The following is a 230,686-nucleotide window of genomic DNA, read 5'->3' as shown; positions in this document are numbered from 1 at the left end:
GATGTCCGCGCCGGAGCGCAGGGTGTCGCGAGCCTGAGCGGAGAAGTAGGGCGTCACCGTGGTGTCTGAGGCGAATCCGGCGTCGGTCTCGTTGTCGAACGTGAACCGGATGCCGGTCAGGTCCGTGGTGTCGACACCGGTGGGCAGAGCCGCCGCGATCTCCGCCGCGGTCAGCGAGGCCAGGAACGGCGCGGCCTGGGCGCCGAAGACGGCCAGCTCGAGCCAGGTGCCGTCGGCGGCGCGGGCCTCGATGGTCAGCGCGGTCTCGCTCGGGACCTGTGTCGGCGCCACGGAGGACAGGTCGAAGCCGTCCCAGAAGTCGCCGACGGTGCCGGTGGCAGCGTCCTCGACGACGATCCGGTTCGCGGTGATGTAGTCGGACGTCGTGGTCAGGTTCGTCTCGAGACGGGTGACCACGCTCTCGCCCGGCTGCACCGTGGTGGACGGGCGCACCGACTTCGCCAGCGCGATGTCGATCGCGGGGTAGACGAGGGTCAGGGCCGCATCATCGGAGTCGGTGACCGTGAGGCCGTTCGGGGCCGTGAGCTCGGCGTCGACGGTGTTCGTGGTCGGGAGCGTCTCACCCTCGGCGACGGCGTCCTCGGTGGAGGAGATGAGGATGTCGAACACGCTCGAGGACCCGGGCGCGATGCCACCGTCCGGGGCGGTGAAGACGACCTCGAAGCCGGAGATCGGCCCGGCCGGCGCGGCCGGGAGCTGCCCCTGGGTGAAGACGACCTCCTGTGGGGCACCGCCGTCCAGGGGGTGGTAGATCACCTGGGCCGACTCGGCGCCGTCCGGCCAGGTCGGGGCGGACACGAAGCCGCCGAACGTGATCGTGTCGGTGAAGTAGCCGAGGTCGGCGACTCGCAGTTCGTCGACGCCGCCGGCGGACTCGTTCGTGAGGCCGATCGTGGCGGTGGCCTCGTCACCGGCGGCGATCCGGTCGGGGCTGATGTTCTTCGTCGTCGAGACGCCCAGTCGCATGGGCACGACGGAGAAGGTGGCGCTCGCCGTGTCGGTGGCCGGGTCGCGGCCCTCGACGGTGGCGCTCCCCGCGACGACATTGTCGACCGTGTGCGTCGCGGCCCCCAGGCTGTCGCCGGTGTTGCGGTGGGTGGTCCGCTGGGCCAGGCCGAGCGCGACGGTGGCGACCGCGTCGGCCTCGATCGCGACGCCGCTGTACGTCAGCCGCACGCCGCCCACGTCCCCGGGGGCGACGCCGTCCGGCAGCGTCACGGCCGTGCCGGGGACACCGGCCTGCCAGGCCCACGTGCCGTCGCCCTGCTCGACGTAGACGTCGACCTGCACGGCGTCCGCGCCCGCGGGCAGCGTTGTCGTGCTGAACCCGGTGAAGTCGGTGATGGTGAACGGGTTGCTCGCATCGAGGGCGGTCGCGCCGTCGGCGGCGGCGGCGGGCTCGGTCAGCACGAGAGTCTCGACGGGGCCGTTGGAGGTGTTCGTGACGCTCAGGTCGATCGTCGAGGCCGCGCCCGGGGAGTACGACTGCTCGGCCGGCGCCCACGCCTTCGTGACGGAGACGTCGATGATCTGGGGCACGCGCACCGTGACCGTCGCGTCGTCGGAGTCCGGATTGGAGTTGTCGGCCGTGGTGCTGGCGGTGTTCGTGATGAGGTGGTCGCCGGGGGCGACGGTGGCGGGCACCTGGAGGGTGATCGTCACGGAGAGGGTCTGGCCGTTCTCGAGGCCGGTGCCGACCGGGCTGATGACGGCGCCGGTGAAGTCGACCCGCAGGTGGGTGTCGGCGGTGACCGCCGCGGGTGCGGCATCGCCTGCGGCGCCGTCCACGGTCCAGGTCACCTCGCGCGGGATCGTGTTCTCGTTCGGCGCGATCGCGACGTCCTGCACGGCATAGCCGGCGAGGTCGGGCGGCAGCGAGTCCTCCAGCACGGCATTCAGGCAGGACGCCTCGGAGCAGTTCACGCTGATCGTGTAGGTGAACGTCTGGCCGGGCGAGACGACCTCCGGCGCGACGGTCTTCGTGACCGTCAGGTACTGAGGATCTCCGGGGGCCGCGAGCGCGGCTCCGGCCCCGAGACCGGCCAACGGCCCGGCCAGCACGACCGCCAACATCGCCGCCCAGATGACCCGCCACCGTCCGGTGGCGCGCGCACGTCTACCCAGCATGATCTTCTCATTTCTGGTCATGCCCGCGACGGCGGGCCCCCTGCCGATAGGCCCGCTGCGCAGAACGCGCGACGCGGGCCGGACCCGGCAAGTCTGGGCCGATCGGACCGGCGACCTGCCGGTTCCGCACGAAACGTCGCCCGCCCGCGCGCGAAGAGTCGTGGCGTCAGGCGGGCGGTCCGGCTACGCGCCCGGGGAGGGAGGCCGCGGGTCGGTGCCGCGAGTCCTCGCGGTCGGCCTCCGTTCGGCCGGTTTCGACGCGCCGGCACGGTACTCCCCGGGCAGCATGCCGACCTCGGCCCGGAACACCCGTCGGAACTGGTCCGGACCCCCGAACCCACTGCGCCGGGCGATCCCGGCCAGGTTCCGGTTCGGCCGGGCGATCAGGTACACCTTGGCCGCCTCGACCCGACGCCTGCGGATGACCCCCGAGACGGTCTCGCGGGAGCCTGCGAACGCCTCGTGCAGCGTCCGCACGCTCATGCCGAGCCCGCGCGCCACGCCGGACACGTCCAACGCCGGGTCCTCGAAGTGGACGTCGATGTAGGCGCGGGCCCGGGCCCGCGCGGCGGCCCGATGGTCGATCGGCGCCGCATCGAGCGCCATCACGCCGAGCACGAGCTCGCGAAGCGCGCCCTCGGCCCACCCCGCGGCGACCGCATCGAGGGGCAACGTCGGCGGGGTCATCAGCGCGTCGGCCAGCGCGTGCCCGGCACCGGCGAGCGGCACCATCCGGTGCAGCCCGGGCCGGACCAGATGCGGTTCAGGGTGCGGCATCCCGATCAGCGTGACGCTCGTCGCCTCGCCGACGTGGATCGCACACACGCCGTCCGGCGGGACGACGACGAGGTCCCCCGTCCGGAGGTCCGCGGTGGAGTCCGCGGTGGAGTCCTCTGTGACGACCCGCGCGCTGCCTTCGGCGACGTACAGCGTCACCGCCAGGTACCGGCGCGGGGCCTCGCCCGGGAACAACCGCAGGGTCACCGGGTCACCGGTGTACTGCGCCACCAGCGCCCGGGCGGACCGGTAGCCCCGCAGCCGGCGGCCGGCCCGGATCGCGGTGCCGGGATCACCGAGCTCGAGCGACCAGCCGTTGACCGGACGGAGCGCCCGCGACGCGACCTCCGGCCACGGGGCGCAGACCGCGCCGCCGCAGTGGCACTCCTCGTGCCACCGGACGGCGTCGCCGGACTCGACCGTCTCCGCCATGCACGCGGACATGGCACCGCCCGCCCCTGCGCCCATGCTGGCCGAGGCTACGGCGCGGGACCCGCGGGCGGGGCCGAACCGACTGTGACCCGGCTTACATCCCGGGGTGCCTCCCCGGCGTGCGGCGCCGTCGGGTCACCAGGTACGCCCCGGCCCCGACCAGCAGGAGTGCTACCGCGCCGAGCCAGCCGACGTCGGACCCGGTTCGCGGGATCTGCGGGTCCGGGGGCTGTGGTGCCGGCGGCGGCACCGGGTCGAAGGAGTTCGTGACCGTCACCAGCGCCTGGCCCGGTGCCGTGGTGTCACCCAGCGGCACCACCACGGTCTCGCCCTCGGTGGTGACCGCTTCGGCGCCCTCGACCTCGACCGTGACCGAGGTGCCGTCGGCGTCACCGGTCACCGTCTCGGTGAGTTCACACTGCGCACCCACGGGCAGGTCGTCGTAGGTCGCGACCAGGTCGTCGGGCGCCTGCAGCACCCGCACCGGACCGCCGGGGATCTCGAGATCGGTGGCGACGCCGTCGACCATCCACGTGCAGGCCAGGGTGACCTCGAACACGCCGTCGGAGCCGCTGGCGGCCCAGTCGCCGTCGACCACCTTGACCACCTCGAGGGAGGTGAGATCGAAGACGTTCGTGAGCGTGACGACCGCGATCTCCGGCTCCTCGCCGTCCCCGGCCGGGGGCACGATGATGATGCCGCCCTCGGGCTCGAGGACAGTGCTGGTCGCTCCCGCGGTCGCGGTCTCGGTGACGGCGCACTCGGCGCCGACCGGGAGGTCCTCGTAGAGCACCTGGGTGCCTGGCACGAGCTCACGCTCGGACCCGCCCGGGATCTCGACGGCCTCGTCGTCGAACGTGCACGCCAGCGCGACCTCGAAGGGTCCCGTTCCGTACAGGTCCGCGCCGTCGCCGTCGAGCAGCTTGTCGACTCCGATCGCGCCGAGGTCGAACGTGTTCGTCGCGACGATCCCGACGGCGGTCGGTTCGCCCTGGGCGTCGACGGGGGTCACCACGATCTCGGCGGTGGTGCCCTCGGCCTCCACCGGGTCCTCGCCGGGCTCGGTCACGGTCATCGAGGTGGCCGCGGCGTCGCCGTCGTCGGTCTCGGTGACCAGGCACGCCGCGCCGACGGGCAGGCCGTCGATGGTGGTCGTGGTGCCGGGCGTGATCGCCTGTTCGGCTCCACCCGGGATCGCGACGGGTTCGCCCTCGTAGGTGCACTCGACGGTCACCGTGAACGGCCCGTCGCCGTAGAGGTCGGCGCCGTCGCCGTCGACCACCTTGTCCAGCACGATCGAGCCGACGTCGAACGTGTTCGTCGCCGTGACCGTGACGATGTCACCGGAGCCGATCGTCACCTCGCTCGGCTCGACGACGCTGGACGTCGCACCGCCGTCGTCGGTCTCGGTCACCGTGCACACCGCACCGGTGACGAGGTTCGGGATCTGCGCGTCCAGCGGCCCGCCGGCGCCGAGGACCACCGTGTCCTCGAAGACCACCCGTGGCTCCCCCGGACCATCCCCGTCGTCGTCGAAGGTGCACTGCAGGGCGAGGGTGAACGGGCCGGCGCCGTAGATCTCGGCGCCGTCGCCGTCGACGACCTTGAGGAGGTCGAGCTGGCCGACGTCGTAGACGTTGGTCAACTCGATCGTGTTCCCGGTGGTGCCGTCGTCGGCGTCGGTCACCAACGTGACCGCAGTCGAAGGGCCGTCGGTCGTGACTGGCTCGGCGTCACCCTGTGTCACCGTGATCGTGACCGCGCCGGCGTTGCCGGTCCCGGTCTCGGTCACGGTGCAGACCGATCCGACCGGGAACCCGTCCAGGTGCACGGTCTCGCCGTCCTCGATCGTCACCACCATCGGGTTGAGCGGGCCGTAGCCCTCCGCGTAGACGGGTTCACCGAGGAACGTGCACTCGACGGTGACCTCGAACGGCCCGAACGGAACGGGCTGGCCCTCGTCGTCCACCGCGTCGGTGACGACGTCCTTCGAGATGTCGATGCCGGCGACCTCGTACCGGTTCACGGCCGTGATCGTGGTCGGTTGGGCCGGGTCCTCGCTCTCGATCGTCACGGTGCCGACGATCAGTTCGGTCTCGCCGTTGCTGCCGTCCTCGGTGATCGTGCACTCCGCGCCGTAGGGCAGGTCGGGAACGACGGTCGGGGCCGGAGGCGTCACGCTGATGGGGATCGGGTCCAGAACCGTCTCCACCGGGGTCCCGACGGCGGAGGTGCACTGGACGAACAGCAGGAAGGTCTCGGGTGCCTGATCCGCGGCGGGACCGACGACGAGCTTGGCCACGGCGAGGGATCCGGACGCCGTCGCGACGCCAACCTTGGTGCCTTCGGTCGGCAGCAGCGGGAACTCGGTGCCGTTGTTGACGACGACCCCGGACACCGCCGCGGAGTTCCAGGCGATCGAACGGTCGCCCGCGTCGGGGACCTGTGGCGGGGTGGTCGTCGTGGCGTCCAGCTCGATGAACTCCCCCGGCTCGAACAACGCCTCCTCGGCGAACGTGACCACCGTCTTCAGCGCCGTCACGGCCGCCAGATCCGCCGGATCCGTGTCCGCCGTCAGCTGCACCCACCCGGTCGTCGGGTCGTCGGTCGGGCACGGCTGGTTGATCGGATCGGTGAGGTCGTCCATGCAGTAGTCGTCGACCGTCGAGTAGTAGTGCGTCGCCTCCGCGCCCTCCGGGGCGTCGACGAGCTGCGGCACCGAGGCGACGGAGGTCAGCGGCTCCCACTCCGACCCGCGCGGGGAGTCCGCGAACGAACCCGTATCGCCCGGTGTCGGCAGCCGGTCGTAGAGGACCAATTGGTTCATCGGCAGGTTACCGACATTGTCGACGTGGATCCGCCATGTCTCGTCGTGCCCCGGGATGATGACCGGCGTGCACGGGTAGGCGTAGAAGCCGTTGGCGTCCGGTACGCACTCGACGTCCTGGTTCGGAGCAGCCGGGTCGATCATGACGTCGAGCTCGTCGCCGTCGGTGGCCCGCACGTACTTCGACTGGGCCAACACCGCGGACGGCACCGTGGTCACGTCCGAGTCGGCCTCACAGGCGCCGGTGTCCGGGTTCAGGCGGGTCACACACTCGTCCCAGGGACGGTCGGCGGTGACCCCCGCGGTGTTCTGCACCAGGGCACCCGCTTCGAGGCCTAGACGGAACTGGACCTGGACTGTGATGACGTAGGACTGGCCCACCTCGAGCACCGTGCCCGTGGGGAAGGAGAACGTGAGCGACTCGATGTCGCCGACCTGCACGACCGTCACCTCGTCGGCGTCGGTCGGCAACGGGTCGCCGTTCGCCGGATCCGGCGGGTCACCGGCGAGCTCGTAGGAGAACGGCTCGGGGACGTCCGCGAGCACCAACTGACCGCCCGCGGCGTCGGTCGGCATCGGGTCGGTGACCACCAGGTCGAAGATCGGCCGGTTGCCGGTGTTCGTGACCGTGATGTTCATCGGGAACACCGCGGCCGGCGGTTGGGTGCCACCGGTGACCACGCCGTCGAAGTCCTTGACGATCTCGACGCCGTTCGTCGCATGCACGTACACGATCTGGGCCGGTGCCTCGTCGGCGGCCGAGACCGGGACCAGGTCACCGGTGTCGGGGTCGACCACAAGGTCCGCGCCGGTGACCGTGCCCTGCACCGTGTTGCTGGTCACGCCGGGCGCGGTCTCACCGGGCGCGGGCGGATTCCCCTCGAGGTCGGTCAGGACCGGGCCGCCGGTCCGCATCTCCTCGCGGCGCTCGACCGAGATCGGGATCGCCTGCACCGGGGTGGCAGGGTTCTCCCAGATCGACCCGTCCGTGCGGGTGAACGTGAACCGCAGGCCCTGGACGTCCTCCGGCGCTACGCCGTCCGGCAGCGCGAACGTCGCGGACGGCTCGCCGTCCGCGCCCTCCCACGCACCTCCGACGACCGACACCCCGCCGGGTCCCGCGACGAACGTGCCGCCGGTGTAGGCCTCCACCAGCACCTGCTGGATGGGCGCCGTCAGCGTGGCGCCGTCGAAGCCGACGAAGTCGTAGGAGTTCCAGAACTGCGGGTCGCTGTCCTCGATCACCATCTCGACGGCGCGCGAGGGTCCGACCGGTTGGCCGGTGAGCGTCATCGTCACCGGGCCGGTGCTCGGCTCGACGATTTGGGCCGGTTCGAACGACTTACCGACCACGATGTCGATGCCGGCGACCTGCAGCGGCATCTCGGCGTCGTCCCAGGCCAGCCGGACGTCTTCGCCCGGGATGCCGCCTGGGTCGTCGATTGTCGCGACGGCGCCGTTGGGAACCGGGTTGGTGTCGACATCGATCGTGCCGCCGTCGCCGTAGATCGGATCGGTCGTGTAGCGGTCCGCCACCCGCAGTTGCAGGATCAGGTCCATGCTTCCCGTCGCCCCGGGCATCACGAGCCCCTCGTAGGCGACCTCGACGCCGACCACGTCCACCAGATCCGCCGCGGTGAGCGCCTCCGCTGCCGCCTCGTCGAACTGTTCCGTCGTGCCACCGATGGAGGTGAGCGTCACGGTCGTGGACGTCGCACCCTCGGGCGGAGTCAGGGTGATGCCGGTGAGATTGAACACGTCGAAGGGCGAGGTGCCCTCACCCGTCTGGACGTCACCTGAGTCCGGTACACCCGGCTCCACGAGACGCAACTGGTCGACCTTGGCCGCGGAGGCGTTCGTCCCGGTGATCGTGACGGTCGTGGACGGGTACGCGTCGGCCGGGGTGTCCGGCGGCGGCACCGAGATCGGCCCGCCGGTCCAGTCCTTGGCCACGGTGACGTTCAGGGGCTGGTCGATGATCAGCACGTTGTCGTCGTCGACGTCGGTGTAGTCGACGCCCTCGAACGTCCCGGTGGCACGGGCGGTGTTGTTGACCAGACCGGGGTCGTCCGTGTTGTAGATGGTGCCGTTCGTGGACCCGAGGACGGGTTCGGTCGGCGCTCCGCGGCGGTAGTCGCGGACCTCGAAGGTGAGGTTCAGGTGCCGCCCGTCGGCCTGGGTGGACCGGGCCACGCCGTCACCCGGTTGCGGAGCGAGCGGGTCGTCGGTGCCCCGGTTCTCGGACTCCGAGTAGGTCAGGCGCACGGCCGTGGCGTTCGGCTGCTCCAGGTCGGGGTCGAGGGTGTAGCCGGGGAAGGAGCCGTCACACGGGCACGGGTCGCCGAGGGCGGGCACCCAGGCGCCGTCGATGAACAGCTCGACGCCGGTGATCCGGTCGTATCCGATGAGCGGGTCGACGGAGGTGTCGATGGGCTCCACGCGGACCAGGTCGAACGCGTCGTAGAAGGACTCCTCGATCGGGGTGTCCTCCGGGTCGGCGATGTCGGAGATGACCATCGGGTCGACGCCGGAGAAGCCGCTCGTGGACCAGGTGAGCTGTGCGGTCACCTGGTCGTCCGACCGCGCCAGCACCGACACGGGCGGGTCGCCGAGGAACGTCTTGTCCATGAAGTCGAGGCCGGTGCCGTCACCGTCGACGGGGAACGGGTCGACCTCGGCGCAGCCCACGGCCGGTTCCGTCTCCTCGACCGTGTCCGAGGAGGCGCTCGACGCGCCACAGTTGGTCAGCGGGTCGTCCTGGGTGGCCGGGCCGGTGAACTCGGCGACGAAGTTCGGCTGGAACTGGGTGCCCGGCGGGAACCCGTCACCGGTCGAGTCGTACACGAACTGCACGCCCTGGGCGTCCGCGGGCAGGTCGCAGCTGACGGTCATCGGGCCGGTGTACGGGCCGCAGTCGGTGGCCGGGACCCATGCGGTCCCGTCCCAGTAGTTGATCGTCAGGGTGGAGCCGGCCGGGACGTCGGTGCTGCGCACCTCGGTGGCGACGAAGTGGTCCCAGAAGTCGGTCGGGTTGCTCGGGTCGGCGGGGTCGGAGATCACGATCTGGTCGGCATTCGTGGTCGACCCGTCAGGCCCGAACGGCAGGAGCTGGGTGGGCAGTTGCACGATGACGCTCTGGCCGGGAACCGCCGGGATGGTCGACGGCGAGATCACCTTGGTGGTGTCGGTCGCCAGCCGGTCGATCAGGGTGACCAGGTCGGCCGAGGCCGCCGCGTCGGCATTCGGAACCTCGGCCGCGATCGTGTTGGGGTGGGTGACGTCGTCGGGGTCCTGGTCCGGGTCGGTGTCGGCGGTGAACGGGATCGTGGCCGCCGCGCCGCTCACGATGTCGCCGGTGAACTCGACGGTGAACCCGACGACGACACAGTCGGGCGGCGGGTTCGGCAGCGTATTGACGGTGGTGGTCTCCTGGCTCGGCATCGCCCCGTCCGCACAGGTGAAGGTGACGGTCGCCGCCGTCGCACCGGTCGGCCAGGTGACGCCGGTCCCGTCGCCGTCGGGGCCGAACCCGGTGAACGTCAGCGGGTCGGCTCCCTCGAACGGGCTGTCGGTCCCGGGCGCGGGTTCGCTGATCGTCATCGAGGTGACGGCCGTCCCGGTGTTCGTCGCGCCCAGGGTCACGGTCGTCGGGTCACCGGCGCTGACGGTGGCCGGGTCGAAACTCTTGGAGGCCTCGACGGAGTTGTTCGGTGGGGTGATCACGTAGGTGTCGGACGCCGTCGTCGGCGTCGACTCGTCCGTACCGTGGGTGACGTAGGACGAGGTGTCGTTGGTGACGGTGGTGACCTCGGTGAGGTCCTCGACGGCGTCGCTCTGCTGCACCTGCACCGGGATCGTCGCGGTCGCGCCGGGCTGGATGTCGCCGCTGAACGTGTACCGCACGCCCTGGACGTCCGCGGGGTCGACGGTGTCGTCGAGCGGCAGCCACTGCGTGCCGTCCCAGTACTCCTCGGTCACGGTGTCGGCGTTCGGTGGCATCGTGATGTCGCCGGTGCCGGTGTACTCCAAGAGGGTGAACGGGTTCGGGTCCGCGGTCGGGTCCACCGGGTCCTGGACGACGAGCGTGTCAACCGGGTCGTTGGAGGTGTTCGTCGCGCCCAGCGTCATGGTCGCGGCCGTGCCGGGAGCGGCGAGCGCACCCTCGGGCTCGATGGACTTGGTGGTCTCGGAGTCGAGGACCAGGGGCACCACCGGCACGATGTCGTCCGACGCCGATTGCTCGGTCGCGTTGTCGGAGACCACGGTGGCGGTGTTCGTGATCGGGACGCCGTCCGCGCTGTAGGGCAGGTCCGGGTCCACCTGCGCGGTGATGAGGATCTGGACCTGACCCCCGTTCGCGACGCTGTCCGCCGTGTAGGTCACCGTGTCGGCGTCGGTGTCGGCGACGAGTTCGCCGCCGGTCGCACCGGCCTGGCTCTGGATCGAGGCGCTGACGAGTTCCAGGCCGTCGGGCAGCGGATCGGTCAGGGTCGTCGGCACGCAGGGGTCGGCGTTCGGGTCCGAACAGGACACCGTGACGAACCACAGCACCTGATCACCCGGCTCATACGGTCCCGTGCTCGCTTCGACCTTCTGGATGCCCCAGGTGGCCGCGAAGGCCGGCAGCGCGGGCACGAGGGTGAACGGCACCACGAGGAGGGCCGCGACCAGGCCGGCCCAGGTCAACCGCAGGCGGCGTCGGCGCCGGTCGGCGCCCGGTCTGCTCGCACTGGTCCGACTGGTCGTTCTGCCCGATCGATCGATCATGATTCGACCCTCTCCCCCACGGTATGGACGACGATGACCCGGGGCTCCCAAGGCACGAGACTATCGACCTGCTCCTGTAACGGCGCGGCGTCCGGCAGGTCACCAGGGCTGCGCACCTCGACCACCAGGTCCTGACCGAGCCAGGAGACGTCCTCGATGACGGCCTCGTCGACACCCCGGACCCACTCCTGCGCCGCGGCACTGGCCTGGCGCAGCCAGAGGTCGGCGAGCACGGCCTGGACCGAGTTCGCGATCATCGGGATCGCGACGGCCAACACCGCGACGAGAGCCACAAGCGTCGTCGCGTGCCGCCGTCGGGCCTCGGCCGCGCGCCGCGCCGCGCGCGCCTGCGCGCCGTACCCGACGGCCGAGAAGACCACGGTGGCCGCGACCACGAGCGCGACCGCGTTGGACGCGAAGAGCAGGAGCGCGCCCGCGGCGAGGGCGGGCTGGCCCACGCCGAGGCAGACGCCGACGACCCCGAGCGGCGGGACCAGCGAGATCGCGATCGCGATGCCCGGGAGGATGTCCCCGAGGTCCCGCCGGGTCAGCGCGATGGCGCCCGCGAACCCGGTGGCGAACGCGGCGACGAGGTCGCCGACGCCGGGCGCCGTCCGCCCGGTGACCTGCGAGTTGTCGGCGACCCCGGTCGTGGCAGGCAGGACGAGCGTGACGAGCAGACCGAGCACGACCACGAGGGCCACGCCACCGAGGACGTACGCCACCGATCGCAGGATCGCCGAGCGCTCACCGGTGACGATGCCGAGACCGATCCCGAGGATCGGGGTGGACAGCGGCGCGATGATCATCGCGCCGATCACGGTGGCCGTGGAATCGGTCACCACGCCGGACACGGCGATGACGCCGGCGAGCACGAGCATCACCCAGAACGCGGACCGCTTCGCCCTCGTGTCACCGCTGTCCAGGTCGAGCTTGTCGGCGACCACGGTCCAGTCGCGGCGCTGGGTCGGCGGCACCAGGGCGTCGACGAGCCGGCGCGGGTGCGGCGCGGTCGTGTCGACGGCCGGTGTGCTCATCGGTGGCTCCTCGCGCTCGCGGCGGACGGGCCGCCCGCTCGCTGCAACGACCTCGACAGAGAGCCGTCGCGCGTTTCACGGTAAGGAATCCGACCGAGGTCGGGCATCACCCCCCGTGGGTGAGCGAGCGATCTGCTCACCTGCGCACCGCGCCGTAGAGCTCGGCGACAACGCGGTACTCAGTGTTGCCACCTAGCAGTACTCAGCGCTACTATCTACCAGTAGTCACCAACACTTAGTAGCAAAGGAATCCAGATGGGTCGACAGATGACCGAGATGCTCAAGGGCACGCTCGAGGGGATCGTCCTCGGGATCCTGGCCGTGCGGCCGGCCTACGGCTACGAGATCACGGCACGGTTGCGCGAGCAGGGCTTCGCCGACATCGCCGAGGGCACCATCTACGCGCTCCTGGTCCGGATCGAGCAGCGCGGGATCGTCGACGTCGTGAAGGTCCCGTCGGAGAAGGGACCACCGCGCAAGGTCTACTCCCTGAACGCTACGGGCCGAGAGGACCTGGAGGAGTTCTGGGGCACGTGGAGCTTCCTCGCCGAACGGATCGAACAGCTCCACCACCACATCCAGCACCCACCCGCAGAAGGAGACTGATCATGGTCGCGAAATGGATCGAGACCCTCACGGGATCGCTCGAGCAGAAGAAGCAGTACCGACAGTACAAGGCGCGCATCGAGGGCCTCCCGGAGCCCTACCGCAGCGCCGCGAAGGCGTTCGAGCGGTACTTCATGGTCTACGGAGGCATCACCGACGGCGAAACGATCGTCACGATGTTCGGCGATTTCGCCGACCTCTGGGAACGGGCCGCCGTCGACGGCACGTCGGTGCGGACCATCGTCGGCGATGACCCGGTCGGTTTCGCCGAGGACTTCGCCCGCGCCTATACGGCCACGCAGTGGATCGACAAGGAGCGCACCCGCCTGACCAAGGCGATCGACGCCGTCGCTGGCGGTGGACCGGAGGCCGACACATGACCGCTCAGGCGACCCGCGAGCCCGCCATCCGGGTGCGGGGCATCGAGAAGTCCTTCCAGGACCTGCCCGTGCTGCGGGGCGTCGACCTCGACGTGGAGGCGGGCAGCATCGTGGCGCTGCTCGGCTCGAACGGCGCGGGCAAGACCACCCTGGTCCGTATCCTCTCGACGCTGTCGAGACCCGACGCGGGCACCGCGACGGTGAACGGCATCGATATGGGGGCGAATCCCGGGCGGGTCCGCGAATCGATCAGCCTGACCGGCCAGTTCGCGGCGGTCGACGAGGTGCTCACCGGACGGGAGAACCTGGTCCTGATCGCGAGGTTGCGGCACCTGCGCAACCCGGGGGCGATCGCCGACGACCTGCTCGCCCGCTTCTCACTCACCGACGCCGGCGGTCGCCGGGCCGCGACCTACTCGGGCGGCATGCGCCGTCGGCTCGACATCGCGATGAGCCTGATCGGCGACCCTCCGGTGATCTTCCTCGACGAGCCGACCACCGGGCTGGACCCCCAGGCGCGCATCGAGGTATGGCAGACCGTCAAGAAGTTGGCCGACGGTGGCACCACGGTCCTGCTCACGACCCAGTACCTCGACGAGGCCGAGCAGCTCGCCGACCGGATCGCCATCCTGCACCGGGGCACCATCATCAGCAGCGGCACGCTCGACGAGCTCAAGCGGCTGCTCCCGGCCGTCGAGGTCACCTACGTCGAGAAGCAGCCCTCCCTCGAGGACGTGTTCCTCGCCCTCGTCGGTGAGCCGAGCGAGACCGACACCGCCGATAGCTCCGACCGGAGCGCGACCACTCAGAAGGGGTCCCGATGACCGCCCACGCCGTTGGCGATACCGGCGTCCTGACCGGCCGCTCGCTGCGGCACATCCTCCGTAGCCCCGACACGATCGTCACCACGGCGGTCACACCCATCGCGCTGATGCTGCTGTTCGTGTACGTGCTCGGCGGTGCGATCACCACCGGATCCGACGGGTCCTATATCGACTACCTGCTCCCCGGCATCCTGCTCATCACGATCGCGTCCGGCGTCGCCTACACCGCCTACCGGCTGTTCCTCGACCTCAAGGGCGGAATCTTCGAGCGCTTCCAATCCATGCCGATCGCCAGGTCGAGCGTGCTCTGGGCGCACGTGCTCACGTCCCTGGTCGCGAACCTGGTCTCGGTCACGATCGTCGTCGGCGTGGCCCTGGTGATGGGGTTCCGCACGGAGGCATCCGTGGGCGCCTGGCTGGCCGTCGCCGGGATCCTGGTCCTGTTCACCCTCGCGCTGACCTGGCTCGCGGTGATCGCCGGCCTCTCCGCGAAGACCGTCGACGGCGCCAGCGCGTTCAGTTACCCGCTGATCTTCCTGCCGTTCATCAGTTCGGCGTTCGTCCCGACCGACTCGATGCCTGGCCCGGTCGCGTGGTTCGCGGAGAACCAGCCGGTGACCTCCATCGTCGACACGATCCGAGCGCTGTTCGCGGCGGAACCGGTCGGCGGAGATATCTGGGTCGCCCTCGCCTGGCTGGTCGGCGTTCTGGCGGTCGCCTACGCCGTCGCGATGTCCATCTACCGACGTCGGATCGGCTGAGACACCGCGACCCATCGAAGTGTATGATTGGTGTATGGCACGCACAAACATCGAGCTCGATGACGCCCTGGTCGCCGAGGTCATGCGCCGCTACCGGGTGCGGACCAAGCGCGAGGCGGTCGACCTCGCCCTGCGGCGCTTGGTAGGGCCGGTCATGACCCGTCCGGAGATGCTGGCGCTCGAAGGGAGCGGGTGGGAGGGCGACCTGACGGCGATGCGCGCCGACCGCGTGGAGCGCGAGTGATCCTCGTCGACACGTCGGTGTGGATCGAGTTCCTCCGCGGAACGGCCTCCACTGCGACGGCGTTCGTGCGTGATCGCCTCGGTAGCGACCTGGCGACCACCGAACCCGTGCTGATGGAAGTTCTCGCCGGAACCCGTCGGGGGGCACAGACTGAGCAGGTCGAGCGACTTCTGCTCAGCCAGCATTGGCTACGGGTCGATCCGACCGTCGACTACCGGGGCGCCGTAGAGGTGTTCCAGCATGCGCGCGCCGCCGGTCACCAGCCGCGCGCACTCCAGGACTGCCTGATCGCCGCGGTCGCGCTCCGCCACGGCGCAACCCTCGCGCATCGGAACGACGACTACGAGCGCCTCAGCAGCGCGGTGGGCCTCACCGTCCTGGACCTCCGGTAGCGCCAGGAATGATGCCCGGACCACGATCAGCTCCGGACGCGCTGGCACAGCCGACCGCCGCTCGGAGCCTCTACGATCGGAGCCGTGTATGTGAACCGAGGCTCGGACGCCTCCCGTGCCCGGTAGCAGCGGCCGGGTGCGCCTCTCCGACGTGGCCGCACACGCCGGCGTCTCGGCGAAGACGGTTTCCAACGTCCTGCACAACCACCCCCACGTGAGCGCGGAAACCCGCGCGAAGGTCGAGGCCTCCCTGGCGACCCTCGGCTACCGAGTGAACCTCTCCGCGCGCGCGCTCGCGAGCCGGCAGACCGGCTTCATCGCTCTGGCCATCCCCGGACTCGACAATCCGTACTACGCGCAACTGGCCAGTCACGTCATGGACGCGGCGGCCGAGCACGACTGGATGGTGCTGATCGAGCAGACCCGCTCCTCCGTGGATCTCGAGCGCGCCGTCGTCAGCGGCGGGGGCGCGCGCCTGGTCGACGGCGTGATCCTGCAGCCCGATGCCATCAGCCAGGCCGAGCTGAGCGACCGGTTCGCCCACCAGAACCTCGTCCTGATCGGCGAGGGTGGCGCCACGGCGTCCTCGGACCACGTCACCACCGACGCGGTGGCGGCAGCGCGTGCCGTGGCCGCGCACCTGATCGAGCAGGGCCGGACGCGGATCGCGACGATCGGCATCCAGCCGCAGATGCGTGCGAACGCCTCGGAACTGCGGTACCGCGGGCTCTGCCAGGCGCTCGATGCGGCGGGACTGCCGGTGCGCTCCGAGTACCTGGCCCCCGTGGACCGGACCCGTCGGCCCGAGGCCGCGGCCGCCGTCGACCATCTCCTCGCGCTACCGGAACCGCCGGACGCCATCCTCTGCTTCAACGACCTGGTGGGCAGCGGCGCACTCGCGCGCCTTCGCGAACGCGGGATCGCCGTGCCGACCGAGATCGCCGTGGCCGGGTTCGACGACAACGAGGAGTCCCGGTTCACCGCACCGCCGCTGACCAGCGTGTCGTGGGACCTGGAGGGGCTCGCTCGTCGATGCGTGGACCGGCTTCTCGCCCGCTCGCGACCGGGCGGCGCGGACCTGCCCCCGGTTCGGTCGGTGGTCAGTCACCGCCTCGCGGTGCGCGAGAGCACCGTGGGCCAGCTCGCGGTGGACGAGGACGCCGCACTGCAGGCCTGAGCAGCCTCACGTGGACTGGCTCAGCCGCGGCCGGTCCCCGTCCCAGTGGATCTCGGTGGCAGCCAGGAAGTTGGTGCGCCCCCGGGTGTCGTTGCCCTGGAAGAACAGGTACGTCCGGCCGTCGTCGTCGGTGAACGCTCCCGGGTGACCACTCTCGGAGGAGTTCCAGGAGCCCGGCTCACCGTTCGGGAGGAACGGCTCCGTGGTTCCACGGGTCCACCGGACACCGTCCTCGCTCACCGCGTAGCCGATCTGCTGGGGCTCGTTGTTGTAGCCGCCGGCGTAGAACATGACCAGCTGCTCGCCGCGCCGGACGAAGGCCGGCGCCTCGATGCACTCCAGCTCCCACGGCAGCTCGGGGGCTAGCGCCGGTGCGTCCAGGCTCAGGTCCCGCCAGGCCGCGGCCCCGAAGTCGCTGTCGAGAGGAGCCGCCGCCACGCCCAGCATCTGCACCCTCATCTGCGGGTCGCGCGTGGCGTAGGCGAGCAGGAGGCGGTCGCCGTCGACGACCACGTCGGCATCGATCGCTCGGCCGCAGTTCCAGGACCCGGTGGGCCGGAAAACAGGGTTCGTCGCGTCCCGAATGAAGGTCACCCCGTCCTGCGACCACGCATGACAGATCGCATCCAGCGGGCCGTTCCCGTAGCTCTGGTAGAAGAGGTGGACGACCCCGTCGAGCACGACGGCGCCCGGGGCGGCCAAACCACGGGCCTCGGCATCGCCCGACGGGCGGAGCCGCCCCGCGAGGGTCCAGGTCCGCAGGTCGTGGCTCTCGGCGATGCCGACGTGCCACCCGCGCTGGGCACTCGGCTCCTCGGGCGGAAGCGTGAAGTACATGAGGTAGCGATCGCCCAAGCGGATCACCGACGGGTCCTTCGAGAACGGCGTGCCGTCGGCCCGGTCGACGGCCCAGGGCGTGCCGAGCAACTCGGCCGACGGGGTCGGTCCGGCCGGCGCGGTGGTAGGCGCGATCGGGGTCGCGGCCGGTGGGTGGGTCATGGTGGCGTTCTCCTCGTCGGGAATGGGGGCAAGGTCAGACACCGTCAACCTTACAGCGCTGAATGGCAGTCCGGTCAAGGCGGCCCGATCGGCCGTGATCGAGTCGGCTCGCCGACGTGGGCGCACCGATGCCCCGATCGACCACAATCTCTGTGAGTGATGTATTTCCAACGGTCTTGCACGGTCCTACGCCACTGATCGCCTCTGGGTGAGGCGGCGGGCCCAACGCTTGACACGACAACGCACCTGTGCGGATACTCCTCATGTTACAGCGCTGAGATAGTCGATGGAGTCAAGCGTGAGCCACACCGATGTCGCAACCGGCGACACCTCGTCGAGACCCGTCGGACTCGACCGCACCACAACAGGGATGTCCTCTGGTGCCCCGCGGCCGTTTCTGCGCAGGCGCAGAAACCCGTGGTACTCCCGGCTGATTCGCGACCGGGCCCTGCTGGTGATGGCACTGCCCGGAATGGCCCTGCTCCTGCTGTTCCAGTACCTCCCCCTGCTGGGCAACGTCATCGCGTTCCAGGCCTACGTCCCGTTCCTGCCGTTCGGTCAGAGCCCCTGGGTCGGCCTGGACAACTTCGCGGTGATCTTCAACGGCGACCCGGCGTTCGTGAACGCGCTCCGGAACACGCTGGTGCTGACGCTCGTCCAGGTGATCCTGGTGTTCCCGGCCCCGATCGCGCTCGCACTGCTGCTGAACAGCCTGCTCTCGGAGCGCATCAAGCGGGCCGTGCAGTCCGTGCTGTATCTGCCGCACTTCCTCTCCTGGGTGATCGTCGTCGCGGTGTTCCAGCAGGTGCTCGGCGGCTCGGGGATGATCAACAACTTCCTCCGCACACACGGCGCGGACACGTTCTCGATCATCGGCAACTCCGACCTGTTCGTCGGTCTGCTGACGAGCCAGGTGATGTGGAAGGACACCGGGTGGGCGACCATCCTGTTCCTCGCCGCGCTGTCCCAGATCGACGCATCGCTCTACGAGGCCGCGTCGATGGATGGCGCCTCGCGGTGGCGGCAGATGTGGCACGTCACCCTCCCGGGCATCCGGGGAATCATCGTGCTGCTGCTGATCCTGCGCCTCGGGGACTCCCTGACGGTCGGGTTCGAGCAGATCATCCTGCAGCAGGGGGGCGTCGGGCTCGCCGCCAGCGAGGTCCTCGACACCTACGTCTACAACAACGGCATCGTCGGTGGCCAGTGGGGCGTCGCGGCCGCGGTCGGGCTGGTGAAGGGCGCCGTCGGGGTCCTGCTCGTGCTCGGCGCCAACAAGATCGCCCATCTGCTCGGCGAGAACGGGGTGTACAAGTCATGACCGCTACGTCTGCTCGTCCGGCGCAGCGCCGCCGCCCGATCGATGCTCCGGGCGCACCCTCGCGCGCCGTCAAGGGCGTCGTCCTGATCCTGCTGTGCGCAGCGGTGATCCTGCCCTTCGTCGGGATCGTCTCCACCAGCCTCGCCGATCGAGCGCAGGTGAACGCCTCGGGCGGGTTCGTGCTGTTCCCGACCAGCGTCTCGCTCGACTCCTATCGGACCATCTTCGCCGGTGGCGTGGTCAGCCGAGCCATGGCCGTGAGCGTCGGGGTCACCGTCGTCGGCACGGCGATCAGTCTCGCGGTCTCGACCCTGCTCGCCTACGCCCTCAGCCGACAGGGCAGCTTCGGGCAGCGGCCCATGCTCATGCTGGTCCTGTTCTCCCTGCTGTTCTCCCCCGGGCTGATCCCGAACTACCTGGTGGTCAAGGAGCTCGGGCTCCTCAACAGCTACTGGGCGCTGATCCTGCCGACCGCGCTCAGCGCGTTCAACGTGATCGTGCTGCGCGCATTCTTCATGGGTATCCCGGCCGAACTGACCGACTCGGCCCGCATCGACGGCGCCGGCCACCTGACGATCTTCGCCCGGATCGTGCTGCCGCTCTCCAAGGCGGTGCTGGCCGTGATCGGCCTGTTCTACGCCGTCGGCTACTGGAATGCCTTCTTCAACGCCCTCATCTATCTCAACGACAGTGGGATGTGGCCGCTCCAGCTCGTCCTGCGCACCTACGTCATCAACAACACGGAGATGAGCGCCACCGACCTCGGCTCCGGCGTGGAGAATCTGCCCCCTCAGCCCTCGATCCAGATGGCGATCCTCGTGGTGACCATCGTGCCGATCCTCATCGTCTACCCGTTCCTGCAGCGCCACTTCGCCAAGGGCGTGCTCACCGGAGCGGTCAAAGGTTGATTCGTCGGCCGGCGCCGGCGCCGGTCCCATCAGAAGGGAACCACCATGTCCTTGTCACGTCGTACCTTCCTCTCCGCGGGGATCGGCGCCGCCGCCCTCATGGCGAGCGCCTCCTGCTCCTCGAGCACGACCCCGCCCGCAACCGGGGGTGGAGTCGCGGACGCGGGCGTCGAACTGCCCACCTACATCCGCTTCGAGGGAGTCACCGCCGACCTGCCGGGGACCGATGACGGCATCCCGGACACCTTCTTCTCCTACCCGGCGAACCCGCAGGCCGCCACGGATGGGCCGCCCGCCGACGGGTCCGCCATCCAGGGCTCGGTCCCGGTCAACAAGGCCGTGCCGCCGAGCATGGACCGCAACTCCTACTGGCAGGCGTTGAACGAGCGCATCGGGTCCGAACTGCGGCTCACGATCACGCCGGGAGCCGACTATCCCCAGCGGTTCGCCACCGCCGTGGCCGGCGACGGGCTCGGCGACGTGTTCACGATCGACATGAGCTTCGCCCAGCTGCCCCAGTTCCTCGCGGCGCAGTGCCAGGACCTCACCGAGTTCCTGTCCGGCGACGCCATCTCGGACTATCCGTTCCTGGCGAACCTGCCGACGGACTCCTGGCGGGGCACGGTGTACAACGGGGCGATCTACGGACTGCCGATCAGCCGGGGGGTGCAGTCCTCGGGCCTGCTCTACACGCGCGACGACCTGTTCGAGGCCCGCGGTGTCGACCCTCAGCCCGCCACCATCGACGACTTCGTGCAGACGTGCCGGGACCTGACCGACACGCGCGCGAACACCTGGGCCCTGACCAACGTGCCGATGGCGACGCTCCAGCAGATGTACGGGCTCCCCAACACCTGGGGGGTCGATGACGCGGGCGCCTTCAGCCACGCGATCGAGGCCGACGGATACAAGGCGGCACTCGAGCTGGGTCGCTCACTGGTGGCCGATGAACTGGTGCACCCGGACTTCGCCGATGCGACCGGCGCCGACGCCAAGGGCTGGTTCGGCGCCGGGTCGAGCGCGATCCACCAGGACACCTACTCGGCGATGGGCTCCATGTACGACGTCGGGAGCACCGCAGGCGAGGGCTACCTGGTCGGCTTGATGCTGACGCCGGGCGAGGACGGTCAGCCGGCGCCGTTCTGGCTGGGCAACCCGAACAACACGATCTCGGCGATCGCCAAGGGCGACGAGGCCCGGGTGCGGATGCTGCTCGAGGTCCTGAACTTCCTGGCCGCTCCGATCGGCACCGCGGAGCACCTGTTCCGCAAGTATGGTCTCGAGGGCGTGCACTACGACTTCGACGGCAACAACGACCCCGTCCTCACCGAACTCGGTGAGACCGAGGCGTCCGGCGGCACGTTCCCGATCGAGTACCTCATCGACGGGCCGCGGCCCAACTACTACCCGGGGCGGCCACAGGTCGCCCAGGACATCTACGACCACATGCAGCAGGTGATCCCCACCGGCGTGCGCAACCCGACCGTCGGCCTGTATTCGGCGACCCAGGGCACCGTCGGCGGCCGGCTCAACACGACGCTCAACGACGCCACGAACGCGATCCTGCTCGGTCGCGAGCCTGTCTCCTCCTGGGATGACGTCGTCGCGGACTGGCGCTCGGCGGGCGGCGACTCGATCCGCTCGGAGTACGAGGAGGGCTACGCCGCGGCCAACGGGTGAGCGGGAGGGCGGGACCTCGAACGTGCTTGAGCGGGCCGGCCCGGAAACGCTCACCCCCGGGCCTCCGCGTCCACGGCGCGCTCCTCGATGATCCGATCGATCACCCGAGCGCTCGCTCGGGCACCGTCCTCGTGATCGAACTCCGCCTCGACGCGCTCGGCGGCACGCCGGAACGTGGGCTCCTCGAGCAGGCGGAACACCGCGGCAGCGAGTTCCGGGCCACCGGCCTGCTTCGGGGTCAGGGCGAGCGCGTTGCCCTGCCGCACGCACACGTCCACGTTCCAGACCTGCTCCGGCTGCAGCCCCATGCCGACGAACGGGATCCCGGCCGCGCACGCGGTCTGGACCGTACCCTGGCCACCGTGCAGCACGGCCGCGTCGACGAGCCCGCCGAGCCGGTGCGCTGGGATCAGCCCGGTGACGTGCACGTTCGGCGGTAGCTCGTCGTCGTCGGCCAGGTAGTGCCGGATCGGGGCGATCACGTGGACCGGCAGGGTGCCGAGCCGGCGCGCGGCCGCGAGCGCGAGGCCCCGGTCCGCCGAGGACCCCAGGCCGAGGTACACCAGCGGTTCGGGTGCGGCGGCGAGCCGTTCGACCACCTCGGGCATCGGGGCGTCCAGGTGCGCGAAGATCGGACCGACCCGCTCGTACCCCGGCGGCAGCGTGTAGCCCTCGAGCTCGGCCGGCATCACCGTGAGCAGGTTGTGGTCGGCCTCGATCAGCGACACGATGTTGCGCAGCGGGGCAACCCCGTTCTCACGCGCCACCCGGACGAACGAGCGCGGCGCGAGCGGGGCGTGGGCATAGACCCAGCGCATGACAGCGGTCGCGATCGTGTCGATCGCCCGGTCCGCCGTGCCGGTACCCCGGACCAGCCCGAGCCGCTTCGACTGCTCCACCTGCGGCCGGGTCAGCGCGAACGGCACCGGGTAGATCAGCGGCACGTGTTCGGCCCGCGCCGAGATCATCGAGGTCGGGTTCGTCCCGATCACGACGGCGGCCGCTCGGGTCCGGCGGATGAGCGCGCGTTCGGCGCTGACTCGCTCGGAGACGAGTTCGTAGGTGAACGGATTGCGAAGCGTCTTGCCCTGGTCGAACCGCAGGGCCTGGTCGCGTTCGGCGGAGGTGAGCGCGGGTTCGCTCGGCCGGTAGTCGAAGCCGGCGTCGGTGATGAGGTCGGCGAAGTCGGTCTCGTAGCCCATGAAGACCGGGTTGTGCCGCGCATCGAGCGCGCGGGCGACCTCGATCGCGCGCGTCACCTCGGCCAGGTTGAACGTGATCGGACAGAAGATGACGATCGCCATGCGGTGTGCCTCCCTCAACGAGCCTACGACCCGGCCCGATCCGGACCGCACGCTCGGGACCGACCCCCGCTCCGCCGTCGGGCGTTCGATGCAGTGCGACTACCGTTGGCACGGTGACGATGCCACGGGTCCACCTGCTCTACGGGCTGGCCGGCTCGGGCAAGTCGACCCTGGCCAGGGCGCTGGCCGCCGAGGGGGCGCGGTGCGATTCACGCTGGACGAGTGGATGCTCCGCCTGTACCCCGGTCTCGGCTTCGACACACTCGCGTACGGCAGCCGGGCGGAGCAGGTGAAGGTGCTGATCTGGTCGGGGGCCGAGCAGGTCCTGGCCGCTGGTACGGACGTGGTGCTCGACTGGAACACCCGGTCGGTCGAGCGTCGCCGATGGGCGGTCGCGCGGGCTCGCGCCGCGGGCGCGGACGTCGTCCTGCACAAGCTCACGACGCCGGTCGAGATCGCCTCGGCGCGGGCTCGTGTCCGAAGCGCCACCGGCCGGGCGTTCGCCCATCCGGTCACCGCGGCCGGCAACGAGCACCTCGCCACGCTGATGGAGGAGCCGTCACCGGACGAGGGGATGCGCATCGTCGAGCTCTGACCCGGTCGCCGACGAGCGCCGGTCGCACCGCGGGACGACCGCCTCGGGACGCCGATCCCCTCTTGACCTTCGAGTCGACTTCAAGGTTTACCGTCGGGAAATGAAGATCTCGGAGTTGTCCGCGCGCACACCGGCGTGCCCGCGTCGACCCTGCGCTACTACGAGCACGAGGGTCTGCTCCCGGCGGACCGCGCCGGAAACGGATACCGCGTCTACGGCGAGGCCGCGGTGGACCGGCTCGCGTTCATCGCCCAGGCCAAGCACCTCGATCTCCCGCTGACAGACGTGCGCGAACTCGTCGCCGCCTGGGAGTCCGAGCCCTGCCACAGCGTCCGCGCCGCCTATCGCCCGATGCTCCTCCAGCATGCTGCGCGCGTCGACGAACGACTGACGGCACTCAAGACGCTGCAGTCGACGCTCGCGACCGCCGTCGACCGACTTGACGCGCTGCCCGACCGCGACGGTCCGTGCGACTCCGGCTGTGCCTTCCTCGACCGCCCGCCCGCCACGGTGCCGATGGCGGCCCTCTCGTCCCCGGGGCCGGTCGCGTGCTCGCTCGACGGCGGCGACTACGCCGCGCGGATCGAGGACTGGCACGCCCTGCTCGCGGGCGCCGCCCGCGAGGAGATCCCCGACGGCGTCCGGGCGACCCTGCCCGTGAGCGAACTCGGGCGGGCGGCCGCCCTCTCGGCCGCCGAGCACGGCTGTTGCGGCTTCTACTCGTTCCGCCTCGACCTTCACGGCTCGACGTTCGACCTCACCATCACCGCCCCACCGCAGGCCCGCGCGATGCTCGCCGACCTGCTGCCGACCGCCGAGGTCGTGGCGCGATGACACTGGCCCGTTCCATCGTCCTGTTCGCGGGCGCCGCCCTGCGGCTCTCCCGATAGCGGCTGACAGCCCGGGGCTCGACGTCAGGAAGCCCGCTTGTCGAACGTCAGGTGGGTGACGCCGCTCGGAGAGGACACGGCCTCGACGGCGTAGGTCTCCTCGAGGCCCTCCAGTCCGTCCCAGACCCGAACGCCGCGGCCGAGCACGATCGGCACCTGGACCAGGTGCAGGTGATCCACGAGCCCGGCGGTGACGAAGTCACGGACCACCGTGGCGCCGCCGCCGATCCGGACGTCCCGTCCACCCGCCGCCTCCGCGGCCGTCGCCAGGGCCTCGTCCGGGGTGGCGTCGAGGAAGTGGAACGTGGTGCCACCGTCCATCTCGATCGGCGGCCGCGGGTGGTGGGTGAGCACGAAGGTGGGCGTGTGGAACGGCGGGTTCGGGCCCCACCATCCCTTCCAGTCCGGGTCGTCCGGCCATCCGGGCGGGCCGAACTTGTTGGCACCCATGATCTCGGCCCCGATCCCGTCGCTGTGGCGGACGGCGAAGGCGTCATCGATCCCGGCGGTGCCGCCCTCGGCCCAGAAGCGGGTCGCGAACATCCACTGGTGCAGCCGCTCACCGGCATGGCCGAACGGCGCCTCCGCGGACTGCGGCTCGCCCGTGGCGAAGCCGTCGAGCGAGATGGACAGGTTGTGGACCCGTGTTCTGGACATCAGCGTGCTCCTCGGTCGGTGACGGTCCGCTGCCGTGCGTCCCGAGTCGTCAGACCCGGAGCGGCGGCGAATCTCATCGTTCGAGGACCGCACTCCGGGTCAGGCGACGAACAGGAAGCCCAGCGCGGCGGCGGCGACGCCCAGGACGAGCAGCACGACGGCAGGTGTCGCGCTCTCCTTCCGGCGTGCGTGCACGACGATCGCGCCCACCATGGTCAGCGCCAGACCAACGGCGGCGATGGGACTCAGGATCGGAGCGACGCCGGTCAGCACCGGCACCAGGACACCGACCGCCCCGACGACCTCCACGGCACCGATGGCCTTGACGGCGCGGGCGGAGAAGTCCTCGGTCCACGCCATCCCGGCGCCGGCCAGGCTCTGCTTCGATCGGATCAGCTTCATCGTTCCAGCCCCGAGGAACGCCAGGGCGAGCAGGGCGGCAACGACCCAGAAGGCAATGGTCACAAGGTTCTCCAGTCTGCCTCGGGCATGACGACCGACCCACCCAAGGCGAGGGCCACGGACGAAGGACGGGGCGCCGTCGTCCATTAGTTACGATTGGTTAGCAACCACATCATGGGTCACCATCACGAGGTCCACAAAAGGCACACGGATGTGCCGAAGGCGCCACCGGAAGGAACGGCATGGACATGAGGAGCACCGGCGCAGCATTGCCGCGGGACGTCACGGCGCCGCCGAGGAGTCCCTACGAGGGGTCGTGCCGCCGCGGCGAGGGCGAGGGACGGGCGATCCGGGCGGTGCTCGACCGGGTCGGCGACAAATGGTCACTCCTGGTGATCGGCACGCTCTCGGACTCCTCGCTCCGGTTCACCGAGTTGCAGCGGCACATTCCGGGCGTCTCGCAACGGATGCTCACCCTGACCGTGCGAGCACTCGAGCGCGACGGCCTCGTCACCAGGACCGCGTTCGCCGAGGTGCCACCGCGGGTCCAGTACGAGCTGACCCCGATGGGTCGTACGCTCATCGCACCGTCGCTCGCGCTGGCGACCTGGGCGATCGAGAACTACCCGGACATCGAGTCCGCGAAGGCGGCCTTCGACGCCAGGTAGGGCCACGAACGCGTGCGACGCGCACGGGTGCCGAGACGGTGCCGGATCCCGCTGGCAATCGCCCCCACGAGCGCCCCGTTTCACGTGGCTCGTCGGTCCTCCGGCAGCGGCTCGGTGGACCGGTCGCCTCGGAGGCGCTTGAGCAGGATCTCGGCGCTGATCAGACACATCGGCAATCCGATCCCGGGGATCGTGCTCGAGCCCGCGTAGTACAGGCCGTGCACCCGACGGGAGGCGTTGCGTCCGCGCAGGAAGGCGCTCTGGCGCCAGGTGTGCGCCGGACCGAGGGCTCCACCGGACCAGGCGTGCAGATCCGCCACGAAGTCCCCGGGCCCGACGGTGCGGCGGAGGACGATCCGATCCCGTAGGCCGGTGGCGCCGGACCAGGTGGCGACCTGATCGATCGCGGCATCTGCGATCCGCTCCACCGCGGCGTCGCCGCCGCCGCTCAAGCCGCCGCGGCCGATACTCGGGTCGGCCGGCACCGGGACCAGCACGAAGAGGTTCTCCATGCCCGGTGGGGCAACCGACGAATCCGTGGCGGAGGGTCGGCACACGTAGCAGGAGGCCGGGTCCGGCACACGTGGGTGATCGCCGAAGATGTCGTCGAAGTTCGCGGTCCAGTCTCGTGTGAAGAACAGGGAGTGGTGCGCTAGCTCAGGTAGCCCGCCCCGCACGCCGAGGTACACCAGGACGGCGCCGGGGCCTGACTCTCGCCGATCCCACCACCGCTGCGGATACGTCTGCAACGACGGGGGTAGCAATTCGGTCTCCGTGTGGTGCAGGTCCGCCGCGCTGACGACGACGTCCGCCGCGATGGTCCGTTCGGTCCCGTCCGCGGCCCGGTACCGTACGCCGGTTGCTCGGGCCCGTCCGCGGCGCGCCGGAGTGGCGTCGATCGCGGTGACCACCGCATGGGTGTGCAGGCGGGCGCCCTCCTTCTCCGCGAGTCTCGCGATCACCTCGATGAGGCGCGTGAAGCCCCCATGGGGATAGTTGACGCCATCGGCCAGGTCGAGGTGGCTCATCAGGTGGTACATGCTCGGGGCCCGATCGGGCGAGGAGCCGAGGAACACGGCGGCGTAGCCGAGGATCTGCCGGAGCCGATGGTCCGCGAAGGACGTCGCCACGAAGGTCTCGAGGGGCCGGGTGAGCAGGCCCAGCAACCGGCCGGCGCGGGCCAGCACATCCCTGCGTAGGAGGGGGACCACGGACTGGAACGAGGAGTAGAGGAATCGGCGGGTCGCGATGTCGTGGGTGTCGCGCGCCGAGGTCAGGTAGGCCCGGAGGCGGGCACCGGCGCCCGGTTCGATGGCGTCGAAGGTCGCGACGTTGACCGCCACGTCGGCCCGGATGTCCACGGGTTCGTCGATGCCCTCGAAGAAGACGCGGTAGGCGGGGTCAAGCCTCTCGAGGTCGAGTTCGTCGCGTGCCGTGGTGCCGAGCAAGCGGAAGAAGTGGTCGAAGACTTCGGGCATGAGGTACCAGGACGGGCCGGTGTCGAACCGGAAGCCGTCCCGTGCCCAGGAGCCGGCCCGCCCACCGAGACAGTCCTGTTGTTCGAGCAGATCGACGTCGTAGCCGTTGCGGGCGAGCAGGGCCGCGGATGCCAGGCCGGCGATGCCGCCGCCGATGATCACGGCGCGCTGGCCTGCTGCGGTCACGATCGGCCACGTACGGCGAAGGCGTGGACCAGGATCCATCCCTTGCCCACCGCCGGGACCCGCACCCTGGAGCGTCGCAGCTGAATGGCCGGGGTCGCACGCAGTCGCTTGGAGAGGGCCGCGAACAGGTCGTGCGCGGCGCGGACCGCCCGTCTGCTGCTCCGGGGCAGGCGTGCGATCGCGGCTGCCGCGACGTCCAGGTCGGCATCGATCTCGTCCAGGAGGGCGTCACGGTGCGCGTCCGTGAGGCGCTCGACGTCCAGGTCCGGGAAGTAGGTCCGGCCGCGCAGATCGACGTCAGCACCGAGGTCCCGGAGGAAGTTCACCTTCTGGAAGGCCGCGCCGAGTCGCTTCGCGCCCGGTGCGAGACGGCTGTAGCTGGGTGCGCCATCCGCGTCCGGAGCGGCGAGGAAGGCCCGCAGGCACATCAGTCCGACCACCTCCGCGGAGCCGTACACGTACTCGCTGAAGCTCTGCTCGTCATGGCTCGTGACGGACAGATCGGTCCGCATCGAGGCGAAGAACGGGGCGATCAGATCCGCGCCGATGCCGCAGGACCGGGCAGTCATCGCGAAAGCGTGGACGAGCAGGTTGGTGCTGTGACCTGTTCGCACGGCGTCAAGCGTCTGGGCCTCGAGGGCGTCCAGCAGCACCGCGGCTCGTGCAGGGTCTGCCGACGTGGGTCCGTCGACCAGTTCGTCCGCGACCCTTACCAGGGCGTAGATGTTGCGCACCTGGGTGCGCACCGGCTCCGCGAGCAATCGGCACGCCCAGGAGAAGGACGTGGAGTACCCCGAGATCACGACACCCGCGCTGCGTTGGGCGACCCGGTCGTAGAGCGGGTCGGTCGACCCGACGATGGTGCCCTCGGCGGCGCTCATGCCGCGCTCCGGAGCAATCCCGTGGTCAGCGTGGAGACCCAACCCAGGAACTCGCGGGGCAGCCCGACCTCGTCGGCGATGGCAAGGGCAGCCCCCAGATAACTGTGGGCGAGGTCTTCGATGAACTGCCGCGACCCGCACTCCTCGAGCAGGGCACAGGCCCGATCGGCCTGTTCCTGGGTCAGGTCGGCGTTTCCGTGGAACGGCGCGATCAACGGCCACTGTCTGGTCGTGCGAGCGTGCGCGATCAGTGGTGTCTGCTTCGCCTCACGCAGATCGGTCAGACAACTCTTGCCGGTCTGCTCCTCGTCGCCGAAGACACCGAGAACGTCGTCCTGGAGCTGGAAGGCGATGCCCACCAGGCGGCCCAGGTCACCCAATCGGTCCACCACGGGCTCGGGCGACCCGGCGAGAACGGCACCGGCCTGGAGCGGAAGGACGAACGAGTACACCGCCGTCTTGAGCTCGGCCATGGTGAGAACCTCTCCGATCGTGGCGCTGCCGATGCCGACGGAGAGTCCGACGTCGGCCAACTCCCCCGCGGCGCTGGCGTGCACCGCCTGGTCGACGAGGTCGAGGACCCGGGAGACAGTTGCAGACTCGGCGCCGCACTGTGAGATGGTGCGCACCGCACCCACCAGTGCCAGATCACCTGCGAGGATCCCTGCGGTCTGGGCATAGGCGTTGGCGTGGGCCTCGTCGACCCCGGCCGCTCGCGCCCTCCCGGCGGCGGCACCTGACACATTGGGCAGACCACGCCGGGTCTGATCACCGTCGATCACGTCATCGTGGATCACGAACGCGGTATGCAGCAGTTCCACCCCCGCGGCGACCGTGGCGGCCAGGTGTTCGTCCGTTCCACCGTGCGCCCGGTAGACGCCGACGAGCAGGGCCGGGCGGAACCGTTTGCCACCGGACAAAGCACCGGCGAGGTCGGACCATAACTGCTGATAGGGCTCACCGAGGAGGCCGGAGCGGACGGCGCCCTTGTCGAGGAAGTCCCGGAGGACGGCGTCACGTTCGGGGCCACGGTCGGCGGCCCTCATCGGACACACTCCGGCCGCGCCACCGGCATCACGCAGCGTCGGACCTGGGGCAGGGCGGCGTCGTTGCCTCGACGCTCGCGTCGCCGCGAGCATCTCCCGGCCGCCGTCGGCGCCGCGCCACCGGGGTGGCCTGCGTCGAGCCGGGTCTCGTCATCGAGGTCGTCTCGTCGCATCTGCTTGCTCCCTTGGGATGCTGTTAGCCCGTCTAGTAGTAACCTAAGGTAGCATCACGAACATGGAACCGACCATCCCGTCGACCGGGGCCTACCGGCACCAGGACGACGACCTCGTGGTGGCGATGTTGGAGGCGTTGCGGGTGTTTCGATCGTCGGACCAGGAACTGCGTCAGCGGGTCAGCGCCAGCATGCGGATGAACGTCAGGGACCTGCAGGCCCTGCAGTTCGTCATCTCGGCACAGAACCGGGACGAGTTGGCCACCCCTCGCGGCGTGGCCGCACATCTGCACATCTCGACGGCGTCGACCACCAAACTGCTGGACCGCCTCACGAGGTCGGGGCACCTCGAACGGGCACCACACCCCACCGACCGGCGCTCGCTCCTGATCAGCGCCACTCAGCACGCCCACGAGGAGGTGCGCGAGCGCCTGGCGCCGATGCACGCCCGGATGGCAGAGATCGCCCGCGACGTGCCTTCGCACGCTCGACCCGCCGTCGTCCAGTTCCTGCGGCGCATGGCGGCCCAACTGGATCACGCGGGCGAGATTGCGCCGCTACGCCCCGATCCGGATCTGGATCAGGACGTCGCGACAGCACCTCACACCGACCCCGAAGCGGATGCCGACCCGCGGAGGACGACCTGATGAGCAGCACCCGCCTCGTCCTCGTCACGGGCGCCAGCGGCTACATCGGTGGCCGGCTGGTACCAGAACTGCTCACCGCCGGATTTGCCGTGCGCGTCCTGGCTCGGCACCCCGAAAGAGTCGACGCCCGCGATTGGGTCGATGACGTGGAGGTGGTCACCGGCGATGCCACCTCACGCGCCGATCTACGCCGGGCACTGGAAGGCGTGGAGGTTGCCTACTACCTGATCCACGCACTGGGCACCGGGAAAGGGTTCGCCGATCGCGACAGTCACACTGCTCGCGGGTTCGCCGCCACCGCCCGGGAGGCCGGGGTCCACCGGGTGATCTACCTCGGTGGCATCCATCCCCGCGGCGAACGGCTCTCCGCCCATCTGGAGTCCCGTCGGGAGGTCGGTGAGATCCTGCTCGACGGCGGCGTTCCGACCACCGTGCTCCAAGCGGCCGTGATCCTCGGTTCCGGGAGTGCGTCGTTCGAGATGATGCGCTACCTCACGGAGCGGTTACCTGCGATGGTCGCTCCGCGTTGGATCAACAACCGCATTCAACCCATCGCGGTCCGTGATGTGCTGCGCTACCTCGTGGGCGCCGCAGACATGCCGGAGACCGTGAACCGAGCGTTCGACATCGGCGGGCCGGAGGTGCTGTCCTACCGCGCCATGATGCAGCGCTACGCCGCCGTGGCAGGACTGCCTCCCCGCATCATCCGGGCCGTCCCGGTCCTCACTCCACGTCTGGCAAGCCTGTGGGTCGGACTGGTCACTCCCGTGCCCCCGGCGATCGCACGGCCCCTGGTCGGATCCCTGGTGCATGAGGTGGTGGCCAAGGAGGACGACATCAAGACGTACGTTCCCGATCCACCTGAGGGCCTCACCGGTTTCGACCGGGCCATCGAGTTGGCGCTGGCGAAGATCCGCGACATGGACGTCCGCACCAACTGGGCGTCCGCCTCGACGCACGGAGCCCCCTCGGAACCGCTCCCCGAAGATCCCGACTGGTCCGGCGGAAGCCTGCAGGTGGACGACCGGTCGCGCCAGGTGAACAGCCACCCGGAGGCACTCTGGTCGGTGATCGAGGGCATCGGTGGCGCGCACGGCTGGTACTCCTGGCGCCTCGGATGGGTGGCACGAGGCGTCATGGATCGCCTGTTCGGCGGGCCGGGGCTGCGGCGCGGGCGCCGCGACCCGCACCGCCTCACTCCTGGCGACGCACTCGATTGGTGGCGGGTGGAGGCTGTCGTCCCGGGACGCCTGCTGCGGTTGCGGGCCGAGATGCGGCTACCGGGACTCGCCTGGCTGGAACTCTCCGTGGAGGACGCGGCTCAGGGCGCCACGTTTCGACAGCGCGCGATCTTCTATCCCCGCGGGTTGGTCGGCCAAGCGTATTGGTGGGCCATCCTGCCGTTCCACGGCATCGTCTTCGGTGGCATGCAGCGCAACATCGCCCGGGCAGCCGAACGGGCCAGCACCGATGACGTCCCGACCGGGCGGCGACCGAGGTGACCGGTGCCCTGGAAATGCTCGACGGCTCTCTCATCGGCGATGCCTCAGCGCCCTGCCGGAGAACACCTGACCGGAGGATGGTGGTCCAGTGACCGCAGAACAGATCGGCTGGGACCATTGGTCCTACGTCGCCATGCTCGCCTTCTGCCTGGTGGGCACTCTGCCGTTGATCCTCATCTTCCGGCTCCGGGTACTGCGGCAGCCGTCCCGGCTGCTGTTGACGATTCTCGCCGCGGGGACCCCCTTCCTCCTCTGGGACCTCTACGCGACCACCGTCGGGCACTGGTGGTTCGACGACGAGCAGACGCTGCCGTGGCGGCTGGCCGGGCTACCGCTCGAGGAGATCAGCTTCTTCGTCGTCATCCCGCTGGTCTCCGTGCTGACGTTCGAGTCGGTCCGGGTCGTCCGCTCACGCGGTGGCCTTCGGCGCCGGGAGGCCGAGTGACCTACACGGCGATCTGCGCACTCGCGGTTCTGGCCGCAATCGTGCTCGACCGGTGGGTGCTGCGCACCCGCCTCACGACGTCGACGGTGTGGTGGTCGGCCTACGGCATCATCGTGTTCTTCCAGCTCCTGACCAACGGCTGGCTCACCGGTCGCGGGATCGTCCGTTACGACCCGGACACCATCCTCGGCAGCGGGGACATCCGCCTCTTCGGCGACGGTCGCCTCGTCTACGCACCGGTCGAGGACCTGGCCTTCGGGTTCGGGCTGGTGCTCACCTCGTGCGCCGTCTGGGTGTGGCTGGGCGCGCGGAGGAACGAGGCGACAGAGGAGGATGTGACGTGAGCCGCGCGTGGCCACAGGCGATGAAACCCACGGACATCGGCGTCCCCGGCCCGAGCACGTGGGACATGGCCCGTGCCTTCCGTTCGGTCCGCGCGGACCCGCTCACGTTCCTGACCGACGTCACGCAGCGGTACGGAGACCTCGTCGCCTTCCCGGTCCCCGGACCACCGGTGCTGCTGGCCAACGACCCCGCCGACGTGCGGCATGTGCTCCAGACCGCCGCACGCAACTGGAGCAAGGAGACCGTGCAGTATGCGGCTCTCGCCCGGGTGACCGGGCCCGGGCTCCTGGCGTCGTCCGAGCCGAACTGGATCGAGCACCGGCGTCTGGCCGCCCCCGCCTTCCACCATCGGCGACTCGATGCTGTCGCCGAGCAGGTGCGTGCCGCTTCCGACGCCGCCATCACCGAGCGGCTCGGCCGGTCCTTCTCCGCCGGCCTGGTCGACGTCGCGAGCCTCGTGCACCGGGTCGGGCTCGACGCGGTCGGCCGGGCCCTGTTCTCCGCAGACCTCTCGGAGCACGCGCAGCGCCTGCTGGACGCCACCAGCGACGCGGCGACGCTGGTGGTACGCCTGGGCCGCTCGGTGCTCCCGTCCGCGTCGTGGGTACCGAGCTCCACGAACCTGCGGCTGCGCGCGACGCGACGACGGCTGGACGCGATCTCCGCCGAACTCATCGCCGAGCGGCGGCGACAGCGCCGGTCGTCGGTGGACGAACCGCACGGAGGCGACCTGCTCGGGCTGCTGATCGACAGCGAGCTCACCGACGCCGAGATCCGCCACGAGCTGGTGACGATGGTGATCGCGGGCCACGAGACCGTGGCGGCAGCGCTCGCCTGGACACTGATGCTGCTGGCGGAGGACCAGGCGGTCCAGGACAGGCTGCGCGGCGAGCTTTCCGAACACTCCGGACCGGTCTCGCTCCTGGGCCATCGCGAGACGCTGCCGTGGACGCGTGCCGTCGTCGATGAGTCGTTGCGGCTGTTCCCGCCGGCGTGGGCGTTGTCCCGGCGGGCGCACGGGCCCGATGTCATCGGCGGACGGGACGTGCCCGGCGGCACGCTGGTGATCCTGAGCCCGTGGCTCGTGCACCGACGCCGCGAGTCCTGGCCCGAGCCCCTGGCGTTCCGTCCGGAGCGGTTCCTCGCCGCCCGAGGTGCGCCGTCGGGCTACCTCCCGTTCGGTCAGGGACCGCGGCTGTGCATCGGCCGTGAGTTTGCGCTCGGCGAGATGGTGGTCGTGTTGAGCAGGCTACTTTCCCGCTACCGGGTCGAGGTGCCGCCGGGCTGGACCCGTCCCGCCGCGCAGGCGCAGGTCGCGGTGCACCCGGCCGGTGGGATGCCGCTCCTGGTCCGTCCGCTCGCGCGAGTGGCCCGTGGCTGACCTGCTCATCGGGGCGCTCCTTCTCGCCGCTCTCGTGGCGGCGAGCCGGCTGGCGCGTGACCTCAGGACGCTCCCCGACACCGCCGAGCGACGCCTGACCGGCGCCACAGTCTCGGTCGTCGTACCGGCGCGGGACGAGGAGGCCGTGCTGCCCGCCCTTCTGCGGTCCGTGCACCGGGTCGACGGAGGCGTCCGCGAGGTCGTGGTGGTCGACGACGCCTCACGCGATGCGACCGCGTCCGTCGCGCGGGCCGGCGGCGCCACCGTGCTGCCGGCAGGGGACCCGCCGGCCGGGTGGACCGGGAAGGCGTGGGCCTGTCACGTCGGGGCCTTGGCCACGAGTGCCGACCTGCTGCTCTTCCTCGACGCGGACACGGTCCTCGCGCCGCACGCACTGGCTGGGCTACTGGCCCTGCACGACAGGTATCCCGGCCTCGTCTCGATCCAGCCGTTCCACACCGTGGGCGAGCCGTACGAACACCTGTCGGCGTACTTCAACGCGGTCTCGGTCCTCGCGAGCGGCGCCTTCCGCCGGCGCCCGCGTGGCCGGCCGCTGGCGTTCGGGCCCTGCCTGCTGACCTCGCGAGCCCACTACGAACGGGTCGGCGGCCACGCTGCCGTCCGACACGAGATCCTGGATGACGTCGAACTGGCCGCCGCCTATGACCGAGCCGGGCTGCCGGTCCGATGCGCGATCGGGGGGCGGTCGGTGCGGATGCGGAGCTACCCCGGGGGTATTCGACAGCTGGCGGACGGGTGGACCAAGAACTTCGCCTCAGGTGCCACGGCCGCGGCCCCCGGGCCAGTGGTCGCGGCAGTTGCCTGGGTGATCGCCCACCACGCCGTCGCCGTCGGCGCCCTCCTCGCGGCGTGGGCACTCCTGGCCGGGCATGCTGTCCCGCTCGGTGTCGGTCACCCGGCGCTCTGGGCGGTCGCCTGGGTGGCCGTCTCCGGGCAGCTGCGGTGGGTGCTGCGCCGACTGGGCTCGTTCGGATGGTGGACCTGGGCGCTCTTCCCCGTCCCGCTGCTGGCGTTCGACCTCGTGTTCGCCCGGTCCGTCGTGCGCACGACCGTGCGGCGCTCGGTACGGTGGCGTGGGCGCGAGGTGCCGGTGGACCGACCGAACTCGACCGAGCGTCGCGCCTGATGTTGCGGCTCGTCATGCCGCAGGTCGTCACCATCCTGGTGGACGTCCTCGCGTGGGGCGCGTTCCACGCCCTCACCGGCTACGCGGCCCACCGCCTGGGCAATGAGCGGCTGGCGCGCGACGGCTGGCTCCTGCGACAACGACCCTTCGAGGACAACGGGCGCTGGTACCGGCGCCGGCTTCATATCCACCGCTGGAAGGACCGACTGCCCGAGGCGGGGGCCCTCTTCGCCGGCGGGATCAGTAAGCGGGAACTGCCGGCGGGCGACGTCGCCGGCCTCGAACTCTTCGCACGCGAGACCCGGCGGGCCGAGCTGGCGCACTGGTGGGCGATGGCCTGTGGGCCCGTGTTCGTGCTGTGGAACCCGCCGCTCGCCGCTGCCCTGCTGATCACCTACGGCGTCGTGGTCAACCTGCCGTTCATCGTGACCCAGCGTTACAACCGGTTCCGGATCGACGCGCTGCTCGGACGGCTCGCGCGATGACCGAGCCGCCTGGCGACGGCGTGCTGGCGTCCACTCACGCGAGACCGCACCGGTCACGCCCTCGGAAAGGAGATCCGGTCACGGCGGCACGCGAATATGGCGACGGCCCGCCGTCTTGAGGAACCTCCCGTCACAACTACTGGGCCATGTCCACGAACCGCGCGTAGTGGCCCTGGAACGCCACGACGATCGTGTCCGTGGGACCGTTTCGGTGCTTGGCCACGATCATGTCCGCCTCACCCGCGCGCGGGGACTCCTTCTCGTACATGTCCTCGCGGTGGAGCAGGATGATGACGTCCGCGTCCTGCTCGATGCTGCCGCTCTCACGCAGGTCGCTCATCTGCGGCTTCTTGTCGGTCCGCTGCTCGGAGCCCCGGTTGAGCTGCGAAATCGCAATGACCGGGACCTCGAGCTCCTTGGCAAGCAGCTTCAGCGCACGCGAGAACTCGGAGACCTCCTGCTGCCGGGACTCCACGCGCTTGCCCGAACTCATCAGCTGGAGATAGTCGATGACGACGAGCTTGAGGTCGTGGCGCTGCTTGAGCCGTCGACACTTCGCGCGGATCTCCATCAGCGACATGTTCGGGCTGTCGTCGATGAACAGCGGAGCCTCGGACACCCGGCCCATCGCGCGCGCCATCCGGGTCCAGTCCTCGTCGCGCATGTTGCCCTTGCGCATGTTCTGCAGCGGCACCTGCGACTCCGCGGAGAGCATCCGCATCGCGATCTCGTTGCGGCTCATCTCCAGGGAGAAGATGACCGACGTCTGCCCGTTCTTGATGGACGCAGCGCGGGCGACATCGAGTCCCATAGTGCTTTTGCCCACAGCTGGTCGCGCCGCCAGCACGATCATCTGCCCGGGGTGCAGCCCGTTGGTGAGCGCGTCGAGGTCGGCGAACCCGGTCGGCACCCCGACCATCCCCTCGCCGCGGTGGGAGGCGGCGTCGATCTCCTCCATGGTGGAGTTGATGACGTCCTTGAGCGGGACGTAGTCCTCGGCGGTGCGTCGCTCGGTGACGGCGTACACCTCGGCCTGGGCGGTGTTGACCAGCTCGTCGACGTCCCCGCCGTCGGTGGCGTAGCCCAGCTGCACGATCCGGGTGCCGGCGTCCACCAGGCGGCGCAGCACGGCCCGCTCGCGCACGATCCGGGCGTAGTAGCCGGCGTTGGCCGCCGTGGGCACGGAGGACAGCAGGGTGTGCAGGTACGGGGCGCCGCCGATGCGGGTGAGCTCGCCGCGCTTGGTGAGTTCGGCGGAGACGGTGACGGCGTCGGCCGGCTCGCCGCGGCCGTACAGGTCCAGGATCGCGTCGTAGATCAGTTCGTGCGCCGGGCGGTAGAAGTCGGTGCCGCGGAGCACCTCGACCACGTCCGCGATCGCGTCCTTGGACAGGAGCATGCCGCCGATCACGCTCTGCTCGGCGGCCACGTCCTGCGGCGGGGTGCGCTCGAAGCTCTCCCGCGCCGGAGACATCTCGGTGACGCTCACTGCCCTACCCTCCGTGCCTGGTCACGTCCGTCGAACCGAGCCCTGGCCATCGCGTGGACCGCCTCCCCTGACATCGTGAGCGTTCAAAATCCCATTCGTACATGTGTATCGGAGACCACCGACAACGCCCGCTCCGTCGCCCGCGTCGAGGGTCGGCCCGGCACACCCGCGTGACCGTATGCCCCCCACGGTGCACCCCACAAGCCGGCCTCGCGACGGCCTGGGGACGAACACCCCCTAGGCTGTGGACAGCATGTGGACCGCAGCGGAAATCGTTGTGCACAGGGTCCGTCCACGGGTGTGGATAACACGTGAGCACCGGCGGAATCCGAACGAATCCGCCGTACCCAGGGTGTGCACAACAATTACTCGGAGGATCGGTGGACGACACGCCGGGCGTACACGCCGATGACCGGCGGGCCCTCGACCGGCGGATCCTGTCCCTCGCAGTCCCGGCGCTCGGCGCCCTCGTCGCCGAGCCGCTGTTCGTGCTCATCGACTCGGCTGTGGTCGGTCACCTCGGCACCGCCGAACTCGCCGGGCTGACCCTCGCCTCGACGGTGCTGGTCACGATCGTCGCGGTGTTCGTCTTCCTCGCCTACGCCACCACCGGCGCCGTCGCCCGGCGCCTGGGCGCCGGCGACACCAAGGGTGCCCTCGCCGTCGGGCTCGACGGCATCTGGCTGGCGCTCGGCCTCGGCGTGGCGACCCTCGCCGTCGCCGTGGGTGCCGCGGAACCGATCGTGACGGCGCTCGGCGCCTCCGCGGAGGTGGTCCCGCAGGCGACCGCGTACCTGCGGGCCTCGGCGCCCGGGATCCCCGGGATGCTCGTGGTCCTCGCGGCGACCGGCGCGTTGCGCGGGCTCCAGGACACCCGCACGCCGCTCGTGGTCGCGGTCGTCGGCGCGGTCGTCAACACGATCGGATCGATCACGCTCGTGTACGGGTTCGGCATGGGCATCGCGGGGTCGGGCCTCGCCACCGCGCTCACCCAGCTCGGCATGGGCGCCGTGCTCGCCGCGATCGTGCTCCGCGGCGCCCGGGCCCGCGGCGTGGGGCTGCGGCCGCACCCGGCCGGGATCCTGGCCAACGCCCGCGCGGGGACTCCGCTGCTGATCCGGACGCTCACCCTCCGGGCGGCGATCCTGATCACCGTGGCCACGGCCACCAGGCTGGGGGACGCCACCCTCGCCGCGCACCAGATCGTGAACGCGATCTGGGTGCTGACCGCGTTCGCCCTCGACGCCCTCGCGATCGCGGCCCAGGCACTGGTCGGGCACGCTCTCGGCGCCCGGAACGCCGCCGAGGTCCGCTCGGTCATCCGCCGTTGCCTGCAGTGGGGTACGGCCGCGGGCGCGGCCATGGGAGTGCTCATCGCCGGGCTCGGCTGGCTCGTCACCCCGCTGTTCACCTCCGACCCCCAGGTGCAGCGGGCCGCGGCCATCTCCCTGGTGGTGATCGGTCTGCTGCTGCCGCTGGCGGCGTGGCCGTTCGTGCTCGATGGCGTCCTGATGGGCGCCGGGGACGGCCGGTTCCTCGCGTGGGCCGGGGTGCTCACGCTCGTCGTCTACCTCCCGTTGGTGGGCGCGGTCTGGCTGTGGGCTCCCGACGGCGCGGCGGGGCTGGCGTGGTTGTGGGCCGCCTTCGCGGGGGGCTTCGTGGGCGCCCGCGCCCTCACCACGGGCCTGCGGGCGCGCGGCACCGCCTGGATGGTCCTGGGTGCCTGACGAGCACCGTTCCGGCGCCCGGCTCTGAGGTATCAGAACACCCGAACGGGCCTCCTGTACGGGTGAGACCGGTCGCCCATTCGGGCAACTTCGAGAGTCCGTCCGGCCTATGCTCAGAAACGTTAGGACCGGGAGGCGGCCCGTGGCCGAAGGCGTCAGGATCGATGGCCGGGAAACGGTCTCGACGACGCGCGTCCCACAGACCTGGGGCGTGCCGCGTTCGACGCTGCTCCGGTCCCTGGACGGGATCAAGGCGACCCGTCTCGGACTCGTCGTTGCCTGGGCGGGAACGGGAAAGACGACCCTGATGGCGCGCTGGGCCCGGACCCACGGTGGGCCGGTGGCCTGGTGCCGGCTCACCCGATCGGAGGCGGACCCGCTCACCCTGATCCGAGCGATCGCGACCGCGGTGCGGGCTGCCAGACCGATCGGGGGGCCCGAGGGTGCGGTGGCGACCGCACCCGCGAAGCGGACCGGCCGCGCCACCCGCCCGCCCATGACCGAGGCGACCGGCGTCGCGGACGTGCTGGACGCCGTCGACCATCAGGCGGCGCCCCTGCTGCTCGTCCTCGACGACGTCCACCACGTCGTCGGCACCCCCGCTGAGGCCGAGCTGGAGACGCTCATCCTCAGCACCAGCGACCGCCTGCGGATCCTGATCGGCTCCCGCACGATGCCCACCCTGAACCTGACCCGTTCGGAGATCCCGGCACCCGTCCTGCTCACCGGAGCCGATCTGCGGTTCCGGGTCTGGGACACCGAGGCCCTGCTGCGCACGGCCGGCGACGAGCCGTTGCCGCACGACGACGTGGTGACGATCACCCGGGAGACCGAGGGCTGGGCCGCAGCGGTGCGCCTGTTCCAACGCGCCATCGAGGGCCGGCTGCCCGCCGAGCGCCGGCGCGCGGTGCACGCGCTGCCCGTGCACGCCGACTACGCGCGGGCCTACCTGGACGCGACCATGCTGCAGGCCCTGCCCCCGCCGCAGCGGCAGTTCCTGGCCGACGTGGCCGTGTTCGAGGACCTCAGCGCCGCCCGCGTCGACGCGCTCCGCGGCACCGACACCGGGCACGAGGACCTGCAGGCGGCGGCCCGGTCCCTGCCGTTGCTGATCGACGCCGGCAACGGTCGTCTGCGCATGCACCGGGTGCTGCGCCGTCATCTCCTCGCCGCGGCCCGCGCCGAGCTCGGCCCGGAGCGAGCCGCCGCCGACCTCTCGCGCGCCGCCGCCGTGCTGCGCACCGAGGGGGCCACCCACGAGGCGATGCGGGCACTCTGCCTGGCGGAGGACTGGCGGTCCCTGACCGAAGTCCTGGAGGACGTCGGGACCGGCTCGGTCGACGGCCGCGGACGGCTCTGGACCGACCCGCTGCCCGTCGACCGGATCGGCCCACCTCCCTGGCGCACCATCGCCCGCGCCCGTGCCGCGCACCTCGACGGGCGGTTCGACCACGTCCGTAACCTCCTGGACGACCTCGGCGACTCCAGCAGCGCGGCCGAGCGGGCCGCGACCCGGGCGATCGCCGTCAGCGCGGGCGCATGGGTGACCACACCCGCGTCGGACCGCGCCGAGAGCTGGGAGTTGTGCATCCGCGAGGCGACCCGGAGGGACCCGCTGCTGGCGGCTCGGCGCGCAGCCCGTCAGCGAGGCCCGGGCGGCGCCCTCGCGGAGGGCATCGGTCTGTTGATCGCCGGTGATCAGCGCACCGCGACCGACGTGCTGCACCAGTGCGCCTCCGACCCCGAGGCCCCGGACGAGATGGCGCTCGCGGCCCGGCTCGCGGAGGTCGCGATGGCCTCCACGCGTCCGACGCTGCCGACGCTCGCCGCCATCGACCGTGTGTATGTGGCCGCCGAGCAGGCGGGGGCCACCTGGCTGGCCCGGCTCGCCCACGGAGCGATCATCTGCTTCGACGGGGACGAGCGGTCCCATCGGCGCGCGCACACCCTGATCCGACACTGCGACCGGATCGGGGACGCCTGGGGCGCGGCCATCATCTCCTGGTCGCTGTCACTCTTCTGCCTGCGCGCGGGTGGGGTGCATCCGCAGGAGTGGGAGGACCTCGGACTGCGGTTCCGGACGCTCGGCGCCACGGCGCTCGAGGCATGGTCGCGATCGCTGTACGCGCTCACGGCCACCTCCGCCCGGCTGCCGGATGCGGCGGCCGACGCCGTGGCCGCCGAGTCCTTCGCCCGGACCCTCGCTGTGCCCGGCGCGCTGGCGACCGCCTACGCGACGCTGGCCCGTGACGGCGCCGCCGACGGTGCCCACGCGGGCGAGATGATGCACCTGGCGACCTCGACAGCGGACGCCGAGGGACTGCTGGCCCGACCCTGGGAGTGGCTGGCGCCCGAGCCGGTCGACCCGTTCCCCGGCCGCCCGGCCGACCGGGCCGCCACGCCCGCATCGGAACCAGCCACGGTCGCCCCCGACCGGTCCGCGGCGCAGACGGCGGAACTCGACGTGCGCTGCTTCGGCGCGTTCTCGATCACCGTGCGCGGACGTAGCGTCGACCTGGGTCAGATGCGGCCGCGGGCCCGGGCGGTGCTGCGCATCCTCTCCCTCAGCGCCGGCCGCCCGGTGCACCGCGAGCGCCTGGCCGAGGCACTCTGGCGGGACCTCGACCCCGCCGCCGCCATGCACAACCTGCAGGTGAGTGTGTCCACCATCCGCCGGTGCCTGGAGCCCGGCCGGCCCGCGCGCAGCAGCACCCTGCTGGTGCGGGACGGTGAGGCCTACGCGCTGCACCTGCGCAGCAATTCACGATGCGACGTCGTGGAGTTCGAGGAGGCGATCCGGACCGCGAACCGGACCCGCGCCACGGACCCGGTCGCCCACGCCGCGGCCCTGCGGCGCGCCCTCGACCTGTACGGGGGGGACCTGCTGCCCGAGGACGGCCCGGCCGAGTGGGTGATCGGACCCCGGGATCGCTACCGCGGGCAGGCCGCCGAGGCCGCCGCGGCTCTCGGTACCGTGGAGCTGGCGGCAGGCAACCCCGAGGCGGCCGCCCACGCAGCCAACCGGAGCATCGAGTTCGACAGCTTCCGCGACGCGTCCTGGCAGTTGCTGATCGACGCGCTCACCCGAGCCGGCGCGACGGCGGAGGCGCGTCGGGCGCAGCGCCACTACGCGGAGATGCTCGCCACCCTCGGCGTCCCCACCGAACCTACTCGCGCCCCCTGAACTCCAGCTCGGCGATGGCCACGTAGGTCTCGGGTCTCGGGTCCCAGGTGTCCACGACCGTCATCCGGACCGCCACCACCCCCTCGGCCACGAGCTCGACGCTCTGAGCGCCCGCGACGTCCTCGAGGACCACGTCCTCGCTCACCTGGGCGCCGGTGTCCGTGGTGATGGTCACGGTCACGGTCTGCGGCCGGTCCTGCGCGAGGAAGTCCTCCTGCACCGAGGACGCGCCCGACGTCACCAGGATCCGGACCATCCGGAACGGCTGCGCGAACGTCACCTCGACCCACTGGCCGGCGCTCGGGCCGGGTGCCGCGGGCATCCAGGCGCGGTCGTTGGTGCCGTCCCCCAGGTTCGTCGCCGGCGTCTCCGTGCCCTCGCTCGACGCCGTGAAGGCGGTCGGGTTCACCGTCGCATTGCCCTGGGCCCGGTCCAGCACGCTCTGATAGGCCCGCTCGAGCTCGGGTCGGAAGTACAGTCCGGCCGCGGTGAGCAGTCCGAGGATGACGACGACACTGACCAGCCTCGTGGGGAACCTGCGCCGACGGGTCTTGGGCCGGGTGCCGGCCGCGGGACCGGGCTTGGCGTCGGGACGCAGAAGGCGCCGCCACCAGGACCGGGTCGGTTGCACCTTCGCCTCGGCGAGGCTGGTCCCGCAGCGGCGGCAGAACTTGCGGGTGGGCACGTTCCCGGTGCCGCAGTTGCCGCAGATGAGGTCGCCGGGGGCGGGCGGCGGTTCGTCCTCGGGGACCGGCCGGGGCTTCGGTCGTGGCTTGGCCGCCCCCGGCCGCACCGCCTGCGGGGTGCCCGGCGACTGGGCGCCCGGCTGGTCGGCGACGGGCACGGGAGCACCCGGGCGCTGCCCTCCGGTGGCGCCGGACGCGGGTCGCTCGGAGTCCCTGGTGCTCCGGCGCTTGCGCGGCACGGGCGGCGCCACCAGCGCCGGTGCGATCATCGCGGCCGGTTTGGACTGCTCGACGGTCTCCCGGTCGGGTGTGCCGTTCTGGTGCGGTTGGCCGGGGGGTCGGGCGGGTTCGGTGCCCGACGGCGCAGCCTCGGTCGCGGAGTCCGCCGGCGGCTGCGGGGCCGGTTCCGGCACCGGGTCCGGCTGCGCGCCCGGTTCCGACGCCGAGACGGGTTCACGGGCCGGTCCCGTGGTCCGCGGCGCTTCCGGGCCGGGCGTTGGTTCGGGGGCCGGGCCGGGCGTTGGTTCGGGCGCCGGGCCGGGCGCCGGTTCCGGGGCCGGGCCGGGCGCCGGTGGGGCCGGTCGCGTGGTCGCTCGGGTCACCTCCGCGGACCGTCCCGGCGCCGGCTCGGGGACCCGTTCGGGCTCGGGGAGCCGGTCCGGCACCGCGTCCGGAGGCAGGGCACGTGCAGGCTCCGCGGGCCGGGGCCCGTCCGGTTCCGGCGCCCCGGGGTGCGCGAGATCCGGCTCCGGGCTCAGGGCCCGGTCCGGCACAAGTTCGGGTTCCAGCTCGGGCTCCGGTTGGGGTGCCGGTTCCGCTGCCTCCTCGGACTCGGCCTCCTCCCACTCCAGATAGGTGCCGCAGCCCCCACAGAACTGCTCCCCGACCTCGTTGCGGGTGCCACATTCGGGACAGATCACCATCAGGCCACCTCCACGATCTCGACGACGTGCGGCACGTGCGCGGGCTTGACGTCCCTGACCACCCGGTCCACCCGGGCCAGGTCGACCGTGTCCGGGTCGGGCACGTGCACGGTCACGGTCAGCTCCGCCGGCGCCTTGCCGGGCAGGTCCGCACCCGGGGTCCGCGACCAGATGGTGCCGCCGGAGTCGGCCACCGTGACCTCCGCTCCCGTGACCAGCCGAACGGCCAGTTCCAGGCCGGCCGCCGTGCCGCGCAGGCGGTGGATCTGGGCGGCCTGCGCCACGATCTCCCGCTTGCGCTCGAGGGACCAGGCGTCGTCGACCTCGACGCCGACCCAGTCCGCGAGCCACTCCAGGAAGTCCTCCGGCGCCAGGTGCGGGTCGAGGTAGGTCCAGAGGGAGTCCAGCGTGGTGTAGGTCGGCGCCAGCACCTCGTCCAGGGCCCGCGTGATGGCCTGCATCGCCTCGTCGTCGGCGTACACCCCTGGCATTCGGGAGGCGATCGGGACGACCGGGACGATCCCGGGGAGCATGCCGCGCATCTCAGCCTCCCGCCGTGATCCGGACCTGATGCCGGTAGGAGAACGCCAGGGCATGCTGGTCCAGTTCGATGCGTTGAACCGGCTCGCCCCGCCGCGAGGTGATCGGGTCGGCCGCGAACAGCTTCACGTCCTCGACCAGTTCCGTGCCGGGCAGACGCTGCAGCACGGCGTACACCTCGCCGGCCTGCACCGGTCTCCCGAACGGCCACCCCCCGCCGTCGAGCCCTCCGGTGAGCGGGTCGAAGTACCGGTTCAGCGCCCGGATCGCGTTGCGCTCGAGCACGTGTGCGGTCGTGCGGGGCCGCGGGCTCAACCGGGCCACGACGGTCACGCCCTGGTAGAACGGCGGCTCCACGAGCACGCGCACCCCCACCGGGCGCCGGTCGTCGAGGTAGGCCGCCACCGCGGCGAGATCATCGGAGGAGGGCACCAGATCCTCGAACCGGAGCTGGCCCTCGTCGTCCGGGACGGCGGACGGCACCACGAGCACCCGCACCGCCCCCGCGTCGGCATCGCCGACGGCCGGGACCGCCCGCACTCTCGCGATCCCGGGCGCCGCGGCCCGGGCGAGTTGCTCGTAGTCCTCCGCGGTCACGGCGCGGTCCCTGGTCCGCAGGGCCAGCGGCCCGCGCAGGCGGGCCTCGGCGATCGACTCGGGCGCCACCCCGCCGAGCGCCGGACGCCGGTTCTCGACCCGGTCCACGAACGGCACCGTGGCCCGCATGACGCGGATCGTCCGGGCCCCGACGTTGCCGGAGGGCCCGCCCCCGGTGCGGTAGCTCAGGACCCGCAGCGGTGCCCCCTTCGGCGGCACCGCGCCGTAGGAGCGAAGCGACCCGTCCACCTGACGCACCGCGGGACCCAGGTGCAGCGCCCCCTGGGCGCGGTCGACCCAGAAGACGTGGTCGTCCGGTCCGGCACCGGCGAACGAGTCGACCTCCGTCCAGCGCTGCCAGCCACCGCCGTCGGCCACCTCGAGCTCGATCGGCGGACCGCCCGCCACGACCGGACGGCGCTCGAGCGGGAACACCTGTGCCGGCGTGCCCTCGGAGAGTCCGAGGACCTCGTTATTGATCGTCTCGGCATGGACCGCGGGCACCGTGCCACCGACCGTGGTCGCGCTCGCGGCCCGCATCGTGGGGGAGGCGCTGTAGAACGGGAAGCCCTCGTCCGCGGGGATCACCCGGCACCGCAGCCAGCCGGCCCGGACCCGCCCGATGACCGAGGCCGTGTGGGTCTCCGGGACGTGCAGGACCACGTCCCCGGCCCGGTTCAGTCCGCCGGTGCCGTCGCTGTCCAGGTCGCAGGCGACCCACCGTCGGCCGTCCCAGGCCTCCCAGACCAGCGGGGGGTTCCGCGGGTCGACGCCGACGCCCTGCACCTCGGACTCGAATCGGAGCGCCACCGCACACGAGGGGGCCGGCTCGTCGAGACCGACCAGGAGCACGTCGTCCTCGACCGGTTTCGCGGAGAAGACCTCGAACCCGTCGCCGCCGAGCAGGTCCTCGTCGCGCAGCAGCGCCTCCCCCTCGGCCCCCTGGGTCATGACGTGCGCGAGCCGCCGCGGCGGTATCTCCAGCGCGCGGACGGTCGCGAACAGCGTGGCCGGGTCGTCCTCGGTGCGCAACGTGGAGATCTCGAAGCCCTCCGGCACCGCGACCGTCTCGGGCTGCGCCGCGGAGAGCCAGAAGGTGGCGTCCACGCTGGCGGCGGTCGGCGGGAGCAGGCTCATGCCGAGCAGGTCGAGGAAGGTCAGGTAGAGCCGGTCCGGCACCCGGTTGAGCCGGTAGAAGAGTTCGTCGGTCATGAACGCGACGGTCTCGATGAGGGTCACCCCAGGGTCGGAGACGTTGTGATCCGTCCATTCCGGGCTGTGCCGCTGCACCATCCGTTTGGCGTCGTCGACGAGGTCCTGGAAGCGGCGGTCGTCGAGGTTCGGGGTGGGCAGCATGTCAGGCTCCGGCCTCGTCGTGGGTGGGGATCACATAGAACGGGAAGACCAGGTTCCGCGGCTCGTTGGTGCCGCGGATGGAGTAGACGACGTCGACGAACAGGACGCCGTCGTCGGCCGCGTCGAAGCGCACCACCACGTCCTCGAGGTCGATGCGGGGCTCCCAGCGGTCCAGCGCCACCCTCACGACGTAGGCGATGTCACCGGCGGTCGCGGCGTTGGCCGGTGCGAACACGTAGTCGTGGATGGCACAGCCGAACTCCGGCCGCATCGGCCGCTCCCCCGGGGAGGTGGCCAGGATCAGGCGGATGCTCTCCTCGATCTCACGGGTCTCGCGGACCAGGGCGACCCGCCCGGTACGGTCGAACCGCAGCGGGAAGGACCAGCCGGCCCCGATGAACTCCTGACCCATGCCTGCCTCCCGCCTAGTTGATCTTCACGAGGGCGCCGCGGATGGTGGTCATGGCGCCGGACGAGAGTTCCGCGGCGGCGTTCGCGGCCACCTTCACGTTGGCACCGGTGACCTCGGTCGACGCCTGCCCGGCGACCTTCACGGTTGCCCCACCGGCCTCGAACCCTGCCTGGGCCTTGAGCTTGATGTTCATGGCCTCCATCGCGATGTCGCCGCCGACGCTCTTCACGGAGATGTTGCGCTGTGCCTCCACCGTGACGTCCTGCTGCGACTTGACGGTGACGGGCCCGGTGGTGACGATCTCGATGGCGGCCTCCGGCTTCTGGGTCAGGGTGATGCGCTGCTGGCCGCCGTTCGTGCTCACCACGAGGGACTCCCCGCCGGGCTTCTCGAGGAACTCCACGAGCATCCCGGTGCGTGAGGTGAACGAGCGCCTCGTCACCTTGCCGTCGCTGCCGACGTGCTCGGACAACGCCTTGTCGGGCTTGTCCTTGCCGTTGTAGAGGCCTCCGAGAACGTAGGGGGTGCCGAACTCCCCCTCCGCGAAGGCGACCAGGACCTCGTCGCCGACCTCGGGCAGCACCATCGTTCCGCGCTGCCCGCCGGCGCCCACCTGCACCGGGCGCGCCCAGCCGCTCTCGTAGTCACCGGAGTACGTCGGGTACTTGACCTTCACCCGGCCCGCCTGAGCGGTGTCCTTGAGGTTGGTGACGATCGCGGGGACCACGCCCGCGCGCACCGGCGCGCTCTCACCACCGCGGGTGCTGCCGTAGAGGGTTCGTTCGGACGCACCGGAGGCCGTGAACGAGGTGCGGAAGCCCTCATCGGAGAACTCGTGCCGCACGTGGGTCAGCGTGTAGGCACCCTCGAAGGTGGTGCCGACCCCGGCCAGCAGCACGGCCACTCCGGCCCGCAGGGCTGCGTTCCCGTACCCGCCGCCCTCGACCTCGGCGAATCCCCCAGCGAGACGCTCCGCGAGCGCCTTTGCCTCGCCGTCGCACTCGGCCTGGGTGCTCAGCGACGACCGGGACACCACGTAGGTGGGCGCGCCGACCCCCGCCGCGAGCTTCGCCGGGGTGCTCGGGCCGGCGGGTGCCGCCACCACGGTCTTCGCCGGCGCCGTCGCGACGAGTTCGCGCTTGCCGTCCGGGTCCCAGCCACGCACCTCGACATCGGGCACCTGATCGGCGGCGGTCACCGTGGCGCGGACCCATTCCAGGTCGACGCCACGTTCGATGACCAGCGGGTCGGCCCGGCTTCCTGCGGCCGGTGCGGTGCTCGAGTCGGTCGCGGCGCGGAAGTGGAGCTTCCCGTCGCGCACGTTCGGGCGGGCCCCGACCCGGTTCCCGAGCCTGCCGAGGAAGTCCCAGTCGCTGATCCCGTCCTGGGTCAGGTGGGTGTAGATGGGTTGCTGCACGTCCACGGTCCCCTTACCGAGGCCGTGCGCGGCGGCGATCTCACCGACGATGTCCCCGGGCCCCTTGTTCAGGTAGGCCTTGATCCGGGTGCCGTGCTGGAGCTTGTGGGAGGGGTCCATGCCCCGGACGATCGCGAACATGCCGGTCGGCCCGAGCTCGGCCTCGAGCGCGGTCACCTCGCCGATGAACAGCTCCTCCGGGCCGCCGGTGCTACTCGTCTGCACCCGCAGGTCCACCTTGGCGCCGATCTTCAGTTGCGCCGTCTCGATCAGTTCGGCATGGGGATCGGCGAACCGCAGCGTGAACATCGACGGCAGCTGGATCGTGTCCTCGATCGTCCCGGAGACCAGGTTCGCGGCAAGCGTCGGCGCCAGGGCCGCCCCGTCCACGGTCACGATCAGGCTGGAGGTGAAGGTCTCAGTAGCCGGCATGTGCCACCTCCGCGTCCACCGGGCCACGGCGGGCCGCCACGCTCGGCAGTTCGTCCGCCGCGGGCAGCAGGAGCCGGTGCCCGGGCCGGAGTCGGACCGGATCGTCCACTCCGTTGAGGTCGGCCACCGCCCGCCACAAGGCCGGGTCCCCGTACTCGGCGTACGCGATGCCGGCGAGCGAGTCCCCGGCGCGGAGCACATGCTCGCGACGCGGCACGAGCCCGCCCGAGGTGGGGTTCTGGCCCGGCTGCTCACCGGCGATCTCGTTCAGGGTCACCGTACAGGTGGCCCTGATCGGCAGACCGGCGGACGTGAACAGTGTGTACGTCGCCGAGACCGACTCGATATAGGCGAGGAACCCGGTCAGCCCGCCCCACCGGAACAGCACCCACGGTGGTGACGCCTTCTTCTGCCCGAACGACGCCGCCGTGGGCACGCAGCAGGTGAACAGGCGCTCCACCTTCTTCACCACCGAGGAGTCCTGGGTGTCGGAGGCATCGAGGAACATCTCCAGGGTGAGCGTGGTGGGCTGCGGCCCGGTGTATTGCGGCGGCCCGGCCTTCTTGTTGCCGGTGGCCGGGCTGTCCTTCCACACCGCCCGTTTGGTCAGGCTCAGCTCCTTGGGGTTGAACTGGAAGTCGACGCGCTCCAGTTTCGGTCCGGGCTTGGACAGGGACCCGTCCTTGGACGGCTCGTGGAGCTGCAGGTAGGCGTGCTCGAGCCGGGCCGGGGAGCCGGCTCCACCGGCTCCGGCGGCCTCGAACGCTACGGGTGCGGGCATGACGATCTCACCTCGATCAGGGGGCCAGGAAGCCGTGGTGGGCGATCTCGACGGACTCGGTCAGGATCGCCGGACTGTCGGAGTTGAACGTGGGACCGGACCACCGCACCGGAACGATGTCGGTGAGACCCCAGGTCGCGATGATCCGCCCGTCGACGGTCATCGCCTCGATGGTGCCGGTGCGGCGCTTGTACCCCTTCGCCACCGAGGAGAACCACTCGGCGACCTTGGACGTGTCCTTCCCGAGCGGGCGGGTCAGAGTGATGTTCGGGTACTTCAGGCGGGTGGGCAACTGCCAGGCGTTGGTGTTGTTGCCGCCCTCCTCGCGCACCTCCATGACCACCTCGACCCCGAGCCCCGTGCACGAGCTGAACGACCCCAGGTCGACGCCGTCGATCTTGACGACGTACCGGACACCGACTCCGGTCTCGACCTCCTGGAGCACCTCTGACATCTGCTCCGCCTCCCTACCGCAGGTCCGTGCGGATGCCGCGACGTTCGCGGTCCACGAGTAGTTGGGCCCGCAGCCGCCGCATGATCGGGCCGGTGAGCCGGTCGGCGAGCTCCTCGACGGCGCCCGCGGAGAGCTCGCCGAGACCGCCCGCCGCGCGGTCGGGGTCGGCCCGGGCGACCGTGGTCGTCACGGAGGCGGCCGGGGCGACCGAGGGGCCGACGGCGGAGCCCGGGTTCGCCGCAGCGGCATCGGTGCCGGGTGGGCCGGTTTGGCCGGACGGGCCGGGCTGGCTGGGCTGGGCGGCCGCGGGTGGTTGGTTCAGGGGGAGCCCGCCGGCGTTCGGGGCGCCGCCGCCGCGATGACCACCGAGGAGGCGCGGCCGGCGTGGGCGCGTCGGAGCCGGCGCGGTGTCGACCGACTCGATGCCGACCGCATGGGCGACCGGGAGGTCCACGTGGCCGGGAGTGCTCAGCGTGCTCAGCGTGCCCGGGGTATTCCGCGTGCCCGGGGTGCTCAGCGTGCCCGGGATGCTCCGGGCCACGACCGGTCCGTCGGCGGCGCCGGCCCCGAGTTCGACTGTACCGGCGGGGGCCAGGACCGGCCCGCCGCCGGGCCACGGGTCGACCTCCGGGTCGTGGAGGTCCGTGCCGATCGCCTCGGTCGACCGGGTGAGCGTGGCCACCGGCCCACGACCTGCGTCGCCGAGCAGTCCGATCGGTCGCGCGGACCCGGCCGCCGGTGGCGCCACGAGGGCCGGCCCGATCGGTCTCGTGGCCGCGGAGGCGTGCGCCCTGGAGACCATCGGGGCGACGTTCCCCGGCGACCTCCCGGATGCGCCGGCCGGTGGGTGGGACCCTGCCGTGGCCGCACCGACGACCGCGACGGGCAGGTCCACGCGGCTGGGGGATCCGGGGCCGAGCGGGCCGCGTTCGGTCGCCGGCGCCGAGGCGGGTCCGGCCACGGTCCGTTGCGCGAGGATTCCGGTGTCCGTGAGCGAAGCCGGGAGGTCGGACCCCGCGGCACCCGAACCGTCGGCGTCCGGATCCGGCCCGAGGATCGGGCCCGTGCCCGCCGCCGCGCCGGTGCCGGAGGCGGCATCGAACGCGACCCCCTGGGCAACGCCGGCTGGCCCGGGCGTTCCTGCGGGGGGTGGTCCCGGGGCCACGCGTCCGGCGACCTCGGCGGCGCCGACCGTGGGTGCCTGCCCCGGGGCCCGGGCGGGGGCCCGCGATGCTGCCGTCGCGGAACCGGGTCGATCCGGAGCCGGGGTCGTGGTCGCACGCTGGACCAGCGGGGGCCGGGCGCTCTGGCCCGGGCCCGGCCGGGCCGACGTCGAGGCAGCGCCCTGCGTGGTCCGTCCCCACTGCTCTGCCACGCGCTGGAGCGGGGCGAGCGTCGGCCGCTCGGCGACGCGACCCGCGCCGGCCGGGGCCGTGGCGCCCGATCCGGGTGCGCGGTCCGCGCCGGTTCGCCGGAGGTCGAGCTCAGGCGTCGTGCCACCGGCAGCCGCCTGCCGCTGTACGACCGACGCCTGCGCGGCCGAACCCGGTGCCGCTGAACCCAGTGCCGCCGAACCCACCGAACCCGGCGGCACGGATGAACCGGCTCCACCCGCGTCGACGGCCGGTCCGATGGTCCGTTGCGGTGGTGCGAGGGTGGACCGAACAGCCGTGGGATCCACAACCGTCGAGGAGGGGACGCCCGGTTCCGGCACGGTGGGGGCCACCGCCGTCCGCTGCACCGGCGTCGGCGTGGGCGCCGCGGTCGGGCCGGGGACTGCGGTGGCGCCGCCCGCCGGGCCGCGGGCGGCCTCGTCCGGTCCGGCCGATGTGGCCAGCGGCATGGGGGCGTGCGGTGGATCGACCGAGGGGACGATCGGCGGATCCACCGCACGCGGCTCGGTGACGGGGCCAAGCCCGATGGGGACCACGGTCTGCGGGTCGGCGGCCGTTCGCGAGACGGTCACTGCGGGTCCGATGGGCGTCGGAGCTTCGATGGGCACTGCGGCTCCGATGGGTCCTGCGGGTTCGATCGGCACAGCGGGTTCGATCGGCACAGCGGGTTCGATGGGCACAGCGGGTTCGACAGCCACAGCGGGTTCGATAGCGAGCGCAGGTTCGCCCGCAGCCGCGGGCTCGACCGCCCCCGCAGCCTCGGCCACGGCGCTGGCCGGGTCCGGCCCCGCGAACGCTGAACCGTCGTGCTCCGGGAACGCCCCGCCCGTGCCGCCGGCCGTGGGAGCGTGCTCGTCACCGCGTGTGGCTGCGCCCCCGGGCACGGCCCGCTGCAGCGGCAGGGGCGCCGCTGGGAACGCGCCCGCCGGTACCGGTCCGGTCGCCGGCACACCCGGCGGCGGACCGAGCGTGCCCGGGTTCGAGCCGAGGACCGCGGCACCGGTGGCGCCGGTGCCGGGCGACGCCACGGTCGTCGCGGACGAGGCGCCTGTCGAGGTCGGGCCCGCAGGTGCCCCTGAGGAAGTCGACGCGGGCCCGGCCACCGTGGCGACTCCAGGCGGCGGGCCGGACGAGGCCGCGGGACCAGCCACGCGTGACACCGATGGCGGCTGTGCCGAGGATGGCGGAGCACTCGACCCGGCCGACGCCCCCGGTGAGCCGACCTGCCGCTGCACGTCCGCCGTCGGCAGCGGTGCACCGAGCCCCAGGCGTCGGAGCGGTGCGTCCGACGCCGGCCCGGCGAGCGGCGCGGGAACGGTCGGCCCGGTGCGCTGCACGGGGGTGCCCGCGGCTCCGATCGCGCCGTCCGACGCCGCTCCCGACTCCCCGGAGGGCCGGGCGGCGATCGGCACGTACGTCGCTCCGTCCTCCTGGTATCCCGACGGTTCGTCCGTCTCCGGCCCGGGTTCGTCGGCGTCGGCGTTCGGCCCGAACTCACCGTGCCCCGCGCCGTGGTCCGCCGACGGCGGCGCCGGTTCGGTCGGGACGTCGGGCAGGACCGTGGGATGGTGCACGGGCAGTCCGCGCACGTCGGCGGCGGCCCGGGTCATCGACCCGGCGGCCCCCGATGCGGCCCGTTGGACCCGCGGCGACGGCGGCGGGGGCGGCAGCAGCGTGAGTTCGGCGGAGTCGACCCGCTGGGTCGGCGCACCGATGAGACCGGCGCGATCGCCGTCGACCACCCCCGACGGCGCGGACGCGTCGACCAGGTGCGTCATGGCGCCCATGAACGACGGCGACGCCCACGCACTCAGGGAGTGCTGGAACGTCGTCGGGCGATGGACCAGTTCGGCCGGTCCGATGGTCCGTTGCAGCGGTGGCAGGAACGCCCAGCCGGCGGGCCCGGGTTCAGGGTCAGGTGCCGCCGATGCCGGGCGCGCTGGCGCGGGCGAGGGAGACGGCGGCGCCGGTGGGGTCTTCTCCTTCGCTGGTTGCCAGGGCCATCGCATGGCTCACCTGTCCTCGGAAAGACGCCGGTTGATGTTCGCGATCTCGGCCACGAACCGCAGCCGCTGCGGGTGCTCGAGGTCGAGGATCTCCTCACGCGACCAGTGGAAGTGGTAGGCGACGTACGCGACCTCCTGATAGATGCGGTCGGCCCCGTACGTCATGATTCCCCCAGGCGGCCACCCGAGAGGTCGAGGGTGAACCGGTGCGAGCACGACGGGCAGGTGACCGCCGCCCTGGTGTGCCCCTCGGCGTTGATCCGCCGGTAGAAGTCCTGCAGGAACGCCACGTCCGAGGCGAACATGTTCTCGACCACGTTCGCGTTGACGACCCCGAGGGTGCCCAACGAGGTGATCACCCGCCCGAGGAGCACCACGGTCGTGAACGCCGCGTTCTCCTGCACCCGGGCGTCGTAGAGCGGCAGGAGCTCGTCGCGCGCGGTGGCGAGCCGCATCGTGCCCCGCCGATGCACGACGCCGTCACCGTCCACGAAGCCCCGCGGCAGTTCGAAGTCGAACTCGGTACGCATGGTGGCCGGGCGATCCGGAGCGGGAGGCGCGAGGACCTCCTGCTCCGGATCGGCCGGAGCCAGTGCGGCACGTGAGCGCTGCATCACGCGATCGTGACCTCGTCGTAGCAGACCGTGGCCTTCTCGGTCGACTGTTCCGTGGCCCCGGCCTTGAGCGAACTGATCTCGACGCTGCGGATCCAGCAGTTCGTGAAGTTGTACGTCATCAGCAGCCCGTCCTGATAGTCGAGCAACTCCACCGCGGCGGTCTTGCGGGCCCCGGCCAGGTCGCCCTGGCTGACCGTCTTCAGCCAGTCCACGACCGTCTTGGAGTCCGTGAGGCCACGCGTCACCGTGAACTCACCAGCCTTGGGGCGCCCGAAGATCTGGCGGACGACGTACTTGCCGTCCTTGAGCTGCTGCTTCATCTCGATCTTGTCGACCTCGGCCTTGAGTCCGCCGACCTCGATCACCTTGGGGATCTCGATCCCGTCGATTGTGACCCGGAAGGCGTAGGCGGAGGACGAGTCAAGGGCGTCGGGAAGTGGCATGGTCCAACTCCTTCTATTCGCTCACGAGTGATGTGCCGCCGGAGAACTGCGACAGTTGGAAGATGACGAACTCCGCCGGTTTCACCGGCGCGATCCCGATCTGGCAGACGACCTGACCCGCGTCGATGCCCTCGGCCGGATTCGTCTCGTCGTCGCACTTGACGAAGTAGGCCTCGTCCGGCGTGCTGCCGAACAGGGCCCCCTTGCGCCACTCGTTCACCAGGAACGCGGAGATGGTCCGTCGGATGCGGGCCCAGAGGGCGCGGTCGTTCGGCTCGAAGACCACCCACTGGGTGCCGCCGAGGATCGACTCCTCCAGGTAGTTGAAGAGTCGCCGCACGTTGATGTAGCGCCACGCCGGGTCCGAGGAGAGGGTCCTCGCTCCCCAGACCCGCACACCCCGGCCCGGGAAGGTCCGGATAGCGTTCACGCCCACCGGGTTGAGGAGGTCGTGCTCGGCCCTCGTGATCTGCGTCTGCAGGGCGATGGCACCACGGACGACCTCGTTCGCGGGGGCCTTGTGCACGCCGCGTTCACCGTCGCTGCGCGCCCAGATCCCGGCCATGTGGCCCGACGGCGGCACGAACCTGGTCGCACCGTCGCTCGGGTCGAAGACCTTGATGTACGGCCAGTACAGCGTCGCGTACTTCGAGTCGTAGCCGGCGGTGTTCACCCGCCAGTCCTTGACCTGCTGCGCATTCAGGCCCGGCGGTGGGTCGAGGATCGCCATCCGGTCGCCCATCAGCTCGCAGTGGGCGATCATGGCCAGTTGGACGGCCTGGAAGGTCTCGGCGTCGATGGCCTTCTGCTCGAGCGCCGCGACCAGGTCCGGCACGGACACGATGGTGACCTCGTCCACGGCCTCGAGGCCACTGAACCCGGTGCGGTCGGCGGCGTCGCCGATGTAGTCGTCGGCACCCAGGTCGGTGGTCGACGGCGGCTCGGGCTCGGGCTCCGGGGCAACCAGGTCCGAGGAGCCCTTGTCCGGTTTCGCGAGGGCGCTGCCCGAGGCCACCTCCTCGATCGTGATGAGCTTGGACTGCTGGTTCACCTTGGTGGCCGCATTGTCGGCGCCGCGCTTGGTCGTGACGTTGTCGAACGTCTCGGCCTCCTTGCCGTCGACCTTGATGACCAGCTTGAACTGGTCATCCGATGGGTTGTCCCCACCGGCATCGGCGACCTCGACGCTGATCTTCTTGCCCTTCGGGGCGTCCGCCTTGGCCACCACACGGTAGCCACCGATCTGGCCGCCGGGGGCGCCGGCCGGCAGTGCCTTCGACGCCCGGGACCGGGAACTCCTGGCACCATCGGTGCCGTTCGCCCCGATCCGGACGATGTAGGCGTTGTTGCCGCCGTTCTGGAAGTAGCCGAACACGGAGTGGGCCAGGTAGGACCCCGGGACGAAATCCCCGAAGGTCTCAGAGAACTGGGTCCAGTTGGAGACGAGTGTCGGCTCGTTCACCGGACCCTTCGATGCCAGGCCGACGAATGCTGCGACTGAGGTACCGACCCCTTCGATGGGTCGTGTCCCAGCCTCAACCTCCTCGACATATACGCCTGGCGAGAGATACGTCGGCATGTCGCCTCCTCGGGCGCATCGATTGTGGGAAGACCAGCCTGCCGGGGACCGGGGCCGGGCACAGTGTCCGCGCGGACGAGCAGTCGGGAAGCAGCGGGTGCGCGAACGGGCACCCGGGGTTCACGCTTCGAGTTCCTCCTCCTCGCCCTCACGTTGCACGAAGGCACCCTGGAGCTCCTCCTCCTCGCCCTCACGCTGCACGAAGGCACCCTGGAGCTCCTCCTCCTCGCCCTCACGCTGCACGAACCCACCCGGGGCCTCCCCGGCCCCGCCGTGGCGCTGCACCGGAGCGGCCGGCGCCGGCGCGGACATCACCCGCTCGGCGTTCGCGGCCGCCTCCCGCTCGAACCGGTCGGACGGGTCGCTGACGCGCACCCCGTCACCCGTGGACGTGCCGTCGACCGGGCCGCTGCGCTGTTGCACCACGTGCGTGAGCTCGTGGGCGAGCATGGTGCGGCCCTCGTGGGAGCCCGGGTCGTAACGGTCCCGCTGGAACACCACGTTCGAGCCGACCGTGTAGGCGTGCGCGTTCACGGCCGCCGCGGACGCGCTGGCGGCGCCGTCCGTGTGCACCCGGACGTCTCCGAAGTCGTGCCCGAGCCGCGACTCCATGTCGGTGCGGACGTCGTCGTCGAGAGCGTTCCCGCCGCCGGACCCGACCACGTCCAGGACCGGTGAGCGCTCCTGTTCGACCAGGTCGGAGACCCCCGCGTTCCCGACCGTGCGCTGCAGTCGCAGCAGGCCGGCGGAGCCGAGCACGTCCGGCCGGCCCGCTCCCGCGGCCGCCAGGGCGGCGCCGGAGCCCTCCTCGGTGCGCCTGACGGGGCCCGACCGAATCTGTCCGAGGTCCTCGGTGTGGTCGTGGCTGTGCATCACAGCACCCCTCTCCATGACGGAGTCCGGCGGATCGGTGGAACAGCGATCGTGTCACCCGGCGGCGTCGCTACGCACGAGCGTGAGTGCGCCCGATCGGGCACCGCGCGGGGGCCGTCCGGGCAGGCGCGGCGAGCCCGTCGGAGCGGCGGACGGCCCGGAGGGGCACCGCCCGACCGGTTGAGTCTGCCGACGGCGCCCGCTCAGCCGATCAGGTCCCAGTAGCGCCCGAACTCCGACGGCAGGCTCAACCGGCCCATCTTGCGGTACTCACGCTGCACCGCGGTGACCAGATGGACCATCCCCAACCGACCGCCGTCGGCCGCCGCCAGGTACGCGGCGGTGACCGCCGACGACCGGATCGCTCCGCCCGCGAGCGCGAACGCCTCCGCGCAGAACACCAGGTCGAGGTCGTCGGCCCGGGGTACCACGGCCCCCAGGCACTGGTCCCAGAGTGCGAGCCGGTACTCGACGTCCGGTAGCGGGAAGTCCACGAGGACGTCGAGCCGGCGGGTGAACGCCTCGTCGATGTTCGCGCGCAGATTCGTGGTCAGGATGAGAAGGCCGTCGAAGCTCTCGATGCGTTGGAGCAGGTAGGCGCTCTCGACGTTCGCGTACCGGTCGTGGGCGTCCTTGACCTCCGACCGCTTCCCGAACACGGCGTCCGCCTCGTCGAACAGCAGCACCGCGTTCAGACGTGCGGCCCCCGCGAAGATCCGCTCGAGGTTCTTCTCCGTCTCACCGATGTACTTGTCCATCACGGTGGCCAGGTCCACGACGTACAGCTCGAGTCCGAGGTCCCCGGCGACCACCTCCGCGGACATCGTCTTGCCGGTGCCGGAGTCGCCGGCGAAGAGGGCGGCGACGCCGTGCCCGCGGCCGCCCCCGGGGCGCATCCGCCAGTCACCGAGGACCCGTTCGCGGTGTCGGGCGCGCAGGCTCAGCTCCCGGAGCCCGGTGAGGGTGGCCGGCGGCAGGACCAGATCCGGCCAGCCGACCGCCGGTTCGATCCGGCGGGCGAGCCGGTCCAGGGCGGTGCCGTTCTCGGCGCGAGCCCCGCGGCGCAGGTGCTCGGCCGCGATCCGGCCGCCGTCGAGCCGGGCCTGCACCTGGGCCGCCCGCGCGGCCCGCACCACCTGTTCCGGGTCCAGTCGGTACTGCGACGTGGCCGCGGCGACGTCCAGCTCCTCGGGGTCGAAGGCCGGGTCCGGACCGGGCGGGCTCGTCGGTGCCGCCCGGCTGGGCTCCGGCCCCGGATCGGCCAGGGCCCGTGCCCAGAGCGCGGCCCGCTCGGCATCCGTGCTGGCCGGGACGTCCACGAGGAGGGGGGCCCGGGCCGCCCAGGCCGGGTCCCAGGGTGCGGAGCCGACGAGGAGGACCGGCACGTCGCGCCCGGACCGGGCCGGGCCGGTGGCACTCGGCTTCGTCAGAGTCGTCGTGAGGGCCGTCAGGGCCGAGCGGGCCGCGGACGTCTCGGCGAGCGCCTCCACGGGACCGGCCACCACACCCGCCCCGCCGAGCCTGGCCTCGCGGACCGCCAGGTCGACCAGGCCCGGTGGGTCGAGGGCGGCGGCGAGTTGGTGCAGGTCGAGCACGACGGCGTCCCGGCCGAGGGCGTGCAGGGCTCCGATCCCGAGCAGCCGTCCCGAGCCGGTGGCCGCCTCCTTCAGGTGGATCAGGTCGACCCCGGCGGCGAGCGCCCGGGTCAGCGGGTCGATGTCGCCCCAGGCGGTGTCCGGCGCCGGGGTCAGGACACCGGCGAGCGCCGGGTCCGGCTCGTCGTCGCCGAGCAGGTGGGCGGCCACCCGGTCCGGGATCCGCAGGCTCCGCACCGGGAACGGCTGGTCCGCGTCGTCCATGCGCACCAGGCCACCGGCGATCAGTGGGCCGTGGATCAGGTGGGCCCGCGCTGCGCCGGAACCGAGGGGGCGGTCGCACAGCGTCAGTGCCACGGCGACGGTCGGGCGCCGCCGGGTCACGTCGTCGTTGAGGTACCCGAAGAACTGCCCGAACCGGGGGTCGACGTCGGCGGCCAGCGCGAGCAGGAGCAGGTCGACATCGAGCGGGTCCAGCCCGAACCGGTCGGTGACCTCCCGCAGCCGCAGCCGCGCCCCGGCATGCTGCGCCGCGTCGGCCTCGCGCTCGCAGTCCGCCAGCCGCACGGATGCCGGCGTGGGCTGCGCCGGCCCGGGGCGGCGTTCGAGGATCGCCTCGATCGCCTCGTCGCTGAGGTAGAGCCCACGGAACGGGTCGTCGGGCTGTGGGTCGTGGGCACGGCGCTCGGCGACCAGCGCACGGATGCGCTCCTCGAGCACGCCGAGGCGGCCGAGCAGGTGGGCGATGCTCGCCGCCTCCTCGGTCCGCTCGCCCGGCCTGCGCTCGTGCGCGGGACCGGCCGCTGGGTCCTCCGGGCCCGCTGAGCCGACCCGAGTGGGGTCCTGCGTCGTCGTCACCGGCGCCCCCGGGCCCGGGCCTTCGGCGACGTCGGCCGGTCGGCGCCTCCGGCAGGGCCGGTCGCCTCGGTGCGCGGCGGCGGACTGTGCTTCGTCCGCCCGACGTCCGCTCCGCCGTCGGGCACCACGTCCTTGGCGTCGAGGATGAGCGGCTCCCGCACGGGCGGCCCCGCCGCCGGCCCGGGCCGCACGGCGAGCGGCGCCACCACGACCACGTCGATTGACGGCTTCAGCTCGCCACCGAGCGCACTCCACACGTCCGCGAAGCCGCGGTCCTCCGGGGGCGGCAGACCGACCAGGAGCTGCACCACCGGGTCCGCTCCGGGCGGCAGGAACAGATCGTGCTCGGGCAGGACCTCGTGCTGGACGAGGTGTCCGAGCACTACCTCCAGGAGCCGGTGCTCGTCCTCGGGGCGCTGGGTCCAGGCGGTGACGAGGTAGGAGAGCCGGAAGTACCGCGGCGGGTGGGAGCGGACCACCCCGTCCGGGGTCTGCGTCTCGATGAACCCCCTGGTCCGCCTGCGCAGGTCCTCGCGCAGGTCGTAGAGGTAGAGGTTGACCGTCGGGGCGTTCCGACGCGCGGCCCAGTCCGTGGTGGGTGCGTCGAAGACCACCTCGGCCTCGGCACCACCCAGCGCGGTCCGCACCATGGTCCGGAGTGCGTCGTCGACCTCGGTGATCATGGCCTCAGCCCCTGAACAGGAAGTTGGGTGCCTGGACGGAGGTGGCGACCACGAGCAGCGGGCCGCGGACCTCACCGAACGCCCCGGCCGGGGAGGTCGACGCGATCTCCCGGTCCCCGAGCAGGTCCCGGCTGACGAGAACGATCGGGACCACCAACCGGCCCTCCGGGGTGACCGTGTACGGTCCGGGATCGACCGTGATGCCCCGGGTCCAGATCAGGGTGACCGCCTGGTTGGGTGGGAAGTCCTCACCGTAGGCGAGCACGACGTCCCCGGGCCGGGCGACCGACGGGAGCAGCCGGATCTCCGGCTGCAGGACGGTCACGACGGCGGTCGCCGCGTCGTTGCCCGGGTCCACGTCCACCCGGGCGGCGGCCGGATCCAGGGCTACGGTCGCGGTGACCTCGCCGGTGCCCGCCGGCCCGACCGGGAGCAGGCTCGCCTCGAGCACCACGGAGTCGCCCGCGAGGAGCGGCCCGATCGGGCACGCCCCGGCCGCGGTGAGGCAGGCGACCGTGACGGGGTCCGTGAGGTCGACGGGCGGGCCGAGATCCTCCGGGGCCGTCGACGTGATCGCGAGAGCGGTCGGGACGACGGTGGCCGGGAAGCCGGTCGTGACCGTCGCGCTCGTGATCGCCTCGGGACCGTTGTTGGTGACCGTGATCCTGGCGATCATCGGTTGGCCGCCGACCCACCCGGTCGGCGGGGTGACGGCGAGGTTCAGGTCCAGGTCGGCCTCCTGGGTGCCGATGCTGGTGCCGGTGACGGTGATCGTGGTCGAGACGGTGTTGTTGTCGGCGTCCCGGTCCGGTCCGCCCGGGAGCACCACCGCACTCACCTCCGCGGTCGTGCCCGGGACCCGGCCGATCACGGCGATCTCGAGGATGCTCACGCCGAGCGGTGCGATCGGCTCGGTGGGGACACAGGTGAGCACCAGGTCGTCGACCGTGCACCCGGCCGGTGGCTCGCCGAACTGCAGCTCCGCGGGAGCCTCGAGGAGCACCCGATAGGTGCCGACGCTCTGCAGGCCCTCGTTGCGGACCGTCAGGGTGAGGGTGCTCGCGCCGCCCACCGGGACGACGTTCGGGCTCGCCGTCATGGCCAGGGACAGGTCCACGTCGGGCTGGACGTCGGGGGCGATCTCCGGGCCGGGCCCCTGGGCCACCTCCCGCAGTCCGGTTCCGTCGGGCCGGATCGCGTAGATTCCCCAGTCGTCGGCGAGGCCGGCGGGTTGGCCGGCCAGATAGATCTCCGAGCCGTCCGGGGACCAGGCCGGATCGGTCGCATTGGACAGTTCGGCGCGGCTCGGGGTCGGCAGACCCTGGTCGTCGAAGCCCACCAGCGGTGTCGCTTCGAGACTCGGAGCGGTCGGGTCGTCGGGGTCCACGGTGAACAGCGCGATGGGCGTCGTCTCGCCATCGGGAGAGATGGCCCGCGTCCCGAGGCTCGAGAGGCCGAGGACCGACACGTTGGCGATTGCCAGGGTGCGTCCGTCCGGGGACCAGGCCGGCGCGCGACCGTTGACCCCGACCGGCAGACAGCCGTCGGATCCGCAGCCCTGCGGCACATACTGCAGCCCCGTGAGGGCGGTCTCCGGATCTGGATCCTGAAGGTCGACGATCGCCACGTCCGAGTACGCCGCCAGCTCGAGACTCCCCGCCGTGACGAGGTAGCGGCCGTCCGGTGACCAGTCCGGATTGCCGTATCCGGGAACCGATAGCGTGGCGGCGACCGGGACGTCGCCACCGGCGGGCTCCGGCACGAAGTCCGCGATCAGGACCTCGGTCGTCCGGAACTCCTGCCCGTCGCTCTCACCCTGGTAGATCCGCTCGAACGCGATCCGGGTCCCGTCCGGGGACCAGGCCGGATGGATGTCGATGGCAGGCGGGCTCCCCTCGCCCTCCGAGCCGGGCGGTACCCCCGGGTCCCACGCATAGTTGAGAGGAGTCACGACGCTCCCGTCGGCGGCAGCCAGCATGAGGCGAGCGCCCTCCCGCCCGTCCTCCGCCGTGACCGTCGAACTGAACACCACCCAGGCGCCGTCCGGCGAGTAAGCCGGTCCGCCGTCGTCGACGTCGACGGTCGACGCCGGCAGCCTCTCGCGCCCGGCACCGTCTGCGCCGACCACGCCGATGTCCGACTGTGCCGCACCGAACGTCGCCGTGATCACCCGGGTGTCCTCGCCGACCTCCTGTTCGTCACCCGGGGTCACCGTCCAGGCCGGATGCGATTCCGAGTACGGGGCGGCCCGCGGCTCGCGATCGGTGCGGCTGAATACCTCCGCGACCTGACCTGCGGATGAGAACGCCAGGGTCCCGAACTCCGACTCGACCTCTTCCGTGACGTCGATCGAGAAGATGTCGCCGTACGGGTCGTACCTGGTGCCCGTGTACAACAACGTCGCATCCACACCCTCGTTCGCGTTGACGCCCCAGGTCGGCTCGCTGCTCTGGTCGATGGTCCCGCTGAACGGGCTGACGATCTCGCCGGCCTCCTCGAGTTCCTCCGGCGACGTGGCGAACAGATCCACGACGGCGAGGGAGCCGTCGGCGCGGAACCGGGTGGTCGTGAACGCAAGCGCGACCGTGTTGCCGACCTCCCCGACTGCGGGCTGGGTGTCCGCGCCGGGGTCCTCCGTGATCCGGTACAGGAGATCCTTCCCACGGTCGATCATGTAGATGTCCCCCAGCGGGTCGTGCCGGGTGGAGGAGAACACCAGGGTCTCGCTTCCGAATCCGGGCAGCCAGGCCGGCCAAAGGTCGTCCCAGTCGCCCTCGGAGATCGCCGGCGCGGTCCCCCCAGTGCACGGTGGATCGTCGATGTCGGCGACCACGATCCGCCACGGCCCGTCGTCCACACTGGTGGAGTAGGCGACGCTCAGCCCGTCCGGGGACACGACCGGGTGCGAGACCCGGGCCTCGTCGCACGTGATCCGGACCGCCGGGCCCTCGGCACCCTGCACGTAGACGTCGCCCACGTCGGAATCGCGGGTGCTGATGAACGAGGAGACGGCCTCCGGCGGCGACTGCACGTGGGTCACGGACAACTCGTAATCCTGCTCCCGGCCCTCGAGCAGTTCCACGTCCGGTCCGACGAGTTGACCTGGGGTGAGGACGCTCCACGCGGCCTGGCCGAGACCAGCGCCGCGCTCGGTGAACGCGACCCGCGTCGAGGCCGCGTCGGGCGCCGGCAACTCGGCCGTGACCGGAGGCATGGGCACGGCTGCGACCGCGCCCGGGGCGAGCAGCCCCAGCGCAGCGGTCACCGCCAGCATGCGTGCCATGGACCTCTTTCCCGACTCCTGCTCGTCCTCGTCCGGTTCGGCCGACAGGCCGGCCGCCGCATCGAACCCACGGTGCCGTGCCCCGCCCGACCGCGGGAGCCGCACCCGGACCGCCCTCTAGGCACCGGTGGGTGCCCGATCGGGCACCCACCCCCGCCCGCCGAGGTCGCCTAGATCAGGCCTTCGCGCAGCGCGTACGCGACGGCGTGCGACCGGTTCCGCAGCTGCAGCCGGGTCGTGACGTCATGCAACACGTTCTTCACGGTTCGCTCCGAGTAGGCCAGGTGCTCGGCGATCTCGGCGGTGTCCAGACCGTCGGCGATCAGTCGCAGCACCTCGATCTCCCGGGTGGCCAGACCGGTGAACGTCAGGCCGCGGGGACGCAGCACCTGGCGCTGCAACGTGCCCACCTGATCGAGCAGCCGGCCGAGTAGATCCGGCGGGACGCTACCCTCCCCGACGGCAGCCCCCGTGATCACCTGGATCAACCGGTCCGGCGTCGCCTCACTGCGACGTACCAGCCCGACTGCCCCGGCCTCCACGGCGGTGACCACATCCGAACCGTCCAGGCTCCCGGCCACCAGGACCGGCCTGCTGAGCCCTCGACGATGCACCACGCGGATGATCCGGAGCGCATCCTCGTCGACCGCATCCGTGACGACCACGACCACCCGGGCGTCATCCGCCTCATCGGCCCGCAGCACCCGAACCTCGGGCCGCGGCCGAAGCGCACTCACCACGCCCGCCTCCGAGATCGGATCTCGGGCACTCACCCATACCTCTACGCGTTCCATGTCCAGTTGTCCCATCCCCCACCCGATGTCCGATACCGGGTGCTCGGGCACCAGTGTGCTCAGCGCACTGATCGTGCAATCAACGCTGACTCACCGGGCAGAAGCGTTGCCCCGATGGCCCGCCTCGCGGGCGATCGCCCGGGGTGTCCGCGGGAATACGGTCGAGGCCATGACCACCTTGGCGAAACTCGACTCCACGAGCCTGCGGCTGGATGCGGGCTCGGAGGCCGTGGTGCCGCTGAGCATCCGCAACACCGGCACGATCGTCGAGGGCTACCGGATCGAGGTGCTCGGGACCCCCGGCGCGTGGGCGACCGTGGAGCCGGCGCAGATCGACGGTCTGTACCCGGACACCTCAACGACGGCGTCGATCACGTTCCGGCCGCCGAAGGACGGGACGGTCCCGGCCGGCTCGTTCGACTTCGGTGTGCGCGTGGTGCCAATGGAGCATCCCGAGGAGGCGGTGATTCCCGAGGGCGTCGTCGAGGTCCTGCCCTACCTCGACACGACCGCCGAACTCGTCCCGCGATCCTCGCACGGCCGCCGCGGTGCCACCCACCAGGTCGCCGTGGACAACCGCGGCAACGTCCCGGTGACGGTGAACCTGGCCGGCACCGACGACAAGTCGGCCCTCATCTTCCGGATCCAGCCGCCGCAGCTGGTCGTCGATCCGGGGCAGGCCGCCTTCGCGAAGGTGCACGTCAAGCCGATCAGGTCGTTCTGGCGTGGCGCGGACGTGACGCACCCGTTCGTGGTCTCCGCTGCCACCGAGTCCACCACGCCGGTGGCGCTGGACGGTTCGCATGTGCAGACGGCGATCCTGCCGAAGTGGTTCTTCAAGGCCCTGCTCGCACTCCTGGCGCTGCTCGCCCTGCTCGCCCTGCTCTGGTTCACGGTGCTGCAACCCACGATCGAGTCGGCCGCCCAGGCCGCCGTGGCGGAGGAACGCCAGGAGGCCGTCGAGGCGGCCGAGCAGGCCCAGCAGGCCGCGGAACAGGCCCAACAGGCTGCCCAGGGTGCGCAATCCGCCGCCGAGACCGCGGGCAACTCCGCCGCCGCGGCCGAGGAGCGTGTGGTCGAGGTCGAGGATGCGGTGGCGTCGGTGATCGGCGGCTCGGAGATCGTGACGCCGGCGAGCATCCGGCTGGAGGTCGCCGACGGTCAGGGCGGCAGCACGACCTCCGCCTCGCACACCGTCCCCGCCGACACCACCCTCCGGGTGACCGACTGGGTGTTCTCGAACCCCCAGGGCGACTTCGGCCGGGTCGTGGTCCGGCACGGGGAGGACGTCGTGTTCGACCTCGCCCTCGAGAACTTCCGGACAGTCGACTTCCACTTCCAGTCACCGCTCGTGGTGCCTGACGGCGAGTCGCTGGTCGTGGAGGTCGACTGCCGCCAGGTGGGCGCGCCGCCCGGGGTGGAGACGCCTCCGGCCGCCTGCGACACGGCCGTGCTGCTCGGCGGCACGAACGCCGTACCGGCGCCGCCGGCGGCGCCCTAGGGGCGCGCGGTGCCGACCGGACCTGCCCTGCGCGCCGGAGACTCGGCCCTGTGCCCGCTCTTCGACGGACCGAAGCCGCACGTGGGTGGACCGATCACGCCGGTGGCCAGCGTCCCGACGGTGCTCATCGGGAACATGCCCGCGGCAGTGGCGAACGGCCTCCCCGGCGGGATCGCCTGCGTCGGTCCCCCGAACGGGATCGCGATGGGCTCGATGACCGTGATGATCGGCAACTTCCCAGCGGCCAGGCTCGGGGATCTGAGCACCCACGGAACGCCGATCGCGCCCGGCCCGGGCTGCCCCACGGTCATCATCGGCGGTTGACCTGGATGCCGCTGGGTGGAAAGCCGTGAGGGCCCGGCGTCAACGACGCCGGGCCCTCACGGGTGGAACTGGACCTGCGGTCAGGCCGGGACGACCTGGATGTCCACCGTCGCGGAGACGTCCGCGTGCAGGCGGACCTTCACCGAGTGGGTGCCGAGGGACTTGATCGGGTTACCGATCTCGACCTTGCGGCGGTCGACGGACGGACCGCCGGCGGCCCCGATGGCCGCCGTGATGTCCGTGGTGGTGACCGCACCGAAGAGCCGGTCGCCCTTGCCGGCGCGGACCTTCACGACCACGGGCTTGGACTGCAGCGAGTCACGAACCGCACGGGCGTCCTCGATGGTCGAGATCTCGCGCTTGCGCCGAGCCGCCTGGATCTGGTCGATCTGCTTCTGGGCGCCCTTGGTCCAGCCGGTCGCCAGGCCGCGCGGGAGGAGGTAGTTGCGGGCGTACCCGTCCTTGACCTCGATCACGTCGCCGGGGGTGCCGAGGCCGGTGACCTCGTGGGTGAGAATGAGCTTCATGGTGTGCTCCTCCAGCCTCAGCGAGCAGAGCTCGAGTAGGGCAGCAGAGCCATCTCACGGGCGTTCTTCACGGCCCGGGCGATCTCACGCTGCTGCTGGACGTTGACACCGGTCACGCGGCGCGCACGGATCTTGCCGCGGTCCGAGATGAACTTCCGCAGCAGCACGGTGTCCTTGTAGTCGATCGGTCCCTCGAGCTTGACGGCCTTGAGGGGGTTCGCCTTCTTCTTGATGATGGGCTTGCGCGACTCACGCTTCGCCATGGTTGGTACTCCTTCGGTACTCGCGCGTCGGGCCCGGTGGCCGCGCGCTTGAAGATGATGTTCTAGAAGGGGGGCTCGTCGCCGAAGCTCGAGCCTCCGGTTGCCCACGGGTCGTCCGACTGGGCGTTACTACCGCCGCCGCTGTTCCCACCGCCGCTGTTGCCGCCACCGCTGTTACCGCCGTAGCCACCGCCGCCGCCGAAGTTCCCACCGCCACCGCTGTTGCCGCCGTAGCCGCCACCGCCACCGCCGCCACCGCGCTGGGTGCGGGTGACCTTGGCGCTGGCGTACCGCAGCGACGGGCCGACCTCGTCGACCTGCAGCTCGACGACGGTGCGCTTCTCGCCCTCACGGGTCTCGTAGGAGCGCTGCACGAGGCGGCCCTGAGCGACCACCCGCATCCCCTTGGTCAGGGACTCGGCCACGTTCTCCGCGGCCTCGCGCCAGATCGAGCAGCGCATGAACAGGGTGTCGCCGTCCTTCCACTCGTTCGACTGACGGTCGAACTGGCGTGGGGTCGAGGCGATCGTGAAGTTCGCCACGGCTGCGCCCGACGGGGTGAACCGCAGTTCGGGGTCGGCCGTGAGGTTTCCGATCACTGTGATGACGGTGTCGCCTGCCATGAACGCTCCTTCTTCGGTTGCGCTGCGGGGTCGCGCTCAGTGCGCGTCGGGACGGATCAGCTTGGTGCGGAGCACGGACTCATTGAGCCCGAGCTGACGATCGAGTTCCTGGGCGAGCTCGGGGGTCGCGGTCAGGTTCACGACGGCGTAGATGCCCTCGGAGTTCTTCGCGATCTCGAATGCCAGGCGGCGCTTGCCCCAGATGTCGACCTTGTCGACGGTTCCACCACCAGTGGCGATGACGCCCAGGAACTTGTCCAGGGACGGAGCAACGGTGCGCTCGTCGATCTCGGGGTCGAGAATCACCATCAGTTCGTATTGACGCATGCTTGAACCCACCTCCTTCGGACTATACGGTCACGGTCTCTCCGCGACAGGAGGGTGCTGCGTGCTCCCGGCCCGGGGTCGTGGCCCACAGATGTGGGTCGCGGCACCGGACCGATGGAATACCGGACAAGCCTACCGGACCCCCGCACCCACGGCCGACGTGGGACGGCGGGTGTGGACAACGTCACGGTGGCACGGGTGTGCGCGGGTGTGCTCAGGGGTCGTTGCGACCCGGTGGAGCGAACAGATCGTCCCAGCCCGGCACCCCGGTGCCGTTGGTGGGCTCCTCCGTCGGAGGATCGGTCGGCTCGTCCGTCGGGGTCCCGGTGGGCTCGTCCGTCGGTTCCTCCGTCGGCTCCTCGGTGGGCTCCTGTGTCGGCTCCTCGGTCGGCTCCGGCGTGGTCGGCTCCTCCGTGGGCTCCGGCGTGGTCGGCTCCTCCGTGGGCTCCTCGGTCGTCGGCTCCTCGGTCGGCTCCCAGGTCGGCGCCTCCGGCTCGGTACGGTCCGGGAAGTCCTCCACGGGCAGGTCCGCGACGGCCGTGGTCATGTACTCGGTCCAGATGTCGGTCGGGAACGAGCCGCCGGAGATCGGGCTGACCCCTCCGAAGCCGTCCACCATCGAGACCTCCTCGCCGTTCTCACCCACCTGGTACATGGCCACGGAGGTGGTGATCTGCGGCACGAAGCCGACGAACCAGGCCGAGCGGTAGTCGTTGGAACTCCCGGTCTTGCCGGCCGCGGGCCGCCCGATCTCGCTCGCGGTCTCGCCGGTGCCGCTCTCCACGACCTGTTGCATGGCGTACGTCGCGTCCGCGATCACGTCGGCCTCGACCACCCGTTCCTCCTCCGAGCCCCCCATGTAGAGGACCTGACCGTCGCCGTTCGTCGCGGAGGCGACGATGTAGCGGTCCCGGTGCACGCCCCCGGAGGCGATCGTGGAGTAGGCCTCGGCCATGTCGGCCGGATGCGGCGCCGCCGGGCCGAGCACGTTGGAGGGCACCGCCTCGATCGCGGTCTCCTCGGGCAGACCCAGGCGGTGCGCCACGTCGACCAGGTGCTCGGGGCCGACCTCGGAGTTCATCTGCACGTACACCGTGTTGACGGAGTTCTCGGTCGCCTCGACGAGATCGATGTTGCCCCGGTTGACGCGGTCGAAGTTGCGGACCTCGTACCCGTCGACGTCCATCGGGGAGTAGCTGGCGTACCGGTCCTCCAGCGTGACGCCGTTCTCGAGCGCCGCGATCAGCCCGAACACCTTGAACGTCGAGCCGCCCTGGGCGACGTCCTGGGTGGCGGCGTTGCGTTGGACGGTCAGGTAGTCGGCGCCACCATAGAGGGCGACGATCCCGCCGGTCTCGTTGTCGATCGAGGTCAGCGCCACCCGGACCCCCGCCGGGGTGTCCTCGGGCATGTTCTGCGAGGCCGTGATCGCCGCCGCCTGCAGTTCGGGGTCGATCGTGGAGACGATGTCCAGGCCACCGCCGTCGATCTGGTCCGCGGTCAGCCCGGCCGCCAGCAACTCGGCACGCACCATCTCCAACAGGTAGCCGGTCGGTCCGGCGTAGGTGTCGGAACGCGTCGGCTCGATGGTGGCCGGGAACTCCTGGGCGTTGCGCTCGGCCGCGGTGATGAAGCCGGACTCGACCATGTAGTCGAGTGTCCGGTTCCACCGCCGTTCGGCCTGCTCCGGGCTCACCGCCGGGTCCCAGTTGGACGGCGACGGGATGATGCCGGCGATCAGCGCCGACTCGGACAGGGTCAGCTCGGCCGCCGAGTGGCCGAAGTACTCCTGGGCGGCCCGCTCGATCCCGTAGGCGCCGCGACCGAAGTAGATCGTGTTCATGTAGTTGCCCAGGATCTCGTCCTTGGGCTGCTCGCGGTCGATCTTGATCGCGAGGATGGCCTCCCGGAACTTGTCCGCGTAGCTCGAGGTCTGCCCCGTGTAGTACCGCTCGACGTACTGCTGGGTCAGGGTCGAACCACCCTGGGTCGGGTTGCCCTGGAGGTTGTTCCACAGCGCCCGCAGGATCCCGATCGGATCCACCCCGGCGTTGGAGTAGAAGCGTCGATCCTCCGATGCGACGACGGCCTGCCCGACGTACTCGGGGAGTTCCTCGGTCGCGATGATCTCGCGGTTCACCTCGGCGAACGTGCCCATCTCGGTGGTGCCGTCGGCGAAGTAGACGGTGCTGCCCTCGGCCATGGCGACGTCGTCGGGTTCCGGCACGCCGATCGTCTGATAGGCGTAGACGAACAGTCCGACGCCCAGGAGCAGGAATGCCACGAAGGTGCCCAGGACGAACCGCCAGCTCGGAAGCCAGCGGTGGATCGGACCCTTGTTCGGTCGCGGGTAGTTCCAGAACCGCCGCGGCTCCTGGTACGGCCGGCCCTTGTAGCCCTTCTTGGCCCTGGCGCCCTTCGAGGCGGACCGACCCGACGGCGCAGCTGCCGAGGTCGTGGTGGTGGCGGTTCTCGAGGGGCGCGCCGAGGCGGTCTTCTTCCACTGTGCCGAGGATCCGTTGCGGGCCGCGGCGCCACCGCCGGCGGGCGGGATCACGGGGGGCCGCTCGGAGCCGGCCCGCTTGCCTGCGGGCTCGGTGGGGCTGGACGGGCTGGAGGACTGGCGGGCACGCACGCTCCGACGGGTCGGCGGCGTCGACGGGTCGCCGGAGTCTGGCGCGCCGGGGCGTCGTCCTTCTGCCACGTTAGAACCTCTCTGTGGGGTCTCGTCGGCGTCCATCCTGTGGGCGCAAACGCCTTCCAGTATGCGGCCGAAGTCTGGGAGATCCCTGGATCCCCGGCCGTTTCACCGGGCCCACACAGGATCCGCCCCTCCCCGGTGACGGCCGCCACAGCCCGGCCCGCGGGCCCTTGAGAGCCCGGTGGCGCGCCGCGCGCCCCTTGACGGCAACGCTCGGCGGGATGTATCAATTCGATACATCGGAGGTGTGAATGGGCTCGCGCAGTGAGGTGTTGGAGTTGGCCATCCTCGGCCAGCTCCATGGTGCGCCCATGCACGGGTACGAACTGCGCAAGCGGCTCAACGCCACCCTCGGGATGATCCGGGCCCTGTCCTACGGTTCCCTCTATCCCGGTCTGCGCGCCCTGCAGGAGGGCGGGTGGATCCGCCCGGTCGACACGGCCGACCTCCCGCACGCACTGGCCGGGCGGCGGACCCGGATCGTCTACGAACTGACCGACGCCGGCCGGGACCGGCTGGGGGACTCCCTGGCCCGGGCCGAGCCGGCCGCCTGGGAGGACGAGAACTTCGACGTGCGGTTCAGTCTGTTCTCGGACACCGACGCCGAGACCCGGCTGCGCATCCTCGAGGGGCGCCGGATGCGCATGGTCGAACGGCACGACGCGATGCGCCAGCACGCCCAACGAAGCCGCGAGCGCCGCGACCGCTACACCCTGGCCCTGCAGCAGCACGGCCTCGACCAGATCGAACGAGAGGTCCGCTGGCTCGAGGACCTGATCCATGCCGAACGGCACCCGGACGCGCCGACGGTACCCACGCCGTCGGGCCCCGGTGAACCGGACGACCCGACCGGACGGACCGGACGGGCCGGCGCCGAACGACCCACCACGACCCCAACCACCCACAGCAAGGAGCAAGGATGAGCACCATCCGCGTTGCCATCGCCGGCGTCGGGAACTGCGCCGCCTCCCTCGTCCAGGGCGTGCACTACTACGCCGGGGCCGACCCGAGCACCACCGTTCCCGGCCTCATGCACGTCGAGTTCGGGCCCTACCACGTCCGGGACATCGAGTTCGTCGCCGCCTTCGACGTCGACGCCAAGAAGGTCGGCTTCGACCTGTCCGAGGCGATCGTGGCGAGCGAGAACAACACCATCAAGATCGCCGACGTGCCGCCGCTCGGCGTCCCGGTGCAGCGCGGGCACACCCTGGACGGGCTCGGCAAGTACTACCGCGAGACCATCGAGGAGTCCGGGGCGGATCCCGTGGACATCGTCGCCGCACTGCGCGAGGCCCGCGCGGACGTGCTGATCTGCTACCTGCCGGTGGGGTCCGAGGACGCCGCCAAGTTCTACGCGCAGGCCGCGATCGACGCCGGCGTCGCGTTCGTCAACGCCCTCCCGGTCTTCATCGCGGGCACCAAGGAGTGGGCGGACAAGTTCACCGCCGCCGGGGTACCGATCGTCGGCGACGACATCAAGTCGCAGGTAGGCGCGACCATCACGCACCGGGTGATGGCGAAGCTGTTCCAGGACCGCGGCGTGGTGCTGGACCGCACGTACCAGCTGAACGTCGGCGGCAACATGGACTTCAAGAACATGCTGGAGCGGGACCGGCTGGAGTCGAAGAAGGTCTCCAAGACCCAGGCGGTGACCTCGAACGTGGACCACGACCTGGGCAGCCGGAACGTCCACATCGGCCCCTCGGACTACATCCAGTGGCTCGACGACCGCAAGTGGGCGTACGTGCGCCTCGAGGGCCGCGCGTTCGGGGAGGTCCCGCTGAACCTCGAGTACAAGTTGGAGGTCTGGGACTCGCCCAACTCGGCCGGCATCATCATCGACGCCCTGCGGGCCGCGAAGATCGCCAAGGACCGGGGCATCGGCGGGCCGATCCTGTCCGCGGCCAGCTACTTCATGAAGTCGCCGCCGGAGCAGTACGACGACGAGACCGCCCGCGCGAAGGTGGAGGCGTTCATCCGCGGCGAGATCGAGCGCTGACGCGCCCAACCCGACCCCGAACGCCCACCGCCGGCTCCGGCCGCGGTGGGCGTTCGCCGTTCCGGCCGGGCAGGCTGCCCGGTCGTCGAACAGTTCCGGGAGTCGGTGCTCCTTGCGCCGGCGCGTTCTCCGACGCTCGCCGTGCCGAAGCCCAGCCGTCGGGCGAGTCCTCCGCCGATGAGCGTTCATCGGATTGCCACCGTCGGTTCAGCGGCACTCTGTAGCGTGCTAGCGCCATCACCTCCCATCGTCAGGAGCATCATGCACGTCTATGCACACCGCGGCGCATCGATCGAATTGCCGGAGAACACTCTGGCCGCATTCGCGAAAGCGCTCGAATACGGCGCCGAGGGAATCGAACTCGACTGCTACAAGGCGAAGGACGGCCGAATCGTCGTCATTCACGACGACACCCTCGACCGCACCACGAATGCGACCGGTCCGGTCAAGGAGCGCACGGCCGAGGAATTGCGCCTGGTGGACGCCGGGAACGGCGAGTACGTGCCCACCCTCGACGAAGTGCTCGCCCTCGTCTGCGGGAAGATGCGGGTGAACATCGAGATCAAGGACCCGGAAGCGGTCGACGGCGTCATCGCCGCGGTCGCGGCGCTGCCCGACCTCGACTGGTTCGCCTCGTCCGGGCACTGGGAGGCGCTCGAGCAGATCCACGAGCGCGCCGGGGCCCAGGTGTACCCGCTCTCGATCGGCACCCGGGCGAACGCCGAGGCGATGATCGAGCGGTACCGCGACCGGGTCACCCCGGAGCAGGTCGATGCCCTGGAGCGGATGCGGCGCGACTGGCGCGACGCCGTCGAGTTCGGCACCCGTCTGAGCGCCCCGGGCATCTCCATCTACGAGCAGAACCTCACGCCGGAGATCATCGACGGCATCCACGAGGCCGGCATGGAGGCGTGGGTGTGGACGATCAACGACCCGGTCCGAGCCCTGGAGGTCACCGCGATGGGCGCCGACGCCATCTGCACCGACGCCCCGCGTGAGATCCTCGCCGCCCGGGACGCGGCACCCGTGACGTGACGAGCGTGAGCTACCCGGCCGGCGCCACTCGCTGAGATCGGACCCGCGCCGCTGAGATCGCACCCCGCGAAGTGCGATCTCAGTGCGGCGGGTCCGATCTCACCCCGCGGCGAACCGGGACCCGACCTCGGGGCGCGCGATACGCCGTCGCGGTCGAGGCCCCGGAGCGAGCGGTCACAGGTGCGGTTCGACGTTCTGCTCGAACGCGCGCTGGAACTCCGCGGTGAGGTCCTCGAAGACCGGTGCGGCGTCCTCCCCGTTCAGGATGATCCGCTCGAAGTGCTCGGAGATCAGCAGATCACCACCGGGCAGGAGGGCACGGGCGTAGTCCTGGACCTTCGTGATGGCGAGCTGGTCGAGCGGGATCTGCCGGTCCGGGACCTCGGCGATGGCAGCCTGCATCGTCTCGGTCTCGATCGCGGCCTTGCGGGTGGGCATGTAGCCGGTGGACACCGCCCAGCGGGCCGAGTTCTCGGGGGTGGTGAGGTGCTTGAGGAGCATCCCGCCGGCGAGTTGCTTCTCGGGGGTCGGGCCGGAGATCGTGAGCCCGTTCCCGCCGGTCGGCACCCGCGGGGCGTCGGCCGGGATGGTGCCGCCGGGCATGAACGCGACCCCGAGGGTGGGCAGCATCTCCCGGTAGGACACGATGCCCCCGGTCGATCCCATGATCGCGCCGTACAGCCCGCCGGCGAACTCGGCTGCCGGGTCGACGGCCACCTTCGACCAGGCGTCCGGGCCGTTGAACGCATCGCGGTAGAAGTTGCCGACCCAGAGGGCCTCCTCGGTGTCCAGGGACCACTCCCACTCGTGCGAGAACGCGGCGTCGTGCGCCCACAGGATGCTCTGGCCGTACCACGCGGTGTTGGAGGGCCCGGGAGCGCTCCACCCCATTGCGGCACCCTCGGCGGGCAGCACGGACTGGAGCTGAGGCGACCACTCCTGGAACTCGGTCCACGTGTCCGGGCCGCGGTCGGGCAGGCCGGCGGCCTCCCACACGGCCTTGTTGTAATAGAACATCGGCGTCGAGCGGCCATACGGCACGGCGTAGTGCTGACCTTCGTAGAGGTAGTCGCCGTACAGGGCCTCCTGGAAGTCGTCCACCTCGACCTCGAGGAACTCCAGCAGGGAGTCCAGCGCGATCGTGTTGCCCGAGGTGAGGTACTGGAACCAGAAGACGTCGGAGCCCTGCGCGACGTCCGGCTGCTCGGACGTGCCGGCCGAGGCGCGGAAGTTCTGTGCGAGTTCCTCGTAGGAGCCGCCACCGGAGATGTGGTTGATCTCGATGCCGGTCTCGGCGGTGAACTCCGCGACCAGCGCCTGCTCCAGCTCGGTGCCCTGCTGCAGCGACATGAACGTGATCTGCTCGGCCGGCTCGATCGTGGACCAGTCGGTCTCCGCGGCGGTCTGGGCGTTGCCGCCGCCGTCGCTGGAGCCGACCGACGGGCCGGAGCAGGCCGCGAGCAGGCCGGCTCCGAGGCCGAGCCCGCCCAGCTGCAGGACGTTTCGGCGGGACGGTCGGCGGACGGACTCGGGCAGGATGAGGCCGCTACGAGAGCGCATGGCTGGGACTCCTTGTGATGGCGTTGGGGACGGGGTTTCGGTACGGGAGGTGTCGGTGCTCCGGCTCAGCCGGTGACGGCGCCGGCGGTGAGTCCGGCCACGAGCCGACGCTGGAGGATCAGGAAGATGGCGAGCATCGGGAGCGTCAGCAGGGTGGTCGCGGCCAGCAGCACACCCCAGTTCTGGATGCCCTCGAGGTCCTGCAGGTGGGTCAGGCCAACGGGCAGGGTCATCAGGTCCGGGCTCTTGGCCACCAGGGAGGGCCACAGGTACTCGTTCCACTCCCCGACCACCGTCACGAGGGTCACCGCGGCGATCGTCGGGACGGAGATCGGGACCACCACCCGGAACAGGCGGCGCAGATGTCCGGCCCCGTCCAGTTCGGCGGCCTCCAGCAGGGACCGGGGCACCTGCATGAACTGCTGTCGGAACAGGAACGTCCCGAACGCGCTGGCCAGGCCGGGCAGGATGATGCCCAGGTAGGTGTTCGTCCAGTCCAGGCCGGCGACGAGGACGTAGTTGGGGATGATCGTGATCTGGCCGGGGATCAGCAGGGTGAACAGCACGATCATGAACGCGACGTTCTTGAACGGGATGTCCACGAACACGAGTGCGTACGCGCAGGCCAGACCGAGCATCACCTTGAGGAACGTGCTGACCACCGTGATGAACACGCTGTTGAAGATCATCCGGCCGATCGGGATGGAGTTCGCGACCGCGATGAAGTTGTCGAGGTTCCACTCCTGTGGCAGCCACTGGATCGGCACCGCGGAGATCTCCGGGGTCGTCTTGAAGCTGGCGAGCAGCATCCAGATCAACGGGAACGCCATCACGAGCGCCGCGATCACGAGGGTCACGTAGAGGCCACCGTCCAGCACCCGGGCACCGGGGGAGCGTCGACGCCGACGGCGGGGGGCCGGTCCGGCAGGATCCGGCGCGCCGGCGATGCGCGGCCCGGCGGCGGTGTTCTGGCTGGGTCTGGTGGCCGTGGTCGTGCTCACTGGTAGTGCACCCGCCTCTCGACGAACTTCATCTGGATGGCCGTCACAGCGAGCAGGATCACGAACAGGATGGTGGCGACCGCGGAGCCGTAGCCGCCCCGGCCGATCTGGAAGCCCTCCACGTAGACCTGGTACATCAGGGTCTTGGTGGATCCGAGCGGTCCACCGTTCGTCATGGAGCGGATCAGGTCGAAGGACTGCAGCGCGCTCAGCGTGAGCGTGATCAGCAGGAAGAACGTGATCGGCCCGAGCAGCGGCAGCACGATCCCCCGGAACACCCGCAAGGTACCGGCGCCATCGAGTGCGGCCGCGTCCCGCAGGTCCTGGGGCACGGACTGCAGGCCGGCGAGGTAGATCAGCGCGACGTAGCCGACGTGCTTCCAGAGCGTGACGATGATGATCATGATCAGCGGCCACGGTTCCTGGGTGAACCACGGCGGCGACGAGATCCCGAACCAACCGAGCACCGTCCTCAGGAGCCCGATGTTCGGGTTGAAGATGTACATCCAGAGGAACCCGACCGCGATCCCGGACAGGACGTAGGGGGCGAACGTGATCGTGCGGACGATGCCACGCCCGAACAGCTTGCGGTTCAGGGCCAGAGCCAGGGCGAGGCCGAGGGCCATGCCACCGGCGACGGTGGCGATCGTGTAGAGCAGCGTCGTGCCGAGGATCCGGGCGGACTCCGGATCGTTGAACCACTCGACGTAGTTCCCGAATCCGATGAATTGCGCGAAGTCGGATCCGATGTTCCAGTTGAGCATTGAATAGTAGAAGCTCAGGAACATCGGCCGATAGGTGAAGATCAGGAGGATCGCGAGATTCGGTCCGGCGAGCAGTGCGAATACTCCGATATTGCGCCAGAGCTTCTTTCGCCGGGCTGCCCGTCGGCCCGGCGGGGCAGCACTCTGGGCAGCACTGAGGAGCGCGTGCGAACTCATGGGCGAGGCATTCCGATCGTGACGGGTGATCTTTTTCGAGGGCGGCTCTCAGAAGGCACGCCCTGCGATTTCCAAGACGGGACGCTACCCCGCCACGAACGCACGGTCGACCGTCTCAGGCCCCGATGCCGGCTTGTTCCGTCAACGTTCACCCGACGACACGCTCCGGTCACCGACCGGACGACCATGTCCCACTATCCGAACCGGGCCGCCCGCCCGCCCGCCGCGGATCGGTCGGCTCGAGGGCCGGTCACCTCCCCGCGATAGCCTGCCCGTGTGAGTGTGATCGCGGACCTGCGCACCGTCCTCGTCCATCGGGACTTCCGCAAGCTGTTCTCGGTCCGTCTCGTGTCCCAGTGTGGCGACGGAATGTTCCAGGCCGGCCTGGCCACCCTGTTCTTCTTCTCACCGGAGAAGCTCGCGACCGCCGGGGACGTGGCCGCGGCGTTCGCGGTACTCCTGCTCCCGTTCACGATCGTCGGCCCGTTCGCGGGCCCGCTGCTCGACCGGTGGCGACGGCGTCAGGTGCTCGCCGTCGGCAACGGCATCCGGGTGCTGCTGACCCTGGCGCTCGCGGTTCTCATGGCCACCGGAGGGGTCGGCCCGGCCGTGTACGTGCTCGCCCTGCTCACGCTCGGGGTGAACCGGTTCCTGCTCGCGGCCCTCTCGGCCGGCCTGCCGCGGGTGGTGCCGCGCGAGCAACTCCTGATGGCGAACACGCTCACGCCGACCCTCGGTGCCGTCTCGGCGGTGGTGGGGGCGGGCCTCGGCTTCGCGATCGGCTGGCTGGTCCCGGACGGCCCCGGCAAGCAGGGGCTGGTGCTCGCCGTCGCCGCGGTGCTGTTCGGTGGTGCGGCGCTGCTCGCGTTGCGGATGGGCGCGGACCTGCTCGGCCCGACGCGGGCGGCGCGGGGGCCCGGGGGGTATGCGGCGTTCTCCGCGGACGTGCGCGCCACGGTGCGCGACCTGGCCGACGGCGCCCGGTACCTGGTCCGGCGCCGCACCCCGGGCATGGCGCTGGGGGTGATGGCGCTGCACCGGTTCCTGTACGGGCTGAACTTCATCGCGCTGATCCTGATCTCCCGGAATCTGCTCGTGGAACCGGCGGACGCGAACGCGGGCCTGGCGATGTTCGGGCTGCTCGCCTCGATCTCGTTCGCAGGGAACGGCCTGGCCATCGTGGCCACCCCGATCGCACACGAGCGGATGGCCCCGTCGACGTGGATCCTGGTGTGCCTCGGCCTCGGTGCCCTCAGCCAGGTTCTGATGGCCTCGGCCCCGCAGTTCGGCGTGATCGCCGCGGCCGCGGTGGTGATGGGACTGGCGGTACAGGGCGCGAAGATCGCCGTGGACACCATCGTCCAGCGGGACACCCACGACTCCTTCCGCGGCCGGGCGTTCTCCCTCTACGACATGCTCTACAACGCCGCGTTCGCCGGTGCCGCGGCATTGGCGGCGGCGGCCCTTCCCGATACCGGCTGGTCCAGGCCGGTGTTCGCCGCCCTCGCGGTCGCCTACGTAGTGCTCGCCGTGGCCTACCGGCGGGGGGTCGTGCGGGTGCACGATCGTCCGGTGCCGGTGCTCGACGGCGAGCGCAGCCCGGTCTGACGCCGCATCTCGCGTCGTGGGCACTGCGTCACCCACCCGCCGTGGGTCGCGTCGAGAGTGCGGTGGTGGCAGCCGGTCCTGCACGCTCGTGCGCGGTCCGGGTGCACGAGGGTGCTGAAGTGGTTGCCGGATCAGCACTCTCGCCGGCGGTCTCGCCCGCTCAGTCGGTCTGACGGGCCGCCCACCAGGAGCGTAGTTCCGCCTCGGCACGGTCGGGGTCCAGCGGGCCGTGCTCCATCCGGAGCGCAAGCAGATGCTGGTACGCGGCACCGACGTCCCGACCGGGGCCGATCTGCAGGATCCGCATGATCTGCGTGCCGTCCAGGTCCGGGCGGATGGCCTTGAGCTCCTCCTCGGCGGCGAGCTCGGTGATCCGCCGTTCCAGATCGTCGTAGGCATGTGAGAGGCGGGCGGCCTTGCGCTTGTTCCGGGTGGTGCAGTCGGCTCGGGTGAGTCGGTGCAGCCGCTCCAGCTGGTCGCCGGCGTCGGTGACGTAGCGGCGCACGGCGGAGTCCGTCCAGGCGGCCTCCCCATACCCATGGAAGCGCAGGTGCAACGCCACCAGGTGGGAGACCGCCTTGATCGTGGCCTTGTCGAAGCGCAGTTCACGCAGCCGCCTCGTGGCCATCTTCGCCCCGACGATCTCGTGGTGGTGGAAACTCACCCCGCCGCCCGGTTCGAGCCGCCGCGTCGCCGGCTTGCCGACGTCGTGCAGGAGTGCCGCGAGCCGCAGGATCAGGTCGGGTCCGGGCACCGGCCCATCCGTTCCGGTCTCCAGGTCGATCGCCTGGTCGAGCACGGTGAGGGTGTGCTCGTAGACGTCCTTGTGCCGGTGATGTTCGTCGATGGTCAGCTGCATGCCCGGCAGCTCGGGCAGCACGAACTCGGCCAGGCCCGTGTAGACCATCAGCTCGAGGCCGCGCCGGGGGGCCGGAGACGTCAGCAGCCGGACCAACTCGGCCTGCACCCGCTCGGCGGAGACGATCGTGATCCGCTCGGCCATCGCCGTCATCGCGGTCATCGCGGACTCGTCGACGTCGAACCCCAGTTGAGCGCTGAACCGGGCTGCCCGCATCATCCGCAACGGGTCGTCGTCGAACGACTGCTCCGCGGTGACCGGGGTACGCAGGAGACCGTTCGCGAGGTCGGTGAGCCCGTCGAACGGGTCGACGAACGTCAGGTCGGGTAGCCGCACGGCCATCGAGTTGACCGTGAAGTCCCGGCGGGAGAGATCGCCGTCGAGCGTGTCACCGTAAGCGACCTGCGGCTTGCGCGAGGTCGGGTCGTACGCCTCGGTGCGGTAGGTGGTGACCTCGACGATCACGTCCCCACGCCGAGCCCCGATGGTGCCGAACTCCCGTCCCATGTCCCAGTGGGCGTCGCCCCAGCCAGCCAGGATCCGCTCGGTGTCGTCCGGCCGCGCCGACGTCGCGAAGTCGAGATCGACGCCGGCGCGGCCGAGGAAGGCGTCCCGCACCGGCCCGCCGACCAATGCGAGCTCGTGCCCGGCGTCGGAGAACAGCTGCCCGAGCTCGATCGCGTCAGGGGCGTACTCCGCGAGCACCCCAAGGGCGGTGCGCAGCAGTTCCGCGGGGGATTCGCGGGGCGGGGTGGGTGTCGTGGGGGGCACAACCGTCTAGCGTGCCATGCGTCGGCCTGCTGCTGCCAGCCGATCCGGGTTCGACCGGTAGCAGCGGGCCGTACCGGCCCGCGCGCAGGCGTGCCGGGTACACCACCCCGGCGCGCGCTTGATTACAGTGTCGTTATGTCCGCCGCCGCACCGACCCCCCGACCGCGGGCGCCACGGCCCCCGGTCACGCGTCTGCGGCGCACCCACGCGCATTCCCTTCCGGTGGTGGACGAGACCTCGGCGGGTGGTCTGGTCGTTCGGGTCGTCGGCGGTGCGGCGTTCACCGCCGTCATCGCCCGCCGGAACCGTGCCGGCCGCCTGGAATGGTGCCTGCCCAAGGGTCACCTGGAGGGCGCCGAGACCGCCGAGGAGGCCGCGGTCCGGGAGATCGCCGAGGAGACCGGGATCGAGGGCCAGGTGCTCCGTCACCTCGCGACCATCGACTACTGGTTCGCTGGGTCGGACCGGCGGGTGCACAAGGTGGTCCACCACTATCTGCTCGAGGCGCTCGGTGGTGAGCTCACCACGGAGAACGACCCGGACCACGAGGCCGAGGCGGTGGCCTGGGTCGCACTCTCGGACGTCGCGGCCCGGCTGGCCTACCCGAACGAGCGCCGGGTCGTCGCGACCGCCCGGGACATGCTCACCGGGCGCTCATGACGACCGCCCGCGTGAGCCTGGGATGACGCGCCGGGAACCCCGTGCGATCCGCGTGCGGGCCGTGCTCGCGGCGTGCCTGCTCGGCATCCTCGCCGCGCTCGGTCCACTCGCGCCCGCGGCCACCGTGCCGTCCGCCACGGCCGCGCCGGGCGACGTCACCGTCGAGATCACGGGAATGACACCGGCGGTGCTGCGTCCCGGGCTCGATCTCGTCGTGACCGGCACCATCACCAACGAGACCGGCGAGGTCCTCACGGACCCGACCGTGCGGCTGCGGATGCAGTCCCGCGTCCCGGAGTCCCGCAACTCCCTGGACCGGTGGCTCGAGGGTGAGGCCACCGCCGGTCTGGTCAGCACCCTGACCCTGGCGAACCTCGGCCAGGACGTGGCCCCGGGCGCGTCGGCGGCCTTCACCGTCTCGATCCCGTCCGACCAGTCGCCGTTCGGGGGCAGCCCCGCCTGGGGACCCCGCGGGATCGAGATCGTCGTGAGTGACGCCGGCGAGACCTGGCGGACCCGGTCGGAACTGCTCTGGTACCCCGAGACGCTCGAGACCACCGCTCGGACCGAGGTGACCGTGCTGCTCCCGCTGACCCCGACGGCGCAGGAGTGGGCCGCGGCGACCCAGCAGGACGTCCTGGTCGGTCAGGTCGCCGCACCGAGGATCACGGCTCTGGTGGAGGCCACCCGGGACCTGCCGGTGGCCTGGGCGCTCGACCCGGTCCTGCTCGAGCTGCCGGTCGGCTCCGAGCCGACCGGCGCCGAGCCCGGCGAGCAGGACCCGACCACGGGACCGGCGGATGACGGCGCCGGCGAGACCACCGACCCGGCGACGGTCGACCCCCCGGGTGCCACGGACGGCACCGACCCGACCGACCCGACCCCCACCGACCCGACGGACCCGACCACCACCCCGGGTGCGACCGACCCCGGCACCGAGCCGACGCCGTCGGGCACCCCGACCGACCCGGCCCCTGGCTCGGGTGCGGACCCGGACGCCATCCTGACCGCCACGGACCTGCCTGCGTTCGTGCAGTCGCTCGCGGCCGCGAGCGCCCAGCGGGACGTCGTCGCCCTCTCCTACGCCGACGCCGACGCCGTCACCCTCGCCGAGAGCGAGGACACCACGATCGCCGACGCGGCTGCGGACCGTGCCGCGAGGCTATTCGAGGAGCGGGAGGTGGTCGTGCTGGACGACGTCATCTGGCCGGCGGCCACTGATGCGGCCACGCTCGAGGCGATCGCCCGCTCGGGCGCGCAGACGGTCGTGCTCCCCGCGGACGAGGTCCCCACGACCGGCGACCTCACGTACACCCCGTCCGGGCGGACCGAGATCAGCACGTCCGGTGGCGAGGTCGAGGCGGCGCTCTGGGACGGTCCACTGTCGCGTTCGCTCACCGACCCGGACCTGACCGCCGTCGAGGCACGCCAGTCCTTCCTCGCCCAGACCGCCGTCGTCACCCGCGAACGCCCCAACGACGCCCGCGGCCTGCTGGCCGCGCTCCCGCGCGACCTGGGCGCCGACCCCGGGGATGCCGAACGGCTGCGGGCCATCCTCGGCTCGCTCGCCGAGGCACCCTGGCTCGAGGTGACGAGTCTGCGCAGCCTGCTCGGCCGCTCTGCAGGCACCGAGGGGCGTTCGGTGCAGGTGAGCGCCCCGGAGGGCGACCGCCTCACGGGCGCGGAGCTGCGCCGGCTCGGCGAGACCTGGACGAGTCTCGACGCGTTCAACGACGTGCTCGCCGAGCCCGGCGCCCTCACGAACGCGCCCGCCGTCGGCCTGCTCAGCGCACCCGCCACCGCACTGATCGAGCGGACCCAGATCCGGTCCACGCTCGTCGACGGAGCCACCGCGGCCGTGGCGGACCTGCTGACTCAGATCAGCGTCCAGGCCGGCAGCAGCGTGCTGCTCATCTCGGACGCGAGCGAGGTCCCGGTCACGATCGACAACGCCATGGACGCGGACGCCTCCGTCGTGGTCCAGCTGGACCCGAGCGACCCGCGGCTGCGCGCGGACGATGGGGTCGCGGCGACGATCCCGGCGAACGGCACCACGACGGTGCGGGTCCCGGTGACCGCGGTCGCGAGCGGCGACGTCACGGTAGAGGTCCTGGTCCTGGCCGCCGAGGACGGCACGTCCGTGGCGCAACCGTCCTCGTTCGACGTCCGGGTCCGCCCGGACTGGGAGAGCACCGGGTTGACCGCGGCGGTCGTGGTGCTCGGGGTGGCGTTCGTGTTCGGCCTGATCCGCACCATCCGCAAGGGTGGGCGCCGTTACCCGCCGGAGGCCGCCGAGCCGCGACCAGCCGCCACCGACACCGAGGACGACCGATGACCCAACCACGTGGGGGCCTGGCCGGTTCCGCGGCACTGATGTTCTCCGGGACGCTCGTGTCCCGGGTGCTGGGCCTGGTCCGCAACGCCCTGCTGGTGGCGGCCATCTTCTCGACCGGTGGCGCCGCGGATGCGTTCTCGGTGGCGAACAAGCTGCCGAACATCATCTTCATGCTGCTCGCCGGCGGGATCCTGAACGCGGTTCTGGTGCCGCAGATCGTGCGCGCGATGCGCCGCAAGGACGGCGGTCAGGAGTACGTGAACCGGCTGCTCACCCTGGCCGGGGCGTTCCTGTTCCTGGTCACGGTGGTCCTGACCCTCGCGTCCGGGCTGCTGGTGACGCTGTATGCGGCCCAGTTCCGCAACGGTCCCTGGGGTGCGCTCGCCGTCTCGTTCGCGCTCTGGTGCATTCCGCAACTGTTCTTCTACGGGATGTACGCCCTGCTCGGCCAGGTCCTCAACGCCCGCTCGATCTTCGGCCCGTACATGTGGGCACCGGCCGCGAACAACATCATCGCCATCGCCGGGCTGGTGGCCTACCTGGTCATCTTCGGTGGCTTCGACCGGACCGATCCACCGCCCGTCGAGGCCTGGGACGCGGGCCGGATCGCGCTCCTCGCCGGCTCCGCGACCCTGGGGGTGGCGGTGCAGGCGCTGGTCCTGATCATCCCGCTGGCGCGTAGCGGCTTCCGGTTCCGGCCCGTGTGGGGCCTGCGCAACACCGGCCTCGCCACGGCCGGCCGCGTGGCGACCTGGGCGTTCGCCGCCCTGGCCGTGGGGCAGGTCGGCTACCTGGGTGTCTCGAACCTCGCGGCCGCGGCGAGCTCGACCGCCGCCGGCGACCTCGGGGTCGCCGGCAACGCCGCCTACGACAACGCGTTCCTGATCTTCATGCTGCCGCAGTCGCTGATCACCGTGTCGCTGGTGACCGCGATGTTCACCCGGCTGTCCGAGCAGGCCGCCTCCTCCGACACCCGCGCCGTCCGGGACAGCCTGTCCTTCGGGCTGCGGACCCTGGCGGTGTTCACCGTGTTCGCCGCGGCCGCACTCATGGTCCTGGCGATCCCGGTGACCCAGGTGATCCAGTTCGACACCGCCTCCTTTCCCGCGTACCGGGCGGTCGGTGGGGTGCTCGTCGCGATGCTCGCCGGCCTGCCCGCGATCGCGATCTGGACCATGGCCCAGCGGGTCTACTTCGCGTTCGAGGACACCAAGTCGCTGTTCGGGATCCAGGTTCCGATGGCGGCCATCCTCATCGTCGGCAGCCTGCTCAGCTACTTCCTCCTGGACCTGCAGTGGTGGGTCGCGGGTGCGGGCGCGGCCACCACCGTGGCGAACACCTTCGGCGCCCTGGTCGCCTACCTGGCCCTGCGCCGGAAACTGCCCAGCCTCGACGGCAGCCGTGTCTTCCTGACCCACCTGCGGGTGTTCATGGCCGCGGTGCCCGCGGCTCTCGTCGGGTGGGGGCTGCTGCACCTCTGGGGCGTGCAGACCGGGTTCGCCGGGGCGCTGGCGCGGGTGCTCGTGCTCGGTGCGCTGATGCTGGTGATCTACCTGATCCTGCTCCGCCAGCTGCGGGTGGGGGAGCTCGACGCGCTCCTGAACCGGGTGTCCGCGATGACAGCCCCGGTGGCCCGGCCGGTCACCGCCCTGGTGGCTCGGATCCCGATGCCCGCACCGTTGCGTACCATGTGGGGGAAGATCAGCGGAGTTCCACAGCGTATCGGAGGCGCCCCCGTGACTCGAGGCACCGCCATGGACCTGGTGGTCGGTTCAACCATCGCGGACCGGTATGTGCTCCTCGCACGGCTCGAGGCACCACTTCCGCAGAGCAGCCTCTGGAGCGCACGGGACGACATCCTGCAGCGCGACGTGCGGATCATCACCCTGGACGGCCCGCACCGCGAGGAAGCCCTCGACGCCGCTCGCCGGGCGGCCCTGGTCGGCGACGACCGACTGGCCCGGATCCTACGGGTCGGGACCTCCGGCGGCCTGGGCTACCTGGTCACCGACGCCACCGACGCCCCGTCCCTCGCCGATCTGGTGCGGTCCGGGCCGGTGCCCGCCGCGGTGGCCCGCTCCCTCGTCGGGGAGGCGGCCGCCGCCATCGAGGCCGCCCGCAAGCGCGGTGTGCATCACCTCCAGCTGCGTCCGGCGTCGCTGCTGGTCGGCGAGCGCGGCGTGGTGCTCAAGGGCCTCGCCGTCGACGCGGCCGAGCTCGGTGTCGACGGCGGCGATGCCCGCGCCGCGGCCCGGACCGACAGCGTGGACCTCGTCGCCCTCATGTACACGGCGCTGACCGGGACCTGGCCGGGTGATCCGAAGCGCGCCGGTGGCCTGCCCCTGGCCGCACGCCACGGCGGCGCACCGGTACCACCCGGGGATGTCGTCGAGGGCATCCCGCACGACCTCGACACCCTCTGCTCGGTCACCTTCGGCCCGCACGAGGACGGCCCGTACACCCCGGGCGAGCTGGTCCGTGACCTCGCGCCCTGGGACGAGATCGACCCGGGCGTGGCCGCGGCGGCCCGCAGGCGGGACGACGGCGGATCGTCGGGTGGGACGGACGGCGTCGGTCAGGCAGGTGGCCACCAGGGCGGACTGCGGGGCGCCGGCATGGCGGGTGCCGCAGGAGTCGCCGGTATCGCTGGTGCGGCGGGTGCGGCCGGTCTGGGAGCGGCCGCCGGAGCGGCCGGTCTCGGGGATGCCGCCGGCCGAGGTGCCGCCGGAGCCGGAGCCACCACCGGGTCCCATGGTCTCGAGCCCACCGGTGTCGCCGCGGCTGGAGCCGGGTCACCGGAGCCCACCACCTCGGGCCCGGACCGACCCGACGCCACCACCCGGCTGTCACCGGTGCGAGCGCCCGCGGACCCGAGCACCTGGAGCCTCAAGCCGCCCCCCGACCAGACCGAGCAGCGTGACTTCGACGATCTCGTCCGGGCCACCGACGCCGGAGGGGACCGGACCCAGATCATCGACAGCTACCACGCCCGGCACGAGCACGCGGGCGCGACCGCGCCGGAGGAGCCCGAGCAGGCGTCGCTGTGGCAACGTCTCGGTGCCCGCGGCCGTGCCCTCGTCACGGCGGTCACCGGCGCGCTCGCCGGAGCCGGTGCGGGTGCGGGTGCCCGTGCCGCCGAGACCGGAGCCGAGGCGGCCGGGGCCGCCGGGATCGCGGGCGCCACGGCGTCCGCCGACCACGGTCCGGCCGCCATCGCCACGGCACCCGCCATCGGTGCCGGTCCGCTGCCCGCCCCGCCGCCGGCGCAGGCCGGCTGGGACCTGCCACCCGAGGCGCCGGCCGGACCGGACGACAAGCTCGTGGCGAGGGACGACGCGCCCCCGGCCCCCGCGATCGGAGCGGGTCCGCTCCCGACACCCCCGCCCGCCCAGGCCGGCTGGGACCTGCCCACCGAGGGCCTCGTCGACGAGCAGGAGCCGTCCGCCGTCACCGCCGGGGTGGGGGCCGCCGTCGCCGGCTCCCAACGCGCCCTCGGCGCCCTACGGGAGAACGCCCGCGCGGTCGGCGACCGGTTCCGCCGTCCCGAGACCGAGGAGGAGGGCGCGGCCGCCGGGCCGGCCGAGCCGCGACCCCGGTTCAACCCGACGCCGTTCGTGATCCTGTTGATGATCGCCTTCGTCGTGGTCGCCGCCCTGCTCGCGTTCAACTCCCTCAGCGATGCTCGGACGTCCTACCAGCCCGCCACGGAGCCGACCGGGACCGTCGCGCCGACGGACGGGACGCCCTCGGCGACGCCTGAGCCGACCCCGGAGCCCACCACCGAGCCACCGCCGACGGTCGCCACGTTCGTCTCGGCGCAGTCGCTCGACCCCGCGTCCGGCGTGGGGGACAACGAGGACACAGCGGGCCGGGCCATCGACGGCGACCCGGCGACCACCTGGAACTCCCTGCGGTACAACAATCCGAACTACGGCATCAAGGACGGGCTCGGCTTCGTCGTCACCCTGGAGGAGCCCGCCCTCATCACGACCGTCACCCTGGACGTGCACGGTTCCGGCGGCATCGTGCAGATCCGCAACACCGACCCGACCGCACCGAACGGGGGCGAGGTGCTGGCCGAGGGCCCGATGGGTCCGAACACCACGTACACCCTGTCGACGCCCACCGAGCTCGGCTCGATCGTCCTGTGGTTCCCGGAGCTGCCGGTGGCCGACTCCGACGGCCGCAACCGGATCGAACTCGCCGAGATCACGGTCGGCTGAGCAGCGTCCGGAACAATGCCGGGCCGGCCGTGGTTCACCCCAGCAGCACCCATCTCTCACGAAGGACCGAGCATGACCGAAGGCACTTCCACCGTTCACGACGTCGTCATCATCGGCTCCGGGCCGGCCGGCTACACGGCGGCGGTCTACGCGGCCCGCGCGGGACTGGCCCCGATCGTGTTCGCCGGCTCCGTGACCGCGGGCGGCGCGCTCATGAACACCACGGACGTCGAGAACTTCCCCGGCTTTCCCACCGGTGTCCTCGGCCCCGAGCTCATGGAGAAGATGCAGGAGCAGGCGGAGCGGTTCGGCGCGGACGTCCGCTACGAGGACGTGACGTCCGTGCAGCTCGCCGGTGACCTGAAGTCGATCACGACCGAGGACGGCGAGGAGGTCCAGGCCCGCACCGTGATCCTGGCCACGGGTTCGGCCTACAAGGAGCTCGGCCTGCCCGAGGAGAAGCAGTTCTCCGGGCGCGGCGTCTCCTGGTGCGCCACCTGCGACGGGTTCTTCTTCAAGGACCAGGACATCCTGGTGATCGGCGGCGGCGACTCCGCGATGGAGGAGGCCCTGTTCCTGACCCGGTTCGGCCGCACCGTGACTGTGGTGCACCGGCGCGACGAGCTCCGCGCCTCGAAGATCATGGCCGAGCGCGCCCTCAACGACCCGAAGATCACGTTCGCATGGAACAGCGAGGTCGCGGCGATCCACGGGGACGCCAAGGTCACCGGCGCCACCCTGCGCGACACGGTCACCGGCCAGACCCGGGAGGTCGGCGCGACCGGGCTCTTCGTGGCGATCGGGCACCTGCCGCGCACGGAACTGCTGGCCGGCCAGATCGACCTGAACAGCGAGGGCTACGTGGACGTCGCGCACCCCAGCACCCGGACCAACCTCCCGGGTGTGTTCGCCGCGGGTGACGTCGTCGACCACCACTACCGGCAGGCCATCACGGCCGCCGGAACCGGGTGCGCCGCCGCCCTCGACGCGGAGCGCTACCTCGCCGCCCTGGACGCCTCGAACGCCGGGGACCACGTGGGCGCCCTGGCCGCATCCGTCGCCGAATGACCCGCACTCCCACCACCCCACCCGAGATCCGAGGACTCCCATGAGCAACAACGTCACCCACGCCACCGACGACTCCTTCGGTGAGGACGTGCTGAAGGCCGATCAGCCGGTCATCGTCGACTTCTGGGCCAGCTGGTGCCCGCCCTGCCTCCAGTTCGCACCGATCCTCGAGGAGATCGCCGACGAGTACGCGGGCAAGATCAAGGTGGTCAAGGTGGACGTGGACGCGAACCCCGATGTGGCCCGTGACTACAACGTGGTCTCGATCCCCACGATCAACGTCTACACCGGCGGTGAGCTGTCGAAGTCCCTGGTCGGCTCGCGCCCGAAGAAGAAGTTCCTCGACGAGATCTCCGAGTACATCGCCTGACCGAACGGATCGGCACCGGGCCGACACGGCCCGGGACGCGAACGACCGGCCCCCCGAGACGTGAAACACTCGGGGGGTCGGTCATTTCACGGTCGGCGACCCATTTTCCGGAGGCAACCACGATGAACGAGCGCAGCGAGCAGGCACCCGACCCGACGACGCCCACCGTCGCCGCCGCCGCCGCCGCTGCTGCCGAACCGGGCCGTGGCACCCGGCTCGACCCGTGGCTGGCGAACTATGCGGACCGGACCCATGGCATGAAGGCCTCGGAGATCCGGGCCCTGTTCGCCGTCGCGAACCGCCCCGAGGTGGTCTCCCTGGCCGGCGGCATGCCGTTCCTGGCCGGGCTACCGCTGGACAACATCGCCGAACTCACCCAGAAACTGCTGACCGAACGCGGCGCGGTGGCGCTGCAGTACGGCTCCGGTCAGGGCGAGGAGGCGTTACGCGAGCAGATCCTCGACGTGATGGCACTCGAGGGTATCCGGGCGCACTCCGACGACGTCGTGGTCACGACCGGGTCCCAGCAGGCGCTGGACCTGGTCACCCGGATCTTCGTCGACCCTGGTGACGTCGTGCTCGCGGAGGCGCCCAGCTACGTGGGGGCGCTCGGGGTGTTCCGGGCCTACCAGGCGGACGTGGTCCACGTCGAGATGGACGACGCCGGGCTCGTACCCGAGGCCCTGGAGCAGGCCCTGAGCCGGCTCGGGGCTGAGGGGCGCCGGGTGAAGCTGCTCTACACGGTTCCGAACTTCCACAACCCTGCGGGGGTCACCCTCGCCCTCGAACGCCGTCCGCGGATCGTCGAGATCGCGCGCCGCCACGGCGTGCTCGTGCTGGAGGACAATCCGTACGGGCTCCTCGGTTTCGACGGCGACCCGCTCCCCGCGCTGCACAGTTACGATCCCGAGGCGGTCGTCTACCTCGGCTCGTTCTCGAAGACGTTCGCACCCGGGTACCGGGTGGGGTGGGCCCTCGCCCCGCACGCGGTCCGGGAGCGTCTGGTGCTGGCCAGCGAGTCCGCGATCCTGTGCCCGTCGATGATGAGCCAGCTCTCGATCTCCACCTACCTGAGCACGTGTGACTGGCGCGGCCAGATCAAGTCCTTCCGCGAGGTCTACCGGGAGCGCCGGGACGCGATGCTCGGCTCCCTCGCCGAGCACCTGCCGGCGGCCACCTGGACGGTACCGGCCGGTGGTTTCTACACCTGGGTCACCCTGCCGGCCGGCCTGGACGCGCAGGCGATGCTCCCGCGGGCGGTCACCGGTCTGGTCGCCTACGTCCCGGGCACGGCGTTCTACGCGGACGGTCAGGGCCAGGACCATATGCGGCTCTCGTTCTGCTACCCGACGCCCGAGCGCATCCACGAGGGGGTCCGCCGGCTCGCGACCGTCGTCAACGACGAGCACGACCTGGTCCGGATGTTCGGCACCGGGGCCGCCACCCAGGTGGTCCGCGGGACGCAAGCCCCTTCCCCGAACCAGGCCTGAGGACGGAGATCATGCACGCCGCCGGATCCGATGCTGTGCCCATCGTGCCCATCGTGCCCATGGAACTGCTGATCCTCGCCGGAGGGCTCTCCCACGAACGGGATGTCTCCCTGCGATCGGGCCGACGGGTCGCGGAGGCACTCCGGGGCCTGGGGATGTCGGTGACGGTGCGCGACGTGGACGCGAGCCTGCTGGGATACCTCGAGTCGGCGCGGCCCGATGTGGTCTGGCCGATCCTGCACGGTTCCACGGGTGAGGACGGGTCGATCCGTGACCTGCTCGAACTGGTCGGTGTGCCCTATGTGGGAACCGACTCCGCGGGCTCCCGGATTGCCTGGAGCAAGCCCGTCGCAAAGACCCTGATGGCGCGGGCCGGCGCATGCACGCCGGAGTTCGCGAGCCTGCCGCAGTCGTTGTTCCGGGAGGTCGGCGCCCAGGCCGTCCTGGACATCGTGCTGCAACGGCTCCCACTGCCGTTGGTGGTCAAGCCCGCCAAGGGCGGGTCGGCTCTCGGCGTCTCCGTGGTCACCGACACCGACGAACTGCCTCGAGCCATGGTCACGTGCTTCTCCTACGGGGAGAACGCCCTGCTCGAGCAGGTCGTCACCGGCACCGAGCTGGCTGTCTCCGTGGTCGACGTCGGTGACGGACCGGTCGCACTACCCGCGGTCGAGATCTCCACCGAGGGGGCCTACGACTACGACGCGCGGTACAACCCGGGTCGCACCGAGTACTTCGCGCCGGCACGCCTGACCCCGAAGGCCGAGCGCGCCGCAGCCGAGCTCGCGGTGCTCGCGCACCGCACCCTCGGCCTGAGCCACCTGTCCCGGACGGACATGATCGTGGACTCCGACGGCGTCCCCTGGTTTCTCGAGGTCAACGTGGCACCGGGGATGACCGAGACGTCGCTGCTCCCGCAGGCTGCGCAGGCGGGCGGACGGTCCCTCGGCGAGCTCTATCGGAGCATCGTCGCCGCGGCCCAGCTCACCAAGCGGGACTGAGCCGGGCGGCCCGGGCCGGGCCGGGGATGAACCGGGCCGGGTGAGCCCGGTTCACTCGGAGGCCGGCTGGAGCACTCCCGGATCGTCGGGGGCAAGGGCGTTCAGAATCCGGTTGAGGTCCTGAACGCTTGCGAACTCGATGTTGATACGACCTTTACGTTGACCGAGGTTCACCTTGACCTTCGTGTCCAAGCGGTCGGAGAGCCGCACGGCCAGGTTGTCCAAGGCCTCGCTGTGGTCGCCCGCCCGTGGGCGTCGGCGCATCTCCGGGTGGATCGGGTCGTCGCCGAGCGTGACGATCTCCTCCGTGGCCCGAACGCTCAGGCCCTCGGCCACGATGCGCTGGGCGAGACGTTCCATGGCGCCGCCGTCCGGCAGTCCGAGGAGTGCGCGGGCATGGCCCGCGGAGAGGACGCCCGCGGCGACGCGCCGCTGTACGAGCGGGGGCAGTTTCAGCAGCCGCAACGTGTTCGAGATCTGTGGCCGCGACCGAGCAATCTTCGTTGCCAGTTCGTCGTGGGTGCACCCGAAGTCGTCCAGCAGCTGCTGGTAGGCGGCTGCCTCCTCGAGCGGGTTCAGCTGGGCCCGGTGCAGGTTCTCCAGGAGCGCGTCCCGGAGCATGTCGTCCTGAGCGGTGTCCCGGATGATCGCGGGGACCGTGTCGTTGCCGGCCAGCCGAGATGCCCGCCACCGGCGCTCGCCCATGATGAGCTCGTAGGTGGGCCGGCCCTCCACATCGGTGCCGGAGGGGCGCACCACGACCGGCTGCAGCACTCCGACCTCGCGGATCGAGCTGGACAGCTCCTCGAGTTCGTCCTCATCGAAGACCTGCCGGGGCTGGTTCGCGTTCGGACGGATGGCGTCCAACGGCAGTTCCGCGAACCGGGCGCCGGGAACCGGGCGCAGCTCTGGACTGACGGGTTCCGTGGCGGGGCCGTCCCCGGCCGGGGCAGCGGCTTGCGACCGTGCACCGGGCGCGACGTCCTGCCGGGTCGTGTCCTCGTCGCGGTCGTCGACCTCGGTGCCCGCCCCGGCGGTCGGCGCCTGCGCGGGAGCCACGACACCCGTGTCGTCGACGCCGGCAGGACGCGCCTCGTCGGGCCCACTCGGGCTCGACTCGGGCGGGGAGTCGGCCGAAACGGCGGTGTCGGTGGCCGGCGGGGTCTCGACGGCCGTCGCAGCGCCACGGGAATCTGGGAAGAACACATCGACCGGTCGGCCGTTGCCCCCGACCCCGCTCGTTGGCGCGGTGGGAATCAGGGCTCCGAGACCCCGTCCAAGTCCTCGTCGACGTTCGGTCATCGGGTCGCTCCTTCCACTTCCGGTGCCTCGGCGGCCGCGGTGTCATCGGGTTGCAGGGCCGCGGGCTCCGGAGGCAACGCACCCATCTTCGCGATCTCCCGCGCCGCCTCGAGGTAGGCCAGGGCGCCCGAGGACCCGGCATCGTAGGTCAGGACCGTCTGTCCGTAGCTCGGTGCCTCCGAGATCCGTACGGATCGAGGGATCGCGGTGTGCAGGGTCTGGTCCGGGAAGTGCTCACGCACTTCCTCGGAGACCTGCTGTGCGAGGTTCGTGCGGCCGTCGAACATCGTCAGCAGGATCGTCGATACGTGCAGCGCGGGGTTCAGGTGCGCCCGGATCAGGTTGATGTTGTTGAGGAGCTGGCTCAGTCCCTCCAGTGCGTAGTACTCGCACTGGATCGGGATCAGGACCTCACGCGCCGTGACGAACGCGTTGACGGTGAGCAGACCGAGACTGGGAGGGCAATCCACAAAGACGTAGTCGATCCGTGGTTGACTTTGACGTGACCTCTCCTTGAGGTAAGCGGCCAATGCGTTGCGCAGCCGGTTCTCCCGGGCCACGACCGAGACGAGTTCGATCTCGGCTCCGGAGAGATCGATGGTCGCGGGCACGCAGTAGAGGCCCGGGATCGCCTCTGTCTCCTGGATCACGTCGGCGATCGGGACGTCGTTGATCAGCACGTCATAGGTCGAGGGGACACCGCTGTGGTGCTCGACCCCCAGCGCGGTCGAGGCATTCCCTTGAGGATCATTATCAATAACGAGCACCCTCAGGCCGGCCTTCGCGAGCGCGGCTGCGAGGTTCACCGTGGTCGTCGTCTTCCCAACGCCGCCCTTCTGGTTCGCGACCGTGAACACCCTCGTCTGCCACGGCGGCGGGAACCGACGTCCCGACAGCTCGATGCGGCGCCTGGCATCCAGCGCGAGTTCCGCGGCGAGTGGTGTGGTCTCATCCATGACCGGGATGGCCGACATCAGTTCGAGCCGACGTTCCTCCTCCGGTGAGAGCGGAGTCGTGACATCCGGAGGTGTCGAGGCAACGACACCGGCGTCTTCCTGGTCCACGTGGAGCGTCCGTTCAAGGGGGATCGGCGTACTGGACCAGCCTAAGCGTGTTCGGCCGGTGCTCAGACCATCCACACGCGCGCGTCGCGCATCCCTCGGCAGATTCGTTTCACGTGGAACCAGCAGCCGTTCGCGGTCCGGGCGAGCGAAGCACGCTCACGCAGAACCAGCAACCGCGTGGCCGGGCGTGCCGAACGTGCTGCACGCAGAACCAGCAACCGCGTGGCCGGGCGGAGCATGTCTCACGTGGAACCCACGCGCGCTGTCCCGGATCGGGCAGTTGCGACTCACGACACGACCCCTGGGGCACCATGGCTGTGCACGTCAGGGAAAGACGCGTGCTTCACGTGAAGCCGGGTCGCGAACCTCGTGCTGCGGTGCGACACCGGCGTCCACGCGGGTACGCGGTGGGCGGCCTGGCACCCTCACGCAGCGGCAATCGCAGGAGGAGGCGCGCGCCGCTCTACGCCTGACCAGCTCGGCGCGTGCATCGAAGCGGCGACGATATTCGACTGGGCGCGACTTCGCCAGCATCTCGGTCCGTTTCACGTGAAACGCTCGCGCGTACGTCGACAACCCCTCCGTACGCACGCGCGACTCAACGACCCTTTGCGACACGGCCTTGCCGGCCGGGGCCGGGAGTGGCGCCCTCAGCGCGTCCGCGAGGGACGAAGCGGGATCGGACCACTCCGACGACGCCCGTCGACAGCCAGTGCGTACCGTCCGCCGAGCCGCGTTTCACGTGAAACACACCACCCCGGGCAACCGCTGGAGAAGTGCGCCATCACCTGCTCGCGTGGACCGCTACACCGGCCGTCATCCAACCGTGTGCACTGCAGGCCGCAGCGGGCTCGTCCGACCATGCGGATCCGGGACACACCGATCGCAGTTCCCGACGGATACACCCGAGTGGCCCGGCACGCAACACTCGACCCGGGACCGAGTTGCCCGGTGGACCGACTCGTGCACCCGAGCCGGTCCCACATCGCCAGCACGCCTGCCGGCCGACGGCGCCGCCACGCCGCCCATTGATCCACGCCGACCCGAGTACATGACCGGGCACACGGTCGCGGAGGACGTCATGCTCACCTCTGCTCTTCGGTGGGGCGTCGGTGGTCAGAGTCCCAGCACGGGCACCGGGTTGGAAGTACACCGCGTGCGCGAGAGACTCCAGTACGGACCAGGCCTGGACCCGGCTGGGACAGGCCGAGGCCAGGACGACGGCGTGTCCGCCATCCGTCCCACGTGAAACTCAATTCCACCAGGACCCACCGTGGCAGCGGCCGCGGCGCGCAGCGATGAAGGCTATCGCCATGGGCAGCGACGGCGTCGACTCGGCGATTCTCGGGCTAGGGCACGGCGGCGCGCTCGCGCCTGTCGAGCGCTACAGGAACCCGCCGTCGACACGGCAGTTCGGGCGCGACGAGTCGAGAAGCGAACGGCCCTCGATCCCATGAAACGTTCCACGTGAAACAGGGCTCCGCGTCCGGCCAACCGCAGCCATCACCGAGGAACCAGGGGCGAGCCAGACCACCGTGATCGCGAACCGATGGCGAACCCGACGTTTCACGTGAAACAGCCACCCAACGCCCGGCCCCCACCGAGACACCGTGGGCAGACATCAGCACACGACGCCAGCAGGCCCACCATCACGATGCGTCGACGGAACGGGATCTCAACCTCGGACCGCACCCGAGACTTGGGAGACTCCGAGGGTCCCAGCGAGGATCGAGCCCAGCTAGCCCAAGGATCCGACCCGGAGCGTGCACCTGGTCGCTCGCCGAGCCAGCCCGGCCGGGGCGTCGTTGGCGGCGCCGCCAGACGTCCCACGCAACGGAAGGCCGCGTCTCACACAGCCACGCGCGGCCACCGGGGTAGACAAACGAGCGCAGCCGCCCCAGCCCAAGGTCCCGCGGTCACCGTGACGCGCACCGCCGCCCGTCCCCAGGCCTCCGCACCGCGTTTCACGTGAAACGACACCCGGACGCGAGTCCCAGACACGCGAGCTAGGAGGCACACCTTCGGGGGAGAACGACGCACCGGAGAGCCGCCGCGCTCCCGAGCGTGCCGGACCGTCGGTTCCACCCGGACAACCGATCCGCCGGGACCACCTGGCCATGTTGGACGAGTGTCGCCCGGGTGTCGCCCGGCTGACCTTCCACCGAGCGGGCGGAGTCCGTCAAACCGGTCGGCCACGGCAACGTACCTCGAGCACACTCATGCGCCGTCTGAATGCGTTTCACGTGAAACGGCGACGGTTCCCACAGCACCCTCGATCCGGCCCACAGCACCGATCGCGGACCGCCGGCCATCCCTCTCGGTGACACCTCTACGACCACGGCGGCCACCTGTCGAATCGCCCCCAAACGCACCGCAGTCGAACGCGCGTTCCAACGGCGATGGCCGAGTATCTCCCTGACCAATCCGTCCGGACGGTGCCGAACCGCGCCGGCCGGCGCTTGGACCTACTTCCGGACTTCTACCACCATCGTGATCTCGCCGTCGCCGAGCAGGTCCACCTCGTGAACCGAGGTCGCCGTCACGCCCAGTTTCCGCAGTGCTGTGGCGGCATCGGCGAGTTCGGACTCCGCGCGGCGGCCCTTCTGTGCCAGCAGCACGCCACCACGAGACACCAAGGGCAGGGTCAGGCGGGCGAGTTTGCCCATGGCGGCCACGGCTCGCGCCGTCACCGCGTCGACCTCCAGCTTGCCGTGGAGTTCCTCCGCCCGAACCTGGTGCAGGGTCACGTTGTCCAGATCCAGTTCGTCCACGACCTCACCCAGCCACGCGATCCGTCGCTCCATCGGCTCGATCAGGTGCACGTCCAGATCGGGCCGCATCAGCGCCAGCACCACACCCGGCAGGCCGGCTCCCGAGCCGACGTCGGCCAGAGAACCCGACTCCGGGAGGAAGCCTGCCACCGCCGCCGAGTTCACCACATGCCGTGACCACAGCCGTGGCACCTCACGGGGGCCGATCAGCCCTCGCAACTCACCCTCGTCCGCCAACATCTCAGCGAACCGGGCCGCCCCCGACCATGCCAGTCCAAGCACGCGACGACTCGCGTCGTCGTCGACAACAACCTCCGCGGCGTCGCTGACGTCGCGGTCGTTCCCAGGACCGGTCGGCACCTCGGTGCTCAAGCCTGGGCAGGCGCGCGAACCACGACGTGACGCTTGGGCTCGACACCCTCGGAGTCACTCACCAGGGAGGCGGACGCCACCGTGTCGTGGATGACCTTGCGCTCGAACGGGTTCATCGCCGGAAGGGACACGTCGGCCCCCTCCGCCCGGGCGCGGTCGATGGCCTCCTGCGCGATCGCCGTCAGTTCCACCTTCCGAGCCTGACGGTGACCCGCGACGTCCAGCATCAGCCGACTCCGTTCACCGGTCTTGGCCTGCACTGCGAGCCTGGTGAGTTCCTGCAACGCATCCAGGACCTCACCGTCGGCACCGATGAGCCGGTTCAGGGACCGCGCGTCCTCGGACTCGGTCACGATCTCGACGGCGGCGCGCCCGTGGTCGACATCGATGTCGATGTCGCCGTCCAGGTCCGCGATGTCCAGGAGTTCCTCGAGGTAGTCGGCGGCGATCTCCCCCTCCTCCTCGAGCCGGTTGCTCGGCGCGACCTCATCGGGACCGGGCTGGGTCTCAACGACCGCGTCAGCCGGCGAGACTGCGGTCTCGATCTGGTTGGTCTCGTTCGTCATGATCGACCTCTCGGGCTGCGGAGCGCGTCTGGCGCTACTTCTTGGGCTTGGTGGACTTGGAGGGGGCCGGGGCGCCCGTTTCGGTCGCCGGCTCCACTTCGCTGGTCGTTCCGGGCGCCGGCGGTATCGCAGGCCGACCCCCGGACCGCTTGGCCCGCGGGCTGTTGCGCTTGGGCTGCTGACGCTGCCCACCGGGAACACCGTGGCCACCCGCCTCGATCTCGCCGGTTACGTCCTCCGGCCCGTGCACGCCGTCGTCCTCGAGGGACCGTCCGCGTCGCTTCGCCTTGCGCGCCTGTCGCTGCTGGTACGCCTTGTCCGCCTCAGACCCGGGGACGGGCGAGCGACGGATGACGAACCACTGCTGACCCATCGACCACAGGTTCGACGTCGACCAGTAGACGAGCACGCCGATCGGGAAGTTCACACCGGAGAACGCGAACACCAGCGGCAGGATGTACATCAGCATCTTCTGCTGACGTGCCATCGGGTTGTCCTGGGCCGCCGGCGGCATGTTCTTCATGGTCAGCTGGCGCTGGGTGAACAACGTCGTCGCCGACATGATGATGATCAGGGCCGCGGTCACCAGCTTCACGGCCAGGTCGTCCGAGCCGAGGAACGTCGAGGAGAGCGAAGCGCCGAAGATCTCCGAGGACTCCGCCTGCGCCGCGAGTTCCTGCGTCAGCGGACCGATGCTGTCGTTGACGTAGGTTCCCGTCGCCAGCGGCTCGAGCGAGCTCAGCACCCGGAACAGGGCGAAGAAGATCGGCATCTGCGCAAGGATCGGCAAGCAGGACGCGAACGGTGAGGTCCCGGCCTCCTTGTAGATGGCCATCATCTCCTGCTGCATGGCCTGGCGTGACGCCGGATCGGTCTTGCCCTTGTACTTCTTCTGCAGCTTCTGGATCTCCGGCTGAACGAGTTGCATCCCACGGGACGCCTTGATCTGCCGCACGAACAGCGGGATCAGCAGGATCCGGATGACCACCACCAGCGCGACGATCGAGAGCAACCAGGTCCAACCGCCGGCCGGATCCATGCCCAGCCAGGTCAACACGTCGTGCGCGCGGACCATGATCCACGCGACCGCCACCATGATCGGCGACAACAAGCTGTCGAAGAAGCCCATGAACTAGTAAATCTCCAATGTCAGGCGCGCGGCTGCGGGCCCATGCTGGCAGGTCCTGCGACGAGGGTACGTGCTCGCCGGTCCGGGCTGCGGTGAGGATGTCCGTGATCCATCTGGGATCGCCGGGGAGGTACATGGTCGACGCCACCGGCCGACCACGGATTGCACCGAAGGACTCGCCACACGGCCAGGCCGGTGCCCGCCAGCGGGCCACGCTTGCGCAGCGCGTCGATCGCGTACGTCGAGCAGCTCGGGTAGTACCGGCAGGTCGGGGCGAACCACGGCGACACGATCAGCTGATAGGCACGGACCCCACCCACGAGCAACCAGGTCAGCGGGTTGCGGACCGGGCGCCTCCGCGGCCGGGTGCCGGCCGACTCCGATGCCTCACCGCGCGGCTGCGTCATCGCTTCACCTCCGCGCGTGCGCTCCTGTCCAGACAACGCACGACGTCCCGTTCCAGTTCCGGGTAGCTCGCGATCGCCGCACCCGGCAACGCACGGACCACGACCGAAGTGCCGGGTGGCAACGCCTCCAGTCGAGCCGCCGTGACCGCCCGCAGCCGGCGCTTCACCAGGTTCCGCTGCACTGCGCCGCCGATCGCCTTCGACACGACAAAACCCACCCGAGCCGGCTCGGCTCGGGTGGATCCTCGGTAGTGCACCACCACGCGCGGCGTGCCGCTGCGGGCACCGGACCGGATCGCGTCGGCGAACTCGTCGCCGTGACGCATCCGGTGCTGTGCCGGCAGCACCGTGCTCAGGCGGACAGCGCGCTGCGGCCCTTGCGGCGACGAGCCGCCAGGATCGAGCGACCAGCGCGGGTGCGCATGCGCAGTCGGAAGCCGTGCACCTTGGCTCGGCGCCGGTTGTTCGGCTGGAAGGTCCGCTTGCTCACGGGAGTGCTCCAAAGATGTTGGGAAGGGCGCCATCACAGGGGAAGCAAGGCGCGATACCGCTCGAACCCGGACGCCTCCGGGCAGGAGGACGCGCGTGTCCATACGACTGATCCACGGTACGCGAGCCCGGGCAACCCGGTCAAACCCGCAGGAGAGGCCTTCCCCACACCACGGTGACGCGGCGTCGAGGCCCTGGCGCGGCCGACATCGGCCGACCGGCCCAGCGTGCCCCACTCGTCGGCACGACGCCGCCGGTCCGTCACGGCGGGTCACGGCGGAACGGCCCTCCAAGCGATCCACATGACTGTGGACGAGCGCTGGCATCGGCCGCCCGACGGGGTTAGGCTCGCACCTCCCGACGCTCTCGCCATCCCGTACCGTCCGCAGGATCCCGCGCCTCGTTGAACCACGATGGGTTGCACACAGACTGTGGATAGAGTTGTGGATGACGTCACCGCCGATGCTCCAACCATCTTTGTCGCAGGGGGTCATGTTGTCCGAATCGCCAGTTGACGCCGCGGCGCTCGGTCCCGCTTGGGCGCGCGCCATCGAGATCCTGACCGACCGGGGCGATCTCAGCGGGCCACATCTGGGCTTCATCCGGCTCACGAAACCACTCGGTGTCATCGACGACACGATCCTGCTGGCCGTCTCCAACGACTTCGCCAAGGAATTCATCGAGACCCGCGCACGGGAGTCCATCACCGCCGCCCTGTCCGCGGCCCTGACGCACAACGTGAAGGTCGCCGTCACCGTCGATCCCTCCCTCGAGGAGACGCTGACCCTGGACGACCCACCGCGACGACCCGACCCGGAGCCCGCCCACGAGACCCGGCCCGCACCCCGGCCGGCCACCAGGCCGGCGCCCCAACCGGACCACTACGCGACCGGTGTCGACCCGAACGCGCGCCTCAACCCGAACTACTCGTTCGACACGTTCGTGATCGGCTCCAGCAACCGATTCGCGCATGCGGCCGCGACCGCCGTCGCCGAGGCCCCTGCCAAGGCCTACAACCCGCTGTTCATCTACGGTCAGTCCGGACTCGGCAAGACCCACCTCCTACACGCCATCGGGCACTACGCGAAGAGCCTGTATCCCGGGATCAGGGTGCGGTACGTGAACTCCGAGGAGTTCACGAACGACTTCATCAACTCGATCCGCGACGACAAGGCGGAGGCGTTCCAACGCCGCTACCGCGAGGTCGAGGTCCTGCTCATCGACGACATCCAGTTCCTCCAGGGCAAGGAACAGACGATGGAGGAGTTCTTCCACACGTTCAACACCCTGCACAACGACAACAAGCAGGTGGTCATCACCTCGGACCTGCCGCCGAAGCTGCTCAATGGCTTCGAGGACCGGATGCGGTCGCGGTTCGAGTGGGGCCTGATCACGGACGTGCAGCCGCCTGACCTCGAGACCCGGATCGCGATCCTCCGGAAGAAGGCGGGCAGCGAGAGCCTGCAGGCCCCGAACGACGTCCTGGAGTACATCGCCTCCAAGATCTCCTCCAACATCCGCGAGTTGGAGGGCGCGCTGATCCGGGTCACCGCGTTCGCGAACCTCAACCGGCAATCCGTCGACCTCTCGCTCGCCGAGATGGTGCTCAAGGACCTGATCACCGACAACGACGGTGCCGAGATCACCCCGTCGTCGATCATGGCGCAGACGGCGACCTACTTCGGGGTGACGATCGAGGCGCTGTGCAGCGCCGACCGCTCGCGGGTCCTGGTCAATGCCCGGCAGATCGCCATGTACCTGTGCCGCGAACTGACCGACCTGTCGCTGCCCAAGATCGGGCAGCTGTTCGGCGGCCGGGACCACACCACCGTGATGCACGCCAACCGCAAGATCCGCCAGCAGATGGCCGAGCGGCGGTCCACGTTCAACCAGGTCACCGAGCTGACCAACCGCATCAAGCAGCAACAGCGCGGCTGACCTGCATCGGCCCTCCGGATGAACGCTCGGTGAAAACCGTGTCACCGAGCGGACGGGCACAGATTCACTCAGTGAGACGAATGCACAGTTGTGGACGAGCCTGTGGACAGCCGTGGAAACACGATCCGATTCCGTGGACGCAGCCACTGCCGACCGTGGACGGCCCCGAGTGCGTCGAGACCCATCCACAGCGTTCGCAGGGCCCTGTGCACGGCCACACCACCATCGGTCCACATGGCCACCGCCCGCCTGACCTGCGCAGACGTCGCTCATCCACAGGATCCACAGCACCGATGACGATGAACACCAAGGTTTCATGGGTCCAGGTGTGAACAACCAACATCTGCCAGATCGTCCGACCGGATCCTTCAAACCGACCCTCGAGCGCAGTCAACCTGCCCCGACCGGCCGGCCTCGACTACTGTCGGCAGGGCCGGCTCACCCGAGGCTCCCAGCAGCTCGGCACGGTTCGGGCCATGGTTCGAACCCGCGAACCTTGTCACTATGCTCTGAGGACCCACGAGAGCATCCACGCCGGGCCGCGCCGGGAATCGACGCAGGACCGCCGCGCACCACCAGATCAGGAGAGAGGCCGACATCGTGAAGTTCAGGGTTGAGCGAGATGTGCTGGCGGATGCCGTGACCTGGACGGCGCGCACCCTGCCCAGCCGTCCGTCGGTGCCGGTTCTTGCCGGTGTCCTGCTCGAGGCCAACACCGACGGCACGCTCGTGCTCTCCACCTTCGACTACGAGGTCTCGGCCCGATCCAGCATCGCCGCCGAGGTCGACGAGCCGGGCTCCGCGCTCGTCTCGGGCCGGCTGCTCGCGGAGATCTCGCGGGCGCTGCCGAACAAGCCGGTCGAGGTGAGCGTCGACGGGTCCAAGGTGGTCGTCGTCTGCGGTGCGTCGCGGTTCACGCTGCTCACGATGCCGGTCGAGGACTACCCCTCGCTGCCCGAGTTGCCGGACACGACCGGTTCCATCTCGGGTGACGCCTTCGCCCAGGCCATCTCGCAGGTCACGATCGCGGCCGGGCGGGACGAGACGTTGCCGCTGCTCACCGGCGTGCGAGTCGAGATCGAGGGTGACAAGGTCACGCTGTTGGCGACGGACCGGTACCGGCTGGCCATGCGCGAGGTCTCCTGGACCCCCGCCTCTCCGTCGGTGAACCGGGTCGCCCTGATCCGGGCGCGCACCCTCTCCGACGTTGCCAAGAACCTCAGTAACGCGGGCACGATCGACGTCGCCCTCGTCGAGAACGGTGACATCGTGGGCTTCGAGGCCGGCGGCCGCCGGACCACGTCCCTGTTGGTCGACGGCGAGTACCCGCCGGTCCGTCGGCTGTTCCCGGAGCAGACCACCACGCATACGGTGACGAGCACCGGCGAGCTCGTCGAGGCCGCCAAGCGGGTGGCCCTCGTGGCCGAACGGAACACCCCGATCCGGCTCTCCTTCAGCGAGGGCCAGGTCGTCCTCGAGGCCGGCCAGGGCGACGACGCCCAGGCGTCGGAGGTCCTGGAGTCCACGCTCGTGGGTGAGGACATCTCCACGGCATTCAACCCGCAGTACCTCCTGGACGGCCTCGGCGCCCTGGACACCCCGTTCGTACGGCTGTCCTTCACCCACGCCTCGAAGCCGGCGGTCATGACCGGCCAGGACAGCATCGACGGTGCCGACCACGCGGAGGAGTTCCGGTACCTGCTCATGCCGATCCGATTCGCGAGCTGACCGGGCCGCGACCAGACTGGGATCCACCACCGCCGGCCGAAGGAGATTCGCTCATGCACATCGGACTGATCGGGCTGGGCCGGATGGGCGGCAACATGCGCGACCGGCTGCGCAATGCGGGCCACGGGGTGACCGGATACGACCAGAACCAGGAGATCTCCGACGTCCCAGGGATCGCCGACCTGGTGGCTGCGCTCCCCGAGCAGCAGCGCATCGTCTGGGTGATGGTTCCCGCCGGGGAGATCACCGACACCGTGGTGGCACAGGTCGCCGAACACATGCGTGCCGGAGACGTCATCATCGACGGTGGGAACTCCAAGTTCAGCGACGACACCCGCCGCGCCGCGGAGCTGGGTGAACGCGGTATCGGGTACGTCGACGCTGGGGTTTCCGGTGGGATCTGGGGCCGGGAGAACGGCTACGGACTGATGGTCGGCGGCCCGGACGAGACCATCGCCACCCTGATGCCGATCTTCGAGGCGCTCCGCCCGGAAGGTCTCGCCGCGGAGGGCTTCGTGCACGCGGGGCCGGTCGGCGCCGGGCACTACGCGAAGATGGTCCACAACGGCATCGAGTACGGCGTGATGCAGGCGTACGCCGAGGGATACGAGATCCTCGCCGCGCGCGACGACCTGATCGACGACGTCGGGGCCATCTTCACCGCCTGGCAGAGGGGCACCGTGGTTCGCTCCTGGCTGCTCGAGCTCCTCGTGAAGGCGCTCAACGAGGACCCCGACCTGGACGACATCCGCGGATTCGTCGCCGACTCGGGCGAGGGGCGCTGGACCGTCCAGGAGGCCGTGGAACGCGCGGTCCCCGCCCCGGTCATCAGTGCCGCCCTGTTCGCGCGGTTCGACTCGCGCCAGGAGGACTCACCGGCCATGAAGGCCGTGGCCGCCCTGCGCCAGCAGTTCGGCGGGCACGCGACCAAGGCCGCGGCGGACGGCTAGACCCAGCCTCTCGATGTATGTCTCCGATCTCGCCCTGACCGACTTCCGGTCCTACGCACAGGTCGTCGTCGCCTTCGAGCCGGGGATCACCGCGCTGGTCGGCCCGAACGGCCAGGGCAAGACCAATCTCGTCGAGTCCCTCGGGTACCTGGCCACGTTCACCTCCCACCGGGTCGCCTCCGATGCCGCGCTGGTGCGCCGGGGCTCGTCCCGCGCGGTGATCCAGGCGAAGGTGGTGCGCTCGGGCCGGCCGGCAACGCTGGAACTCGAACTCGTCGCAGGAAAGGCGAACCGGGCCCGGATCAACCGGTCCGCGCTGCCGCGGGCGCGGGATCTGCTCGGTCGGCTCCGGACCGTGGTGTTCGCCCCGGAGGATCTCGCGCTCGTCAAGGGTGACCCGGACGGCCGCCGCCGGTTCCTCGATGAGCTCCTGGTGCTCCTGAGTCCGAAGCTGGCCGGGGTCCGCTCCGACTACGAGCGCGTGATCAAGCAGCGCAACGCCCTGCTGAAGTCCGCGGGCACCAGCCGCCGTGCCGGGTCCGGGCCCGACCTGCGCACGCTCGATGTGTGGGACGAGAAGGCGGCCACGGCCGGCGCCCAGCTGATCGCCGCCCGGGTCACCGCGGTCCGCGGGCTGCGCCCGCACGTCGAGAGCGCCTACGAGCGGGTCAGTTCCGCGCAGAGCGCCGCGGAGCTGGGGTACCGGTCGAGCCTGGAGCAGACGATGTCCGACGGCGACCGGGCGCCGGGCGCAGCGGTGACGGCCGAGGAGTCGCTCACCAATGCGCACCTCGTCCAGGCTCGGCTCCTGGACGCGATGTCCCGCCTGCGGCCGAAGGAGATCGAGCGGGGAGTGTCCCTCGTGGGCCCCCACCGTGACGACCTCGAGCTGCAGCTCGGCGGACTGCCCGCGCGTGGGTACGCCAGCCATGGCGAGTCCTGGTCGCTGGCGCTCGCCCTGCGCCTCGCCTCCTACGAGTTGCTGCGCGCCGACACCGACTTCGAGAGCGACGGCGAACCCGTGCTGATCCTCGACGACGTGTTCGCCGAACTCGACAACCGCCGTCGGGCTCGCCTGGCCGACCTGGTCGCCGACGCGGAGCAGGTGCTGATCACCTCGGCCGTCGCCGAGGACGTACCCGAGGGCCTGGCCGGCGCTCGGTACGACGTGATGGACGGTGCGGTCACCCGTGTCCGCTGACCTGCCCGAGGGCGGCCGGGCCGCTCCGGAGGACGGGTCACCGAGGGCTTCGGCAGCCCCGGCGGCCGAGGAGCCCGACGTCGACGCGGCGGCGAGGAGTGCGCTCGCCCGTGCCCGGGACGCCGCCCGGGCCAAGGGTCTGGCCCCCGGTGGCACCGGCAGTGCCGGCAGGGCCGGCCGGCGCGGGCGTGGGACGGTGGCGACGCCGGCGCCGGGGCACGGGACGGGGCGCGATCCGCGGATGATCGGCTCCGCCCTCGAGTCCCTGCGGGGTCAGCTCGGGTGGAACCAACCGCTGTCGATCGGGGGCGTGGTCGGTCGATGGCGGGAGGTGGTCGGCGACCAGATCGCCGATCACTGCGAGCCGGAGACGTTCGACGAGGGGGCTCTCGTGGTGCGGGCCGACTCGACTGCGTGGGCCACCCAGATCCGCCTGCTGCTGCCCCAGTTGGAGCGCCGCCTCGCCGAGGAGGTCGGCGACGGGGTGGTCACGTCGATCCAGGTGCTCGGGCCGGGCGGCCCGAGCTGGCGGAAGGGCCCCCGTTCGGTGCGGGGGCGTGGGCCGCGCGACACCTACGGCTGATCGGGTCCCTGCACTTACCTGCCCTCGACCTGCACTCCGACCTGCGCTCGACCTCGTGACCACCTTCCTGCCGCCCTCCTGACGGGCTGCACGGGACCCGGTCCACAGCGTCCCTCGGGTGCCTTGTCCCCAGACCACGACACGCTGTGGATAACTTCTGTGGATATTCGGAGTTCTCGCGGATTCGGAGTAGAATCGAGCGACCGTCCGGGGGCAAGTGGTTCAAACGCCTGTGGTCCTGGGCCGGCACGCAGGCACCTCACTCAACCGAGCGGTGCCGCGCGCGTGCCTCGATGACGATGAGGAGAGCCAGAAGAACGTGGCTGACGACACAACTGAGCCGGCAACCGAAGCACAGAACTCGGGGCCCACGAGCTACGACGCCAGCAATATCACGGTCCTGGAGGGACTCGAGGCGGTGCGCAAGCGCCCCGGCATGTACATCGGCTCGACCGGTGAGCGGGGACTGCACCACCTCGTGTACGAGGTGGTCGACAACTCGGTCGACGAGGCACTGGCCGGATACTGCGACCACATCGACGTGACCCTGCTGGCTGACGGCGGCCTCCGGGTCCGTGACAACGGTCGCGGGATCCCTGTGGACGTGGTGGAGTCCGAGGGCAAGCCGGCCGTCGAGGTCGTGCTGACCGTGCTGCACGCCGGGGGGAAGTTCGGCGGTGGTGGCTACGCCGTCTCCGGTGGGCTGCACGGCGTCGGCGTCTCCGTGGTGAACGCACTGTCGGGACGTCTCGACGTCGAGGTTCGTCGCCAGGGCAGCGTGTGGCGACAGAGTTACGGCGACGGCGTCCCGATGGCCCCCCTGGCCAGGGGTGAGGACACCGAGGACACCGGTACCACCGTCACTTTCTGGCCGAACGACGACATCTTCGAGACGACCCAGTTCGACTACGAGACGCTGCGGGCCCGGTTCCAGCAGTACGCGTTCCTGAACAAGGGCCTGGGTATCTCGCTGACGGACGAGCGGGTGGTCGCCGAGGACACCGGCGACGAGGTGGCCGGCCCTTCCGAGGACACCGCTGTGGAACAGGCCGATGAGCACTCCCGGTCGGTCACCTACCGGTACGACGGCGGCCTCGTCGACTACGTGAAGCACCTCAACGCAGCCAAGCGCACCGAGATGGTCCACCCGGAGATCATCGACTTCGAGTCCGAGGACACCGAGCGCAAGATCTCCCTCGAGATCGCGCTGCAGTGGACCGGCGCCTACTCCGAGAGCGTGCACACCTACGCGAACACGATCAACACCTCGGAAGGCGGTACGCACGAGGAGGGTTTCCGGTCCGCGTTGACCACGCTGATCAACCGGTACGCCCGCGAGAAGAACCTGCTCAAGGAGAAGGACGACAACCTCACCGGTGAGGACATCCGCGAGGGCCTCACCGCCGTCATCTCCATCAAGCTCGGCGAGCCGCAGTTCGAGGGTCAGACGAAGACGAAGCTCGGCAACACCGAGGCCCGCACGTTCACCCAGAAGGTTGTGTTCGACCAGCTCGGAGGCTGGCTCGAGTCCCACCCGGCCGAGGCCCGGGACGTGATCCGGAAGTCGATCCAGGCCTCGGCGGCCCGGATGGCGGCCCGCAAGGCCCGCGAGGCCACCCGCCGCAAGGGCCTGCTCGAGGGCGGCGGTATGCCGGGCAAGCTGCGCGACTGCTCTAGCCGCGACGCCACGATCTCCGAGATCTTCATCGTCGAGGGGGACTCGGCCGGCGGCTCGGCCGTGCAGGGACGAAACCCCGAGACCCAGGCGATCCTGCCGATCCGCGGAAAGATCCTGAACGTCGAGAAGGCGCGGATCGACAAGGCCCTCGCGAACATGGAGGTCCAGGCGCTGATCACGGCGTTCGGCACCGGTTTCGGCGAGGACTTCGACATCACGAAGCTGCGCTATCACAAGATCGTGCTGATGGCCGACGCCGACGTCGACGGTCAGCACATCGCCACGCTGCTCCTGACGCTGTTGTTCCGGTACATGCGCCCCCTCATCGAGCGCGGGCACGTATATCTGGCGATGCCGCCGCTGTACCGGCTGAAGTGGACGAACTCGCCGCACCAGTACGTGTACTCGGACCGGGAGCGCGACGCCCTCGTGGCCGAGGGCCTGGCGAAGAACCACCGCCTCCCGAAGGACGGCGGGATCCAGCGGTACAAGGGTCTCGGCGAGATGGACTATCGGGAGCTCTGGGAGACCACGATGGACCCGGCCACCCGCACCCTGCGCCAGGTGACCATCGGCGAGGCGGCCGGAGCCGACGAGATCTTCTCCATCCTGATGGGCGAGGACGTCGAATCGCGCCGGTCCTTCATCCAGCGCAACGCCCGTGACGTGCGCTTCCTGGACGTCTGAGTAAGGAAACGAACGTGAGCGAGCAACCACCCATGCCCCCGACCGGTCCGAACGACGACTCCGGCGCGGACGCCGTCGTCACCCACGACCGCATCGAACAGGTCGACCTCCAGCTCGAGATGCAGAGGTCCTACCTCGACTACGCGATGAGCGTGATCGTCGGGCGGGCACTGCCCGAAGTCCGCGACGGGCTCAAGCCGGTGCACCGTCGGATCATCTACGCGATGTTCGATGGTGGATACCGGCCGGACTCGGCGTTCTCGAAGTGTTCACGCGTGGTCGGCGACGTGATGGGTCAGTTCCACCCACACGGCGACACCGCCATCTATGACGCGATGGTGCGCCTGGTCCAGCCCTGGTCGCTGCGCTACCCGTTGATCAACGGGCAGGGCAACTTCGGCTCACCCGGCAACGACCCGGCCGCGGCACCCCGGTACACCGAGTGCAAGATGGCGCCGCTGGCCATGGAGATGGTCCGCGACATCGAGAAGAACACCGTCGACTTCGGTGACAACTACGACGGTCGCACCCGCGAGCCGGTCGTGCTGCCGGCACGGTTCCCGAACCTGCTCGTCAACGGTTCGTCGGGGATCGCCGTCGGGATGGCCACGAACATCCCTTCGCACAACCTGCGTGAGGTTGCCGACGGCGTGCGCTGGCTCCTGGACAACCCCGGCGCGAGCGCCGAGGACCTCCTGGAGGCCCTGCTGCAGCGGATCAAGGGCCCGGACTTCCCCACCGGCGCGCAGATCCTGGGCCACCGCGGCATCGAGGACGCCTACCGGACCGGTCGGGGCTCGATCACGATGCGGGCCGTGGTCGAGGTCGAGGAACTCCAGGGCCGTACCTGCCTCGTGGTCTCCGAACTGCCCTACCAGGTGAACCCGGACAACCTCGCCGCCAAGATCGCCGATCTGGTCCGGGACGGCCGGGTGCAGGGCATCGCCGACATCCGCGACGAGACCTCCGGGCGCGCCGGGCAGCGACTCGTGATCGTCCTCAAGCGGGACGCGATCGCGAAGGTCGTGCTGAACAACCTGTACAAGCACACGCAGCTGCAGGACACGTTCGGCGCGAACATGCTCGCCCTGGTCGACGGGGTGCCGCGCACGCTCAGCCTGGACGCCTTCATCCGGCACTGGGTGCACCACCAGATCGACGTGATCGTGCGGCGGACCGAGTGGCTGCTGCGCCGCGCGGAGGACCGCATCCACATCCTGCGCGGTCTCATCAAGGCGCTCGACGCCCTGGACGAGGTCATCGCCCTGATCCGGGCCTCGCGCACCGTCGAGGTCGCCCGCACCGGGTTGATGGAGCTGCTGGAGATCGACGAGATCCAGGCGAATGCCATCCTGGAGATGCAGCTGCGCCGGCTCGCAGCCCTCGAGCGGCAGAAGATCCTCGACGAGTTCGCCGCCATCGAGGCCGAGATCGCCGACTACAAGGACATCATCGGCTCCGAGGCGCGGCAGCGGGACATCGTCGGCGCCGAGCTCGACGAGATCGTGGCCCGCTACGGTGACGAGCGCCGCACGACGATCCTGCCGTTCGACGGCGAGATGTCGATGGAGGACCTGATCCCCGAGGAGGACGTGGTCGTCACGATCACCCGCGGTGGATACGCCAAGCGCACCCGCACCGACAACTACCGCCAGCAGCACCGGGGCGGCAAGGGGGTGCGCGGCGCACAGTTGCGCGGTGACGACATCGTCGATCACTTCGGCGTGACCACGACGCACCAGTGGCTCCTGTTCTTCACGAACTTCGGCCGGGTCTATCGGGCGAAGGCGTACGAGCTGCCGGAGGGGGGCCGTGACGCGAAGGGCCAGCACGTCGCGAACCTGCTGGCCTTCCAGCCCGACGAGCGGATCGCGCAGGTCCTGGCGATCCGCGACTACGAACAGGCCGAGCACTTGGTGCTCGCCACCCGGAGCGGTCTGGTCAAGAAGACCCGGCTCAGCGAGTACGACTCCACCCGGACCGGCGGCGTGATCGCGATCAATCTGCGCACCGACGCCGAGGGCAACCCGGACGAGGTGGTCTCGGCGCGGCTCGTGAACTCCGATGACGACCTGCTGCTCGTCTCCCGCAAGGGGCAGTCGCTCCGGTTCACTGCGACCGACGACGCGCTCCGGCCGATGGGACGCGCCACGTCCGGGGTCACCGGGATGAAGTTCCGCGGCGACGACTCGCTGCTCTCGATGGACGTGGTCCAGCCCGGCAGCGACCTGTTCGTGGTCACCGAGGGCGGCTTCGGCAAGCGCACCCGCGTGGACGAGTACCGGGTCCAGGGACGTGGGGGACTTGGCATCAAGGTGGCGAACCTCGTGGAGGCCCGCGGGGATCTGGTGGGCGCGCTGATCACCGGGCCGCAGGATGAGGTCCTGGTGATCATGGAGCGGGGCAAGATCGTGCGTGTTCCCGTCTCGGAGGTGAACCTCACCGGACGAAACACCCAGGGTGTGACGTTCGCCAAGCCGGACAACGGCGACCGGATCATTGCGATCGCCCGGAATGTCGAGGCCGTGGTCGAGGAGGTGGTCGTCGAGTCGGACGTCACGGCCGAGCCCGAGGAAGCGGCGCAGTCCCCCGATGGCGTACCGTCTTCGGGTGAGCACGGCGGCGCGGCCGCCGACGCCGCCGACGGCGAGCAGGAAGGCAGCTGATGACCGAGAACACCCAGGGGAACACCACGGGTGCACCGGTGCGCACCTCGACCCGGACCACCCTGGGTGGCCAGGCCCAGGGAGAACGGCCGCCGAGCATCCGGCCCGCCGGCGACGCGAAGACCGGCGCCGTGCGGCTCGAAGCAGGTGCCGAGGCTCCGCCGCAGCGCAAGAGCGCAACGCAGCCGGGCTCGGGGAGGACCGGCGGCAGGCCGACCACGTCGAGCCAGCCGACCTCCGGCCCGCGCCGGGTCCGCCTGGCGATCTCCCGGATCGACCCGTGGTCGGCGATGAAGATCTCGTTCCTGCTCTCGATCGCGGTCGGGATCGGGATCGTCGTCGCGACCGCCGTCGTCTGGGGTGTGCTGAACGAGATGGCGGTGTTCGCGAGTATCGAGGGGATCATCAACGACGCCGAGGCAGGCGACGTGTTCGGTCCGCTCCTGGAGTACCTCGAGTTCTCCCGCGTGATCTCCGTGGCGACCGTGGTGGCGGTCGTCGATGTGGTTCTGCTCACAGCCCTGAGCACGCTCGGAGCCTTCGTGTACAACATTGTCGCCGCAATGGTGGGCGGACTGCACCTCACGCTCACCGACGACTGAGTTTCGCGTTTTGGCTCTGGCCCCGCGCCTGAGGTAGTCTCACTCCGGCGCCCCCGCGTGGAACTGCGGGGATCCGGGCCTATAGCTCAGTCGGTTAGAGCGCTTCCCTGATAAGGAAGAGGTCGCTGGTTCGAGTCCAGCTAGGCCCACGTTCGGCGGATCTGGAAGGTGGCAGGTCATGAAGAAGTTCCTCACGGTCGCGGCAGTGGCCGTCGCCGGCTACGTCCTCTGGCGGAAGTTCGCCGCGGACCGCACCGAGCGGGATCTGTGGGCCGAGGTCACCGACCCGCTGCCCTGAGCCGATCCGGCCCGGACAACTTCACACGGGGCCATGGCGCAATTGGTAGCGCACCTGCTTTGCAAGCAGGGGGTTGCGGGTTCGAGTCCCGCTGGCTCCACCCAGGTACCGCAACGGTCCCCGCTTCCGGAAATGCCGCGCTGAGCCTCTGGACCTGCCTCTGGACCTGACTCGGATCCGCGTGGCACCCTCGAGGGATGTGTCGAAACATTCGCCCCCTGCACAACTTCGAGCCGCACGCGACGTCCGGCGAGGTGCACGACGCCGCGCTCCAGTTCGTCCGCAAGATCAGCGGGATGAACAAGCCGTCCCAGGCCAACGCCGAGGCGTTCGACCGGGCCGTCGCCGAGATCACGCACATCACCGAGCACCTGCTCGCCGACCTGGTCACCACGGCGCCCCCGAAGAACCGCGAGGAGGAAGCCGCGAAGGCCAAGGCGCGCTCCGAGAAGCGGTTCCCGCGGGAGCCCGCAGCGGCCGCCTCCTGAGCATGCCCCGCTCGCGACACTGACGGTGGTGGACGCCGATCGGCCGTCCACAGGGAGCCCGACGGAGGTCGCGCAACCACGTGAGACTGGTGGTCCGACGCGCCGCGACCGGCGGTGCCCCGGGGATGGGGAGCTCATGAGACCACCGCCCGAGCACCGACCTGCACCACAGGACCCGACGCCGTCCGGGCGGAGCCTCGGTGCGCTGGAACAGGAGCGGGACCGGACCCTCAGCGGAATGCTCGGCGCGGTCCTGGTGATGCTGGCGGCCTTCGACCTCGCCATGCTCGCCCTGACCGTGCTGACGCCGGGTGTCTGTCAGGGCTATCGGTGCGACCCGAGAGTGACACTGCTGACGATGGCATCCATCCCGGTGGTCGCGCTGGTCGGCATCGTGACGTCGCAGTCCCGACGCCGGAGCGGCCACCGCGGTGCCAGCGCCGTGGCGATCGCGCTTGCACTCGTCCTGCTGCTCGGCGCGATCGCCGTCAGCAACTGACCGGCCGACCGGGCGCCGGCAATGCTCACCGTGTCCACCGACCCGCTACGGCCGGGGCGGGATCACCCCGGCGATGCCGGCCCGGACCAACCGCTCGACGTCCTCGCCGATCGGTGCGGGCAGCCGGTCGAGCGGCCACCAGCGGACGTCCTCGGACTCGTCGCTGACCACGGGCGCCGAGCGCCCCGCCGGATCCACGGCGACGAACCGTAGATCGAGATGTTCGGCGCAGGCCGAGTACTGGCTCGCGGGCAGGGCGTGCCGGTCCAGGTCCACCAGGTCACCGAGCTCCAGGCCGACCAGCCCGGACTCCTCCCTGGTCTCCCGCGCGGCCGCTCCCCGGACCGAGCGGTCCTCGGGCTCGACATGGCCTCCGAAGGGGAGCCAGATCCCGATCTTCGCGTGCAGGGTGAGCAGGACCTGGGAACGGTCGGCGTCAAGGACGAGGCAGCTGGCCGTCAGGTGTACTCCGGTGCCGTGTCGCCACATGGCCCGGGGTTCGGCGGCCAGGACCGCCAGGAACTCCCGTCGAAGGGAGTCCTGCGGGGCATTGGGGGCCGTCCACCCCTCCAACAGGCTGGTCGCGTCCTCGTGCAATCTGGCGTACGGGGCAGGAACGGTGGTCAGGGCACTCTCCCCATGCTCGCGGGACTGTCGACGGCATGCCGTCCAGCACCGGACGGGCTCGCCCGCCGTTGCTGCGCCCACAACCGTAGCGCGCAACGCCAGACCTGCCTCACGAGGCGTGGCGCCGGCAGCGGCCGACGTGCGTGCCGTCCGGGCAGCCGGGCGCGGGCTCCCGCCCGGGCCCTGACCCGTCAGGACGACGCCGGCCGCCAGCCGGCCGAGCGGACCCGGGCCTCATGGCCGGTCGCGACCAGGGCCGCGCGGGCCCGGGGATCGATCCAGATCGGCGCGTCGGGCCGGAACGGCAGGATCTCCAGGGTCAGGGTCAGCGCAGCCGTCGGGGCCACGCACGCTCGCTCCCGCAGGTCTGCGGCGGTGATCTCCCAGGCTGCCCCGGAGAAGAACTGGTCCGCGAGCAGGCGCCGCTCGCCCCCGTCGCCGGCCCATGCCCGGAGCACGTCCCCGGTCCACTCGAGGCGCAGGAGCCCGTCGCCGACGGGCACGTCGATCGCGAACCGGGCGGCCCCCGTGAAGTCCACGTCGTGCGGTGCCGACGCCCGGTCGTTGTCGGCCGAGCGTGGCGGCGCCGGCGCGCTCGGCGCCGTGAGGGCCGTGACCGGCACCGCGGACCAGTCCGTAACGTCCGCCGGGGCGGCTCCCCGCGTGCTTCCCGAACCCACCCACACCGGGTCCGTCACGGGCCCGACCGGGTCTTCGGCGTCCAGGAACTCGTCCAGGGCCACGGGCTCGAGGACCACGATCTCCAGCGTGATCTCACCGGTGTCGACCACGAGGGGCGGGCTGTCCGCCGGGACCGGGACCACCACCTCGCGGGGACCACGACCCGGAACCGGTGTGGCGCCGTCGGCTGCGGTCGTCGCCCCCGGCGGCAGGTCGAGGGCGAACCGGGGTTCGACGCCCGGGGTGCTGACGAAGACCAGCCGCACCGCTCCCGGCCCACCCGAACCGCCAACCCGGGCGACCGGCTGCGCCGTCGCCCACCGGATCCGGATCCCGGACTCGTCGAGGTTGAACGGCCAGTAGAAGTACGCCCCGGTGCCGATGTCGACCGCGGGCCACGCCACCGTGCCCGAGTCGGTGTCGACCTCGAAGCCGACACCGGGGTGCGCGGGCAGAGGCTCGTGCGGCTGATGGTTCGTGACGAACAGGAACCCGCTGTCGCCGTCGGTGCGCACCGCCCACCGCAGCGTCCGAGCGGACCCGCTTCCGCCGTCGGGCACCGGTAGTACCGACACCATCGGTGCCAGCCGCGTCCCGAAGTCGGCCAGGAACCGGTGCTGGCGGCGCAGCAGGGGCAGCGACGGCCGCACCTGGCCGGCGGATCCGATCGGGGCACCGAAGTCGTAGTCGAACTCCGGCAGGTCGTTCGGGTAGCCGGTCGCGTGCGACTCCTGGAGTCCGCGGACCGGCGGGTTCAGGCCACCGTGGAACATGTAGTAGCCCTGCCAGATCGAGCCCGACCCTAGTTTCGTCAGCGCCACCGCGGCGACGTCGTCGGCGTCGACGAGCGGGCGACGGTGATATGCGGTGGCCATCCCGGAACCCAGCTCACAGGTCGCGACCGGGTACGGATCGGGTGCCGGGAAGCGCCGGTGCGTGGACGTCGACTCCGGCCGCGCCGTCGGCATCACGTCCGCCCCGATCGAGGTGTCGTCGAACATGTGCGTGTAGGTGAACTGGGACCGGCAGCCTGCGCTCCACGGCTCGGCCGCGGAGGTCCAGAACGACTCGGAGTACCCGCCGTACAGGGGCAGGAAACCCTGCGTCGGCAGGACGGCGCCGTTCCACGCGGTCATCGTCCACAGCGGGGCCCGCAGCCCGACCTCCTCGGCGATCCCGCGCAGGGTGAGCAGGTGATCGGGCGCGTCCGCGAGCTCGTTCTCCACCTGGATGCCGACGATCGGGCCGCCGGAGGCCGCGTCCAGTCCCTGGAGCTGCTGCGCGATCGCGGCGTACCAGCGACGAACCTCGGCCAGATAGCCCGGGTCGTCGGTCCGGATGTGCCAGGGGCCGTGCTGCACCCAGTCCGGGAGTCCGCCGTTGCGCGCCTCACCGTGCGCCCAGGGGCCGATCCGGACCAGCACGTCGAGCCCCGCCCGCGCGGCCAGGTCGACGAAGTGCCGGATGTCGCGACCACCGGTGAAGTCCGGGGCGGCGTCTCGTTCCGGCTCGTGGTGCAGCCAGAACAGATAGGTGGCCACCGTGTTCAGCCCGGCGGCCCGCAGCCGGGCCAGCTCGGCGGCCCAGGTGGCACGTGGTGACCGGGTGAAGTGGAACTCGCCCGAGATCGGGATCCACGGCACGCCGTCCCGCTCGAGGTGCGATCCGAGCACGGTGATCCCGGCGCCGCCGGGCAGGACGGGCTCGGCGAGGGCGCGGGCCGGTCGGGCCGGTCGGGCCGGTCGGGCATCGAGGCGGAGATGATTCCGTGGCGCGCTCACGGAAGGGGACCCTACCCGGGTGCATCGGTCCCGTCAGGCGCCCCGCCGGGCCCGTTTGGACGCGTTCACATCCGTTCCGGTGCGGCGATCCCGAGCAGGTCGAGACCGGTGGCCAGGGTGCGCCGGGTCAGGTCCACGAGCGCGAGTCGGCGATCCCGGACGGTGCCCTCCGAAGCGAGCACCGGGCACGACTCGTAGAAGTCCGTGAACGCCCTCGAGAGCTCGTACAGATAGCCGGCCAGCCGGTGCGGCTCGAGATCGACGGCCACCTCCGCGAGCACGTCCGCGAACGTGTCCAGGGTCAGGATCAGGTCGCGCTCGGCGGGCTCGAGCGAGGTCTCGACGGCGGCCGGCACCTGTTCCGGGACCCTCAGCCCGCGCTCGGTCGCCCGGCGCAGGATCGAGACCATCCGGGTGTGCGCGTACTGCAGGTAGACGCCGGTGTTGCCGTTGAACGCCGTCATCCGGGCGACGTCGAAGACGTAGTCCTTGACCCGGGAGCCGGACAGGTCGGCGTACTTCACCGCACCGATACCGGCCTGCTCGGCGATCAGCTGGAGCGCCTCGTCATCGACCTCCGTGCCCTTGGCCCCGGCACCCTCCCGGACCACGGTGAGGGCTGCGGCGACCGCGTCGTCGAGCAGGTTCATCAGCCGCACGGTGCCGCCGGAGCGGGTCTTGAAGGGCTTGCCGTCGGCGCCGAGGACGCTACCGAACGGCACGTGCAGGGCCTGCACACGCTCCGGGTCCAGCCAGCCGGCCCGACGCGCGGCCTCGAACACGAGCCGGAAGTGCAGGGCCTGACGGGAGTCCACCAGGTACAGGATCCGATCGGCGCCGAGGTCGCGGATGCGGTACCGGATCGTGGCCAGGTCCGTGGTGTCGTAGCCGTACCCGCCGTCCCGCTTGCGCACCATGAGCGCGACGGGTTCGTCATCCGGTCCGGTCACCTCCTCGGACAGGACCACCAGGGCGCCGTCGCTCACGACCGCGATGCCGGCCGCCTCGAGTTCGTCAGCGACGCCGTCGAGCATGTCGTTGTAGAAGGACTCGCCGGCCGAGTCCTCCTCCGTCAGCTGGACACCGAGGCGCGCGTACACCTCGTCGAAGGCGTACTGCGACTCCTTCACGATGTCGCGCCAGGTGGCGAGCGTCGCCTCGTCGCCGGCCTGCAGCGCGACCACCCGCGCCCGGGCCCGGTCGGCGAAGTCCGGGTCGGCGTCGAACACCGCACGGGCCGCCTTGTAGAGCCCGTCGAGCGCGGACACGGTCGAGGCGTTCTCACCGTCGGCGTCCGTGGCGGTGATCTCCGTATGCCGCCAGGGCAGCTCCGGGTGCTCGTCGATGTACTGGATCAGCATGCCGAACTGCGTGCCCCAGTCGCCCAGGTGGTTCTGGCGCACCACGTCCGAGCCGAGGAAGGTCAGGATCCGGGCCAGCGCGTCACCGATCACCGACGAGCGCAGATGGCCGACGTGCATCTCCTTGGCGATGTTCGGGCCCGAGTAGTCGATCACCGTGCGCACGCCGGCGGCGGAGGCGGGCACCCCCAGGCGGTCGTCGGACCGCCGAGCCTCGACCTGCCGCCAGAGTGCGGCATCGGTGAGGGTCAGGTTCAGGAAGCCGGGGCCGGAGATCTCCACCTGCCCGACGACGTCCCCCACGTCGATCTGTCCGGCGACGGACTCGGCGACCTCGCGCGGCTTCGCGCCGACCTTCTTCGCGAGCGCGAGTGCGGCGTTCGCCTGGCGGTCGGCGTGGTCGCTCGGGCGGATCAGCGGGTCGGCACCGCGCTGGGCGGGGTAGGCCGCCGCGATGGCGTCACCGAGGGCATCGGTGAGCTGGGTCTGCAGGGAGGCGACGGCGGTCGCGCCGGAATCAGTCGTGGAGTCGGACACGGGTGCCATTGTTCCACCCGCGCGTGCCGGCGTCGGCGCTGGACGGCACGAGGCCCCGCACACGCCGGGTGTGCGGGGCCTCGCGTGCTGCGCGTGGGCGTCAGGTGTTCTTGGCGTCGTCCGCCTTGTCCTGCACGTCCTTCGCGGCGTCCTTGGCCGTGTCCTTGACCTCCTCGGTCTTGTCCGCAGCCGAGTTCGCCGCCTCGTTCGCCTTGTCGGCAGCCTGGTTCCTGGCCCGGGTGGCCTTCTCAGCGACCTGGTCCTTCACCTCGCCGGCCTTCTCGGCGACCTGGTCCTTCACCTCGCTGGCCTTGTCCGCGGCCTGGGCGGTCGCGGCCTTGGCGTCCTCGGCGACGTGCTTCGCCTTCTCGGCGACGGTCGCCGCAGCGCCCTCGCCAGCGGCGGGAGCGGCGACGGCGTCGTCCCAGTACTCCTCGGCCCATGGGTCGTCGACCGGCTGGGTCCGGCGCCAGATCAGCACCCCGGCCCCGGCGACCGCGCCGGCCACGAGGACCCAGCCGATGGTCTTGCCGACCTTGCTACCGCCCTTGGCCTTCTTCTCCTGCTCGGCGACCGCTGCCGCGGCAGCGTCCAGAGCGGCGTTCGCCTTGACCTGCAGGTTGTCCGACCCGCTCTGCGCCGCCTTGGCGGCCTCCTCCATCGCGGCGATCACCCGGGGGATCACGTCGTCGACGATCTTGTCGTGCGCGGTGTCGACGACGTCCTTGGAGCGTTCGGCGTAGTCGGCCACCACCGGTGCGGCAGCGGTCACGCCCGTGCGCCACGCCTTGTCAACGCGAGGACCGGCCCACTCGAGTGCTGCCTCGACCTTCGGTGTTGCCCAGTCCTTGCCCTGGTCGGCCAGCTGACGCGCCGCCTTGCCGGCCTCCTCGGCCTGCTCGCGGAGCTGCTCGGTGTTGATCTTGTCCTTGCGCGACATATGTCTCCCCTAGTTCCCTTCCCGCGGGTGTCCACGGAAGATCGGATGCGGATCGTCTGCGTTGATGCGTCTATCGTGCCACCCGTAGGGACGATACGCATATGTCCTGGGTGCTGTGCTCCCCAACGGCTCGTCGACCCGAGCCGCCGGCGCCCCGGTAACGCAGCGCAGGCCGAGGGTGCGAGGATGGGGCCATGGACGCCATTCTGCACACGACCGCCGGCGACATCGTCGTCGAACTCCTGCCCAACCACGCGCCGAAGACGGTGAAGAACTTCACCGACCTGGCCACCGGCGCCGGAACCTGGACGCACCCGGAGACCGGGGAGTCCAGCAACGAGCCGCTGTACAACGGCACGATCTTCCACCGCGTCATCCCGAACTTCATGATCCAGGGCGGCGACCCGCTGGGCACCGGCCGCGGTGGCCCCGGGTACGCCTTCGATGACGAGATCCACCCCGAACTCCACTTCCGCGAGCCGTACGTGCTCGCCATGGCGAACGCCGGGATCCAGATGGGCCGTGGCACCAACGGCTCGCAGTTCTTCATCACGACGGCGGCGACCACCTGGCTGCAGGGCAAGCACACCATCTTCGGGAAGGTGAAGGACCCGGCCTCGACCGCCATCGTCGACGCCATCGGTGCGGTCTCCACGGACCCGCGGAACGACCGTCCGGTCGAGGACATCGTGATCAACTCGATCGAGATCGTCGACTGACCGCTCGATGACCGCCTACCCGCCCGCGCCGCCGCCCGGGCAGCCCGGCCAGCCCGGGCCACCGGGTGCGGGCGGCGGCCCGCCGGTGTGCCCGCGCCACCCGGAACGGGTCGCCTACGTTCGGTGTCAGCGGTGCGGGCGCCCGGCCTGCCCGGAGTGCCAGCGGCCCGCAGCGGTCGGTGTGCACTGCGTGGACTGCGTGCGCGAGGAGGCGCGCGCGGTCCGACCGCGGACCACGGTGCTCGGTGCCCGGGTGGGCCCCGACAACCGGCCTGTCGTCACGATCACGATCATCGCGATCTGCGTCGTGCTGTTCGTCGCGGACTACGTGAGTCCGACGCTGCGGATGAGGCTGATCTTCGCGCCGGTGCTCGGCGAGGTCGAGCCGTACCGGATGATCACCACCGCGTTCCTGCACGCGGGGATCGTGCACCTGCTCTTCAACATGTACGCCCTGTGGATCGTCGGTCCGTTCCTGGAACAGATGCTGGGCCGGTGGCGCTTCATCGCGCTGTATCTGCTCAGCGCCTTCGGTGGCAGCGTGGCGGTGATCGCGCTGGCCGGCGATCAGGTCTGGAACATCCCGACGGTCGGGGCGTCCGGTGCCGTGTTCGGGTTGTTCGCGGCGATCGCGGTGGTGCTGCGCCGGACCGGCCGAGAGGCCCGGCAGATCCTGGTCGTCATCGCGATCAATGTGGTGATCGGGTTCGTGATCCCGGGGATCTCCTGGCAGGCGCACCTCGGCGGGCTGCTCACCGGCGCGGCTCTCGGCGCGCTCTTCGCCTACCTGCCGAAGAAGGAACGAACCCGCGGCGCCATCGCCGGCGTCGCCCTGGTCGCGGCGATCCTGATCGGGATCACCATGGCCGTCTACGCCTGATCCCAGCCGTCTGACGTCCAGGCCTCCCGCCCGGGGCCGCCCCGCCGCCCCTGCCATCCCTTCTCGCGGCGACCCGAGGTCGACCTTCCAACGGTTTCAACGCCGCTTTGAAGCGTTACGAAGTGACCTCCCGTCCCGCGGTGGTGCCGGGTGGGAGGGATGTCGCTCGGCTGTGGTGAGGGTGCTGTTGTGGTTGCCATTTCGGCACTCTCGGCAGCTGGTGGGTGGTGGGGTGCCGCTCGGCTGGGGTGAGGGTGCTGTGGTGGTCGCCACTTCGGCACTCTCGGGCGGCGAGGTGGGCCGGCATCGGGCGTCGAACGTGCGTCCACAGGGTTGTTCACACCTGTGGAACTACATCGGTGTAAGTATCCACAGGTGACTCCACAGGTGTGGAAATGACACGGCTGTAGTTCTCCACAGCTGTGTGCACACCTGGGGATAACGGGCCATCTGCGAGGCCGGGAAACGGCGAAGGCCGTCCCACCCGGTATCGGGGGGACGGCCTCGGAGGGGAGTGTGGGGCGCGGTTCAGCGCCAGCGCATCGTCATCACGAACCCGATCATCATGATCGCGAAGCCGATGCCGAGGTTCCAGGCACCGATGCCCGGGATCGGGCCGGCCGACTCCATCAGGTACGTGACCACCACGTACACGAGGCCGACGATGAGCAGGGTCACCATCGTGGGCGCCCACCAGCGGGGGTTCGGCTTCACCGCGCTCGAGGCCGGCGGTGGGGTGTAGGCCGGCTTCTTGCGGGACCTGGACTCGGGCATGGTGACTCCTCGGGTGGTGAACTCCCGCCAATCCTAATGCGGTGGGCCACCTACAATCGAACACATGAGGACTCCCGACCGCCCGCCGCGCATGTCACGCCTGCGCGGACGGTCGATCGGAGTCGGCCTGGTGGGGGTCCTCGCTGGCCTGATGTTCGCCACGAGCGCGTCAGTGTTCGCTCAGGACACCGAGCGCCAGCCGCAGAACCTCCCGGAGCTGGTACAGGACGAGGAGGCCCGGCTGCAGGAGACGAACGCCGCGGTGACGCAGCTGCGCGCCGAGGTCGACGCACTCCTGAGTGAGCAGTCGGCCGCGATGCCGGAGGTGGCCGCGAGCGACTCGGTGGCCCTCGCGGCCGGCCGCCTCGCCGTCACGGGGCCAGGCGTGGAGGTGTCGCTGTGGGACTCCCCGCTCGTCCAGGACGTCCCGGAGGGGTTCAGTCCCGATGACCTGGTGGTGCACCAGCAGGACCTGGAGGCCGTGATCAACGCCTTCTGGGCCGGTGGCGCCGAGGCCATGACCGTGCAGGGCCACCGGGTCACCGCGACCACCTCGATCCGGTGCGTCGGCAACGTCCTCCTCCTCGACGGCTACACATACTCCCCGCCCTACCGGATCGCCGCCATCGGGGACTCCGACGAACTGGAGTCCGCCCTCGACGACTCCTCGGCCGTCGGCATCTACCGGCAGTACGTGGATGCCGTGGCGCTCGGCTGGTCCATGACCGTCGAGGACGAGATCGAGGCCCCGGGTGACGAGGGCAATCTGAGCACCCGGTACGCCCGGGTCCCAGGTGGCGACCCGATCAGCCTCGAGGTGCCCAGCACCGACCCGAACGGGCCGCAGTGACCAGCGCCCCGCCGTCGACGTCCACGGCCGACGAGGCCGCACCGCCACCGGGCCGGCGGCGCGCCCCGGTGGGTTCGAGGATCCTCGGGGGCGTCGGCGAACTTCTGATCACGGCCGGGGTGCTGCTCGGACTGTTCGTCGTCTGGCAGTTGTGGTGGACCGACGTCGAGGGCGAGCAGCAGGCCGCCAGTGCCGTCGCCGAGCTCGAGGAGTCTCTTCCGCCCGTACCCGAGGTGGCCGGCACGCCCCGCACGGACACCCCCCCCGTCGAAGTGGCCGCGGCCGCGGCCGAGGTGTTCGCGACGCTGTACGTCCCGGACTGGGGCACCGACTACGCGCAACCGATCGCGGAGGGCGTCGACCGCCCGACGGTGCTGGACGCGGGCCGGGTGGGCCACTACCCGGAGACCGCGCAGGTCGGGCAGGTCGGGAACTTCTCCGTGGCCGGACACCGCCAGACCTACGGCAAGCCGTTCTACTCGATCGACACCCTCGCGGCCGGCGACGAGATCATCGTGAGGACCGCGCAGGCCTGGTACGTCTACGAGGTCACCACCAGCGAGGTGGTCCGACCCAGCGAGGTCGAGGTCATCGCCCCGGTGCCCGGCGACCCCGAGGCGGTCGCCACCGAGGAGATGCTGACCCTGACCACCTGCCACCCGCTCTGGTCGACCCGGGAGCGGTATATCGTGCACGCGCACCTGGATCACTGGATCCCGCTCACCGACGGCCTGCCGGCCGCCCTGCTACCGGAGGGGTCCTAGCGATGTACGGCTGGATCTTCACCCACCTGCCGGGGCCGACGTGGGCCCGCGTCATCCAGTCCGCGGTGCTCATCGGGGCTGTGGTGGCCGCGCTGTTCCTGTGGGTCTTCCCCGCTGTGGCCCCGTACATGCCGTTCAACGACCAGACCGTGGGAGAGGGTTGATGAGTCGCATCCTCGTCATCGACAACTACGACAGCTTCGTCTACACGATCGTCGGCTACCTGCAGCAACTCGGGGCGCAGACCACCGTGGTCCGCAACGACGACGAGTCGCTCGGCGGCGCGGAACCGTTGGCCGGCTACGACGGCGTGCTCGTCTCACCCGGCCCGGGCACCCCGAAGGAGGCGGGCGAGAGCACGGCGATCATCGAGCGGTGTGCGGAGCAGGAGGTGCCGATGCTCGGCGTGTGCCTCGGCCACCAGGCCCTCGGTGAGGTCTTCGGCGGGGTGGTCAACCACTCGCCGGAGCTCATGCACGGCAAGACCTCGGAGGTGGAGCACGACGGCACCGGTGTCTTCGCGTCGCTCCCGTCACCGTTCACCGCGACCCGCTACCACTCCCTCGCCGTCCAGGCGGACACCGTGCCCGACGTGCTCCGGGTCACCGGGCACACGGCGAACGGCATCGTGATGGGGCTGGAGCACCGGAGCCTGCCGCTGCACGGGGTGCAGTTCCACCCGGAGTCGGTTCTCACCGAGGGTGGGCACCGGCTGCTCGCGAACTGGCTCGCGCTCGCCGGGGACGGCGAGGCCGTCGCCCGCAGCGCCGGGCTGGCCCCGCTCGTGACGCCGCACTGACGCCCCGGCGTACGAACCCTACGGCCCCTCGGGCGGCTCCTCGCCGCCCGGATCCGGCGTCGGTTCCGTGGTTGGTTCCGTGGTCGGGTCGGTCGTGGGGTCCGTGGTGGGCGGGTCGGTCGTCGGCTCCTGGGTCGGCTCCGGGATCGACACGATCAGCTCCACCACGGTGCCCTGCGGCACGGAGCCCTCACGGTCCTGGTTGAGGACCACACCGGGCGGACCCGGGTCCTCCTGGTTGGTGACCCGGGAGCTGAGGCCCAGTTCGGTGATGGTGTTCTGCGCCGCCTCGAGGTCCTGACCCACGAGCGACGGCAGGTCCACGTTCCCGGTGGCGAGGACGATCGTGATCGCGTCCTCCGGGTTGGCCATGGTGCCGGCCTCCGGCTCGGTGCGGATCGCCTCGTCGGCGCCGAAGTCCGGGCTGTTCTCGGTGGTGGTGCGGATGTTCGCGCCGCTGAAACCGGCGTCGATCAGTTCCTGGCGGGCCCGGTCCTGGCTCAGCCCGGACACGTCCGGGATCTCGAACTCGCCCGGCCCGGAGGAGAACACCACGGTGACCGGGGAGCCCGCCTCGACCTCGGCGCCGGTGGTCGGGTTCCAGGACACCGCCTCACCCTCGGGGATCTCCGGGTCCGTGACCGGGTCACCGAGGACCAGTTCCAGGCCGGGGCCGTCCTCGGTGGCCACCGTGTCGGCGAGCGCCGTGCGCGCCTGCTCCTGGGTCATCGAGGTCAGGTCGGGGACCATCACCGTGGTCGGCTCGACCGGTTCCTCCGGCCGGTTCAGGGCGAGCAGGATGATGCCGATCAGGGCTGCGACGCCGACGACGGCGAGGATCCAGATCAGCGTCTTGTTGCTCTTCGGCTCGTCCTCCGGCTCCGGTTCGGCCGCCGCCGTCGGCTCGGCGATGGCCGCGCCGCCGAGGACCTGGGTCGCGCCCGTCGCGGCCGCGGCCGACACCGCGCCGAGGGGCGGGGCGCTGATCGCCTCCTGCCGGGCGGCGGCCTCGAGGTCGCCCCGGAACTGCGCGGCGCTCGAGTAGCGCTCGTCCCGGTCCTTCGCGAGCGCGAGCATCGTGATCCGGTCGAGCGACTCGGGCACGTCCGGCGCGAACGTGCTCGGCCTCGGCGGCTCCTCGCTGACGTGCTGGTAGGCGACCGCCACGGCGGAGTCACCGATGAACGGCGGCCGGCCGGTGAGGAGCTCGAAGAGGAGACATCCGGTCGAGTACAGGTCCGAGCGGGCGTCGACGACTTCGCCGCGGGCCTGCTCCGGGGAGAGGTACTGCGCGGTCCCGACGACGGCGTGGGTCTGGGTCATCGTCGCGGCCGAGTCCGCCATCGCGCGGGCGATGCCGAAGTCCATCACCTTCACGGCACCGGTGGGCGTCAGCATCACGTTCGCGGGCTTGATGTCGCGGTGCACGATGCCGGCGTGGTGGGAGTACTCGAGCGCGGACAGCACGCCCTGCGTGATCTCGATCGCCTCGTCGATGGGCAGCGCGGAACCGTCGCGGAGCAGGTCGCGGACGGTGTGACCTTCGACGTACTCCATCACGATGAACGGGATCCGCACCTCGGCGCCGTCGATCCCGCTGCTGAGGTCCTCACCGGTGTCATAGACGGAGACAATCGCCGGGTGGTTGAGCGACGCGGCGGCCTGGGCCTCGCGGCGGAACCGGGCGTGGAAGCTCGGGTCGCGGGCGAGGTCCGGGCGCAGCATCTTGATCGCGACCGAGCGACCGAGCCGGTTGTCACGCCCGATGTGCACCTCGGCCATGCCGCCGCGACCGATAAGTTCGCCGATCTCGTAGCGTCCGGCCAGCACTCGGGGAACGTCGTCTACCACTTAGCGTTCCTTCACTCTCTCGTCTGGGACTGGTCGGTGCGCTGCGCCCGCAAGCAGGGGGGACACGACCGCCAGGGACGCGTCAACGTCCCATAGCCTACCGAGCCATAACGCGATCACCGTCAGGACCGCCGCCACGGCCACGATTCCGGCCGCCCACCACCATCCCGCGCGGGCCCGGGCGAACAGGCCGTCGGCCGCGTGTATGGCCACCGGGTGCTCCCGGTGCGCACCGATGCCGGGTCGCGACGCGGGTTCCGCGCGGAGCGCGCGGCGGCTGGGCAGGGGGCCGTCGACGGCGGCCGGTGCGCCTCCCGAGATCGCCGGCAGTGGGCCGCGGGGGGTGGTGGGCGCATTCGGGTCCGTCTCGGACAGGGGGCGCCAGCGTGGGCGGGTCACCGTGGCGCTGGGCGCACCGTCGGGGTTCTCCTCGTCGCCGGAGTCGTCGTCCCGGTCCAGGGAGTCGCCGTCGCCGCTGTCGCCGTCACGGTCATCGTGGCCACCGCCGGGATGGTCGCCGTCGCCGCCATGGTCATGGCGGCCGCCGGTGCGGCCCTCCTCGGCGAACCAGACCTGGGTGAGGGCACCGGACCGAGGTGCCCGATCGCCGTCGGGCTCGGTGATCTGGGTGGCGGGCCGCTCGGCGGCCGGCTCGATGGTGACGTCGAGCTGGGCGGCGAGCTCCTCGAGCGAACGCGCCAACGAGGCGGCGCTGCGTGGGCGCCGCTCGGGATCCTTCTCGAGCATGGCCATCACGATGTCGCGCACCCGCGCGTCGATCGTCTCCGGGAGCTCCGGTACCGGCTGCTTGACGTGCGCGAACGCGATGTCGACCTGCGAGCCACCGGTGAACGGGCGCTTGCCGACCAGGGCCTCGTAGGCGACCACGCCGAGTGCGTAGATGTCCCCGGCTCCGGTGGCGGCGCGGCCCATGGCCTGCTCGGGGGGCAGGTACTGGGCAGTGCCCATGACCATCCCGGCCGCGGTCATCGGTGCCTGGTTGGAGCCGAGGGAGATCCCGAAGTCGGTGATCTTCACGTACCCGTCGGGGGTGATCAGGATGTTGGACGGCTTGACGTCCCGGTGCACCACGCCGGCCATGTGCGCGGTGTGCAGGGCGCGCGCCGTCTGGGCCAGGATCGGCAGCAGCTGGGCCGGTTCGAGGTGGCGCTCGCGCTCCAGCAGCTCGGCCAACGGTTCCCCGTGCACGAGCTCCATGATCAGGTACCCGGACCCGTCACCCTCGCCGTAGTCGTACATGGCGGCGATGTTCTGGTGCGAGAGCGCCGCCGAGTTCCGGGCCTCGGCGCGCAGCCGGTCCAGGAAAGTCTTCTCCCCGGTGAACTCCGCGCGCAGGACCTTCGCGGCGACCCGGCGCCGCAGGTGCCGATCGAGTGCGATCCACACCTCACCCATGCCGCCGATGGCGATCCGGGACTCCAACTCGTAGCGGTCACCGAGGACCAGACCGGCCGCGGGGATCATCCGCCGAGCACCGCCTCGATCACGGCACGGGCGATCGGTGCGGCCACCTGGGCGCCGGTGGCCTCGTCACCGAGGGCGCCGCCGTCCTCCACGACCACGGCGACCGCGACCTGCGGGTCGTCGGCGGGGGCGAAGGACGTGAACCACGCGTCCGGGGCCACGTCGTCGGTCAGCCCGGTCTCGGCGGTGCCGGTCTTGCCGGCCACCTGGACCCCGCTGATCCGGGCCGGGGACCCGGTCCCGTTCTCGACGACGTTGACCATCATGTCCGTCATCTGCGCGGCCGTGGTGGCCGACATCGGGGTGGCCCACTCCCGCGGTGACGCCGAGTAGGTCAGCTGCAGGTTCGGGCCGCGCTCGGCCGCCACCAGGTACGGCTCCATGATCACGCCGTCGTTCGCGACCGCCGCCGAGACCATCGCCATCTGCAGGGGGGTGACCCGGGTGTTGTACTGGCCGATCGCCGTCATCGCGGTCTGTGCCGGGTCCAGATCCTCCCCGATCGTCGACGGCGTCACGTTCAGCGGGATCTCGAGGTTCCGGTCGAAGCCGAACGCCTGGGTCTGCTCGGTCAGCGCGTCCGCCCCGAACTCGACCCCGAGCGCCGCGAACGGGGTGTTGCAGGAGACCTGGAGGGCGTAGGTGAGGGTGACCGTGTCCTCGTTCGTGCACGGACCGCCGCCCGGGTTCTGGATGTAGGTGTCCTCGGTGCCCGGCAGCAGGAACTCCGTGGGCGCCGGCACCTGCGAGTCCGGCGTGTACTCGCCCGACTCCAGCGCCATCGCCACGTCGATGAGCTTGAAGGTGGACCCGGGCGCGTAGAGATCCCCCCCGATGGTGCGGTTGAACAGCGGGTTCGACGGGTCCGCGACCAGGTCGGCATACGCCGCGGTCACCTCCTCCGAGACGTGCCCGGCGAGGACGTTCGGGTCATACGTCGGTTTGGAGACCATGGCCAGGATCGCCCCGGTGTTCGGGTCCATGGCGACCACGGCGCCGGTGTTGTCGCCCAGGGCGTCCCAGGCGGCCTGCTGCGCCGCCGGGTCGAGGGTCAGCTCCACGGTGCCGCCCTGCTGCTCGGCGCCTGTGAAAAGGGCCCGGATCCGGGCCAGCAGCAGCGAGTCGTCGGTGCCGTTCAGGACCGTGTTCGCGGCCTGCTCCATCCCGCTCAGGCTGTACATGCCGTAGTAGCCGGTGACCGGCGCGTACAGCGGCCCGTTCGCGTAGGTGCGCTGGAAGCCGAAGGCGTCGTCGACGGGCACCGAGGAGGCGACCGGGCTGCCGGCGACCACGATCGGGCCGCGGTCGTGACCGTAGTCGCGGTACAGGGTGCGTACGTTGCGGGCGTCGTTGTTGAGCGAGTTCGCCTGGAAGAACTGGACCCAGGTCGCGCCGCCCATGAGGGCGAAGAACATCACCACGATCACGATGCTGAGCTTGCGCAGGGGGGCGTTCATGGGCGTTCCACCACCTCGGTGTGCTGGTCGTCGGTGGGGATCACACCGGTGTCGTCGAGGTCGTCGGCGGCCGGGGCCTCCTCGTCCGGGACCACCTCGAGGGCGGTCTCGGTCGAGATCACGCCGCCGCCACCCTCGCCGGCGGGCCGGCGGGCGGCGTCGGACATCCGCAGCAGCAGGCCGACCACGATCCAGTTGGCCACCAGCGAGGAGCCGCCGCTGGCCAGGAACGGCATGGTCAGCCCGGTGAGCGGGATCAGTCTGGTCACCCCGCCGACCACGACGAAGCACTGCAGGGCGATCACGAACGACAGCCCGGAGGCGAGGAGCTTGCCGAACCCGTCGCGCAGGCCGATGCCGGTCCGGATGCCGCGCTCGATCAGGATCAGGTATAGCATCAGGATCGCCATCACGCCGGTCAGGCCGAGCTCCTCGCCGAGCGAGGCCATGATGAAGTCGGAGTTCGCGTACGGCACCAGGTCCGGGTAGCCCTCGCCCCAGCCGGTGCCGAACAGCCCGCCGCTGGCCATCCCGAACAGGCCGCGGACGACTTGCCCCGAGCCGCCGGGATCCCGGTTGTAGATCTCCGGGTCGAGGGCGTTCAGCCACACGTCCACGCGCGCGCCGACGTGCCCGAAGATGTTGGCCGCGAGCACCGCGCCGGCCGCGAACATCAGCAACCCGATCAGGATCCAGCTCCACCGTTCCGTGGCCACGTACAGCATCGCGACGAACAGCCCGAAGAACAGCAGCGAACTGCCGAGGTCGGTCTGGCGCACCAGCACCAGGATGCTGACCGCCCAGGCGAGCACGATCGGGCCGAAGTCGCGCAGCCGGGGCAGCTGGAGTCCGAGGATCTTCGGCCCGGCGAGCGTGAGCACGTCCCGGTGGGTGACCAGGTACCCGGCGAAGAACACGGCCAGCGCGATCTTCGCGAACTCGGCCGGCTGCACCGAGAACGGCCCGACGCGGACCCAGACCTGGGCCCCGTTGATGTTCACACCGAGGCCCGGGAGCATCGGCAGGACCAGCAGCACCAGGCCGATGACCATCGCGGTGTAGGTGTAGCGGCGCAGCGTGCGGTGATCGCGGAGAAGGATGAGGACGACGGCGGCGCAGGCGGCGCCGATGATCGTCCAGAGCTCTTGGCGGTCGCCGAAGCCCGCGGTCAGGCCGCGGGCGTCCAGGCGCAGGTCGATCCGATGGATCATCGCCAGCCCGATGCCGTTCAGGGCCATCACGATCGGCAGGATGAGCGGGTCGGCGTAGGGTGCGCGCCAGCGCAGGATCAGGTGGAGCCCGACGGCGATCCCGGCCAGGGTGGCCGCGTAGCCTCCGAAGCCGGGCGGCAGGGCGTCGCCGGTGGCGAGGCCGACCAGGGCGTAGGCGCCGATGCCCAGGGTCAGGGCGAGGAGCAGCAGGCCGATCTCCACGCCGCGCCCGGTGCGGACCCTGCTCGGGGCGACGGTGGCCATCAGGGTTCCCCGGTCGACTGGGACCGCAGGTCCTCGACGACCGCCTGGGCGTCGGCCAGGGAGGTCGCCGCGATCACGTCCTCGACGTGGGTCCTGGCGAAGGCGGGCAGGTCCTCGAGCGCGATCGTCGTGGTCTCGTGCAGGTGGGACAGGTCCAACGGTCCCAGGGACTGCGGGATGCCCTGGTAGATCGCGACGTGGTCGCCGTCCGGCGCCACGAAGTACTGGGTCTGGGTCCACCGGTAGCCGAGGGTCAGGGCACCCGCGATCAGCGCCAGCGAGACCAGGATCCCGATCCCCAGCCGCAGCGCACGTCGGCGCGGGGGTTCGAGGGCGAGCGCGGCCTCCTCGGCCGCCCGTCCGTCGTCGTCATCGTCGTCGAGGTACCGCTCGGCGTCCGCCGGGGAGTCCGGGCGCTCGCCGACCCGGGCCGGCCGGCCCGTGGTGCGGGTGAGCGCGGCGGCCCGGGCGGCGGCGCTGTCGCCGCCCCGGGTCGGCTTCGAGCGGTCGACGGCGGCCGCTCCCACGATCATCGGCGTGGTCTCGGGTAGTTCGTCCGTCTCGACGACGTCCGCGAGCACGATGGTGATGTTGTCCTGCCCGCCGGCGCGCAGGGCCAGGTCGATCAGGGCGTCGGCGCACTCGCCGAGGTCGGTCAGCGCGGTGACGGTCTCGGTGATCGTCTCGGCCGAGACGTAGGAGGACAGGCCGTCCGAGCAGAGCAGCCAGCGATCGCCGGCGCGGGCCTCACGTACGGACTCGTCGAGTTCCACGTCGGCGGCGTCGTCACCGAGGACCCGCAGCAGCACCGACCGGTGCGGGTGGTGCTCGGCCTCCTCCGGGCTGAGCTGGCCGAGGTCCACGAGGTGCTGCACGAACGTGTGGTCGGCGGTGATCTGGATGAGCTCGCCGTCGCGGAGCAGGTACGCGCGGGAGTCTCCGACGTGCACCATGCCGAGCTTGCGTCCCGAGCGCAGCAGCGCGATCACGGTGGTGCCGAGCCCGGCGAGCTCGGGCTTGGCGTCGGAGTACTCGACGAGGTCGGTGTGCGCGGCGCCGACGGCCCGGCGGAGCTGGTCGACCAGGTCGTCGCCGCCGTGGGCCTCCCCGTCGAGCGGAGCGAGGTGTGCCACCGCGACGGAGGAGGCGATGTCACCCCCGGCCGGCCCGCCCATGCCGTCGGCGAGCACCAGCAGGTGCGGGCCGGCGTACCCGGAGTCCTGGTTCACGGAGCGGACCAGGCCCACGTCGGAGCGGGCGACGTACTTGAGGGTCAGGGTCACGTGGCCTACCGGTGCAGTTCGATGACGGTCTGGCCGATCCGGATCGGCGTGCCGATCGTGACCGGGGTCGGGCCGTTGACGCGGTGCGCACCGAGGTACGTGCCGTTGCGGGACTCGAGGTCCTCGACGAACCACTGACCGTCCTCGGGGAAGATCCGGGCGTGCCGGTTCGAGGCGTAGTCGTCGTCGAGGACGAGGGTGGCCGACGGCGCCCGGCCGATCAGGACCGACGATTGGCCCAACTTGAGCGTGGTGCCCCGCAACGGCCCCGCGGTCACGCGGATGCTTGTCGGTGCCCCACGAGAGGTGCGCGCACCGCGTTGGTTCGCTCCGCCGTCGGGCCCGGACCGGCGCGAGCCGGTCAGGACCGAGCCACGCGCGATCACCCGGGTGCCGAAGATGTCCCGCCGCAGGACCGACACCGCGGAGAGGACCAGCAGCCAGAGCACCACGAGGTAGCCCACCCGCAACAGGGTGACGATCAGTTCGCTCACCAGGGGGCCTCAGCGGCCGTCGCCGTCGGCGCCGGTCCAGAACAGGATGCGGGTGCGGCCGATCGTGAGCGTGTTGCCGTCCACCAGGGTGGCGGCGGCCACCTGGTGGCCCTCGACGAACGTGCCGTTCGTGGAGCCGAGGTCGGTCGCGATCACGCCGTCCGGGGTGATCCGGATCTCCAGGTGGCGCCGGGACACCCCGGAGTCGTCCACGATGATGTCCGCCTCGGAGCCGCGGCCGATCACGGTCACCGGGCCGGTCAGCAGGTAGCGCTGGCCGTCGATGTCCACGATCGGGTGCCGTGCGGTCGCCGTGGACGTGGCCGGTGCGACGGCGCCCCGCCGGGAACTGGAGCGGACCTTGAAGCGGCCCGGCTCGAGGTCCTCGGACTGGTCGAACTCGACCTCCACCGGACCGACGAACACGTAGTTCTGGCTCTTCGCGTGGTCGGTGGCCGCGGCGATCATCTCGTCCGCCATCGCCTCCTCGCCCCAGTCCAGAACCTGCTCGTAGTCCTTCGGCGAGAGCTCCACCACGAACGTGTTCGGGACCACGGTGCGGCCGCGGGACAGTGCGGCGGTGCGGTCGTCCATGTCCCGGCGGATGGCGCTGGCGATCTCCACCGGCTTCAGCTCGGACCGGAACGCCTTCGCGAACGCGTTGTTGACGACCCGTTCCACACCCTTCTCGAAACGGTCCAGCACTCCCATGGCGCACCTCCTCCCAGTTGTCGGTGGGCCGGCGGCCCACTGTGTGGTTGCTCACCCACACCCACCGTGCACCGTCCTCGGGCGCAGCGTGGATGCGGGCGAACGCCCACTGTTACCCCAGATCGTAAACGTCATGGGGACCTGACGGGGTAAGGCGTGCCCGCGCGGGGGGTTCCGGGTGGCCGGAGACACCCGGGCATCGTGATAATCTACGGAACGCTGATCGAGGTGGCGTGCCACCGAGAGTAGCGGCGCGCGCGAGTGGCGGAATAGGCAGACGCGCACGGTTCAGGTCCGTGTGCCCGAAAGGGCGTGGGGGTTCAACTCCCCCCTCGCGCACCAGCAGAGACCGGCGGGATCCCAACGAAACGTAGGGGTCCCGCCGGTCTCGTTCTGTCTCCATGCGCCTATGGACGCGCGGTGCGTGCGCTCGACGACGACGGCCCGTGCCTCCACGACAGCCCTGCCGAAGTGGCCGGTCTCCTAGGTGATCGACTATCGCGGTCTCCGGCGAGCATGCGCCGGTGGAAGCCTTCCGTCGGTGCGGATCGGGCGAGGGGTGCTCATCTCACGCAAGCCGTGCTCGAGTCGCTGCCGCCGCCGGGCGCAACTCCTACCGGCGCCACAGGTGGCGGTCTGCGGCTCCGGTCAGCCGGTGCTGCGTGCGCCGGCGACCATCGCCTCGACCAGGCGTCGGACCGCGGCGGTGTCGACGGGGCCGGGCCCGGTCACCAGCATGAACAGTGCGCCACCGTACAGCGTGATCAGCAGCGGCACCGCGCCGGGCGGGGCGCCGGCGTCCCGGAGGGCCAGGTGCATCGCCTGGGTCTGCGCCTCGGCGGCCTCGGACAGCCTGGCGAGCGCGGCGGCCAGCGCTGGTCGCCGTTGGGCCTCCAGTTGCAACTCATAGATCGCGAGGTAGCGGGCCCGCTGCGTGGTGGCCGCCTCGACGAGCGAGACCGTCAGCAGTTCGGTCAGGTGGCCGGACACGTCACCGCCCTGCTTCGCAGCGCCCGCAGCGCCCGCGGCGGTCGCGGCCGCCGACTCGGCGAGGTGGACGTCGGCGACGCGGCGAGCTGCAGCGCTGAGCAGCTCGTCACGGCTGGGAAAGTAGTTCGCGGTGGTGCCGATCGGCACCTGGGCCGCGCGATCGACGGCGCGGTGCGTGACCCCTCCGACACCGGCGAGCGCCGTGATCGCAATGGCGGCGTCGGCGAGGGCGTCGCGTCGTTGGGGGTTGGTGCGGGGCATTCGCCCAGTATGACAACATGTGTGCCACAACAAACGTTGTGGAATAGGGCTCGACGGGAGTGACGATGGAATCGACAGCAGTGGTGGCCGGAGGCGGCATCGCAGGCCTGGCCTCGGCCCTGGGCCTGGCGCAGGCGGGCTGGCAGGTCACCGTGCTCGAGCAGGCCACCGAGCTCGGCGAGGTCGGCGCCGGCGTCGCGCTCGCGCGCAACGGCGTCGCCGCGCTGCGTGGACTCGGGTTCGACGATTCCGCGATCGAGGCGCTCGGGGTGCCGACGCGTGCGGGCGGCGTATATGACCTGCACGGTCGCCCGATTCGTCCGATCGCGGACGACGTCGACGCCGTCGCGATGCGAGGCGTGCACCGCGCCAGGCTGCACTCGGCACTGCTGCAGCGCGTCCGCGACCTGGGCGTCGACCTCGTCACAGGCATCACGGTCACCGGCGCACGCCCCGGATCACCCGACGGCGAGCAGGCCGTGGTGCTCACGACGGGCGCCCAGCATGCGGCAGATCTCGTGGTGGCCGCCGACGGCGTCCGGAGCGCCGTGCGCACCGCGCTGACGCCGTCCGCGCGAGCGGTCTACTCGGGCTACTCCAGCTGGCGGGCTGTGACACCGCTGGCGCTGCGGCCGGCCGTGCTGCGTCAGTACTGGGGGCCGCACGCGGAGTTCGGGGCGATGCCGGTCGGACCGGATCAGACCTACTGGTACGGGTACGTGAAGATGCCCGAGGGGGTCCGGCTGCCGGACGAGCATGCGGCGGCCCGGGACCGGTTCGCCGACTGGGCGCCCGAGGTCGTCGACATGATCGAGCAGACGGACCCGGGGGCGGTGATGCGTCACGACGTCCTGCACCTGCCAGGAGGTATGCCCCGCTACGTCATCGGCCGGGTCGCCGCCACCGGAGACGCCGCCCACGGTGGCCTCCCGACCGTCGGGCAGGGCGCTGCCACCGCTCTGGAGGACGGCATCAGCGTCGCCAGGCTGGTCGGTGCCCCGGTCGTAGCGGGGCGTCCGTTGGCCGCGGCCCTCGCGGACTACGACTCGCAGCGGCGGCCACGCTGCCGTGCGATCTCCCGCACCGCGCTCGTCACGGCCCGGGTCGGCTCCCACCTCGGTCCGCGGTTCCAGGGCGTTCGCAACGCGCTGTTCCGAAGGACTCCCACGAGCGCGATCTCACGGGGCGCCGACGCCGTCATGGGCTGGAACCCGCCGGCCTGACGGGTCGACCTCGGCAACCAGGCAGTCGGGCCGACGTCGCCGAGCCGGGTCCTTGCGTAGGACCCAGGGGAGGCGATCGCCACCTCACCGACACCCTGATCCCCTGCAGTCTCCCCTACCGTCCGAACTCCGGCGCGAACCAACCCAGGGACCTACCGTCCGGGGTCCTGGGCAACGCGCCCTCACGTGTCGCCTGGTCCAGCCCCGGATGGGCGCCACGAGGCTCAGCACGAGCATCACGGTGGTCGAGCGACTCCGACGACGCGCCGTCCTCGTGGGTGCCTTCCCACGAGAACGGCGCCGCTCGCGTCGAGTGCTAGCTGCTGACCCGCACGTTGTGGAACGTCCCGGTGGCGTAGTTGGCGATCGCGTTGTCCTGCTGGTTGGCGTCGATCACCATGCCGACGAAGATCCGGTTCCGCATCGGGATCCGTTCGTACCCGATCCGGGTCCACTGGAGGGAGTCCGGGCTCAGGAAGGCCTCGAACTCGAGGCCGCGCTTGACCAGCCGGATCCACTGCGGCTCGACGTCGAGCACCTCGTCCTCCTCGTAGGGGTAGGAGCCGATGCTGGGACCGGGCCCGTGCGACTGGATCCGGGTGACGTGCCCCTTGAGCCCGTCACGAGCGACCTGGAGACCGCCGGCGAAGTAGCGTGAGTCCTCGTCCAGGGTCTCCCGGAACATGAAGCCGGCGAAGATGCCGTCCCACGGACGGCTCACCGAGTCGATCCGGCCCATGATCTCGACCGTGTCATCGGGTCTGGCCCGGAGCTCCTGGTACAGGAACTGGAACGCGTCGGTCCGGCCGCGTACCTTGCCGGAGCCCGTGATCGTGATGTCGCCGGAGGTGGGGTCGCGGTACGCCGAGCCGACCAGCGGCACCGCTCCGACGTCGCCCGAGGTCCAGTCGCCGGTCCCCGAGGTCTGGTTGACGTGGATCGGTACGGCGGTCGAGTGGACCTTGACGCCGCGGCTGTCGATCACCCGTGCCGAGAGGTACCAGGTCCCGACCGGGGCGTCCCAGGTGACCCGGTAGGGCGCCCGGGTGGCTTCACCGATCTTCTCCCCGTTCGAGTAGAACTCCACCGCGGTGATCGTCGCGCCCTCGACGGTGGTCGCCTCGGCGAACACCCGGAGCGACTGGGTGGCGCGCCCGGCCGAGGTGACCAGGTTGGGCTCGGGGCTGGTCACGGCGACCGACGGGTAGCCGTCGATCTCGCTGGTGATCGAGTTGAGGTACCGCTCGAGGTTGCTGTAGCCATCACTGCCGATCGCGGCGCCGTCGGCCGGGTCGTCGGGATCGAGACCCTGCGCGTTCTCCCAGTCGTCCGGGATGCCGTCCTGGTCGCTGTCGAGGGGCGGGTCGCCGCCGTCGAGCACCGGGTAGCCGCCGACCTCGTTCTGGGAGTTGATCAGCCGCCCGGTGCCGGTGCGGACCTCGTGGAGGAGCCGCGCGTCGACGGAGTCGTAGAAGGGCAGACTCGCACCGACGCCGGCCAGCACGGCCTCGTAGGCATCCTCGGCCGAGAGCGTCTCCGTCAGGGGGTAGGAGATCGTCGCGGGTGCGTCGAGCAGGTTGATGCCGCCACCCGGCACGTTGACGATTCCGCCGACCTGGGGGGTCAGCGACGGATCCGCCGCCTGCCCGACCACCTGGTAGGAGATGCCGAGGGTGTTGTCCTCGGTGACGTCGGGGTGACCTTCGACCGCATTGCCCGCCACGTACCAACTGCCGCCGCGGTAGGGCTCGATGATGTGGCGTTCGATGCTGCCCAAGGTGTCCGGACCGGGCTTGTAGTAGTTCCCGACGACGTTGATCCCCTCACACCACTCGGCCCCGTAGAGCGAGCTGAAGCCGTGGTTGTACACGACGTTGTTGCGGTGGTCGACGCGCATCTCCATGTCCTCGGTGAAGCTGAAGCGCGGGTTGCGGCCACCCTGATGGACGAGCAGGTTGTTGTGATAGGTGATGTTCTCACCGCCCCAGAGCCCGCCGTACCCGTGCAACCCCTTGAGGTGGGTGGACATCGCCAGGCCCTCGTGGATGATGCAGTTGCTCACGGTGACGTCGTAGTTGCCGTAAAGCGACAGGCACTCGTCGATACCCCAGCCGACCGAACAGTGGTCGACGACGATGTTGCGCCGCCCGCGTCCGTTGAAGGTGTCGATGCCGCCCGGGTTGGCGCCGTCGCCGGCGCGGACACGGAGGTAGCGCACGATCACGTTGTCGGCATCGATCTTGAACTCGTTGCCGATGATGGCGATGCCGCCGCCGGGCGCGGTCTGGCCGGCGATCGTGGTGTTGCCACCGGTCACGGTGAGACCGGACTCCAGCGAGATCGTTCCACCGACGCCGAACACGATGGTGCGGTCGCCGGCCTCGAGCGCCTCGCGCAGAGTTCCCGGCCCGGAGTCGTCGAGCGAGGTGACCTCGACGACCTCGTGGCCGCGACCGCCGGTGGTGAACTTGCCGGCTCCCTCGCAGCCGGGAAAGGCCGGCACCGTGTTGCCCACGACCGCATCCGGCTGCGGCGGCATCGCCGGCCGTGGTCCGGACGGTGGTGCGGCCGCCGCCGGACGGAGCGCGTGCAGGCCGGCGAGCGCCGTGCCCGTGAGCACGGCCCCGCCGAGGACGAAGTGACGGCGGTCTAGACCGTCTCGGGCATGGTCGACGTGCTCGGATCGTGCGGACATGCGGCCTCCTGTGCGCGGCATCGCGCGGTGACTGTGCTCTGGCTGGAGACGGCGCACCGGTCGGGCGCCCCGTCGCCTCTCGATCTCGGTGCATAGAAAATTAGGCCCGCATGGCTATGAATGCAATGGGTTGCCCAAATCCTCCCAGAGTGTGGGACGGCGCACGGAGAGGGCGCCGTCGTCTCAGGACGACTCCGGGATCGCGGTCTGCCCACGTCCGCGGTGCTCGCCGACCGACGCGTCCGGTCGCTCAGGTAGCGCGGTAGGTGCGGATCTCGTCCGGCCAGGCGAGCGTGACGCCGAGCGTGTCGGCGAGCAGCCTCTGGTAGTCGCCGACGTGGGTGCCATCGGCCCGGACCTTGCTGGGCGGGACGTCGCGCTCGAGGCAGAAGGCCGCCAGGGCGCCGGCCGCCTCACCGACGGACCACTCGACAGGGTGCAGTCGGTAGCAGCCGTTGGTGATGTGGGTGGCACCGAGCGTCTTGCCCGCCGCGAGCAGGTTGTCGACGCGTATCGGGATGAGTGCACCGAGGGGGATCTGGAACGGGTAGGACTCGATGTCCACGTAGGTGCGGCCGGCCGTGCTCGGGTGCAGGTCGATGCGGTAGTGGCCGATGCCGACGCTGTCGGGGAAGACCTCGCTGCCGGCGCCAGGTCGGCGGGCATCGACTCCGACGTGCTGCTCGAGGATCGTGAACTCGGCCCGGATGCGGCGTGACTCCCGGATGTAGGGAGCCTTGGCGAGCCCGTCGAGGGTGCCGAGGACGTCCCCGCGCAGGCGCAGGCCCGAATAGCCCTGCCCGTCCCCGTCGTGCCGTGGTGCCTCGGTCTGCATCCAGTACAGGAAGGACAGGGATAGGTCGCGTGCGCCGGCGAGGGCTGCTGCCCGTGCCGTCTCGTCGACGCCGAGCAGAGGCCCGTCCCAGTAGTCGACCTGCGGCCAGTTCACGAGGCTGATGTCGCTGTCGAAGGCGCCCGGCGTGAACTGGCGGCGCGCGAGGATCCGGCGGTAGTGCCACAGGTCCGGCTCCCGGGCGCTGTCCGGCTCGCCGAGGAAGATCGGGCGGCTGCGCTGTTCGAGCGTGATCGGATCGACGTCGGTCCAGGACAACTGCGGGCCGGGCCAGAACTCCGGCACGGCCGAGCGCCAGTGGTCGTAGCCGGCCGGTCGGGAGATCGTGTGGTCCTCGCCCGGGTGGTAGTCCACGGCGAAGCACCACGAGATCGCCTGCTGATCGAGCGGGTCGGCGCTCGCGGGCGCGTGGAGCTCTCCGGTGGTGTCCTGGCCCTCGGCCCCGATGACGTGCTCGACCCCGGCCAGCGCGAGCACATCACCGAGTTCGCTGGCATCCAGCACGTAGGAGGCGGTGATCGTGACGTCGCCTGCAGGTCCGCGCAGCGTGACGGCGTCGATGCGGTCGCCGGTCGTCTCGGCCGCGATCGGTTCGTGCTCGGTCAGGACCGTGAGCCGGCCGGAGGAGCGCCACGGGGCCAGCAGCTCATCGATCGCCGCGAGCGCCGCGCGCGGTTCATGGCAGAGCCGGCTCACGAAACCGAGCCCGGGATTGAGGGTCGGGTTCGCAGCCGCCTCCGGAGTCAGGGGGTAGCCACGCCGGTAGTAGCCGCGGATGGCCTCCCGTAGGCGCGTGTATCCGGCGGCCGTGTGCTCGGTGTCGATCCAGCGGTTCTCGTCCGGTGGCACGGCCTGGCTGGTGAGCTGGCCACCCAGCCAGTCGGTCGGCTCGGTCAGGACGACCCGTCGGCGCAGGCGGGCGCCGGTCAGCGCGGCGGCGACCCCGCCGATGCCGCCGCCGACGACGAGGATGTCGGTGTCGAGCTCTCGTGCGTCGACCACGCCGTCACCACTCCGCGAAGGAGCCGTCGTCGTGTCGCCACAGCGGTGGTCGCCACCGGTGCGGCTGGGCCGCGGCCGCGCGGACCGCGGCCTCGTCGATGTCGATGCCCAGGCCCGGGCCGGTGAGTCGTTCGATGTGGCCGGAGTTGATCCTCAACGGCCCGGGGTCGGTGAGGTACGGGGCGTCGCCGGCGTCGTCGTAAGTGCTGAACGGCAGTTCCTGGATCAGGTAGTTCGGCACCGTGAAGCCGATCTGCAGGCACGACGCGAGCGCGATCGGGCCGAGCGGGCAGTGCGGTGCGAGCGCGACGTCGTAGGCGGAGGCCAGGGCCGCGATCCGCATCGTCTCGCTGATCCCACCCGCGTGCGACAGGTCCGGCTGGGCGACCGAGATGCCGGCGTCCAACGCCAGACGGAACTCCCCGACCGAGTACAGCCGCTCCCCGGTCGCGATCGGCGCGCTGGTGGCGGCCGTGAGTCGGCCGAGGTGAACCGTGTACTCGGGTAGCACCGGTTCCTCGATGAACAACGGGAGGTACTCGGCGAGCAGCGGCAGCACCCGCCGGGCCATCGGCAGGGAGAACCGGCCGTGCAGGTCCATGGCGAGGTCGGCATCCCCGAGCGCGTCCCGGAGCGGGTCGAGGAGTTCGTGCATGCCGCGGATGGCGGCGCGGTCGTCAAGGAAGCCCAGCCTGCCGGTCGGGGTGACCTTCACGGCGGTGAACCCGTCGGCGACGAGCCGGGCCGCATGGTCGGCCACGTCGGCGGGGGTGTCACCGTGAGCCGCGGTGTAGACCCGCACCCGGTCCCTGACCGGGCCACCGAGCAGTTCGTGCACGGGCACGCCGCGGGCCTTGCCGGCGATGTCCCACAACGCCTGGTCGAGGCCGGCCACCGCCGAGGACAGCACCGGGCCACCGCGGTAGAAGCCGGACTTGGACATCACCTGCCAGTGGTCGGCGATCCGCAGCGGGTCCTTGCCGATCAGGTACTCGGCGAGGATGTCGACGCCTGCCTGCACGGCCTCGGCGCGACCCTCGACGATCGGCTCGCCCCACCCGACCACGCCCTCGTCGGTGGCCAACCGAACGAACAGCCAGCGGGGTGGGACCTGGAACGTCTCGATGTCCACGATCCGCATGCTTTCGGGCTCCTTGAGTGCATGGTGAGGGCGGCGCGGCTGGTGGCGCCGACGCTGGCGAGGTGGTCCGCCTCGTTCGAGGCACCCGGATCCACGGGCTCGTTTACACTAACTTTAGCCCTTTTGACATGTCAATGGGTGCCAGGGTGAGATCAGGTCGTCGCACGGCCGTCCAGCGGGAGGTGGCAGGTGAGTGAACGGAATGGGGATCCGCGGGTCCCGCTGTATCAGAACGTGAAGTCCGAACTGCTCCGCGCCATCGCGGCCGGCGAGTACACGCCCGGTGAACCGTTCATCACCCAGCGAGAGCTCCGCGAGCGGTTCGGCGTCAGCAACACGACCGCCGTCAAGGCACTGAACGATCTCGTCGTCGACGGACTGCTCGTGCGCCGACGCGGCAAGGGGACGTTCGTCGCCGAGGGTCCGAGGACGGCCCGGCCGACCAAGGACGGCGCGGACGGCGCGGACGCCTCGATCATGTGTGTGCTGTCGCTGCTGCACGACCGGAGCCCGCATGCCGCTCGCCTGATCCGCGGTGTCGAGTCGGTCTGCGCGGAGCTCGGCTATCGGATGTTCCTCTCGGACACCAAGGGCGATCCCGATCTCGAGGAGCGGGCGCTGCTGCGGGCGGCACGCGGCGGTGCCGCCGGTGTGGTGCTCTATCCCGTGGAGGGTCGAGCGCCGCTACCGGCACTGGAGGGGATGCGCCGCCGGGGCGTCCCGATGGTGATGGTCGACCGATACCGCCAGGACGTCGTCGCCGACGCGGTCGTGGCGGACAACTTCGCCGTCGGTTTCCAGCTCACCGAGCACCTGATCGCCGCCGGCCACACGCGGATCGCGGTCCTGTGGGAGGAGACCGACTCGACGAGCGTTCGGGATCGTCTCGCCGGGCACCTGCAGGCGTTGCAACAGCACGGGATCCGGCAACGCCGTGAGTTCTCGGTCCTGCGTCCCTACCTCGGCTCGCCCTCCGGCTCCCGGATCGAGACGGTCCGCGAACTGCTGGCCCTGCCGGAACCACCGACGGCGATCATGTGCGCGAACGGGTACGTGCTCGCCAGTGCGGTGCACGACCTGGCCGCGCTCGGGGTGGAGATCCCGGACGAGATCGAGTTGGCCGGGATGGATGACGGCGGACCGCTGGACCTGCCGCCGCTTACGCTCGTCTCGGCGATCCTGCCGTCGGAGGAGATGGGGCGCCAGGCGATGACGATCCTTGCGCGCCGCATCGCCGAGCCGGACGCCGGGGACGTGGAGCATGTCGTGCTGCCGGTCGGCGTCCGGGTCCGGGACTCCTCGACCGGCCACCTACGGGTGGTCCGCTCGCAGGCGCCCGGCCCGATCTGACGGAGTCTATTGACACGTTAATCGGTCATGGGCAGGATGGGCGTCGCCGTCCGATCCGCGTTGTCCCTCGGTTGCACGCGTCACCGGCAGTTCGGGCACCGTCGCGGCACGGCCACGGCCCGGCACCTGCCGGTGCCGCCTGACAGCCGAAGGTTCGCGAAGGAGCAACCCCATGAAACCGTCCAGACCACCCGGCGTGATGCGAGGGGTGAGGCGCCCGCTGGCCGTCGCGGCCGCCACCGCCGTGGGCGCCGCCGTCCTGGTCGCCCCCGCCGTGCCCGCTGCCGCCGATGATGCCGTCGTCACCGCGTCGGTCACGTTCGACGATCCGCCGGTCAACGAGGGGATCACCGTCCGGACCGGCGATGCGGGCCGAGGCACCTGGCTCGAGGTCGGTGGACTGCCCGCCTTGCAGACCAACCCCTCGATCGGCAACACCTACATCTACAACGACATCGACGACGCCCTGATCCACGGCGGCACCAACACCGTCCGGATCACGGTGGAGTACTACGACGCGGCGATCTCCGGTGGGTCCTGGGACCTGACCTACGACGCGGCGACCAACCCGTGGCGCGCACTGCCCGCGGTCGCCCTCACCGGAAGCAACACGTGGCGGACCGAGGAGTTCACGGTCACCGACGCACGCCTGTCGAACCGTGAGAACGGCGCGGACCTGCGGATCGGCACCGGCACGTCGGCGATCGCGTTCCGTAGCGTGACCGTCGAACGGCTCGTCGACGCCCCGGCCCTGAGCCTGCGGACGCCAGGCAACATCTTCGTCACCGGCACCCCGCCCAAGGTCGACTTCACCGCGGCCCCGGACGCCCGGGTCGACTACCGCGTCTACGACGTCAACAACAACCACGTCACCCAGGGTGTCGCCACGAACACCGACGGCGCCGGGACGATCCAGGTCGGCACCCTGCCCGAGGGCTACTACCGGCTCCGGGCGACGGCGACGATCAGCGGCCAGGCGTCCCTGCCGGCAGAGACGACCCTCGCCGTCGTCGCTCCACAGCCCGATGCCGCGAACTCCCCGTTCGCCGCGGCGGTCTCGCACCGCCAGTTGCCGCCCGGCAGCGCCCCGCTGGCCGCGCTGGCCGGTGACTCCTACTACCGGCCCTCGCTCACCTGGACGGCCATGGAGCGCACCGCGGGTGTCTACACCTACCCGACGGCGTGGCAGGAACAGACCATCGAGGCCCGGGACGCGGGCCTGGCACCGATGCCGATCTGCGCCTACACGAACCCGCTGTACGACAACGACGCCACCCCGTACACGGACGCCGGACGGGCGGCGTTCGCCGACTACTGCGTCGCGCTGCTCGACGGGTACGTCGACCTCGGCAACCCGGCCCCCGCCGTCGAGGTCTACAACGAGTTCAACGCCGGCTTCGGCGACCGCGGCGACGGGCCGGCGAACTCCCTCCCGGAGTACTACTTCCCGCTGCTGCAGGCGACGTACGAGGCCGTGAAGGCGGCGCATCCGGACACGCTGGTCGTCGGGCCGGCCACGAGCTGGCCCGACCTCGGCTGGCTGGAGACCCTGTTCGCCCTCGGGGCACTCGACTACATGGACGTCGTGTCCGTCCACTACCCGGGCGACCCGCCGGAGGCGGCCGTCGCGAACCTCGAGGCCGTGGACGCTCTGGTCCGCGAGTACAACAACGGCGAGAGCAAGCCGATCTGGGTCTCGGAGTGGGGCTGGTCCAGCCGGACCGGCAGCGTCGACGAACACACCCAGGCGGCCTACGCCGCACGTGCGGGCGTCATCGGGCTGTCCCAGGGGGTCGAGCGGAACTTCTGGTACGACTTCAACAACGATGGCCTCGACCCGGCCGACCACGAGAGCAACTTCGGGCTGCTCCGCAACGCCGCCGACCCGCTCGGCGCACTCACGCCGAAGCCGTCCTACGCCGCGCACGCGACGATGAGCAGGTTGCTCACGGGTGCGACGTTCGAAGGCGCCGAGGAGGTCGCCGACGGGGCCACCGCGTACCAGTTCGCCACGGCCGGCGGGGACAACCTGCTGGCCCTGTGGTCCACGACGGGACCGCGAACCGTCACCATCGAGACCAGGGTGCCGGTCACCGTCGTCGAGATGTCCGGCCGGGCACGCACCCTCACGCCCTACCTGCACAGTGTGGAACTGACGCTCACCGGGGACCCCGTGTACGTGATCGGCTCGGCGGACGCCTCCGACGTGACCGACGGCGGCCGGTTCAGCCTGACCGCGGCCGGCCCGACCCTCGCCGGCGACACCATCCAGCTGACCCTGGACGTGGACAAGGTCGGCGGCCCGCGAATGAACCTGGCCGTCACCGTGAACGAGCGCACCGTCCCGGTCCAGGTCGCCTCGGGGCAGGCCACGGTACAGATCCCGATCAGCATCCGGGACACCGGCCTGCTCGGCACGCGCGGCCTGGTGGCCCTGGTCACGAACAACGGATCGCCGGTCGCCCGGCTGACCGCCGAGATCGACGTGCTCTCCACGCCGGTCACCGTGAGCGCCGCACACACGCTGCGTGAGGACGCGGACGTGCTGACGGTGTCGGTCACGAACGAGGTCGCCACCGACCAGCCGGTGGGGGACCTCGCCTGGCAGCTCGGTGCCGGCAGTGGCACGGAGACGATCGGGACCCTGCCCGCCGGGCAGACCGTCACGATCGACATCCCGACCACCGGGCTCACCTCGCCGGGCACCCACCCGTGGTCGGTGAACCTGGCCATGCCGGACGCGGACGCGCTCACCGAGAGCGGGTCACTGGTCCTGGTGGACCCCGCTGCGGTGACCGCGCTGCACCAGCAGGCGATCACCGTCGACGGCGTCCCCGACGACCTGAGCGGGATCACCCCGATCGATCTGGACGCGGACGGGCAGGTTCGGCAGATCCCCGACTGGGGCGGCGCCGCGGATCTCGGCGGCGACGTCTGGTGGACCTGGGACGAGGAGAACCTCTACCTGACGGCGGCGATCACCGACAACGTGCACGCCCAGCCGGGTCTGAACGACACCATCTGGACCGGTGACAGCATCCAGTTCGGCGCCGTCGCCGGCGCCCCCGGGGAGAACCTCACCGGCTACTACGAGTACGGTCTGGCGCTCACCGCGCAGGGCCCGCAGGTGTTCCGGTGGAACGGGGGCGGCGGGATCCTGCCCAACGGGCCGGTCGACGCCGTCGACCTCGCGGTCGCCCGGGACGAGGCCACCCAGACCACGGTCTACGAGATGGCGATGCCGTGGAGCGAACTGGCGCCGTTCGACCCGGCCGACCGGCTGCTGGCCCTGTCGTTCCTCGTCAACGAGAACGACGGTGCCATTCGCCGCGGCTGGCTGGAATGGGGCTCCGGGATCGGGACGGGCAAGAACCCGGCCCTGTTCCCGAGCACCAGGCTCGACCCGTAGGACGAGCGCGACGGGTGGGGCGGCCGAAGGGTTGCCCCACCCGTCGCGTGCCGGCCTGACATCCTCTCTTCACCACCCCACGAAGGAGACCCTGTGCTCGTCGACATGCCGCTGGACCGCCTCCGTGACTACCGGCCCGACCGCACGGAACCCGGCGACTTCGACTCGTTCTGGGACGCGACCCTGACGCAGGCCCGGGACGCTGCGACCGAGCCGGCCTTCGTGCGCCTCGACTCCGACCTGGTCACCGTGGACGTCTTCGACGTCACCTTCAGCGGATATGCGGGCCAACCGGTCAAGGGCTGGCTGTTGATCCCGCGCCACACCGACGGCCCGCTGCCGTGCGTCATCGACCACATCGGCTACAACGGCGGACGGAGCCTGCCCCACGACTGGCTCGCCTGGAGCGCCGCCGGCTACGCCAACCTGGTCATGGACGTGCGCGGCCAGGGCAGCAAGTCCGGGCTGGTCGGCGCCACGGCGGACCCCGACCCGGTCGGCTCCCCGCAGGTGGGCGGGTTCCTGACCCGTGGCATCAACGACCCGGCCACCTATTACTACCGCCGGCTCTACACCGACGCCGTGCGCGCGGTGGACGTCATGCGCGCCCATCCCCGCGTCGACCCGCACCGGGTCTTCGTGGCCGGCGGCAGCCAGGGCGGCGGCGTCGCGCTCGCCGTCGCAGGGCTCCAGCCCGGGCTGGCCGGGGTCATGATCAACGTGCCGTTCCTGTGCCACATCCGCCGCGCCACCGAGATCACCGACGCCTCGCCGTACTCGGAGATCACCTCCTACCTGCAGACCCACCGGACCGACGTCGAGCAGGTGTTCCACACGCTGAGCTACTTCGACGGCGTCAACCTGGCCGCGCGCGCGAACTCGCCCGCGCTGTTCTCGGTCGGGCTCATGGACGCGACCTGTCCGCCGTCGACCGTCTTCGCGGCCTACAACCACTACGGGGCGCAGGACAAGGAGATGGTCGTCTGGGCCTACAGCGGGCACGAGGGCGGTCAGGCCCACCAACGGGCCGAGATGTACCGGTTCGCACGCCACCACTGAGCCGGGGCGCCGCTCAGAAGAAGCTGCCGAGGCCCCAGACCAGCGTCGTCGACAGGGTGCCGACCAGGTAGCTCGCGCCGATCCCCGTGCCGGCGCCGGCCGCTCCCTTGGGGCCGGGGTTGCGCAGGCCGATGATCCCGGTGACCACGGCGCCGATGGCGGCTGCCCCGCCCACGAGGCTCGGGACACCACCTCCGAGGCCGACGGTGCCCGGGCTCCAGCCCTGACGGATCAGGACCGCCTGGACGATCGTCCCGACGACTGAGAGGACGACGGCCACCACCCCGAGGATCAGCGAGATCCGGCCCGGCGGGTTCGTCGTCGAGGCCGGGTTCAGGATCGAGTCCGGGGCGTACGGCGACCCCGCGGCCGGGTAGTCGCCGGGGCGCCAGTTCCCGGGCGGCGGAGGGACGGGCGGGTTCGTGCTCATGTGCGGTTTCCTTCGTCGTGGAGGGGCCGACGGATCGGACGACGCGGTCGGCCGCGGCGTGTCATGCGGGGAACGCGGGTCAGGCTCACCACAAGGACAGCGCCAGCGAGGTGATCAGCCGCGAGAACAGCCACAGCACCACGAGGGTCAGCCCGATCCCGGCACCGACGCCCGCCGCACCCCGGGGGCCGGTCCGGCGCAGTGCGTAGATCCCGGTGCCCAGCGCGGCCAGAGCGAGGATCAGGCTGACCCAGCCGCCCGCGCGCAAGAGCTGGAACACGGTCCGGCTGTAGGAGCCGGTGGTGAAGGCGATGTTCTCCGCGACGTCGAAGCCGACCCAGCACACCAGCGCGACGATCCCGAGCCCGAGGGCGGTCCGCCCCGCCGGGTTGGACGTGGTGGACGCCGGGCCGCCGAGGGACGCCGGAGCGTACGGGGACGCGGCCGGGGCGTAGGGCGAGCCGGCACCGGGCGGTGGGTCGCCGGGGCGCCAGTCCCCGGGCGGTACGGAACCTGTCGGGTCACTCACGTGGACTCCTTCGTCGTCGGCACCAACTCGGACAGGCAACCAGCAGCGGCCGGATCTGTCGAGCCTCCCGCCGGGGAGGAGTCCCCATCGCGTACCGTCGACCACGTGGCCGATCAGACCTCATCGCACGACCCGCACGCGACGCCCACCGGGACGCTCGGCGAGCCGGTGACCGGGCCCATCCCACCGCAGACCGGGCCCGGGTCGGGGCCGGTGCGTCGGTCGGCGCGCACCCCCACCCTGTCGAGCGCGCCGCAGCGACGGCTGCGCGAGCGGGCCCGGTGGGTCATGGCCGGCGACGGCCCGCCCACCACCGCGTTCGCGGCGGTCCGCAAGGATTCCGGCCTGGCCGCGGAGGTCGAGAGGTCGGTGCTCGATCTGGTGCTGCGCACCGGTGAGGTGATGGTCGCCACTGGCGCGCCGGTCGCGGACACGACGGCGGTGATGCTCCGGTTGGCCGCGGCGTACGGTGTGACGAACTGCCAGGTGGACATCACGTTCATCTCCATCACCGCCTCGATCGACCGCGACGACGACCCGGTCACGAAGGTCCGGGTGATCAACGTGCGCACCTCGGACTACAGCCGTCTCACCGAGGTGACCCACCTGGTGGACTCCGCGGACGCCGGCAACCTGTCGGTCGAGGCCGCGCACGAGCGGATGAACCGGATCCTCACCGCGCCGCACCCGTACCGACGGTGGGTGGTCACCGGTGCCCTCGGCACGATGGCGGCGGGGGTGGCCGTGCTGCTGGGCGGTGGCCTGCCGGTGGCCGCGGTCGCGGCCGTGACCACGATGGTCATCGACCGGTCGCTGCGCTTCCTGCGCAACCACGGTCTCCCGTACCTGTTCCAGCAGGCGCTCGGGGCGGGGATCGCCACGATGGTGGCGTTGCTGCTCCTGTGGATCAAGCCCTACCTCGACATCTCGGACGAGTTCCTGCCGCCCTCCCTGGTGGTGGCGTCCGGCATCGTCGTGCTGCTGGCCGGCCTCTCCCTCGTGGGCGCCGCCCAGGACGCGATCTCCGGGTTCCCGCTCACCTCGGCGGCGCGTTCCTATGAGGTGGTCCTGTACACGGTGGGGATCGTGGTCGGCATCGGCTTCGTCCTGGACGTGGGCCGGCGCTTCGGGGTGCCCCTGAGCATCAACGACCTGACCGGCTTCGCGACCGCGCTGCCCCTGCAGATCGGGTGCGGCGCGGTGATCGCGGGCTCCTGGGCGGTCGCGTCGTACACGCGGATGCGGACGGTGCCGGTCGTGATGGGCGTCGGCGCGCTCGCGTCGGCGTCCTACGCGGGGTTCCTCGCCCTCGGCATGGGCCCCGCCGGCAGCTCCTTCGGCGCGGCGCTCGTGGTCGGCCTGCTGTCCGCCCTGGTGCAGCGCGGCATGCGGACGCCCTCGATGGTGATCGCCGTGTGCGGCATCACCCCGTTGCTACCCGGGCTCGCGATCTACGCCGCCATGTTCGAGTTCGTCGACTCCGGTGACGTCATCGCCGGCGGGGTGCGGCTGATCGCGGCGCTGTCGATCGGTCTCGCGCTCGCGGCCGGCGTCACCCTCGGCGAGTTCATCGGGACCCCGCTCGGGCGCAACGCCGACCGCTGGCAGCGCAAGGTCCAGGCCCGGGCGCGAGGCACCCGGATCTGACATCGGACTGTGACCTCGCCCTGCCGCGTGTGCGGTGGCGGGCAGCCCCTGACGAGCCCATGATGGTGGGAGGCGACCAGGGAGGGCAGCAATGCGGATCGTCGTCACGGGGGGTTCGGGGGTGCTCGGAACCCAGGTCGTCCACCGGGCCCGCGAACTCGGCCATCAGGTGGTGCCCGCGAGCCGTCGTTGGGGCGTGGACCTGTCCACCGGGGAGGGGCTCGGTGCCGTCCTGGCCGGTGCCGACGCCGTGGTCCACGCGGCCGCGAATCCGCGGCGCTCCCGGCTGGTCGACGTGGACGGCACCGTCCAGTTGCTCGCCGCGATCGCGACGATGATCGTGCCGGCGCACCTCGTGTACGTCTCGCTCGTGGGGTGTGCGGCCAGCAAGGCGCCGTACGCCCGCACGAAACGGGCGGTCGAGACCATGATCGAGGACAGCGACCTGCCCGCCACCATCGTCCGGTCCACCCGGTTCCACCCCTCGGCGGCGTTCCTCGCCCGGGCCATGGTCGGCGCGCGCCGCGGCGTCTCCCGCGAGCCGGCCCGGCCCGTCGACCCCGCCTGGGTCGCGAGCGAACTGGTGTCCCACGCCGTCGGCGAGCGCCCGGACGGTTGCGTGCATGCGCCGGACCTCGCCGGCCCGGAGATGCTGACCACGGATCAGCTCGCGGACGCCGTGCTCGCCCACGACGGACGGGCGCACCGGTTCCTTCGGATGCCCGGGCTCGGCCGGGCCCGCGCGTTCGCCACCGTCGCCGATCTGCCAGGGCCCGGCGCCCTGCTCGGCGGGTCGTCGTTCGGGGACTGGCTCGGCCGCCAGCCGCTGTCGGTCCGACGCTGAACGACTCTCGCTCAGCGTCCGGCCACGATGTCACCGCGCTTGACCCGATCCTTGGACAGCCCCCGCAGGAGCAGTCCGACGTTCTCGCCCGGGGCCGCTTCCTCGCGTACCCGCCGGAACGCCTCGATCCCGCCGAGCTCACTCGAGGCGACGTGCGCGCCGTCGCGGACGATCGCGACCTGTTGCCCGACCCGGGCCACGCCGTCGGCGAGGACGCCGGTCACGACCGTGCCGCGGCCGGTGATGCGGAAGACGTCCACCACCACCAGGCTGAACCCGCCCGCAGGCACCGAGGCGGCGGGTGGCACCGGCGGGCCGAACTCCGACGGCGGAGCCTGGCCGGGTGCGCCCGTCACCGCGGTCGGGGGTCCGTTCACGTCGCGCAGGTACTCGTCGACACTCGGCGCGGAGTCGCGGCGCTTCTTCCTCCAGAACACCCGACGAGGCTAGCCGCTCGTGCTCGGGTCAGCACGGTGTGGGTCAGGTACCGGTGACCCGGCCCGGCCGGTCACGAGGGTGCGCCACCGGTGGACCCCATCGCGACGAACACCCGTGACGAGCGGCAGTGTCGTGGCGTCACCACTCCCACGGCCACCCATAACAGCGAAGGTCAGCGCCCGGAACGTGTGGGCGACCTCCGATTCGGCGCCCTAGAGATGGGCGTCCGGGGCGTCGAGGAGCTCGGCGATCCCGTGCGCACCGATCGAGGCGAGCTCGGGGTGGTCGTCGGAGGCCTCCGCGATCGCCGAGGCGAGGACCAGCGCCCAGCCGCGGGCCCGCGCCCAGACAGCGTCGCCGACACCGGTGCGCTGCGCGTACCGCACCACGAACTCGGCCCGACCGGGCGCGTCGAAGGTGAGCCACGCCGTCGCCAGATCGGTGGCCGGGTCACCGGCGGTGACGTCGCCGAAGTCGACGACGGCACTCAGCCGACCGCGGTCGACGAGCAGGTTCAGCGGGTGCAGGTCGCCGTGCACCCACACGGGCGGTCCGGTGTGCACCGGGGCCGGCAGGAGCCGGCGCCACAGCGCCAGCAGCTCCTCGCCGCGGGGAACGTGCCCGGAGCGCAGCCGCCGGGTGACCGCCGCCTCCCGCGTGGCCAGGGGCACGCCCCGCACCGGGTTGAGCGGCGCCCAGTCCGGTGCGGGCACGTGCAGGTCGGCGAGGAAGTCGCCGAGCACGCCGGCCCAGTACCGGCGCGCCGCCACGGCCTGGCCGGTGGCCGGGTGCCCGGGCAGCCAGCGCAGCACCGACCAGTGCCACGGGTAGTAGTCGGTCGGTTCACCGGAGAGCCGCGGCGTCGGCACCGTGACCCGGACCAGGTCGCGGATCGTCGGCAGTGCCAGTTGCTCGTGGCGGACGAGGTCGGCCGCCGCCTGTCGCCGGGGCAGGCGAATCACGAAGTGCTCACCCGCGCGGATCATCACGTTGTCCCAGCCGTTCGCGACCGTGCGCAGCAACGTGGTCGCCAGTTCGGGGAACTGGTCGGTCAGGAGCCGCCGGGCAAGGTCCGTCGTGACCTCGACCTCGGCCCGGGGAATGTCGGGCACCGGGTCGTTCAGCCGTTCTCGCCGGTGGCGCCGGTGACCGGCGGCTGCGCGGACCACGGGAACGAGATCCAACGGTCGGTCCGGCGCCAGGTGTAGTCCGGTTCGATCACCGACCGCGGCTTCGTGTAGAGCACGGCGCTGCGGGCCTCGACCGGCAGGTGCTCACCGGCCTCGATCCGACCGTCGCCGTCGAGGTCGATCGGCAGCCCACGCTGCAGCAGGTCCATGACCACCTGCAGGGTGCGCCCGGAGTCCGCGACGTCGTCGACCACGAGGACCTTGGCGTCCGCGAGCACGGTGGTGTCCAGCAGCGGGGGCAGCACCACCGGGTCGGGCAGCGTCTCGGCGACGTCCGTGTAGAACTCGACGTTCATCGTGCCCATCGCCTTCACCCCGAGCGCGTACGCGATGGCACCGGCCGGCACCAGGCCGCCGCGTGCGATCCCGATCACGAGGTCCGGCATCCAGCCGCTCGCGACCACGTCGCGCGCCAGTTCGCGCGTGGCCTCGCCGAACCGGTTCCAGGGGAGGACTTCGAGGGCCGGTGTGCGCGTGGTCTCGGGCATGGAGCCAATCTAGTTGACGCGGCCGGGCGCACCTCCGCCCGCTGCCGCGGCACCCGGAGCCGGCCGAGAGTGACGAAGTGGTCGCCGCTTCAGCACTTTCGCCGGCCGGTTCGCGAACCCACCCAGCGTTGCGCGCTCGCGGGCTGAGCCGGCGGCACCGCGGACGCCGTGCGCCGTGGTGGAATTGGGCCGGATTCCCGGACCCGGACGGAGCAGCCCCAGATGAACACCGTGATCGGCGTGGACCTCGGCGGCACCAAGACGGCCGCCGCGCTCGTCGGCGCCGACGGCGCGGTGCGCGGTCTGCATGAGGTCGCCACCCCGGCGAAGGCCGGCCCGGGCGCCGTGCTCGAGGCCGTGGCCGGGCTGGTCCGGCGGGTCGCCGCCGATGCCGGTGCGGCACCGGCCGGCGACGGCGCAGGTCTGGTCGGTCTGGGCGTCGCCAGTGCCGGGGTGGTGGAGGCGCACAGCGGCAGGATCATCTCGGCGACCGACGCGATGAGCGACTGGGCCGGAACCGACGTCGCCGGGGGACTGCGCGCCCGGCTCGCGGACGTGCTGGCGCCCGAGGCACCCGTCGGCGTGCTCAACGACGTGGACGCGCACGCCGTGGGCGAGGCCTGGATCGGCGCCGGGGCCGGCGCGGACGTGGTCCTCATGGTCGCCGCGGGCACCGGGATCGGCGCGGGCCTCGTCGCCCGCGGGCTGCCGTGGCGCGGCGCCCACCACAGCGCCGGTGAGCTCGGCCACCTGCCCTCCGCGGACGCCGTCGGGCTCCGGTGCACCTGCGGTCGCGACGGCCACCTGGAGGCGATCGCCGCCGGGCCGGCGATCCACCGCCGCTACCTCGCCCTGGGCGGCGACCCCGCGAGCGCCGACAACCGGGACGTGGCGCGGCGCGCGGCCGGTGGCGAGGAGACGGCAGTGCGGGCGTTGTCCGAGACCGGCCGCGCGCTCGGCCGCGGCATCGCGGGCATCGTGACCATGCTCGACCCGGACGTCGTGGTGGTCGGGGGCGGTGCGGCCGGCGCCGGAGACCTCTGGTGGGGACCGATGGAGGCCGAACTCCGCCGGGAACTCATCCCACCCCTGGCGGGCATCGAGCTCCACCCGGCCCGGCTCGGCCCGGCCGCGGCGATCGCGGGAGCCGCCCGGTGGCTACGTCTCGGACGGCCCTGGGCGGGCGCCGGGCGATGACCGGCATCGACGCGACCGGTGCCGCCGGGTAGCGTCGAGCCGTGGATCCGATCGATGCGCTGGAACGGGTGGCGTTCCTCCTCGAGCGCGACCTCGCGGACACCCACCGGATCCAGGCGTTCCGCCGGGCGGCGCGCCGCCTGCGCGGCCTCGACCCCGACGAGCTCGCCGACCACCTCGCCGCCGGCACGCTGACGGACCTGCCCGACGTCGGCCCCCGCACGGCCGGTGTCGCGATGGCGGCCGCACGCGGTGAGGTGCCGCAGTACCTGGCGGACCTGGAGCGTGCCGCCGGGCCCCTCGTCGACGGTGCCGAGCAGGTGCGCGGCTGGCTTCGCGGCGACCTGCACACCCACTCCGACGCCTCCGACGGTGGGAGCCCGATCACCGAGATGGCCGCCGTCGCGATCGACCTCGGCCACTCCTACCTGGCCCTGACCGACCACTCGCCGCGGCTGACCGTGGCGCGCGGGCTCTCCCCGGAGCGCCTGCGCGCGCAGATCGAGCAGGTGGCCGCGCTGAACGCCGAGCTGGCCCCGTTCCGCATCCTCACCGGGGTGGAGGTGGACATCCTCGAGGACGGCACGCTCGACGGCGAGGCGGACCTCCTCGACTCCCTCGACATCGTGGTCGCGAGCGTCCACTCCGCCCTGCGGATGCCGGCCGAGCAGATGACCCGGCGGATGGTCACCGCGATCGCGAACCCGCGCGTCGACGTGCTCGGGCACTGCACCGGGCGCCGGGTCCTGGGCGCGCGGGGCACCCGGCCGGAGTCGGAGTTCGACGCCGAGCTCGTCTTCGAGGCCTGCCGCCGGTTCGGGGTCGCCGTGGAGATCAACTCACGCCCCGAACGACGGGACCCACCCACCCGGCTGCTCCACCTCGCCGTCGAGATGGAGTGCCTGTTCGCGATCGACTCCGACGCGCACGCCCCCGGCCAGCTCGACCTGCTCGACCACGGGTGCGCGCGGGCCGCCGCGGCGGGGCTCACGCCGGACCGGATCGTGAACGCGTGGGCGGCCCCGGCACTGCTCGAATGGACGTCGGCGAACGGGTAGATTAGGGGTCCAAGCCCCACACCCACGAAGGATCCGACGATGGCTGAGCGCACGGCGACGATTGGTTCGCCGGTGGGACTGCATGCCCGCCCGGCGGCGATCTTCACGCGGGCGGCCGAGGATTCCGGCATCTCGGTGCGGATCTCCAAGAACGGGTCGGTCCCCCAGGATGCCGCGAGCATCCTCGGGGTGATGACCATCGGTGCGAAGTACGGGGACAAGGTCACGCTGCATGCGGACGGGCCCCGCGCCGAACGCGTCCTCGACGAACTGGCCGAACTGCTCGCCAGCGACCTCGACGCCTGACCCGGATGTCGCGCCGCGAGGAGGTCGACCGTCGCATCTACGCGGCGGCGATGAACCTGCTGCGGACCCACGGTCCCCTGGCCGTGACCGTCGAGGCGGTCGCGGCCGAGTCCGGCGTGGCCAGGACCACCATCTACCGGCGTCACAAGGACCGCGACGCGGTGCTCGCCGCAGCGCTCGGCGACCACATGGCCTCCCGCGTGCTCGAACCCGGCGATGACGTCTGGAGGGACATGCGCGCCGCCGTGGAGTCCCTGATCGCGACCCTGGAGGGTGGCCCGGGCTCGGGCGTGTTCCTCGGCCTGGTGCAGAGCGAGGACCAGAACCAGGTGGAACTCATCCGGGACAAACTGCTGCGGCCGCGGATCGCGCTCGCGGTCGCGCGGCTGCGTGACGGGGTCGCCACCGGGCAGGTCCGCCCGGACGCGGACATCGAGGTCGCCGTCGACCTGCTCCTCGGCGCCGTCGCGGCTCGGTTCGCCCACTCCGGAACGTTCCCGGCGGGCTGGACGGACTCCGTCGTGGCCACCCTCCGGATCTCCCTGCAGGCGACGTCGGACCCATCCGAAGACTGATGTGGCACGAACTCCCGTCGAGGTCGTAGGCTCGGACCGCAAGACGCTACAGTCCGTGTAGCGTTCACCCGCCCCGGGCCTACGGCGCCTGGCTGACCGTCACGTGCAGCACCGGGAGTGAAGGGCACACCCTGATGGCTTTTGATATCGACAAGTTCACCCAGGACTCCGTGCGGGTCAACTGGGAGGACCTCGACCTCGACAACTTCCGCGAGAACCCGCTGCCGCCGGAGTCGATCCGGACGTTGCGGTACATGTGCGACGTCGAGTACCACACCGTGTGCTACCTGCGGGACATGCTGGTCACCCGCTCCCACGGGGAGGGCGAGGTGAACGCCTTCATGACCATGTGGAACCGCGAGGAGTTCTGGCACGGGGAGGCACTCGCGCACGTGCTCTCCCTGCACGGGGTGACCGTGAACTACGACCAGCTCAAGGACCGCCGGGTCAAGCTCGGCTGGCGGGACCGGCTCGCGCCGGTGAAGCAGTCCCTGCTCAGCAACATCGTCGGCAAGGACTTCGTGGCCGTGCACATGCTCTGGGGGGCCGCCAACGAGTGGTCCGCGGCGGCCGCCTACAAGCGTCTCGGTGTGCTCGAGGGGCACCCGTCCCTGGCCGAGCTGCTCCGGCGGATCGCCGCCCAGGAGTCCCGGCACGTGGCGTTCTACGCGACCCAGGCGAAGGCCCGGCTCGCCGGCAACCCGAAGGCGCAGAAGCTCGCCCGGTTCGCCCTGAAGAACGCGTGGGCACCGGTGGGTTCGGGGATCATGACCGACGACGAGGTGACCCACGTGATGGGTCACCTGTTCGGAGGCGCGGAGGGTCGCAAGGAGATCAACGCGATCGACCGTCACATCGGCCGACTGCCCGGCATGGAGGGCCTGACCATCTTCGCCGACGCCCTCGACGCCCGCGGCGTGGCGGCGTGAGCGGGCCGTCCCGCGGGTCCGGCGGCCCCGGTCGCCCGGTGGGTGCTGCCGGCGCCCGGATGCCGTTCATGTCCGACTCCGCCGGCTTCGACGTGCGCTCCTACACCCGCACCCCCCGGTCGCTGCGCCGCAAGGACCTCGACCTGGCCGCCCTGCAGGGACTCGGCACGAACACCCTGCTCACGCTGCGGCACCTGCAACAGGTCGAACGCGGCACCCTGCGGCTGATGCGGGATCTGCTCGTCACCCCCACGCACGCCGAGTCCCGGGTCACCGCCTTCCTGACCACCTGGGCCTATGAGGAGTACTGGATCGCCGACGCCCTCGAGGCCGTGCTCGACGAGAACAACCACACCGAGGTGGCCCACAGCACGAAGCTGGGCGAGTTGCGTCGCAGTTGGGACGACCGGGTGAGCCCGACCGCGGACGCGATCCGCACGAACCTGCTCGGCAGCGACATCGTGGCGGGACACATGGCCGTCGGGCTCCTGGACAGCCTGGTGGCCCGCGCGAGCTACGCGCGGGCCGGGCAGCTGGAGCCACGCCTGGGCGCGGTGATCGACCCGATCGTGGCGATCAAGGACCGGCACGTGGAGTTCTACGTCGACGAGGCCTCCGACCGGCTCGCCGCCTCCCCCGCCGCGGGCCGTCTCGGGCGGCGCGCCGTGCGGACCTGGCGGTGGCCCGGCTCCCGCTACGGCGCCCCCGGCTACGTCCAACCGGTCCTGCGGTACCTGTTCGCGGACCCGTCCGTGCGCGCCGACATCGACGCCGCGGACAGCCAGGTCGCCGCACTGCCGGGGCTGGCCGGCGCACACCCGATCCGGCAGGCCCTCGGACGCTTCGCGTCCCGGGGAGCACGGCACCGGTGACCCCGCGTACAGTAACCGGGGTGTCCGACCCTTTGAACAACGCCCACGTGCTCATCACGGGCGCCACCGGCTTCGTCGGCCAGGCCGTCCTGGAGAAGCTGCTCTCGACCTACCCCACCACCCGGATCAGCCTGCTGGTCCGGCCGCGCGGCGCCCTGACCGCGCAGATGCGCGTGGACAAGTTGCTGAGGAAGCCCGTGTTCTCCGCGTGGCGCGAGCGCGTGGGGGACGACGGCGTCGCGACCGCCGCGGGTCGGGTCACCGTCCTGGCCGGTGACCTCGGCGACGTGCCGGCGCTGCCGGGCGACATCGACGTCGTCATCCACTCCGCATCGAGCGTGTCCTTCGACATGCCGATCGACGACGCGTTCCGTGACAACGTCGGCGGCCCGGTGTCCCTGTACACGGCGCTGCTGGAGTCCGGCTCCGACCCGCACGTGGTGCACGTCTCCACCTGTTACGTCGCCGGGCTGCGCAAGGGGGTCGCCGAGGAGCGATCCCTCGACCACGGGGTGGACCGCACCGAGGAGATGACCCGGGCCCTGGCCGCCCGGGCGGAGGTCGAGGCCGCGTCCCGACGGCCGGAGGTCCTCGGCAAGCTCCTCGAGAAGGCCCGGTCCGTGCACCGCCGCGCGGGCGCCCAGGCCGTCGCCCAGGCGGCCGAGGAGGCCCGCGAGGCCTGGGTCACCGAGCGGCTCCAGGACGCCGGGCGCACGCGCGCCCAGTCCCTCGGCTGGCCGGACGTCTACACCTTCACCAAGGCGCTCGGGGAACGGGTCGCCGAGGAGCTGTGGGGGGCCGAGCACCGGCTCTCCGTGGTCCGGCCCACGATCATCGAGAGCTCGCTCAGCCACCCCTACCCGGGTTGGATCGACGGGTTCAAGGTCGCCGACCCCCTGATCGCGGCCTACGGGCGCGGCATGCTGCCCGAGTTCCCCGCGCTCGCGGACACGATCCTGGACGTGATCCCGGTCGACCACGTCGTCAACGCCATCCTCGCCGCGGCCGCCGCGCCCTCGGCCGTCGGCGAGCCCCGCTACTACCAGGTGGCCTCCGGCATCCGGAACCCGCTGCGGTTCGGGCGGATGGTCTCGATGATCCGGGAGTACTTCAGCGCCCACCCGCTCCTGGACGACGAGGGCAGCACCGTGCAGGTGCCGAACTGGACGTTCCCGAACGGACCCGCAGTCGAGCGCAGCCTGCGCCGCCGGGAACTCGCCGTCGACCTGGCCGACCGGGCCGTCGGCCGGCTGCCCGCGAACGACCGCACCCGCGGCTGGATCTCCGCCGTCTTCAAGGCGAAGCGCGACCTCGGCACCCTGCGCAAGTTCACGGACCTCTACAAGCCGTACACCCAGACCGAGGTCGTCTTCGACGACGCGAACACCCGTGCGCTGCACGAGACCGTGCCGCCGGAGCGGCGCGAGTCCCACGGTTTCGACGTCACGGCGATCGACTGGGACTACTACATGATGGAGGTGCACGTCCCGAAGGTCCCCGGCCTGATGCGGTCCCGTAGCCGGCGTGGTTCCTCCGGTGGCGCCACCAAGCGTGCCCTCCCGCAGCGCACCGACGTGCTCGCCGTGTTCGACCTGCACGGCACCGTGGCCGCGGCCAGCCTGATCGAGCACTACGTGTGGGTCGAGCTCGCCGCGAAGGGTTCGGGCCAGGCACTGCGTGAGCTCGGCGGCATGGTCGCCAACTCCGGGACCTACCTGCAGGCCGAGTGGCGTGACCGCGGCGACTTCATCCGCAGTTTCATGCGCCGGTACGAGGGGGTCAATGAGGCCGCGCTGCGCGACATCATCGCGCGGAAGGTGACCCCGTCGCTGCGGGCCAGGGTGCTCGCCGAAGCGACCGAGCGGATCGCGGAACACCGCGCCGCAGGGCACCGAACCGTCCTGGTCACCGGGCAGATCGACGTGTTCGTGGAGCCGCTCTCGGACATGTTCGACGTGATCGTGGCCGGCGAGATGGAGAAGGACTCCGACGGCCGCTGGACCGGGCACCTGGCCACCTCCCCGCTCGTGGACGAGGCCCGCGCCACCTGGCTGACCCGGTACGCCCGGGACTCCGGCGTCGACCTCGCCGGCTCCTACGCCTACGGCGACACCTACTCCGACCGTCCCTGGCTGGAGGTGGTCGGCCACCCGAACGTGGTCAACCCCGACTCCTCCCTGTACCGGTACGCCAAGGAGAAGCGCTGGCCGGTGCACAGCTGGACGACGACCGCCGAGGGGCGGTTCTCCCCGGTTCTGCGCAGCCTCACCGGATCGGGCCGACGATGACGTCCGCCGCCGAGAACTCACCGCTGACCGGCACCGCGATGGTCACCGGTGGCACGTCCGGCATCGGCCTGGCGTTCGCCAAGGGCCTCGCGGGCCGAGGGCTCGACCTGGTCCTCGTGGCCCGCGACGCCCAGCGGCTGGACTCCACCGCGGCGGACCTGCGGCACGAGTTCGGGATCACGGTCGAGACCCTGACGGCGGACCTCGCCGAGCCCGACGGCGTCGACCTCGCCGTGGCGCGGCTGACCCGGACGGACGTGCCGGTGACCGTGCTCGTCAACAACGCCGGCCACGGCGTGCACACGCCGCTGATCAGCGAGGACCCCAGCCCCCACCTGCAGGCGATCGACCTCATGGTGGGCGGTGTGCTCGTGCTCGGCGGCGCCGCCGGTCGGGCGATGACGCAGCGGGGCAGTGGCCTCATCATCAACGTCGCCTCGGTGGCCGGCCTGATCCCGATGGGCTCCTACTCGGCGATCAAGGCGTGGGTGAACTCCTACTCGGAGGGGCTCGGCATCGAACTGGCCGGCACCGGCGTCACGGTGATGACCCTGCTGCCGGGATGGGTGCGCACCGAGTTCCACGAGCGCGCCGCGATCCGCACGAACTCGATCCCCTCGGTACTGTGGCTCGATGCGGACCGACTCGTGGCCGACTGCCTCGCCGATGTGGACCGGGGCCGGACCAGGTCGATCCCGTCGCGGCGGTTCAAGCTCCTCGCCTGGGGTGCCCGACACGCGCCGCGACCGTTGGTGAACAGGGCCACCGCCCTGATCAAGAAGGGACGCCGATGAGCGCACAGCGCAGAACCGCTCGGTATCACCGCGCGTGGCACCGCTGGTTTCGCTACGTGGCTCAGCGGCTGATCCTTCGACCGGTGATCTTCGCGAACACCCGGGTGACGGTCGAGGGCGAGCGGCACCTGGCCGGGATCGACGGACCGTTCATCCTCGTGGCCAACCACTCCAGTCACCTCGACGCGCCCCTGTGCATCACGGCGCTGCCGTACCGGGTCACGAAGAACCTGGCCACGGCGACCGCCGCCGACTACTTCTACCGGCAGAAGTGGCGCAGCACCCTCACCTCGTTCTTCTTCAACTCCTACCCCGTCGAGCGAGGCAGCAACCGCGGCAAGGGCGCCGGGCTGTCGGTGTCCCTGCTCCGCCAGGGCGTTCCGCTCCTGATCTTCCCGGAGGGCACCCGGTCCCGGACCGGGGAGATGGCCTCGTTCAAGCCCGGCGCCGCCGCGCTCGCGCGCTCGCTGCACGTGCCGCTGATCCCGGTGGCCCTGGTCGGCGCGTTCGACGCGATGCCGGTGGGCGCGGCGTGGCCGAAGCCCGGCCGGATGCCGGTCAAGGTGATCGTCGGCAAACCCGTGCGGGCGCGGGCCGGCGAGAGCCTGCCGGACCTGAACGCGCGCCTGACCGCACGCGTGCGTGCCATGCACACGATGCAGACCTCGTACGTCCTCGTCACCGACGACGATCGAGCCAACAACCGGCCCGAGAGCGACCTCGGCCAGGCACAGGAGGATGTTTCATGACCGACGTCGAACACCAGAAATGGTGGGGCTGGGGCGTGGAGGGCATCGCCTTCCACCACGAGGACAAGCCGGCGTTCGCCGGCTTCGTCCTGGACAAGGTCGGCATCGACCTGACCCAGCCCGGCGGCGAGCCGCCGACGTTCGACGAGATCGCCGTCCCGGCCAGCCGTCTCGGTGACGACCTCGGCGCCCGGTTGCGGGCCGCCGTCGGCGACCACCAGGTCAGCACCGACGACATGCTGCGCGTGGTGCACACCTACGGCAAGGGCATGCGCGACCTGGTTCGGGTGCGGGCCGGGGACCTGCCCCGGGTGCCGGACGCGGTGGTCTACCCGGCGAACGAGGACGAGGTGCGCGCCGTGGTCGACGCGACCGTCGCCGCGGACGCCGTGCTCATCCCGTTCGGCGGTGGCTCGAACATCTCGGGCAGCCTGACCCCCCAGCCACGGGAGGAACGCACGATCATCTCCCTGGACCTCGGCCGCATGAACCGGGTGCTCGAGATCGACGAGAGCTCCGGGCTCGCCCGGATCCAGGCGGGCGGACTCGGCCCGGACATCGAGGAGCAGCTCACCACCCGGGGCTGGACGATGGGACACCAGCCGGACTCGTTCAAGCACTCCACCCTCGGCGGCTGGATCGCGACCCGGTCCTCGGGCATGCAGTCCGACAAGTACGGCGACATCGCCGACATCACCCGGGGCCTACGGGTGGTCCTGCCCGGAAAGGTGGTGGAACTGCGGCCGCTGCCGTCGACATCCACCGGACCGAGCGTGCGCGAGATGATCATCGGCAGCGAGGGCCGCCTCGGGGTCATCACCGAGGCCTGGGTGAACGTGCACCGGGTCCCCGAGAACCGCGACGTCATCGCCTACCTGTTCCCGAACTGGGCCGCCGGCCTCGCGGCCATGGCGGAGATCTCCACCTCCGACGCGGCACCCACGATCACCCGGGTCTCCGACGCGAACGAGACCGCGTTCTCACTCGCGACCCGCAAGGCGTCGAAAGGCATCTCCGGCAAGGTCGGCGAGGGCCTGTTCGAGGTCCTGCGCCGGCGCGGTTGGGACCTCGAGAAGGTCTGCATCTCCTACATCGGATACGAGGGCGGCGCCGGCAAGGTCCGCACCGAGAAGTCCATCGTGGGCAAGGTCATCGGCAAGCACGGCGGCATCCGGCTCGGCCGCGGTCCCGGCGCCATGTACGACCAGAAGAAGTTCGACACCCCCTACATCCGCGACTTCCTCCTCGACCGCGGCGCGATCGGCGACGTGTCCGAGACCGCGGCCCCGTGGTCGAAGCTCGGTCAGGTCTACACCACGACGGTGCGGGCGGCTCGGGCGAAGTTCACCGAGCTCGGCGTGCCGGGGTTCATCATGTGTCACCTGTCGCACTCCTACCATTCCGGCGCCTGCCTCTACTTCACGTTCGCGTTCCCCCCGAACCCGGACGCGGACTTCCTCGGCCAGTACGACGTCGTGAAGACCGCAATCCAGCAGTCGTTCATCGACGCCGGGGGGACGCTCTCGCACCACCACGGCGTCGGCACCGACCACGCGCCGTGGCTCGAGGGGGACATCTCCGAGGCGGGCACGGACCTGATGGTAGGCCTGCTCCGGGCGGCGGACCCGGGCCGCAACCTCAACCCGGGCACGCTGATCCCCGACCATCGGGAGTGGTGAGCCCGGAGGCGGTCTGAACCCGGGGCGGGCGAGGCCGCGCCGGACGCGGGGTCGCGCGCTTCAGAGCGCGTGCAGCCGAGCCGACCCCGCGGCCACCCGGACCACGCGGTCGCCGAAGTCCACCAGGACGGCGACCTCGCCCTCCAGTCCGACGACCCGGCCGAGGCCGTGACGGTCATGCGTGACCCGCTGTCCCACCACGAACACCGCCGGCGGCGGCTGCGGCACCCGCAGGTTGTTGAACGGGCTGGACGCGAGCGATCGGGGGGTGGCCATACCCCCAGCATCCTCTCTTCTGGCCGGATGTCACGCCCCGGGTGCTCCGCGCGGACCCGCGGGCCGGGCGGCGCCGTAGGCTGAAGGGCGATGAGCCACGTCTTGGGTCCCGATGCGACGACCGACCCACACACCCGGTCCGAGACCCTCGGGACCGGGCCAGGCCCCCACGCGACGGCCAACGTCATGCTCGTGCGGCACGGCGAGTCCGTGGCGAACGCGCGGCACCTGTTCACCGGCGTCATCGACGTGGGACTCACGCCCGCCGGCGAACAGGAGTGTGTGCTCGCCGGTCAGCGGCTGGCCGGCACCGGGTGGATCCCGGACGTGATCTGCACCTCCGAACTCGTGCGCGGATGGCGCACCGCCGAGCTCATGCGGACCGCCTGGCCCTCGTCGGTCCCGGTGGCCCGGGACTGGCGCCTCAACGAACGCAACTACGGCGCCCTGTCCGGGTTCCGCAAGAGCGAGATCGCGGAGCGGTTCGGCCACGAGCGGTTCATCCACTGGAGGCGCTCCCTCGAGGGCCGCCCGCCGCCGCTCGCACCGGGCACCCTCGCGCTGTGGCGCACCCTGTCGCCGTTCGATGTCCTGCCACCCGAGGCCCTGACCGCCACCGAGTCCCTCGCGGACGTCGTGGCCAGGGTCCGTCCGTGGGTCCGGGAGATCCTCGGCGGGCACGTCGCCGCCGGTCGCCGGGTGCTCCTGGTCGCGCACGGGAACTCGCTGCGCGCCGTGTGCGCCGTCCTCGATCGGCTGGACGGGGCCGAACTTGCCGCTCTCAACCTGCCGAACGCCCGGCCGCTCGCCTATCGGCTACGGACTCCAACGGGCGGTCTCCCGGAATCCCAGGTGCGAGGCGGCGACTACCTGGACCCCGGCGCGGCCCGCGCCGAGGCCGCGGCGATCGCCGCCGAGGGCGGAACGTAGGCTGGCCGCCATGGACCTCTTCGGGCCTTCCTGGTCGGCGCTGCTCGGTGCCGTGACGGAACTCGCCGACGGGGACCTCGAACGGCCGTCCGGCTGTCGTGGCTGGCTCGTCCGGGACCTCGTGTGCCATCTGGTCATCGACGCCCAGGATGTCCTGATCACGCTCGCCACCCCGACCGGGAAGGAACCGACCCGCACCGCGGCGACCTACTGGGAGGTCGGCGCGACGCCACCGACGGGGGACGACCCGCTCGATGCGCTCACCGTTCGGCTCGCCGCCGCCTACGAGGAGCCCTGGCTGCTCCGGCACCATCTGGACGACGTCGGCTCCGCCGCCGGGCGGGCCGCCGCGATCGCCCGCCCGGACCTGCGTGTGGGCACGCGTGGGCAGGTGCTGGCGGCGCGCGACTACCTCGGTGCGTATGTGCTGGAGTGGACGCTGCACCACCTCGATCTGGTGGCGCACCTGCCTGGGCACTCCGGGCCGCCGGCGGCCGGCCTCCACGCCGCCCGCGGGGTGCTGGAGGAGATCGCGGGGGCGGCGTTCCCGAAGTCCCTCGCCGACGCCGACGCCCTCCTTGTCGGGACCGGACGCCGCGAGCCCACCCAGGTCGAGAGGGCGGAAATGGGTGCTCTGGCCACGAGGCTCCCGCTGGTGCTCGGATGACGGCCACGCCCGCCGACCCGGTGGGACCGGCCGCCAGGGTGCCGGACCCACGGCACTTCGACGCCGACCCCCTCGGCTACGAGACGGCCCGCCCGCCGTACCCGGACGCCCTCTGGTCCCGGCTGCGGGCGCTCGGGGTGCTGCGCCCCGGTCTGCGTGCCGTGGATCTCGGAGCCGGCACCGGGCAGGCGACCGGACCGCTGTTGGCCGCCGGCCTGAGCGTGACCGCCGTGGAGCCCGGTGCACGGCTCGCGCGACGCCTGACCGAGCGGTTCCCCGCTGCCGACGTCCGGGTCGCCCGCGCCGAGGACGTCGAGCTGACGCCGACCGGCTACGACCTCGCCGTGGCCGCCACGTCGATCCACTGGATGGATCTGGGTCTGGTGCTCCCGCGGGTGCGGGCGGCGCTGGTCCCGCAGGGCCGCTTCCTCGTCTGGCGGAACGAGTTCGGGGACCCGACGGCGGCGCTCACCCCTTTTCGGGTGCGGGTCGCCGGGATCGTGGCCGACCGGGCGTCCGTCCCGGACGTCCGCCACCGGGCCGGGACGACGGAACTCGCCGAGATGCTGACGGCCGGCGGCCTGTTCGTGGTCGAGTCGGTCGAGCGGATGCGGTGGCGGATCGATCTCGACGAGGCGCAGGTGCGCGGTCTGTTCGCGACCTTCAGCGACTGGAGCGAGGCCGAGGTCGCCGCCGCGGGCGACGCCGTCCGGGTCCTCGGCGGCACGGTCCGGGAGCATTACGTCACGCCTCTGATCGTCCTGCGCCGCGCGTGAGGGCGGTGGCGGACACCGGCCCCGCCCGGGCGGGCAGGACCGGTATCGTCGTCACCGGACCCGGACGGTGATCGGGTCCGAGGAGGAGGTTCCCGCCGCGTTCGCGAACTCCGCGTGATAGCGGTACTCACCTGCCGGTCGTCCCACGATCGCGGTTGAGGCCTGCTGCGCGGCCGGGGTGGCTGCGGTCAGCGCCTGGCTGTCGACGAGCACCCCGTCCTCGTAGAGCCGGTACGCGGTCGCGTTCGTCCCCCACCACAGGTCGGACGTCACCGTGTAGTCGGAGCGGCCGACGTGGTTGTCGTGGGACAGCACCGGGACCGCCGGCTTCGCATCGCGCACCCGGACGGTCGCCGAGCCGGTCGGAACCGTCCCGGCCGCGTTGCTCAGCCTGCCGGTGTACTCGTAGTCGCCGTCGACCCGGCCGGTCAGGGGGACCTGCACCGTCTGGGCACCCGGCGAGGCCGGCTGCAGCGAGCGGGTCGCGACGAGGGCGCCGTTCTCATACAGCCGGAACACGGTCGCGTTAATGCCCCACCACAGGTTCAGCGTGACCGTGAACGTCCCGTCGGTGACACCGCTGCGCCCGCTGTCGGTGGACAGCACGGCGGCGCCGGGCGGCCTGGTGGCGACCTCCGCGGGGGTCGCGAACGTGTACGCGATGTCCAGGGCGCCGTCGTGGGGGATCCAGAGCTGGTGTTGACGGCGGGTCCCGCCCAGCGCGGCGCGGTCCGTCGCGGCGAACCGCACGTCGCGCGCGCCGCCGAACCCGATCTCGAACGTGGTGCCGTTGCGGGCCAGGGTCAGACCGGTGACCCCGGACAGGTCCCGGACGTCGCCGGAGCCCGCGACCGTGCCGTCCGAGAACGTCAGGACGTCCCCGGGCTGCACGAGCAGGGGCACCAGCGCCCGGCCCGGCTCGGGGGTCCGGATCCGCTGGGTGAACGCATGGTCATGGAAGCTCAGGTCGGTGTCGGTCCCGATCGCGGCGTCGACGTAGGCGACACTGAAGTCGCCGGTCACGGCGTCCACCTCGGCTGCCGGGAGTTCGGTGCCTCCGCGCCCGGGGGCGCTGTAGTAGGTCGGGTCCACCTCCACGACGGCGATCTCCGACGCGTCGGGGAAGTGGCCCCAGCCGTCGTCGGTGTAGTTGTTGAGGACGACTGCCAGCGTGCCCATGGTGGGGTGCCAGAGCAGGCCTGGCCCCATCCGGAGTCGCCGATACGGCCCGTCGTGTCCGTCCCGGTGTCCGAGCGCGGCGGTCAGATAGTAGGAGGGGCGGCGGACGAACAGGTAGTCGAGCGCGAAGCTGCCCGCCCGGCGCACCTCGGTGAACCGGTCGCGGGCGTGGTACGGCAGCGCCTCGATCGCGGCTTCACGCTCGGTGACCGTGAGGCCGAGGGGGGCCCGGCTGCCATGCATCCAGGTCCGCGGCGACGTGCCCTTCTTCGCCAGCGCGGCCACCGGGGAGGGATCCGCGGCCCACGCCTCGCGGGCGGCGAGGATCTCCACGTCCGTCGGGTGGAAGGCGCCGATCTCCGGCAGTTCGCCGAGCAGGGCTCGTCCGAGCGCCGACCGGTCGACGACCTCACTCGGCTGCACCGAACTCGCGAACGCCGAGTTCCGAACGCAGATCGCCGCCCAGTGCACCCACCCGGCCCGGTCCGGCTCCCACACGGCGGACCGACCGATGAACCCCATCATCGAGCGCGCCATCTCGACCGCCTGCGGCACGCCGGTCTGGGCCGCGTCGGCGATGTCCGGGAGGGCGACGGTGAACGAGTAGCCGTTGTCGTAGCCGGCCGGCTCCATGGAGTGGCCGGCGGGCGTGATGCTGTGCTCGAGCAACTCGGTCCAGCACTCGTCCGCGGCGGCCGCGATCGAGGGGTCGGCGAGAGCCTCGGCAGCGTTGGCCACACCGACGAGGCCGGCGACGACCTGGTTCGTGTAGGGGATCGGCCGGGCCCAGTGCGGCTTCGACCGGTCGGTCAGCCAGAGGGCTGCGGCACGCAGGGCCGCCTCGATCCGTGGCAGCATCCCGGGGAGTTCGCCGGCCTCGGAGAGATAGGTGTGGGTCAGGGACAGCGCGACGGAACCGAATCCGGTGGGGGCCAGGTGCGGGACGTCGTAGGCGTACTCCGACCAGGCCCCGCTCGGCAGTTGGATGCCGAGGTAGTAGGTGAGGGCCGCCTCCAGGCGGTCGCGCAGCCGGGCGTCGCCGAAGTACGGGTTCCAGGAGCGCTCGTGGGTCAGGAACCAGGTCAGGGTGGCGACCTGTTCCATCTCCCTGGCGTTGTACGGCTGCTCGGGGGAACGCCACCAGCCGTCCTCCATCCAGCCGTAGTTCGGATCCAGGTCCCGGATGCTGTTCGCCATCGGGGCGACCACCGTCAGGTAGCCGGCGAGAACCTGTTCGGAGTCCTCGAACGCGGTGCGATCCGGCGGCGCACCGAGCGGGTCGACGAGCGGCAGTACGGTCCCCTCCGACGTGGCCCAGGCGCGGGAGGTGCTGGCGGCGCCGAGGGCCAGGGCACCCGTGAGCCCGGCGGTGCCGAGGAGGACCGCGCGCCGGGACACTCCCGCGCGGGTCAGGTCGGGGTTCTGTGCGGCCCGGGACTGGGGGTCGGGCTGGGTGTGAGCGTGCATCTGCATTCCCTCCATTGGTTCCGTGCGCCCGGGCGCCCGCGGCGGGCCCCGGGTGGCGCGGCCCCACGAGGCGCGGGACCGGTCCAACATGCAGTTCTGGCAGCGACGATCCGCCCCACCGGGGTCGGCGGGGCCGGTGGAACGGGATCAGTCGATGAGCTCCTCCACCGGGATGTCGAGGTCGAGACGCGGTCGGTCCGGCGGTGGCCCGCCGAGATCCGGTACCTCGAGTTGGGTCCCTCCGGCCAGGCTGGAGGCGTGCGCGAGCAGGCCCGGCAGGCAGAACTTCGCCGCCTCCCACACGTTGACCGGTGGCACGGAGCGGGTACGCACGGCACGCACGAAGTCGTCGGCGAGGAAGTGGTGCGACCCGAGGTGACCGTTGCGCAGCCCGGCGTAGACCCGCGGCAGTCGGGCGGTGGGGTGCACGGAGGCGTAGCGGCTGTTGAAGTCCTCCCGGAGCACCTCGTGCAGGTCGGCACGATCGGCGGCCCCGGCGCCGGCGGTCTCGGTGTCCCGGGTGTGCGCGGCGCAGGCGAGGATCTCCGACACGTCGGTGGGCCCGTCCTGACGGTCGACCCACAGCTGGCTACCGGCGTTCTCCTCGTACGAGGCGAGCGTGCCGTGGATGGTGAGCGGGTTGCTGCCGTGCCGGCCGCGCCAGCCCGACCGGCGGAACTCGTTGATCCGCATCATCCCGCCGTCGTCGGTGCGCATCAGCGCGGTCTGGTTCGAGAACGGGTTGTCCCACTCGTTGCGACCCGTGCCGAACACGCCGTCGTCCTCGGTGTCGGTGTAGCCCAGGCAGCTGACCTGGGTCACCCGGGCACCGGTCACGCCGAGCACGGCACCGGTCGAGTGCGTCGGGTAGTACATCGGCGGGAAGCCGGCCACGCGGCGCCAGTGCTCACCGCCGCTGTGCTGGAACGCCGTGTAGAAGCCGTGCGTCATGTCGTGGAGGTAGTTGCCCTCGCCGTAGACGAACGCGCCGAAGTCCCCGGCTGCGTACCGGTCCCGGCAGTAGATCGTGTGCGGGTAGTAGTAGGACGTCTCACCGCTGGCGTACACGAGCCCGGTTCGTTCGACCGTGGCGACGATCTGCTCGACGTCCGCCGGGCTCGACGCGATCGGCACCGCGCAGTAGACGTGCTTGCCGGCCTCGAGTGCTTCGATGGTGAGCGGTCCGTGCAGGTGCCTCTGGGCGAAGATGGCGACGGCGTCCACGTCGCTCGCGCACAGCTGCGCGTGGGAGGCCGCCGTCTCGGTGATCCCGTGCCGGGCGGCCACCTCGGCGAGCCGGTCGGGGATGAGGTCGGCCAGGACCACCCGCTCCACGAGCGGATGCTTCGCGAACAGGGGGATGAACGACTCCGCGAACAGGCCCGCGCCGCTGATGCCGATGCTGATCATGGTGTCCTTCGGAGGGCGTTCGGGATCCAGAGGCACGAGGGCAGCTCGGCCACGCCCACCACCCACTCGGCGACCGGGCGGGAGGCCGGCGGGCGCCTCAGGGCGAGGCTGAGCGTGTGCTCACCGGGCGGGAGGTCGAGGTCGACGGCGTGGCCGATCTGGCTGCTGTGCGGCGCGGGGAACATGGCCTGGGTGCCCGGGGCGCCGAACAGGTACTCGCCGTCGAGCCAGGCCCGGAAGTGCTCGGTGCCGTTGACCATGATCCGCACCCGGTCCCGGCCGCGGCCGTCGAGGGGATAGTGCAGGAGCAGGATCACGTCCTCGAACTCCTCGCGGGGCAGGCGTACCCACGTGCCGGGCAGCATCGCGTCGGTGGCCTCGACGCCGAAGTCCGGTAGCGGCGCGCCCGCGTGTGGAAGACCGGTCAGGTCCCGTCCGGCCCAGCTCTCGAAGTTCGTGTTCACCCAGGCGCGGCGCACGGTGAGCCCCACGCCGCGGGTGACGGGCTCGCCGGGATCGGGGGGTGGGGCACCGTTCAGCCGGACCCGGAGGCCGTCGACCAGGTCCGCGAACGCCGAGATGGTCGGCGGGGCGCTGATCCCACGGATCTCCGGGTTGAGTACCAGGTCGTCTCCGATCGGCCCGAGCCACCGGTCATCGATGGCGTCCGGGTCGATGATGGCCAGCAGGGCGCCGAGCGTGGCGGTGGAGGAGTCGGTGTCCCCGCCGCAGTTGTTGGTGATCAGGATGCGTTCGGAGAAGTCCGAGCCGGCGAGCCAGCCCAGCACCACGAATCCGGTGTTCGGCCGCACGTCGGTGAAGTCCGAGTTGGCGTAGGCGTCGACGATGCGCTCGCGGACCGCCTGCCAGCCCAGGCCCTCGGCGTGCCAGCGCCGGGTGTCGGCCACCACCCGGGCGATCCCGGTCGCCGGGTCGATGCCGTCGAGCGCCACGTCGAGGAGCCGGTGCGGGTCGGCCTCGGGCTCGCCGAAGGCCGCCGAGGCGAGTCGGGCGAGGAAGACGGCCACGGTCACCCCGTCCCCGGCATGGTCGAAGCAGGCGTCCTCGTAGGCGTACCGGCCGGCCAGGTCGGGATCACCCGGCGCCAGGCAGGCCCACAGCTCGGTGCGGATCGCGGCGCCCTCGCCGCAGGTGAACCAGTTGTCGAACGAACCGGTCTCGGGCGGAAGGAGCCCTTCGGCGAGGTTGCGCATGCCCACGCCGTACTCGTTCCAGGGAAACAGGACGTGGTCGGCCCAAGCCCGGGCGAGGACGAGCCGGTCGACCCGGGGGGTCGCCTGCGCCGCGAGCACGCAGGCGAACAGGACCTGCAGGTCGAGGTCGTCGTTCGGCACCATCTCGGTCGGCACCGGGTGGTAGAAGGACGCCGTGAGTGGCCCTTCAAGTCCCTCGAACGTCTGCCCGAGGGTGCCGCCGACGGCCTTCCCACGCCAGCAGGCGAGCATGCGTCGCCGATAGTCCGCGGCACCGGCCCGGTCCGGCCGCCGTTCGGCTGCATCGGTCATCGTGAACTCCTTCGGAGGGTCGAGCTGACGGACGGGCCTCAGCCCTTGAGCCCGGTCCTGGACAGGCCCTCGACGAACTGCCGCTGGGCGAACAGGAACACGATCAGGACCGGGATCACGGTGAGAGCGGTCGCCCCGATCTGGGTGTTGTAGAGCGGCTCGCCGTACCCGTCCTGGTAGCGGGTGAGTCCGAGGCCGACCGGAAAGAGCTCCTCGCTGCGCAGGAAGATCAACGGCTCGAAGTACATGTTGAACGAGGCCAGGAACTTCATGATCGCCACGGCCGCGATCGCGGGACCGGACAAGGGCAGCGCGATCCGCCAGAACAGCCCGAGTCGGCCGAGCCCGTCGAGCCGGCCGGCCTCCTCGAGCTCGCCGGGCAGCGAGAGGTAGAACTGCCGGAAGATGAAGACGCCGACGATGCAGGCCGGCCCGAAGATCGGGAGCACGATCAGCGGGATGTGGGTGTTCATCAGGCCGAGGTCGGCCACCCAGCGGAAGATCGGGATGATCGTCACCTCGCCCGGGATCATCATCCCGGACATCAGGACCAGGAAGAGCTTGCCGGCGAACGGGAACCGGATCCGTGCGAACGCGTACCCGCCGAGCGAGCAGACGATGATCGAGCCGATCGTGATCACGGTGGCCAGGTACAGCGAGTTCAGGTACTGCTGCGCGAACGGGGTGACCGTGAAGATCTTCGCGACGCCGTCGAGGGTCCACGTCTCCGGGAACAGCGTCGGTGGGATCCGGAAGAACTCATCCGTCGGCTTGAAGGCGGCGAAGATCATCCAGATCGTCGGGTAGATGAACGGGATCGAGAGCACACACAGGAGCGTGTACAGCACGATCTTCGACCACAGCCGGTGCCGGCGGGCATGCGCCGAGTCGGGCGTACGCCTGCTCCGGACCGGCTCGGAGCCACCTGTCAGATCGCCGGTGGCGCCCTGCGCCTGCGCCGTGATGACGTCAGACCTCATCGTGTACCCACCTCTTCCGAGAGCTCCACTGCAGGGCGGCGAGCACGAGGACGACCACGAACAGGACCACGCCGATCGCGGAGGCGTACCCGAAGTCCTGCTGTTCGAATGCGGTGCGGTAGAGGAGGTAGGAGATCACCGTGGTGGATCGTCCGGGCCCGCCCTGGGTCAGGATCTGGATCGGCACGAACACGTCCATCGCGCCGATCGTGGTGATCATGACCACGAGCAGGATGGTCGGGCTGATCAGTGGCAGGGTGATGGACCGGAACACCCGGCTCGGTCGGGCGCCGTCGATGCGGGCGGCCTCCTTGAGTTCGGCGGGCACGTTCTGCAGCGCGGCCAGGAACAGGATCATGTTCATGCCGACGCCCTTGAACACCTGGATCACCACGACGGTGACGAGCGCCCAGGTGGGGTCGCGCAGCCAGTTCGGGCCCTGGATGCCGATCGTGGCCAGGGCGCCGTTGATGCCGCCGTTCGCCGCGACGAGGTAGTTCCAGACCAGCACCCAGGCCACGGCCGAGACGATCACCGGGGAGAAGAAGAACGCCCGGAAGGTCGTGGTGCCCCGCAGCTTCTGATTCAGCAGGACCGCCAGCCCCAGGGCCAGCGTGATGTTGAGGACCATCAGCAACGCCGCGTACTTGAATGTCGTGAGGAAGGACGACCAGACCGTGTCGTCGGCGATCAACCGCGTGAAGTTGTCCAGCCCGATCCAGTTGAACTCACCGATCAGGGGACTCCAGTCGTGCAGGCTGTACCAGATCACGTACCCGAACGGCACGAGACCCAGGACGAGCACCCCGATCACGGCCGGGGCGGCGAACGAGAGCCCGACGGCGGCGTCGATCCGGGCCAGCCGCTTCGAGCTGCCTGATCGCCGCCCGGTGGTGCGACCGACCTTGCGGTCGGTCGCACCCAGCGGTTCGGCAGTCATCGGTCAGCCGGCGAGGCTGTCGGAGATGGCCTCGCAGATCGCCGGCATGACCGTGGCGGCGTCACCCTCCGGCACCCACAGGGCGTCGAGCCCGACGCGGACCGGATCGGCGATCTCGCTCATGTTGACGTGCCCGACCTTCGTCACGCCGACCAGGGCCTGGTCGATGACGGTGCCCTGGATCTGCTCCTCGGTGAGCGCCGGGGCGGCCGCGGAGAGGGTCTCGACGGTCAGCAGCGACTCCCGCGGCGGCGGGAAGAACTGGGCGAGCAGCGCCGAGTTCTCCGGGTTCGTGAAGTAGGCGAGGAAGTCCGCTGCGACCTGCGGGTTGTCGCCACGGGCGACCACCCCCACACCGCCCTGGCCGACCACCGGCACAGTTCCGGCCGGTCCGTCCGGCATCGGGACGAAGTCCCAGGCGAAGTCGTCGCCGAGCCCGGTGGAGGAGCTGAGCTGGGAGAGCCGCAGCCCCACCTGTCCAGAGGCGAAATCGAACTCGGCGCCCGGTTCGGCGACCGCGCCGGTGTCGTAGATCTGGCTGTGGAACCAGTCGAAGAACTCGACCATCTCGGGGGAGTCGAACGTGCACTCGGTGCCGTCCTCGCTCCACGGAGCCGCACCCCAGGACATCCACATCGCGCCGAGCGCCGAGTTCCAGTTGGTGAACGGGTCGTCCGACGGCTGGAAGCCGGTCGTCGAGGTGCCGTCCGCGACGGCCGCGGCGATCTCCATCGCCGTGTCCCAGGTCCACTCGCCGCTCGCCATCAGGTCGCGGGGGTTCGGCTGCCCCGCGGCCGCGAGGAGGTCGTTGTTGACGTACACCCCGAACGGGCTGTTCGAGAACGGGTAGCCGTAGATCTCGCCGTCGGCGGACCAGACATCGATCGCACCGTCGAGCAGGTCGTCGATCTCGTACCCCTCGGTCTCGGAGAAGGTGGGCTGCAGGTTGTACAGGACGCCGCTCTGCACGAACTGGGCCGCGTTCGCCTCCGAGACCCAGGCCAGGTCCGGTGCGTCACCGCCGGCGATCTGGGTGGTCAGGGCATTCACGTAGCCCGAGCCCGTCAACGGTTCGAACGAGACGGCGCTGACCAGGTCCGGGTTCTCGGCGATGTAGGCATCCGCGATCTGGTTGAAGATCTCGTGGTGGCCCTCGTTCGCGCTCCACATCACCATGCGGAGTTCGACCGGGCCGTCGGGGGCGTCGCCACCGCCCCCCGCGTCATCTCCGCCGCTGCAGGCGGCGAGGACCATCGCTCCCGCGCTGAGGCTCGCGGCGGCGGCGAGGAAGCGGCGGCGGTTCATCGATCCGGTCATCGGAACTCCTGTCGGTCGTGGGGCCGCATGACGGCCGGTCGTCGGTGGGGGCACCGGCCGGGGAGGGGCAGAGGTGTGTCTCGGAGCCCCGCACGGGGGCGGTGGGGTGCCAGGTCGGTAGCCATCGTTCGTCTTCACCTCAACATCGATGTTGGGTATCAGCAGGTCCTGCTTCGAGCGACGCTACTCGACGTTCGTCGAAAGTGTCTAGAGATTTTTGAAAGAATTTTCGATGTCTGCGCACGTGGCCGACCTCGGCGCGGGCGCACCGGCGGCCCGGCCGTGGCGCTCGCGTGGGCTCGGCCGGCGGCGCGACGGTCAGGCGCGAGGTGCGGTCGTGGAGTGGCGGACGACGAGCCGCGTCGCGAGCTCCGTGTGGTGCGGTCGCGTGGTCGCCTCGCCGAGCAGCGCCACGATCGTCTCCACCGCGGCGGCGCCCATCTGGTCGATCGGCTGTCGCACCGTGGTCAGGGGCGGCGACGCCAGCTGGGCCATGATGAGGTCGTCGAAGCCGATCACGCTGAGGTCGTCCGGTACGCGCAGGCCCATCCGGCGCGCAGCCTCGAGCACCCCGAGTGCCTGGAAGTCGCTCGCTGCGAAGATCGCGGTCGGGGGCTCGGGCTCGGCGAGCAGGGCGAGACCCTCCTCGAGGCCGGAGTCGTAGGTGAAGTCGCCGGGGATCACCCGGGGCGGTCCGTGGTCGAGGGTGGCCATGTTCAGCGCCGCCAGGTACCCGGACATGCGTGCACGGCTGGCCATCGCGGTCGGAAGGCCGCTGAGCATGGCGATCCTGCGGTGTCCGAGTCCGAGCAGATGCTCCGTGGCCTCGAGACCACCGGCCCAGTTCGTCGCGCCCACGCTGTAGGTGCTCTCATCCGGGTTGTTGAGTGGGTCGATCACGACCAGCGGGAGGTGGTGGGCCTCGAACCGGGCCCGTTGGGCGTCGTCGAGGACCGACGTGATCGCGATGACGCCGCGCTTGCCGGCCGCCTGGATCTCGTCGATCCAGCCGAGGTCGTCGGCGTCGTTCGGGTACAGCGACAGGCTGATGTCGATCTGGGCCGGCCCCGCGGCATCGACCGCGCCGCGGATCACGTCCAGGCCGTAGGGGGAGTGCATGTCCCGGGCCAGGATCACCACCGGAGTCAGCGAACCCCTGCGTTTCTTCGTCGCCACGTAGCCGCGGTCGCGCAGGATCCGGTCGACCCGCTCCCGGGTCACGTCGGAGACGTCGGCGCTGCCGTTCGCCACCTTCGACACCGTCGAGATCGATACGCCGGCGAGGGCGGCGACCTCGGCCAGCGAGGGCTTCTTGCGCTTGGTGGGTCGGTCGCCCATGACCGGCTCCTCTCGTTCTGGGCGGCGTCGCGCCCCCGATTCGAGTACAGACCCTAGCAAACAAACCGTAGAATTCTCCGAAAATATTCGTGTAGCCTTCGGTGAGGAGATGCTTCGGTGTGGACCGGAGCATGGCACAGGTCTCACATGGGAGTGGTGGATCGTGGAGCTACAGGCAGACATCGCCGTCATCGGCGGCGGCATGGGTGGGGTGTCGGCGGCCCTGGCCGCCCTCGAGGCCGGTCGACGGGTCGTGCTGACCGAGCAGACCCGATGGCTCGGCGGCCAACTGACCAGCCAGCTCGTCCCGACCGATGAGCACCGGTATATCGAGAACGACGGCGCGAACCGGTCCTACCGCCGGCTACGCGACGGCCTGCGCGAGCACTACCGCCGGAACTTCCCGCTCACCGACGCGGCGCGGGCGGATCCTCACCTGAACCCCGGCCACGCGTGGGTCAGCCCGGTCAGCGTCGACCCGCGGGTGGCCGTCTCCGTGATCGACGACCTGCTGATGCCGTACCTGGCCGCGGACCGGCTCGTGGTCCTGCGTGAGACCGCGCCGGTCGCGATCGCCACCGACTCCGATCGCGTCACCGCGGTCCGGGTCCGAACCGCGTCCGGCGACGAGATCGACATCACCGCCCCGTACGTCCTCGACGCCACCGAGCTCGGGGACCTGCTCCCGATGGCGCAGGTCGAGCACGTCTCGGGCCGGGAGTCGCAGGAGCAGACCGGGGAGCCGGGCGCCTGGCCGACGGCCGACCCGACCGACATGCAGGGGGTGAGCTGGTGCTTCGCGCTCGATCACCTCGCGGGCGAGGACCACACCATCGACCGCCCGGAGGACTACGACTACTGGCGAGACCTCCGCCCCCCGCAGCTGGACGGGCGCAGGATCCTCAGCTTCGGCGAGCCGGTCACGCCCGAGGGCAAGCCAGGTCGCGTCTACACGCTGAACCCGAACCCCGACGACGACGTCATCGACCTCGACCACCGCAACATGGGCCTGGCCCCGGAGCTGTGGAACTACCGAAGGATCGCTGTCCGCAGGTTCTTCTCGCCCGGCTTCTTCCGCAGCGACGTGGTGGTGGTCAACTGGCCGATGAACGACTACGTCGGCGGTCCGCTGTTCGGGGTGCCGGAGGCCGAGCACCACTGGCACCAGGCCAAAGCGCTGAGCCGGTCGCTGGTGTACTGGCTGCAGACCGACGCGCCCCGCCCGGACGGCGGGACCGGCTGGCCCGGGATGCGGCTGCGTGCCGACGTCGCCGGCACCGAGGACGGGTTCGCGATGTACCCCTACATCCGGGAGTCTCGCCGGATCCTCGCGCTCAAGACCATCGTCGAGCAGGAGATCTCGACGGCCTACCGCGGCGACGGCGGGTCGGAGCGCTACCCGGACTCGGTCGGCACCGGTCACTACTACTGGATCGACCGGCACCACACCACGGGCGACGGCCGGGGCGCCGGTGGCACCCCGCACCCGTTCGAGATCCCGCTCCGGGCGCTGATCCCCCGCCGGCTGCGCAACCTGCTCCCGGCCGCCAAGAACATCGGCACCACCCAGATCACGAATGGTGCCTACCGCCTGCACCCGGTCGAGTGGAGCATCGGTGAGGCGGTCGGCGCGCTCGCCGCCTACTGCCTCGACAACGGTACCGAGCCGCACGCCGTCGTCGCCGCCGCCGACGCGGTGGAGGACTTCCAGCGGGTGCTCACCGCCCGCGGCGTGCAGCTGCGCTGGGCGGAGGACAAGCGGTGGTGAGCCCGCCCGCTACCCATCGGGCCCGGTGGACGACGGGGCGCTTCCGCCGTTGCCCCGGATCGGGACGCTGGGCTCAATCGGACCCAGGGGCGACGAGGTGCTCGGCCTCGAAGCCGAGCAGCTCCCGCGCGGGGCGCAGGTCGATGGGCACCGCGTGGCCTGGCATCGGCCGGCGCCGAGGCACGCCGGGCCAGTACCGGTCGAGCAGGGCCTCGGTGGGTTCGCTGAGGAAGGTGGTCGGTGCGGCCACGAGCATCGCATGGGCACCACGACGGCGGGGGCTCAGCCCGGCGAGGGTCGCACGTGCGGCGTCGCGCACCTCGAGGTAGCTCCACAGGTCGAGGGCGCCGGCCGCGGGATCGGCCCGCAGCTGCTCGATGGCCGGCACGAGGGAGTCGCCGAGACCCGGCTCGAGGCCGAGCCCGCCGGTCATCGGGTACCGCAGCGCCACCACGTCCATGCCGTGGGCGCGATGCATCGCGCGGGCCGTCTCCTCGTCCACCCGCTTCGACAGCGAGTACGGGTCGGCGGCCACCGTGGGCAGCTCGACGTCCAGCGGGAGGTACGCGGGTGCGGCCGGCACCGGGCTGTACCGCAGACCGAGCGCGTTGATGCTGCTCGCGATCGCGGCCCGCCGCACGCCGGCGCGGCCGGCCGCATCGAGCACGGTGAACGTCGCCGCGGTGTTGCCGACGAACACCTCCTCGCCGCTGCCCAGGTGCGGCGCCGCACGGGCGGCAAGATGGACGACGGCGTCCGCCCCGTCGAGCGCTTCGCTCACCCGGTCGCGGTCGGTCGCCGAGCCGATCACGACCCGGTCGGTGTCCAGGTCTCCGGGGTCGTCGAGCACGAGGGCCGTCGAGGCGACGCCGGCCCGGCGCAGCGCCCACAGCACCGCGCGCCCGATCGTGCCGCCGGCCCCCGTGACCAGAACACGGCGCGGTGGGTCGGTGGACTGGGGCACGGGCCAAGTCTGCCGACCCGGTCGGGATGGGGTCGCGCAGACACGCGGAGCCGGCGGCGCGGGACAGGAGGCGGCCGGCTCAGACGAGGGCGGCCGCCACCGCCGCCTCGACGTGCAGGCGGGTGGTCGGGAAGACCGGGACCGGACTGTCCCGCGCCCGGATCAGCAACTCGATCTCCGTGCAGCCCAGGATCACGCCCTCGGCGCCGGCCGCGGCCAGTCGGTCGATGACCGCCAGGTAGATCTCGCGCGAGGACTCCCGGACGTCGCCGAGACAGAGTTCGTCGTAGATGATCCGGTGTACCTCGGCGCGCTCGTCGGCCGGGGGGACCAGCACGGTGAGGCCGGCCGCGGCGAGCCGGTCGCGATAGAAGTCCTGTTCCATGGTGAACGCAGTGCCGAGCAGCCCGACGGTGCTCAGGCCGGCCCGACGCACGGCCGCAGCGGTGGCGTCGGCCAGGTGCAGCAGCGGGATGTCGACGGCCGCCTCGACCCGGTCGGCCACCTTGTGCATCGTGTTGGTGCAGAGCAGCAGCAGCTCCGCACCGGCGGCCTGCAGACCGGCCGCCGCGCGCGCGAGAACCTCACCGGCCTCGTCCCATCGGCCGGCGACCTGGAGCGCCTCGATGTCGGCGAAGTCGACGGAGGCCAGCACGATGCGCGCCGAGTGCAGGCCGCCGAGCCGGTCACGCACCAGTTCGTTGGCGAGCCGGTAGTACTCGGCGCTGGACTCCCAGCTCATCCCGCCGAGCATCCCGATCACACGCGCTGCAGCCACCCCCCGACCCTAGTCACCCTCGGGCCGGACGGTCGTGTGGTCCAGCCATCCACCCGAGGGGTTCCGTTCAGTCTTCAACTGGGCCCCGATCCGTTGACGGCGCTTCGCACGCCGGTCGGTCGGCGTTCACCCGGGGCCGACAGGGTGGGTTCCCGGGCGATGACGTCCACCCTGCACATCACGACGGCGGGGACTCCACAACGATCCGGGGGAACGGAACGTGCGCATCAGAATGCGAGAACGACACGGGAGATCACGGCGCGCCGGCGCCGTCGCGTGGGTCACGGGGGCGGGCCTGGTGGCCGCCGGGCTGCTGGCGCCGCCTGCCCTCGCCGACGCCGCGGACGGGACGCCGGTCCTGACCCCGGAGCAGGGCACTTACCTGTACGGCGACACACCGGTCGCAGCCGAGCCGGTCGTCGCCGGGGACCCCGTCACCGCTCTCCGGATCGACGGTGAGAACCTCGCGGCCGAGCCGACGACGGGAAACGCCACCCTGCTGTTCAACGTCGGAACCAACTCGATCGAGGCCCGGTTCGGCAACGCGGTCGTCGTCAACGGCAACGTGATCCCGCTGACCGAACGGGACTACGTCGACGAACGGGTCGCCCTGCCGGTGCCGAACGACTTCCTCCTCACGGGCACGAACACGGTCGAGTTCGTCACCGGGTCGACCCCGAGCAGCTGCGGGGACAACTTCGACGACTTCGACGTCTCGGACCTCGCCATCGAGACGCTCGACGCCGACGTGGACTCCTCCGCGAACGAGTGGGCCTACCAGATGGGCGACGGCAGCTGCGGGTCGAACACGGCCCGGTTGCTCGAGGTGGCCCTGACCTTCGAGCTCGACGGCGCGCCCGGCACGACCACCGGCCTGTCCGGAGCCCTCGACACCACCACCCTGACGGACGGCACCCACACCATCGAGGCCATCACCGCCTCCGGGGCGAGCACGTCCCACTCGGTCATCGTGAACAACGGGGACCCGGGCGCACCGGTCATCACCCCGGAGGACGGTGCCCTCCTGAACGGGACCCGGACGTTCCTCGCCGCGCCCCCAGTTGAGGGCGGCAGCCCGGGCACTGTCGCGTCCTTCACCCTCGACGGGGCTCCGATGACCACGGTCCCGACCCTGGGTGCGGGCACGTCCGCGTTCGTGTTCACGGTCGGCTCCAACTCGATCGAGGCGCGCTACGGCAACACCGTGGTGGTCAACGGGCTGCCGATCATGCTCGGTGACCACGTCAGCGAGACGGTCCGCGTGGACGTGCCGAACACGTACCTGCTCGCCGGGTCGAACACCATCGAGGTGGTCGCCGGAACCTTTACGACGTCCTGCGGTGACAACCGCGACGACTTCGTGGTCTCGGATCTGAGCCTCGAGCTCTCCCAGGGCACCGCCGTCGGGCAGGACATCGCCGACTCCTACAACATGGGCGACGGGAACTGCGGCTCGGACACCACGAAGCCCAGGGAGATCAGCCTGACCTTCGACGTGGACGCCGAGACCTCCGGCCTGCGCGCCGACGTCGACACCGCGACCATCGCGGACGGTGAGCACACCCTGACCGCCACGACCGCGTCCGGCGCGACCGCCCGCCGCGCCCTCACCACCGACAACACCGGACCCGCGCTCGTCGGCAGCACCCCCGCCGTTGGTGCCGAGATCGGCTCCCCGGTGCCCCTCGCCGTCGAACTGGACGACCTGTCCGGGCTGCTCGGCGAGCCGACCCTCACCCTCGACGGCGCCGAGATCGCCCCGGGGACGTCCGTGGGGCCGGGCCTGACCGCCGGCGAGCACGTCATCGTCGTGAGCGCCGTCGACGTGCTCGGCAACACCTCCACGCACGAGATCACGTTCGTGGCGCTCGGCGTGCCGGCCGTGCCGACCGACCTCGCTCCGGCGAACGGCGCCGTGGTCACCACCGACTCCGTCGCGCTGTCCGCGGTGGTCGCCGAGCCCGACGGCGCCGACGTCACCGCGACCTTCAACCGGGCCAGCGCCGACGGCGCCACGACGGCCTACCAGGGCGTGTCGGACACCGTGCCGACCACGCTCGACATCGACGGTGCCCAGGAGGTCGGTGTCAACGCCCTGAACCTCGGCGACGGTCTCACCCTGGACTCCGACTCCGGCGCGGAGGTGGTCTACCAGCGGTTCGACCTCGCCACCGAGTCCGATCTGGACGGCTCGACCGTGGCCTGGCAGGGCACGATCGACCCGCAGCGCCTCGCCTCCCTCTACGTGTGGGATACCCGGGCCGGCGCGTGGGAGCTCGCCGACAGTGCCCGCGGCACGTTCGACGGCGTCACCGCGCTCTCGGCGCCGTCCGCGGCCCGGCACCTGGACGACGGCGTGGTGCACGTGCTGGTCACCGGGACCGACCCGTTCGCCGACGACATCGATCCGGGTGACCCGGACTCCTTCGCGGACCGGGGTGACTACGACTTCGCGCTCGCGCACTTCACGGACACCCAATACCTGTCCGAAGGCGCCGTCGAGCAGGAGAGCGAGCAGGAGCGGGCCGTCTGGCAGGAGGCCTACACCGACGTGACCCAGTGGATCGCCGACAACGCCGACGAGCGCGGCATCGCCTACGCCGCCCACACCGGGGACATCATCGAGAACTACACGCAGCGGGGCGACGACCCGGCCTACGTCGCCAACGCCCGCGCCGAGTACGAGGTGTCCTCGGCCGCCCAGGCCATCCTCGACGACGCCGGTATCCCGAACGGGGTCCTGGCCGGTAACCACGACAACGGCACCGGCACCGACGACGGCCCGGGGGCGCTCTACAACGAGTACTACGGCCCCGAGCGGTACGAGGCACTCTCGGGGACCTGGGAGAACGCTGCCTACGGGGCTCCCTGGCGGGAGGGCGACAACCAGAACCACTACGACCTGTTCACCGCCGGTGGCCTGGACTTCGTCGCGGTCTACCTCTCCTACGGCGTGACGAACGAGGAGGCGGACTGGGCGAACGAGGTGCTCGCGCAGTACGCCGACCGTAACGCGATCCTGCTCGCGCACGACTACCTGCGGCCCAGCCTGAACCCGGACGGTCGGGACGCCGGGTTCTCCAGCCGGGACGGTGCCCTGCTTTACAACCGGGTGGTCACGGTGAACCCGAACGTGTTCCTGGTGCTCGGTGGTCACGAGCACGGCGTCGGCACGAACGTGCGCAGCGACGTCGGCGCGGACGGCAACGGCGTGGTCGAGATGCTCGCGGACTACCAGTTCTACGAGGTCACCGCGGAGCGGGCCGGTCTCGTGGACATCGGCGGGTACGACCCGGCGCAGGGCCTGCGCTTCGGCGCGAGCTTCTTCCGGCTGTTGCAGTTCGACACCGACCGGTCCGAGATGATCGTGGACACCTACTCACCGTGGCTGGAGAACTTCGGCGCCACCGAGTTCGACACCGACGCCCGCTACAACGGGCTCGAGGACGACATGGTGCTCCCGGTGGACCTCTCCAGCCGGGCGACCAGCGTCTCGACGGACGGGGTGGCGTTGTTCACCCCGACCGGTGAGGTGATCGGGACGGCCACCGCCGTCTCCGGTTCGAGCGCCACGGTGACCTGGGCCGACCTCGAGCCGAACCAGACCTACGCCTGGTTCGTCGAGGCCGCCAGCGCCGCGGGTGGGGTGACCCTGTCCGAGACGAAGGTGTTCAGCACCGAGTTCGAGGCGCCGGGCGAGATCGTGCCGGTGCCCCGCGAGGCGCTGGAGCCGGGCAACCGGGGCACGATCGACCTGCCGCCCTCGGCGCGGGCCGGGGCCAGCCTCACGGTCGACGTCGGCGTCCAGCACGCCGGCACCGAGGTCGGTACGTACCTGTACGCGACGCCCCTCGGTGACGCGGCCGCCCTCGGCACCGCCGTGGTGGGCGATGACGGCACGGTCACGATCACGCTGCCCGCCGACGCCCGGGCCCGCGCCCGGATCGCCGTGCTCGCCGCGGACGAAGTCATCCTCGGCTGGGACGACATGACGGTGATCCCGACCCGGGGCTGACTTGGCTGACCTGGTCCGGCCTAGCGACACGGCGCAAGCCACTCGACGGCCCCCGAGTCACCCACGGTGACCTCGGGGGCCGTCGCCGACCCCGCCCCGCCACTCCGCTCCGCCGAGCGCGCGGTATCCCCCGGTGCGACCGGCGCGGACCGGGGTTTCCGCGCGCTCGTCGTGCCACGGCCGGCCGGGCGGCGGGCCGGGGGGCGGCGGGGGGCGGCTGGTCGGGGGCTGGGCGTCGGGCCGCCCGCGGGGTGTGCGTCGTGGATGTGGTGTCGGCGCGTTGGTGCGGGTCAGCGAGTGTCTCCGGCGTGCTGTACACGATCAGATCCGGTCGGCGCGCAGGTCGGGAGGTTCTGGGGGGAGCGGGCTGTGGAGGCACGGGGTGGCTGGAGCGAGCACGTGCCTGTTGTGGACGCTGGGTGCGTTCGGCCCGATAAGGGGGTGTGGTGCGTGCTCGCAGCGCCACACTCCGCTTCACCCTCGGCCGGTGCCCGCCCGTTCGGGTCCCTTGTGGTGTGATCGCGACGTGTCGGGCGCGTCGTTGTCGCACCGTTACGGTGTCGCGGTCCTGGGGCGAGCGAGGAGGAGTGCGTCATCTGATGGCACCACCACACACCTGACGCACACCCCCGCCCGCGCGCCTTGACGGACAATGTCAGGGGTCGGGGCGAGACTGGTGTCGTGACCAGACGGTGCTCCCGAGGTCGGTCCGCGGTTGTGGATCCGTGGACGGACGGTGCACGGGCCGGTGGATTCGGACCCGGCCGATCAGCCCTCGCGCCCACCCGGGATGTGGACAACCCGGCGCCTCCGGCGCCGCCCGCAGGTTACCCACAGCCCGACCCACAGGTCGTACACAGAACGGGCAAGGAAGTCCACAACGACACGCCGCCGGCTGTGGAAGACACGCCCGCGACACGACGCGCCGACACAATCCCTAGGGGTTCGCGCGGATCGGCACCACTAGGTGTAGTGTCTCTGGAACGGGCACCGGTAGTTCGCCCCTCGAATGACATGAAGGTAGTTACACGGCGGTAGTCCAGGGGGACGCACCACCGACACCAGACCGAAGGGATCCCCGCCATGACCATCACCGTCTTCAGCAAGCCGGCCTGCGTGCAGTGCGACGCGACGTACCGAGCCCTGACCAAGCAGGGTCTCGAGTACACGGTGGTGGACATCACCGAGGACGCGGAGGCCCTGGAGTCGGTGAAGGCGCTCGGTTACCAGCAGGCGCCCGTGGTGTTCGCCGGTGGCGACCACTGGTCGGGCTTCCGCCCGGACAAGATCAAGGCGCTCGCGGCCGTGGCCGCGCAGGCGGCCGACCGATCGGGCGCCGCCGCGATCGCCTGAGCAGTACCGCCCAACCGCCGGCGACGGGACCGCTGAAGTCCCGCCGTCGGCCATTCGTTCTACCGTCTGAGCAATGAAGGCGTGATCAACGTGACTGGCATCGTGTACTTCTCCTCCGTCTCGGAGAACACGCGCCGTTTCGTGGACCGGCTCGAGCTGCCGGCCCAGCGGATCCCGCTCCGGCCGAAGGATCCGGCGCTCACGGTGACGACCCCGTACGTGCTCTTCGTGCCGACCTACGGCGGCGGGAACGGCAGGGGCGCGGTGCCGAAGCAGGTGATCCGCTTCCTGAACGACGAGGCGAACCGGTCGCTGATCCGTGGCGTGGTGGCCGCGGGCAACACGAACTTCGGCTCCGCCTACTGCATCGCCGGGGACATCGTGGCGCGCAAGTGCCAGGTGCCCCACCTCTACAACTTCGAACTACTGGGAACCGCAGAGGACGTTCATCGCGTCCGCGAGGGATTGGGACAGTTTTGGCTGCAACGCTGACAACAGACACAGAGATCACGACCACCGAGCCGGCGATGGACTATCACGCGCTCAACGCCATGCTCAACCTGTACGGACCGGACGGCAAGATCCAGTTCGAGAAGGACCGGGAGGCGGCACGGGAGTACTTCCTGCAGCACGTCAACCAGAACACGGTCTTCTTCCACAACCTCAAGGAGAAGCTCGAGTACCTGGTCGAGAACGGCTACTACGAGTCGGAGGTCCTGGACAAGTACTCGTTCGAGTTCCTGCAGCAGGTCTTCGACCACGCCTACGGCCAGAAGTTCCGGTTCCAGACGTTCCTCGGCGCGTTCAAGTACTACACGTCGTACACGCTGAAGACGTTCGACGGGAAGCGCTACCTGGAGCGCTTCGAGGACCGCGTGGTGATGGTGGCCCTGACCCTCGCCGACGGCGACGAGGCCTTCGCCACCCGGATGGTCGACGAGATCATCTCCGGACGGTTCCAGCCGGCCACCCCGACGTTCCTCAACTCCGGCAAGAAGCAGCGCGGCGAGGCCGTGTCCTGCTTCCTGCTGCGCATCGAGGACAACATGGAGTCGATCGCGCGGGCGATCAACTCCGCGCTGCAGCTGTCCAAGCGCGGCGGTGGCGTGGCGCTGCTGCTGTCCAACATCCGTGAGCACGGCGCCCCGATCAAGAAGATCGAGAACCAGTCCTCCGGCGTCATCCCGGTGATGAAGCTCCTCGAGGACTCGTTCTCCTACGCCAACCAGCTCGGCGCCCGTCAGGGTGCCGGCGCCGTGTACCTGCACGCCCACCACCCGGACATCCTGCGGTTCCTGGACACCAAGCGGGAGAACGCGGACGAGAAGATCCGTATCAAGACCCTCTCCCTCGGCGTCGTGATCCCGGACATCACGTTCGAGCTGGCCCGCAAGAACGAGGACATGTACCTGTTCTCCCCCTACGACGTGGAGCGCGTCTACGGGGTGCCGTTCGCGGAGATCAACGTCTCCGACAAGTACCACGAGATGGTCGACGACGGCCGTATCAAGAAGAAGAAGATCAAGGCGCGCGAGTTCTTCCAGACCCTCGCCGAGATCCAGTTCGAGTCGGGCTACCCGTACATCATGTTCGAGGACACGGTGAACAAGGCCAACCCGATCAAGGGCAAGATCACCCACTCGAACCTGTGCTCGGAGATCCTGCAGGTCTCCACCGCCTCCACGTACAACGAGGACCTCTCCTACGACCACGTGGGCAAGGACATCTCCTGCAACCTCGGATCCCTGAACATCGCCGCCACCATGGACTCCCCGGACTTCGGGGCCACCGTGGGCACGGCGATCCGGGCCCTGACCGCCGTGTCGGACCAGACCCATATCTGGTCCGTGCCCTCGATCGAGCAGGGCAACAACGACTCGCACGCCATCGGCCTGGGCCAGATGAACCTGCACGGCTACCTCGCCCGGGAGCGGATCTTCTACGGGTCCACCGAGGGCATCGACTTCACGAACATGTACTTCTACACGGTGCTGTTCCACGCGTTGACGGAGTCGAACAAGCTGAGCATCGAGCGGGGGTCGAAGTTCAAGGGCTTCGACGACTCGAAGTACGCCAGCGGGGAGTTCTTCGACAAGTACCTCACCCAGACCTGGGAGCCGGCCACCGAGCGGGTCCGCCAGATCTTCGCCGAGGCGGGCGTCGCGATCCCGACCCAGGAGGACTGGGCCGCCCTGAAGGCGTCCGTCGCCGAGCACGGCATCTACAACCAGAACCTGCAGGCGGTACCGCCCACCGGGTCCATCTCCTACATCAACAACTCGACCTCCTCGATCCACCCCGTGGCCTCGAAGATCGAGATCCGCAAGGAGGGCAAGATCGGGCGCGTCTACTACCCGGCTCCCTACCTGAGCAACGACAACGTCGAGTACTTCGAGGACGCCTACGAGATCGGCTACGAGAAGATCATCGACACCTACGCCGCGGCCACCCAGCACGTGGACCAGGGCCTCTCGCTGACGCTGTTCTTCAAGGACACGGTCACCACCCGGGACCTGAACAAGGCGCAGATCTACGCCTGGCGCAAGGGCATCAAGACGCTGTACTACATCCGGCTGCGCCAGCTCGCCCTGACCGGCACCGAGGTCGAGGGTTGCGTGTCCTGCATGTTGTGAGCCACCGGCCGGTCGCCTGACCGGTCCGGATCAGATCCCCCTCCCGGCGCGTGATCCGCTCCGCGCCGGGAGGGGTCCCCATCCTCCCCTCCGAGAACCACCCGCAAGGAGCAGCACCCGTGTCCGAGAAGCTCAAGTTGGTCAGTCGCGTCACGGCGATCAACTGGAACCGTATCCAGGACGACAAGGACCTCGAGGTCTGGGATCGTCTCACCGGCAACTTCTGGCTCCCGGAGAAGGTGCCGCTGTCCAACGACATCCAGTCCTGGCACACGCTCACCGCGGACGAGCAGCTCATGACCACACGGGTGTTCACCGGCCTGACCATGCTGGACACGATCCAGGGCACCGTCGGCGCGGTCAGCCTCATCCCGGACGCGGTGACTCCGCACGAGGAGGCCGTCTACACGAACATCGCGTTCATGGAGTCGGTGCACGCGAAGTCCTACTCCTCGATCTTCTCCACGCTGATCTCCACGGGGGAGATCGACGACGCGTTCCGCTGGTCGGAGGAGAACGAGAACCTCCAGCGCAAGGCCGACATCGTCCTGAACTACTACCGAGGTGACGACCCGGAGAAGCGCAAGGTCGCCTCCACGATGCTGGAGTCGTTCCTGTTCTATTCGGGCTTCTACGCCCCGATGTACTGGTCCAGCCGGGCCAAGCTGACGAACACCGCCGACCTGATCCGGCTGATCATCCGGGACGAGGCCGTGCACGGGTACTACATCGGCTACAAGTTCCAGAAGGCCCTGGAGAAGGCATCCCCGGAACGCCGCCAGGAGCTCAAGGACTACACCTTCGAGCTGCTCTTCGAGCTCTACGAGAACGAGGAGCAGTACACCGAGGACCTCTACGACCCGCTCGGGCTGACCGAGGACGTGAAGGCGTTCCTGCGCTACAACGCGAACAAGGCGCTGATGAACCTCGGCTACGAGGGCCTGTTCCCGAAGGACCAGACCGCCGTGAACCCGGCGATCCTGTCCGCGCTGTCCCCGAACGCCGACGAGAACCACGACTTCTTCTCCGGCTCCGGGTCCTCGTACGTGATCGGCAAGGCCGTGAACACCGAGGACGAGGACTGGGAGTTCTGAGTCGAGCCTGACGGGTGGCACGACGGTGACCGAACCGCCGGGTGAGCTGATCGGCCGCGGCCGGACGGCCGACGTGTTCGCGCTCGGGGACGGCACGGTGCTGCGCCGGTACCGGGACGGCCAGAGCGCCGAACGGGAAGGGGGACTGCTCCGCTACCTCACCGGCGAGGGCTTCCCGGTTCCGGCGGTCCGCGCGGCCCAGGGCGCCGACCTGGTGATGGAGCGGCTGCACGGCCCGACCATGCTCGGCGCCCTCGTCACGGGCGAGTTGGACGTCGGGCCGGCCATGACCGTGCTGGCGGACCTGCACCGCGCCCTGCGGTCGGTCCGGCCGCCGCCGCCCGCTCCGCAGGTCGCCGCTCACGGGCTCGTCCACCTCGACCTGCACCCGGACAACGTCATCATGGTGCCCGGCCGCGGCCCGGTCCTGATCGACTGGAACAACGCCGGGACCGGGCCGGGCGACCTGGATCTGGCGATGACGGCGCTGATCATGGCCGAGGTGGCGGTCGACCCCGCCGGGGCCGACCTCGTGGGTGCGTTGCACGACCAGTTGCGCCACGCCGTCGGGCTGTTCCTGGCCGCCGCTGGTGGCGACCCGGTCGCCGAGTTGGACGAGGCGGTCCGGCGTCGGGCCGCGAACGTGACCCTCTCCTCAGTCGAGCGGCGGGCGTCGGTCCGCGCCGGCGACCTGGTCGCCGAGCTCGCGCGGTAGTTCGGGACCCCGCCCGGCCCACGGGTCGGACCGGCCGAATCGCGCCGGGCGTCGGCATCGAGGGCGGCCTGGGCGGCTACCCCCGGGGCCCGCCGACTCGCTGCGTGCGCCGACCGACGAGGATCCCGGCTCCGAGACCCGCGAGCAGTGCGCCGGCACCGACGAGAGCGATGGCACCCAGGCCCGCAGTGAACGGGGACCGGAAGGTTGCCTCGCTGAGCGGGGCGTACGCGAACCACCCGAAGGATGCCGATCGCCACAGCCACGCCTGCCAGCCCCCGACGCCAGTCAGCACCACGCCGACGACGAGGAGGATGACGGCGATCGTCGGCGCGTGCGATCGGGACGGGGACATCGGTTCGCTCACGCGTGACACCGTGGCACACGGGCGCTGGATGCGGAAGGCGAGCACGGCGGGTCTGCCATGATGGCGCCCGTGACCTCGGTATGGAACTGGCAGGGCGTGCTCGATCGGGGCGACCTGAAGGACACCTACGTCGCCAAGGTCGACCGCCTCGCCGACGCCGCGCGGGACGGGCAGTGGGAGGCGGTCTTCCGGCTGTCGGATGAGCTCGACCTCGGCGTGAACGTCTGGCGCGTCGGCGGTGAGTCGTTGTACACACCGCTCCACCAGGCCGCGTGGCACGGGGCGGGGACGACGGTCGTGGAACGGCTCCTGAGCCTGGGCGCCTGGCGCACGCTCCGCACGGCCGCGGGCGAGAATGCCCACGACATCGCCCGGCGGCGCGGACATGCGCACCTGCTCGAGTCACTCGCGCCGACGGAACGCTCGCTCGGCCGCCTCGACGAGTTGACCGCCCTCGACACCCGGCTTCGCGACCTGGTCGAGTCCCGCATCCGGCCCCACATCGGCACCCGGCTACGGTTCCCGCAGACCTCGGTCCTGACGGAGGTCAAGGACACGATGCTGCGCCAACGGATGGGGTTCCCGGTGCCGGGGATGTACGGCGGGTTCGAGATCACGCTGGTCACCGCGGGCCTCCGGGTGGTCAGCTCGAGCCGGGTGGCCGGGGGTTCCGGTCAGGAGCACCTGGTCACCCGCGACGGCGTGCTGCTCATCGATGAGGGCTTCGTATAGAACGCCCTCCGCCACCCGCGGAGCGTGGCGGGTCACCTCACCAGCCCGCGGCCGATCGCGTCGCGTAGGACGTCGGCGTGGAGCACGTCATGGGACTCCAGTTCGGTCACTGCCGCCGCGGGATCGAGTTCGCTGACCGCCACGATCTGCTCGCCGTCCGGCGGGTTGGTGGGCGGTCCCGACACCACGACCTGCCCGACGGCGTAGGCCCAGTAGGCGTACGGGTGCGGTTGGTGCGGGCGGTAGGGCTGGGGCAGGCGGCTGGTCGCCGCGTGCGCGGCGAAGACGACGGGCTCGGTCCGGAACACGGCGCCGGCCTCCTCGAGCAGTTCCCGGCCGGCGAGTTCGCGCACCGACTCACCCGGTTCCCGGGTGCCGCCCGGGAGGAACCGCCAGCCCTCGATGCTCCGACAGACCAGCACCGACCCGTCCGGGGTGACCCCGATCAGATGCAGGCGGGAGATGAGGTGCTCGGGTGGCGCGCCCCGGGCGTAGGCGATGTCCGCACCGGCGTACGGCACGAACCTCGGTGCGACGAGTCGGGCCTGCCAGTCGGGCGCAGTCATGGCGAGGAGTATGGCAGGGTGGCCACCGGTGGCCCTCGTCCAGCACGAGGCTCTTCTACACGCCGGCGAGGCCCAGCGTCTCGGCGTTGGCGCGACGGATCTCCATCGACCAGTCCTCGCCGGTGTTCATCGAGCGTCCGAGGGACGGCACCAGTTCCCGCAGCGCCTCGGTCCACCCGTCGAAACGGTCGCCGAACGCCTCCTGCAGGAGCCGGATCATGACCGGCACCGCTGTCGAGGCGCCGGGGGAGGCTCCGAGCAGACCGGCGAGGTTGTTCCCCGGCGAGACCACGAGTTCGGTGCCGAACTGCAGGACGCCGCGCCCGGTGGCGTTGCGACCGATCACCTGGACCCGCTTGCCGGCGTCGATCATCTCCCAGTCCGCGTCGGCAGCGCTCGGCATCAGCCGGCGCAACGCCGACATCTGCTTGTCCGGGGAGGCGGTGATCTCCCCGACCAGGTACTTCAGAAGGTCGAAGTTGTCCTTCGCCACGGACAGCATCGGCCCGATGTTCCCGGGACGGATGCTCCGGAACAGGTCCAGGCGAGAACCGGACTTCAGGAACCGGGGGTCCCACCCGGCGAAAGGACCGAACAGCAAGGAATCCTCGCCGTCGACGGTCCGGTGGTCGAGGTGCGGGGCCCCGAGGCCGGGTACTCCCTTGTCGGCCTTGCCGTAGGCCTTCACGGGATGGGTCCGGACGACCTCGGGCTTGCGGGTCCGCAGGAACCTCCCGCTCACGGGGAAGCCGCCGAAGCCGTTCGCCTCGGGGATCCCGGAACTCTGGAGGAGCCGGAGCGACCCGCCCCCGGCGCCGACGAAGACGAACCGGGCGGGGGTGGTGGCGATGCCGGTCGGGGTGCGGTGGGAGATCATCCAGCCCTCACCGTCGCGTCGCAGGCCGGTCACCGGGTGACGGAGGTGCAGCCGTGCCCCACGTGCGACCAGGGCATCGATCAGCGCACGGGTCAGGGCGCCGTAGTCGACATCGGTACCCGACGCCTCATAGGCGGCGGCGATCGGTTCGGCGGCGCCTCTACCGTCCACGAGTGCCCGGGACCACTCGCCGATCCGTGCCGGGTCGTCGCTGAAGTGCAGGTTCGCGAACAGCGGCTCCTCTTTCAGAGCGTCATGCCACTGGCGCAGGAACGCGACGTTCTCGGCACCGGCCACGAACGCGAGGTGAGGGGTCGGATTGACGAAACGGGACGCCGTCGGGAGTTCTCCGCGGGCGACCAGGGCCGACCAGAACTGCCGGGTGACCTGGAACTGCTCGCCGATCGCGATCGCCTTGGACACGTCGAGACCGCCACCGGGCAGCCGCGTGGCGTAGTCCAGCTCGCAGAACCCGGCGTGCCCGGTGCCGGCGTTGTGCCAAGCGTTCGAACTCTCCAGCGCGGGCGCATCGAGGGCCTCGAAGATCTCGACGTTCCAGTCCGGCTCGAGATGCTGGATCAGCGTGCCCAGCGTTGCGCTCATGATGCCGGCGCCGATCAGTGCGACGTCCACAGTGCCCGAACCCATGAAGGGAATCGTACGGAACGTGGCGGTGGTCGATCGGACCGGGCCGACCGGTGGACAGGCCGACGCTTCCGCGCGATCGCCCCGACGGCGAAATGGTCAGTGCTTTCGGCCGAAGGCGAAGTAGCTGACCGGGCCGACGAAGTTCACGAAGCTCGCGGCGACCCAAGCCGCCTTGGGCCCACGAACGAGTTCCGCGGGCCGTCTCTTCAGGTCCACGAGCGCGGCGACGAGGAGGCCGAGCTCCACTGCGCCGACGCCGATGATGGCGACCTTCTGCCCCGCGGTGAAGTCGTTCCAATCGATCTTCTTGCGCCCGTCCCGTTCCATCTCACCAGGATACGACCGCGACGGCGTGGCGCACCGGGTCCGTCGATGGCCCTCAGGACAGCAGGAGCGGTAGCGGCGAGACGGCCAGCACGATGAAGCCCACGGTGCCGAGCGCGGACGCCGGCCAGCCGATGGCCCCGGCCAGGGCCGCGGGCACCCGGTCCCTGCGCAGGGCCGTCGGGAGCGGGAAGAAGGGCCGGCTCCGGCCCGGAATCACCGCTGCGCACGGGGGCATCAGCACCAGCAGGCTGAGGACGTACCCCACGTACTCCAACGGGCGCGCGTCGCGGCCCGCAAGAGAGATCGCCCAGTTCGTGACCGCGAACGTGAGCACCAGAAGGACGGCGTACAGGGCCGTGGTGAGCAGTAGAGCGCGCAGGACCTGGCCGCGGGAGTTCCGGACCAGCCATCCCCGCGCTGCCGAGCCGATCTTGTGGTCGAGGAACATGGACCAACCGAACAGGGCGAGGAGTCCGCCGACGTAGACCGCAACCACGCGGCCAACAGTAGGTCAGGTCAGCGACCCGACCCGCTCCGGCCCTCGGGGGCTCGGCGTCAGAGCACCACCGGCTCGGTGACGTCCTCGCGGCGGCGCACCGCCACGCCGTCGGGCCCCTCGAACCGCCGGCCCCAGCCGGTGGCCACCGCCACGATCAGCACCACCGTGAGCACCAGCGGGTAGAGGGTGGCGCCGAACAACTGCACGGTCGAGAGCGCGGGCGCCTGCTCGTGCCCGCCGGTCAGGAGTGCCCCGATGAACAGGAACGCGCTGAACACCGGCACCACGCAGGACAGGCCCATCGCGAAGCAGTCCAGGACGTTCGTGCGTCGGTACGGGTAGAGCTGCTGCCGGGCACCGATCTCGTCGGCGATCGGGCCGAAGGCGAGCATCGAGGCGGAGTTCACGCCGCCGAACAGCACCGTCGTGGCGCTCACGCCGAGGCCGATCGCGGTCTCGGCGCCGCGGGGGGTGCCGGCCAGGCGACCGCGGGCGAGCGCGTCGACGATCCGGTCGAGCACGCCGGCGGCGCGCAGCACGCCCATGATCCCGAACACGGAGATCACCAGGCACACGGTCGGCAGCAGGGCCGCCACCCCTGTCACCAGGTAGCCGGTCGGGGCACCGTCGACCACGCCGAGCACACCGGAGGGTTCCAGCAGCCCGGCGAGCAACGCCGTCGCCGTGCCGAGGATGAGACCGATGGTCACGGCCAGGAAGATGTTCCGGGTGTAGAACGCCACCGCGAGCAGCACGGCGATCGGGACCAGCATGAGCAGGCCTCGCGGGTCCGACGCCTCGGCCAGGTCGGCACTGTCCACCGGGCCGGCGCCGGCGCCGCCGAAGACCAGGTACGCAACGGCGCTGATCCCTGCGGCCACCAGGGCGTACCTGGCGCGGCTCGCGACGACGCCGCCGATGTCCGCGGCCCCGTCCTTGCGGCGGAACCGCTGGGTGGACGCGGAGATGATCGTGGTGTCGGAGATGGGGGCGAGGTTGTCGCCGAAGATCGCGCCGGAGACGATCGCGCCCGCCAGTAGCGTCGGGTCGGCGCCGAGCAGCACACCGGCCGGGTAGAAGATCGGGAACGCGGTGAACATCGTCCCGATGGAGGAACCCGTGGCCATCGCGATCAGGCAGCAGGCCAAGAACGTGAAGAGGGTCAGAGCGGCCCCGCTCAGCCCGGCCTGGTCGGCGATCCAGACGAAGCCCCCGGAGACGTTCGAGTCCTTGATCAGCTGACCGAGCATGCCGACCATGAACAGCACCATGACGATCGAGACGGCGGTCTGGCTTCCGATCCCGGCCATGACGGCGTCCCAGTACTTGCTGTAGCCACGGGCCAGGAGCGCGCCGATCAGCAGGGCGACGAAGCCACCGGTGGCCAGCGCGGTCATATCGAACGCGTCCAGCACCACGAAGTACAGGACGCAGAAGGCCAGGAAGATCGCCACCGGGACGAACGCCATCATCCAGCCGCCGCGGAACGTCAGCTCGGACTCACCACTCATCGATCGACCTCGTACCTCGCCGTGACGGACCTGCCGCGACCGGGTGTGCGGCACGGCCCCGGACCCTACACGGATGCTGGACGGCTCGTCGGGGCCGTCCAGCATCGGGGGATACTGCTTGCTCGAGCAGGAGGACGTGATGGACGAGATGACTGGCGAGAACGCCGACAACACCGCGGCGCAGCGCCGGACGGAACTGAGCGATCTCAGGGTGGTGGTGGACCGGATCGAGGGTCGGTCCGTGTGCGGGCTGCGGCCCGGCGACTCCTTCGACGTGACCTGCTCGAGTCGGCTGAGCATCCCGGCCGGCCGGCACTTCTGCCTCTATGCGCTCTCGGCGGTGCTGCCCCTCCTGCCGGCCGCCCAGCGGTCGGTCGACCCCGACGACTGGCTGGCCTCCGACGAGGTCGCCTGCCCGGACCCCGAGGAACGGCTCATCATGCGCATCGAACGCACCGGCCGACGCAGCATCCCGACGGAGGACCTCACGTGAGCGTGTCGCTGACCATCGCACTCCAGTCCGACAAGACCGCAGCCGAGTACGCGCGCCAGGCCCGGAACGTGGAGGCGCAGGGTTTCGACGGGCTGTCGGTCTACTCCGATCTCGGCTACCAGCCGCCGATGGCCCCGCTCATGGTGGCGGCGGACGTCACCGAGACCCTACGGCTGGGGCCCTCCTGCCTGAACCCGTACCTGCTCCACCCGGTCGAGATCGCCGGGCAGGTGGCGGCCCTGGACGAGGCCTCCGGTGGGCGTGCCTACCTCGGCCTGGCCCGCGGGTCCTGGATGGCGCAGGTGGGCGTGCGGCAGGTCCGGGCACTGACCCACCTGGAGGACACCGTGCACATCGTGCGCCGGCTGCTGGCCGGCGACGACTCCGGCTACACCGGACAGGTCTTCTCGATCGAACCGGGCTTCGCCCTGCAGTACGAGCCGGTCCGACCGGACGTGGACGTGCTGCTCGGCGTCTGGGGCCCGCGCGGTGCCGCCCTGGCGGGCCGGCTCGCCGACGAGGTGAAGATCGGCGGGTCGGCGAACCCGGACATGGTCCGTCAGATGCGCACCTGGGTCGACGACTCGGCCACCGCCGCCGGCCGGGGCGCAGGGGCGGTGGGTGTCTGTGCCGGTGCGGTCACGGTGGTCGACACCGACGGCACCGTGGCACGCGGCCTCGCCCGCCGGGAGGTGGCCATGTACGTCGACGTCGTCGCCGCCCTCGACCCGACGGTGCAGATCGAGGAGGAATTGCTGGCCCGGCTGCGCGCGCTGCTCGCCGAGGGGCACGCGGACGACGCCGGCGCGCTGCTCAGCGACGACCTGTTGGACCGGTTCGCCTTCGCCGGGACACCGGCCCAGATCGTGGCGCACACACTCGAGCTCGTCGAGGCCGGGGCCGATCGGGTCGAGTTCGGCACGCCGCACGGTCTCACCGGGGCCGAAGGGATCGACCTGCTCGGGTCGGCCGTGCTGCCCGCGCTGCGAGTGGAGCTCGACGCAGCCTGAGCGGGCCGCGCGCGGTGCCGCACCGAGAATGCGGACAACCGGGCGTCACAACCCACCTGGGGACGAGCGCTCTCGGCCGGCCAGGATCGCGGCTGCGAGCCCGTTCAGACCGAGGTTGTCGCGGCCGCGCCCCCAGTCGACGGCGTGCGGCTGTCTGCTCGAGGCCCAGGTCCGGCCGGAGAAGCGACCGCGGCCGTCGTGGGCGTGCTCGACGACGGCGAAGGCGTCGTTCGCACGCGGATCGTCGAGTCGCCCCAGAGCGGCAAGCAGCCGCAGTCCGATCAGGACGTCGTAGTGCCAGTACGACGGGTAGTGCAGGACCGTCCAGGACGGGTGGATCGGCGCACCGGTGGCGCGGGAGCGGAACAGCCGGTGCTCGAGCAGCAGCTCAGCCGTCCGCTCGGCGGCCCGCCTGGCGCAGACGTCCCCGGTGGCCGTGGCGTACTCGGCGAGTGCGAGCGCGGGGATCGTGGACTCGTGGAAGGACGAGCGCCGGGCAGCGTGGTGCCGGTCGCAGTTCCAGCCGCCGTCGGGCCACTGCCACTCGAGCAGCGCGTCCACCAACTGCCGGGTCCGCTCGTCCCCGGCGTAGCCGAGCCGGGTCAGGGCGTGGACCGCGTTGCCTTCGATGGACGCGTGCCGGAGCGGCAGCCCGGCCACGCGCAACACCCGATCACCGGCCAGGCCCGGCAAGAGCCAGGCACACTCCGAGGCGACTCCCGGCTCGAGGCGGGCCCTCGGGACCGGGATCCCGGAGTCGGCGATCTCGACGAGGCGCCAGTGGGTCCCGGTCCACTTCGCGTACGGGTGCCCGGAGGGGAAGTCGAGCAACCGTTCGACGAGTTCCTCCTTCATCGCCGGCCGATCACGTCGGTTCGGACTCTGCGGCCCGCTGGGTGAGCCACTCCTTCGCGCGGCGCTTCGAGGCCCGGCTGAGCCAGGCGTCGCGGACGAGTTCGGTGATCTCCGCTCGGGACACCTGGCCGACGTGCGCGGCACGGATGAGCACGGAGCGGTGTCCGTGGAAGTGAGGCGTCGTGAAGAACGGTCCGGACTCGTCCTGCACCAGGGCCGCCTTGTCATCCTCGTCGCCGACCCAGATCACGATGACGTCGTCGTAGAGCTCCCCGGTGGCCGGGTCGAACGCGTCCTTGCGAGGGTTGCGGAAGAACACGAACGACTTCCCGCCGACCTGGTACACCGGGTTCTGTCCGGCGGACTCGACGCTCACGTACGGCATCGCAAGGGCGGCCGCGTGGATGTCCTCCACCCGGGCCGGCGTCGTCGCGGGCTCGCGCATGTTCCCGATGGTGCCACTCCCGCCCGCGTTCTCACAGTGGGTGCCGATTCGTTGAGCGAAGACCGTAACGAGACCGGGTGGGTGCAGACACGCCGATGAAACCGCGCGCTCGTAGCGTCGGGGACGCCGCACCGGCGGCAGCAGACCTCGACCGTCCGATCCACGGAGCCGTGCCACATGTCCTACGTCAAGCCTGCTGACCTCGTCCCGACCATCATCGATGCGGGCGCGAGCAAGGTGCTCCTGTCCGCCCGCGACACCCTGGTCCGGTCCACGATGGGTGGCGCGATCCTCGCGATCGCCGCCGCCTTCGCGGTCACGGTCACCGTGACGACCGGCCACGCCATCCTGGGCGCGGTGCTGTTCCCGGTGGGCTTCATCCTGCTGTACCTGCTCGGGTACGACCTGCTCACCGGGATGTTCGTGCTGGGCCCGCTCGCGTGGTTCGACAAGCGGCCCGGCATCACGGTGCGCGGTGTGCTGCGCAACTGGGGGCTCGTGTTCGTCGGCAACTTCCTCGGGGCATTCGCCGTCGCGGTGATGATGGCGATCGTGGTGACGTACGGGTTCGACACCCCGCCCAATGAGGTCGGCCAGGCGATCGGCCACATCGGTGAAGGGCGGACCGTCGGCTACGCGGAGCACGGGGCGGCCGGCATGCTGACGCTGTTCGTGCGCGGCATGCTGTGCAACTGGATGGTGTCGATGGGGGTCATCGGCGCGATGGTCGCCAAGGACGTGCCGGGCAAGGCGATCGCCATGTGGATGCCGGTCATGCTGTTCTTCTTCATGGCGTTCGAGCACTCGATCGTCAACATGTTCCTGTTCCCGTCCGGGCTGCTCCTCGGCGGGGACTTCACGATCATGGACTACCTGATCTGGAACGAGATCCCGACGGTCCTCGGCAACCTGGTCGGCGGCCTGCTGCTCACGGGGCTGCCCCTCTACCTCACCCACGGCCGTCCCTCGGCCCGCCGCACGAGTGCGCCGGAGCACCAGGAGTCCGACGCAAGTCCGACGGCGGAGCCCGCCCTGGTCGGCGAGCGCGCCTGACGGGTGCTAACCCCGCCAGTCCGCGCGCAGCAGCTCGTAGATGACCTCGCCCTGTTCCGTACCGGGCAGCGGGTCGTCCCACTCGCGCATCTCGGTGCGCACATGGCTCATGCCGAGCTTGCGCATCACGCCCCGGCTGCCCACGTTCACCGCCATGGTCTCGGCGGTCACCGACCCGAGACCGACGGTCCCGAAGGAGTGCTCGACGACGGCCCGTGCGCCTTCCGTGGCCAGGCCACAACCCCAGAACTCGCGGCGCAGACGCCACCCGAGCTCCGCCGTCGACGGCGCCTGGGTGATGGGCTCGGGCGGTGAGGCGCACCACCAACCGACGAACTCGCCGTCGGCGAACCCGACCCAGTAGCCGAGCCCGACGGCGTCGGCGGCCGTGCTCTCGCACCCGGGCGCCCACTCCCGGCGCGCCTGCGCGGGGCTTCGGGCGCGGCCGATGAGGTAGCGCATCACCTCGGGGTCGCCGTCGAGTTCGACGAGATGCGGCAGGTGGTCCGGCCGCATCGGCACCAGGGTGATCCGGGGGGTGGTCAGCGTCGGGCGCACCCGGCCTGTCTATCAGGAGACCGCATGCACCACCGTGAACCTGGCACAGGCGAACTCGCGGTTGCGGGCCAGCTCCTCCAGCCGGAACTCGACGTGCCGGGGCAGCAGGGGCGCGCCGGCGCCGATCGTGACCGGGGCGTAGGAGACGATCATCTCGTCGAGCAGTCCGTGGTCGGCGAACTGCCCGGCGAGGTCGCCGCCGCCGACGATCCAGATGTCCTTCCCGGCGGCCGCGGCAGCCATCCGGGCGTGCACCTGCCGCACGTCGTCGGACGTGAAGGTGACATCGGCGCCGTCGCTGCGGGGCGGGAAGTCCCGGTGCGTGAACACCCAGGCGGGCATCGTGTACTCCCAGCCGCCGGGTGCGTGCTCCTCGACCCAGGCGTAGGTCGACGCGCCCATCGCGATCGCCCCGACCTTCGCGATGAACTCGTCGTAGTTCATCGGGCCGGTGTTGTCGATGTCGCGGGTGAGCAGCCAGTCGAGGGAGTGCTCGGGGGTGGCGATGAAGCCGTCCAGGGTGGTCGCGGTGTAGTAGGTGGTGCGGGTCATCGGTTCTCCTCGGTGGGGGTCGGGTTCGGTCCGCGCAGCCAGTCGATCGGGTCGCCCTCCCCAGGGTCGACCCCGGCGTCGCGGAGCAGGTGGCGCACCAGCAGGCGACGGTGGGCGGCGTAGGTGAGCACGTGCGCGATCACGCTGCTCAGCACGAAACTCTCGGGTGGTTCGCAGAGTGCGTCGATCAACCGGTCGTCCCAGGCGCCACGCCGCTCGATGTCCCGGACCGCGTCGAGCCACCGCGCGGCGGCGTCCGCGTGCCGGCCCGTGAGGGAGGCCGGGTCGTCGGGGCCGCGTTCCGGGAAGTCCCGCCCCTCGATCGAGGCGAGCCAGACCTCCTTGGTCCAGATGTGGTGCTCGAGCACGGTCGCGACCGACTCCTCCGGGCCGTCCCAGGACAGCACGGTGAGCCCCGGCCAGCGGACGCGCCGATAGGCGGCCTCATCCAGGTCCGCGGCGAGCCGGAGCAGGTGCCGGGTGTCGTCGACGTCGTGGCGCACCAGGTGCGCCGTGAGCGCGTCCGGCGCCGCCGTCTCGCCGCCACTGACCCACAGGTTCGTCGGCGGGTGGAAGTGGATGCCGTTCGGGGCGGGCAGCCAGTGCGTGCTCGCGCGGGCCCGGCCGGCCGTCGGTCCGGCGGTGGTCGGCTCCCGGTGCCCGACGGCGGGGGCCTCGCGCTCGGAGCCGACGGAACTCGGGGGGTAACCGTAGGCGCGCGTGAACGCGCGGCTGAAACCGTCCACGGAGTCGTAGCCGGCCGCCCAGGCGGTGTCGGTCACGGATTCGCCCAGGCTCAAACGCCACGCGGCCCGCTCCAGGATCACCCGGCGGCGCAGCGCCACCGGGGACTCGCCGGTGCCGCGGCTGAGCTGGCGGCTGAAGTGCCACGGCGAGGAGAACGCGCCCGCGGCCATGTCCCGCAGGTCGGCGTGGTCGTCGTCGAGGACCGCGTCGAGCAGTTCGCGCAGTCGGTCGCGTCCGTTCTCCGTCATGTGATCAAGTGTGCGGCCGGTCGGCCCGGCGGCGCCCGACCGTTCTTGCTCGAGCGGACGCCGCTCAGCCTTCGTCGAGGCCGGTCTCGATCAGGGCCTGCCCCTCCTCCCACAGATAGGTCCACACTTCCGCGTCGTCGACGAGACGTTGTTGCCGCGCGATCATGGCCTCGAGCCTGTCGAGCTCCTGCAGCATCCGGGTGACTCGCCCGGCCTCCTGGTGGCGCAGCACCCGCGCCACCGCGGCGTGCAACTGGTCGGCACTGACGTGGCCGAGCCGCCCCTCGGCGACGTAGGCGTCCACCTGGGCCAGGTAGTCCTCGCTGTGCTGGGCGAAGGTGCGCGACTCGTCGGCCGCCGCGCCGACGAGGAACGAGGTGGTCCAGGTCTGCCCGCCCGGGCCGGAGACGGTGACCGTGCCGACCCGCGTGACGGCGTCGTCATACGTGTGCTCCGCCGTCACCTCATAAACGGAGTTGCCCACCTTTCCCGCCGCGGAGGTGCCGGTCAACGACCCTTCGGAGACCGTCCCGTCGCCCCAGTCGACGGTCGCGGTCAGGCTCTCCACCCGCACAGTGGGCGAGGCGACGGTGGCCAGCGGTCCGCTGATGGTGCGGTCGTCGTCGTCGACGAGATGGCTGGTACCGACCACCGACGTGGTCCAGGCGACGTTCGGGTCCGGCCAGAAGTTCGTGCCGGCGAACTGCCACCTGCTCCCCTGCACCGCCAAGCGGTCGAGGAAGGACCGGGAGTCGGCCGTCAGGGCCTGGGGCGACCAGGCCAGGTCCAGGATCGAGGCGAGTCGGGGGAAGACCTTGTGCTCCACGTCCAGCGCGCCGCCGCTGTTGTTCTCCCCCCACGCCGGGCCCTCGATCCCGATGATGTCGTCGTCGTCAAGCCCGAACGACTGCAGGGACAGGTTCCGGTAGTCGTCGATGACGTTGCTCGGGTCCCAGTCGTGCGTGCTGTAGGCGTTGTGGGTCGGATACGGGTAGTCCAGGTAGGCCTCGGAGGTCGGCGACAGGATGACGTCGTTGCCACCGGCGAACCACTCCGGGGTCATCTCGAGGCTCTGGTCCCGCCAGTACTGGTGCACCGAGGTCGGGTCCAGGCCCGCCATCGGCAGCGGCGTCCAGCCGACCATGCGCAGGTCGTGGTCCATCACGAAGCCCTCGAGCTTGGTGATGAAGTCGATGTAGGGCTGACCCGAGATCGACTCGTCACCGCCGATGTGGAACAGGTTTGTGTTCACCATCGGGGAGATCGTCCCGATCACGTCGTTGATGAAACCGTCCACGACCGGCGACGTGGTGCACACGGTGTTGGACGACCCGCAGGAGAGTTCGGGGTAGGACGCGATCGCCGCCGTGGAGTGGCCCGGAAGGTCGATCTCGGGGATCACCTCGATGTGGCGGGCGTCGGCGTAGGCCACGATCTGGGCGAACTGCTCCTGGGTGTAGAACCCGGAACGTCCGCCCGGCATCGACATGGAGCCGCCGATCTCCGTCAACAGCGGCCACGAGGGAATCTCGATCCGCCAGCCCTGATCGTCCGAGAGGTGCAGGTGCAGGCGGTTGCCCTTCAGCGCGGCGAGGGCGTCGATGATGCCGAGCACGCCGTCGACCTCGATGAAGTTGCGCGCCGGGTCCAGCATCACCCCGCGGTGAGAGAACCGCGGGTAGTCGACGATCTGCGTTGCCTCGACCCGCCACGGGCCCGGCCGCACGACGTCGCCGGCGATCTCGGCCGGGAGGAGCTGCACGAGGGTCTGAGCCCCGTTGAAGAGGCCCGTGGTGGTGGTCGCGGCGACCCGTACACCGGTGACCGACGCCGTCAGCGTGTACCCCTCGGCCACCGCGAGTTCGGTGTCCGAGGGCCCCTCCTCGCCGTCGAGCACCAGGGCGATGTCACCGGCCTGCGGCTCCTCGACGACGATCGGCAGGTCATGACCGGTGGCCGGGCGCAGCCGTTCGGCGAGGAGTTCCGCCTCCGCACGTGCGTCCTCGTCGTCGATCGCGATCCGGGTCTGCGCGGTCAGGGTGAACGGGTCACCGTCGATCGGGTTCTGCGCGACCGGGGCGGGCAGGATCGTCCCGCCCGGCTCGGGTGGGGCCTGGGGACCCGACCAGACCTCGAAGCTCCACAACGAGTAGCCGAACGTGGTGGCCGTCGCGACGCCCTGCATGCGCACGTACGAGACCGGCGCCTCGAGGCCGAGGCGGTACTCGGTGCGTCCGGCCGCCGGACCGGACACCTCGCGCACCGTGGTCCAGGTGAGCCCATCGGTCGAGGTCTGGAGCTCGAAGAGGGCGGGTCGGGCAGTCTCCCAGTCGAGCACGACGCTCCACACCGGCGACGGCTCGGCGAGGGCGACCTGGATCCAGTCGTTGCTGGGGTCGTGGTCGCTCGGCGGGGGCTCCGCCGGGTTGGTGCGCGCGTAGTCAGTACCCCAGCGCGTGGCCGAGTTCCGGTCGTTGGCGTTCCTCGCGGCGAATCGAGCCGGGTCGCCGGTGTACACCGAGGCCGCCGTGGCGAGACCCTCGGGGGCGATGTCGGTGCCGTAGTCCCAACCGGTGGGGTCCGGCTCCTCGCTCACGGCGGCGGCATCCCAGATCTCGAAGGAGAACATGGAGTAGCCCCACGCCGAGGCCTCCCTTCCTTGCATCCGCACGAAGCCGACCGGGTCGGTGAGGTCCAGCACCACCTCCTGGCGCCCCTGGTGGCCGGAGAGGGCGGCCACGCTCTGCCAGGTCCGACCGTCGTCGGAGGTCTGGATCTCGTACTGGCGTGCGTACGCCGCCTCCCACTCGAACACCACGCGGTGCACGAGGCTCGGCTGTGCGAGTTCGATGGCGATCCAGTCGTTGGTCGGGTCGTGGTCGCTCGGCGGGTAGCCCGGCTCCTCGTCACCGTGCGTGTAGTCCGATCCCCACCGGGTGGACGGATCGCCGTCGTTGACGTGCGCCGCGGCGAACCGTGCCGGGTCCGGGAACTCCGACGACGCCACGGCGACGCCGTCGAGCGCCACATCCCGCGGGGGATCGTCCGCCATGGCGGGACTCGCGACCACGGCCAGCGGGCCCACGAGCGCCACGGCACCGGCAAGGCCCACAACCGCCCGGCCAAACCCTGAGAACAACGTCACGATCGGATGCTCCTCGCACTGACTCGGGCCGCCACATCGCGACGCGAAGATCTCTGGTGTCGCACACAGTGGCGCAGATCCGAGACCGGGTCAATGCCCCTGGTGGCCTCGGCCGCGGCGCGACCGGACCGCGCGGCGGGGGAGGACCCGCACCTCTTGACCGGGGTTGAGTCGATTCAGATAGGGTCGTGCCTCAGCACATCGATGTGCCTACCCGGAGGTTTCAGCCCATGGCGTCTCACACGCGGACCAGGCGTGGCCTGATCGTGGTTCTCGGCGCGGTCCTGACGCTCGGTCTCGCCGCCGCACCCCAGCCCGCACACGCGGCGGACATCGACATCTTCGACGTCGACCCGAACCTTCCGGACGGCCTGGTCAATCTCGCCGAGGGCAAGCCCGCCACGTCCTCCTCCTCGTACGAGATGTCGAACGAGGGCTGGGCCACGTCGTTCGTCAACGATGGCCGGATCGGCACCGCCACCCTGCCCTACGGATGGACCACGAACCCGATCGGCAACACGGCGACGGCGACCACGCCGGCGTGGGTGCAGCTGGATCTCCTCGCCCCGAGCACCGTCAACGGCGTCGCCCTGTGGCCACGGATGGACGCGGCCAGCGACGGTCAGAACTTCCCCGTGGACTACCAGGTCCAGGTCTCGGACGACGGGAGCACCTGGTCCACCGTGGCCGCCAGCACCGCGAACACCGCGGTCGGCGACGCCCAGGTCCTCGAGTTCGACGCCGCCGAGGGCCGATACGTCAGGGTCTTCGCGACCCGCCGCGCCGAGCCCACGGGCCGTGACGGCTACCTGGTCCAGCTGGCCGAGCTCGCGGTCTACGGCACCAGCTCGGGCCTGCTCATCGAGCTCGACAAGCCGGCTCTCGAACTGCTCCCGGGCGACACCGACCAGCTGACGCCCAGCCTCAACGGCGTGCCCACGGACCCGGCCGGCTTCACGTGGGCCTCGGCCGATCCGTCCGTGGCCGCGGTCGACGCCGCCGGGCTGGTCACGGCCGTGGCCCTGGGCGCGACCACCGTCTCCGTGGCCGCCGACGGTGGAGCCCCGGTGACGATCCCGGTCACCGTCATCGCCGAACGGGTCGACACCGACGCCGAGTTCATGATCTCGGCGTTCTGGCCGCCGACGGCGCAACACACCACGGCGGAGCAGTACGACCTTCTCGCCGACGCCGGCATCGACTACATCCAGAACGTCGACTCCACCGACCTGCAGGGCCGGGCCATCAATCTTCGGATGGCCACGCTGGCCGCCGAGCGCGGAATGCTCGTCGGGGTCTCGGACCCCCGGCTCAACGAATCGCTGTCCCTGACGGACCAGGAGATCCGCGACATCGTCGCCGAGTACGAGAACGTGCCCGGTGTGGGTGGCTTCTACCTGCGGGACGAGCCGTACAACGCGAACGCGTACGGCCGCGTGCACCGGGCCGTCAAGGATGAGGCGGACTGGCTCTACCCCTATCTCAACTTCCTGCCGATGTTCGCCTACCCGGATCGCGCCACCTTCCAGAGCCAGGTCGACGACTTCGCCGAGCTGGCCCTCACCGACGAGCTCGATTACCTGATGTACGACCGATACCCGTTCGGCGACACTCCGGACTCGCTGGACTACGCGTCGATGCTGGACAACATGGACGCGATGCGCGTCGAGGGCCTCGAGAACGGCGTGCCCACCGGGCTGTACCTCCAGTCCATCGGCCGGGTCGACGCGAACGGCAACCCGGCGGGCTTCCGGCGCACGAACCCCGCGGAGATCCGGTACGAGGTCAACGCGGCCCTCGCGTACGGCTACACGCAGCTCTCGTACTTCACGTGGTTCACGCCCACCGGGCGGCCGGAGACGTTCACGGACGCCATCATCGCCCCGGACGGCACGCCCACCGATCTGTACCAGCCGGTCAGCGAACTGAACGCCGAGGTGCACGCCCTCGGCCCCACCCTGATGGGCCTGGACGCCGCGGAGGTCTACCTGCACGGACCCGACCTGTACGGGCAGCCGGCGATCCCGGACTCCTTCATCGCCCGCTTCGCGGACGACGACAACGTGATCGTCTCCCGCATGGTGGACTCCGAGACCGAGCGCCAGTACCTCATGGTCGTCAACAACGATTTCACCAGCGAGCAGCAGGTCGAGCTGCGGCTACGCGGTGGGGTTCGCGACCTGGACGTCGTCAGCCGGGAGGACGGAGCGTCCCAGCCGCTGTTCGCCAGGAACGGCAGGTTCGCCCTCGACCTCGCCGCGGGTGACGCCGTGCTGCTCGCGCTGCCGGCCGACCTTCGCTACGTGGCTCCGGCCCCAGCCGTGCCGCTGAATCTGGCCGCGAACGCCAATGTGATCGCAGCCTCCTCCGAAGGGGCCAACGGCTGGTACATGGACAAGCTCACCGACGACGAGCGCTTCTCGACCCCGAGCAGTCAGGGCTGGCGCGCCACCGAGATCGTCGAGGGCGAACCCAGCACCGTCACCCTGGACCTGCGCGCGGAGCGCCGGTTCAACCGCGTCGACCTGTACGCCGCCGGTGGAGTGTTCGGCTACGGCCAGGCGTTCCCGGAGGCCGTGACCATCCAGGTGTCCACCGACGGCCTCCAGTGGCGGTCGGTCGCCGAGGTGGACCTCGCACCGCCGACGGCGTCCGTGCCGGTGCCGAGCATCACGTTCCGTCCGGTGCGCGCCCAGTATGTGCGGGTGGTCGTCGACGAACACAGCACCCGTACCGGCGCGATGACGCTCGAGCTCGCCGAGATCGAGATCTACGCCGACGACGGCTCGCTGCCCGGGCCCGAGGCCTTCGACGACACCGTCGAGGAGACGCCCTGGTACGAGGGAAAGAATCTGGCGCAGGACCGCCCCGTGGGGGTCTCGAGCTCCACCGAGGCGGCCCAGTGGGGCTGGGCCAGCACCTTCGTGAACGACGGTCAGTACGGTCCCACGGCCTTGACGAACGGGTGGACCTCGCAGGTCGGCACGAACACCTCGCCGATCGACTCCGAATGGGTGGCCGTCTACCTCGGCGGGCCCTACGCCGTCGAGCAGGTCGTGATCCACCCGCGCAACGCCGCCACCGACCAGGCGAACGCCGGCCGAGGCTTCCCCACCGACTACCGGATCGAGACCTCCGCGGACGGCGTGATCTGGACCGTGGCCGCCGAGGTGGCCGATGACGTGGCGGTCTCTGCCGAACCGCGCACCGTCACCCTCGAGACGCCCACAACGGCGGCCTACGTACGGGTGGTCGGCACGGAACTGAAGCTCGCGCAGCCCGCCGTGGACGGCTACCTGATGCAGCTCGGGGAGGTCCAGGTGTACGGGGAGCCCGGCTGAGCCAGGACGTCGAGCAGTTCGCGCAGGCGGCCGCGTCATCAAGATGATCGCGTGCTGATGATCTGGTGCGTTGATGAGTACCACAGTCAACGTGGATGATCACCTGCTCGCCGAAGCGAAGGTCCTTGCCGCGCGCAGTCACCGCTCGATCGGTTCGGTGCTGGAGGACGCCTTGCGCGCGTACCTGGACGCCCAGAAGGAGCGCACCGATGCCGAGCCGCTCGACCTCCCGGTGTTCATTCCCGCGCATCCGGGCCTTCGACCGGGCGTCGACCTGGACGACAAGGAGCAGATGGCGGATCTGCTCGGAGACAACGATCCGATCGGGCACTGTGTGCTGTTCCTCGACGTGAATGTGCTGGTCGACACCTTCCGTCCGGCCGACCGCCAATCCGGACGCGTACCTTGCCGCGCTTGCGTTGGAGCGTGGCGCACGGTTGGTGACGTCAGATCGCGGGTTCGCCCGGTTCAACGGCGTCACGGTCGTCGACCCGCTCGCGTGAAGGTCGGCTACCGACTGAAGTAGGGGGGGCGCACCTCCTCCGGACGGGTCACCTCTGGCCGCCTGCCCGGAGCGCGCCGCAGGCCGTCATGGCCATCGTGGAGGCATGACCACGAACCTGACGAAGCGACTGCGCCGGGCCTCCCGACTCCTCGTCGACATCGCCGCGCCGTTGGTGCTCTTCCACGGGCTGCTCGCCCTCGGCGTCGGTGAGGCCCCGGCGCTGATCGTCGGGATGGTTCCGCCGGCGGTGGGGTCCGTTGTGTCCCTGGTCCGGGCACGCACGGTGGATGCCCTCGGCGTGCTGATCCTGATCGGGATGGTTGCCAGCCTCGTTGTGGGGCTGGTCACCGAGGACGCCCGGCAGTTGCTGCTGCGCAACGCGTGGGTGAGCGCCCCGCTGAGCCTGTGGGCGTTCGTGACGCTCGCGCTGCCCCGGCCGATCACGTTCACGGTGACCCGTGAGGTGCTGCCCGGCCGGGCCGATGTGCTGGACCGGCTCTGGGACACCGACCCGGCGTTCCGGCGGGCCTGGCGGCAGATCACGATCGCGTGGGGTGTCGCCGGGCTGGCCGACGCCGGCCTGCGGATCCTGATGTCCTGGCAGCTGCCGGTGACGTGGGTGCCGAGCCTGGACGTGGTGCTCACGCTCGTCACGATCGCTGCCCTGCAGCTCCCCACGCACCTGCTGATCCGCCGCACGGGTCACTGGCGCACGCTGTTCGGTGCGCAGTGGGGCCGGCCGCGGCCGGGTCAGGTCTCCTCGAGCGCCACCCCGGTCAGGTCCGGCAGGAACAACGCACCGACCATCGCCAGCACGAACGCGGCCCCGAACACCCCGAACGCGAGCGGTGAGCCGCCGGCGGTGATCAGCACCGGCACGCACAGCGGCGCGATGATCGACGCGAGCCGGCCGAATGCGGCGGCGGCGCCCGCGCCCGTGCCGCGCAGCGCCGTCGGGTAGACCTCCGGGGTGACCGCGTACAGGGCGCCCCAGGCGCCCAGGTTGAACGCGGACAGCGCCATCCCGGCCGCGATGATGCCGGCCACCGTCTCCGCCTGGCCGAAGAGCACGGCGGCGGCCGCCGAACCGGCCAGGAACGAGGCGAGGGTGGCCCGCCGGCCCCACTTCTCGATCAGGAAGGCGGCCAGGGCGTACCCGGGCAACTGCGCGAGGGTGATGATCAGCGTGTACTCGAAGGACTTCACCAGCGGGAAGCCCTGCGCCACGAGCAGCGACGGCAGCCAGATGAACGCCCCGTAGTAGGCGAAGTTCACCCCGAACCAGGCGATCCAGAGGGCGAGCGTGCGGCGGCGGAACCGGGCGGTCCAGAGCTCGCGCCAGTGCAGTGGTGCGGGCTCGGGAGGGGCAGCGGGGGAGGGGACCGGCGCCACGTCGGCGGCCTCCTCGAACCGCCACACGGCTGCTTCGGCCTCATCGGTGCGGCCCTTGCGTTCGAGGAACCGGACCGACTCGGGCAGCGTGCGCCGCACCACCAGGGCGTAGGCGGCCGGGACCATCCCGATCAGGAACGCCCACCGCCAGCCGTTCTCCAGCGGCACCACGAAGTAGCCGATCAGGGCCGCCGCGATCCAGCCGACGGCCCAGAACGCCTCGAGGATGACCACGACCCGGCCGCGGATCCGCTTCGGTGCGAACTCGCTGACGAGCGTGGACGCGACCGGTAGCTCCGAGCCCAGCCCGAGCCCCACGATGAACCGCAGCACGATCAGGACCGCGAGCCCGCCGGCCAGGGCGGAGGCGCCGGTGGCCAGCCCGTACACGAGCAGGGTCAGCGCGAACACCTGCCGGCGACCGATCCGGTCCGCGAGCAGCCCGCCGACGCTGGCGCCGATGGCCATGCCGACGAACCCGATCGACGCGACCCAGGAGACCTGGCCCTGGCTCAGGTTCCACTCGGTCGCCAGGGCGGCCATGATGAACGAGATCAGCCCGACGTCCATGGCGTCCAGGGCCCAGCCCACGCCCGAGCCACCGAGAAGTCTGCCGTGCAGGCGCGTGAAGGGCAGTCGGTCCAGGCGCTCGGAGCGGGTGAGCGCACCGGATTCGGGCGCACCGGTCGGCGGGTCGGGCCGGCGCAGTCGATCGGACATGGTGACCTCGGGGTGTCGGTGGGAGCGGCGCCTGCAGCGTAGTCCTGTCCGTGGCCGCGGTGGCCGGGTCCCGCCGGGCCACCTAAGGTGGCGGACCATGACCGACGCGACGTCACCCGCCCCGACGGCCGTGGAGATCGTCGCCCTGGGCGCACGCCACGGTCTGACCCTGGCCGCGGAGTCGGTCACCCTGAACGAACTCGGGCTCGACTTCCGCGTGGCCCACGCACGCACACCCGACGGCGAGGCCTGGGTCCTGCGGATCCCGCGCCGTGGCGGGATGGCCGAGTCGATCCGCACGGAGGCGGCGGTGCTGCGCCTGGTGGCGCCCCGGCTGGGCGCCGCCGTGCCGGACTGGCGAGTATGCACCGACGAGCTGATCGCCTACCCGCTGCTGCCCGGGTCTCCCGGCCTGACGCTCGGGGCGGACGGGGAACCGGTCTGGCACATGGACGTCTCCTCCCGTGAGTATGCCACCCAGTTCGCCGACCTGGTCGCCCGGATGCAGGCGATCACGCCCGAGGAGGCGAGCGCGGCCGGTCTGGATGTGATCGATGCCGCCGCGTCGCGGTCGCGGCGGCGCGAGCAGTACGAGCGCGTGGCCGACGCGTTCGCCGTGGCGGCGCCCCTGCGGGCCCGGTGGGAGTCCTGGCTCGACGACGACTCCTACTGGCCGACCTGGACCGCCTTCGGGCACGGCGAGCTCTACCAGGGGCACGTCCTGCTCGACGGCGGACGCATCAGCGCCGTCATCGACTGGACCACGGGTGGTTTCGACGACCCGGCCCGCGACCTCGCGTTCCAGAAGATGACCGCCCCGCCGGAGATCTTCGACCTCACCGTGCGCCGCTTCGCCGAGCGGGGTGGACGCACCTGGTCCAGGCTCGCCGAACACTGTGCCGAACTGCTCGCCTTCGGACCCGTCGCGTACGGGCTCTACGCGCTCGAGACCGGCGACGACCGGGTCCACGCGGCAGCCCAGGCCGGCCTGGACCCGCAGGACTGACCCGCGCGTCGTCGCCGCGCAGCCAGCGTCGACGGCGCCGACGACCAGCCGCTGCTCCGGGTGAGTCGCCGTCGTCGCTGCCGGACCGGGGTCAGGCCGTGCTCGGCCGTGTCGCCTTCCCGTCCAGCCAGAGCGTGTCGGAGGCGTCCCGGTGGGTGCCCGTGGTCCCGACGTGCTTACTGCTGATGCCCGGGCCGTTCTTGATCACGTGCCACAGTGCCATCGCGTGCCCACGGCCGAGGTCGTAGTCCTCCTTGAGCCAGGTCACGACGTCACCGGCCTTGGAGTCCGCGGTGATGCCCTTCTCCCCGGCGATCGCGACGAGCTCGCGGGGGGTGCGCCCCGTCTTGTCCTCGATGGTGTCGAGGTAGGCCTGGAACGACATGTGGTTCTCCTTGGGTGGTCGGGTAAGGCGGGCATCGTGCCCACTCTGGTCTATGGACCGGCGTCCCCGGCGCTTCTCACCGGCGCCTCAGACGAGACCCAGCTCCCGGGCCCGCACGCCGGCTTGGAACCGGGACTCGGCCCCCAGCGCATCCATGAGTCCGGCCACCCTCCGCCGGTAGGTACGCACACCGAGACCGAGGATCCTGGCCGCGGACTCGTCCTTGGCCCCCTGCGCGAGGAGGTCCAGCACCCGGGGCGCGAGCTCGCGGACCTCGGCGATCCGGGCGTCGTAGAGCGCGAGATCCGTGGCGGACCTCCAGGCCGCCTCGAACAGTGACGTGACGCCCTGCACCACCTCGGGCTGGGTGATCACGCTGTAGCTGCGCCGGCCGGCCCTGACGTCGCCGGCGAGGACCGCGAGGCGCCGGTCAAAGATGATGGTCTCGTTGATGTCCTCGGTGGTGATGCGGATCTGGGCACCGTGCCGGTCCCGGGCCGTGGCGACCTGCTGCGCGGACACCGGGTCGAGCAGCATCCCGGGCCGGAAGATCTTGCGTACCCGGACGTCCCCCCGCCGTGACAGGGCTGCGGCGTCCAGCCACTCCGGCTCCTGCCTCATCGTCCAGGTGCCGAGGTCGTTCGCCGCGCACGCCACGTCGGTCGCCGTCTCGAACAGGTGCCTCGTCCGAGCGAGCAACTCCTCCTCGCCGTGGACGAGCGTGACTGCTTCGCCGGTCTGCATACGTCGATTCTTGCTCGCCGGCAGCATCCTGCCAAGGATCGGCAGCAACCTGCCAGCGGGGCCGAAGGGGGCCGGCGCCGCGCAAGGCTGTCTCCATGACAACGAACACCGCAGCCCCGAACACCGCAACCCCGTCCGTCCCGCACGCCGCGGCTGCCGGCACCTGGCAGCTGGGCGACCGGACCATCAACCGGACCGGCCTCGGCGCGATGCGGCTCACCGGCATGCCGTGGGACCCGGCCCCCCGGGACCGCGACGACGCCATCGCCGTGCTCCGCCGCGCCGTCGAGCTCGGCGTCAACCACATCGACACCGCCTCCTTCTACTTCGTCCCGACCCGGTCCGCGAACGAGTTGATCAGCACCGCCCTGCAGCCCTACCCCGACGACCTCGTGATCACCACCAAGGTCGGCGCCAGCCGTTCGCGGGACGGCGGCTTCGAGCCCTACGCCCGTCCCGACCAGCTCCGCGGCCAGGTGGAGGAGAACATCCGCCAGCTCGGCCTCGACCACCTCGACGTGGTCAACCTCCGGTGGGGTTCCGGCATGACCACCGAGGCGGGACCGGTCGCCGACCACGTCGGCGCGCTCGCGGAACTGCGCGACGCCGGCCTGATCCGGCACCTCGGAATCTCCAACATCACCGCCGAGCAGCTGACCGAGGCCCTGACGATCGCTCCGATCGTGTGCGTGCAGAACCAGTACGGCCTGACCAACCGCGCCGACGACGCCCTGCTCACGCTCTGCGGCGAGCTCGGCATCGCGTTCGTGCCGTTCTTCGCCGTCGCGGCCGTGGTGCCCGGCACCAGCCCGCACGACGCGGCCGACGAGACCGGGTTGGCGGAGGTCGCCGCGGTCGCCGCCGCCCACGGCGCCTCCGGTGCCCAGGTGCGGCTGGCTTGGACGCTGCACCGCGGCCCGCACGTGCTCGCGATCCCCGGCACCGGCAACGTCACGCACCTCGAGGAGAACGTGGCGGCCGGGGCGCTTGAGCTGAACGAGTCTGAGATCGACCTGCTTGACGGGATCGCCGGTGTACCGGCCTGACGCATCAGCCGGCGTCGTCGACTCCGGGGCAGACGACGGACCCGCAGTCCGGCAGCGTGTCCATGTACCCGGTCTCGACCACGAGGTCGTACTCCTCGACGACGTCGGGGGCTCCGGCGAGGTCGTTCGGGTACACCGTTTCCACCTCGAGGACCTTCCCGGTGTCCGGGTCGAGGATCAGGATCGACTCGATCTCGACCGTCTCGCCCTCGGTGTCCACCTCGAACCGGGAGGCACCGAAGGCGACCCCGTCGCGGCCCTCGCGGTCGGTGACCTGGCCGTAGGAGGTGACGTCGTCGGCGAGCGCGAGCGCCTCGAGGAAGGTCGCCCGGCCCTCCTGGCTGAGCGCGTTCGCCGCCGCGTTGTAGGCGTCGATGAGGTAGTAGCCCGGGTTGCTCTGGTGCTGGTCGTTGTTGAGCATGACGAGGTCATAGATCGCCTGCGGCGCGTCCGGTAGGTCGAACGGGTAGGTGGCGCCCTCGCCCGCGGCGAGCACGGTCTCGTGGGTCTCGACCTCCTCGCCGTCGCGAACGTACAACTGCCCGCCGGAGAGGTCGGTGGTCTCGTACCAACGGTAGGACTGGTCCACGATGGGGACGAGGCGGTCGACCTCCCAGTAGCCCTCGGACACCTCGACCTCGTGCATCGCGTAGCCGACGTACTGGCGGTGCTCGAAGAAGTACCGTCCGGACTCGGTCGGCGGTACGGCGGCGCGCACCTGATCCGCGAGCTGCTGCAGCCCCGCGGGGCCGTCGACGCCGTCCGGCTCGGCATAGGCGAGCATCGGGATCGCCGCGGCCGGCGGTGTCGTGGTCTCGCCGCCGGGCAGGATGTTCGGCAGCACACCCACCACGCCGAGAACGATGACCACGGCCGCGCCCGCCAGCGCCACCCGCCGGCGGGCGAGGCGGTTCGGCCGGGCCTCACGCCGGGGACCCTCACCACGTACGCGGTGCCCGGCGACCGGTTCCGCCCGGAGGAGAGTCACCAGCTCGCCCACGCCGGGGGTGGTGGGCGCCGCAGAGCGTCCCTTGCGGTCGCTCCGGTCGTGGCTGAGCACCCAGAGCCGGGTGTCCTCGACCGTCTCGGGGCTGGTGTGGGTCGAGTCTGCGGCGGGATCGAGGACGGCGAGTTGGTTCAGGAACGTGTCAGTGCGGTTCATGAGAGGGCTCCGTTGGTGACGGGACGGGTGGGCCGCGCCTCGACGGGCGGGAGCCGGTCGAGGATGTGCAGGAGGTGGCGCCGGGCCCGCAGCAGGCGCATCCGGAACGTGCCGACGTGACAGCCGAGAACGGTTGCGGCCTCCCCGGCGGAGAGGCCGTCCCAGCCGATCAGGGCGAGGACCTCCTGCTCGCCGACGCTGAGCTTCGCCCAGGCGCGGGCGAGGTCGGTCCGGGTCGCGACCTCGGTGGCCAGATCTTCGGTGGCCGGTCTGGGTTCGGCGGCGAGCCGCACCTGCAGGGCATGCCAGCGGCCCGTCGAGCGCACGCTGCGGAGCATGAGGTTCCGGGCGATCCCGAAGAGCCACGGCCGTGGGTCCGTCGGTAGGTCGTCGAGGCGGCGCCACGCGACGAGGAACGTCTCGGCCACGACGTCCTCGACCTGTGCGGGCGAAACCCGCCGTCGGACGAACCTCTCCAGGTCGGGCCGATGCGCCTGGTAGAGGCGATCGAACCGGTCTTCGTCGGACATCGGGTGCCCACCTCACCGTCGGGGACGAAACGCTGCTGTCACCTCTACATCCCCGGGACGTACCCGTTCGTCACATCCACGGTCCGATCTCTCTCAGAAGATGATCAGGGTGCTGCCAGTCCCAGCACGTCCGCCAGCGCCGGGAGCAGCCGCGGGTCGGTCTGCAGGATCAGCGTCGTGACCACGCTCGACTCCCACGCCACCAACTGCTCGCGGATCGCGGCAGGCGGGCCGACCAGGGCCACGTCCAGGACCAGTTCGATGGGGATCGCGGCCGCGGCGCCGGCCTTGTCCCCGGCCGCGTACCGGCGCTGCACCTCCGCGCACTCGGCTCGGTACCCGAGCCGTTCGATCGCGTCCCGGTGGAAGTTCGTGGTCGCCGAGCCCATGCCACCGATGTACAGCGCCAGGTGCGGGCGGATGTGGTCCGCGGCGGTCTCGAGGTCGGGCCCGAGGGCCACGGGCACGCTCGCGCACACCTCGAAGGATGACGACGGCGTCAGCTCGGGTGAGCGGGCGGCGAACCCCTCGTCGAGGTGCTCGCGGTAGGCCGCGTCGAGCTTCGGCGAGACGAACGCGGGCAGCCAACCGTCCGCGATCTCGGCGGCCAGCGCGGTGTTCTTCGGCCCCTGCGCGGCCAGGTGGATCGGCAGGTCGGCACGCAACGGGTGCACCGTGGACCGCAGCGGCTTGCCCTGGTGCGCCCCGCCGTCGAGCGGTAACTCGTAGTGCGCACCGGAATAGGTGACCGGGCCCTCCCGGCGCAGCACCTGCCGGACGATGTCGACGTACTCGCGGGTGCGGGCGAGCGGCTTCGGGTACGGCTGGCCGTACCAGCCCTCGACGACCTGCGGGCCGGAGGCGCCGAGTCCGAGCACGAACCGGCCCCCGGAGAGGTGGTCCATGGTCAGGGCCGCCATCGCGGTGGCGGTCGGGGTGCGGGCGGACATCTGCATGATGCCGGTGCCGAGGCGGACCCGGCTCGTCGCCGCACCCCACCACGCGAGCGGGGTCAGGGCGTCCGAGCCGTAGGACTCGGCGGTCCAGACCGAGTCGAAGCCGAGCCGGTCCGCTGCCACGACCGCCTCGGCCGCGCCGGTCGGCGGTCCGGCGGCCCAGTACCCGGTGTGGAATCCGAAGCGCATGAGGTCATCCTGCCGCACCCGGACGCCGGCGCCGGGCCGGCGAGGGTCAGGGGACTCAGAGGGTGTCGATGCTGACGAGCCGCCAGGACTCGTCGGCCGTGACCAGCGGGAAGTCCGGGCGGGCCGGGCGGGGCGGAACCGGTGACGCCACGAACGCGACCGGGTCCGCCGAGGAGGGCGCCCACACCGACCGGATCGGCAACTCCACCTCGAGGATCACCTGACCGCGGCGTCCGACCTTCAGTGCCTCCTGCGTGGCCTCCCACCGGGACATCGTCCATCGGGCCAGCGGCGTGAAGACAAGATGGTCCTGGGCTTGGCGCAACGTGGTGTCCTGACCGTCGGCGAGCGTCCGGCGCCCCTCGGCGAGGGCCCACTCGGCCGCCGGTCCGGTCAGCGCGATCGTCCGGAACAGCACGATCCGCTCGAGCTGGGCCCGGGTCGCCTGCATCTGGACCTGGTCACGCCAGTGCCACATCAGGTCGAGGGCGAGGAGCTCGAGCGAGGGGACCTCCTCGCGCAGACGGAGTGCGTCGATCCGGGCCGTGCGGGCGGCGGGTGCCTCGTCGAGGAACAACGTGTGGAACGCGCGCCGGCGTCGGAGCAGGCTGCCCACGCACTCCTGGAGGAACTGCCCGAGAACGCTCGTGCGCAGCAGGCGCTCGGAACGAACGGCGTTGCCGAGGTTGTGCGCGAACTTGTTCAGCAGCGGTGACCGGTATGCGGCGGGGCCGTCGTACCAGCGGTCGAACCACGGGAACGCGGTGTGGATCAGCTCCGGGTGCCGTTCGTGCGCGGCGATCAGCTCCTGCTCCACGGCGCCCGCCCAGGCGGGCACCTGGCTGTGCGGGCGCAATTGGCCGAGCGTGTGTTCGAGCTGGATCCCAGCCATCTCGAAGATGGAGTGCTGGGTGTCGATCGGCGCGACCGCCGGCATCGTGTCATCGGTGACGTCGCCGATGGAGAGGGCAGCAGCGAGAATGGCTTGTCTGCGACGATCGGTCATCCGGAACCCTCAACGAGAAAGAAGTGCGTGGAGGGGGACGGGGCGTCGACGATCGGTGTACCGGCCCGTGATGTGCCACCAGCGCCGTTCCCCCGAACCGGCCGGTCGTCCATCATCTGCCAGCGCCATGGTAGCGTCCCGGGCCCGTCTTGTCCGGGGTAGTGCTATGAATTGCGCCACAAATCGTGGGCGGGCAGGGCCTGGGTCGCCGGTGGCTTGACACGCCGTCAGACGCGGGACGCCCCACCGCCGACCGTTCGGCAGCCACGGCCGGCTTGAGATGACGGGAATTCCAGCAGGCCGGGCGACATTCGTTCGGGTGTCGTTTGTCTAGTCATCCGTGAGGACGGTAGAGTATCTGTGCGGATAACGGCACCCCCCAACCAGTGGGGTGCGACAGGGTGCATCAGCTAGGGGCCAGGTGAAGGCGCAGTACATGAACGAGACGCCAACGACGGACACCGTGACGGTCGACGCGCTTCCGGGCGAGTTCGACCAGTTGCCGATGCGGTACGGCGGTGCCCCGATCGCTCCCGATGAGGCGCTGGGCGTCGCACGGCGAATCGCCCGGGTGCAGAAGTCGCACGGCCGCAAGGGTGCCACCGTGCCCGACGAGTTGCCGCCGGCGGACGCGCTTCTCGTCCCCTGGGCGTGCCGGCTGCCCCCGCGCCTGCTCGCCTTCGTGCGGGCGAAGGCTGACATGGAGGGCGTGACGGTGACCGATGTGGTCACGCAAGCCCTCCAGGCCTATGCCAACTCCTCGCCCGGCGCGCAGGTCGCCTACAAGGCGCCACGCCAGCGCTGACGCCCGGGGCGCGACCCCCGAGCAGACCACAGAGCCCCCGCACCGAACCGGTGCGGGGGCTCTCGCATGTGCACCCCGAGCCGAAGATCACGGAACGGTAACGGAAAGTATTGCAGGTTGTTGACGCTCCTGACCGGTTCCCGAGAACCTGTGTGTCGTGCGGCCGGGGAGGGTCGCCAGTCATGGCCTGGAGGGTGGAAGGATGTCCGTAGTTGCGGAAGTGCGTGGCGGTGCCGAATGGCACGTCGCGCAGTCACCGGTGGTAGCCGAAGCCGTCGAGATCGACGACCTGCTTGCCGGGATCGCGGGGGACGCGCGACTGTTCGGGGCCGATGCCCTCGGCTCGATGGAGATCGACGGCGCCGTGGAGGAGTTCGTCGCCGACCTGATCGCCTGGCACGGCGAGTTCTGAGAGCACGCCGGCACCCGCCGGTCGGTGCCGGCCGGCGAGTCACGTCCATGGCACCCGGGTCGCCCGGCCGAACCCATTCCGACGGTCGCGTTGCGACGGTCGCGTCGCGGAACTCCGGGCACGAGCCGGCGCGTCGGGCGTCGACCCGGCGTTGACGCGTGGGTACCGCTGCCTGAGGCGGCTCAGCCTACCCGCGACGCAGCGGGCACCGGAGGCAACGCGGACTCATGCCACCAGCGCGGCTCCGGCTCATAGGCCAGGGGGTGGCCCGGTTCGATGCCATCGGCGCGATCAAGGGCCGCGTGCTGGGCGTCCACGATGTCCGCCAGCAGCTCCTTCTGCGCGAAGCTCAGGCCCTGGATGACATAGGGATCCAGACCGACCGCCATCGCAGTGACCAGCTCCTGGAGCAGGCGGATCTGGGCCAGGACGTCCGGTTCGGACGCGGTGCGTTCTGCACGGATTGACATGTCCACCCGAATCGTCTAGACGTCGTCGGAGGTGTCGGGCTTGCCTACGGCACCCGGTGGTGCGAGCAGCGCGCGGATGCGGTCCTCGTCCGCCGCCGATGCGTGCGCCGCGGCGACGTTCGCGGCCGAGACCGCCTCGACCACCTCGGCGCGATGGACGGTCACGGACCGCGGCGCGTCGATGCCGATCCGGACGTCGCCACCGCGCACCTCGATCAGGGTGATCGTGATGTCATTGCCGATGACGATCTGCTCGCCGGCCTTCCGCGTGAGTACAAGCACGTGGACACTCTACTGCAATGTATAGACACTGGCGAGTCCTTCCGGGGAATCGGCCAGGGCGGATCCGTCAACCCAGCCGATCGGCACACCGAGTTCGGTGACCGTCTCCGGGGTCGCGGTGCCCGCGGCTCCCTCCACGGCCAACGCGTCCACCACCATGCCCACCCGCACGTCCTGCACGTACCGGGCGGTGTCGTCCGGCTTGCGGCCGGCGTCCACCACGAGCCACACCTGATCGGCGGCCATGGCGCGGACCGCCTCCACCTGGGCGGCCGGATCGGCGCCGTGGCGGCCGAGCCCAACCGCGATCACCGTGGCGTGACCGTCCTCGACCCCCGCGGCACGCGCCCGGGTCGCCTGATTGCGCGCCTCCAGCGCCGAACTCGTCTGCGGGTTGAAGGTCCCCGCACGGAGCAGGCAGGCGGGGTCGACCCCGAGCGAGCCGAGCATGGCGGCGCCGACCTCGAGCGCGGCACGTTCAGGACCGAGGACGAGCACCAGGTCCCCCGGTCCGCGCAACGGTGCCGGGGCCGACGGTGGGGAGGCGGGGACGACCGGCTGCTCCTCCTGGGTCAGCGCGTCGAGCATCTCCGCGAACCGCGGTGACTCGGTGGACACGGGGGCCGCCCGCATCGATTCCTCCACGGCGTCCGCCGAGGCCAGCAACACGTCCAGGCCACCGACCTGCGGCTCGGACCCGCCGCCGTCGGGCAGTTCCAGGACCAGTTCGAAGTGCTGGCGGGCGAGGAAGCCCGCGATGCCGCCCACCCGCACCCGCTCGGCGGAGACGATCCGGGCCCGCGGGAACTGGCGGTGGGCCTGGGCCCGCAGGTCCTCCAGACTCTCACCCTCCAGTCGTAAGCGCCGCTGCACCGCGCACCACCCCCACCGTCTCGATCGCCACGGACGCGGACGTCACCTCGCCGTAGGAGAGCACCGCCGCCTTCGGACTCCGGGCGGCGACCAGACGGCGTACGGCCGGCCGCAACTGCGGCGCACAGACGAGGACCGCCTCGGTCCCGGCCTGCGCCAGGGCGGCCAGCTCGTTGCCGACGGAGGTGAGTACGGCGTCGATCTGCACGGGGTCGAGCAGGATCTGGGTGCCGTCCTCGCCCGGGCGCAGTCCCTCGAGCATGGACTGTTCGAGCGTCGGATCGAGGGTGACGACGCGCAGGACGCCCTCGGTCGTGCGCCCGGCCACCAGGGCGGGCGCGACGGCGGCCCGCGCCGCCTCGATGAGCTGCTCCGGGTCCGTGCTCGCCTTGGCCCGCAGGGTCAACGCCTCCAGGATCCGGGTGAGGTCGTTGATCGGAACCTGCTCGGCGAGCAGCCCCTGCAGCACCTGCTGCACCTGCGCCAGGGAGAGGACGTTCGGGACGAGCTCGTCGACGGCGGACGGGCTCGCCGCGCGGACCGACTCGACCAGGACCCGGACGTCCTCGCGACTGAGCAGCCGGTCGGCGTGCGCGGTGACCAGCGCGGACAGGTGGGTCACCAGGACCGAGACCCGGTCGATGACGGTGGCCCCGGACATCTCGGCGGCGTGTTGCATCTCGACGGGGATCCACTTGCCGGCCAGGCCGAACACGGGCTCGACGATCGGCGTGCCCGGCAGCGATCCGAGGTCCTCCCCGAGGGCGAGCACCTTCCCGGCCGGAGCCTGGCCACGGCCCACCTCCACTCCGGCGATCCGGACCACGTAGGTGGCGATCGGCAGCTCGAGGCTGTCCCTGGTGCGCACCGGCGGGATCACCACGCCGAGCTCCATCGCGATCTTGCGGCGCAGGGCCCGCACCCGGGCCAGCAGATCGTCGGCGGTTCCGGAGACCAGGTCCACCAGGTCGGGGGCGAGCATGATCTCCAGTGCGTGCACCCGCATCGCGTCGATCAGGTCCTCGGTCTCGTTCCGGGGGGTGCTCTGCGACGTCGTCTCGGCCCGGGCGGACTCGCGCGCGGTCGCCTCCTCGCGCCCCTTGATCCGCTGGCTGGCGAGCAGCAGCAGGCCCCCGATCAGCACGAACGGGAGCTTCGGCATCCCCGGGATCAGGGCCAGCGCGACGGCGGCACCGCCGGCGATCATCAGGGCCGACCGGGACTGCACGAGCTGGGCCCCGGCCGCGGCGCCCATGTCCGTCTCCGCGTTCGACCGGGTGACGATCAGGCCGGTCGCCACCGCCATCAGCAGGGCCGGGATCTGGGAGACCAGACCGTCGCCGATGGTGAGCAGCGAGTAGGTGTTCAGGGCGTCCCCGGCGGACATGCCGCGCTGCAGCATCCCCATCGCGAAGCCGCCGATGAGGTTGATGAAGATGATGATGACGCCGGCGATCGCGTCTCCCTTGACGAACTTCGACCCACCGTCCATCGCGCCGTAGAAGTCCGCCTCGGCGGCGACCTCGGCACGCCGGGCCCGGGCCTGCTCGTCCGTGATCAGCCCGGCGTTCAGGTCTGCGTCGATGGCCATCTGCTTGCCGGGCATCGCATCGAGGGTGAACCGGGCGCCGACCTCGGCGACCCGCTCGGCGCCCTTGGTGATCACCACGAACTGGATCACCACGAGGATCAGGAAGATGACCGCACCGATGATCAGCGACCCGCCCACCACGATGTGGCCGAACGTCTCGATGATCGCCCCGGCGTAGCCGTCCCGCAGGACCAGGCGGGTCGAGGCGACGTTCAGGCCCAGGCGGAACAGGGTCGCCACGAGCAACAGGGACGGGAACACGGAGAAGTCCAGGGGCTTCTTCGCGTACATCGCGATGAGCAGGATCACCAGCCCGCCGACGATGTTCACCACGAACAGCACGTCGAGCAGGGCCGCGGGCACCGGCACGACGAGCAGCAGCACGATCCCGACGACGAAGACCGGGACGAGCAGGCGGGCGTAGTTGCGGTTCATCGCGCTCTCCTAGGCGGGCAGGGACTGGGTGGCGGCGGGCTGGGCTGTGCGGGGGGCCGATCGGGCGGCGGGTCGCGCCACCGATCCGGACCCTGATGCGGGCCGAGGCATCGTGTGCACGGCCCCGGGCGGGACGGACCCGCGCCGCTTCAGGGACATCACGAACGCGAGGATCGCAGCCACGGCGTCGTAGAGGTCGACCGGGATCTCCTCGCCGAGACGGCAGGCGGCGTGCAGTGCCCGGGCGAGCGGGACGTCCGCGACCATCGGGACGCCGTCGGCCGCGGCCTGCTCCCGGATCCGGGTGGCGACGTGACCCGAGCCCTTGGCGACCACCCGGGGCGCGGAGCGTCCCGGTTCGTAGCGCAGCGCCACCGCGACGTGGGTCGGGTTGACGACCACCACATCGGCGTCCGCGATCGCCGCGATCATCCGGTTCCTGGACATGGCCAGCTGCCGGGATCGGATGGCGCCCTTGATCAGGGGGTCGCCGTCGGTCTGCTTGTTCTCGTCCTTGACCTCGCGCTTGGTCATCCGGGTCTTCTTCCGGTTGCGCCGGATGATGATGAAGACGTCGAGGGCCGCCAGGGCAAGGCCGGCGACCACCGCGACCCGCAGCAACGAGCTGACCCCACTGCCGGCCGCACTCAGCAGCGCCGACAGGGACAGCCCGCCGGAGGACAACAGCACCGGCATCAGGGACTGCACCGAGACGACGAGGACCACCGCGACGACCGCCGTCTTCAGGGCGGCCTTCACCCCGTTCCACAACGCCTGGGGACCGAACGTGCGCTTGAGACCGGACACCAGGTTCAGACTCTCCACGGAGACCTTGAACTTCTTCCGGTGGATCCCGCCCTGCGCCACGGCGCCGGCCACCGCGGCGACCAGGGTGGCGGCGAGCACGGGGAACAGGGTCGGCAGCACGGTGCCCAGACCCTCGGACAGCGCAGCCACGGCGATGGCGGGATCGGGGGTGGCGATGATCCGCTCGACCGCGTTCACCTGATGCTCGGCGGCCTCGGCGCCGAGGGTGAGGGTCCAGGGCAGGACGAGAGCGCCGGCGCCGATGCCCAACCACGCGGACAGGTCCTGCGACTTGGCGAGGGAGCCGTCGCCGCGGACCTCCTTCATCCGCTTGTCGGTGGCCTTCTCGGACCGCTCCTGCCCTCCGGACTCCGCCATCTCAGCCCACCCCCACGAGGATGTCCGTGACCTGGTCGGTCAGGGAGGCGACGATCCTGGGCAGGGCCAGGAACGCGGTGGCCGCCAGGGACACGGTCAGCAGGATCTTCACCGGGAAGCCGAGCGCGAACGCGTTCAGGGCGGGCGCGACCCGGGTGAGCAGGCCGAGCCCTGCGTCGGCGAGGAAGAGGACCACGATCATCGGGCCGGCGATCTGCAGGGCCGCCACGAACATCTCGCTCAGCCCGGTGGTCAGGGCTGCGGCCGGGTCGGCGCTCGGCCAGGCCGCACCGAGCGGCAGTGCGGTGAACGTGCGGACCAGGCCGGCCAGGATCAGCTGGTAGCCGTCCGAGGCGAACAGCAGCACGATCGCGGCGAAGTGGTAGAGCCGGCCGAACGGACTCACCGAGACCTGCAGACCCGGGTCGAAGGCCTGCGCCATCTGGAACCCGCCGAACAGGTCGATCAGGCTGCCGGCGGACTGCACCGCGGCGAACACGACGGCGACGAGCGTGCCGAGACCGGCACCGATGAACAGCTGGGACACGAGCGTGAGCAGGAAGTCAGGCAGCTCCAGGCTGACGTACCCGGACGTCACCACCGGGGACACCGCCAGGGCGAGCCCGACGGCGAGCATCGCCTTGATCCGGGCCGGCACCCCGCGGTGGGCGAACGGGGGCGCGATGAACAGGAACGCGGTCACCCGCACCGCGGCGAGCAGCACCGCCTCCAGCCAGCCCTGGTCCAACTGGAACCCCATGTCAGCCCCCGCCCAGAAGGCCGGGGATGGCGTCGAACAGGCCGGTGGTGAAGCTGGTCAGCTCGGAGATCATCCAGTGCCCGCTGATGAGCAGGGCGACGGCCACGGCAGCGGCCTTCGGCACGAACGAGAGGGTGATCTCCTGGATCTGGGTCATCGACTGCAGCAGGGAGATCCCGAACCCGACGACCAGGGCGGTGACCAGGATCGGAAGGCACAACTTCGCGGCGAGGACGAGAGCGTCCACCGCGATGTCCAGGACGGCCGAGGTATCCACGTCAGGTCACCTGGTAGGAGGAGACCAGGGCCGTGACGATCAGTCCCCAACCGTCGACGAGGATGAACAGCAGCAGTTTGAACGGCAGCGAGATCATGACCGGCGGCAGCATCATCATGCCCATGCTCATCAGGGCCGCGGAGGTGACCAGGTCGATGATCAGGAACGGCACGAAGATGACGAACGCGATGATGAACGCGGCCCGGAGCTCGGAGATCATGAACGCGGGCACGAGGGTGGTGAGCGGCACCATGGCGGTGCTCTCGGGGTTCTCCGTGCCGGCGGCCCGGGTCATCAGCGCCAGGTCCTCCTCACGGGTGTGGGCGAGCATGAACTCGCGCAGCGGTCCGGAGCCGAGGTCGAAGGCGTCGCTGACCAGGATGTCCCCGGCCAGATAGGGCTGCAGGGCGACGTCGTTGATCTCGCTCAGCACCGGCGCCATGATGAACAGCGAGAGGAACAGGGCGAGCCCGGCGAGCACCTGGTTCGGCGGCACCGTGGTCAGCCCGAGCGCGTTCCGGGTCATCGCCAGCACCACGAAGATCTTCGTGAACGCCGTCATCATGAGCAGCAGCGACGGCGCGACGGCCAACACCGTGACCGCGAGCAGGGTGACGATCGCGCTGTTCGGCGCGCCGTTCGGGCCGTTGATGGAGACCGACACGCCGCCCGCCGGATCGGCGGTGTCGTCGGGGCCGGTCGGACCGGTGGGGCCCGTGGGCACCGTGGGCGTGCTCGGGTCGGTGGGATCGACGGTGTCGGCGTGTGCGGACCCGGAGAACAGGATGCCGACGAGCACCGTCAGGGTGACGACGGCGAGCAGGGTCAGGACGATCCGGCGCACCCGGGCGGCGGCGGGCACCCGGCCGAAGGCGTCGGCAGTGTCGATGGCGAGGGTGCTCACGCGGCCCGGTTCCTACCGGTGACCGCCGCGGCGGCCGCCTTCCAGGTGCCGACGTCGAACAGGGAGCCCGCCGCCCAGCCCGTCGGCGGCTCGAGGGCGTTCACCGGGAGCAGCGTGGGCCGGTCACCATCGGCACCGCCGGCACCGCCGGTGTCGTCCGTGGCGCGGGCCAGGGAGGCCTCGAAGGTGGGCTGGCTGGGCACGGTCGCGGCGGCGGGGGCGTCCACGGTGTGCAGGACGGTGACCTGGTGCTCGGTCACGCCGAGCAGGAACCGGCTGCCGGCGGTCTCCAGCAGGACGACCTGGGCCTTCCCGCCCAGGTTCTGGCGAGCCACCACGTCCAGTTCGCCGCGGCGCCGGGTCCGGGCGCGGCCGAGGCGGCGCTGCGCGAACCACATCAGAGCGAGCACGCACGCCAGCGAGAGCGCCACCCGCAGCGCCAGCAGGAGGGTGTCCATCAGTCGGCCTCGGTCGCGTCCAGGATCTGAGTGACGCGGATCGCGTAGTCCTGGTCCACGACGACCACCTCGCCGTGCGCGATCAGCCGGCCGTTGAGGAGCAGGTCGGCCGGGGCACCGGCGGACCGGTCGAGCTCGACTACGCCGCCGGGCTCCAGGTCCAGCACGTCCCGCACGCTCATCCGGGTGCGGCCGATCTCCACCGTGAGGGTCATCTCCACGTCGTTGATCCGGCTGATCCGGCCGGTGCGGGACGCGCCCGTGGCCCGGCCACCCGGGTTCGCGTTCGGGCGGAGCCGGATCGCGAACCAGCCGAGGGTCCGGCCGTCCGGGGCGTTCAGGTCGTAGACCGCGACGTCGGAGGCGGCGAGCAGATCGCCGGCGTCACCCTCGGTGATGTCCGAGAGGATCCCGGAGCCGAGGGCGGCGGTGGCCGCCTCCAGGGCGGGCCGCAGCACGTCCGCGCCGGAGACCAGACCGTCGGTCGGCAGGTCATCTGTGAGCGCGAGCGCCACCTCCGCGGAGGTCGCGCCCACGAACGAGGCCAGGAAGGCGGTGGCAGCGCCGTCGGCGGCGAGGTCGTCCGGCCGGATCTGGACCCCGGAGACGGGCATCGGCATCAGCGCGGTGAGCGCCGAGGCGGCGTCGAGGGTGGCGGAGGGGGCGGTGGTGGTGCTCATCGGTTGGACTCCTCGGTGGTGACGATGACGCAGGCCAACCGGGAACCGGTGGACCCGACGGCGGCGGTGGCGAGCACCCGGTCGTCGACGGCGACGTCGAGCGGCCGCGTTCGTGGGTGAGGGATGGTGATCAGGTCGCCGATCGCGAGGTCGAGGATCTGCGCGGGCCGGACCGGGACCGGGGCGAGCCGCACGGACACCCCCAGGGGCACCAGTTCCAGGGCCCCGGCGATCAGATCCGCGGCGGGGCCCCCGGTGGTCGGGACCGTTCCGCCGAGCTGGGGGAGCAGGGTGACGGAGGGCAGCGCCAGGGTGGCGGTGACGCTGCGTTCGCCGAACGTCACCGTGAACGCGGCCACGACCATCGGTTCGTTCGGCCCGGCGGCCTGCGCGAACTGGGCGTTGAAGCGCAGCGAGCGCACCTCCGGGGCGACCCCCAGCAGTTCGCCGAGGGAGTACCGCAGGTCCTCGACGGCGTCACTCATCAGCCGGCGGACGAGGTTCTGTTCCAGGACGGTCAGTTCCCGGTCGGCGTCGGGCGCCTGCTCCGCGGTGGCACCGAGCATGTGCCCGATCCAGGTGAGCGCGGCACCGACCGGGAACTGGATCACCGCCCGCGGGGACTCGCCGGGCAGTTCCAGGAGCACCATCGTGGTGAGCGTGGGCAGGCCGGCGGTGTAGTCGTCGTAGGTCTGCAGCCGGACCTGGTCGAGTTCGACGCGGGAGCGCACCCGAACCTTGGCGGTCAGCTGCGTCCCCCACTGCCGGGCGAACGTCTCGAACGCGAGCTCCAGGATCCGCGACTGCTCCCTGGCCAGCGCCGTGGGTCGACGGAAGTCATACACCACGGGATCACCTGGTGCGGGGGATGGAGCGCCTGCGCGCGTGTCTGCGACCGTCACACCGCTGACTGTCGTCGCCGGCGCCCCCGATGTAAGCGATTCGTGTCTAGACGTTGGTGGATGGTCAGGTGCCCTCTGACAGCAACTGGGGCAGCAACGCTCGCACGGACTCCGGCGCGTCCGAGAGGACCACGATGTCGACCCGACGGTTCATCGCCAGGGCGTCAGGGGCGGAGCCGTCCGCCAGGGGACGGGAGTCGCCGAACCCGACGGCCGCGATCCGCTCCGGGCCGATGCCGCCGGTGGCGATCATGTGCCGGACCACCTGGGTGGCGCGGCCGGAGGAGAGCTCCCAGTTCGTCGGGAACGGGTAGGTGCCGGTGCGGTGGTCGGCGTGCCCCTCCACGGAGACGGCGTATCGGGAGGCCACCACGACCGGGGTGACCGCGTCGAGGACCTGCACCGCGCGGCTGGTGAGCTCGGCCCGGTTGGGTTCGAAGAACATCTCGGAGGTGACCAGCCCGATGGTCAGACCCCGCTCGTCCAGGGTGAGGCGGGCCGCTCCCGCCAGCCCGTCGGCTGCGAGCGCGGCCGCGACGTGGTCGCGGAGCTGCTCCAGCGAGGCCAGTTCCACCGCGGCCCGGTCGGCGTCGGTCTCGGGCTGCGGGGTGGCCGCCGGGCCGGGCATCTCCTCGGGCGGGACCACCACGCCCTCGGTGATGTCGACCCGGCCGAGATCGGTCTGTCCGAAGCCCGTGGAGAGTGCGTTGCGCAGCTCGTCGTACTTGCCCTGGTCCACGCTGGAGATCGCGAACATCACGATGAACAGCGCCATCAGGACCGTGATCATGTCCGAGTAGGAGACCAGCCAGCGTTCGTCGCCGCCCTCCTCGCTGTGGGCGGCGTGGACCCGGCGGGAACGAGTTGTGCCGGCGCGACTCATGCCGCCTTCTCCTTCTGCTGCGGGAGGTCGTCCGGTACGAGTGCGCGCAGGCGTTCGTCCAGGGCGCGGGTCTGAAGGCCGCCCTGCACGGCGAGGGCACCCTCGATGACCAGGGTCATCCGGTCGCACTCGAGGTCGGACAGCCGCTTGAGCCGGTTCGAGATCGGCAGCCAGAGGAAGTTCGCGGTCATCACGCCCCAGAGGGTCGCCACGAACGCCGCCGCGATCGACGGGCCGAGCGTGGCTGGCTCGGAGAGGTACTCCAGCACGTGCACCAGGGAGACCACGGTGCCGACGATGCCGATGGTGGGGGCGTACCCGCCCATGTCGGAGTAGAACTTGGCGACCTGCCGGTCCCGCCCGGACTTCGTGTCCAGCTTGTCCTCGAGCAGTTGCCGCAGCTCCTCGGAGTCCATACCGTCCACGATGGCCTGGAACGCCTCCCGCAGGAATGGGTCATCCACCTCCTCGAGCATGCTCTCCATGGAGAGCAGCCCGTCGTTGCGGGCCTTCTCGGACAGTTCCACCAGTGTCGTGATCGTCCGGTTGGGCGGCACGGGCTTGCCCCGGATCGCGCGTACCGCACCCTTCGCGGCGCGGCCGGTGTCCGCGAGCGTGCCTCCGGCGATCGTGACCATGATGGTGGCGCCGACCACGAGCAGGATCGGTGCGGGCAGCAGCAGCGACGTGAGGCTCGCACCCTCCAGCGTGACCATGCCCAGCAGGGCACCGAACGCGAGGAGGATGCCGATCAGCGTTGCGGGGTCCACGTCGGATCCTCCTTCTTTCGCGACCGCAGCGGCACCGGGGCTGTCGGGTCGGCGGCTGCGGACGGTAGTGGCACCAGACCGAGTTGGGTCCGGTCGCTGGTGAGGGGAAGGTCCCGGGCGCGGGAGACGACCGCGGCCCGGAAGTCGATGATCCGGTCCAGTACCACGTCGAGGGGCTCGGCGACCACATGCTTGGAGCCGTCCACGAGGATGAGCGTGGTGTCCGGCGTGGCATGCATGCGTTCGACCAGGTCCGGGTTGATGGCGAAGCGGGCGCCGTTGAGGCGGGTGAGGAGGATCATGGTGGGCTCGTTCTAGGTGCGGGCAAGGGCCCGATCGGGCCTCGCACTGCACTGTCGGCCGGTGAGCCGGTCGGGTAAGGCCGGTCGCTCGCACATCACCCCAACCCTCGAGATAGCACCTTCCGCCCTGAGATCGCCGCTCGCGAGCGGCGATCTCAGGGCCGCAGGTCCGATCTCACCGCGGGCCGTGGCCGATGCCGGCCGCGGGATCGGCGTCCCGCGGGTGGCCACTGACCTTCGTCCCGGATGCGACCCGTTGCCCGCTCAGCCGAGGGGGACCTGCCGACGAATCAGCGCTTGAGGTTGACCAGTTCCTCAAGGACCTGGTCGGAGGTGGTGATGATCCGGGAGTTCGCCTGGAAGCCGCGCTGGGCCACGATCAGGTTCGTGAACTCCTGCGACAGGTCCACGTTGGACATCTCCACCGCACCGCCGATGAGCTGGCCGAGGCCGTTCGACGCCGCGGTCCCCACCTCGGCGGCACCGGAGTTGGCCGAGGCCCGGTAGAGCGAGCCGCCGGCCTTCTCCAGGCCGGCCGGGTTCGTAAAGCCGGCGAGCGCGATGCGGCCGATGGCCTCCTTGACCCCGTTCGAGAAAGACCCGACCAGGGTGCCGTCGGGGGACAGCGTGAACGACTCGAGCTCGCCGACGCCGCGACCGTCGACGTCGGTGACCTCGACGGAGTTGAGCTCGGCGTAGCCGGTGACGGCGGCCAGGTCGACGGAGACGCCGCCGACGGTGAGGGTGCCGCCGCCGGTGAGGCGGCCGTCGGTGAACGTCAGGGCCTGCGCGGGTGTGGTGTCGGTGCCGTCGGAGCCGGCGACGGTCCAGCCGCCGGCGGTGGTGAACTGGAACGTCAAGGACAGCCGGCGGGTGCCGCCGAGGGCGTCGTACACCTCGACGTCACGGACCAGCTCGGTCCCGTCCTCGGCGTCGGACGGGAGGTTCCCGCCGACGGTGGCCGAGGTGGTGGCCTCGGCGGCGGCGAGGGCGCCGACCGGGAGCGTGATGTCGGTGAGCGGGCCGGTCGGGTTGACCTGGCCGTTCACGGCGGCCCAGCCGCGCACGAACGAGCCGTCCGTGGTGACCAGCCGGCCCGCGCCGTCGAAGTCGAACGCACCGGCCCGGGTGTACAGGGTCTCGTTGCCCTTGCGGACCACGAAGAACCCGTCGCCGGCGATCATCATGTCCGAGGCGCGCCCGGTGGACTGGGCCGCACCCTGGGTGAAAGTGGTCGAGATCCCGGCCACCTGCACGCCGAGCCCGATCTGCGCGGGGTTCGTGCCCCCGGCCCCGGCCTGCGGCCCGGCCGAGTTCTGGACCATCTGGGACAGCGTGTCCTGGAACCGGATCGTGCCGGCCTTGAAGCCGGTGGTGTTCACGTTCGCGATGTTGTTGCCGGTGACGTCCAGCATCTGCTGGTGGGCGCGCAGCCCGGTGATTCCGGAGGTGAGTGAGCGCAGCATGGGTCTGCCTTTCAGGGTCGGTGAGGTGGTGGTCAGGAGGCGGCCGGGGCGGTGCCGGCGTCGATGCCGCTGATGGCGTCGAGGGTCACGCGTTCGGTGCCGACGGTCACCGTCGGCACCTGGTCGGCGTAGGAGACGGCGCTCGCGATCCCGGTGTGGGTCGCGCCGTCGGCGTCGAGGTAGCTGACCTCCCGGCCGAGGAGGTCCGCGGCCGCGGAACGCATCTGCAGGGAGAACGACTCCTCGGTCAGGCGGGCCAGCGAGGTGAGTTGCTCCATGCTGGCCAACTGGGTGGTCTGGGCGATCATCTGGGTGGTGTCCATCGGCGACGACGGGTCCTGGTTGCGCAGCTGGGTGACCAACAGCTCCAGGAACACCTCGGAGTCGAGGGTCTGCTTCGGCGGGGCCGGGGTGGCCGGCTGCTGCGTGACGGTGCTGGCACCGACCGGTGGGATGGGCATGGGGTCTCCTTGGAGTTCAGAGCAGGACGTCGAGGGCGGCACCGCCGCCGGGGCGACCGGTCGCCCGGCCCACCCCCGGACGGTGCAGGGCCCGGTCGGCCCGCTCGGCACTGTTGGCAGGGTGCTCGGCGCGGTGGGCCGGGGCCTCGCCCGGACCGCGTCCGCCGCGCTGGGCGTCGTCGGGATCGGCACCGGCCCGGGCGCCGTCCCCCGGGTGGTCCCGGGGCCCGGCGTCGAGGTCGAGCGTGGCGTTCAGTCCGCCGGCGGCCAGGTCCCGGCGCAGGTCCGGCAGGATCGCCCGGAGGGCCTCCCGGCCGGCGTCCGGGGTCTGCAGCTCGATCCGGATGCCCTCGGCGGTGATGTGGGCCCGCACGGCGATCGGTCCGAGATGATCCGGCGCGATGTTGATCGTCAGGGTGTGCTGCCCTGCCGGTGTCGACCGCAGGGTGAGCAGGCCGTCGAGCAGTTGCGCGGCGGCCGGCCACGGTGTCGTGGAAGGCCCGACGGCGGGGTGCGCCGTCGTGGTCACGGGTACGTGCGGCGCCGGTGCGGTCAGGGGCGTGACCAGGGCGGGGGCCGTTCCCGGGTCCGCCGTGGGTCCGGGCGTGGGTGCGGGTCCGGTGCCGTCGGCGAAGGCGCCGGTGGCCGCTGCTGCCGCCTGGGTCGCGGACGGCAGGCCGAACCCGCCAGCCGTCGGGGCCGAAGCGCGCGCGGTGGCACCGGTCGGTGCCACCACGTCGACCGGGTCCGCCATACCTGCCATTCCTGCCGTACCCGCCATGTCTGCCATGCCGGCGGTGCCAGCCATGCCAGCCCTGCCGGCGGTGCCGGTGGTGCCAACCGTGCCAACCGTGCCGGTCTCGCCGGTCTCGCCGGGAACTCCGGCAGCGTCGGACGCTCCGGTGACCGCGCCCGTGGCGGCGGCCGGCGAGCCGGTGGTAGTGGCTTGCGCACCGGTGCCGCCCGGCGTCAGGCCGGCGGCACCCGCGGCGGGCGCGGACGGCGCGCCTCCCGCTGCCGATCCCGCGAGGGCGAGCGCTCCCGCGGTGGAGGGTGCGCCGTCGGGTCCTGTCGCGCGGCCAACGCCGACGCTCGCGGCGACCGTGGCGGCTCCGTCGACCCTGTCAGCACTGTCGAGAACTCCCGTCCTGCCGCCGGCAGGGCCTGCGACGGCGTCGTCGGCCGAGCCACTCACCGCGCCGGGGGTCGCCGGGGTCGTCCCGGCCCCGGGCTGGGCGTCGGCCGGAACCGGGGGCCGGCCGGCCTCGGCGGGCGCCCCGGGTCCGGAGGCGGGCCCGGAGCCGGGCTCGGTGCGGTCGGGCGT

The 230,686-nt window shown here is 71.0% G+C and carries 199 protein-coding genes, 3 tRNA genes and 3 pseudogenes (1 of these 205 cut by a window edge); 92 read left to right on the top strand and 113 right to left on the bottom strand.

The features are described from left to right. The 4 genes from EXU48_RS01015 to EXU48_RS01000 all read right to left on the bottom strand — a co-directional run. On the bottom strand, positions 1 to 2,169 hold the beginning of the coding sequence (locus EXU48_RS01015; protein WP_133105716.1) for a DUF5979 domain-containing protein. It extends 5,160 nt beyond the left edge of the window; 2,169 of the gene's 7,329 nt are visible here — the first part of the coding sequence; the start codon lies at positions 2,167 to 2,169; the stop codon falls past the left edge of the window. A gap of 162 nt (positions 2,170 to 2,331) precedes the next feature. Beyond that, positions 2,332 to 3,393 (bottom strand): AraC family transcriptional regulator, encoded by a 1,062-nt coding sequence (locus EXU48_RS01010; protein WP_133105715.1) that lies wholly within the window; start codon positions 3,391 to 3,393, stop codon positions 2,332 to 2,334. A 58-nt stretch (positions 3,394 to 3,451) separates the two neighbouring features. Then, positions 3,452 to 10,951, bottom strand: coding sequence for a DUF5979 domain-containing protein (locus tag EXU48_RS01005; RefSeq protein WP_133105714.1), 7,500 nt, complete (start codon positions 10,949 to 10,951; stop codon positions 3,452 to 3,454). After that, complete coding sequence (locus EXU48_RS01000) at positions 10,948 to 11,988, bottom strand: TIGR00341 family protein (protein WP_133105713.1); 1,041 nt, start codon at positions 11,986 to 11,988, stop codon at positions 10,948 to 10,950. Before EXU48_RS01000 ends, EXU48_RS01005 begins: the two co-directional genes overlap by 4 nt. A 255-nt stretch (positions 11,989 to 12,243) precedes the next feature. Between EXU48_RS01000 and EXU48_RS00995 the strand changes: the two genes are divergently transcribed. The 7 genes from EXU48_RS00995 to EXU48_RS00965 all read left to right on the top strand — a co-directional run bounded on the left by EXU48_RS00995 (position 12,244) and on the right by EXU48_RS00965 (position 16,372). Next, positions 12,244 to 12,594 carry a PadR family transcriptional regulator gene (locus EXU48_RS00995; RefSeq protein WP_133105712.1) on the top strand — a complete coding sequence of 117 codons (351 nt, stop codon included), beginning with the start codon at positions 12,244 to 12,246 and terminating at the stop codon, positions 12,592 to 12,594. Positions 12,595 to 12,596: 2 nt separating this feature from the next. Beyond that, the gene (locus EXU48_RS00990) at positions 12,597 to 12,974 is read left to right on the top strand and encodes a DUF1048 domain-containing protein (RefSeq protein ID WP_133105711.1); all 378 of its coding nucleotides are present in this window, start codon (positions 12,597 to 12,599) and stop codon (positions 12,972 to 12,974) included. Further along, a complete protein-coding gene (locus EXU48_RS00985; protein WP_133105710.1) occupies positions 12,971 to 13,798 on the top strand; it encodes an ABC transporter ATP-binding protein in 828 nt (275 codons plus the stop codon). The genes EXU48_RS00990 and EXU48_RS00985 overlap by 4 nt, the downstream gene beginning before the upstream one ends. Beyond that, on the top strand, positions 13,795 to 14,559 hold the full coding sequence (locus EXU48_RS00980; RefSeq protein ID WP_133105709.1) for an ABC transporter permease: 765 nt from the start codon (positions 13,795 to 13,797) through the stop codon (positions 14,557 to 14,559). Before EXU48_RS00985 ends, EXU48_RS00980 begins: the two co-directional genes overlap by 4 nt. A gap of 34 nt (positions 14,560 to 14,593) precedes the next feature. Continuing rightward, positions 14,594 to 14,803: a type II toxin-antitoxin system VapB family antitoxin gene (locus EXU48_RS00975; protein WP_133105708.1), complete on the top strand. Its 210-nt coding sequence runs from the start codon at positions 14,594 to 14,596 to the stop codon at positions 14,801 to 14,803. Beyond that, positions 14,800 to 15,195, top strand: coding sequence for a type II toxin-antitoxin system VapC family toxin (vapC, locus tag EXU48_RS00970; protein ID WP_165962641.1), 396 nt, complete (start codon positions 14,800 to 14,802; stop codon positions 15,193 to 15,195). Before EXU48_RS00975 ends, vapC begins: the two co-directional genes overlap by 4 nt. Positions 15,196 to 15,310: 115 nt before the next feature. Then, on the top strand, positions 15,311 to 16,372 hold the full coding sequence (locus tag EXU48_RS00965) for a LacI family DNA-binding transcriptional regulator (protein WP_133105706.1): 1,062 nt from the start codon (positions 15,311 to 15,313) through the stop codon (positions 16,370 to 16,372). A 6-nt stretch (positions 16,373 to 16,378) separates the two neighbouring features. Here EXU48_RS00965 and EXU48_RS00960 read toward each other — a convergent pair whose 3' ends face one another. Then, positions 16,379 to 17,413: a family 43 glycosylhydrolase gene (locus EXU48_RS00960; protein ID WP_235856768.1), complete on the bottom strand. Its 1,035-nt coding sequence runs from the start codon at positions 17,411 to 17,413 to the stop codon at positions 16,379 to 16,381. Positions 17,414 to 17,828: 415 nt separating this feature from the next. Between EXU48_RS00960 and EXU48_RS00955 the strand changes: the two genes are divergently transcribed. Genes EXU48_RS00955 through EXU48_RS00945 form a run of 3 tightly spaced genes read left to right on the top strand, consistent with a single transcriptional unit; the run spans position 17,829 to position 21,280 of the window. After that, complete coding sequence (locus tag EXU48_RS00955) at positions 17,829 to 18,692, top strand: ABC transporter permease subunit (protein ID WP_235856767.1); 864 nt, start codon at positions 17,829 to 17,831, stop codon at positions 18,690 to 18,692. Continuing rightward, a complete protein-coding gene (locus tag EXU48_RS00950; protein ID WP_133105705.1) occupies positions 18,689 to 19,600 on the top strand; it encodes a carbohydrate ABC transporter permease in 912 nt (303 codons plus the stop codon). The genes EXU48_RS00955 and EXU48_RS00950 overlap by 4 nt, the downstream gene beginning before the upstream one ends. A 45-nt stretch (positions 19,601 to 19,645) precedes the next feature. Beyond that, entirely contained in the window at positions 19,646 to 21,280 is a 1,635-nt protein-coding gene (locus tag EXU48_RS00945) for a type 2 periplasmic-binding domain-containing protein (protein WP_133105704.1), read from the top strand. A 50-nt stretch (positions 21,281 to 21,330) separates the two neighbouring features. Here the strand turns inward: EXU48_RS00945 and EXU48_RS00940 are convergent, their stop codons facing one another. Further along, positions 21,331 to 22,584: a nucleotide disphospho-sugar-binding domain-containing protein gene (locus tag EXU48_RS00940; protein WP_133105703.1), complete on the bottom strand. Its 1,254-nt coding sequence runs from the start codon at positions 22,582 to 22,584 to the stop codon at positions 21,331 to 21,333. Positions 22,585 to 22,786: 202 nt separating this feature from the next. Here EXU48_RS00940 and EXU48_RS00935 point away from each other — a divergent pair, with 202 nt between their 5' ends. Both EXU48_RS00935 and EXU48_RS00930 read left to right on the top strand, forming a co-directional pair. Next, positions 22,787 to 23,179: an AAA family ATPase gene (locus tag EXU48_RS00935; protein WP_133105702.1), complete on the top strand. Its 393-nt coding sequence runs from the start codon at positions 22,787 to 22,789 to the stop codon at positions 23,177 to 23,179. Positions 23,180 to 23,308: 129 nt separating this feature from the next. Then, a pseudogene (locus EXU48_RS00930) lies at positions 23,309 to 24,013 on the top strand (MerR family transcriptional regulator); the annotation flags it as partial. Between the two features lie 80 nt (positions 24,014 to 24,093). Here EXU48_RS00930 and EXU48_RS00925 read toward each other — a convergent pair. After that, positions 24,094 to 24,726: a dihydrofolate reductase family protein gene (locus tag EXU48_RS00925; protein ID WP_133105700.1), complete on the bottom strand. Its 633-nt coding sequence runs from the start codon at positions 24,724 to 24,726 to the stop codon at positions 24,094 to 24,096. A 99-nt stretch (positions 24,727 to 24,825) separates the two neighbouring features. Beyond that, positions 24,826 to 25,191 (bottom strand): DoxX family protein, encoded by a 366-nt coding sequence (locus EXU48_RS00920; protein WP_133105699.1) that lies wholly within the window; start codon positions 25,189 to 25,191, stop codon positions 24,826 to 24,828. A 185-nt stretch (positions 25,192 to 25,376) separates the two neighbouring features. Between EXU48_RS00920 and EXU48_RS00915 the strand changes: the two genes are divergently transcribed. Next, the gene (locus tag EXU48_RS00915) at positions 25,377 to 25,796 is read left to right on the top strand and encodes a winged helix-turn-helix transcriptional regulator (RefSeq protein WP_133105698.1); all 420 of its coding nucleotides are present in this window, start codon (positions 25,377 to 25,379) and stop codon (positions 25,794 to 25,796) included. 80 nt (positions 25,797 to 25,876) lie between these two features. Here the strand turns inward: EXU48_RS00915 and crtI are convergent, their stop codons facing one another. Genes crtI through EXU48_RS00900 form a run of 3 tightly spaced genes read right to left on the bottom strand, consistent with a single transcriptional unit; the run spans position 25,877 to position 29,387 of the window. Beyond that, complete coding sequence (gene crtI, locus EXU48_RS00910) at positions 25,877 to 27,499, bottom strand: phytoene desaturase family protein (RefSeq protein ID WP_133105697.1); 1,623 nt, start codon at positions 27,497 to 27,499, stop codon at positions 25,877 to 25,879. Then, positions 27,457 to 28,341 carry a phytoene/squalene synthase family protein gene (locus EXU48_RS00905; RefSeq protein ID WP_133105696.1) on the bottom strand — a complete coding sequence of 295 codons (885 nt, stop codon included), beginning with the start codon at positions 28,339 to 28,341 and terminating at the stop codon, positions 27,457 to 27,459. Before EXU48_RS00905 ends, crtI begins: the two co-directional genes overlap by 43 nt. Further along, entirely contained in the window at positions 28,338 to 29,387 is a 1,050-nt protein-coding gene (locus tag EXU48_RS00900) for a polyprenyl synthetase family protein (RefSeq protein ID WP_165962640.1), read from the bottom strand. Before EXU48_RS00900 ends, EXU48_RS00905 begins: the two co-directional genes overlap by 4 nt. 235 nt (positions 29,388 to 29,622) lie before the next feature. Between EXU48_RS00900 and EXU48_RS00895 the strand changes: the two genes are divergently transcribed. The 7 genes from EXU48_RS00895 (at position 29,623) to EXU48_RS00865 (ending at position 35,512) form a co-directional block, all read left to right on the top strand. Continuing rightward, positions 29,623 to 30,207: a MarR family winged helix-turn-helix transcriptional regulator gene (locus EXU48_RS00895; RefSeq protein WP_133105694.1), complete on the top strand. Its 585-nt coding sequence runs from the start codon at positions 29,623 to 29,625 to the stop codon at positions 30,205 to 30,207. Next, the gene (locus tag EXU48_RS00890) at positions 30,207 to 31,709 is read left to right on the top strand and encodes an SDR family oxidoreductase (RefSeq protein WP_133105693.1); all 1,503 of its coding nucleotides are present in this window, start codon (positions 30,207 to 30,209) and stop codon (positions 31,707 to 31,709) included. Before EXU48_RS00895 ends, EXU48_RS00890 begins: the two co-directional genes overlap by 1 nt. 88 nt (positions 31,710 to 31,797) lie before the next feature. Next, the gene (locus EXU48_RS00885) at positions 31,798 to 32,154 is read left to right on the top strand and encodes a lycopene cyclase domain-containing protein (protein WP_207947566.1); all 357 of its coding nucleotides are present in this window, start codon (positions 31,798 to 31,800) and stop codon (positions 32,152 to 32,154) included. After that, positions 32,151 to 32,498: a lycopene cyclase domain-containing protein gene (locus tag EXU48_RS00880; RefSeq protein WP_133105692.1), complete on the top strand. Its 348-nt coding sequence runs from the start codon at positions 32,151 to 32,153 to the stop codon at positions 32,496 to 32,498. The genes EXU48_RS00885 and EXU48_RS00880 overlap by 4 nt, the downstream gene beginning before the upstream one ends. Continuing rightward, on the top strand, positions 32,495 to 33,880 hold the full coding sequence (locus EXU48_RS00875) for a cytochrome P450 (protein WP_133105691.1): 1,386 nt from the start codon (positions 32,495 to 32,497) through the stop codon (positions 33,878 to 33,880). The genes EXU48_RS00880 and EXU48_RS00875 overlap by 4 nt, the downstream gene beginning before the upstream one ends. After that, complete coding sequence (locus EXU48_RS00870; protein WP_165962639.1) at positions 33,873 to 35,027, top strand: glycosyltransferase family 2 protein; 1,155 nt, start codon at positions 33,873 to 33,875, stop codon at positions 35,025 to 35,027. The genes EXU48_RS00875 and EXU48_RS00870 overlap by 8 nt, the downstream gene beginning before the upstream one ends. Continuing rightward, complete coding sequence (locus EXU48_RS00865; RefSeq protein WP_133105689.1) at positions 35,027 to 35,512, top strand: glycosyl-4,4'-diaponeurosporenoate acyltransferase CrtO family protein; 486 nt, start codon at positions 35,027 to 35,029, stop codon at positions 35,510 to 35,512. The genes EXU48_RS00870 and EXU48_RS00865 overlap by 1 nt, the downstream gene beginning before the upstream one ends. Before the next feature lie 136 nt (positions 35,513 to 35,648). Here EXU48_RS00865 and dnaB read toward each other — a convergent pair whose 3' ends face one another. Further along, positions 35,649 to 36,986, bottom strand: coding sequence for a replicative DNA helicase (gene dnaB / locus EXU48_RS00860; protein ID WP_133106057.1), 1,338 nt, complete (start codon positions 36,984 to 36,986; stop codon positions 35,649 to 35,651). 395 nt (positions 36,987 to 37,381) lie between these two features. On the opposite strand from dnaB, the gene EXU48_RS00855 reads away from it, so the two are divergent. Continuing rightward, the gene (locus tag EXU48_RS00855) at positions 37,382 to 38,728 is read left to right on the top strand and encodes an MATE family efflux transporter (RefSeq protein WP_133105688.1); all 1,347 of its coding nucleotides are present in this window, start codon (positions 37,382 to 37,384) and stop codon (positions 38,726 to 38,728) included. 211 nt (positions 38,729 to 38,939) lie between these two features. Beyond that, entirely contained in the window at positions 38,940 to 41,912 is a 2,973-nt protein-coding gene (locus EXU48_RS00850) for a BTAD domain-containing putative transcriptional regulator (protein WP_165962638.1), read from the top strand. Here EXU48_RS00850 and EXU48_RS00845 read toward each other — a convergent pair. The 17 genes from EXU48_RS00845 to EXU48_RS00770 form a co-directional block, all read right to left on the bottom strand. Then, positions 41,896 to 43,521 carry a zinc ribbon domain-containing protein gene (locus tag EXU48_RS00845; RefSeq protein ID WP_133105686.1) on the bottom strand — a complete coding sequence of 542 codons (1,626 nt, stop codon included), beginning with the start codon at positions 43,519 to 43,521 and terminating at the stop codon, positions 41,896 to 41,898. The genes EXU48_RS00850 and EXU48_RS00845 overlap by 17 nt on opposite strands. Then, on the bottom strand, positions 43,521 to 44,063 hold the full coding sequence (locus EXU48_RS00840; protein WP_133105685.1) for a phage tail protein I: 543 nt from the start codon (positions 44,061 to 44,063) through the stop codon (positions 43,521 to 43,523). Before EXU48_RS00840 ends, EXU48_RS00845 begins: the two co-directional genes overlap by 1 nt. A gap of 1 nt (position 44,064) precedes the next feature. Continuing rightward, positions 44,065 to 46,014, bottom strand: coding sequence for a putative baseplate assembly protein (locus tag EXU48_RS00835; RefSeq protein WP_133105684.1), 1,950 nt, complete (start codon positions 46,012 to 46,014; stop codon positions 44,065 to 44,067). A gap of 1 nt (position 46,015) precedes the next feature. Next, on the bottom strand, positions 46,016 to 46,426 hold the full coding sequence (locus tag EXU48_RS00830; RefSeq protein WP_133105683.1) for a GPW/gp25 family protein: 411 nt from the start codon (positions 46,424 to 46,426) through the stop codon (positions 46,016 to 46,018). A gap of 13 nt (positions 46,427 to 46,439) precedes the next feature. Continuing rightward, positions 46,440 to 48,275: a VgrG-related protein gene (locus EXU48_RS00825; protein WP_133105682.1), complete on the bottom strand. Its 1,836-nt coding sequence runs from the start codon at positions 48,273 to 48,275 to the stop codon at positions 46,440 to 46,442. Next, entirely contained in the window at positions 48,262 to 49,056 is a 795-nt protein-coding gene (locus tag EXU48_RS00820; RefSeq protein WP_133105681.1) for a CIS tube protein, read from the bottom strand. Before EXU48_RS00820 ends, EXU48_RS00825 begins: the two co-directional genes overlap by 14 nt. Positions 49,057 to 49,072: 16 nt before the next feature. Next, a complete protein-coding gene (locus EXU48_RS00815; RefSeq protein WP_133105680.1) occupies positions 49,073 to 49,510 on the bottom strand; it encodes a phage tail protein in 438 nt (145 codons plus the stop codon). 13 nt (positions 49,511 to 49,523) lie between these two features. Continuing rightward, the gene (locus EXU48_RS00810; RefSeq protein WP_133105679.1) at positions 49,524 to 52,682 is read right to left on the bottom strand and encodes a hypothetical protein; all 3,159 of its coding nucleotides are present in this window, start codon (positions 52,680 to 52,682) and stop codon (positions 49,524 to 49,526) included. A 234-nt stretch (positions 52,683 to 52,916) separates the two neighbouring features. Then, positions 52,917 to 53,075 carry a DUF6760 family protein gene (locus tag EXU48_RS24380; RefSeq protein WP_165962637.1) on the bottom strand — a complete coding sequence of 53 codons (159 nt, stop codon included), beginning with the start codon at positions 53,073 to 53,075 and terminating at the stop codon, positions 52,917 to 52,919. Next, entirely contained in the window at positions 53,072 to 53,524 is a 453-nt protein-coding gene (locus EXU48_RS00805; protein WP_133105678.1) for a hypothetical protein, read from the bottom strand. Before EXU48_RS00805 ends, EXU48_RS24380 begins: the two co-directional genes overlap by 4 nt. Then, positions 53,524 to 53,970 (bottom strand): phage tail protein, encoded by a 447-nt coding sequence (locus EXU48_RS00800; protein WP_133105677.1) that lies wholly within the window; start codon positions 53,968 to 53,970, stop codon positions 53,524 to 53,526. The genes EXU48_RS00805 and EXU48_RS00800 overlap by 1 nt, the downstream gene beginning before the upstream one ends. Positions 53,971 to 53,983: 13 nt before the next feature. After that, a complete protein-coding gene (locus EXU48_RS00795) occupies positions 53,984 to 55,432 on the bottom strand; it encodes a phage tail sheath family protein (protein WP_235856765.1) in 1,449 nt (482 codons plus the stop codon). Positions 55,433 to 55,669: 237 nt separating this feature from the next. Next, positions 55,670 to 56,422 (bottom strand): eCIS core domain-containing protein, encoded by a 753-nt coding sequence (locus EXU48_RS00790; RefSeq protein ID WP_133105675.1) that lies wholly within the window; start codon positions 56,420 to 56,422, stop codon positions 55,670 to 55,672. Positions 56,423 to 56,625: 203 nt separating this feature from the next. Next, entirely contained in the window at positions 56,626 to 58,875 is a 2,250-nt protein-coding gene (locus tag EXU48_RS00785) for an ATP-binding protein (RefSeq protein ID WP_207947565.1), read from the bottom strand. After that, positions 58,872 to 59,558, bottom strand: coding sequence for a DUF4255 domain-containing protein (locus EXU48_RS00780; RefSeq protein WP_133105674.1), 687 nt, complete (start codon positions 59,556 to 59,558; stop codon positions 58,872 to 58,874). Before EXU48_RS00780 ends, EXU48_RS00785 begins: the two co-directional genes overlap by 4 nt. A gap of 4 nt (positions 59,559 to 59,562) precedes the next feature. After that, positions 59,563 to 62,841 (bottom strand): DUF11 domain-containing protein, encoded by a 3,279-nt coding sequence (locus tag EXU48_RS00775; protein WP_133105673.1) that lies wholly within the window; start codon positions 62,839 to 62,841, stop codon positions 59,563 to 59,565. Positions 62,842 to 63,011: 170 nt separating this feature from the next. Continuing rightward, a complete protein-coding gene (locus tag EXU48_RS00770) occupies positions 63,012 to 63,578 on the bottom strand; it encodes a response regulator transcription factor (RefSeq protein WP_235856764.1) in 567 nt (188 codons plus the stop codon). Between the two features lie 226 nt (positions 63,579 to 63,804). On the opposite strand from EXU48_RS00770, the gene EXU48_RS00765 reads away from it, so the two are divergent. Next, positions 63,805 to 65,136: a COG1470 family protein gene (locus EXU48_RS00765; RefSeq protein WP_133105671.1), complete on the top strand. Its 1,332-nt coding sequence runs from the start codon at positions 63,805 to 63,807 to the stop codon at positions 65,134 to 65,136. Between the two features lie 9 nt (positions 65,137 to 65,145). Further along, positions 65,146 to 65,460, top strand: coding sequence for a PAAR domain-containing protein (locus EXU48_RS00760; RefSeq protein WP_133105670.1), 315 nt, complete (start codon positions 65,146 to 65,148; stop codon positions 65,458 to 65,460). Between the two features lie 80 nt (positions 65,461 to 65,540). Here the strand turns inward: EXU48_RS00760 and rplI are convergent, their stop codons facing one another. The 5 genes from rplI to EXU48_RS00735 form a co-directional block, all read right to left on the bottom strand. Next, positions 65,541 to 65,987, bottom strand: a complete 447-nt coding sequence (rplI, locus tag EXU48_RS00755; protein ID WP_133105669.1) for a 50S ribosomal protein L9 — start codon at positions 65,985 to 65,987, stop codon at positions 65,541 to 65,543. A 17-nt stretch (positions 65,988 to 66,004) separates the two neighbouring features. Next, positions 66,005 to 66,250, bottom strand: a complete 246-nt coding sequence (rpsR, locus tag EXU48_RS00750) for a 30S ribosomal protein S18 (protein ID WP_133105668.1) — start codon at positions 66,248 to 66,250, stop codon at positions 66,005 to 66,007. A gap of 62 nt (positions 66,251 to 66,312) precedes the next feature. Continuing rightward, entirely contained in the window at positions 66,313 to 66,873 is a 561-nt protein-coding gene (locus EXU48_RS00745) for a single-stranded DNA-binding protein (protein WP_133105667.1), read from the bottom strand. Between the two features lie 36 nt (positions 66,874 to 66,909). Continuing rightward, positions 66,910 to 67,200, bottom strand: coding sequence for a 30S ribosomal protein S6 (rpsF, locus tag EXU48_RS00740; protein ID WP_133105666.1), 291 nt, complete (start codon positions 67,198 to 67,200; stop codon positions 66,910 to 66,912). A 214-nt stretch (positions 67,201 to 67,414) separates the two neighbouring features. Next, positions 67,415 to 69,904, bottom strand: a complete 2,490-nt coding sequence (locus EXU48_RS00735; RefSeq protein WP_235856763.1) for a transglycosylase domain-containing protein — start codon at positions 69,902 to 69,904, stop codon at positions 67,415 to 67,417. A gap of 248 nt (positions 69,905 to 70,152) precedes the next feature. Here EXU48_RS00735 and EXU48_RS00730 point away from each other — a divergent pair, with 248 nt between their 5' ends. The 3 genes from EXU48_RS00730 to EXU48_RS00720 all read left to right on the top strand — a co-directional run bounded on the left by EXU48_RS00730 (position 70,153) and on the right by EXU48_RS00720 (position 72,935). Continuing rightward, positions 70,153 to 70,824, top strand: coding sequence for a PadR family transcriptional regulator (locus tag EXU48_RS00730; protein WP_133105665.1), 672 nt, complete (start codon positions 70,153 to 70,155; stop codon positions 70,822 to 70,824). Next, a complete protein-coding gene (locus EXU48_RS00725) occupies positions 70,821 to 71,900 on the top strand; it encodes an inositol-3-phosphate synthase (protein WP_133105664.1) in 1,080 nt (359 codons plus the stop codon). The genes EXU48_RS00730 and EXU48_RS00725 overlap by 4 nt, the downstream gene beginning before the upstream one ends. 261 nt (positions 71,901 to 72,161) lie before the next feature. Beyond that, positions 72,162 to 72,935 (top strand): glycerophosphodiester phosphodiesterase, encoded by a 774-nt coding sequence (locus EXU48_RS00720; protein ID WP_165962636.1) that lies wholly within the window; start codon positions 72,162 to 72,164, stop codon positions 72,933 to 72,935. Positions 72,936 to 73,109: 174 nt separating this feature from the next. Here EXU48_RS00720 and EXU48_RS00715 read toward each other — a convergent pair whose 3' ends face one another. The 3 genes from EXU48_RS00715 to EXU48_RS00705 form a co-directional block, all read right to left on the bottom strand. Further along, positions 73,110 to 74,495 carry an extracellular solute-binding protein gene (locus EXU48_RS00715; protein ID WP_133105662.1) on the bottom strand — a complete coding sequence of 462 codons (1,386 nt, stop codon included), beginning with the start codon at positions 74,493 to 74,495 and terminating at the stop codon, positions 73,110 to 73,112. Positions 74,496 to 74,560: 65 nt separating this feature from the next. After that, positions 74,561 to 75,496: a carbohydrate ABC transporter permease gene (locus EXU48_RS00710; RefSeq protein WP_235856762.1), complete on the bottom strand. Its 936-nt coding sequence runs from the start codon at positions 75,494 to 75,496 to the stop codon at positions 74,561 to 74,563. After that, positions 75,493 to 76,437, bottom strand: coding sequence for a carbohydrate ABC transporter permease (locus EXU48_RS00705; RefSeq protein WP_133105661.1), 945 nt, complete (start codon positions 76,435 to 76,437; stop codon positions 75,493 to 75,495). The genes EXU48_RS00710 and EXU48_RS00705 overlap by 4 nt, the downstream gene beginning before the upstream one ends. A gap of 276 nt (positions 76,438 to 76,713) precedes the next feature. Here EXU48_RS00705 and EXU48_RS00700 point away from each other — a divergent pair, with 276 nt between their 5' ends. Continuing rightward, positions 76,714 to 78,045 (top strand): MFS transporter, encoded by a 1,332-nt coding sequence (locus EXU48_RS00700; protein WP_133105660.1) that lies wholly within the window; start codon positions 76,714 to 76,716, stop codon positions 78,043 to 78,045. Between the two features lie 160 nt (positions 78,046 to 78,205). Here EXU48_RS00700 and EXU48_RS00695 read toward each other — a convergent pair whose 3' ends face one another. Continuing rightward, entirely contained in the window at positions 78,206 to 79,675 is a 1,470-nt protein-coding gene (locus EXU48_RS00695) for a CCA tRNA nucleotidyltransferase (RefSeq protein ID WP_235856761.1), read from the bottom strand. Between the two features lie 135 nt (positions 79,676 to 79,810). On the opposite strand from EXU48_RS00695, the gene EXU48_RS00690 reads away from it, so the two are divergent. The 7 genes and pseudogenes from EXU48_RS00690 to EXU48_RS00660 all read left to right on the top strand — a co-directional run bounded on the left by EXU48_RS00690 (position 79,811) and on the right by EXU48_RS00660 (position 90,822). Beyond that, positions 79,811 to 80,335 carry an NUDIX hydrolase gene (locus EXU48_RS00690; RefSeq protein ID WP_133105659.1) on the top strand — a complete coding sequence of 175 codons (525 nt, stop codon included), beginning with the start codon at positions 79,811 to 79,813 and terminating at the stop codon, positions 80,333 to 80,335. Positions 80,336 to 80,357: 22 nt separating this feature from the next. Continuing rightward, complete coding sequence (locus EXU48_RS00685) at positions 80,358 to 82,670, top strand: DUF6049 family protein (RefSeq protein WP_133105658.1); 2,313 nt, start codon at positions 80,358 to 80,360, stop codon at positions 82,668 to 82,670. Then, a complete protein-coding gene (gene murJ, locus EXU48_RS24900) occupies positions 82,667 to 86,893 on the top strand; it encodes a murein biosynthesis integral membrane protein MurJ (RefSeq protein WP_235856760.1) in 4,227 nt (1,408 codons plus the stop codon). Before EXU48_RS00685 ends, murJ begins: the two co-directional genes overlap by 4 nt. A 72-nt stretch (positions 86,894 to 86,965) precedes the next feature. After that, the gene (gene trxB, locus EXU48_RS00675; RefSeq protein WP_133105657.1) at positions 86,966 to 87,961 is read left to right on the top strand and encodes a thioredoxin-disulfide reductase; all 996 of its coding nucleotides are present in this window, start codon (positions 86,966 to 86,968) and stop codon (positions 87,959 to 87,961) included. 28 nt (positions 87,962 to 87,989) lie between these two features. Beyond that, positions 87,990 to 88,331: pseudogene (trxA, locus tag EXU48_RS24695) on the top strand (thioredoxin); the annotation flags it as partial. A gap of 257 nt (positions 88,332 to 88,588) precedes the next feature. Continuing rightward, positions 88,589 to 89,821 (top strand): aminotransferase-like domain-containing protein, encoded by a 1,233-nt coding sequence (locus EXU48_RS00665; RefSeq protein WP_456238529.1) that lies wholly within the window; start codon positions 88,589 to 88,591, stop codon positions 89,819 to 89,821. Between the two features lie 59 nt (positions 89,822 to 89,880). Then, positions 89,881 to 90,822, top strand: coding sequence for a D-alanine--D-alanine ligase family protein (locus tag EXU48_RS00660; RefSeq protein WP_133106052.1), 942 nt, complete (start codon positions 89,881 to 89,883; stop codon positions 90,820 to 90,822). 51 nt (positions 90,823 to 90,873) lie between these two features. Here EXU48_RS00660 and EXU48_RS00655 read toward each other — a convergent pair whose 3' ends face one another. The 8 genes from EXU48_RS00655 to rpmH form a co-directional block, all read right to left on the bottom strand. Continuing rightward, complete coding sequence (locus EXU48_RS00655; protein WP_133105654.1) at positions 90,874 to 92,124, bottom strand: ParB/RepB/Spo0J family partition protein; 1,251 nt, start codon at positions 92,122 to 92,124, stop codon at positions 90,874 to 90,876. Further along, on the bottom strand, positions 92,121 to 93,098 hold the full coding sequence (locus tag EXU48_RS00650; protein WP_235856759.1) for a ParA family protein: 978 nt from the start codon (positions 93,096 to 93,098) through the stop codon (positions 92,121 to 92,123). The genes EXU48_RS00655 and EXU48_RS00650 overlap by 4 nt, the downstream gene beginning before the upstream one ends. A gap of 2,555 nt (positions 93,099 to 95,653) precedes the next feature. Beyond that, a complete protein-coding gene (gene rsmG, locus EXU48_RS00645) occupies positions 95,654 to 96,241 on the bottom strand; it encodes a 16S rRNA (guanine(527)-N(7))-methyltransferase RsmG (RefSeq protein ID WP_235856758.1) in 588 nt (195 codons plus the stop codon). Positions 96,242 to 96,327: 86 nt separating this feature from the next. Beyond that, entirely contained in the window at positions 96,328 to 96,897 is a 570-nt protein-coding gene (locus EXU48_RS00640; protein ID WP_133105653.1) for a Jag family protein, read from the bottom strand. Positions 96,898 to 96,931: 34 nt separating this feature from the next. Beyond that, positions 96,932 to 98,026 (bottom strand): membrane protein insertase YidC, encoded by a 1,095-nt coding sequence (gene yidC / locus EXU48_RS00635; protein ID WP_133105652.1) that lies wholly within the window; start codon positions 98,024 to 98,026, stop codon positions 96,932 to 96,934. 20 nt (positions 98,027 to 98,046) lie between these two features. Continuing rightward, complete coding sequence (gene yidD / locus EXU48_RS00630) at positions 98,047 to 98,433, bottom strand: membrane protein insertion efficiency factor YidD (RefSeq protein ID WP_133105651.1); 387 nt, start codon at positions 98,431 to 98,433, stop codon at positions 98,047 to 98,049. Then, positions 98,430 to 98,780, bottom strand: a complete 351-nt coding sequence (rnpA, locus tag EXU48_RS00625) for a ribonuclease P protein component (protein WP_133105650.1) — start codon at positions 98,778 to 98,780, stop codon at positions 98,430 to 98,432. The genes yidD and rnpA overlap by 4 nt, the downstream gene beginning before the upstream one ends. 5 nt (positions 98,781 to 98,785) lie before the next feature. Then, positions 98,786 to 98,923, bottom strand: coding sequence for a 50S ribosomal protein L34 (gene rpmH, locus EXU48_RS00620; RefSeq protein WP_133105649.1), 138 nt, complete (start codon positions 98,921 to 98,923; stop codon positions 98,786 to 98,788). Positions 98,924 to 99,414: 491 nt separating this feature from the next. On the opposite strand from rpmH, the gene dnaA reads away from it, so the two are divergent. From dnaA to EXU48_RS00560, 13 genes are all read left to right on the top strand, one after another. Beyond that, positions 99,415 to 100,860 (top strand): chromosomal replication initiator protein DnaA, encoded by a 1,446-nt coding sequence (gene dnaA, locus EXU48_RS00615; protein WP_133105648.1) that lies wholly within the window; start codon positions 99,415 to 99,417, stop codon positions 100,858 to 100,860. 600 nt (positions 100,861 to 101,460) lie between these two features. Continuing rightward, positions 101,461 to 102,588, top strand: coding sequence for a DNA polymerase III subunit beta (gene dnaN / locus EXU48_RS00610; RefSeq protein WP_133105647.1), 1,128 nt, complete (start codon positions 101,461 to 101,463; stop codon positions 102,586 to 102,588). Between the two features lie 53 nt (positions 102,589 to 102,641). Next, a complete protein-coding gene (gene gnd / locus EXU48_RS00605) occupies positions 102,642 to 103,538 on the top strand; it encodes a phosphogluconate dehydrogenase (NAD(+)-dependent, decarboxylating) (protein ID WP_133105646.1) in 897 nt (298 codons plus the stop codon). 13 nt (positions 103,539 to 103,551) lie between these two features. Beyond that, entirely contained in the window at positions 103,552 to 104,739 is a 1,188-nt protein-coding gene (gene recF / locus EXU48_RS00600; protein ID WP_133105645.1) for a DNA replication/repair protein RecF, read from the top strand. Beyond that, positions 104,729 to 105,322, top strand: coding sequence for a DUF721 domain-containing protein (locus tag EXU48_RS00595; protein ID WP_235856757.1), 594 nt, complete (start codon positions 104,729 to 104,731; stop codon positions 105,320 to 105,322). Before recF ends, EXU48_RS00595 begins: the two co-directional genes overlap by 11 nt. 319 nt (positions 105,323 to 105,641) lie before the next feature. Next, the gene (gene gyrB / locus EXU48_RS00590; protein WP_133105644.1) at positions 105,642 to 107,687 is read left to right on the top strand and encodes a DNA topoisomerase (ATP-hydrolyzing) subunit B; all 2,046 of its coding nucleotides are present in this window, start codon (positions 105,642 to 105,644) and stop codon (positions 107,685 to 107,687) included. Positions 107,688 to 107,719: 32 nt separating this feature from the next. Beyond that, positions 107,720 to 110,353, top strand: a complete 2,634-nt coding sequence (gyrA, locus tag EXU48_RS00585; RefSeq protein WP_133106048.1) for a DNA gyrase subunit A — start codon at positions 107,720 to 107,722, stop codon at positions 110,351 to 110,353. Beyond that, a complete protein-coding gene (locus EXU48_RS00580; protein WP_133105643.1) occupies positions 110,353 to 110,955 on the top strand; it encodes a DUF3566 domain-containing protein in 603 nt (200 codons plus the stop codon). The genes gyrA and EXU48_RS00580 overlap by 1 nt, the downstream gene beginning before the upstream one ends. A gap of 75 nt (positions 110,956 to 111,030) precedes the next feature. After that, positions 111,031 to 111,104, top strand: a tRNA-Ile gene (locus EXU48_RS00575). Between the two features lie 29 nt (positions 111,105 to 111,133). After that, on the top strand, positions 111,134 to 111,253 hold the full coding sequence (locus tag EXU48_RS24870) for a DLW-39 family protein (protein ID WP_210768443.1): 120 nt from the start codon (positions 111,134 to 111,136) through the stop codon (positions 111,251 to 111,253). A 27-nt stretch (positions 111,254 to 111,280) separates the two neighbouring features. Next, positions 111,281 to 111,353: transfer RNA gene (locus tag EXU48_RS00570), tRNA-Ala, on the top strand. 97 nt (positions 111,354 to 111,450) lie between these two features. Next, the gene (locus tag EXU48_RS00565; protein WP_133105642.1) at positions 111,451 to 111,741 is read left to right on the top strand and encodes a DUF2277 domain-containing protein; all 291 of its coding nucleotides are present in this window, start codon (positions 111,451 to 111,453) and stop codon (positions 111,739 to 111,741) included. A gap of 136 nt (positions 111,742 to 111,877) precedes the next feature. Beyond that, a complete protein-coding gene (locus tag EXU48_RS00560; RefSeq protein WP_133105641.1) occupies positions 111,878 to 112,240 on the top strand; it encodes a hypothetical protein in 363 nt (120 codons plus the stop codon). 45 nt (positions 112,241 to 112,285) lie between these two features. Here the strand turns inward: EXU48_RS00560 and EXU48_RS00555 are convergent, their stop codons facing one another. The 4 genes from EXU48_RS00555 to EXU48_RS24365 form a co-directional block, all read right to left on the bottom strand. Further along, positions 112,286 to 112,837, bottom strand: coding sequence for an NUDIX hydrolase (locus EXU48_RS00555; protein ID WP_235856756.1), 552 nt, complete (start codon positions 112,835 to 112,837; stop codon positions 112,286 to 112,288). 221 nt (positions 112,838 to 113,058) lie between these two features. Further along, positions 113,059 to 115,329 carry a beta-galactosidase gene (locus EXU48_RS00550; RefSeq protein WP_133105640.1) on the bottom strand — a complete coding sequence of 757 codons (2,271 nt, stop codon included), beginning with the start codon at positions 115,327 to 115,329 and terminating at the stop codon, positions 113,059 to 113,061. 65 nt (positions 115,330 to 115,394) lie between these two features. Next, a complete protein-coding gene (gene argS / locus EXU48_RS00545; protein ID WP_235856755.1) occupies positions 115,395 to 117,227 on the bottom strand; it encodes an arginine--tRNA ligase in 1,833 nt (610 codons plus the stop codon). A gap of 100 nt (positions 117,228 to 117,327) precedes the next feature. Then, positions 117,328 to 118,167, bottom strand: coding sequence for a hypothetical protein (locus EXU48_RS24365; RefSeq protein ID WP_165962634.1), 840 nt, complete (start codon positions 118,165 to 118,167; stop codon positions 117,328 to 117,330). Between the two features lie 194 nt (positions 118,168 to 118,361). Between EXU48_RS24365 and EXU48_RS00535 the strand changes: the two genes are divergently transcribed. After that, positions 118,362 to 118,886, top strand: a complete 525-nt coding sequence (locus tag EXU48_RS00535) for a peptidylprolyl isomerase (protein ID WP_133105638.1) — start codon at positions 118,362 to 118,364, stop codon at positions 118,884 to 118,886. 190 nt (positions 118,887 to 119,076) lie between these two features. Beyond that, positions 119,077 to 119,766 (top strand): rhomboid family intramembrane serine protease, encoded by a 690-nt coding sequence (locus EXU48_RS00530; RefSeq protein WP_328591614.1) that lies wholly within the window; start codon positions 119,077 to 119,079, stop codon positions 119,764 to 119,766. 528 nt (positions 119,767 to 120,294) lie between these two features. Here the strand turns inward: EXU48_RS00530 and EXU48_RS00525 are convergent. Further along, positions 120,295 to 120,540, bottom strand: a complete 246-nt coding sequence (locus EXU48_RS00525; RefSeq protein ID WP_133105636.1) for a cell division protein CrgA — start codon at positions 120,538 to 120,540, stop codon at positions 120,295 to 120,297. 64 nt (positions 120,541 to 120,604) lie between these two features. Here EXU48_RS00525 and EXU48_RS00520 point away from each other — a divergent pair, with 64 nt between their 5' ends. From EXU48_RS00520 to EXU48_RS00510, 4 genes are read left to right on the top strand one after another with little or no spacing between them, the layout of a single operon-like run. Beyond that, on the top strand, positions 120,605 to 121,390 hold the full coding sequence (locus EXU48_RS00520) for a DUF881 domain-containing protein (protein ID WP_133105635.1): 786 nt from the start codon (positions 120,605 to 120,607) through the stop codon (positions 121,388 to 121,390). Next, complete coding sequence (locus EXU48_RS00515; protein ID WP_133105634.1) at positions 121,387 to 122,154, top strand: class E sortase; 768 nt, start codon at positions 121,387 to 121,389, stop codon at positions 122,152 to 122,154. The genes EXU48_RS00520 and EXU48_RS00515 overlap by 4 nt, the downstream gene beginning before the upstream one ends. Before the next feature lie 2 nt (positions 122,155 to 122,156). Next, the gene (locus tag EXU48_RS24360; protein WP_165962633.1) at positions 122,157 to 122,318 is read left to right on the top strand and encodes a hypothetical protein; all 162 of its coding nucleotides are present in this window, start codon (positions 122,157 to 122,159) and stop codon (positions 122,316 to 122,318) included. Then, entirely contained in the window at positions 122,318 to 122,953 is a 636-nt protein-coding gene (locus EXU48_RS00510) for an aminodeoxychorismate/anthranilate synthase component II (RefSeq protein WP_133105633.1), read from the top strand. The genes EXU48_RS24360 and EXU48_RS00510 overlap by 1 nt, the downstream gene beginning before the upstream one ends. 18 nt (positions 122,954 to 122,971) lie before the next feature. Here EXU48_RS00510 and pknB read toward each other — a convergent pair whose 3' ends face one another. Genes pknB through EXU48_RS00475 form a run of 7 tightly spaced genes read right to left on the bottom strand, consistent with a single transcriptional unit; the run spans position 122,972 to position 131,709 of the window. Beyond that, entirely contained in the window at positions 122,972 to 124,804 is a 1,833-nt protein-coding gene (gene pknB / locus EXU48_RS00505; RefSeq protein ID WP_133105632.1) for a Stk1 family PASTA domain-containing Ser/Thr kinase, read from the bottom strand. After that, positions 124,805 to 126,289 carry a serine/threonine-protein kinase gene (locus EXU48_RS24690; RefSeq protein WP_207947562.1) on the bottom strand — a complete coding sequence of 495 codons (1,485 nt, stop codon included), beginning with the start codon at positions 126,287 to 126,289 and terminating at the stop codon, positions 124,805 to 124,807. Then, complete coding sequence (locus EXU48_RS00495; protein WP_133105631.1) at positions 126,286 to 127,746, bottom strand: peptidoglycan D,D-transpeptidase FtsI family protein; 1,461 nt, start codon at positions 127,744 to 127,746, stop codon at positions 126,286 to 126,288. Before EXU48_RS00495 ends, EXU48_RS24690 begins: the two co-directional genes overlap by 4 nt. Then, positions 127,743 to 129,221: an FtsW/RodA/SpoVE family cell cycle protein gene (locus EXU48_RS00490; protein ID WP_133105630.1), complete on the bottom strand. Its 1,479-nt coding sequence runs from the start codon at positions 129,219 to 129,221 to the stop codon at positions 127,743 to 127,745. The genes EXU48_RS00495 and EXU48_RS00490 overlap by 4 nt, the downstream gene beginning before the upstream one ends. Next, the gene (locus EXU48_RS00485; protein ID WP_133105629.1) at positions 129,221 to 130,504 is read right to left on the bottom strand and encodes a PP2C family protein-serine/threonine phosphatase; all 1,284 of its coding nucleotides are present in this window, start codon (positions 130,502 to 130,504) and stop codon (positions 129,221 to 129,223) included. The genes EXU48_RS00490 and EXU48_RS00485 overlap by 1 nt, the downstream gene beginning before the upstream one ends. A 5-nt stretch (positions 130,505 to 130,509) precedes the next feature. Continuing rightward, positions 130,510 to 130,998, bottom strand: coding sequence for an FHA domain-containing protein FhaB/FipA (locus tag EXU48_RS00480; RefSeq protein ID WP_133105628.1), 489 nt, complete (start codon positions 130,996 to 130,998; stop codon positions 130,510 to 130,512). Between the two features lie 9 nt (positions 130,999 to 131,007). Continuing rightward, entirely contained in the window at positions 131,008 to 131,709 is a 702-nt protein-coding gene (locus EXU48_RS00475; protein WP_133105627.1) for an FhaA domain-containing protein, read from the bottom strand. A 255-nt stretch (positions 131,710 to 131,964) separates the two neighbouring features. Between EXU48_RS00475 and EXU48_RS00470 the strand changes: the two genes are divergently transcribed. Continuing rightward, positions 131,965 to 132,051 (top strand) — tRNA-Leu (locus tag EXU48_RS00470). Between the two features lie 306 nt (positions 132,052 to 132,357). On the opposite strand, the gene EXU48_RS00465 is transcribed toward EXU48_RS00470, so the two are convergent. Next, positions 132,358 to 132,960, bottom strand: a complete 603-nt coding sequence (locus EXU48_RS00465; protein ID WP_133105626.1) for a TetR/AcrR family transcriptional regulator — start codon at positions 132,958 to 132,960, stop codon at positions 132,358 to 132,360. 65 nt (positions 132,961 to 133,025) lie between these two features. On the opposite strand from EXU48_RS00465, the gene EXU48_RS00460 reads away from it, so the two are divergent. Beyond that, positions 133,026 to 134,183 carry an FAD-dependent oxidoreductase gene (locus tag EXU48_RS00460; protein WP_133105625.1) on the top strand — a complete coding sequence of 386 codons (1,158 nt, stop codon included), beginning with the start codon at positions 133,026 to 133,028 and terminating at the stop codon, positions 134,181 to 134,183. Between the two features lie 316 nt (positions 134,184 to 134,499). On the opposite strand, the gene EXU48_RS00455 is transcribed toward EXU48_RS00460, so the two are convergent. From EXU48_RS00455 to dgoD, 3 genes are all read right to left on the bottom strand, one after another. Continuing rightward, a complete protein-coding gene (locus EXU48_RS00455; RefSeq protein ID WP_133105624.1) occupies positions 134,500 to 136,878 on the bottom strand; it encodes an Ig-like domain-containing protein in 2,379 nt (792 codons plus the stop codon). 250 nt (positions 136,879 to 137,128) lie between these two features. Then, the gene (locus tag EXU48_RS00450) at positions 137,129 to 138,733 is read right to left on the bottom strand and encodes an FAD-dependent oxidoreductase (RefSeq protein ID WP_133105623.1); all 1,605 of its coding nucleotides are present in this window, start codon (positions 138,731 to 138,733) and stop codon (positions 137,129 to 137,131) included. A 4-nt stretch (positions 138,734 to 138,737) separates the two neighbouring features. After that, positions 138,738 to 139,874, bottom strand: coding sequence for a galactonate dehydratase (gene dgoD, locus EXU48_RS00445; protein WP_133105622.1), 1,137 nt, complete (start codon positions 139,872 to 139,874; stop codon positions 138,738 to 138,740). A gap of 189 nt (positions 139,875 to 140,063) precedes the next feature. Between dgoD and EXU48_RS00440 the strand changes: the two genes are divergently transcribed. The 3 genes from EXU48_RS00440 to EXU48_RS00430 all read left to right on the top strand — a co-directional run bounded on the left by EXU48_RS00440 (position 140,064) and on the right by EXU48_RS00430 (position 145,692). After that, positions 140,064 to 141,224: a GntR family transcriptional regulator gene (locus tag EXU48_RS00440; RefSeq protein ID WP_133105621.1), complete on the top strand. Its 1,161-nt coding sequence runs from the start codon at positions 140,064 to 140,066 to the stop codon at positions 141,222 to 141,224. A gap of 172 nt (positions 141,225 to 141,396) precedes the next feature. Next, entirely contained in the window at positions 141,397 to 144,633 is a 3,237-nt protein-coding gene (locus EXU48_RS00435; RefSeq protein WP_133105620.1) for a sugar-binding protein, read from the top strand. A 93-nt stretch (positions 144,634 to 144,726) separates the two neighbouring features. Next, the gene (locus EXU48_RS00430) at positions 144,727 to 145,692 is read left to right on the top strand and encodes an acetylxylan esterase (protein WP_407938701.1); all 966 of its coding nucleotides are present in this window, start codon (positions 144,727 to 144,729) and stop codon (positions 145,690 to 145,692) included. A 13-nt stretch (positions 145,693 to 145,705) separates the two neighbouring features. On the opposite strand, the gene EXU48_RS00425 is transcribed toward EXU48_RS00430, so the two are convergent. Together EXU48_RS00425 and EXU48_RS00420 are read right to left on the bottom strand one after the other, a co-directional pair. Further along, complete coding sequence (locus tag EXU48_RS00425; RefSeq protein ID WP_133105619.1) at positions 145,706 to 146,122, bottom strand: hypothetical protein; 417 nt, start codon at positions 146,120 to 146,122, stop codon at positions 145,706 to 145,708. A gap of 85 nt (positions 146,123 to 146,207) precedes the next feature. After that, entirely contained in the window at positions 146,208 to 146,651 is a 444-nt protein-coding gene (locus tag EXU48_RS00420; RefSeq protein WP_133105618.1) for a hypothetical protein, read from the bottom strand. 105 nt (positions 146,652 to 146,756) lie between these two features. Here EXU48_RS00420 and EXU48_RS00415 point away from each other — a divergent pair, with 105 nt between their 5' ends. Both EXU48_RS00415 and EXU48_RS00410 read left to right on the top strand, forming a co-directional pair. Then, complete coding sequence (locus tag EXU48_RS00415; protein WP_207947561.1) at positions 146,757 to 148,298, top strand: threonine/serine exporter family protein; 1,542 nt, start codon at positions 146,757 to 146,759, stop codon at positions 148,296 to 148,298. A 91-nt stretch (positions 148,299 to 148,389) separates the two neighbouring features. Continuing rightward, positions 148,390 to 149,142, top strand: a complete 753-nt coding sequence (locus tag EXU48_RS00410; protein ID WP_133105617.1) for an SDR family oxidoreductase — start codon at positions 148,390 to 148,392, stop codon at positions 149,140 to 149,142. Positions 149,143 to 149,153: 11 nt separating this feature from the next. On the opposite strand, the gene EXU48_RS00405 is transcribed toward EXU48_RS00410, so the two are convergent. From EXU48_RS00405 to EXU48_RS00395, 3 genes are all read right to left on the bottom strand, one after another. Further along, positions 149,154 to 149,579, bottom strand: coding sequence for an EF-Tu/IF-2/RF-3 family GTPase (locus tag EXU48_RS00405; RefSeq protein ID WP_133105616.1), 426 nt, complete (start codon positions 149,577 to 149,579; stop codon positions 149,154 to 149,156). Positions 149,580 to 149,792: 213 nt separating this feature from the next. Further along, positions 149,793 to 150,692: an aminoglycoside phosphotransferase family protein gene (locus EXU48_RS00400; RefSeq protein WP_235856754.1), complete on the bottom strand. Its 900-nt coding sequence runs from the start codon at positions 150,690 to 150,692 to the stop codon at positions 149,793 to 149,795. An 8-nt stretch (positions 150,693 to 150,700) separates the two neighbouring features. Next, the gene (locus EXU48_RS00395) at positions 150,701 to 151,258 is read right to left on the bottom strand and encodes a phosphoribosyltransferase (protein ID WP_133105615.1); all 558 of its coding nucleotides are present in this window, start codon (positions 151,256 to 151,258) and stop codon (positions 150,701 to 150,703) included. A gap of 222 nt (positions 151,259 to 151,480) precedes the next feature. Here EXU48_RS00395 and EXU48_RS00390 point away from each other — a divergent pair, with 222 nt between their 5' ends. From EXU48_RS00390 to EXU48_RS00345, 10 genes are all read left to right on the top strand, one after another. Further along, on the top strand, positions 151,481 to 152,455 hold the full coding sequence (locus EXU48_RS00390; RefSeq protein WP_133105614.1) for an ROK family protein: 975 nt from the start codon (positions 151,481 to 151,483) through the stop codon (positions 152,453 to 152,455). A 41-nt stretch (positions 152,456 to 152,496) separates the two neighbouring features. Continuing rightward, positions 152,497 to 153,513 carry a PHP domain-containing protein gene (locus tag EXU48_RS00385; RefSeq protein WP_133105613.1) on the top strand — a complete coding sequence of 339 codons (1,017 nt, stop codon included), beginning with the start codon at positions 152,497 to 152,499 and terminating at the stop codon, positions 153,511 to 153,513. Positions 153,514 to 153,552: 39 nt separating this feature from the next. Next, the gene (locus EXU48_RS00380) at positions 153,553 to 153,819 is read left to right on the top strand and encodes an HPr family phosphocarrier protein (protein ID WP_133105612.1); all 267 of its coding nucleotides are present in this window, start codon (positions 153,553 to 153,555) and stop codon (positions 153,817 to 153,819) included. Positions 153,820 to 153,824: 5 nt separating this feature from the next. Continuing rightward, positions 153,825 to 154,394, top strand: a complete 570-nt coding sequence (locus EXU48_RS00375) for a TetR/AcrR family transcriptional regulator (protein WP_133105611.1) — start codon at positions 153,825 to 153,827, stop codon at positions 154,392 to 154,394. Positions 154,395 to 154,528: 134 nt separating this feature from the next. Beyond that, complete coding sequence (locus tag EXU48_RS00370) at positions 154,529 to 155,323, top strand: ferritin family protein (protein ID WP_133105610.1); 795 nt, start codon at positions 154,529 to 154,531, stop codon at positions 155,321 to 155,323. Positions 155,324 to 155,391: 68 nt separating this feature from the next. Beyond that, positions 155,392 to 156,195: a hypothetical protein gene (locus tag EXU48_RS00365; RefSeq protein ID WP_133105609.1), complete on the top strand. Its 804-nt coding sequence runs from the start codon at positions 155,392 to 155,394 to the stop codon at positions 156,193 to 156,195. 20 nt (positions 156,196 to 156,215) lie between these two features. Then, positions 156,216 to 158,483: an HAD-IB family hydrolase gene (locus EXU48_RS00360; protein ID WP_235856753.1), complete on the top strand. Its 2,268-nt coding sequence runs from the start codon at positions 156,216 to 156,218 to the stop codon at positions 158,481 to 158,483. After that, positions 158,480 to 159,277, top strand: coding sequence for an SDR family NAD(P)-dependent oxidoreductase (locus EXU48_RS00355; RefSeq protein ID WP_133105607.1), 798 nt, complete (start codon positions 158,480 to 158,482; stop codon positions 159,275 to 159,277). The genes EXU48_RS00360 and EXU48_RS00355 overlap by 4 nt, the downstream gene beginning before the upstream one ends. 83 nt (positions 159,278 to 159,360) lie before the next feature. Further along, on the top strand, positions 159,361 to 160,026 hold the full coding sequence (locus tag EXU48_RS00350; RefSeq protein WP_235856752.1) for a lysophospholipid acyltransferase family protein: 666 nt from the start codon (positions 159,361 to 159,363) through the stop codon (positions 160,024 to 160,026). Further along, positions 160,023 to 161,705, top strand: a complete 1,683-nt coding sequence (locus EXU48_RS00345; protein ID WP_133105605.1) for an FAD-binding oxidoreductase — start codon at positions 160,023 to 160,025, stop codon at positions 161,703 to 161,705. The genes EXU48_RS00350 and EXU48_RS00345 overlap by 4 nt, the downstream gene beginning before the upstream one ends. A gap of 60 nt (positions 161,706 to 161,765) precedes the next feature. Here the strand turns inward: EXU48_RS00345 and EXU48_RS00340 are convergent, their stop codons facing one another. Continuing rightward, positions 161,766 to 161,981, bottom strand: coding sequence for a hypothetical protein (locus tag EXU48_RS00340; RefSeq protein WP_133105604.1), 216 nt, complete (start codon positions 161,979 to 161,981; stop codon positions 161,766 to 161,768). A 90-nt stretch (positions 161,982 to 162,071) separates the two neighbouring features. On the opposite strand from EXU48_RS00340, the gene EXU48_RS00335 reads away from it, so the two are divergent. Genes EXU48_RS00335 through EXU48_RS00325 form a run of 3 tightly spaced genes read left to right on the top strand, consistent with a single transcriptional unit; the run spans position 162,072 to position 164,354 of the window. Next, the gene (locus tag EXU48_RS00335; RefSeq protein ID WP_133105603.1) at positions 162,072 to 162,911 is read left to right on the top strand and encodes a 2,3-bisphosphoglycerate-dependent phosphoglycerate mutase; all 840 of its coding nucleotides are present in this window, start codon (positions 162,072 to 162,074) and stop codon (positions 162,909 to 162,911) included. A gap of 10 nt (positions 162,912 to 162,921) precedes the next feature. Continuing rightward, positions 162,922 to 163,578 carry a maleylpyruvate isomerase N-terminal domain-containing protein gene (locus EXU48_RS00330; protein ID WP_133105602.1) on the top strand — a complete coding sequence of 219 codons (657 nt, stop codon included), beginning with the start codon at positions 162,922 to 162,924 and terminating at the stop codon, positions 163,576 to 163,578. Beyond that, entirely contained in the window at positions 163,575 to 164,354 is a 780-nt protein-coding gene (locus EXU48_RS00325; protein WP_235856751.1) for a class I SAM-dependent methyltransferase, read from the top strand. The genes EXU48_RS00330 and EXU48_RS00325 overlap by 4 nt, the downstream gene beginning before the upstream one ends. Before the next feature lie 51 nt (positions 164,355 to 164,405). On the opposite strand, the gene EXU48_RS00320 is transcribed toward EXU48_RS00325, so the two are convergent. From EXU48_RS00320 to EXU48_RS00290, 7 genes are all read right to left on the bottom strand, one after another. After that, positions 164,406 to 167,000: a hypothetical protein gene (locus EXU48_RS00320; RefSeq protein ID WP_133105601.1), complete on the bottom strand. Its 2,595-nt coding sequence runs from the start codon at positions 166,998 to 167,000 to the stop codon at positions 164,406 to 164,408. 147 nt (positions 167,001 to 167,147) lie between these two features. Then, positions 167,148 to 168,410: a Gfo/Idh/MocA family protein gene (locus EXU48_RS00315; protein ID WP_133105600.1), complete on the bottom strand. Its 1,263-nt coding sequence runs from the start codon at positions 168,408 to 168,410 to the stop codon at positions 167,148 to 167,150. Further along, positions 168,407 to 169,936, bottom strand: coding sequence for an ADP-ribosylglycohydrolase family protein (locus EXU48_RS00310; protein ID WP_133105599.1), 1,530 nt, complete (start codon positions 169,934 to 169,936; stop codon positions 168,407 to 168,409). Before EXU48_RS00310 ends, EXU48_RS00315 begins: the two co-directional genes overlap by 4 nt. Positions 169,937 to 169,974: 38 nt before the next feature. Continuing rightward, on the bottom strand, positions 169,975 to 170,916 hold the full coding sequence (locus tag EXU48_RS00305) for a carbohydrate ABC transporter permease (protein ID WP_133105598.1): 942 nt from the start codon (positions 170,914 to 170,916) through the stop codon (positions 169,975 to 169,977). Then, positions 170,906 to 171,856, bottom strand: coding sequence for a carbohydrate ABC transporter permease (locus EXU48_RS00300; RefSeq protein ID WP_133105597.1), 951 nt, complete (start codon positions 171,854 to 171,856; stop codon positions 170,906 to 170,908). Before EXU48_RS00300 ends, EXU48_RS00305 begins: the two co-directional genes overlap by 11 nt. 3 nt (positions 171,857 to 171,859) lie before the next feature. After that, entirely contained in the window at positions 171,860 to 173,173 is a 1,314-nt protein-coding gene (locus EXU48_RS00295; RefSeq protein ID WP_133105596.1) for an extracellular solute-binding protein, read from the bottom strand. Positions 173,174 to 173,491: 318 nt separating this feature from the next. Then, a complete protein-coding gene (locus tag EXU48_RS00290; protein ID WP_133105595.1) occupies positions 173,492 to 174,511 on the bottom strand; it encodes a LacI family DNA-binding transcriptional regulator in 1,020 nt (339 codons plus the stop codon). 163 nt (positions 174,512 to 174,674) lie between these two features. Here EXU48_RS00290 and EXU48_RS00285 point away from each other — a divergent pair, with 163 nt between their 5' ends. After that, a complete protein-coding gene (locus tag EXU48_RS00285; protein ID WP_207947560.1) occupies positions 174,675 to 176,279 on the top strand; it encodes an FAD-dependent oxidoreductase in 1,605 nt (534 codons plus the stop codon). A 73-nt stretch (positions 176,280 to 176,352) separates the two neighbouring features. Here the strand turns inward: EXU48_RS00285 and EXU48_RS00280 are convergent, their stop codons facing one another. Both EXU48_RS00280 and EXU48_RS00275 read right to left on the bottom strand, forming a co-directional pair. Further along, on the bottom strand, positions 176,353 to 177,243 hold the full coding sequence (locus tag EXU48_RS00280; RefSeq protein ID WP_207947559.1) for an NAD-dependent epimerase/dehydratase family protein: 891 nt from the start codon (positions 177,241 to 177,243) through the stop codon (positions 176,353 to 176,355). A gap of 79 nt (positions 177,244 to 177,322) precedes the next feature. Beyond that, a complete protein-coding gene (locus EXU48_RS00275; RefSeq protein WP_268958134.1) occupies positions 177,323 to 178,021 on the bottom strand; it encodes an aspartate/glutamate racemase family protein in 699 nt (232 codons plus the stop codon). Between the two features lie 232 nt (positions 178,022 to 178,253). Here EXU48_RS00275 and EXU48_RS25260 point away from each other — a divergent pair, with 232 nt between their 5' ends. The 6 genes from EXU48_RS25260 to EXU48_RS00240 all read left to right on the top strand — a co-directional run bounded on the left by EXU48_RS25260 (position 178,254) and on the right by EXU48_RS00240 (position 187,831). Then, positions 178,254 to 182,036, top strand: coding sequence for a metallophosphoesterase family protein (locus EXU48_RS25260; RefSeq protein ID WP_133105593.1), 3,783 nt, complete (start codon positions 178,254 to 178,256; stop codon positions 182,034 to 182,036). A 1,083-nt stretch (positions 182,037 to 183,119) separates the two neighbouring features. Beyond that, positions 183,120 to 183,389 carry a glutaredoxin-like protein NrdH gene (gene nrdH, locus EXU48_RS00260; RefSeq protein WP_133105591.1) on the top strand — a complete coding sequence of 90 codons (270 nt, stop codon included), beginning with the start codon at positions 183,120 to 183,122 and terminating at the stop codon, positions 183,387 to 183,389. A gap of 90 nt (positions 183,390 to 183,479) precedes the next feature. Beyond that, positions 183,480 to 183,881, top strand: coding sequence for a class Ib ribonucleoside-diphosphate reductase assembly flavoprotein NrdI (gene nrdI / locus EXU48_RS00255; RefSeq protein ID WP_133105590.1), 402 nt, complete (start codon positions 183,480 to 183,482; stop codon positions 183,879 to 183,881). A 35-nt stretch (positions 183,882 to 183,916) separates the two neighbouring features. Then, entirely contained in the window at positions 183,917 to 186,022 is a 2,106-nt protein-coding gene (nrdE, locus tag EXU48_RS00250) for a class 1b ribonucleoside-diphosphate reductase subunit alpha (RefSeq protein WP_207947558.1), read from the top strand. A gap of 119 nt (positions 186,023 to 186,141) precedes the next feature. Next, a complete protein-coding gene (nrdF, locus tag EXU48_RS00245; protein WP_133105588.1) occupies positions 186,142 to 187,116 on the top strand; it encodes a class 1b ribonucleoside-diphosphate reductase subunit beta in 975 nt (324 codons plus the stop codon). 25 nt (positions 187,117 to 187,141) lie between these two features. Next, positions 187,142 to 187,831, top strand: a complete 690-nt coding sequence (locus EXU48_RS00240; RefSeq protein ID WP_165962632.1) for a phosphotransferase — start codon at positions 187,142 to 187,144, stop codon at positions 187,829 to 187,831. A 76-nt stretch (positions 187,832 to 187,907) separates the two neighbouring features. Here EXU48_RS00240 and EXU48_RS00235 read toward each other — a convergent pair whose 3' ends face one another. Beyond that, positions 187,908 to 188,198 (bottom strand): hypothetical protein, encoded by a 291-nt coding sequence (locus EXU48_RS00235; RefSeq protein WP_133105586.1) that lies wholly within the window; start codon positions 188,196 to 188,198, stop codon positions 187,908 to 187,910. 69 nt (positions 188,199 to 188,267) lie between these two features. On the opposite strand from EXU48_RS00235, the gene EXU48_RS00230 reads away from it, so the two are divergent. After that, positions 188,268 to 188,930 carry an ankyrin repeat domain-containing protein gene (locus tag EXU48_RS00230; RefSeq protein ID WP_133105585.1) on the top strand — a complete coding sequence of 221 codons (663 nt, stop codon included), beginning with the start codon at positions 188,268 to 188,270 and terminating at the stop codon, positions 188,928 to 188,930. 32 nt (positions 188,931 to 188,962) lie between these two features. Here EXU48_RS00230 and EXU48_RS00225 read toward each other — a convergent pair whose 3' ends face one another. From EXU48_RS00225 to EXU48_RS00205, 5 genes are all read right to left on the bottom strand, one after another. Continuing rightward, positions 188,963 to 189,496 carry an NUDIX domain-containing protein gene (locus EXU48_RS00225; protein WP_133105584.1) on the bottom strand — a complete coding sequence of 178 codons (534 nt, stop codon included), beginning with the start codon at positions 189,494 to 189,496 and terminating at the stop codon, positions 188,963 to 188,965. A 55-nt stretch (positions 189,497 to 189,551) separates the two neighbouring features. Beyond that, a complete protein-coding gene (mqo, locus tag EXU48_RS00220) occupies positions 189,552 to 191,021 on the bottom strand; it encodes a malate dehydrogenase (quinone) (RefSeq protein WP_133105583.1) in 1,470 nt (489 codons plus the stop codon). Positions 191,022 to 191,117: 96 nt separating this feature from the next. After that, the gene (locus EXU48_RS00215) at positions 191,118 to 191,348 is read right to left on the bottom strand and encodes a PLD nuclease N-terminal domain-containing protein (protein WP_133105582.1); all 231 of its coding nucleotides are present in this window, start codon (positions 191,346 to 191,348) and stop codon (positions 191,118 to 191,120) included. A gap of 52 nt (positions 191,349 to 191,400) precedes the next feature. Beyond that, entirely contained in the window at positions 191,401 to 191,844 is a 444-nt protein-coding gene (locus EXU48_RS00210) for a hypothetical protein (RefSeq protein ID WP_133105581.1), read from the bottom strand. Positions 191,845 to 191,903: 59 nt separating this feature from the next. Then, the gene (locus EXU48_RS00205; RefSeq protein WP_133105580.1) at positions 191,904 to 193,358 is read right to left on the bottom strand and encodes a Na+/H+ antiporter NhaC family protein; all 1,455 of its coding nucleotides are present in this window, start codon (positions 193,356 to 193,358) and stop codon (positions 191,904 to 191,906) included. Positions 193,359 to 193,497: 139 nt separating this feature from the next. On the opposite strand from EXU48_RS00205, the gene EXU48_RS00200 reads away from it, so the two are divergent. Next, complete coding sequence (locus EXU48_RS00200) at positions 193,498 to 193,851, top strand: TIGR04076 family protein (protein ID WP_207947557.1); 354 nt, start codon at positions 193,498 to 193,500, stop codon at positions 193,849 to 193,851. After that, positions 193,848 to 194,861, top strand: a complete 1,014-nt coding sequence (locus EXU48_RS00195) for an LLM class flavin-dependent oxidoreductase (protein WP_133105579.1) — start codon at positions 193,848 to 193,850, stop codon at positions 194,859 to 194,861. Before EXU48_RS00200 ends, EXU48_RS00195 begins: the two co-directional genes overlap by 4 nt. 45 nt (positions 194,862 to 194,906) lie before the next feature. On the opposite strand, the gene EXU48_RS00190 is transcribed toward EXU48_RS00195, so the two are convergent. Continuing rightward, positions 194,907 to 195,716 (bottom strand): hypothetical protein, encoded by an 810-nt coding sequence (locus tag EXU48_RS00190; protein ID WP_133105578.1) that lies wholly within the window; start codon positions 195,714 to 195,716, stop codon positions 194,907 to 194,909. Positions 195,717 to 195,726: 10 nt separating this feature from the next. Continuing rightward, the gene (locus tag EXU48_RS00185; protein WP_133105577.1) at positions 195,727 to 196,161 is read right to left on the bottom strand and encodes an MmcQ/YjbR family DNA-binding protein; all 435 of its coding nucleotides are present in this window, start codon (positions 196,159 to 196,161) and stop codon (positions 195,727 to 195,729) included. A 177-nt stretch (positions 196,162 to 196,338) separates the two neighbouring features. Here EXU48_RS00185 and EXU48_RS00180 point away from each other — a divergent pair, with 177 nt between their 5' ends. Next, the gene (locus tag EXU48_RS00180; protein ID WP_133105576.1) at positions 196,339 to 197,214 is read left to right on the top strand and encodes a formate/nitrite transporter family protein; all 876 of its coding nucleotides are present in this window, start codon (positions 196,339 to 196,341) and stop codon (positions 197,212 to 197,214) included. Between the two features lie 6 nt (positions 197,215 to 197,220). On the opposite strand, the gene EXU48_RS00175 is transcribed toward EXU48_RS00180, so the two are convergent. From EXU48_RS00175 to EXU48_RS00160, 4 genes are all read right to left on the bottom strand, one after another. Beyond that, on the bottom strand, positions 197,221 to 197,772 hold the full coding sequence (locus EXU48_RS00175) for a GNAT family N-acetyltransferase (RefSeq protein WP_235856750.1): 552 nt from the start codon (positions 197,770 to 197,772) through the stop codon (positions 197,221 to 197,223). 12 nt (positions 197,773 to 197,784) lie between these two features. Next, positions 197,785 to 198,324 carry a dihydrofolate reductase family protein gene (locus EXU48_RS00170; protein WP_133105575.1) on the bottom strand — a complete coding sequence of 180 codons (540 nt, stop codon included), beginning with the start codon at positions 198,322 to 198,324 and terminating at the stop codon, positions 197,785 to 197,787. Further along, the gene (locus tag EXU48_RS00165) at positions 198,321 to 199,319 is read right to left on the bottom strand and encodes a helix-turn-helix domain-containing protein (RefSeq protein ID WP_133105574.1); all 999 of its coding nucleotides are present in this window, start codon (positions 199,317 to 199,319) and stop codon (positions 198,321 to 198,323) included. The genes EXU48_RS00170 and EXU48_RS00165 overlap by 4 nt, the downstream gene beginning before the upstream one ends. Positions 199,320 to 199,383: 64 nt before the next feature. Continuing rightward, positions 199,384 to 202,464: a family 20 glycosylhydrolase gene (locus EXU48_RS00160; protein WP_133105573.1), complete on the bottom strand. Its 3,081-nt coding sequence runs from the start codon at positions 202,462 to 202,464 to the stop codon at positions 199,384 to 199,386. A gap of 230 nt (positions 202,465 to 202,694) precedes the next feature. Here EXU48_RS00160 and EXU48_RS00155 point away from each other — a divergent pair, with 230 nt between their 5' ends. The 3 genes and pseudogenes from EXU48_RS00155 to EXU48_RS25375 all read left to right on the top strand — a co-directional run. Beyond that, a complete protein-coding gene (locus EXU48_RS00155) occupies positions 202,695 to 205,805 on the top strand; it encodes a discoidin domain-containing protein (protein WP_133105572.1) in 3,111 nt (1,036 codons plus the stop codon). A 73-nt stretch (positions 205,806 to 205,878) separates the two neighbouring features. Then, a complete protein-coding gene (locus EXU48_RS25555) occupies positions 205,879 to 206,331 on the top strand; it encodes a CopG family ribbon-helix-helix protein (RefSeq protein ID WP_133105571.1) in 453 nt (150 codons plus the stop codon). A gap of 82 nt (positions 206,332 to 206,413) precedes the next feature. Continuing rightward, positions 206,414 to 206,971: pseudogene (locus tag EXU48_RS25375) on the top strand (VC0807 family protein); the annotation flags it as partial. 89 nt (positions 206,972 to 207,060) lie between these two features. Here EXU48_RS25375 and EXU48_RS00140 read toward each other — a convergent pair. Further along, positions 207,061 to 208,422 (bottom strand): MFS transporter, encoded by a 1,362-nt coding sequence (locus tag EXU48_RS00140; protein WP_133105569.1) that lies wholly within the window; start codon positions 208,420 to 208,422, stop codon positions 207,061 to 207,063. A gap of 97 nt (positions 208,423 to 208,519) precedes the next feature. Here EXU48_RS00140 and EXU48_RS00135 point away from each other — a divergent pair, with 97 nt between their 5' ends. Next, positions 208,520 to 209,428, top strand: a complete 909-nt coding sequence (locus EXU48_RS00135) for a macrolide 2'-phosphotransferase (protein WP_133105568.1) — start codon at positions 208,520 to 208,522, stop codon at positions 209,426 to 209,428. A 91-nt stretch (positions 209,429 to 209,519) separates the two neighbouring features. Here EXU48_RS00135 and EXU48_RS00130 read toward each other — a convergent pair whose 3' ends face one another. Together EXU48_RS00130 and EXU48_RS00125 are read right to left on the bottom strand one after the other, a co-directional pair. Then, complete coding sequence (locus EXU48_RS00130; protein ID WP_133105567.1) at positions 209,520 to 209,813, bottom strand: DUF4287 domain-containing protein; 294 nt, start codon at positions 209,811 to 209,813, stop codon at positions 209,520 to 209,522. An 87-nt stretch (positions 209,814 to 209,900) separates the two neighbouring features. Further along, positions 209,901 to 210,557: a helix-turn-helix domain-containing protein gene (locus EXU48_RS00125; RefSeq protein WP_133105566.1), complete on the bottom strand. Its 657-nt coding sequence runs from the start codon at positions 210,555 to 210,557 to the stop codon at positions 209,901 to 209,903. A 95-nt stretch (positions 210,558 to 210,652) separates the two neighbouring features. Between EXU48_RS00125 and EXU48_RS00120 the strand changes: the two genes are divergently transcribed. Next, positions 210,653 to 211,603 (top strand): oxidoreductase, encoded by a 951-nt coding sequence (locus EXU48_RS00120; protein WP_133105565.1) that lies wholly within the window; start codon positions 210,653 to 210,655, stop codon positions 211,601 to 211,603. 4 nt (positions 211,604 to 211,607) lie between these two features. On the opposite strand, the gene EXU48_RS00115 is transcribed toward EXU48_RS00120, so the two are convergent. The 4 genes from EXU48_RS00115 to EXU48_RS00100 form a co-directional block, all read right to left on the bottom strand. Next, the gene (locus tag EXU48_RS00115) at positions 211,608 to 212,765 is read right to left on the bottom strand and encodes a hypothetical protein (RefSeq protein WP_133105564.1); all 1,158 of its coding nucleotides are present in this window, start codon (positions 212,763 to 212,765) and stop codon (positions 211,608 to 211,610) included. Continuing rightward, a complete protein-coding gene (locus EXU48_RS00110) occupies positions 212,762 to 213,295 on the bottom strand; it encodes an RNA polymerase sigma factor (RefSeq protein WP_133105563.1) in 534 nt (177 codons plus the stop codon). Before EXU48_RS00110 ends, EXU48_RS00115 begins: the two co-directional genes overlap by 4 nt. A gap of 104 nt (positions 213,296 to 213,399) precedes the next feature. Next, positions 213,400 to 214,440: an LLM class F420-dependent oxidoreductase gene (locus EXU48_RS00105; RefSeq protein ID WP_133105562.1), complete on the bottom strand. Its 1,041-nt coding sequence runs from the start codon at positions 214,438 to 214,440 to the stop codon at positions 213,400 to 213,402. Positions 214,441 to 214,495: 55 nt separating this feature from the next. Further along, positions 214,496 to 215,446 (bottom strand): hypothetical protein, encoded by a 951-nt coding sequence (locus tag EXU48_RS00100; protein WP_133105561.1) that lies wholly within the window; start codon positions 215,444 to 215,446, stop codon positions 214,496 to 214,498. Between the two features lie 436 nt (positions 215,447 to 215,882). On the opposite strand from EXU48_RS00100, the gene EXU48_RS00095 reads away from it, so the two are divergent. After that, positions 215,883 to 216,251, top strand: a complete 369-nt coding sequence (locus EXU48_RS00095; protein WP_133105560.1) for a hypothetical protein — start codon at positions 215,883 to 215,885, stop codon at positions 216,249 to 216,251. 202 nt (positions 216,252 to 216,453) lie between these two features. After that, positions 216,454 to 216,663 (top strand): hypothetical protein, encoded by a 210-nt coding sequence (locus EXU48_RS00090; protein WP_133105559.1) that lies wholly within the window; start codon positions 216,454 to 216,456, stop codon positions 216,661 to 216,663. Between the two features lie 182 nt (positions 216,664 to 216,845). Here EXU48_RS00090 and EXU48_RS00085 read toward each other — a convergent pair whose 3' ends face one another. The 17 genes from EXU48_RS00085 to EXU48_RS25255 form a co-directional block, all read right to left on the bottom strand. Next, positions 216,846 to 217,133 (bottom strand): hypothetical protein, encoded by a 288-nt coding sequence (locus EXU48_RS00085; RefSeq protein WP_133105558.1) that lies wholly within the window; start codon positions 217,131 to 217,133, stop codon positions 216,846 to 216,848. A gap of 15 nt (positions 217,134 to 217,148) precedes the next feature. Further along, positions 217,149 to 217,415 (bottom strand): carbon storage regulator CsrA, encoded by a 267-nt coding sequence (gene csrA / locus EXU48_RS00080; RefSeq protein ID WP_133105557.1) that lies wholly within the window; start codon positions 217,413 to 217,415, stop codon positions 217,149 to 217,151. A 9-nt stretch (positions 217,416 to 217,424) separates the two neighbouring features. Beyond that, complete coding sequence (locus tag EXU48_RS00075; RefSeq protein ID WP_133105556.1) at positions 217,425 to 218,288, bottom strand: hypothetical protein; 864 nt, start codon at positions 218,286 to 218,288, stop codon at positions 217,425 to 217,427. Then, entirely contained in the window at positions 218,260 to 220,314 is a 2,055-nt protein-coding gene (locus tag EXU48_RS00070; protein ID WP_133105555.1) for a flagellar biosynthesis protein FlhA, read from the bottom strand. Before EXU48_RS00070 ends, EXU48_RS00075 begins: the two co-directional genes overlap by 29 nt. 9 nt (positions 220,315 to 220,323) lie before the next feature. Next, the gene (locus EXU48_RS00065; protein ID WP_133105554.1) at positions 220,324 to 221,499 is read right to left on the bottom strand and encodes an EscU/YscU/HrcU family type III secretion system export apparatus switch protein; all 1,176 of its coding nucleotides are present in this window, start codon (positions 221,497 to 221,499) and stop codon (positions 220,324 to 220,326) included. 1 nt (position 221,500) lies between these two features. Next, positions 221,501 to 222,259: a flagellar biosynthetic protein FliR gene (locus tag EXU48_RS00060; protein ID WP_133105553.1), complete on the bottom strand. Its 759-nt coding sequence runs from the start codon at positions 222,257 to 222,259 to the stop codon at positions 221,501 to 221,503. 1 nt (position 222,260) lies between these two features. After that, positions 222,261 to 222,536, bottom strand: coding sequence for a flagellar biosynthesis protein FliQ (fliQ, locus tag EXU48_RS00055; protein ID WP_133105552.1), 276 nt, complete (start codon positions 222,534 to 222,536; stop codon positions 222,261 to 222,263). Position 222,537: 1 nt separating this feature from the next. Continuing rightward, the gene (fliP, locus tag EXU48_RS00050) at positions 222,538 to 223,440 is read right to left on the bottom strand and encodes a flagellar type III secretion system pore protein FliP (RefSeq protein ID WP_235856749.1); all 903 of its coding nucleotides are present in this window, start codon (positions 223,438 to 223,440) and stop codon (positions 222,538 to 222,540) included. After that, a complete protein-coding gene (locus EXU48_RS00045; RefSeq protein ID WP_133105551.1) occupies positions 223,437 to 223,898 on the bottom strand; it encodes a FliO/MopB family protein in 462 nt (153 codons plus the stop codon). Before EXU48_RS00045 ends, fliP begins: the two co-directional genes overlap by 4 nt. Next, on the bottom strand, positions 223,898 to 224,578 hold the full coding sequence (fliN, locus tag EXU48_RS00040) for a flagellar motor switch protein FliN (protein ID WP_133105550.1): 681 nt from the start codon (positions 224,576 to 224,578) through the stop codon (positions 223,898 to 223,900). The genes EXU48_RS00045 and fliN overlap by 1 nt, the downstream gene beginning before the upstream one ends. Next, the gene (locus EXU48_RS00035) at positions 224,575 to 225,426 is read right to left on the bottom strand and encodes a flagellar motor switch protein FliM (RefSeq protein ID WP_133105549.1); all 852 of its coding nucleotides are present in this window, start codon (positions 225,424 to 225,426) and stop codon (positions 224,575 to 224,577) included. The genes fliN and EXU48_RS00035 overlap by 4 nt, the downstream gene beginning before the upstream one ends. A 118-nt stretch (positions 225,427 to 225,544) precedes the next feature. Next, positions 225,545 to 226,363: a flagellar motor protein MotB gene (locus EXU48_RS00030; protein WP_133105548.1), complete on the bottom strand. Its 819-nt coding sequence runs from the start codon at positions 226,361 to 226,363 to the stop codon at positions 225,545 to 225,547. Beyond that, positions 226,360 to 227,133 (bottom strand): motility protein A, encoded by a 774-nt coding sequence (locus EXU48_RS00025; RefSeq protein WP_133105547.1) that lies wholly within the window; start codon positions 227,131 to 227,133, stop codon positions 226,360 to 226,362. The genes EXU48_RS00030 and EXU48_RS00025 overlap by 4 nt, the downstream gene beginning before the upstream one ends. After that, complete coding sequence (locus tag EXU48_RS00020) at positions 227,115 to 227,435, bottom strand: flagellar FlbD family protein (RefSeq protein WP_133105546.1); 321 nt, start codon at positions 227,433 to 227,435, stop codon at positions 227,115 to 227,117. The genes EXU48_RS00025 and EXU48_RS00020 overlap by 19 nt, the downstream gene beginning before the upstream one ends. A 290-nt stretch (positions 227,436 to 227,725) precedes the next feature. Further along, on the bottom strand, positions 227,726 to 228,901 hold the full coding sequence (locus EXU48_RS00015; protein ID WP_133105545.1) for a flagellar hook protein FlgE: 1,176 nt from the start codon (positions 228,899 to 228,901) through the stop codon (positions 227,726 to 227,728). A gap of 32 nt (positions 228,902 to 228,933) precedes the next feature. Further along, complete coding sequence (locus EXU48_RS00010) at positions 228,934 to 229,362, bottom strand: flagellar hook assembly protein FlgD (protein ID WP_133105544.1); 429 nt, start codon at positions 229,360 to 229,362, stop codon at positions 228,934 to 228,936. 16 nt (positions 229,363 to 229,378) lie between these two features. After that, a partial coding sequence (locus tag EXU48_RS25255) for a flagellar hook-length control protein FliK (protein ID WP_207947556.1) occupies positions 229,379 to 230,686 on the bottom strand: 1,308 nt, incomplete at its 5' end.

Source organism: Occultella glacieicola (assembly GCF_004353825.1).
Lineage (GTDB): Bacteria > Actinomycetota > Actinomycetes > Actinomycetales > Beutenbergiaceae > Occultella > Occultella glacieicola.
This window is presented reverse-complemented; position numbering and strand designations above follow the sequence as displayed.

Coding starts and splice junctions, on each gene's coding strand:
- EXU48_RS00940 (WP_133105703.1), bottom strand. CDS start 22,584: ATGGCGATCGTCATCTTCTGTCCGATCACGTTCAACCTGGCCGAGGTG.
- dnaA (WP_133105648.1), top strand. CDS start 99,415: ATGTTGTCCGAATCGCCAGTTGACGCCGCGGCGCTCGGTCCCGCTTGG.
- dnaB (WP_133106057.1), bottom strand. CDS start 36,986: ATGTCTCCGGCGCGGGAGAGCTTCGAGCGCACCCCGCCGCAGGACGTG.
- EXU48_RS00955 (WP_235856767.1), top strand. CDS start 17,829: ATGGCACTGCCCGGAATGGCCCTGCTCCTGCTGTTCCAGTACCTCCCC.
- EXU48_RS00890 (WP_133105693.1), top strand. CDS start 30,207: ATGAGCAGCACCCGCCTCGTCCTCGTCACGGGCGCCAGCGGCTACATC.
- rpsR (WP_133105668.1), bottom strand. CDS start 66,250: ATGGCGAAGCGTGAGTCGCGCAAGCCCATCATCAAGAAGAAGGCGAAC.
- EXU48_RS25555 (WP_133105571.1), top strand. CDS start 205,879: ATGAGTACCACAGTCAACGTGGATGATCACCTGCTCGCCGAAGCGAAG.
- EXU48_RS00380 (WP_133105612.1), top strand. CDS start 153,553: ATGGCTGAGCGCACGGCGACGATTGGTTCGCCGGTGGGACTGCATGCC.
- EXU48_RS00580 (WP_133105643.1), top strand. CDS start 110,353: ATGACCGAGAACACCCAGGGGAACACCACGGGTGCACCGGTGCGCACC.
- recF (WP_133105645.1), top strand. CDS start 103,552: ATGTATGTCTCCGATCTCGCCCTGACCGACTTCCGGTCCTACGCACAG.
- murJ (WP_235856760.1), top strand. CDS start 82,667: ATGACCCAACCACGTGGGGGCCTGGCCGGTTCCGCGGCACTGATGTTC.
- EXU48_RS00335 (WP_133105603.1), top strand. CDS start 162,072: ATGAGCCACGTCTTGGGTCCCGATGCGACGACCGACCCACACACCCGG.
- EXU48_RS00165 (WP_133105574.1), bottom strand. CDS start 199,319: ATGACGGAGAACGGACGCGACCGACTGCGCGAACTGCTCGACGCGGTC.
- EXU48_RS00810 (WP_133105679.1), bottom strand. CDS start 52,682: ATGACGCACCTGGTCGACGCGTCCGCGCCGTCGGGGGTGGTCGACGGC.
- EXU48_RS00915 (WP_133105698.1), top strand. CDS start 25,377: ATGAGGAGCACCGGCGCAGCATTGCCGCGGGACGTCACGGCGCCGCCG.
- EXU48_RS00130 (WP_133105567.1), bottom strand. CDS start 209,813: ATGTCGTTCCAGGCCTACCTCGACACCATCGAGGACAAGACGGGGCGC.
- EXU48_RS00045 (WP_133105551.1), bottom strand. CDS start 223,898: ATGGACACCCTCCTGCTGGCGCTGCGGGTGGCGCTCTCGCTGGCGTGC.
- EXU48_RS00070 (WP_133105555.1), bottom strand. CDS start 220,314: ATGAACCGCAACTACGCCCGCCTGCTCGTCCCGGTCTTCGTCGTCGGG.
- mqo (WP_133105583.1), bottom strand. CDS start 191,021: ATGGGTTCGGGCACTGTGGACGTCGCACTGATCGGCGCCGGCATCATG.
- EXU48_RS00410 (WP_133105617.1), top strand. CDS start 148,390: ATGCGGATCGTCGTCACGGGGGGTTCGGGGGTGCTCGGAACCCAGGTC.
- EXU48_RS00475 (WP_133105627.1), bottom strand. CDS start 131,709: ATGGGAGTGCTGGACCGTTTCGAGAAGGGTGTGGAACGGGTCGTCAAC.
- EXU48_RS00125 (WP_133105566.1), bottom strand. CDS start 210,557: ATGCAGACCGGCGAAGCAGTCACGCTCGTCCACGGCGAGGAGGAGTTG.
- EXU48_RS00320 (WP_133105601.1), bottom strand. CDS start 167,000: ATGCACGCTCACACCCAGCCCGACCCCCAGTCCCGGGCCGCACAGAAC.
- EXU48_RS00020 (WP_133105546.1), bottom strand. CDS start 227,435: ATGATCCTCCTCACCCGCCTCAACGGCGCCCGCTTCGCCATCAACCCG.
- EXU48_RS00830 (WP_133105683.1), bottom strand. CDS start 46,426: ATGGGTCAGGAGTTCATCGGGGCCGGCTGGTCCTTCCCGCTGCGGTTC.
- EXU48_RS00300 (WP_133105597.1), bottom strand. CDS start 171,856: ATGACTGCCGAACCGCTGGGTGCGACCGACCGCAAGGTCGGTCGCACC.
- EXU48_RS00315 (WP_133105600.1), bottom strand. CDS start 168,410: ATGATCAGCATCGGCATCAGCGGCGCGGGCCTGTTCGCGGAGTCGTTC.
- EXU48_RS00310 (WP_133105599.1), bottom strand. CDS start 169,936: ATGACCGATGCAGCCGAACGGCGGCCGGACCGGGCCGGTGCCGCGGAC.
- EXU48_RS00375 (WP_133105611.1), top strand. CDS start 153,825: ATGTCGCGCCGCGAGGAGGTCGACCGTCGCATCTACGCGGCGGCGATG.
- EXU48_RS00565 (WP_133105642.1), top strand. CDS start 111,451: ATGTGTCGAAACATTCGCCCCCTGCACAACTTCGAGCCGCACGCGACG.
- EXU48_RS25260 (WP_133105593.1), top strand. CDS start 178,254: ATGCGAGAACGACACGGGAGATCACGGCGCGCCGGCGCCGTCGCGTGG.
- EXU48_RS00460 (WP_133105625.1), top strand. CDS start 133,026: ATGGAATCGACAGCAGTGGTGGCCGGAGGCGGCATCGCAGGCCTGGCC.
- EXU48_RS00085 (WP_133105558.1), bottom strand. CDS start 217,133: ATGTCAATCCGTGCAGAACGCACCGCGTCCGAACCGGACGTCCTGGCC.
- EXU48_RS00520 (WP_133105635.1), top strand. CDS start 120,605: ATGAGGACTCCCGACCGCCCGCCGCGCATGTCACGCCTGCGCGGACGG.
- rpsF (WP_133105666.1), bottom strand. CDS start 67,200: ATGCGTCAATACGAACTGATGGTGATTCTCGACCCCGAGATCGACGAG.
- EXU48_RS00805 (WP_133105678.1), bottom strand. CDS start 53,524: ATGCAGCGCTCACGTGCCGCACTGGCTCCGGCCGATCCGGAGCAGGAG.
- EXU48_RS00825 (WP_133105682.1), bottom strand. CDS start 48,275: ATGCCGGCTACTGAGACCTTCACCTCCAGCCTGATCGTGACCGTGGAC.
- EXU48_RS00945 (WP_133105704.1), top strand. CDS start 19,646: ATGTCCTTGTCACGTCGTACCTTCCTCTCCGCGGGGATCGGCGCCGCC.
- EXU48_RS00155 (WP_133105572.1), top strand. CDS start 202,695: ATGGCGTCTCACACGCGGACCAGGCGTGGCCTGATCGTGGTTCTCGGC.
- EXU48_RS00110 (WP_133105563.1), bottom strand. CDS start 213,295: ATGTCCGACGAAGACCGGTTCGATCGCCTCTACCAGGCGCATCGGCCC.
- EXU48_RS00435 (WP_133105620.1), top strand. CDS start 141,397: ATGAAACCGTCCAGACCACCCGGCGTGATGCGAGGGGTGAGGCGCCCG.
- EXU48_RS00705 (WP_133105661.1), bottom strand. CDS start 76,437: ATGAGTTCGCACGCGCTCCTCAGTGCTGCCCAGAGTGCTGCCCCGCCG.
- EXU48_RS00985 (WP_133105710.1), top strand. CDS start 12,971: ATGACCGCTCAGGCGACCCGCGAGCCCGCCATCCGGGTGCGGGGCATC.
- EXU48_RS24365 (WP_165962634.1), bottom strand. CDS start 118,167: ATGTCGCGCAAGGACAAGATCAACACCGAGCAGCTCCGCGAGCAGGCC.
- yidD (WP_133105651.1), bottom strand. CDS start 98,433: ATGACGCAGCCGCGCGGTGAGGCATCGGAGTCGGCCGGCACCCGGCCG.
- EXU48_RS00340 (WP_133105604.1), bottom strand. CDS start 161,981: ATGGCCACCCCCCGATCGCTCGCGTCCAGCCCGTTCAACAACCTGCGG.
- EXU48_RS00465 (WP_133105626.1), bottom strand. CDS start 132,960: ATGCCCCGCACCAACCCCCAACGACGCGACGCCCTCGCCGACGCCGCC.
- EXU48_RS00190 (WP_133105578.1), bottom strand. CDS start 195,716: ATGAAGGAGGAACTCGTCGAACGGTTGCTCGACTTCCCCTCCGGGCAC.
- EXU48_RS00305 (WP_133105598.1), bottom strand. CDS start 170,916: ATGAGGTCTGACGTCATCACGGCGCAGGCGCAGGGCGCCACCGGCGAT.
- EXU48_RS24870 (WP_210768443.1), top strand. CDS start 111,134: ATGAAGAAGTTCCTCACGGTCGCGGCAGTGGCCGTCGCCGGCTACGTC.
- EXU48_RS00690 (WP_133105659.1), top strand. CDS start 79,811: ATGTCCGCCGCCGCACCGACCCCCCGACCGCGGGCGCCACGGCCCCCG.
- EXU48_RS00950 (WP_133105705.1), top strand. CDS start 18,689: ATGACCGCTACGTCTGCTCGTCCGGCGCAGCGCCGCCGCCCGATCGAT.
- EXU48_RS00225 (WP_133105584.1), bottom strand. CDS start 189,496: ATGACTGCGCCCGACTGGCAGGCCCGACTCGTCGCACCGAGGTTCGTG.
- EXU48_RS00845 (WP_133105686.1), bottom strand. CDS start 43,521: ATGGTGATCTGTCCCGAATGTGGCACCCGCAACGAGGTCGGGGAGCAG.
- EXU48_RS00030 (WP_133105548.1), bottom strand. CDS start 226,363: ATGAGTCGCGCCGGCACAACTCGTTCCCGCCGGGTCCACGCCGCCCAC.
- EXU48_RS00840 (WP_133105685.1), bottom strand. CDS start 44,063: ATGCGCGGCATGCTCCCCGGGATCGTCCCGGTCGTCCCGATCGCCTCC.
- EXU48_RS00820 (WP_133105681.1), bottom strand. CDS start 49,056: ATGCCCGCACCCGTAGCGTTCGAGGCCGCCGGAGCCGGTGGAGCCGGC.
- EXU48_RS00490 (WP_133105630.1), bottom strand. CDS start 129,221: ATGGCCACCGTCGCCCCGAGCAGGGTCCGCACCGGGCGCGGCGTGGAG.
- EXU48_RS00640 (WP_133105653.1), bottom strand. CDS start 96,897: ATGACGAACGAGACCAACCAGATCGAGACCGCAGTCTCGCCGGCTGAC.
- EXU48_RS01005 (WP_133105714.1), bottom strand. CDS start 10,951: ATGATCGATCGATCGGGCAGAACGACCAGTCGGACCAGTGCGAGCAGA.
- EXU48_RS00525 (WP_133105636.1), bottom strand. CDS start 120,540: ATGCCCGAGTCCAGGTCCCGCAAGAAGCCGGCCTACACCCCACCGCCG.
- EXU48_RS00650 (WP_235856759.1), bottom strand. CDS start 93,098: ATGTCGGCCATCCCGGTCATGGATGAGACCACACCACTCGCCGCGGAA.
- EXU48_RS24690 (WP_207947562.1), bottom strand. CDS start 126,289: ATGATCCCCGCGGCCGGTCTGGTCCTCGGTGACCGCTACGAGTTGGAG.
- EXU48_RS00980 (WP_133105709.1), top strand. CDS start 13,795: ATGACCGCCCACGCCGTTGGCGATACCGGCGTCCTGACCGGCCGCTCG.
- EXU48_RS00065 (WP_133105554.1), bottom strand. CDS start 221,499: ATGGCGGAGTCCGGAGGGCAGGAGCGGTCCGAGAAGGCCACCGACAAG.
- EXU48_RS24380 (WP_165962637.1), bottom strand. CDS start 53,075: ATGACGTACGGGGCCGACCGCATCTATCAGGAGGTCGCGTACGTCGCC.
- EXU48_RS00725 (WP_133105664.1), top strand. CDS start 70,821: ATGAGCACCATCCGCGTTGCCATCGCCGGCGTCGGGAACTGCGCCGCC.
- EXU48_RS00100 (WP_133105561.1), bottom strand. CDS start 215,446: ATGACCGATCGTCGCAGACAAGCCATTCTCGCTGCTGCCCTCTCCATC.
- dgoD (WP_133105622.1), bottom strand. CDS start 139,874: ATGCGGATCGTGGACATCGAGACGTTCCAGGTCCCACCCCGCTGGCTG.
- EXU48_RS00365 (WP_133105609.1), top strand. CDS start 155,392: ATGTCCGACTCCGCCGGCTTCGACGTGCGCTCCTACACCCGCACCCCC.
- EXU48_RS00105 (WP_133105562.1), bottom strand. CDS start 214,440: ATGCGCTTCGGATTCCACACCGGGTACTGGGCCGCCGGACCGCCGACC.
- EXU48_RS00730 (WP_133105665.1), top strand. CDS start 70,153: ATGGGCTCGCGCAGTGAGGTGTTGGAGTTGGCCATCCTCGGCCAGCTC.
- gyrA (WP_133106048.1), top strand. CDS start 107,720: ATGCCCCCGACCGGTCCGAACGACGACTCCGGCGCGGACGCCGTCGTC.
- EXU48_RS00780 (WP_133105674.1), bottom strand. CDS start 59,558: ATGATCACCGAGGTCGACGACGCACTCCGGACCATGGTGCGGACCGCG.
- EXU48_RS00495 (WP_133105631.1), bottom strand. CDS start 127,746: ATGAACGCCCCCCTGCGCAAGCTCAGCATCGTGATCGTGGTGATGTTC.
- EXU48_RS00325 (WP_235856751.1), top strand. CDS start 163,575: ATGACGGCCACGCCCGCCGACCCGGTGGGACCGGCCGCCAGGGTGCCG.
- EXU48_RS00355 (WP_133105607.1), top strand. CDS start 158,480: ATGACGTCCGCCGCCGAGAACTCACCGCTGACCGGCACCGCGATGGTC.
- EXU48_RS00775 (WP_133105673.1), bottom strand. CDS start 62,841: ATGGCACGCATGCTGGCGGTGACCGCTGCGCTGGGGCTGCTCGCCCCG.
- EXU48_RS00990 (WP_133105711.1), top strand. CDS start 12,597: ATGGTCGCGAAATGGATCGAGACCCTCACGGGATCGCTCGAGCAGAAG.
- EXU48_RS00425 (WP_133105619.1), bottom strand. CDS start 146,122: ATGAGCACGAACCCGCCCGTCCCTCCGCCGCCCGGGAACTGGCGCCCC.
- EXU48_RS00665 (WP_456238529.1), top strand. CDS start 88,589: ATGAAGGCCTCGGAGATCCGGGCCCTGTTCGCCGTCGCGAACCGCCCC.
- EXU48_RS00560 (WP_133105641.1), top strand. CDS start 111,878: ATGAGACCACCGCCCGAGCACCGACCTGCACCACAGGACCCGACGCCG.
- EXU48_RS00205 (WP_133105580.1), bottom strand. CDS start 193,358: ATGAGTGGTGAGTCCGAGCTGACGTTCCGCGGCGGCTGGATGATGGCG.
- EXU48_RS00510 (WP_133105633.1), top strand. CDS start 122,318: ATGAGTCGCATCCTCGTCATCGACAACTACGACAGCTTCGTCTACACG.
- EXU48_RS00395 (WP_133105615.1), bottom strand. CDS start 151,258: ATGCCCGAGACCACGCGCACACCGGCCCTCGAAGTCCTCCCCTGGAAC.
- EXU48_RS00685 (WP_133105658.1), top strand. CDS start 80,358: ATGACGCGCCGGGAACCCCGTGCGATCCGCGTGCGGGCCGTGCTCGCG.
- EXU48_RS00170 (WP_133105575.1), bottom strand. CDS start 198,324: ATGACCCGCACCACCTACTACACCGCGACCACCCTGGACGGCTTCATC.
- nrdH (WP_133105591.1), top strand. CDS start 183,120: ATGACCATCACCGTCTTCAGCAAGCCGGCCTGCGTGCAGTGCGACGCG.
- EXU48_RS00895 (WP_133105694.1), top strand. CDS start 29,623: ATGGAACCGACCATCCCGTCGACCGGGGCCTACCGGCACCAGGACGAC.
- EXU48_RS00330 (WP_133105602.1), top strand. CDS start 162,922: ATGGACCTCTTCGGGCCTTCCTGGTCGGCGCTGCTCGGTGCCGTGACG.
- EXU48_RS00060 (WP_133105553.1), bottom strand. CDS start 222,259: ATGGGGTTCCAGTTGGACCAGGGCTGGCTGGAGGCGGTGCTGCTCGCC.
- EXU48_RS00010 (WP_133105544.1), bottom strand. CDS start 229,362: ATGCCCATCCCACCGGTCGGTGCCAGCACCGTCACGCAGCAGCCGGCC.
- nrdE (WP_207947558.1), top strand. CDS start 183,917: ATGGACTATCACGCGCTCAACGCCATGCTCAACCTGTACGGACCGGAC.
- EXU48_RS00015 (WP_133105545.1), bottom strand. CDS start 228,901: ATGCTGCGCTCACTCACCTCCGGAATCACCGGGCTGCGCGCCCACCAG.
- EXU48_RS00290 (WP_133105595.1), bottom strand. CDS start 174,511: ATGGGCGACCGACCCACCAAGCGCAAGAAGCCCTCGCTGGCCGAGGTC.
- EXU48_RS00720 (WP_165962636.1), top strand. CDS start 72,162: ATGCACGTCTATGCACACCGCGGCGCATCGATCGAATTGCCGGAGAAC.
- yidC (WP_133105652.1), bottom strand. CDS start 98,026: ATGGGCTTCTTCGACAGCTTGTTGTCGCCGATCATGGTGGCGGTCGCG.
- crtI (WP_133105697.1), bottom strand. CDS start 27,499: ATGGATCCTGGTCCACGCCTTCGCCGTACGTGGCCGATCGTGACCGCA.
- rplI (WP_133105669.1), bottom strand. CDS start 65,987: ATGAAGCTCATTCTCACCCACGAGGTCACCGGCCTCGGCACCCCCGGC.
- EXU48_RS00655 (WP_133105654.1), bottom strand. CDS start 92,124: ATGACCGAACGTCGACGAGGACTTGGACGGGGTCTCGGAGCCCTGATT.
- EXU48_RS00925 (WP_133105700.1), bottom strand. CDS start 24,726: ATGTCCAGAACACGGGTCCACAACCTGTCCATCTCGCTCGACGGCTTC.
- EXU48_RS00135 (WP_133105568.1), top strand. CDS start 208,520: ATGACCGACGCGACGTCACCCGCCCCGACGGCCGTGGAGATCGTCGCC.
- EXU48_RS00745 (WP_133105667.1), bottom strand. CDS start 66,873: ATGGCAGGCGACACCGTCATCACAGTGATCGGAAACCTCACGGCCGAC.
- EXU48_RS00800 (WP_133105677.1), bottom strand. CDS start 53,970: ATGCCACTTCCCGACGCCCTTGACTCGTCCTCCGCCTACGCCTTCCGG.
- trxB (WP_133105657.1), top strand. CDS start 86,966: ATGACCGAAGGCACTTCCACCGTTCACGACGTCGTCATCATCGGCTCC.
- EXU48_RS00200 (WP_207947557.1), top strand. CDS start 193,498: ATGGACGAGATGACTGGCGAGAACGCCGACAACACCGCGGCGCAGCGC.
- EXU48_RS00185 (WP_133105577.1), bottom strand. CDS start 196,161: ATGCGCGAGCCCGCGACGACGCCGGCCCGGGTGGAGGACATCCACGCG.
- EXU48_RS00905 (WP_133105696.1), bottom strand. CDS start 28,341: ATGAGCGCCGCCGAGGGCACCATCGTCGGGTCGACCGACCCGCTCTAC.
- EXU48_RS00180 (WP_133105576.1), top strand. CDS start 196,339: ATGTCCTACGTCAAGCCTGCTGACCTCGTCCCGACCATCATCGATGCG.
- fliN (WP_133105550.1), bottom strand. CDS start 224,578: ATGAGCACCACCACCGCCCCCTCCGCCACCCTCGACGCCGCCTCGGCG.
- EXU48_RS00115 (WP_133105564.1), bottom strand. CDS start 212,765: ATGAACCGCACTGACACGTTCCTGAACCAACTCGCCGTCCTCGATCCC.
- EXU48_RS00370 (WP_133105610.1), top strand. CDS start 154,529: ATGGCTTTTGATATCGACAAGTTCACCCAGGACTCCGTGCGGGTCAAC.
- EXU48_RS00345 (WP_133105605.1), top strand. CDS start 160,023: ATGACCGACGTCGAACACCAGAAATGGTGGGGCTGGGGCGTGGAGGGC.
- EXU48_RS00455 (WP_133105624.1), bottom strand. CDS start 136,878: ATGTCCGCACGATCCGAGCACGTCGACCATGCCCGAGACGGTCTAGAC.
- EXU48_RS00765 (WP_133105671.1), top strand. CDS start 63,805: ATGACCACCTTGGCGAAACTCGACTCCACGAGCCTGCGGCTGGATGCG.
- EXU48_RS00975 (WP_133105708.1), top strand. CDS start 14,594: ATGGCACGCACAAACATCGAGCTCGATGACGCCCTGGTCGCCGAGGTC.
- EXU48_RS00095 (WP_133105560.1), top strand. CDS start 215,883: ATGAACGAGACGCCAACGACGGACACCGTGACGGTCGACGCGCTTCCG.
- EXU48_RS00390 (WP_133105614.1), top strand. CDS start 151,481: ATGAACACCGTGATCGGCGTGGACCTCGGCGGCACCAAGACGGCCGCC.
- EXU48_RS00995 (WP_133105712.1), top strand. CDS start 12,244: ATGGGTCGACAGATGACCGAGATGCTCAAGGGCACGCTCGAGGGGATC.
- gnd (WP_133105646.1), top strand. CDS start 102,642: ATGCACATCGGACTGATCGGGCTGGGCCGGATGGGCGGCAACATGCGC.
- EXU48_RS00660 (WP_133106052.1), top strand. CDS start 89,881: ATGGAACTGCTGATCCTCGCCGGAGGGCTCTCCCACGAACGGGATGTC.
- EXU48_RS00835 (WP_133105684.1), bottom strand. CDS start 46,014: ATGCTGCCCACCCCGAACCTCGACGACCGCCGCTTCCAGGACCTCGTC.
- EXU48_RS01000 (WP_133105713.1), bottom strand. CDS start 11,988: ATGAGCACACCGGCCGTCGACACGACCGCGCCGCACCCGCGCCGGCTC.
- EXU48_RS00865 (WP_133105689.1), top strand. CDS start 35,027: ATGTTGCGGCTCGTCATGCCGCAGGTCGTCACCATCCTGGTGGACGTC.
- EXU48_RS00900 (WP_165962640.1), bottom strand. CDS start 29,387: ATGAGGGCCGCCGACCGTGGCCCCGAACGTGACGCCGTCCTCCGGGAC.
- EXU48_RS00715 (WP_133105662.1), bottom strand. CDS start 74,495: ATGCGCTCTCGTAGCGGCCTCATCCTGCCCGAGTCCGTCCGCCGACCG.
- EXU48_RS00535 (WP_133105638.1), top strand. CDS start 118,362: ATGGACGCCATTCTGCACACGACCGCCGGCGACATCGTCGTCGAACTC.
- EXU48_RS00120 (WP_133105565.1), top strand. CDS start 210,653: ATGACAACGAACACCGCAGCCCCGAACACCGCAACCCCGTCCGTCCCG.
- EXU48_RS00090 (WP_133105559.1), top strand. CDS start 216,454: ATGTCCGTAGTTGCGGAAGTGCGTGGCGGTGCCGAATGGCACGTCGCG.
- EXU48_RS00140 (WP_133105569.1), bottom strand. CDS start 208,422: ATGTCCGATCGACTGCGCCGGCCCGACCCGCCGACCGGTGCGCCCGAA.
- EXU48_RS00815 (WP_133105680.1), bottom strand. CDS start 49,510: ATGTCAGAGGTGCTCCAGGAGGTCGAGACCGGAGTCGGTGTCCGGTAC.
- EXU48_RS24360 (WP_165962633.1), top strand. CDS start 122,157: ATGTACGGCTGGATCTTCACCCACCTGCCGGGGCCGACGTGGGCCCGC.
- EXU48_RS00215 (WP_133105582.1), bottom strand. CDS start 191,348: ATGGAACGGGACGGGCGCAAGAAGATCGATTGGAACGACTTCACCGCG.
- EXU48_RS00790 (WP_133105675.1), bottom strand. CDS start 56,422: ATGCACAGCCACGACCACACCGAGGACCTCGGACAGATTCGGTCGGGC.
- EXU48_RS00295 (WP_133105596.1), bottom strand. CDS start 173,173: ATGACCGGATCGATGAACCGCCGCCGCTTCCTCGCCGCCGCCGCGAGC.
- EXU48_RS01010 (WP_133105715.1), bottom strand. CDS start 3,393: ATGGGCGCAGGGGCGGGCGGTGCCATGTCCGCGTGCATGGCGGAGACG.